Origin of the sequence: Sulfitobacter sp. 1A12157 (assembly GCF_043557345.1) — a bacterium.
In the GTDB taxonomy this organism is placed as follows: domain Bacteria; phylum Pseudomonadota; class Alphaproteobacteria; order Rhodobacterales; family Rhodobacteraceae; genus Sulfitobacter.
Window position 1 is genome coordinate 499,234 of sequence record NZ_JBIFFV010000001.1, and the last position, 217,463, is coordinate 716,696.

A 217,463-nucleotide genomic window follows, 5' to 3' on the forward strand; every position below is an offset into this window, starting at 1 on the left:
CATCCGCTTCGCGCCGCTGTGTGGTGTATTTGTTCTGGCCCGGTTTGCGCTTGTCGAGCCACTGTTGAATCATGCCCTCGTCAATCGGCACGCCGGGGGGGCAGCCGTCGATGGTCGCCCCAAGGGCGGGCCCGTGGCTCTCGCCCCATGTGGTGACCCGGTAAAGATGGCCAAAGCTGTTGATCGACATGGGCGGACCTCCTGTTGTCAAACCCTTAGCGGGGGCGGCGCCCTGCCTCAAGGGGATTTGCCTTGCCAATTGTGCAGGTCCGATCTACCCCTGACGCTACCTCGGGGGGCCTTTGGGCTGAGATGTGCGTGTCGCGCGGACCCGTTGAACCTGAACCGGTTAACACCGGCGGAGGGAAGGTCAGGACAGACATCCACCTTTTACCTTTCGCCGCAAAAGGAGGATGCAATGAAGTATCTTACACTTGCTGCGGGCGTCATGGGCGCATCAGCCGCATGGGCCGAGACGCCTGAATTGACGGTCTATACCTACGACAGTTTCGTCACCGAATGGGGGCCAGGGCCGGCCATCGAAGAGGGGTTCGAGGCCGACTGCGGCTGCGATCTGAAATTCGTCGGCATGGGCGACGGTGCGGCCTTGCTGGCGCGGCTCAAGCTGGAAGGCGCGCGGTCGGACGCGGATATCGTGCTGGGGCTCGACACCAGCCTGATCGCCGCGGCGAAAGAGACCGAATTGTTCGCGCCGAGCGGGTTGCAGGCCGACTATGACCTGCCGATCACTTGGGAAGACAAAGTTTTCGTGCCCTATGACTGGGGCTATTTCGCCTTTGTCCACGGCACCGATCTGGAGGCGCCCGGCGATTTCAAGGCGCTGGCCGAGAGCGATCTGAAAATCGTGATCCAAGACCCGCGCTCTTCGACGCCGGGCTTGGGGCTGCTGATGTGGGTCAAAGCGGCCTATGGCGACGCCGCGCACGAGGTTTGGGCGGGGCTGGCCGATAACGTCGTGACCGTGACAAAGGGTTGGTCCGAAGCCTATGGCCTCTTCCTTGAAGGCGAGGCCGACATGGTGCTGAGCTACACGACTTCCCCCGCCTATCACCTGATCGCGGAGGAGGACGACAGCAAGACCGCGGCGCTGTTCGACGAAGGCCACTACATGCAGATCGAAGTGGCGGGGAAACTTGCCGGGTCGGATCAGCCGGAACTGGCGGATCGGTTCTTGCAATACCTCGTCTCTGATGCCGCGCAATCGGTGCTGCCGACGACCAACTGGATGTATCCCGCCGTGACGCCCGAAGGCGGTCTGCCCGAAGGGTTCGAGGGCATGATCCAGCCCGGCAAGGCGCTTTTGGTGCCGAACGGCGAAGTCCCCGCGCTGCGTGAGGAGGCTTTGGACGAATGGCTGACCGCGCTGTCGCGTTAAGCGGCAAAACGGGGCTTTTCGCCGCCGCGCTGGTCGCGGGGCTGATCCTTGCGGCCTTGGTCGCTGTTTTTACGGCAGCCGATGTGGGTGCAGGGCTCGACCCGGCGGATTGGGCGGCGGTGCGGTTTACCGTGACGCAGGCGGTCTGGTCGGCGGTGCTTTCGGTGCTGCTGGCCGTGCCGGTGGCGCGGGCCTTGGCGCGGCGGCGGTTCTGGGGGCGTGGGGCGCTGATCACCCTGCTGGGCGCGCCCTTCATTCTGCCGGTGATCGTTGCGGTGCTGGGGCTGCTGACGGTCTTTGGCCGGTCGGGCGTGCTGAACCAATTTGGCGCGGCTCTTGGCCTGCCGCCGCTGTCGATCTACGGGCTGCATGGCGTGGTTCTGGCGCATGTGTTCTTCAACCTGCCGCTGGCCACGCGGCTTTTGCTGCAAGGCTGGCAGAGCATCCCGTCTGAGCGATTTCGGCTTGCGGGGCAACTCCAGATGACGCCGCGGGCGCTGTTTCTGGCGCTGGAATGGCCGATGCTGCGGCAGGTGCTGCCCGGTGTGGCGGCGCTGATTTTCGTGATTTGCCTGACCAGTTTCGCCGTGGCGCTGACGCTGGGCGGTGGGCCACGGGCGACGACGATCGAATTGGCGATCTATCAGGCCTTTCGGTTCGATTTCGATCTGGGGCGCGCCGCGCTGTTGTCGGTGGTGCAGCTTGTGCTCGCGGGGGCTGCGGCGGTGGCGGCGCTTTGGCTGATCCCGCCGATCAGCTTGGGCGGCGGATTGGACCGCCCCCTGCGCCGCTGGGATGCGCGGGGCGGCGCGCAGCGGTTGCTCGACATCACCGTCATCGCGCTCGCCGCGCTGTTCCTATTGCTGCCGCTGGCGGCGGTGGTTCTGCGCGGGCTGGCGGGGATCGCGCAGCTGCCCGCCTCGGTCTGGCAGGCCACTGGGAATAGCATTCTAGTGGCGGGGTTGAGCGTGGCGGTGCTGGCCCTGCTGGCGCTGCCGATGGCAGGCTGGATCGCCACCCGGCGGCGCGGCGGGGTTGAGGCGATTGGCCTGATGGGGCTTGCAGCCTCTCCGCTGATGATCGGCACGGGGTGGTTCATCTTGATCAACCCGGTGCTGGACCCGGCGCGGCTGAGCCTGCCGGTGACCGCTTTGGTCAATGCGCTGATGGCGCTGCCTTTCGTGCTGCGCATTCTGGTGCCGCGGCTGCGCGAAACCTTGCAGGACTATGGCCCGCTGACACAGACCCTCGGCATGACGGGTTGGGCGCTGTGGCGGCTGTTGGTCCTGCCGCGTCTGCGCCCACAGCTGGGCTTTGCCGCCGGGCTGACGGGGGCGCTCTCGGTGGGGGATCTCGGCGTGATCGCGCTTTTCGCCGATCAGGATCGTGCGACGCTGCCTTTGCAGATGTACCGTCTGATGGGCGCCTACCGGATGGAGGCCGCAGCGGGCGCGGCGCTGCTTTTGCTGGTCTTGGCGCTGGCGGTGTTTTTCGTCTGCGACAAATGGGGGCGCTGGCATGCTGACGCTTGAAGAGATGCGCATTGAGCGGGGCGATTTCAGCCTCGTCGCCGATATGACACTGGCGCAGGGGCGCAACTACGCGGTGATCGGCCCCTCGGGGTCGGGCAAGTCGACCCTGCTGGCGGCAATCTGTGGGTTCGTGCCGGTGGCGGCGGGGCGGCTGCTGCGGGAGGGGGAGGAGATCACGGATCAACATCCCGGCCAGCGCGGCATGACGATGCTGTTTCAGGATAATAACCTGTTTCCGCATCTCACCGTGCGGCAGAACGTCGGCCTTGGCCTGCGCCCTGACCTGCGGCTGAAAGCGGCGGACCGGGAGGCGGTCGATGCCGCCCTCATGCGGGTGGGGCTCAGCGATCACGCCGCGAAACGCCCCGGGGCGCTGTCTGGCGGACAGCAAAGCCGGGTGGCGCTGGCGCGGGTGTTGGTGCAGGCGCGGCCTTGGGTGCTGTTGGATGAGCCCTTTGCCGCGCTCGGCCCCGCGCTTCGGGTCGAGATGCTGGATTTGGTCCAAGACCTTGCTCGGGAGACCGGGGCGGGGCTGATCATGGTGACCCATGCACCCGACGACGTGCGCCGCATCGCGGATGAGGTGATCTTTGTCGAAGGCGGGCGCGCCCATGCGCCGGGGCCGGCGGCGGAATTGCTCGACAACCCGCCCCCGGCCCTGCGCGCCTATCTCGGCTAGGCGGCGGAAATTTCCGAAATTTCCGCGCCGTTTTCTTTTGAAGAAAACCTCTCCAGCGCTTGGGTCATGCCAAGGGCGGCCTGCGCGGCCTCGCGCCCCTTGGTAACGAAATGGTCGCGGTAGATCGCATTGTGATGATCCGTTTCCTGATAGTGGTGCGGGGTGAGCGAGACCGACAGCACCGGCAGGTCGCAGTCCAACCCCACGCGCATCAGCCCATCGACCACCGTCTGCGCCACGAAGTCATGCCGGTAAATGCCGCCATCCACCACGAAGGCCGCGCAGATCACGGCGTCATAGCGCCCGGTCTTGGCCAGACGTTGCGCCATGAGCGGCAGTTCAAAGGCGCCGGGAACGGCGAAACTGTCCACCTGTGCGGCGTCGATCACTTCGGTAAATCCGTCATAGGCGCGGTCGACGATATCCGCATGCCAGCTTGCACGCACAAAGGCGAAACGGGCGGAACGTTCTTGTGTCATGGTGATCTCCTTTAGGTTCAGACACGTCCACCCAAGGCGATCACGCGCAACGACCGGGGCTTCGCCCCCGTCCTTGTTCGCATTCTCTTTCATCCGGACTGTGACCGTCGGCTCTGGAATTGCACCAGATCTGCTGACACCTTCGAAAAGGCCGCTCGCGGGCTTGCGGGGACCGCTTACCGCCGGTGGGGAATTTCGCCCCGCCCTGAGAATGATGTCAGGTTGCCAAGTTGCACAAGGCTCTGCAATACCAAAACAAACGCATAGGAGACACCATGCACCCCAATCCGATCTACCGCAAAGAGGGCCGCGACCGGAACCTTGCCTTTGCCCGTGACACCGGTTTTGGCGTCTTGGCGATCAACGGGGCTGAGGGGCCGTTGATGGCGCATGTGCCCTTCATCCTGAACGACGCCGGGGATTTGGCCGAGTTGCATCTGGTGCGCTCGAACCCCATCGCGCGGGCGCTGAAAACCCCGCAGCCGGTGCGTTTGGCGGTGACGGGGGCCGATAGCTATGTCTCGCCGGATTGGTACGGGATCGAGGATCAGGTGCCGACATGGAACTATGTGGCCGTGCATCTGGCCGGCACGCTGGTAATGCGCCCGGCAGAGGAACTGCCGGATCTGCTGGCGCGGCAATCGGCGATATATGAGGCGCGGCTGGCCCCGAAGACCCCATGGAAGATGGACAAGATGACCCCCGAGGCGCGGGACAAGATGCTTCGGATGATCGTGCCTTGTCACCTTCGCGTCACCGGGGTCGACGGCACATGGAAGCTGGGCCAGAACAAGGATGCGGCCGTGCGTCTCGCGGCGGCGGATCAGATGGCGGCACATGGATTCGGCACGGATCCGGCGGTGATGGCCGCCCTGATGCGCGGGGTGTGATCGCCGTTGCGTCCGGCGCGGCGCCGTTGAATAGTGCGGACAACCAAGGGGGGACTTCACGTGAAACTATTTTATTCTGCAACCTCGCCCTATGTCCGCAAGGTCATGGTGCTGCTGCATGAGACCGGCCAGCTTGACGATGTCGCGCTGGAGCCGACATCGGGCACGCCGCTGGCCCCGGCCGAGGGCTTTGCCGCGCGCAACCCGCTGACCAAAGTGCCCGCGTTGGAGCGGCCAGACGGCTGCACGCTCTATGACAGCCGGGTAATCTGCGCCTATCTGGATGACCGCGCCGGAGCGGGGCTTTACCCCCAGGGTGCAAGCAGGTGGGACACTTTGACGCTGGAAGCCACGGCGGATGGCATCCTCGATGCCGCGCTCGCCATGGTCTACGAAGGCAAGCTGCGCCCCGAAGACAAACGCATGTCTGAGTGGGTCGAGGGCCAGTGGGGCAAGGTCGAACGCGCCTGTAAGACGCTTAACAATCAATGGGCTGCGCATCTGGCCGGGCCTTTGGACATGGGGCAAATCGCACTTGGCTGCGCCTTGGGATATGTCGATTTCCGCCATGGCGCGCGGGATTGGCGTGCCGGGAATCCCGATCTGGCGGCATGGTTCGACGCCTTTGATTCGCGCCCCGCGATGACCCATACCACGCCGCCGCAGTAAGCGCGCCGTAATGATATTGCCACAATCGCGGTATTTTTGCCGCGTTGTGGCGCGGTTGATCCAAGATGCGCGGCTTTGACATCTGGACGGGCGCGGTCCATCCCGGTAGATAGCGGCGAGAAGTCAGGTGGCAAGGTGACGCCACCCCTATGTCTGACGGCCAGATTTGGCCAAGAATTGGAGTAAACCCGTGTCCCAAGCAGAAGAACACGCAGGCACCCGGAGGGATTTCCTGTATTACGCGACAGCCGGTACAGGTGCCGTCGCCGTTGGTGCCGCCGTCTGGCCGCTGGTCAACCAGATGAACCCCTCTGCCGACGTAAAGGCGCTGTCGTCCATTCGCGTGGATGTGTCCGGCGTCGAAGTCGGGACGCAGCTGACCGTGAAATGGCTGGGCAAGCCGGTGTTCATTCGCCGCCGCACCGAGGCCGAGATCGAAGAGGCAAGCGCTGTCGACGTGTCCAGCCTGCCGGACCCCATCGCGCAGAACGCCAACCTTGGCGGCGACGTGCCCGCCACGGACGCCAACCGCGCCTTGGACGAAAACGGCGAGTGGCTGGTTCAGATGGGCGTCTGCACGCACCTTGGCTGCGTGCCCTTGGGTGATGCGGGTGACTTTGGCGGCTGGTTCTGCCCCTGTCACGGGTCGCACTACGATACGGCGGGCCGCATCCGTAAAGGGCCGGCGCCGCGCAACTTGCCGGTGCCTGTCGCCGAATTCGTGGATGAGTCCACGATCAAACTGGGTTAAGGGAGCGGAAGAGAGATGTCTGGAATTCCTCACGACCATTACGAGCCGAATTCGAACGGCGAAAAGTGGCTGCACCGCCGCCTTCCCATCGTTGGCCTGTTGTACGACACATTGATGATCCCCACGCCCAAGAACCTGAACTGGATGTGGATCTGGGGGATCGTGCTGACCTTCTGTCTGGCACTGCAAATCATCACTGGCATCGTTCTGGTGATGCACTACACGCCGCATGTCGATCTGGCCTTCGCCTCGGTCGAGCACATCATGCGTGACGTGAACGGCGGCTATATGATCCGCTACCTGCATATGAACGGCGCGTCGCTGTTCTTTATCGCTGTCTATGCCCACATCTTCCGTGGTCTCTACTACGGGTCTTACAAGGCCCCGCGTGAGATCACATGGATCATCGGCATGTTGATCTACCTGCTGATGATGGCCACCGGCTTCATGGGCTACGTTCTGCCTTGGGGTCAGATGTCCTTCTGGGGCGCGACCGTGATCACCGGCCTCTTTGGCGCGATCCCCTTTGTGGGCGAGGGTCTTCAGACCTTCCTCTTGGGCGGGCCTGCCGTGGACAACGCGACGCTGAACCGCTTCTTCTCGCTGCACTATCTGCTGCCCTTCGTGATCGCGGGCCTCGTGGTGCTGCACATCTGGGCCTTCCACACCACCGGCAACAACAACCCCACCGGGGTCGAAGTGCGCCGCACCTCGAAAGAGGACGCCAAGAAAGACACGCTGCCTTTCTGGCCCTACTTCGTGATCAAGGACCTCTTTGCGCTGGCTGTGATCCTGACGTTGTTCTTCGCCGTTGTGGGCTTCATGCCGAACTATCTGGGCCACCCGGACAACTACATCGAAGCCAACGCGCTGGCGACACCTGCACATATCGTGCCGGAATGGTACTTCCTGCCCTTCTACGCGATCCTGCGGGCCTTCACTTCCGAGGTTTGGGTCGTGCAAATCGCGTCCTTCGTGACTGGTGGCATCATCGACGCCAAGTTCTTTGGCGTGCTGGCGATGTTCGGGGCGATCGCGGTCATGGCGCTGGTGCCGTGGCTCGACACCTCCTCGGTCCGCTCGGGCCGGTATCGTCCGATGTTCAAATGGTGGTTCGCCCTCTTGGTGATCGACTTCTTCGCCCTGATGTGGCTGGGTGCGATGCCCGCGGAGGAGCCCTATGCGACCTTCTCGCTGATCGCAGCAACCTATTGGTTCGCCTATTTCCTCGTCATCCTGCCCCTCTTGGGCGTGATCGAGAAGCCCTTGGCGCAGCCTGAAACCATCGAAGCCGACTTTGATGCGCATTATGCGCCCAAGGCAGGCGGCACCAAGACGCTTGTGAACCCGGCGGAATAAGGATCATGACCATGATGAAGACCAACCTCCTTTCTGCCGTGGTCACTCTGGGCCTCGCCCTGCCGGGAACGGCAGTGTTGGCACAGGACACGGCGACGGAAGAAGAACTGCTGACCACTCCGGCGGAAACGCCGGAGGTCGACGCGGAAACCGCGCCTGCCGAAGAACCGGCAGCGGAAGAAGCACCCGCCGAGGCAGCACCGGCTGAAGCTGACGCGACGGACGCCGAACCCGAGGCCGAAGCGGCCCCGGCAGAGGAACCGGCAGTCGCGGCAGCTCCTGCCGAGGACGCCGCGACTGAAGAAGCGCCTGCTGAAGAGGCTGCGGCCGAAGACGCCCCGGCTGACGAGGTGACCACCGAAGAGGCACCCGCGGAAGACGCAGCGGCAGCGGAAGAGGCTCCGGCCGAAGAGACTGCCGCCGAGGATGCGGCTGACACAGAAGCGCCCGCCGAAGAGGTCGATGCCACGGACGAAGTACAGTCGACCGCCGAGGAAAACGCCGAAAACGAAGTCATCGCAGAGGATGAAGTCGACGGGCAAGCGCATGGCGATGACCCCAACGTCGGTGTGATGGAAACCGATGATCACGGCACGGACGACCATGCCGACGATCACGCGGATGAAGACGGTGACGGGGGGGATTCCCACGCCACACCGCATATCGACGACATCGACTTTTCCTTCGATGGCCCCTTCGGCGGTTACGACGTAAACCAGCTTCAGCGCGGTCTGCAGATCTATACCGAGGTCTGCGCAGCCTGCCACGGTCTGGAATATGTCGCGATGCGGACATTGGCGGACGAAAGCGGTCCGAACATGCCCGAAGAGCAGGTGATCGAATACGCCAAGGGCTATGACGTCTATGACGCCGAGCTGGACGACACCCGCCCCGGCACCCCGGTCGATCACTTCCCCGGCTCCAACCTGCCGAATGCACCGGACCTGTCGCTGATGGCCAAGAAGCGCGCCGCGTTCCATGGCCCCTACGGTCTGGGCATCAACCAGTTCCTCAAAGGGATCGGCGGGCCGGAGTATATCACAGCACTTCTGGCCGGCTACACCGGCGAAGAGAAAGAGCAGGCGGGCACGGTTCTTTATGAGAACACGGTTTTCCCGGGCGGCTGGATCGCCATGGCGCCTCCGCTTTCCGATGGGCTGGTCGAGTTCGCGGATGAGCATGCCAATGACGTGCAGCACATGGCCGAAGATGTCTCTGCTTTCCTGATGTGGACTGCCGAGCCGAAGCTGGGCGCACGCAAACAGGCTGGCTTTGCCGGGGTTGTTCTGCTGGGTCTGCTCTCGGTGCTGCTCTATCTGACCAACAAAAAGCTCTGGGCGCCGGTCAAAAACCGCCGCAAGGACGACTGATCGGGCCACGGCCTTTGAGACATGCGAAGGGCGTCGGGAAACCGGCGCCCTTTTTTCTGACCATGCGAAGTGACGGCGGCCATTTGGCCTAAAACCTCTCGACAGGCTTCGCCCGGTGGCACAGCGGGCATCGCCCTCTCTCCCTCCGGCGGGCGATTTGAAAAGTTGCAGAATGCAGGATCGTTTCGGGTGTGGCGGACGGTTGGCAGATAGCCTCGTCCGATCGCCCCCCTAGAGAGGGCGTTGTCCTTTGCGCGCTACTGAGTTTGCTCTCAGGCGGTCAGCTGCGCGCCGGAAATCCCGGTGATCTCGGCGCGCACGATGTCGCCATCAACCTGTGGCGCGGCAAAACTCACCTCGGTGAACTGCGTCGTGCGCCCCATGTGCGGATTCTCCATCAGCACATCGTGCGTTTGCCCCACCTGCGCCTTCAGATGCCGTTGCACCTGCCGTTCGCCAGCGGCGCGCAGCCGTGCGGCACGCTCCTTGATCGCAGCACCGTTCACCGCGGGCATCCGCGCCGCGGGTGTGCCGGGGCGGGCGGAGTAGGGGAAGACATGCAGCCAGGTCAGGTCGCATTCCTCGACCAGTTTCAGCGAATTGTCGAACATTGCCTCGGTCTCGGTCGGGAAACCGGCAATGATGTCGGCGCCGAAGGTCATGTCGGGGCGCAGCGCGCGGGCCTCTTGGGCAAAGCGGATCGCATCATCGCGCAGGTGCCGGCGTTTCATGCGCTTGAGGATCATGTCATCGCCATGCTGCAACGACAGGTGCAGATGCGGCATCAGGCGCGGCTCGGTGGCGATGGCCTGCATCAGGTTCTCGTCCACCTCGATCGAATCGATGGAGGAGATCCGCAGCCGCGGCAGGTCGGGCACCAGCTTCAGGATGCGCATCACCAGATCGCCGAGCTTCGGTGTCGCTGGGAGGTCCGCGCCCCAAGAGGTCAGGTCGACCCCGGTCAGCACCACCTCGTTGAAACCCTTGTCCACCAGCCGCTTGATCTGGTCCACCACGACGCCCGCGGGCACCGAACGCGAATTTCCCCGGCCATAGGGGATAATGCAGAAGGTGCAGCGGTGGTCGCAGCCGTTCTGGACCTGCACATAGGCGCGGCTGCGGCTGCCGAAACCGTCGATCAGATGGCCTGCCGTCTCGGTCACCGACATGATGTCGTCGACCTGCACGCTCTCGGTCTCGCCGATGAAATCTGCGGCCATGCCCTGCCATGTCGCGCCCTGCATCTTCTCGGTGTTGCCGATCACGGCATCGACTTCGGGCATGGCGTTAAAGGTTTCGGGCTCAGTCTGGGCCGCGCAGCCGGTGACGATGAGCCGCGCCCCGGGATGCGCCTTGCGGAGTTTTCGGATGTCCTGACGCGCTTTGCGCACCGCCTCGGCAGTGACCGCGCAGGTGTTGACCACCACGGCGTTCTCGAGGCCGGCCTGTTCGGCGAGTTCCTTCATCGCCTCGGTTTCATAGGCGTTCAGGCGGCAGCCCATGGTGCTGAAGATCGGGGCGCTCATGTCAGGCTCTCCAAGAACTCGGGGGTGAGGCTGCCGGAGAAGACATGCATCGTCGGCCCGGTCATCCAGACGCCGTCCTCGCGCCAGTCGATATGCAGCGTGCCGCCGTCGAGATCGATGCGCACGGCACGGCCCGTGAGGCCCCGGCGCGCGGCTGCCACGGCGGTGGCGCAGGAGGAGGAGCCCGAGGCCAGCGTCACGCCGACGCCACGCTCCCAAACGCGCATACGGATGTGATCCGGGCCGACAATCTGCGCGACTTGCACGTTGGTCCGCTCAGGGTAGAGCGGATCATGCTCGGCGCGGGGGCCGAGGTCGGCAAGGTCCACCGCCTCCGCATCCGCAACGAAGAAGGTGCAATGCGGGTTGCCCATGCCGGTGGCGGTCGGGTCGCCGTCGAGCGGCAGATGCAGCGTGTCCATCTCGCGCGCCAGTGGCACCTCGTCCCACTTCAGCTGCGGGTGGCCCATGTTGACCGAGGTCAGGCCGCCCCCGGCGTCTTTCGCCGCCAGATCGCCGCGCGCGGTGGTCAGATGCAGCGAATCGCGGCCCGTGTCGTCCATCAGATAGCGCGCGATGCAGCGGGTGGCGTTGCCGCAGGCGGCGGAGAGCGAGCCGTCGGAGTTGTAAAAGGTCAGATGCGCGTCGCCCGTGCCGTGCGTGATCACCGCAAGCTGATCGAATCCCACGCCAAATTGCCGGTGCCCGATGGCCTGTGCCATCGCCGGGGTCACGTTGATTTCCTCCGCGCGTGCGTCGAGCACGACGAAGTCGTTGCCAAGCCCATGCATCTTCATGAAGGGCAGTCCGGGGGTCTGATCGCTGTACATTCGGCGCATATAACCCCGGCATGAAAACTAATCCAGCATCTCGCAATATTTTCGTAATTAAGGGCTTGACCCTGCCGCCCGTAATTTCTAGTTACCCGCCTAGTGGGCCGTTAGCTCAGTTGGTAGAGCAACTGACTTTTAATCAGTAGGTCGATGGTTCGAACCCATCACGGCTCACCACTCACCCCCCTTTAAATGATTATGGATCAGGTGTTTGGTGCCGCCGGGGGGCGGTTTCGGTCATTCCTGGCCGCGCAACCGGGCCGAGCGCCGCCGCAGCGCTTCGAGCACAAAAAGCATCGTCGCCGAGAGCACGACCAGAAGCGTCGCCACCGCCAGAATCGTCGGGTTAATCTGCTCGCGCAGGCCCGAGAACATCTGCCGCGGAATCGTGCGCTGCTCGGGACCGGCGAGGAAGAGCACCAGCACCACCTCGTCGAAGGAGGTGACGAAGGCAAAGAGCCCGCCCGAGATCACGCCGGGGCGAATGAGCGGAATCACCACGTCCCAGAACACCTTGATCGGCGAGGCACCGAGGCTCAGCCCCGCCACGAAGAGCGAACGGTCGAAGCCGCTGAGCGTCGCGGTGACGGTGATGATGACAAACGGCACGCCAAGCGCGGCATGGGCGATGATCAGCCCGGTGAAGGTGCCCACGAGGTTGAACTGCGTGTAGAAGAAGAACATGCCCGCCGCGATGATGATCAGCGGCACGATCATTGGCGAGAGCAGCAGCGCCGTGATCACCCGTTTGAACGGCATCCAGGGCGAGGCGAGGCCGACCGCCGCCAGCGTGCCCAGCACCGTGGCAATGCTGGCCGCGGCAATGCCGATAAGGAAGGAGTTGCGAATCGCGATGCGCCATTTCTGGTCATCGACGATCTCGTGATACCAGCGGGTCGAATAGGCGTCCGGATCGAGCGAAAGCATCTCTTGGGTGAAGGTAAAGAAGGGCTCTGCGTTGAACGACAGCGGCATGATCACGAGGATCGGCAGCATCAGGAAGATCAGCACCAGCGCGGCCATGATGCGCAGGCCGTAGTGCCCCGCCTTGTGCCAGATCGTGTAATAGTCGGGCAGTTGGCTCATGGCGTCATCCCAGCTTGAGGTTGTCGGTGCCGACGAAACGGTCGAACAGCCAGTAGAGAACGAGGATCAGGATCAGCAGGAGCGAGCCCAAGGCCGCCGCCAGCTCCCAGTTGTTCGACACCTGCATGTGGAAGGCGATGATGTTCGAGATCATCTGCCCGTCGGTGCCGCCCACCAGTGCGGGCGTGATGTAGTAGCCGACCGAGATGATGAAGACCAAGAGCGCCCCGGCCGACAGGCCCGGCAGGCTCATCGGCAGGTAGATCTTGTACCACGCGCCAATCGGGTTCGACCCCATGGAGATCGCCGCGCGCATGAAGCTCGAATCGATCCCGCGCATCACCGCGTAGAGCGGCAGCACCATGAAGGGCAGCAGGATATGGGTCATGGCGAGGATGGTGGAGAACTCGTTGTAGAGCAGCTCGATCGGCTCATTGATCAGCCCCGCCCAGAGCAGCGAGGAGTTTACCACGCCCCCGGCCTGTAGAAGCGCGATCCAGGCGGTGGTGCGCACCAGAAGCGAGGTCCAGAAGGGCAGCAGGACAAAGACCATCAGGAAGTTCGCCGTCGCGGGGCTGGCCTGCGACATGTAAAAGGCCAGCGGATAGCCCAGCAGCATTGTCAGCCCGGTGATCACCAACGCCATCTTCAGTGTCTTGGTATAGAGCTGTTTGTAAATTTGCGTGTCGCGTAGGACGATCTCCCCTTCGGCGTCGTATTCCATATCGACGGCGGTGAGGTAGTAGCTTGAGGTATAGACCTGCCCCGCGCTGCGGATCGCGCGCCAGGTGGCGGGCCGGGACCAGCGCTCGTTTTCCTCCAGCAGCATCTGCGCGCCATCGGCGGCAAGCTCGGCATCCTCGGCCCGGCGCAGGCCCCGGGCGGTGGATTTGATGACGCTCGACATGCCGGGCAAGGCGCGGTTGATCTCATCTGCGAACCTGCCGGAGGTGCGGTTGTTTGCCATGCGCTTCATGTCGATAGCCATTTGGGTGATGACCGCCGCATCGGGCAGGGTCTCGCCCTCCCAGTCCTCCAACAGGGTCAGCGTCTCGGGCACCAGTTCAGCCACGGTAGGGTTGTAGACGCTGCGAAACAGCATCGTGGTGATCGGGGCGACAAAGGCGAAAAGGATGAAGAGCAGCAGCGGCACCACGAAAAGAAACGCCTGCAGGCGGCGCCTGCGCATTTGGCGACGGGCGTTGGCGGCGTCTTGGGAAGTGAGGCTGGACACGCGGTTACTCTTCTATAGGGGTTGGGTGCCCCGCGCCCGGTCAGGCGCGGAGCAGGGTGCTTATTGCAGCAGCCATTCGTTGAACTTCTCGCCCAACGTCTCGCCATAGTCGGCCCAGAAGATGCCATCGGCCTTGACGCCTTCGTCAAGATGCGCGGTGGGCAGATCTTGCTTTACGTCCTCGGGCAGCAGCGCTTGGGCAGAGGCACGGGTCGGGCCATAGGCCACGTCCTGCATGCCCGAGAGCGGCACGGTGCCAGTGGCGAATTTGATGAACTCCATCGCCTCTTCTTTCTTCTCGGTGCCTTTCATGATGGCCCAAACGTCGAGGTCATAGATGTGGCTGTCCCAGACGATCTCGAAGGGCGCGCCATCGTCCTTGATCGCGGCGAAGATGCGGCCATTGGCGGATTGCACCATGGTCGCTCCGCCGTCGTTCAGCAGCACGGGGGCCTGCGACCAGCTATCGTACCAAGTGATGTCGTCCTTGATGGTGTCGAGCTTGGCAAAGGCGCGCTTCTGCCCCTCTTCGGTGGCCAGCACCTCATAGACCTCTTCCGGGGCGACGCCATCGGCCAGCAGCGCCCATTCCATGTTGACCTGAGGCCGCTTGCGCAGACCACGTTTGCCGGGGAACGTCTCGGTATCAAAGAAATCTTCGATGGTTTTCGGGCCTTCGCCGTTCTCGGTGTTCACGGCAAAGACGACGGACCAGACGATATTGCCCACGCCGCATTCATTGGCCAGCGCGTCATCGATGAAGTCATCCGCCGCCGGGGTGCCATCGTCGCCATCGGGCAGAACCGATTGGTCGATCACTTCCAGATAGCCCTCGGCACAGGCGCGTTCGAGGTCGATCACTTCGATGTCGACGACATCCCACAGGATGTTGCCCGCCTCGACCTGCGCCTTCATTTCGGCCACGCCGCCGCCGTAGTCTTCGAACAGGATGTTGGTGCCGGATTTGTCCATATAGGGCTGGATCATATGCTCCATCTGCGCGGCGCCATAAGCCCCGCCAAAGGACGTTACCGTCAGATCCTCGGCCAAGGCGGGGCTGGCGATCAGCGCCGCAGTGGCCAGATAACTCAAATGCTTTTTCATCGGTCTCTCCTTGTCATGCCCAGGTTTTATGCGGGGCCCCGGTTTGCCCCCGGTCGCCCTTAATTGGCAAAGGCGATGCAGTCTTTCGTCAGGGACAACAGCTGCGCCGTCGCGCCCTCGTCGAACTCGGGTGCGGACAGGTCGTTGAGCACTTTGACGATAATGTCGGTGCCGTCCGGCAGGCGGAAATAATATCGGATGAAATCGCCCACGTAGATGCGCGTGACAAAGGTCGCCGTCAGCGCGTTGTCATGCGCATGGGTCGTGGAGTGAATGAACAGTTTCTCGGGCCGGATCGAGACGCGGCATTGCGCGCCTTCCGTCAGCCCTTCGGAGGTCTGTGTGGTGATGGTGCCGGTGTCTGTCTCGACCTTGGCGATCTCCCCTTCGATCCGGGTGACACGGCCCTGCACGAAATTGTTCTCGCCGATGAACTCGGCCACGAAGGCATTCACCGGGCGCTCGTACAATTCCGCGGGCGGGGCGCATTGCTGCACCACACCGTCGTTGAAGACGGCGATCCGGTCGGACATCGACAGCGCCTCGGTCTGGTCGTGGGTGACGTAGATCACGGTAAAGCCGATCTGCTTGTGCAGGCGGGTGATCTCGAACTGCATCTGCTCGCGCAGGTTCTTGTCGAGCGCGCCAAGAGGCTCGTCCATGAGAATGAGCGTCGGCTGGAAGATCATCGCACGGGCCAGCGCCACGCGTTGCCGTTGCCCGCCCGAAAGCTGCCCGGGGCGACGGTCGCCAAAGGCCGAAAGCTCCACCAGCGAGAGATACTCGGCCACCCGGTCCTTGATGTCGGCCTTGGGCATTTTGCGCACGCTCAGCGGATAGGCGAGGTTTTCGGCGACAGTCATATGCGGAAACAGCGCGTAGTTCTGGAACACCATGCCGATGTTGCGCTTGTTCGGCGCGGTCTTGTTGATCGACCGGCCATTGATGGCGATATCGCCGGAGGTAACGCTCTCAAACCCCGCCAGCATCATCAACACGGTGGTCTTGCCCGAGCCGGAGGGGCCAAGAAGGGTGATGAACTCCCCCTCCTGCACATCCATGTCGAAACCTTTGACGACGAGATTTTCCTGATCGTAGCTCTTCTTGACGTTATCGAAACGCAGAAAAGTCTCTGCTTTGGTGTCTTTCATTGTGTCGCGGCTCTCCCTGTCGCTTGGGGGAGTTAAGCAGGTGCGATGATTCTAAACAATATGTTGCACCGTTTAAGAGAATCGCGCCCTTCCCCGCGCTTATCGCGTGAGCATCTAGCCCCCTGTGACGGCAAGATCGGCGGCTTTCGCCACGTTCTGCAAGAAATTGGTGAGAGGGCACCTATGTAGATACCTGACCACGCGGGCAGACTGTCCGACAGGCGAAACCGACCAAAAGGAGAGACCCCCATGGGCAAGCGTATCGCAATCGTAGGGGGCGGCTATCTGGGGGCCGAACTGGCCAAGGCGATGGACGAGATTGCCGAGGTCACCTTGATCGAGCCGCGCAGTCATTTCGTACATGCCTCCGCGATGATCCGCGCCGTGGTGCAGCCCAGTTTGGTCGAGCAATCGCTGATCCCCTATGACCGTTTGTTGAAGCGGGGCCGTGTCGTCGCGGCGCGGGCGACTGGAGTGGATGGCAATGGTGTCACGCTGAAGGACGGGACGCGGGTCGAGGCGGATTACATCGTCGTCGCCACCGGCTCGGACTATGCGACGCCGTTCAAACCAAAGGGCGCAGATATCGACGGGCTGCGGGCCGCGAACCAAGAGACGCGAGAGAAGCTGCTGGCGGCCAAGACCGTGGGCATCATCGGTGCAGGCGCTGTCGGGGTCGAGCTAGCCGGTGAGATCGCCCATGCCATGCCCGACAAAAAGATCACCCTGATCACCAAAGACGACAAGCTTTTTGCCGGAAAGCCCGACAGCCTTGGTGCCTCGCTGAGCAGGAAGCTGAAACGCGCCGGGGTGGAGCTGATCCTCGGCAAGAAGGCCGAAGGGCTTGCCTCCATGACAGAGCCGCACGCGGGCAGCCTCACCCTCGATGGCGGGGCGGCGCGGAGTTTCGACCTGATCTTCCCCGTTTTGGGTGCGCGCGCCGCCTCTGAGTTGTTGAAGACCCTGCCGGGGGTCGAGGTCACCGCCGCGGAGCGGATCAAGACCGACGGCTATCTGCGCCCCTCGACCTTGCCCAATGTCTTTGCCGCGGGGGATGTGGCAGACCCCGGGGACAACATGACCATCGTCGCGGTCAGTCGCCAGTTGCCTTGGCTGAGAAAGACCCTCACCGGGCTGATCACGGGCCGCAAGCTGGCGGATATGAAAACCTATCGCCCGTGGGGCGCGGAGGCGCCACTTCTCCTGCCCTTGGGGCCGATGCGCGGCAATAGCTTTTTGATGCTCTTCACCGCGGGCGATTGGGCAACGCAAAAGATGAAGGGCGCGCATCTCTTCGTATCGAAGTACCAAAAGCTGCTGAATAGGCATTAACCGCAGCCCGAGGGAGAGGCGCTCTATACCTAAGAATAGGGCGCTTATCCCGACGCCAGCAGGCATTGCGCGGTGAGATGTGTGAAGGTTGAGGCAAGTCAACTCAGGAGCACAAGCCATGTCCATTCAGTTCAGCAACAGTTTCGACGCCGCCCAAGCCGTTACCGAAATCACCCCGATCACCGCCTGCGTCAGCATGGGCAAATACGCGACCGCGCAGGGGGAGCTTATCTGGCAAAGGGGTGAGATCGCCTGCGTGCGTTCCGACTCCGCGATGTTCGTCGGCAGACGCATTTAAGCGTTCACGTCATGTTAAGTCTCGCGCCATACGGTGACCCTCGGGGCGTGACTTTAAGTGTAGGGCGAAATGCGATGAACTGGAATGCTATCGTTATCGACGATTCTGAAATTGCGCGTCAGTTCATTCAAGCCTCCCTCGCTGAGGTCGGGTTTTCCTGCGTGGCGGATTATGGCTGCCCCGCCCAAGCTCTGGCCGTGCTGGCGAAGGAGCGGATCGCGACGGATGTGATCATCACCGATTTCATGATGCCCGCGATGGATGGGCTTGAGTTTTGTAGCCAGGTCAGGGGTTTGCCGTTCTATCGGGGCATCCCGGTCGTCATGATCTCGACCCGGAAAGACGCCGATCTGCTGCGCCGCGCTTTGGCGGCGGGGGCAAGCGATTGTCTGAAAAAGCCTTTCAGCTTGGCCGAGCTTGCCACGCGGCTACAGCTTTGCCTGCAAAATGCGGGTGTCCGCGTCCAATAGGGCCGTGCGAGACCGGCGGCTCGCAGCGCCCCGAGGGGTAGGGCGTCGGGGCCGTTTAAGGCCTGATCTACAGTCAATCATCTGTCGGGGAATATGGTGCCCAGGAGAGGCATTGAACTGACGTCTCATCTAGTGTCATCCTGTTTCGATAATTAACCAAGTCTCTGTTTTTAATGTATTTGGTTGTCTCAGCCTGTTTCATCCGATGCCATGCCATGCTATATGTAGGGGTGGATTGATAGGTGGATAGAAAATTGGCGGCATTGAACAAGCTTTCTTCGGCCAAGGTCAGAACGGCCCCTCCCGGCAAGTACTCAGACGGGGGAGGGCTTTGGCTGGTAAAGCGTGAAGATGGCGGCGCTCAGTGGGTACTGCGCGTTACAGTTCACGGACGTCGGCGTGAGATGGGCATTGGCAACCTTCAGGCTGTTTCTTTGAAAGAAGCGAGAGCCGCGGCAGAGAAGTGGCGGGCGGTGGTCCGAGAGGGCAAAGACCCGATTAAAGAGCGTGACCGGCTAAAGCGTTTGGCTGCTAGGGATGAGCACACCCTATCATCGGTTGCGCTAGAGGCATTCGAGGCTCGCAAGTCTCAGCTCAAGGGTGATGGTAAGGCCGGGCGCTGGTTCTCCCCGCTCGAACTGCATGTGCTTCCGAAAATCGGCAAGGTTCCCGTCGAGGAAATTGATCAGCAGGATATCAAGAACGCATTGGAACCCATCTGGCATGAGAAAGCGGACACCGCCCGCAAAGCCATGAACCGGCTGAATATCACGCTTGAGCATGCAGCGGCGATGGGCCTCAATGTGGATCTTCAGGCAATCATGAAGGCGAAAGCGCTTCTGGGGAAGTCGCGTCACAAGGCGAAGAACATTCCCTATATGCCTTGGCCAGAGGTGCCAGCCTTTTACAAGAGCCTTGCTGAGCAGACGCCCACCCATCTTGCATTGCGCCTGCTGATCCTGACAACGGTTCGGTCATATGGAGTTCGCCTTTGTCATTTGGATCAAATTGAAGGCGACGTATGGACCGTACCCGAAGATAACATGAAAGGGCAGGTGGGGGCCGTAACCGATTTTCGAGTGCCGCTATCGAAAGAGGCTCTCGCCGTAATAGAGCTGGCGAAGCCGCTGGCGCGAGATGGATACCTGTTCCCCGGTGTTCGGAAAGGAGTGATTTCGGATGCAGCGATGAGCCGCCATATGGAGCGGCAGGGGTTGGAGGCTCGTCCGCATGGGTTCCGATCAAGCTTCAAGACTTGGTGCGAAGAAACCACCGACGTACCCGAAGTGGTTGTTGAAACGTCATTGGCGCATGTCGATGGCAACAAGGTTAAGCGGTCCTATCGCCGGACAGACCTACTGGAGCGCCGTCGCCCGCTAATGGCGCGTTGGGCGGATCACGTTACAGGCAAGAACGCCAGCAAGGTGATTAAAATTGCCTAATTCCCGTATCTTAAATCTTGTAGAAACCATGTGCCGGTATGAATGGCATCATTCATTTAAGAAAGAGATAACAATGACTGATAAAATTCTGCGCTGCCGGGACGTACAGGAGGTGACTGGTCTCAGCAGGTCCACGATTTACCGAATGATGGGCCGGGATGATTTCCCGAAAGCTACCAAGTTGGGTGTTCGTGCCATTGGCTGGCGTCAGAGCGCCGTGACTGATTGGATTGAGGGGCGTTCTTGTGGAGAATAAGACAAAGAAAGCCCTCTCGCTTATACCTGATGGGTTACTGAGAAACGGGTTGGAAGATGCTGGTTTTGTTTCAATTGACAGCAATTTTCTGAGGGTCGTTTCGATACACCAGAGTAATGCCGAGCTTATCGCGTCGTCTAGATTGAAGGAGGTTTCGCCATGATCAGCCCTGAAGGCTATGTTTCGCTCTACTCGCTGTTAATTCCGTTCCCTAAGAAATGGGACGATGATTACAATCCCGTATGTGTCCGACAGGGCCTTGAACTTACGGACGAATTCTTTGTCTTCTCAAAGGAAGGCGGCCTGTGCGCAGTGCCCAAGCACGTCATCTTCACGGCCCATGATGAGATGTTCTTATTTCTAGATGAGGAAAGCTGGTCTGTTACAATGGACCACCTTCGCGAAATGCCGGAACGGCTGGGGCAAGATTTCGATATCGATTTAGGCCTCTTCGGTGTTTTTGCAGGAAGCCCAATGCCCCCTATACCTCAGGTCGCGCAAGCCCTGCTGGCAGTCGACGGAGACGCTGTGGTCATCAGAGAAACTGAAGTCGATAAAGTCAGAAGTAGGATAAGAAGAGCGTACGCAGAAACGAAGACGCGAACCAAAAACCGGAACCTTCGGGGTGAAGATGCAAAACAGGCGTTTTTAGAGTTTATACGACAGAATCCGGATTGTACGGCGGTAGAGCGCGATGCATTCGGAACAAGAAACCTTAGTCAAGGAAGAGACGCTGCTCGAGTACTCTGGAAAGAGCTAGGCCCTCCAGATGGCAGTAAGCCTGGACGAAAGCCCATCCAGAGGTAAACCTCGCGAGAACGTTGCTTTTGCCTCGGTCCGCGAGGTTTCTCAGTAGTCCGCGACGTTTTCCGCGAAGTTTCTGTCTGCGCAATCTGTCCCCATCATTCTAATAAGATGGGCACAAACAGATGAAGACAACCTCAGACATTTCCCCGCGCTTGCTTAGCATTCCTCAAGCAGTTGCATATACCAGTGAAAGCCGCGCCGTTCTCTACAGGGAGTGGAAGGCAGGAAACCTGGAGTTCGTGAAGATGGGCGGTTCGACCCGCATTCGGCGTTCCGAGTTGGATCGCTATATCGACGCGAAAATGAAAACAGCCGCTTAAAAGAAAACCCCCACCCGCAAGGCGATGCAGGCAGAGGGCAATTTCTTTTCGTGAGTCCGGCAAGACATACGTAAGATAACCCAACGCCGCACGCCTTTCAATCCTGAAAGGAACGCGGAAAATGACTAACCAACTTAACTTCGAACCGAAACCGCGCTGGATTCTCTCGGTGCGTGATCTGCCCGAGGCACGTGAGCGCGCACGCTATCAGGTGACTGGTGCCGACGGTCAGGCCGCTGAGGTCGTCTTGGATAAGCGCAAGCGCCAAGTTGTGGATGCGCTACTGAGCGGCGAACTGTATTGTGCTTCGACTGTACGGATCGGCGATATCATCTTTCGGCTGAAAGAGGACAACGGCCTGCACGCCGAGACAAAAGCTCTCGCGAACGGTCGCAAGTACTACACCCTGCAAGGCAAGGTCCAATTCTTGGGGCCGGTCAGCAAGGAGGGCGCATGCTAATGGCCCTCAAAATCCAGATTGCCCGCTTGCAACGCCTTTACGGCCTGACCGCAACCCAAGCCCGCCTTGTCGCTGGCTTGCACTACGGGGAGGGCGTGTAATGTCCAATGTTTCCAAACTGCCCACGGCAGCGACCAGCTACTACACGGTGAGCAAGTCGGGCCGCTACTCCGACGTGGTGCTGGTGACGCCAAGTGATGGCATGAAGCCTATCAAGACGCGCCTCTATCGTTTCACTGATCGGGATGCAGCAATCCGGCACGGCAAGGATACTGCTGCTAAGGTCCACCGCCCGTTCAAACTGCGCGGGGTAACGGGATGAGCAAGACCCTCAGTAAATACATGCCAGACGCTTATAAGCGTGTTGCCCGCACCGTGGGCTATTCGCTGCTGCTAACTGACGCTGACGCATGGCATGGCCTGACGGTGGTGCTAACGGCACGCCTGACACCTCAAGAGCGGGCCGCTATGGCATGGGCCGTTCTGCGGTCCCTGACACCTGAGCAGGTTGTTGACGTGGCTCAAGCGGTCCTGCTCAACGGCGTAGGCGCGCCGATTGCCCCGTTAACCAACCATATGGACGAGGCAGCATTCTGGGCCGATATGGCAGCACCTGATGAGCGGGAGGCCTATTGCCTCGCCAGCTTTGAGGCGATGCCCTTTGAGCGCCAAGCGGCCTTCCTCGACTTTGTGCAAGGGAGGCTGGCAGCTTGATGCGCGATTTCACAGCAATGGCAGTGCAACTGGATCAGCACCGGGCGGAACACCCGACCGGAGCCGACCGCTTGCCGACGCCTTTCATCTGGCAGGACCCCAATAGCCTGCCCCGTCGCCCATGGGTCTATGGGCGGCACCTTCTGCGCAAGCAGGTCGCAGTGACCGTTGCGCCCGGTGGCGTGGGTAAGTCATCCCTGACCATCGTTGAGGGGCTGGCGATGGTCTCTGAGCGTGAGCTGCTGGGGGAGTGGACAGCCAAGGGCTTGAACGTTTGGCTCTACAACCTCGAAGACCCGCGCGACGAGATGAACCTACGGATCACAGCAGCCATGCAGCACCATGACGTGCAGCCTGATGAGGTCGAAGGGCGCTTGTTCGTTGATACCGGGCGGGAGCGCGAGCTTTGCACGGCTGTTCCGTCTCGCGAGGGCGTCGTTATCGTGAAGCCTCAGATTGAAGAGCTGGCGCGAGAAATCGCAGAACGTCAGATTGATGTGATGGTCGTTGACCCGTTCGTGTCCTCCCATCAGGCGGGCGAAAACGACAACGTCGCCATTGATCTCATAGCCAAAGAGTGGGCGCGACTTGCCGACCGGTGCAATTGTGCGATTGAACTGGTTCACCATACCCGCAAGACCAACGGCGTAGAGGCCACCTCAGAGGACAGCAGGGGCGGCTCGGCCCTTCTGGCGGCTGCACGGTCTGGCCGGGTGCTCAACCGCATGACAGCGGACGAGAGAGAGCAGGCGGGCATTCAGCCCGATGACCTGACTACCTATTTCACCGTGACCCGCGACAAGTCCAACCTCGCACCCGTGGGCAAGCGCACATGGCGGCGCATGGTATCTGTCGAATTGGTGAACGGAGAGAGCGTTGGTGTGGCTGAAACTTGGGAGTGGCCGGATACCTTCGACGGCTTCACCAGCAAGGACCTGATGGCCGTACAGCATGCCATTGAGGGTAAGCAACTGCGCTATTCGGATCAGGCTGGCAGGGATTGGGCCGGTGTAATCGTCGCCGATGTTCTGGGGCTGGACGCAACGAAGGACAAGCGCCGGATCAAGAAAATGATTGAGGCATGGCTGCATTCTGGGGCGCTCATCAAGCTTCAGGTCAATGACGAAAGCAGACGTCCGCGTCCTTGTTTGGAGGTGGGCGAATGGGCATCCGAATGAACCGCTCCACCACCCCCAAAAAGCAGGTGGAGCAAGGTGGAGCAAATACCCCCCTGCACCACTGCTCCACCACCCCTCCCCCTAAAGGGGGGGAGGGGGGTGGTGGAGCGGCAGGTGGTGCCCCCGAGGTGGTGGAGCAAACCGACCTGTCTCAACAGCAGAAACTAATCAGAAAAGGTTCTTCGCATGGGTAAGAAGAGCGACCGTAAAAACGGTGCGAAAACGGATGAACGGAACCCGGATGGCACCTTCGCCAGCGGTAACCCCGGCAGGCCAAGAGGCGCACGCCATAAGGTCACACAGGCCATCGAAGCGATGCTGGAAGGACAGCAGGCGGCGCTAACACAGGCAGCCATAGACAAGGCTCTTGAAGGCGACGTGACAGCGCTGCGCCTTTGTCTCGACCGGATCGCCCCGGCACGGAAGGATGCGCCCGTATCGTTCGACTTGCCGGATATCGAAACGGCGGAAGACGCGGCCAACGCGGCACGCTCTTTGCTCAAGGCTCTCGCCGAGGGTGAAGTAACCCCGCTGGAAGCCGCATCCGTAATGGCGGTGGTCGAGCAGTTCCGCCGCACATTGGAAACCACAGAGATTGAACGCCGGATTACGGCATTGGAGGAAAGCAAATGAGTATCGAACGACGCGTAAGGAAACTGGAAGGCCCGAAAGCGACAGGCGACGGTGAGAACCTTGAGCATATCTTCATTGTTGGCATTGAGGCGGTCGTCACAGAGGACGGCGGCGAAGGCCATGCTAGTCAAGTGAAGGTAAGCGCCTCGACTGAAGAGCCGCAGAACTTTCATGCCTACTGTCTGAACCCAAAGTGCGAAGCGCGTGAACATGCGAAGCACGACGGCGAAACGCTAGAGCAAATGCAGAGCCGCCTGACGCGTGAGCACAAGGAGTTCGTGGCATGACCCTGAAGAGACGCATCACAAAGCTAGAGGGCGGGCCTGCTGAGCCGATGACAGTCTTTGCTACAGTGCCGACCCATTGGTCAGCATCCGAAGCTGCAAAAGCAATCGAGGCAGAGGCCTTGGCCCAAGGTCACAAGGCACCGTTCTTCACTTTCCCCATGCCCCAGGAGGGGGCTGACCGCGTGGCAATACTTGGATCAGAGCGGATGGGTGATCTGCTCGACTACGTCGCGCAACACGGAAGCCACATTGGCAAAGAAAATATGCCCAAGGCTGTGTCTACACCGTGAAGCAAAAGCCGAAATGGGGTATTATAATACCGTGTTTTGTGAAGAGGTGCAGAGATGGAAGGGCCAAGATTGATTGAACGTAAACAGGCTTCGGCGACGGGCCTTTTCGCGCTCTTCCGGAGGGCGGATGCATGAGTTGGCTTCGGTACAACAACGAGTCTGCAATTCGCAGCCAGCCCCTCTCTTCGAAGCTGGTAGATGCACTGTCGTTCCTGCCTGAAATGGGCATTGAGATGGAGGTGCATAGCGGCGGGCAGGCCCCGAAAGGGTCAGGCGGGCCGCGTACTGGCTCGACACGGCACGATCATGGCAATGCGGCAGACGCGGACTTCTACTACCAAGGCCGCAAGCTAGATTGGAACAACCCTGATGACGTGCCTCTTTTTCAGGAGATGGTGAAGCGGGGCAAGCAGCGCGGCGTTACCGGCTGGGGCGCTGGCGACGACTACATGGGCGCTGGCCGTATGCATGTTGGCTTCGGTAACCCCGGTGTCTGGGGGGCGGATGGTAAGGGTGCAAATGCCCCGGACTGGCTGCGCAGTGCATATCACGGCGAACCCGGCCACGTTCACAAGCCGGGCGACGAAAGTCAGGCCATCGCGGATCAAGCGATGAGCGCGATTGGCAAGCAGCCCGCGCGGCAAACAACATCGAGCATATCAACAGGTGACGGTGCGCTCTCACTTCTAGGCGGCATCGCAAACGATACATTGGAGGCACCTATGGAGCCGGAAAAAGCAGGCGGGCTATTGGGTAAGATTTTCCCAAACATGACAGCGAACCGCCGGGATGAAATCAAGATGGGTTTGGCAGGCATGTCGCTGAACCCGAATGTCGGACTAATTCGCGGCCTACACACGCGTATGAGCGACAGGCGTGAGGATGCGAAGACTGCGAAGGAGCAGGCCCAAGCTCAAAAGCGAGAGAACCGGACGGCTCAGGTTATGAAGGCCAGCGGCGCTCCTGACTACTTGGTTCAGGCAGCAGAGAATGGCTACGCCAAGGAGGCGTTTAAAGAGTATCTCCGCCTTAAAGGTGAAAAGCCAAGCGGCCCTAACTACGCTTACCATGATGGTGCTTGGTGGAATGCGGACAATCCGCAAGCTGGCCCTGTTGCAGGATCGCCGGGAGGCGGCGCAAAGCCTTCCGAAGCCGATCAGGAAATCGCGCGCCTCGAAAGTATCGGCATCCCGCGTGACGTGGCGATCCGTATCAAGGAAGGCGTCTACAAGACTGTTACAGACCCCTACACGCGGGAAACGCGAGTTGTAGACCTTTCGTCTGGGAACCCCGTGTTCCAAACAGGAAGCGAAGCTACACCGAGCGCAATACCGACAGAGCCAAGCGCTCAACCGATGCCGGGTGGACAGGGACCAGACGCAAGCGATGCATTTGGTTTCGAGGGCATGGTAAAAGGCGGTATCAACTCGGCGGCTGACTTCATCGGCGTAGACGCACCCTATGACGGCGTACAGCAAACCCAATCAGACTTCGCGGTTCTGCGGGAAAACCTCGTGAACGATATCTCGCAGGGCTACGGACAACGCGTCCCTGCATTCCTGCTCAAGAACATTGAAGACCTGACGCCGAAAACCGGGGGTTTCCAAGGCGCGAGTGATGCGCAGTCAAAGCTCGGCGCACTAGAGCGCAGTTTCACGCAGGAGCTTGGCACGGTTCGGCAACAGCTTGGCAGGCAAATCTCTCCGCAGCAGCGTCAGGTTTTGACCAACAGGGAGGCGGCGCTGAACGCGGCTCTCGGGAAGGTCACAGGCGCGCTGACAAGGTTCGGCAGCAGCGACGGCGGGAACAAGACCAGTAGCGGCGTAACATGGAGGATTGAGCAATGAGCGAGATCACCCTCAACGTCGAAGGTCGGCGCGTAAAAGTCGATGAGGCCTTTCTTCGCCTTTCTCCTAAGCAGCAAGAAGCCACAGTGAATGAGATTGCCGCCTCCTTGGGGCCGAAAGATGATTCCGGACTGATGGGGCAGCTAAACCAAGGCATTGCCAACAGCGCGGGCGGTATTATCGACCTGATCAATCCGTTCGATAAGCCCCATGCCCTCAACCCGTTCAAAGAAGGCACTGGTTCGGCCAAGACAGGCATTGAGGCGGGAATGGATGCTATCGGGGTCAATCGGGCCACGACAGAGCCTGATACGCTGATGGAGAACTTCGCACGCGGCGCAGGTGAGGCGGCTGGCGCAGCACCGATTGGCGGAGCAGTTGCAAAGGCCCTCTCCGGCGCAGGTGGTCTTCTTGGCAGCATCGCTGACGACGCCTCGCAAGCAATGAATACAACACGCGGCGTAGTGTCGGAAATGTTTGCTGGGGGCGGCGCGCAGGCTGGCGCAGGGCTGGCCGAGGATGCGGGCGCGCCTGAATGGGTGCAGCAGACGGCGGCTATCGCAGGCGGTGCGGGCGTGGGGGCTATCCCCGGCGCGGTTCGGTCTACACCTAGCGCAATTGGTGCGCGAAAGCTGACAAGCGCAGTGAAGACCGCTGCCATGCCTTACACCAACGCTGGCGGCAAGGAGGTTGCACGTCAGCGGTTGCAGGAACTGGCAGGCGGGCCAGAGCGGGCGGCAGAGTTGGCACGGCGCGTTGGCCCTACCGAAATTGGTCTTACACCGGCACAACAGACCGGCGACCAGAACCTTCTAGGATTGGAACAGGAGGCCATGCGCCGCGACCCTAACCTGCGGGCGCGGATCGAGCAGCAGACTGATCAGGGCAAACAGGTTGCAGCACAGAACATTCGCAGCATGGGCGGGGACCCTGCGGACGCACAAGCATTCTTCAATGAGCGCCGGAAGACATGGCGGGATAAAATCGTCAGCATGGTGGACCGTGCGACAGACGGTGCCCTGCGGCCCACGGTCAAGAACAGCGAGATGATCAACAGCCAAGAGGTGTCGGAAAAGATCAAAGCCGCTGAGAGCGCCGCTAGAGTGCAAGAAGCGGATTTGTGGGCCAGAGTGCCGCGAGACACCAGAGTAGGCACTACAGCAGCCCGACAGAAGGCGCAGGCCCTGATTGCACAAACTCCGAAGGCACAGAGGGATGATATCCCGCGTGTGGTTCAAGAATTGCTCGGCCCCAGTGCCAACAATGGCTTTGACGAGTTCGAAACCGTTGGCGAGATGCACGGCCTCTACAGCAAGTTGCGCGAGGTCGCCCGTTCTGCGCGTAGCGGCAACGACCAGCAGCGCAACATGGCCCGTATCGCTGATGAGGTTGCGGACGCCGTGCTGGACGACCTTGGCGCAGGTGCAGGCGTAACAGACGCGGGCAAGGCCATCGACAACGCCCGCGCCTTCTCAGCCGAAATGCACGAAGTCTTCAGCCAGGGGGTTGTAGGCAAGCTTTTGAAACGTAGCATTGATGGGGGCCGGTCGATTGACCCCGGCTTGACGCTCAATCGCTCCCTTGGCCGGGGCGGCGCGACCGGCGCAGTGGGTGCTGATGATATCCAGAAGGCGACAGGCAGCTCAGCGGACAGTCAAATGGAGGACTTCGTTACTGGTCTTTTCAATCGTTCCGCCTTCGGTGCTGACGGGACGTTTAACCAGCGTGGCGCGCTGTCCTTCATGCGCGACAATGGAGAAATGTTGCAGCGCTTTCCCTACCTGCGTGATACACTTGATGAAGCAATTAGAACGCAAACACGAGCGTCAAACGCAGCAGACCGGGGTGCTCGCGCCTTGCAAGATGCAAACAGTCCCGCCAAGTCGATTACAGCAGCATTCACTCAGGGGCCTTCGGAGACAGCAATTGATACGGTATTCAAGGCAAAGAGGCCGTCGGTCGCGGCGCGTGAACTTGTCGCCACCGCGCGAAAGGACCCGTCTGGGAAGGCTATGGATGGCCTTAAAGGCTCTTTTGCTGATTACGTGATCCGCAAAAGCACCGATGCCAACGGCCTCAACGGTGAGGCGATGCTGCGTCTTCTGGATACACCGGAAACGGCTGCGATCCTGCGGGCAGCTCTGCCAAATGCGGACCTGAACCGCATCAAGATTATCGGTAACGAGCTGCGGAAACTGCGAGAGGGCCGCAAGGCTGCTCCAGATATCGGCGGGCTGTCACCGCGCTCCCCAAACCGGCTGATTGAAATGGCGGCAAGGGTCATCGCGGCAAAGCAGGGGGCCAAGATGGGCGGGGGCAGCAGTGGGGCCTCGATCCAGACGGCCAACATGGCGTCCAACCGCATGAAGGGCATTCTAGGAAACCTACAGAACGACAAAGCTGAGAAGCTGCTTATCGATGCGGTGTCGGACCCTGAGCTGTTCCGCCTCTTGCTGGTCGATCCCGGCAGCGTGAAGCTAACGCCGAAACAAAGCAGCCGTCTTGCGCCCTACTTCGCCGGAACAGCCGCAGCAATGGGAACGGAATGATGCAGTGGTCGTCAGATGTGTTTTCCGAGGCTGAGGCTTCGGAAACCCTCCGTCACCTGATGCCCTCGCGAGCTACGAAGGCGAGGTGCAGCCTGTTCGGGAAATACCTCAATGAAATACCCCCGCCGCACAGCCCTGACGCATATGTCAGCTATTGCAGTCAGATTGCTGATGCGTCGGAGAGGTTCAAAGAAACGAATAGCCCTGATGCTGAGCTGTGGCTTTATGCCTTGGTGGTTAGGACGCTGTCTTTCGAAGTGGAGACGGATATCGAAGGGCCGATTAAACTGCTCTTCCAAGTGTCATCCCAAAAACAGGCTGAGAGCGGCGAACCCTTGCCCGATGTGAATGAGGCGTAAATCACGCGCTGGCAATCCGCGCCCGCGCTGAAATGCGGTTGGCGGAAGAGTACGACGCGGCGCAGGACCGTGGTGAAGTCGCCAAAGACGGCAAGCCTAAAACCGTTGGCGGTGACAACGGTATTAAACCCGCTACTGCCGCCGACATTGGCCTGCGCCGTGATGAAATCCATGACGCCCGCAAGCTGCGCGATGCAGAGCGCGACGAACCCGGCATCATCCAGCGAAGGGTTGGTAAAGGTTAGGAAAGTTTGCGGTAATCAAAAAATAATGATCATCTAACCTGGGGTTTCGAAAGGGGGCGGAGCGCTCCTTCGCCGGAGAGACATAACAGCCCGTCAGGGAGGTTATGGCTAGTAGGTTCCCGCTCGCGCGATCCGACACGGCAGGCCAATCAGTTTTGGTAAACCGATTTTCAGAGTCTTCCCGTATCTTCCGTTCATGGAAGAAAAGAGTTTCGCAATTTCAGTTAGGATCGAGCATCGCTCAATGGGACGCGCAAAGTCTGCGCGTTACCATGACCTGCGCATGGGGCAAATTCCGGGATACGTTGATCAAGAACGGCTGTCCGAGAACTCCACAATCATGACCCCGGCCTTGCCTTCGACGTTGCGGCAGGTCTGTCTGGCCAACCGCGCCAATCGTCCGACACAGCGTGCCATGAAGAAAGACGCCGCTGTAGCAAGCTGCTTCATCATCACCTTTGGGAAGGCCGCACAGCCAATCTTCGAAGCCCTGCCTAGAGACCAGCAGGACGCGGCGTATGAGGCGGTATCCAAGGCGGTGGCGACCCTTCTAGGGGCCGAGGTAACGGGTCTTGTGGCGCACCGAGATGAGACGGCACCCCACGCCCACGGACAGATGCCGGCCATTCGGGCAGATGGTCGCCCCCTGTCAAAGGTGCTGACCCCAACCATGGCAAAGCGTGTGCAGGATGTTGCCGCCCAAGCTATCGCAGAATTTGCCCCGCAGATTGTAAGGGGCAAGCCAAAGGCCCAAAGGATAGCCGATGGCGAGCCGCGCTCTAAAACGGTTCATCGTTCGGTGGAGCAGTTGCACACTGACCTGCCTAAGGAAATCAGCGAAAAGGCGGCAGAGGTCGAAAAGCTCCAAGGCCGCATTGCAAAGATGCGTGCCAAGGAAAAGCTGACAGAGGCAAATGTCAGAACGCTTGCCACGTATGAACGTCGGTTATCTGAGAAAACAGCGCAGTTGGAGGAAAAGCACCGGATGCTTGTCACAGCCAGCCGTGCCGTTGAGGCCCAGCAGGCGGAGCGGGAAGCATCGCTTAAAGAGAGGGAGGCGGCAGTCGAGCTGCGAGAGAAGGAAGCTACAGCACAGGTCGAAGGCATCAAAGCGGCTGTGGAGGCTATCAGGGAGGGCACAGTCACGCGCGGGGAGGATGGCAGGCCAAAGGTTACAGACGCCACGCACGCGGCCCTCCTGCGTCCTGTATGGCGCACCCTTGGGCCTCTGGTCATGTCCCTTGCCGATATGCGCGATGAGATGAAAGCGGGGCTGCGCCGCTTCCGTGACCTGTTCCGACGCAATGAACTGCAACCGGATATCGCGGACGATGGCAAAGACCTACTGGACGGTATGGAACCATAAAGCCGACCTTGATCACCGCCCAAAAAACCGTGAAGCTTGTTGTCAAGGCAGGCATTTTTGGCGGGTATCTTTCGCCATAATCAGTGGGTATATTCATTCGTTCCGGTTCGATGCCGCTCGTATTTTGACTAGTTGAAAGAGCGAAATGATCAAACTTTTACTCGTTGAAGACGATTCAGACGTTCTTGAGGTAGTGAAGCTATCCTTAGAACTTTACGGTGACTTTGATGTGGTCGATTGCTCCTCTGGAGAAGAAGCACTCCGTATAGTTGGCGACTATAAGCCGGATGTTTTTTTGCTCGACTTCATGATGCCAGAAATGTCCGGTCCGCAGGTGCTTAAGAGGTTTCGTGAGATTCCGGGACTTGAAGACGTGCCTGCTATTTTCCTTACTGCTCGAACAGGGGAAGCCACCAAATCCGAACTGCTAGAAATGGGAGCCAAAGAAGTTATCTATAAGCCGTTCAAACCCACTACACTTGGCGCTCAGATCAAAGCAGGAATAGGGCGATGATGGTAGGTCAAACCTTTTTCTAAGATTTGTCAGCATCACCTGTATGCCTGCCTCGTATTGGCGTGTGTTCGCGCTTATGTCGCATGGTTGAGCAAGATCAGGAGAGACATCAAGGCTGCTACTCCTGCGAAATATAGACGTAAGAACTTCATGCCATCACCCATGGCAAAGATAATAGTTAACTTGTTCTGCATTGACCAGAGACAACCCTAGGAAGAGCGTTTAGTTTTTTGCTAGTGCAGGATTTCTAGTAGAGAGGCTAACGCTTTTCTTTCAAAGAAAAAGGGTGAAAGAAGAAACCCCGCGCGGCTTGTTATGGCCTTCACGGGGTTACCACGTGAGTGGTTTTGAGGCTCAGCATTTCTGCGAGCGGACAAGATACATATAGGCTTGGTATGTCGGAAGGTCAACGGGACACGGGCGAGTTCAATGAATGCCCAAAGCGGCCTTGAGGCTGGCAACGACCTTTTCAAATTCATGTTCAGAGATACGAGGCGTTAGATATTTTCGCTTGCCAGTGTGGTCGCGGTCAGTGCGGAAAAGATCCAGCCTGCCAAAGCCCACTGTCGCAAGCATATCTGCCTTAACCCAGCATATGGTCTGAGGGAAATTCGGTAAGCTGTAGGGCAGCTCTATCCGGCAATGGTAGTCTTCTATCCTATCAGGAGGGGACGTGCTGAGAGGGACTACTGTCAGCAGCCCTGTCCGGTGCCGTAAGCGTGGGGATACCACGATTGCAGGCCGCCGTTTGACCATCTCTGGCGGCTGGAACCCACCTCTGCTGTAATCGCACAGCAAGACCGTGCGCTGCCGTACATCGTACTTGATGGCCACTTATTCGCCCTTGTCCTGCATGGCGATGCCCGAACCGTTTGCAACCTCGCCGGTTCTTAGAAACTGGATGCCTTGCCCTTCAAGAGCTGCCCTGATGGCCTCCGCACTAGAATGCTGCAAGCCGCCCTTACCAGTCTCAAACCGATTAATGGTGGTGAAAGAGACCTCCGCCAATGATGCTAGTTCCCGGACACCTATTCGTAGTGCTCCTCGGGCCATTCTTACCTGCTCCGGCGTCATTTGATTACTCCGTTATCATTTTTGCATACACAGTATTGACATAGGTGGAGGCCTCACCCATATTGCATACAGGATATGCATTAATGCGAACGGAGTAAAGCAATGACCACCGAAGCCCGCTACAATCGCAAAGCCATCATGAACGCTGCTTGGGAGATTGTCCGTAAAGCCAACGTGGCCCTGTACGGGTTCCGGACCATCATGCGCCGCGCCCTGAAAGCTGCATGGGCTAATGCCAAGCATGAACTGGCGATGAAGGCGCGGCAGGAGAAGCAGAAGCAGGCATCACCCAAAGTGATCCGCATCCAAAAGGAAATCGCTGTCCTCGAAAGCAAGACCCATTGGGAGCAGCCCGACTATGCCCGCATTGGCGTCCTTCGCGCAGCTCTGAGGGCCGTGCTCAGTCAATCCAGCGATCATCTCACACATCGCGGTTGAGGGGGTGCCCACGATACCGCGCCTGAATTCCCGACAATCAAACCACCGTGGCCGAACGCCACACGAACGGAGGAAACTCACATGTCTAAATTCACGAACGCCCTACAGGCACTACAAGATGCCCGCCAAGCCCATGAGGCCGCTATCGCAGCAGGTGACGCATATCAGACGGCGAATGGCGGCAAGACGTCACCCGGGAAGGAAGGTGCAGTCGGAGACGCCGCAGAGGCCGTAGGCAAGGCCGAACGCGCCCTCATGGCTATTGAGCCGCAAACTCCTGTTGATGCTTTGCGGAAGGTCAAAGCTCTGATCTGCGACGGCATGGTTGATGAAGCGGTTGCATCTCTTCGCTCTGATGCGGAGCGCCTGACCGAGTGTGAGGGTGATCCGCTGGCTGCTCTCTACGACAGAAGCCGCCCGCTGCGAAAGCTGATCAATACAGTTGATAGTCGCGACCCGCTGCTCGATGACATGATGGAAGAGCTGCACCGCGTCGAAGATGAAATGCTGAAGCATGTGCCGACCACCGCCGAAGGGCTTGCCGCATTGGCTAACCTTCTTTGGGAAACCGAAGGCCCGGTCTCTCATATCGGGTCGCCCGAATGGGAGGCATCGATGAAAAACCCTACCTACATCGCGTTGTTAAATCTCCGCACCGGGGCGCGCCGTTTGGCAGGGGAGGCAGTTCAATGAACATGAACCTCGCAACCGCAATCACCGATGCATACGACCTCAGCAGCCTTCTGCGCGTCTGTGTTCGCTCTCTTGAAGGGGATGCACCAGAGCAGCCGGGAGACGGCGCGGCAACCGCCCACACGGTCAAGCTGGCAAACAACATGGCCGGTGATTTGATCAGCACTCTTGAACTGGTCGAACTGAGAGGAAAGCGCCCGGAACATGATGCCAGCCAGAGAACGGGTGCTGTGGAGCTGCTAGACAAATGGAAAGCAGCCAAACGCACCAGAGACGCATTGATGCAGGCGCTACCTACCGAACAGACAGCCGAACCTGCGGAGATGGCCGAGCTTGATCAGAACATTGAATGGTATGCTGAGCGCATTTCTTGCTTTGAGCCTAAGTCAGATGCAGATGCCGCCGCCATGCTGGAATGGTGTGTCGAGGACTGCGCCGGGGAGTTGCTGTGCGAGCAATATCCTCGCGCTCAGAAGGCCGTGATCAAATACCTGCGGGCCAAGGCCTAACGAACCCGCCTGCGCCTCTCTTTCGGGGCTTGGGCAACGCGGTGGGGGCCGCATTGGAGGCTGTCAGAGATGAACTGCTACACGAACAACCGGAACTGGTCCGACAGGTTTTTGCCTGAGATTAAGCAACTCATCGGCGGTTATCTTTTGGAAACTGCTGCCGACCCTTTCGACCATATCCAAGCCACCGACCTCATGATGCTTGATGCCCGTGACATGCGGGTGGCAGCACGCGTGCGGCGACCCGGCTATGCACAGCGCTATCCCTACCAGTTCACCATACGCTCTGCTGTTGCCTCAGGCGCGCAAACGGAGCTTTCCAAGATTGTGAACGGCAATGGGGACTGGATGTTCTATGGCCACTCTAACGCCGACCAGACGGGCCTTGAGGCGTGGTGGCTGATCGACCTACGGGCCTTCCGCGCCGCGCTCATCCGCAACAGGGTGAACGCTCCGCAAATTGTAATGGGTGACCAGCGCAATCCAGACGGCACGCGCTTCAAGTGGTTCGACCTGAGGTCGTTTCCAAGTGATCCACCGTTGGTTGTAGCTGCATCTTCAGAGGCTTGGCGCCACTAGGCTCATTCGCTTAGGAAGCTATGCACGAAAACGTTTACTTGATTTATGTTAAATCTTTCTCGCGGAGGTTGAACCACTTTAAGTTGCCTTGATAACTATCTAGTAGTTATTTTCAGGAGAGCATCGATGTCGTCTAACGAAGACAGCGGCAAAAGTCTGTTCGTCCGCATTACTGAGAAGTGGAAGTTTTCCCATTGGGCTGGAGCGATAACGATTTTATTGCTGTGGATTGCTGCTGGCTACAAGCTGGTTGCATATTTTCTTGAGCGCTAAAAAGTCGCAGTTGCCTAATTTTTGCCATCGCTGTCTTGCTGCGATGGGTGTCAAAGCTATGTTCTGCCTATGACGCCAGATGAGAACGACGATTCTGCTGACAAGCAAAAGCGACCGATCCACCGGTATGACCTCTGGCATTCACGCGATGGCGTAGGATTCGCTATTGCGTTAGGTCTGCTCTGGATGTTTGGCCTGTGGTTCGTCATGTCGTTCTAGGGGTGTAGAACGCCTCAACCGACAAAACCTTTCGAAGAAAATCCCGTGTGCAGTATCGCCCGATGCCAATCTTGCAGGGTGGATTGAGAGGTGGATTGAAAAATGCACGCTTAAGAAAGGCGCTTATTTAACAATCACTTATTGCGGATATATGGTGCCCAGGAGAGGACTCGAACCTCCACACCGTTGCCAGTACTAGCACCTGAAGCTAGCGCGTCTACCATTCCGCCACCTGGGCACGTATCGTGTGGGGTGCTCTAAGGCTCAGCCGGGGGACTGTCAATCGCAATTTATGCGAAAATCGGAAAATCCTCCACGCAAGGCGCTGCAACCGGGGGTTTGGCCTTGTGACAGGGGCGGTGCGCGGGTACATCCTGTCAGAGAATTTATCTACAGGAGCGGCAGAATGTCTAAGCTGGTCACGATTTATGGCGGTTCGGGGTTTGTCGGACGCTATATCGCGTATCGCATGGCCAGAGCTGGTTGGCGGGTGCGGGTGGCGGTGCGCCATCCCAATGAGGCGCTCTTTGTGCGGACCTATGGTGTGGTCGGCCAGGTCGAACCTGTTTTGTGCAACATCCGCAACGATCGCTCCGTGGCCGATGCGCTGCGTGGCGCGGATGCGGTAGTGAACTGCGTCGGCATTCTGGTCGAGACCGGTAAGAACAGCTTTGACGCCGTCCAATCCGAAGGGGCGGAGCGTATCGCCCGCATGGCCGCCGCCGAGGGGATCGGCCATTTCGTGCATGTCTCTGCCATCGGCGCGGATATGGAGGCCGAGAGCGACTATGCCCGCACCAAGGGCGAGGGCGAGGCGGCCATTCTCAAACATATGCCCCATGCCGTCATCCTGCGCCCCTCGATCATGTTCGGGCCGGAGGACGAATTCTTTAACCGTTTCGCAGGCATGACCCGCACCGGCCCGATCCTGCCGGTCGCCGGGGCCTCGACCCGGTTCCAGCCGGTGTTCGTCGATGACGTGGCCAAGGCGGCGGAAAAGGCGTTGGAAGGGCAAGCCGCTTCGGGCGTCTATGAACTCGGCGGTCCCGATGTGGATACTTTCCGCGGGTTGATGCAGCGCATGCTCAAGGTGATTCACCGTCGTCGTTTGGTGCTCAACATGCCGTGGTTCTTGGCCAAGATCGTGGCCTTTGGTTTCGACATGGTGCAGGCTGCGACCTTTGGACTGTTCACTAACAAGATGCTGACCCGCGATCAGGTCAAGAACCTGCGCAAAGACAATGTCGTGACGGAAAGGGCGCGCGGCTTTGCCGAGCTTGGCATCACCCCCACCGCAATGGATGCGGTGCTGCCCGACTATCTCTGGCGGTTCCGGCCCTCTGGGCAATATGACGCCATCAAAGCATCGGCACGTAACCTGCGGCAGGGATAATGGAACAATCGACCACTCTGATCGCCGCCTTTCTGGGTTTGCTGGAGGGGCTGACAGAGTTTATCCCCGTATCTTCGACCGGGCATCTTTTGCTGGCCGGTCATTTTCTGGGTTTCGAAAGCGCCGGACGGACCTTCGAGGTCGTGATCCAATTGGGCGCGATGCTGGCGATCCTCACGGTCTATTCCGCGCGGCTTTGGGCTGTCTTCTCGGCCGCGCCGCATGATCCGCAGGCGCGGCGGTTCATCTGGTCGGTGCTTCTGGCCTTTCTGCCGGCGGTCGTGATCGGCGTTCTGGCGCATGACTTCATCAAAACGGTCCTTTTCGAGACGCCCCTGCTGATTGCCGTTATGCTGGTGCTGGGCGGGGTGGTCCTGTTGGTCGTGGATCGCATTGCCCCTGCGCCGACCCATTCCGATGCGACCAAATTCCCGCTTTCCATGGCTTTCAAGATCGGTGTGATCCAATGTCTCGCCATGATCCCGGGCACCTCGCGGTCGGGGGCAACGATCGTTGGTGCTCTGTTGCTGGGGGCCAGTAAGCGGGCAGCGGCGGAATTCTCCTTCTTTCTGTCAATGCCGACGATGGCGGGCGCTTTCGCCTATGACATTTACAAGAACCGCGACGTGCTGGACGCCTCGGCCATGGGCGAGATTGCCGTGGGCTTTGTCATGGCCTTTATCTCTGCCGTTTTCGTGGTGCGTTGGGTGCTCGATTACATCAGTCGCTATGGTTACGCGCTTTTCGGATGGTGGCGAATCCTTGTGGGCGGGGTGGTTATCCTCGCGCTTTGGGCTGGGTTTTAGTGGGTAGGTCCGCATCGGACCTTAAATGATGCATAAAAATGATCGCCGAGCCTCCCATTTGCTCGGAAAGAGGTAAATAGGTCAGCATTGCTGTCTTTTATTTACTTTGGCGCTCTCGTATACGAGCCTTCTGACGGAATCTGTCGAAGGAACGGGTATATGGCGAAGCAGGTCATGCTGAAATTTACAGACGTTGCGCGGGATATGCCCGAAAAACGCCCGCCAGATTTGCGCCGGACGGATTTCGATGAAATTTACGCCGAATATGCGGATGCAAAAGCGGCAGAGCAGTCGAGCCGGTGCAGCCAATGTGGCGTGCCCTACTGCCAAACCCATTGCCCTTTGCACAACAACATTCCCGACTGGCTCCGCCTGACTGCCGAGGGGCGTCTGCAAGAAGCCTATGAGATCAGCCAGGCCACCAACACCTTCCCCGAGATCTGTGGCCGTATCTGCCCGCAGGACCGCCTCTGCGAAGGCAACTGCGTGATCGAACAGTCGGGCCATGGCACCGTCACCATCGGCTCGATCGAGAAATACATCACCGACACGGCGTGGGAACAGGGCTGGGTCAAACCCGCTGCCCCGCGCGAAGAGCGGCCCGAAAGTGTCGGCATCATCGGCGCGGGCCCCGGCGGTCTGGCGGCGGCGGATATGCTGCGCCGCGCGGGCGTGCAGGTCACTGTCTATGACCGCTATGACCGGGCGGGCGGCTTGCTGACTTATGGCATCCCCGGCTTCAAGCTTGAGAAAGACGTAGTCGAGCGCCGCAATGCGCAGCTTGCCGACGGTGGCGTGACCTTTGAGTTGAACTGCGATGTCGGTGTCGACATCAGCTTCGGCGCGATCCGGGGCAAGCATGACGCCGTGATCATCGCGACCGGCGTCTACAAAACCCGTGAGATCGAAGCCCCCGGTGTGGGCGGATTCGGCGTGGAGCGGGCGATCGACTTCCTCACCGCCTCCAACCGCAAGAGCTTTGGCGACACGGTCGAAGAATTCGAAAACGGCCGTCTGAACGCCGCGGGCAAGAAGGTTGTCGTGATCGGCGGCGGCGACACGGCGATGGACTGCGTGCGCACCTCAATCCGTCAGGGCGCGGAAAGCGTCAAATGCCTCTACCGCCGTGACCGGGCCAATATGCCGGGCAGCCAGCGCGAAGTGCAAAACGCCGAGGAAGAGGGCGTGATCTTCGAATGGCTGAGCGCGCCCAAGGGCTTTGTCGGTGATCCGGTGACCGGTGTGATGGTGCAAAAGATGCGCCTCGGCGCGCCTGATGTCACGGGCCGCCAGTCGCCCGAGGTGATCGAAGGCGCCGACTATGTCGAAGACGCCGACATGGTGATCATGGCCCTCGGCTTTGAACCCGAAGACCTGCCGACGCTCTGGAACGAGCCGGCGCTGCCGGTGAACCGTTGGGGTACGATCAAGGCCGACTACGTCACCGGGGCCACCGCGCTCGACGGGGTCTACGCGGTGGGCGACATCGTGCGCGGCGCGAGCCTCGTGGTCTGGGCGATCAAGGACGGGCGCGACTGCGCGCAGGCGATCCTCGACGATTTCAACGGGGCGCAGCGCATCGCGGCGGAGTGACGGCACCGGGGCGGCTTTGCCGTCCCGCCCCATGCGGCGCTGTCCGAGACCAAGAATGAAATAGACGTGACGCTCGGCAGCCCTGCCTTTGTCAGAGCGCACGAGAACAAAACCAAGGCCGAAGTCACAGCAGGATTTGCGGCGTTTGTGGAAGGAACCAAGCCATGACCAAATATGATGACGCCTGGGTGGCCCGCGAAGAAGCCAAACGCGCGATGATGGCCGAAAAAGGCATGTATAGTTTCGAGGAAGAGCATTCCTCCTGCGGCGTGGGCCTTGTGGTAAACATCAATGGCGAGAAGACCCGCGAGGTCGTCGTCAACGGGATCAATGCGCTGAAAGCAATCTGGCACCGCGGCGCGGTCGACGCAGATGGGATGACCGGCGACGGCGCGGGCATTCATGTGCAAATCCCCGTCCCCTTCTTCTATGAACAAGTCCGCCGCACCGGCCACACCCCGCGCGAGGATGAGTTGATCGCGGTGGGCCAAGTCTTCCTCCCGCGCACAAATTTCGCGGCGCAAGAGACCTGCCGGACCATCGTGGAGACCGAAGTGCTTCGCATGGGCTACTACATCTATGGCTGGCGCCATGTGCCCGTGGACATTTCGGTGCTGGGCGAAAAGGCCAATGCGACCCGGCCCGAGATTGAGCAGATCCTGATCTCCAACGCCAAGGGCGTGGATGAAGAGACTTTCGAGCGTGAGCTTTACGTCATCCGCCGCCGGATTGAGAAAGCCGCCATCGCGGCGCAGGTGCCGCAGATGTATATCGCGTCGATGTCCTGCCGCTCGGTCATCTACAAGGGCATGATGCTGGCCGAACAGGTGGCGGAGTTCTATCCCGACCTGAAGGACGACAAATTCATCAGCGCCTTCGCGATCTATCACCAGCGCTATTCCACTAACACCTTCCCGCAGTGGTGGCTGGCGCAGCCCTTCCGCATGTTGGCCCATAATGGTGAGATCAACACCCTCAAGGGCAATATGAACTGGATGAAGAGCCATGAGATCCGCATGGCCTCTGCCACCTTTGGCGACATGGCCGAGGACATCAAACCGATCGTGGCGGCGGGCTCCAGCGACTCTGCCGCGTTGGATTCGGTCTTTGAGGTTCTGGTGCGCGCAGGCCGTTCCGCACCGATGGCCAAGACGATGCTGGTGCCTGAGTCGTGGTCCAAACAGGCGGTGGAACTGCCGCAGGCATGGCGTGACATGTATTCCTATTGCAACTCCGTCATGGAGCCTTGGGACGGTCCCGCCGCCTTGGCGATGACCGATGGCCGCTGGGTCTGCGCCGGGCTTGACCGCAACGGGCTGCGCCCGATGCGCTATGTCGAAACCTCGGATGGCATGTTGATCGCCGGTTCCGAAGCCGGGATGGTGCCGCTGGACGAGGCGCGCGTTGTGGCCAAGGGCGCACTTGGCCCCGGGCAGATCATCGCGGTGGATATGGCAGAGGGCAAACTCTTCCATGACACTGAAATCAAAAACAAACTGGCCGCCAATCAGCCCTTCGGCGAATGGGTCGGCAAGATCACCGAGATGGATGATGTCCTTGCCGGTGTCACCGAAAAACCGCTGTTCGAAGGCGCCGAACTGCGCCGCCGTCAGGTGGCCGCGGGCTATACAATCGAAGAGCTGGAACAGATCCTCGCGCCGATGGCCGAGGACGGCAAGGAAACGCTGGCTTCGATGGGCGACGACACGCCTTCGGCGGTGCTCAGCGGCCAGTACCGTCCGCTGAGCCATTTCTTCCGCCAGAACTTCAGCCAGGTCACCAACCCGCCGATCGACTCCTTGCGCGAATTCCGGGTGATGAGCCTCAAGACCCGCTTCGGCAACCTCAAGAACGTGCTCGACGAAGACAGTTCCCAGACCGAGATCATCGTGCTCGACAGCCCCTTTGTGGGCAACGCGCAGTTTGATGAGCTGATGGCCCAGTTCAAGGTGCATACCGTCACCATCGACTGCACCTTCGAGCCCGGTCCCGGCAACCTGAGCGCCAGCCTCGCGCGCATCCGGGCCGAGGCGGAAGACGCCGTGCGCTCGGGCGCGGGGCATCTGGTGCTGACCGATCAGCACAGCGGGGCTGACCGCGTGGCGATGCCGATGATCCTTGCCACCAGCGCGGTGCACAGTCACCTCGTGCGCAAGGGTCTGCGGACCTTTACCTCGCTCAACGTGCGTTCGGCGGAATGTGTCGATCCACATTACTTCGCCGTGCTGGTGGGCTGTGGTGCGACCGTGGTGAACGCCTATCTGGCCGAGGATTCCCTCGCCGACCGGATCGAGCGCGGGCTGCTGGACATGACCCTGACGCAGGCGGTGCAGAAATACCGTGAAGCGATTGACCAGGGTCTGCTCAAGATCATGGCGAAGATGGGGATTTCCGTGATCTCCTCCTACCGCGGGGGTCTCAACTTCGAGGCGGTGGGTCTGTCCCGCGCCATGTGTGCCGAATATTTCCCCGGTATGACCAGCCGCATCTCCGGCATCGGCGTCGTCGGCATCCAGCGCAAGGCCGAGGAGGTCCACGCCAAGGGCTGGCAGGGCGACGGGGTGGTGATGCCCATCGGCGGCTTCTACAAACTGCGCCGCTCGGGCGAAAAACACGCTTGGGAGGCGAGCAGCATGCATATGCTGCAAATGGCCTGCAACAAAGCGTCCTACCAGATGTGGCAGCAGTATTCGAAGAAGATGCAGAGCAATCCGCCGATCCATCTGCGTGATCTGCTCGACATCAAGCCCAAGGGCACGCCGGTGCCGTTGGAAGAGGTGGAAAGCATCACCTCCATCCGCAAGCGTTTCGTAACGCCGGGCATGTCGCTGGGGGCGCTGTCACCCGAGGCGCATAAGACGCTGAACGTGGCGATGAACCGTATTGGCGCGAAATCCGACAGCGGCGAGGGCGGCGAAGATCCAGCGCATTTCGTGCCGGAGGCCAATGGCGACAACCCCTCGGCCAAGATCAAACAGGTGGCCTCGGGCCGGTTCGGCGTGACGGCGGAGTATCTGAACCAGTGCGAAGAGTTGGAAATCAAAGTCGCACAGGGCGCCAAGCCCGGTGAGGGGGGGCAGCTTCCGGGCATGAAGGTCACCGACCTGATCGCGCGGCTGCGGCATTCGACCAAGGGCGTGACCCTGATCTCGCCCCCGCCGCACCATGACATCTACTCGATCGAAGATCTCGCGCAGCTGATCTACGACCTCAAGCAGATCAACCCGCGCTGCAAGGTGACGGTGAAGCTGGTGGCCTCCTCCGGCGTCGGCACCATCGCGGCGGGTGTGGCCAAGGCCAAGGCCGACATCATCCTGATCTCGGGCCACAACGGCGGCACCGGCGCGTCCCCGGCGACCTCGATCAAATATGCGGGCCTGCCTTGGGAGATGGGCCTCACCGAGGCGCATCAGGTGCTGTCGATGAACAACCTGCGCGACCGGGTCACCCTGCGCACCGACGGCGGGCTGCGCACCGGGCGCGACATCGTCATGGCGGCGATGATGGGGGCCGAGGAATATGGCATCGGCACCGCAGCGCTGATCGCGATGGGCTGCATCATGGTGCGCCAGTGCCAGTCCAACACCTGCCCCGTCGGCGTCTGCACGCAGGACGAAGCCCTGCGCGGCAAGTTCACCGGCAATGCGGACAAGGTGGTCAACCTCATCACCTTCTACGCGCAGGAGGTGCGGGAGATCCTCGCCTCCATCGGGGCGCGCAGCCTTGATGACGTCATCGGCCGCGCGGACCTGCTCACACAGGTCAGCCGAGGCTCGGCGCATCTTGATGATCTGGACCTCAATCCGCTGTTGATCACCGTCGATGGCGCCCATGAGAACGTCTATGACCGCGACAAGCCGCGTCAGGTCGTGCTCGACACGCTGGACGCGCAGATCGTCCGCGATGCCGCGCGCTTCCTTGAGGATGGTGAGAAGATGCAACTGTCCTATGCCGTGCAGAACACCCATCGGACCGTCGGCACGCGAGTGTCGAGCCATATCGTCAAACGCTTCGGGATGCGCAATTCTCTGCAACCGGATCACCTGACGGTGAAGCTGACCGGCTCGGCTGGGCAGTCGCTGGGGGCCTTTGCCGCGCCGGGGCTCAAGCTCGAAGTTTCGGGCGATGCGAACGACTATGTCGGCAAGGGTCTGTCGGGCGGTACGATCGTGGTGCGGCCTTCGATGGCGAGCCCGGTGGTGGCGTCGGAGAATACGATCATCGGCAACACGGTGCTCTATGGTGCGACGGCGGGATACCTCTTTGCCGCGGGCCGGGCGGGCGAGCGTTTCGCTGTCCGCAACTCGGGCGCGCATGTGGTGATCGAAGGCTGCGGCAGCAACGGTTGTGAATATATGACCGGCGGTGTGGCGGTGATCCTTGGAGAGATCGGCGCGAACTTCGCCGCCGGGATGACCGGGGGGATGGCCTATCTCTATGATCCCGAGGGCTCGGCCCATAAGTTGATGAACGCCGAGACCATCGTGACCTGCCCGGTCACCGTGGCGCATTGGCAGGATCAGTTGCACGGGCTGCTTGAGCGCCATGTCGCCGAGACCAAGAGCCGCAAGGCCGCCGATATCCTTCAGCATTGGGAGACCGAGAAGCACAACTTCTTGCAAGTTTGCCCGAAGGAGATGTTGGTGCATCTGCCCGCGCCGCTGAGCGTGGAAGAGGCGGCGGTTCCGGCGGAGTAAGCTATCCCCCGCGCGGCTCCGGTCGCGCGGGGAGGGGCACCGCCTGCCCGCGGGTGGGCGATACGACGCCGCGAACTGCCACTTCATGGTGCCGCCATGGTGTGTCTTCGCGGGTCTCGCTGAGCCTCGCCAAATCGCCTATCCGTTTGGGCGCGCAGGCGAAGGCCCGGCGCCTTCGGCTTGATTCCGGGCCCGGGGTGGTAGACAGACCGGGATGCGCTACTTCCTCCGCATCGGAGGACTTCATGCGTAAAATTCTGATCACCCTTGCCTTCCTAACCGGTCTCGCCGCCTGCACCGACACCGCCCCGCGCGGCGGGGGCGACATCCTCGTGCTCGGCGATTCCATCATGGCGTGGAACGGCAATGCCGCGATCCCCGATGTCATTGCAAACCAAACAGGGCGCAGTGTCACCAGCCGTGCCGTGCCCGGCGCGCAGTTCGACAACGGCTCGGCCATCGCCTCTGCCGTGGGTTTTGACATTCAACAGCAGTTCCCCGGCGGGCGCTGGAACTGGGTCGTGGTCAATGGTGGTGCCAACGACCTGAACGCCGATTGCGGCTGTGGCGCCTGCGGGGCGGCCGTGAATGCGCTGATCGCACCCGACGGCCAAAGCGGCAGCATCCCTGTCTTCCTGCAGCGTCTGCACGCCCAAACCGGCGCGCAGGTCATGTGGATGGGCTATTACGCAGGCTCCGGTTCGGGCGCTTTCGCAGGCTGCCGCGATGATCTGGTCGAAATCGAATCCCGCATCGCCCGCCTCGCCGCGAACCGCCCGGGCATCCATTTCGTGGATTCCGAAGATGTGATCGACCGGGGGGATCGCGGGCTCTTCGCTCGCGACAACGTACATCCCTCGGCCCAAGGCTCTGCTCGGATCGGAGCCTACCTCGCGCAAGAAATCACAGCGCGCGAGAGCCGTTCACAAAAATCCGCAGACGGCCTATAGCTGATCCATGGCGACACGGAAAAAGACCGCCCCCAGGGGCAAGAAATCGAGCAATGCAAGCCCCCCGTTGAAGAAACGCGCGGGCCGCTGGCTGGTGCGCGCCTTGGCGCTGGCCTTTGCCCTGGCGGTGCTGTTGGTGCTGCTGTTCCGCTTCGTCAATCCGCCCACCGGTTTCTACATGCTTTCGGAATCGCGCCGTTTGGGCGGGGTTCAGCGCGACTGGGTGCCGCTTGAGCAGATCGCCCCCGTGATGGCCCGCGCCGCCGTGGCGGCAGAAGATGCGAATTTCTGCAACCACTGGGGTTTTGACATGCAGGCGATCCGGACCGCGATCGAAAACGGATCGGCCCGCGGGGCGTCGACAATCAGCCAGCAGACAGTCAAGAACGTCTACCTCTGGCATGGCCGCTCGTGGCTGCGCAAAGCGCTTGAGGCCGGGATGACCCCGCTGGTCGAAACCCTCTGGCCCAAGCGGCGGATCATCGAGGTCTATCTGAATGTGGCCGAGTTCGACGAAGGCATCTTTGGCGTGGGGGCGGCGGCGCCGCATTACTTTGGCGTCGCGGCGGCAGACCTGAGCGCCACGCAAGCCGCCCGGCTTGCCGCGATCCTGCCCGACCCGAAAGAGCGTTCGGCCTCGCGCCCCGGTGACTTTACCCGCAAGCGCACGGCGCAGATCATGGACGGGGCGGCGACCATCCGCGCGGACGGTCGCGCCGCCTGTTTCGAGAGTTGAAAATCCCTCCGCCAGCAGGCATGGAAGAGTGCAATCCCTTTAACCACACGGACTTTATATGACGGCTCGCTTGTTTCACGTTCCCTTGTCCCCCTTCTGTCGCAAGGTGCGGCTCAGCCTTGGGGAGAAGAAGATCGAGGTGGAACTGGTCGAGGAGCGCTATTGGGAGCAAGACCCCGATTTCCTGCGCCGCAACCCGGCGGGCAAGGTGCCTGTGCTGCGGCTTGACGGGATCATGATGGCCGAAAGCGCCGCGATCTGTGAATATATCGAAGAGACCCGCCCTGAGGCATCCTTGCTGCCCAGCGACCCGGTACAGCGCTTGGAAGTGCGGCGTTTGGTCAGTTGGTTCGACGACAAATTTCATGACGAGGTGACCTCGAAACTGCTGTATGAGCGGGTTAACAAGAAAGTCACCAAACAGGGCTACCCGGACAGCAAAAACGTCAAGGCCGGGGCCAAGGCGATCAAATATCACCTCGATTACATGGCGTGGCTGCTGGATCACCGCCGCTGGCTGGCCGGCGACGTGATGACGCTGGCCGATTTCGCCGCCGCGGCGCATCTGTCGTCGCTCGACTATATCTCGGACGTGGATTGGAACCGCTCTGACGTGGTCAAGGACTGGTATGCCAAGATCAAGTCGCGCCCGGCCTTCCGCTCGATCCTCGCCGATCAGCTGCCGGGCTTCCCGCCGCCGGTGCATTACAACAACCTCGACTTCTGATGCCTGCCCGCCCCCGCGCCGAAATCGGGCCGGAGGCTCTGAAGGCGCGGGTGGTGGCCCGGGCGCTTGAGGAAGGCTTTGTCGCCTGCCGCATTTGCCGCCCCGAGGACGTGCCTGAGGTGCCCGAACGGCTTGCCCGCTTTGTCGAGGCCGGGTTTCACGGGCAGATGGGCTGGATGGAAGAGCGGATGCATTGGCGCGGCAACCCTGCCGCCCTTTGGCCCGAGGCGCGGTCGGTCATCATGCTGGCCGAAAGCTACACCCCCGAACATGACCCCCGCGCGGTGTTGGAGCATCCCGACAAGGGCGCGATTTCGGTCTATGCGCAGGGGCGGGACTACCACGATATCGTCAAGAAACGGCTGAAGCGGCTGGCGCGCTGGCTGATGGAAGAGACCCGCGCCCTTGACCCGGAAGTGAAGGTCTTCGTCGATACCGCCCCGGTGCCGGAAAAGGCGCTCGCGCAGGCCGCCGGTTTGGGTTGGCAGGGCAAACACACCAACCTGCTAGGCCGCAAGTTCGGCAATTGGGCCTTTTTAGGCTCGGTGTTCACCACGCTCGATCTGCCGCCCGACGCCCAGGAGGTGGATCACTGCGGCTCTTGCCGGGCCTGCCTCGATGCTTGCCCCACGGATGCCTTCCCCGCGCCCTATCAACTCGACGCGCGGCGCTGCATTTCCTATCTGACGATCGAACACAAAGGGCCGGTCGATCTGGACCTGCGCGAGAAGATGGGCAACCGGATTTACGGCTGCGACGACTGCCTCGCCGCTTGCCCGTGGAACAAGTTCGCCGTGGCGGCCAGCGATATGCGCTATCATGGCCTTGCGGTGCAGCCCGCCGATCTGGCCGAGCTTGCGGGCCTTGACGATAGCGCTTTCCGCGCGCGCTATTCCGGCTCTCCGATCAAACGGATCGGGCGGGATCGTTTCGTGCGCAACGTGCTCTATGCCATCGGCAATTCCGGGCTGGCGCGGCTGCGCCCCGTGGCGCAATCTCTGACCGAAGACGCTGACCCCACCGTGGCCGATGCCGCGCGTTGGGCCGCAGCGCGTTTGGCATAGGAGGCACGCCCATGGCGGTGTTACTGGGCGTCGACACGGGCGGCACCTACACGGACGCGGTGCTGATCCGCGATGAGACCGAGGTGATCGCCACCGCCAAGGCGCTGACCACCCGCGCCGATCTGGCCGTCGGCGTCGGCAAGGCGGTCAGCGCGGTTTTGGCCCAATCCGGTGTGGCGGCGGAAAAGATCGCCATGGCCTCCCTCTCGACCACGCTGGCGACCAATGCGCTGGTCGAAGGGCAGGGCGGGCGCGTCGCGTTGATCTATGTCGGGTTTCGCGCGGCGGACCTTGAGACCCATGGCCTGTCAGCGGCCCTTCGGGGCGATCCTCGTCTGCTGCTCTCCGGCGGGCATGACCACGCGGGGGCAGAGGTGGCGCCCTTGGACGAACCGGCCCTGATCGCCTTTTTAGAGACGCATAAGGCCGAGGTCAGCGGCTTTGCCGTGGCCAGCCAATTCGCCACGCGCAACCCCGCGCATGAGCAGCGGGTCGCGGAACTGGTGGCCGAGGTCACGGGACGCCCCGTCTCGGCCTCTCACAGTCTCTCGGCCAAGCTGAACGGGCCGAAGCGGGCGCTCACGGCGCTGTTGAACGCGCGGTTGATCGGCATGATCGACCGGCTGATTGGCCGGGCAGAGGATCAATTGCGCCATCTCGGCATCCACGCGCCTTTGATGGTGGTGCGCGGCGATGGCGCCCTGATGTCGAGCGCACAGGCCCGCGAACGGCCCATCGAGACCATCCTCAGCGGCCCTGCGGCGTCACTGGTGGGCGCACGCTGGTTGACCGGGGCAGAGACGGCACTGGTATCGGATATCGGCGGCACGACGACCGATGTGGCCCTATTGCGCGACGGTCGCCCGGCGATTGACCCGGCGGGCGCGCAGGTCGGTCCCTACCGCACCATGGTCGAGGCGGTCGCGATGCGCACCCACGGGCTGGGCGGTGACAGCGAGGTGCATTTCACGTCTGAAGGGCTCACCGCAGGCGTGACCTTGGGGCCGAAGCGGCTGTTGCCAATCTCTCTCATCGCGGTCGACGCGCCGGAGGTGGTGCATAGCGCCTTGGATGCGCAGCTGCGCCGCAGCGTGGTGGCAGAGCACGATGGCCGCTTTGTCCGCGCCGTAGTGGTGCAGGGGGCCGAAGGTCTGGCTCCGCGCGAAATGGCACTGTTGGAGCGGATCGGCGGCGATGTCTGGCCCTTGGGGGATGTGCTGCGTAATCGGGTCGATCAAAGCGCTTTGGCGCGATTGGTGGCACGCGGGCTGGTGCAACTGGCGGGGGTGACGCCCACGGACGCGAGCCATGTGGCGGGGCATCTTTGCGCATGGGATGCCGGTGCCGCGCGCAAGGCGCTGACCCTGTTCGGGCGCAAGCGCGGCGGGTCGGGGATGCGGTTCTGTCCTGATCCTGATGACCTCGCTCAGATCATCCTCGACCGGTTGACCGACCAGACGACCTTGGCCCTGTTAGAGACCGCATTCGCCGAAGAAACACCCGGTTTCGACCTGCCGCCAGAGGTTCTGGCGCGTCATGTGCTGATGCAGCGCGGCCTCTCTGGCCATCGCGGCGTGCTGCGGATCGATGCGGGGCTGAACTTACCTGTGGTGGGGCTGGGCGCCTCGGCGGCGACCTACTACCCGGCGGTGGGCGAAAGGCTGGGCAGTGAGATGATCCTGCCCGCGAACGCTCATGTCGCCAATGCCATCGGCGCGGTTGTGGGGCGGGTGATCATGCGCGAGAGTGCGACCATTACCGTTCCGAACGAAGGGGTGTTTCGCCTCCACCTCGCCGATGGGCCGCAGGATTTTTCGACCGCTGATCGGGCCTTGGCCCAAGGGGAGCGCGCTTTGACCGAAGCCGCCCGCGCCCGCGCATTCACAGCCGGGGCGGCGGAAATCGAATGTCATGTGACGCGGGATATCCGTCTCGCGGATGTCGAGGGGCGGGAGGTTTTTGTCGAAGCCGCGCTCACCGTCGAAGCCTCGGGCCGCCCTCGGGTGGCGGTGGGCTAACCCCCGGCGCGGGGCCGGGGGCAGCGGTTCATTCTGCGGCGTCGCGCTTGGGCAGCACCCAATCGGCGCGCGGGAAGTGGCAGGTGTAGCCGTTCGGCAGCCGCTCAAGATAATCCTGATGCTCGGGTTCGGCCTCCCAGAAATCGCCCACGGGCTCGACCTCGGTCACCACTTTGCCGGGCCAGAGGCCAGAGGCTTCGACATCGGCGATGGTGTCTGCGGCCACGGCTTTCTGCTCGTCATTCACATAGTAGATCGCCGAGCGATAGCTCATCCCGATGTCGTTGCCCTGACGGTTCACTGTGGTCGGGTCGTGGATCTGAAAGAAGAATTCCAGCAACTCGCGGTAGGAGGTCTTCGCGGGGTCGAAGATGATCTCGATCCCCTCGGCATGGGTGCCGTGGTTGCGGTAGGTCGCGTTGGGCACGTCGCCGCCGGTATAGCCGACGCGGGTCGAGACCACGCCGGGGCGGCGGCGGATCAAGTCCTGCATGCCCCAGAAGCAGCCTCCGGCCAGCACTGCGCGTTCGGTTGTCATGTCACATTCTCCACTTGGTTGAGATATTCGCCATAGCCTTCGGCCTCCATGTCGTTACGGTGAATGAAGCGCAGGGAGGCGGAATTAATACAATAGCGCAGGCCGCCGCGGTCGGGCGGGCCGTCGGGGAAGACATGGCCGAGATGGCTGTCGCCGTGCTTGCTGCGTACTTCCGTGCGGATCATGCCGAGCGAGGCGTCTTCCAATTCTTCGACATAGGCAGGCTCGATCGGCTTGGTGAAGCTAGGCCAGCCGCAGCCGCTTTCGTATTTGTCGGAGGAGGCAAACAGCGGCTCGCCCGAGACGATGTCGACGTAGAGGCCCGGTTCCTTGTTGTCGAGGTACTTGCCGGTGCCGGGGCGTTCGGTGCCGTTGCGTTGGGTGACGTGGAATTCTTCGGGGCTCAGCGCGTCAATCGCGGCGTTGGTTTTCTCGTATTGGGGCATGGCGTCCTCCATTCATGGGCTTGGCCTATAAGATGGGGTGTGGCGGTGAAATTCAAAGGGGGTGCGGCTCACACTGGCGTTACGCTCTGCGCTGGCGCGACACTTGGACGGCAAGGATGCCGCCCGCGATGATCGCAACGCCAAGGATGTCGCGCGGCCCCAGCGTTTCGCCCAGCAGCAGCGCTGCGATGGCCACGCCGAAGAAGGGGTTGAGGAAGTGAAAGGTCGCCGCCCTTGTGGCGCCGATGCGGTTGACCAGCCAGAACCAGGCCACGGTGGCGGCAAGGCCGGGGACAAGGCAGGTATAGGCGAAGGCCAGCGTCAGGCGCAGACTGGGGTCGATGCGGGGTGTTTCGAACAGCGCGGTGGCGATAGAGAGGGCAACGCAACCGACGAGCATTTGCAGGCCCACGACCATCAGGAAGTTGCCGCCCGAGGTCGCGCCGCGCACCAGCAGAGTGGCGGCGGTGAGGGCCACCACCCCGATGGCGCATAGGATGAGGCCATAGAGGTCCACCTGCCCGCCAAGGCGCGCGCCCATGATGATGGCGACGCCGATGACACCGGCAAACAGTCCTGCAATGCCTAGAGGGCGCAGTTTTTCACCCAAGAAGGCCCAAGCGGCGAAGCCGACCAGCAGCGGCATGGTGGAGGCGATGATCGCGGCGAGGGACGCCTCGATGGTCTGCATGGCAATGAAGTTGAGGCCGAGGTAGACTGCGTTTTGCAGCACGCCGAAGATGATCGTCGCCCGCCACTGCGCCGGGGTGAGCCGCCAGCTTTGCCCCAAAGCCAGCGCGATGCCGACGCCGATCAGGCCCGAGATCAGGTAGCGCAGGGAAAGGGCAAGAAGGGGAGAGGCGTCCATCACGATGATGCGGGCGGAGGTGAAGGCCGAGGACCACATCACGGCAAAGGCCAGACCCATGAGAATTGCGCGGATGTCCATGAAATGCCCCCTGTGCTGAACTTGCTAAGCAATGGCGGGTTTGGAAGGGGAGGGCAAGGTGCAGAAAACTGGTCAGTATGCCACCCAGCCCGTAGTCAAGCCGCAAGCGCCGGGCCATCGCCTGCCCGCCCGTCACGCCATAGGTGTTTTTTTGTTAGGGCGCGCCTTTGGTGCGACCGGGTAGGTGATTGAGCGCGGCTGGGTGGCGCTTTGCAAAGTCATCGCATGGCTGCATCATAAAGTGGCACGACGCAATGTCGGATCGCCGACCCGCGGGCAGGCGATGGCCCTCGTGGCCAACGAAAAAGGGCCGCCCGAAGACGACCCTTTCGTAAACGCTCAGCCCAAGGCTTACTCGTTCACGCTGTCCTTCAGCGCCTTCGCGATGGTCATCTTGACCACTTTGTCGGCGTCTTTCTTGAACTGTTCGCCCGTGGCGGGGTTGCGGACCATCCGTTCGGGGCGCTCACGGCAATAGATTTTGCCAACGCCCGGCAGGGTCACGGCACCGCCGGCGGACACTTCGCGGGTGATCAGGTTGCAAACGGCGTCGAGCGCTGCGCCTGCGGATTTCTTGTCGGTGTCCATCTCTTCTGCCAGAGCAGCAACGAGCTGGGTCTTGGTCATCGGTTTTGCCATTTTATTCTCCTTAGACTGCCCGCTTTTTAGGGCCTCATGGCCGGAATGTAACGGTATGTTGTGGGATAACACAACGAATTGTGGCGCTATAAACGCGAAAACATGCGATTTTCCGCTGTTTCGAGCCCTATAGGAACGCCGTTTCGTCGAAGGATCGCAATTTCCGGCTATGGATCCGCTCCAACGGCATGCGGCGCAACAGCTCCATGGCGCGAATGCCGATCATCAGATGGCGGGCGACTTGGGTCTTGTAAAAGTCCGACGCCATGCCGGGCAGTTTCAACTCCCCATGCAGCGGTTTGTCCGACACGCATAGCAACGTGCCATAGGGCACCCGGAAGCGATAGCCGTTGGCGGCGATGGTCGCGCTTTCCATATCCAGCGCCACGGCGCGAGACTGGCTCAGCCGTTGCACCGGGCCAGACTGGTCGCGCAGTTCCCAATTTCGGTTGTCGATGGTGGCGACGGTGCCGGTGCGCATGATGCGTTTGAGCTCATAGCCCTCAAGCTGGGTGACCTGCGCCACCGATTGCTCTAGCGCGATCTGGATCTCGGCCAGCGCCGGGATCGGTACCCAGACCGGCAGGTCGTCGTCCAGCACGTGGTCCTCGCGCAGGTAACCATGCGCCAGCACGAAATCACCCAAAGCCTGCGTGTTGCGCAGACCGGCGCAATGGCCGACCATCAGCCAGGCATGGGGCCGCAGCACGGCGATGTGGTCCGTCGCGGTCTTGGCATTGGACGGCCCGACGCCGATGTTGACCAGCGTGATGCCTGACCCATCCGCCCGCTTGAGGTGATAGGTCGGCATCTGCGGCGTCTTCAACGACTCGCGCAGCGGCGCATCTGGGTCGGTGATCTCGGCGTTGCCGGTCGAGACGAAGGCGGTATAGCCGCTTTCGGGGTCGCGCAGCATCTCGCGGGCGTATTGCTCGAACTCCGTCACGTAGAACTGGTAGTTGGTGAACAGCACATGGGTCTGGAAATGCTCAGGATCCGTGGCGGTGTAATGCGCCAGCCGCGCGAGGGAGTAATCGACCCGCTGCGCGGTGAAGGGCGCAAGCGGGCGCACGTCGTCCTCGGGGACATAGGTGCCGTTGACGATATCGTCATTGGTGGTCGACAGATCCGGCACGTCAAAGACATCGCGCAGGGTGAAATCGGCGGCCCCTTCTTGGGGCACGTTCATCGCGTTGTCCCCGGACATGGCGAAATGCACCGGGATCGGCGTTGTCGAAGGGCCGACGATCACCGGCTGGTCGTGGTTTTCGATCAACAGGCCGATTTGCTGGATCAGGTAGTTCCGAAACAGATCGGGCCGGGTGATCGTCGCCGCAAAGGTGCCGGGAGAGGAGACATGCCCGAAAGACAGCCGCGTATCCACATGCGCATAGGAGGAGGTGCGAAACCGCAGCTCGGGGTAAAAGGCGCGGACGCGGGCATCGGGGGCCGAACTCTCCATCGCCTTGGCAAAAGCTACCCGCAGGAAGGTCGTGGCCTGCTCATAGAGTTCGGTCAAACGGTCCACGGCAGCGGTCGCATTGCGGAAGCTTTCCGGGGTCGGGGTGTCCGGGGTCAGGATCGTCGTCATGTTTGCGGCTCTAACAATGGGATAATTTCAAATTTTTGCACGTCGACCAGCCCAAGGTCCGAGATCCGCAGCTCCGGGATCACCACAAGGGCCAGAAGCGAGTGCTGCATATAGGCGTTGTTGAGCTTGCAGCCGCAGTCGATCATCGCCTGCACCAGACGGTCGGCGTCGGCGGCCACCTCGGCGGCGGGGCGGTCGGACATCAGCCCCGCGATCGGCAGGGCGACCAGCGCCAGTTCCTCGCCCTCGCGGAACACGGTGATGCCGCCGCCCACCTCGCGCAGGCGGTTCGCAGCGCGGGCCATCTCCTCGGCATCGGTGCCCACGACGATCATGTGGTGACTGTCATGCGCAACGGTCGAGGCCATGGCCATGCGCCCCTCGTAGCCGAAGCCCGAGACGAAGGCGTTGGTGACCGTGCCGGTGGCGCGGTGGCGCTCCACCAGCGCGATCTGGCAGACCTCGCCAGTGCCCTGCACGCGGCCTTCTGTCACCGGCAGTTCGAACTTCAGCGCTCGCGTCGGGGCTTGGTTCTCGACCACGCCGATGACATTGGCGGTGACGGCATTGGCGCCCTCGGGAGCGGGGATATTGAAGTCCGCCGCCGCGAGGTCGCGTGCCATGTTCACCGTGTTCCGGGCGGTGCCGGGCCAATCGTAGTGCGGGCAGTCGACGATGCATTTGCCGCCCTCAGCCACGACCTCACCACGGGCGATCACCATCTCCACCGGGAAGCTCGAAAGGTCCGAGGTCAGGATCACGTCGGCGCGGCGTCCGGGGGTAAGAGAGCCGATCTCGCGTTCCAGCCCGAAATGCGTGGCGGTGTTCAGCGTCGCCATCTGCAACGCCACCAGCGGGTCGCAGCCGCAGTCGATGGTATGCCGCAGCACGCGGTTCATGTGGCCCTCGTTGGTGATCGTGCCCGAATGGCTGTCATCGGTGCACAGGATCATGTTGCGCGGGTCGAGCCCTTTCTCGGTGATCGCGGTGATCTGGGTCTTCACGTCGTACCAGGCAGAACCGAGCCGGATCATTGAGCGCATGCCCTGCCGCATCCGCGCTATCGCGTCGGCCTCGCAGGTGCCCTCGTGATCGTCCGCCGGGCCGCCGGCCACATAGGCGGCGAAGGCGGGGCCAAGGTCGGGCGAGGCGTAATGCCCGCCCACCGTCTTGTTCGCGCGTTGCGTGGCCGCGATCTCGGCCAGCATCTGCGGATCGGCGTTGCTGACGCCCGGGAAGTTCATCATTTCGCCCAGTCCGATGATGCCGGGCCATGTCATCGCCTCCGCCACGTCCTCGGCGGTGATCTCGAATCCGGTGGTCTCCAGCCCCGGCGCCGAGGGCGCGCAGGAGGGCATCTGGGTGAAGATGTTAATGGGCTGCATCAGCGCTTCGTCATGCATCATCCGCACCCCGTCGAGGCCCAGCACGTTGGCAATCTCATGCGGGTCGGTGAAGGCCGAGGTCGTGCCATGCGGGATCACCGCGCGGGCGAATTCGGCCGGGGTGAGCATGGTGCTCTCGATATGCATGTGCCCGTCGCAAAGGCCGGGGGCCATGTAGCGCCCCTTGGCCTCGATGATGCGGGTGCTCTCGCCCCGGCAATGGCTGGCGTCGGGGCCGACGAAGGCGATGCGCCCGGCAGCGATGGCGATGTCATGGTCGGGCAGGCATTCGCGGGTGTGCACATTCACCCAAGTGCCGCCGGTGATGATCGTGTCGGCGGGGCGGCGCCCGGCGGCGACCTCGACCAATTGCGCGGCCACATCGGGCCAGGGGGGGACCGTTTTATCTGTCATGTCCAAAGGTGCCATAGGGCCGGGGGAGGTTCAAGCGATCCTGCCCTAGGAAAGGGCGCGCGATGTTGCCAGAGCGCGCCGCTTACGGCTAACTGACGCGCAAGGCATTTGTGGAACGGCTATATGAATTTTCTCTTTGTGCATCAGAACATGCCCGGCCAATATCGAGAATTGATACAATGGCTGGCGCAGGCGGGCGGGCATCGCATTTATTTTCTGACCCAACGTCAGAACGCGCCGCAGTTGCCGGGGGTCGAAACCCGTGTCTATCGCCCCCATCACCGCCCCGAGGAGAAGGCCTATGGTCTGTCGCGCATTTGGGAGGAAGCTTCGGGCAATGGGTTTGGCGCCGTCAACGCCGCCCAGCAGATCGAAACGCGAGAGGGGTTTCGCCCTGACATCATCATCGGTCACGTCGGTTGGGGAGAGCTGAGTTTTTTCAAACAGCTTTGGCCGGATGTGCCGATCATCGGTTATTTCGAGTATTACTATAACATGACCGGCGGGATGGTAGGTTTTGACCCTGCCGAGAAAATCTCGGCCCATGCGCCCTACCTCAACCATGCCCGCAACATCGTGCCGCTGGCCAATATCGAGACCGTCGATCTGGGCCATTGCCCGACCCAATGGCAGCGCGACCGTTTCCCCGAGAGCTTTCACCGCAAGCTTTATGTCTGTCACGACGGCATCCGCACCGATCAGCTCTTGCCCGACCCGGATGTAAGCCTGCGTCTGGGGCGTTTGGCGCGGCCCGTGACGCGCGAGGATGAGATCATCACCTATGTCGCGCGCAATCTGGAAAAGACGCGCGGCTTTCACACGATGATGCGCGCCCTGCCGCGTATCTTGGCCGAACGGCCCCATGCGCGGGTGGTGATCGTCGGCGGCAATGAGGTCTCCTACGGCAAGCAGAGCGATCATCCCGGCGGTCTGCGCGGAGAGATGGCGGCAGAGTTGCAGGATCGGGTCGATTGGGACCGCGTGCATTTCGTGGGCAAAGTGCCCTATCCCGACTTCAAGAAGCTGGTGCAGATCAGCCGCTGCCACATCTATCTGACGATGCCCTTCGTGCTGTCTTGGTCCCTGCTCGAAGCCATGTCGATGCAGGCCACGATCGTCGCCTCCGACGTGGCCCCGGTGCGCGAGGCCGTGACTCATGGTAAAACCGGCCTGCTGGTGGATTTCTTCGACCCCGATGCGCTGGCGGCACAGGTGGTAGAGGTGCTTGCCCATCCGCAGGACCATGCCCATCTCGGCCCGGCGGCGCGGGCGCATGTGGTCGAGAACTACGATTTCCTGACCCGCTGCCTGCCCGAACACCTCGCGCAGATCAACGCATTGGTGCCCGAGGGCAAGCGGATCGGCTAGGGTCAGTTGCCGAGGTTTCCGGCGGTATTCACCAGCCCGAAGACCGATCCGACAAGGCCCAGAATGGTGCGGGTATCCGACAGCGGGCTTTCCGTCGCGAGCACCAGATCGCCGGATTGAATGTGAAAATTCCGCGCCGAGAACAGCCCGTCGGATGTCGTGAGATCCAGCGTGAACACCACCCGCGTGCGGCGCGGGCCGCGCACGCCCGTACTCACCGCGCTGGCGGGATATTCGCGCAGGATCAGGATGCCTTCGGGGTCGGCGCGGGATTCGTTCACCCCGCCGATGATCGCCAATGCGTCCAGCGCCGAGACTTCGTCGCGGTTGAAGGGAAACTGTGCCTCTCGCCCGGCGGCACCCAGCGACAGGAAATAGCGGCGGTCATCTTCGATGATCAGCTTATCGCCCCCGATCAGCCGGGTATCGAGGCTTGGGTTCTCATAAAGCCGGTCGATCGAGGTGGTATAGATATTGGCGCCGCGCAGCAGTTTGACCTGCGGGTTTTCGATGCTGGGGAGCACGCCGCCGCCAGCCGAGATGGCGGCGAGAACGGTGAAGTTGTTGTCCGGCATCAGGACGTTGCCGGGCTTGTTCACCCCGCCCACGAGGTCAACCGAATTGCTGCGCCCTTCGGTCATTGCCAATTGCACCTGTGCGGAGGGCACGATCCCCTCAAGCTGTCGTTGCAGCAATTGACGGGCCGAATCTGGTGTGCGGCCAGAGACTTTGACCTTGCCGATATAGGGCATGAAGATCGTCCCGCTTTCTGAGACGCGAATGCCGGGCAGGGTGGCGACTTGTTGAGCCGGTGATGTCAGCAGGGAGTTATCGCCGCTGTCCCAGACCAAAAGGTCGAGCCGATCGCCGGGGCGGATGACTTGGGCATTCGACCCCCGGCTGGCGCCAATCCAACTATGGCGCTTCCCATCTGTTCGGGGCCATTGGGCGACATGGGGCAGAAAGGCGTGGGTCACCGGATAGACAGCGATATCCGCATCCGGAGTTTCCGCCGCCTGTGTCACCTCTTTCTGAATGGCGGCGCCGCGCGGAAGGCTCGCGCAGGCCGCGAGAGAGGATGCCAGCAGGATCGAGAGGAACAGCTTGCTGAAGTGCTTCATAAGATGCGCATCGCTTCCGAATGTGTTGCCGGCAAACCGGGGTATTTAATCAAAGTCTAATGTAAAATAACGGGTCTCGCAGGATGCTGCCTGCGCGGCCTATGATTACAATTCCAATTCGGCAGGATAATGACTGAACCTATGGCGTCAATGATTTCAATGGGCAGTGCGGCTTCGGACAGGGGGGTGGCATTCGACGGCGTGGTCTTACTTGGCGCGACGGGTCGGCTGGGCGGCATGTTGCGCCGTCATTGGCCGAGGCCGGAGGCGCTGCGCAGTCAGTCAAGAGAGCCGCGTCCCGGCTTTTATGATTTCAAGCTACCGAATGCGGAAGAGACCCCCAGCGATGCGGCCCTCGCAGCCGCACGTGGGGCAAGGGCGATCATCTCTTTGGCGGGTGTGACGCCAGCCCGGACGGGGTCCAGGGCTGCCGCCTTAGAAGATAACACCACCCTCGCCTTAGCTGCGCTGAACTTGGCAAAGGTGGCAGGCGTCCCGCGGCTTCTCGTCGCCTCATCGGCGGCGGTCTACGGCGCAGCAGATGGCCCGCTGCGAGAGGGTCTGTCCTCTACCCCGCTTTCGGAGTACGGCAGGCAGAAGCTTGCGATGGAGCAGGCGGTGCATGAGGCGAGCGGAAAGACCGCAGTCACCGCGCTGCGGATCGGCAACGTAGCGGGGGCGGATGCGATCCTCGGCGGCTGGCGACCGGGCATGCTGATTGATCGCTTCCCCAATGGCCGCACGCCAAGCCGCAGTTACATCGGGCCGGTGACCTTGGCGCGGGTGCTCCACGCGCTTTGCCATGTAGAACATCTGCCGCCCATTCTGAACATCGCGGCTCCCGGCGCGGTCGAGATGGATGCGTTGTTGGATGCGGCGGGGCTGGCGTGGGAGCCCAAGCCGGCCCCTGCTTCCGCCATTCCCGAGGTGCGGCTGGATACGAATGCACTTGAAAGCCACTTTGATTTCGCGCCAGAAACTCAAACGCCCGCCGGTTTGGTGCGAGAATGGCAGCAGGATATGAACAAACGATGAAGACCCATCAATGACTTGGCGCAAGCGCATTTTCGATCTGTTCTTCGCCAGCCTGCTTGTCGTCATCCTGGGGCCGATCCTTCTGGGGTTGCTGGTCTGGCTGCTGGTCAAAGAGGGACGGCCACTTTTCCATGTGGCCGAGCGGATGAAAACGCCGAAAGAGAGTTTCAAGCTTTGGAAGCTGCGCACGATGACCGTGGCCGAAGAGGATCAGGGCGTGTCGGGCGGCAACAAGGCTGCCCGGATCACCCCCACGGGCGCATGGCTCAGGGCGCGGCGCTTGGATGAGTTTCCCCAGCTTTGGAACATCCTGCGCGGTGATCTGAGCTTTGTCGGCCCCCGCCCGCCGCTGCGTGAATACGTCGAGCGTTTCCCCGAAGTTTACGGCAAGGTTTTGAAATCCCGGCCCGGCGTGACCGGACTGGCCACGATCCGGTTTCACAAACATGAAGAACGGCTGCTGTCAGGCTGCGAGACCGCGGCAGAAACCGATCATGTCTATTGTCGCGTCTGTGTCCCGCGCAAGGCGCAGCTTGATCTGATCTATCAGCGCCACCAAAGCGTCTGCTTCGATTTTGATCTAATGCTGCAAACCGTCCAGAACCTCTTTAGCCGTGGTTAAAGTTTACGGTGGTCGCACGAGACGCCGTTAAGCAAATATGTTAAGAATTGGTTTTGTTAACCAAAGCGTGGCATTGTTTGCCGCATATTTAAGCAGTTGTAGATTCGGATGGCGATGTATTATGCGCGTTTGGCCGTTTTCGCCCTTAGTTTGGTGCATCGGTGCCAAGGACAGAAGATGGTAGTGCGCAGGCGGAGAGTGCAGTGCATTCTCGAACACAGCCGTAAACAGGGGAGCGGCGCATGCTGAGCATTATCAAGTCGCTGACCAAGCGGCAAAAGCGTGTTATCATGCTGGCGCTCGACTCCTGTCTGATTTTACTGGCTGCCATCCTCGCGCTGGCGGTGCGTGGGCTGCCTGAACCCTTCGTCGTTGTTTTCTTAAATTATGCCCTGACGCTGCCCCTTACCCTGATCGTCGGTGTGATCGTTTCGATCCGCTTGGGGGTCTGCACCACGCAACTCAATGCCTATGAAACCGTAGCGGTCGGAAGCACCGCGATACTGGGGACCACCCTTGCAGCCGTATCCCTGCTGGGCGCGACCCTTCTGGGGCTGGATTTCCCTATCGGCGTGCATGTGATGTTCGGAGCGATCTTTTTCTCTCTTGTGGTGCTGTCGCGGGTCATCTTGTTGCATATCGTTTTGCAAATCTACCGGACGGGCGACGCGCGGTGCCGTGTTTTGATCTACGGCGCGGGCACCACGGGGACGCAACTGGTTTCGGCCCTGCGCGGCCATGAAACGATCGAACCGATTGCCTTTGTTGATGACAATATCGCGCTTCAGGGGCTCAACGTCTCGAAGCTGCCGGTCTATTCGCCACGGGGCATCGCGGAACTTGCCGTCGAAAAGCAGATCGACCGCGTGTTGCTGGCCGTGCCGTCGCTCAGCACCCCCAAACAGGCCCAGATCGCCCGACGGTTGGAGAAGCTGGGTCTCGAGGTGCAAACCCTCCCTTCCTTCGCGCAGCTGATCGGCGAAGAGGCTTTGGTCGACAAGCTCTCCCCCGTCTCTCCGAGCCGCTTTTTGAACCGGGATGAGGTCGCGCCTTTGATTAACGAAGGTGGCGAAAGCTATGCGGGCAAAGTGGTTTTCGTCTCGGGGGCAGGCGGCTCCATCGGGTCGGAACTGTGCCGCCAAGTGCTGCTGTGCCGGCCCACCAAACTGGTGCTTTTCGAGTTGAGCGAACTGGCCCTCTATAACGCCGACATGGAGATTCGCCAGTTGGCCGAGGGCAGCGATATTGAGATCGTCTCGGTCTTGGGGACGGTAACGGATACCCGGCAACTGCGCAAAGTGCTGTCGCAACACGGGGTCAATGTGGTCCTCCATGCCGCGGCCTATAAACATGTGCCCTTGGTCGAGGCGAACCCGCTGTCGGGGCTGGTGAACAATGTCCTTGGAACCCATGCTTTGGCCGAACAGGCCGCCCGGGCAGGGGTAGAGCGTTTCATCCTCGTATCCACCGACAAGGCCGTGCGCCCGACCAATATCATGGGCGGGTCCAAGCGGCTTGCCGAACTCGTTATTCAGGATATGGCGCGCAAATATGGCGGTCCGGGCGGTGTCATCTTCTCCATGGTCCGCTTCGGCAATGTTCTGGGGTCCTCCGGGTCGGTCGTGCCACTGTTCCAAGAGCAGGTCAGCCGCGGTGGCCCGTTGACGGTGACAGACCGGGGTGTGGCGCGTTACTTCATGACGGTCGAAGAGGCTGTGCGCTTGGTCCTACAGGCCGGATCGCTGGCCCAAGGGGGCGAGGTCTTTGTTCTGGACATGGGCAAACCCGTACCGATCCTCAAATTGGCGCGGCAGGTGATTGAGACCGCCGGCTACACCGTGCGGGACGAAGACAACCCCGATGGCGATATCGAGATTGAGATCACTGGTTTGCGCCCCGGTGAAAAGATGACCGAAGAACTCACGTTGAGTGGTCTGCTGATCAATACGGCGCATCCCAAAATCTATTCCGCGCGGGAAAACGGGCTGCACGAACTTGAAATCGCTTCGGCCCTGCGAGACCTGCGTGAAGCGCTGGTGGCGAATGACGAAGCACTGGCGCGTCAGGTGGTGTACCGCTGGGTCGAAGGGTTTGCCCCGCCTGAGGCGTTGCGAAAGTCCTCATAGCGATGTGCAGGGTAGGCTCTAATGATCGCAGCGGATCGACCTTCTGAAAGAGTAAATCCACCGCTTGCCGCTTGTGGTCGCGGCCCATGCGGGCCACTTTGGCGGCATGGATAAAACGCTTCTTTCCCTCGGCCATGGCTATAGCGCGCGTGCCTTGGCGGCCCGGTTGATGCCGCAGGGCTGGCGCATCATCGGCACGACCCGCAGCCGCGAAAAACTGGATGAGATCGCAGCGTCGGGGGTGGAGCCCATGCTCTGGCCCGGCAGCGATCTGTCTGAGCTTTTGCAAGAGGTTCCCAACCTATTGGTCTCTGCCGGGCCGGGGCCGGAGGGGGATCCGGTTTTGCTGGAACTGCAGGATGAAATCACCGCAGCGGCCCCCCATTTGCGGTGGGTCGGCTATCTGTCCACCACCGGTGTTTACGGCGACCACGGGGGCGCTTGGGTTGATGAGACGACACCGCTCACCCCCTCCACCCGGCGCGGCGCGGCGCGGGTGCAGGCCGAGGCGGCATGGGGCGCGATTCCCGGCCTACCGCTGCATATCTTCCGGCTCGCGGGCATCTACGGCCCCGGGCGCGGGCCTTTCGCCAAGGTCCGCAAGGGCACGGCGCGGCGCATCATCAAGCCGGGGCAGGTCTTCTCACGCATTCATGTAGAGGATATCGCCCAAGCCTTGGAACTGTCGCTGGCCGCGCCGCAGCCGGGGGCGATCTATAACCTGTGCGACGACGATCCCGCTCCGCCGCAGGATGTGATCGGCCATGCCGCCGCGCTTTTGGATCTGCCTATGCCCCCGGCGGTGGACTTCGACAAGGCTGAGATGACCCCCATGGCCCGCAGCTTTTACGCAGAGAGCAAGAAGGTCCGGAACGATCACGCCAAGGCGGCGTTGGGCTGGCAACCGATCTACCCTGACTACCGTTCTGGTCTGGCCGCGCTGCTGGAGGCGGAAGACTGAATCCAAGGCATCGCCCGAGGCATCGCATGCGTCAAGACGAACACACGTTGGCCTATCTGCTGGATAGCATGGAGCGCGCGGCAGAGAAGGAAGCGGTGTCGATCAACGACGTGCTGCATGAGATCGGCGACCGTTCGATCACCCCTCTGATCCTGATCGTCGCCTTGCTGCTGGTCTCCCCCCTGTCGGGCATTCCCGGCGTCTCGACCCTCGCGGCGGTGACGATCATCCTGCTGGCCGTGCAGGCGGTGACCGGACGGCGCAGGCTATGGATGCCGCAGTTTCTGTTGCGGCGCGAGGTCGCGGGCCATCGGTTGAGTGGCTGTGTGCGCTTTCTGCGCCGCCCTTGCGCTTTCGTCGACGGACGCTGCAAGCCGCGCCTTCAGTTCCTCACCACCGGGCCGATGCGGTTCATCACGCTGGTGGTGGTCACGATCATCCCGCTCGGCTGGCCTTTTATGGAGGTACTGCCGATGATGTCATCGCTGGGGGCGGGCACCGTCGCCCTCTTGGTGTTTGGGCTGTTCACCCGCGACGGGCTCTTCGTGCTTTTGGGCTATCTCTGTGTGGCGATCACACTGGCTGCGGGCGCACTGCTGGTGCTGACCGCCGCCAGTTAGGCGCGCTGCGCGTCCAAGTCGCCGATCCCCAGCACCGCGAGCACCTTGGCGGCGATCTGTTCGGCGTTCATCCCCGCCACGGCATACATATCCGCCGGGCTGGCCTGATCGATGAAGGTATCGGGCAGCACCATGGAGCGGAACTTGAGCCCCTTGTCGAACACCGCCTCATCCGCCAGCAGCTGTGCCACATGGCTGCCAAAGCCACCCACGGCGCCCTCTTCGATGGTGATCAGCGCCTCGTGGTCGTGGGCGAGCTTGAGGATCATTTCACGGTCCAGCGGCTTGGCGAAACGGGCATCGGCGATGGTGGGGGTGATGCCCTTGGCCCGAAGCTGTTCGGCGGCTTTCTCGACCTCTTCCAAACGCGTGCCGAAAGACAGAAGCGCGACCTTGCTGCCTTCTTGGATCATGCGGCCCTTGCCGATTTCCAGCGGGGTGCCGCGCTCTGGCATCTCGACCCCGCGCCCTTCGCCGCGCGGATAGCGGAAGGCGATGGGGCCGTCGTCATGGGCGGCGGCGGTGGCGACCATATGGCGCAACTCGGCCTCATCGGCGGCGGCCATGACCACGAAGCCCGGCAGATTGGCGAGGAAGGCCACGTCGAAGGCGCCTGCGTGGGTCGGCCCGTCCGCGCCGACCAATCCGGCGCGGTCGATGGCGAAACGCACCGGCAGGCGCTGGATTGCGACATCATGCACGACTTGGTCGTAGCCGCGTTGCAGGAAGGTGGAATACATCGCGCAGAAGGGTTTCATCCCGGCAGCCGCAAGCCCCGCGCAGAAGGTCACGCCATGCTGCTCGGCGATGCCCACATCGAAACAGCGACTGGGGTAGCGTTCGGCAAAGAGGTCAAGGCCGGTGCCGTCGGGCATAGCTGCGGTTACGGCGCAGATCTTGTCGTCCTCGGCGGCCTCGGCCAGCAGGCTGTCGGCGAAAACGCGGGTGTAGCTCGGCGCGTTGGAGGGGGCTTTCTTTTGCTCGCCCGTCACCACGTTGAACTTGGCCGTGGCATGGCCGCGATCCCGCGCGGCTTCGGCGGGGCCGTAGCCCTTGCCCTTCTGTGTCTGAATGTGGATCAGGATCGGCCCGGTCGCGCGCTGATGCACGGTGCGCAGCACCGGCAGCAACTGGTCCATGTCATGCCCGTTGATCGGCCCGAGGTAGGAAAACCCGAGGTTCTCAAACAGCGTCCCGCCCACGGCCATGCCCTTGAGCATATCCTTGGCGCGTTTGGCACCCTCGCGGAAGGGCTCGGGCAGCAGGCTCACCGCGCCCTTGGCGGCAGCCTTGAAGTCCTGGAACGGCGCCTCGGCGTAGAGGCGGCTGAGATAGCTCGACATCGCGCCGACCGGCGGTGCGATGGACATCTCGTTGTCGTTGAGGATCACGATCAGACGCTTCTTCAGATCGCCCGCGTTGTTCAGCGCCTCATAGGCCATGCCCGCGCTCATCGCACCGTCCCCGATCACGGCGATCGCGTCGCCCAGTCCTTCGGGGATCACACCGCCCAGATCGCGGCCCACGGCGAAGCCGAGAGCGGCGGAGATCGAGGTCGAGCTATGCGCCGCGCCAAAGGGGTCGTAGGGGGATTCGCTGCGCTTGGTGAAGCCCGACAGCCCATCCTTCATGCGCAGGCTGCGGATACGGTCGCGGCGTTCGGTCAGGATCTTATGCGGGTAGCACTGGTGGCTGACGTCCCAGATGATCTTGTCGCGCGGCGTGTCGAAAACCGCGTGCAGGGCAACGGTCAGTTCCACCACACCGAGGCCCGCGCCGAGATGCCCGCCGGTTTCCGACACGGCCGAGATCGTCTCAGCCCGCAACTCCCGCGCGACTTGGGTCAGTTCGGCATCGGACAGGCGTTTCAGATCCGCAGGGCGGGTGACCTGATCAAGCAGGGGTGTGGCGGGTTTGTCACTCATCGGGGCCTCTCTGGTGCCGCATTGGCGCATGTGCCGCCCGGCTAGCTGTCGCGGGCAATAACGAAGGCGGCAGCGGCTCGCAAGCTCTGCGCCTCTGGTCCATATTCAGATAGGGCGTCGCAGGCCATGTCCACCAATTCGGCGGCGCGGGTCTTGGCCCCGGCCAACCCAAGGTGGGACACGAAAGTGGCCTTGCCCGCCGCATCGTCCTTGCCGACCGCCTTGCCCAGGGTTTCGGCGTCGCCTTCGACATCGAGGATGTCATCGGCGATCTGAAAGGCAAGACCGAGGTGTTTGGCGTAAGTTCCAAGGGCGGTGGCATCGGCACCGGCCATGCGCGGCCCGGCCATGGCGGACCATTCGATCAGCGCGCCGGTCTTGCCCGCCTGAAGCGCCGTGATCTCGGCCAGCGACAGCGGTGCGGGGGCGGTTTCGGCGGCGATGTCCAGCGCTTGGCCGCCTACCATGCCGCCCACGCCCGCCGCTTGGGCGAGGCTGGTCATCAAGGCCAGACGCGGCTCCGCCGGGCAGGGCGCTTGGCCGAGCAGTTCAAACGCCAGCGTTTGCAGCGCGTCACCGGCCAGAACGGCAGTTGCCTCATCCCATTTGCGGTGCACCGTGGGCTGGCCCCGGCGCAGGTCGTCGTCGTCCATGCAAGGCAGGTCGTCATGCACCAGCGAATAGGCATGCAGCGCCTCGATCGCCGCCGCCGCCGGGGCGGCCATGCCGGGGGCGATGCCATGCAGCCGGGCGGATTCGATCACCAGAAAGCCGCGCAGCCCCTTGCCGCCGCTACAGGCATAGCGCATCGCCTCGGCAACGGGGCCGTCATACGCGCCGAGCGCGGCCTCGATCTGCGCTTGCGCCAGATCGCGGGCATGGGCGAGCGCCTCTGCCAAGGGACGGGGGGTGGTTTCTTTCATGCGGGCGGTCAAAGCCCGTCGACGGGTTTCAGCCCATTCGGGTTGCCATCGCCATCGAGCGTGATCGCGGCGACCTTCTCTTCGGCCTCTTTCAGCTTGGTCTCGCAGCGCGCCTTAAGCTTGGCCCCGCGTTCGTAAAGCGCGATGCTTTCGTCCAATGCGACATTGCCGTTTTCAAGCTGGCCCAAGACTTTCTCAAGCTCGGCCATGGCGGTCTCAAAGTTCATCTCTTCTACGGGTGTGTCGGACATTGCGCGCCTCGTTGTCGGAATTTCGCGCGACAATAGAACTTCGCGCCGCGCATTGCCAGCAGACTTGCGCGATGAATTTTACCGGCCTGTTTGAGCAGGCGGGGCGAGGTCAGTCCGGGGCCAGCATATAGCCCGCGCCGCGCACGGTTTGCAGGTATTGCGGCTGTTTCGGATCGCTTTCGATCTTGCGGCGCAGGCGGGTGATCTGCACGTCGACGGCACGTTCCTGCGCTTGCCCCCGGTCGCGGCCCAATTCTTCGACCAATTTGGCACGGCTGAGCGCGACACCGGGCTGGGCGGCAAAGATCTTCATCAGCTGCACCTCGGTCGCGGTGAGGCGCACCAGATCGTCGCCCTGCCACATCTCGCCCCGCTCCATGTCATAGCGGATCACGCCGAGCGACAGCACCTTTGGCGCGGTGTCGGCGGCAGAGGTGTCGGGCATCCGCCGCAGGATGGCGTTGATGCGCAGCAGCAGTTCTTTTGGCTCAAAGGGCTTGGGCAGGTAGTCATCCGCCCCGGCCTCCAACCCTTCGATGCGGTTGTCGGTCTCGCCCTTGGCGGTCAGCAGCAGGATTGGCGTTTGCAGGGTTTCGCGCAAAGCGCGGGTCAGGGCCATGCCGTCTTCGCCGGGCATCATCACGTCGAGCACGATGAGGTCGAACTCCAACCCCGCCAGCACCCGCCGCGCATGGGCCGCGTCGCGGGCCGTGCTGACCAGAAAGCCGTTCCGCATCAGGAATTTCTTCAACAGGCTGCGGATCCGCTCGTCGTCGTCGACGACCAGCAGATGCGGGTCGAGATCGTTCATGGGGCGCTTTCGCGCAGCCGGTCAAAGCTCTGGCGCATTTCGGGATCCATCATGGCCTCCAATACCGTTCTGAAACCGGCCACGGCTTCGGGTCCGGCGGTGCGAAAGGCCAGACGCATCCGCGCGCGCTGCGCGTCCGATAGCTCCTGTTCCAGCTTGCGACCCTCGTCGGTCAGGAACAGATGCCGCTCGCGCTTGTCATTGCGGCCAACCTTGCTCTGCACCAGACCATCGGCAATCAACGTGCGCAAGACACGGTTGAGCGATTGTTTCGTGACCCCGAGGATATTGAGCAGGTTGTTCACCGTCGTGCCGGGGGCGCGGTTGATGAAGTGGATGGCGCGGTGATGTGCGCGGCCATAGGCCATATCGGCCAGAATCCGGTCGGGATCGGCGGTGAAACCGCGATAGGCAAAGAACATCGCCTCGATCCCCTGCCGCAGTTGTTCGTCCGTCAAAAACAGCAGGCTGTCGCCGCTGCTAGGGGCCATCATACGCCCGTCCGCCATAGTATGTCTCATTCTTTCTCGGGCCTGTTGGGGATCAGTTTACGTCAGCGTTGTTGACATTCCAATAGTGAAAGGCTATCGAATCTCGTGTTTTGCGCAATTAAATGTCTGCATCTGCCGATTTTTGCGCAATTTTTGAAAAGATAGCGCGTCATTTGGAGGGGGAATACCATGGCAGGCGGATATGACAACCGGGATGGGTACATCTGGATGGATGGCAAAATGGTGGATTGGCGCGAGGCCAATGTCCACATCCTGACCCATGCGATGCACTATGCGTCTTCGGTGTTCGAGGGCGAGCGTGCCTACAACGGCAAGATTTTCAAAAGCCGGGAGCATTCGGAGCGGCTCAAGCGCTCGGCCGAGATGATCGACTTCGAAATCCCCTACACCATTGATGAGATCGAAGCGGCCAAGGCCGAAGTCCTCGCCGCCTCGGGCTTGCAAGACGCCTATGTGCGCGCGGTGGCTTGGCGCGGTGTAGGCGAAGACATGGGTGTCGCCTCGGCCCGCAACCCGGTGCGCTTGGCCATCGCGGCATGGGAGTGGGGTGCCTATTACGGCGACGCCAAGATGAAGGGCGCCAAGCTCGACATCTCCAAGTGGAAGCGCCCCAGCCCCGAGACGATCCCGAGCCATGCCAAGGCCGCCGGCCTCTACATGATCTGCACCATGTCCAAACACGCCGCCGAGGCAAAGGGCTGTTCGGATGCGATGATGTACGACTACCGCGGCTATGTGGCCGAGGCGACAGGTGCGAATATGTTCTTCGTCAAGGACGGCGAAGTGCACACGCCGCTGGCCGATTGCTTCCTCAACGGCATCACCCGCCAGACCGTGATCGGCATGCTCAAGGACAAGGGCATCAAGGTACATGAGCGCCACATCATGCCCGAGGAGCTGGAGGGTTTCGAGCAGTGCTGGCTCACCGGCACCGCCGCCGAAGTGACCCCGGTGGGGCAGATCGGCGACTGGACCTTCGAGGTCGGCGCGCTGACGCGCGAGATCGCCACCGACTATGAAAAGCTGGTGCGCAGCTAAACGCTGCCGCTGAACTTTGCCAAAGTCACGCCGCCGTCCTGCAAACCCTTGCGGACGGCGGTTGCGATTTGAACGGCCTCTGCGGTGTCGCCATGTAGGCAGATCGTGTCGATCCGCGTGGGGATTTGTTTGCCGCTTTCGGTGATGATCGCGCCTGCCTTGACCATCTCGACCATGCGCGCCGCTGCCGTTTCCGCGTCATGGATCACAGCACCCGGCTTGCTGCGGTCGACCAGCGTCGCGTCGTCGTTGTAGGCGCGGTCGGCGAAGATCTCCCCGGCCCATTTGCAGCCCAAGGAGCGCACCGCCGCTTCCTGCGCCGTAGCAGCAAGGACCATGACGATGAGGTCGGGCGCCACGCTCAGCGCCGCCTCATAAAGGTCGCGGGCCAAGCCTTCATCCTCCGAGGCCATATTCGCCAGCGCTCCGTGCAGCTTCAGGTGTCGCACCTCCGCCCCGACGCTGCGCGCCATGCCCACGCTTGCCGCCACCTGATAGCGGATCTGGTTCTGCAAGGTGCCGCGCGGCACCGAGAGGCGGTTGCGGCCAAAACCGGCGAGGTCCATGAACCCCGGATGCGCGCCGATGCCGACGCCGTTTTCATCGGCCATGCGCATCGTCGCGGCCATCACGTCGGCGTCGCCCGCGTGCCCGCCACAGGCGATATTGGCCGAGGTCACGACGCGCAGAAGCGCCGCGTCGTCGCCCATTTTCCAAGGGCCAAAGCTTTCGCCCATGTCGGCGTTGAGATCGACTGCGGTCATGTCTAGTCCTTCTCGAAAGGGTCGGCCATGGCCGAAACCACGCCGGAGATCAGTTGATAGCCCAAAAGGTCGCGAATGCGCGCCGGGTCGCGCAACAGCGGCTGGCGGCGTTTGGGCAGGGCGGCAAGGTCAGCGCGGTAGCGCGTCTCGGCGGCCAGCGCTTCGTCGAGGTCGACGAAGGCGAAGTGCAGCGCAGCACCCGGCTGGGCCTGCGCGACGATCGGCAGGTCGCAGGGGATCACCGTGCCGATGCGGGGGTAGCCGCCGGTGGTCTGGCATTCGCACATCAGCACGAAGGGCGCGCCGTCGCCGGTGATCTGGATGTCGCCGGGGGTGATGACTTCGGACACGATGGTCAACTGCCCGCCGGTGGCGAAACCTTCGCCGTCATGATCCATCCGCGCGCCCATTCGGTTGGCGCGCGGATCACGGCGAAAGGTGGTTTCGGTGAAGCGCTGGCGGGTCGTCTCGTCGAAGGCATCGGTCTGCATGGAGGCGACGATGCGCACCTTCTCCGCCCCGAACCGGCTGTCGCGGGGCAGGGTGAGGTTCGTCTCGCCCCCCTTGTCGGCCCCCAACGGCAGGGTCTCACCACTTTGCAGCAGCGCGCCGATGCCAGCGGCCAGATGGCTGGCGCGGGCGTTCATCACCGGTGCCACGTCAAATCCACCGCCGACATGCAGGTAGCCATAGGCCCCGTCCCGCGCGCCGCCGATGGTCAGCTTCGCCCCGGCGGGCAGAAGGTGGCTGGCGTTCCACGCGACCGGCTCGCCGTCGATGCTCACCTGCATCTGCGCCCCGGTCAGGGCGATGCGGGTGTCCTGATTGACCTCGAAACTGCCGCCGCTGCCCGCCATCTCCAGCGCGGCGCTGTTGGGGTCTTGCCCCAGCAAGGCGGCCCCCTCGTGCAGGGCGGTCGGGTCCGCCGCGCCGCCGTGAGTCAGTCCAACGGCGCGGTAGCCGGGGCGGCCAAGGTCTTGGATGGTCATGGCCGGACCGGCTTGATGGATGGTCAGCGTGCCGCTCATGTCAGCGCCTCCCGCTCGGCCCCGCCGGTGGGGTCTTCGGCGATCCGGTCGAACTCGTGCCGGGTGATGGAGGGGAAGATCAGCTCATCGCCCGGCGACAGCGGAAAGGGCATCTCACTGCCCGGGCGGAAGGTGCGAAAGGCGGTCTGGCCGATATGGCGCCAGCCGGTGGGGGAGGCATTGGTGAAGATGATCAACTGGCGGATCGCCGCGACCAGCGACCCCGGCGGCACCGATTTGGTCAGCCCCTGCTGGCGCGGAATGTCCCAATGCGGGGACAGTTCGCCCATGTAGGGCTGGCCGGGGGCGAAGCCGATGGTCAGCACCCGGACCCGCGCCTGCGACAGTTCCGCAATGGCCGCGTCGGGGTCGAGGCCCGCGGCCGCGGCGGCCTCCTCCAACTGCGGGGCGAGGTCGGTGCCATAGACCGTGGGCACATGCCACAGGCTGCGCCCGGCGGGAAGGGCTTCGGCGAACCAGTCGCGGGTTTCGAGCAGGTCGCGCAGGCGGTCGGTCATCGTGGTAATGGCCTCTTGGGAGACCTCGAATTGCACGAAGGTCGACACCAGCGAAGTGCTGGTCTCGCGCACCTCGGGCCAGCCCTGTTCCTCTACCGCCGCGCGAAAAGCGAGGGCGGCGCGGTTGGCGGGTTCGGACATCTTCTCGGCAAAGGTGACCAATAGGCCAGAGAGGCCGACACTGCGGATGCGGGGCCAGTCAGTCATTGCGAAGCATCCTTTCGTAAAGGCGCGGCAGCAGCAGCGGGGTCAGATACATCGGCAGTTGCCAGCAGCCGATAAAGATCATCAGCGGCGCGATGACATCCGCAGGCAGCGCCACGAGAAACAGCGCGATATTGCGGTTGCCCGCGCCGATCGCCAGTGGTCCGGCCACGGCGCGCAGCGGGCCGCGTCGGGTCAGCAGCAACGTGCCCGCCTGCAACAGATAGCTTAGGGCAAAGGCCAGCAGCGTCCAGCCGGCCACGGCCCATGGATCGCTGCGCAGCGCGGGGGTCAATGCGGCCATTAACCCCACCACGATGACCGAGAAGGCGAGCACCGATGCGCCATCCAGCGCTTCGGTCTGGCGCGGGGAGGGGTGGGGCAGAAAGACATGGCGCAGGGCAAAGCCCAGCCCCGTCGCGCCAAGGATCACGGCCAAGAGCCTCAGGGCGGCGAGGGCGATTTCCGAGGCCGGGCCGAGTTGTGGCAGGGCCGCCAGCACTGGCAGGACGGTCAGCGGAAAGGCGGCGGTGCCCAGCACCATCAGCTGCATCATCCGCCCCGTATCGAGCCGCATCAACAGGGCGAGGTTCACGCTGCCCGTCAGCGCCGGGGCCGCAGCGGCGAGGGTCACGGCCAGTGCGGCGGGGGTCTGTCCCAGCCCGGCCAGCACGAAGCACCCCAACAGCAGCAGGGACAGCAGCGTCTGCAAGGCCAGCACCGAGGCCAGCCCCCAGATCAGGTCGCGCACCGCACCAAGGGCCGCGCGATGCCCGATCCTGAGCGCGGTGATCGTCAGCAGCGCTGCCACCATCTGCGGCAACCACCCGGCAAGAGCCGCCGCAAGGCCGGGCAGGGCCAGCCCCGCCAGCAGCCCGACGATCAGGCAGGCCCGCGCATGGCGCGAGGCCAGTCTCAGCATATAGCGCATGGCCCTTCACCGCTAAACGGGTGCGCTGCGCAGGTTTTCGGGCAGCCATGTGGCCACTTCGGGGAACCAGATCAGCACGAAGACCATAAAGACCATGATCGCGAACATCGGCAGCGCGGCCTTGGTAATATAGCCCATCTCGTGGTTGGTCATGCCTTGCAGCACGAAGAGGTTGAAGCCAATCGGCGGGGTGATCTGCGCCATTTCGACGACCACGACCACAAAGATGCCGAACCAGATCAGATCGATGCCCGCGCTGCGCACCATCGGCTCCACCACCGCCATGGTCAGCACGACCGAGGAGATGCCGTCGAGGAACATGCCCAGCACGATATAGAAGACCAAGAGCGCCATCAGCAGCTCGAAACGCGAGAGCTCCATCGCCGCGATCCCGTCGGCCAGCGCGCGGGGCAGGCCGGTGAAGCCCATCGACAGTTTCAGGAAGGCCGCCCCCGCAAGGATCAGCGCGATCATCGCAGAGGTCCGCATCGCCCCCATCAGGCTCTCGCGGAAGCTGTGCCAGTTCAGCGAGCCCTGAAACAGCGCCAGCGTCAGCGAGCCGATGACACCGATGGCCGCCGCCTCGGTCGCCGTGGCAAAGCCGAGGTACATGGACCCGATCACGACCGTGATCAGCGCAAAGACCGGCAGCAGGAAGCGCGAGTTGCGCAGCTTTTCACCAAAGCTCATGCCGGTCTCCGCATCGGGCTTCCAATCCTTCGACAGCATGCTGGTAACAGCGACATAGCCCATGAACATCAGCGCCAGCAGCAGCCCCGGCAGCACGCCCGCGAAGAAGAGTTTGGTGATGCTTTCGTTCACCGTCACGCCGTAGACGATCAGCGCCAGCGACGGCGGGATCATCAGCCCCAGCGTGGCCGCACCCGCCAGTGTGCCGATGATCATCTTTTCAGGATAGTTGCGCGCGCGCAGCTCGGGGATCGACATCTTGCCTACGGTGGTCAGCGTCGCGGCGGAAGAGCCCGAGACGGCCGCAAAGACCGTGCAGCCGACGATATTGGTATGCACCAGCCCGCCCGGCAGTTTCGCGAGCCACGGCGACAGCCCGCGGAACATGTCCTGCGACAGCCGCGTGCGGTAGAGGATTTCGCCCATCCAGACAAAGAGCGGCAGCGCGGTCAGCGTCCAGCTTGAGGAACTGGCCCAGATCGTGGTGATCATGGCGTCGCCCACGGGGCGGGTGGTGAAAAGCTCCATCCCGACCCAAGCCACGCCCATCAGGGCAAGGCCGACCCAGACGCCGGTGCCAAGGAGGAAGAAGAGGACGATCAGAAACAGGGTGATGGCATAGATCTCGGTCATGGCGTCATTCCCCGAAGCTTTGATCGACAAGGTCGCGGGTGACGCGGTGGTCGCCCTTGAAGATGAGGTGCAAAAGATTGTCGGTGAGCGCGATGGCAAGGATGCCGCCGCCGATCACCATGACGGATTGCGGAATCCAAAGTGCGGTGGCGTCTTGGTCTTGGCTGACTTCATGGAATTTCCACGACCAGTAGACGAACCAATAGGCGTAATAGGTGAAATACCACGCGACCGCCGCCGCCACGGCAAAACACCAGATATCCAGCAGCCGCCTCCCGCCCGCGCTCAGCGCGTTAAGCAGGATCGACACGCGGATATGCGAGCCGCGGTTGAGCGCATTGGCGAAGGCGAGGAAACTGGCCCCGGCCATGGCATAGCCCGCATAGCTGGCAGCGCCCGGAAAGACATTGCCGGTCCAACGGGCGACCATCTGCGCCACGATCAAGGTAAGGATGGCCACCAGACAGAGCGCGGCAAGCGCCCCCGCCCCGGTATATAGCCCGTCCAATAGTCTGCGCAGCGCCTTCATGCGGCTCTCCCTCCGTCAAGTCATGCCCGGGCATGAGAACGGCGGCCCGGGTGACGGGCCGCCGCAGGTTTCGTGATTATTGCATCGCCTTGTAGTCATCGACGATCGCCTGACCGTCTTCGCCCGCGGCTTCGAGCCATTCCTGCGTCATGGTCTCGCCCACTTCGCGCAGGCCCGACATCAGCTCTTCGCTGGCGGGCTCGACGTTCATGCCGCCTTCGCGCAGCCCGTCATAGGTGAACTGGGTGTAATCCTTGGACGCTTGCAGGCCACGCTCTTCGGCCTCGGTCGCGCAGGTGGTGATCGCCTCTTTGTTGGCGTCCGAGACTTCGGCCCAGACATCGGCGTTGATCATCACGTAGTTGCGCGGCAGCCATGCGTCGACTTCGTAGAAATGCGTGAGGCTCTCCCAGACCTTCTGGTCATAGCCGGTGGCCCCCGACGAGATCATCGATTCCGCGACACCGGTGGCGAAGGCCTGGCTGACTTCGGCGGCCTCGATGGTGACGGGCGACATGCCGGTCAGCTCGGCCAGACGCGCGGTGGTGTTGTTGTAAGAGCGGAATTTCACGCCCTTCATGTCCTCGACCGAACCGACTTCCTTTTTGAAGTAAAGCCCTTGGGGCGGCCATGGCACGTTATAAAGCAAGACGAGGTTCTGCTCTTCCAACACGGATTCAACCTTGGGCTTGGCGGCTTCCCAAAGCTGCGCGCTGGCCTCGAAAGAGGGCGCGAGGAAGGGGATGGAGTCAAAGCCGAAAACCGCGTTCTCGTTCTGGTGGCCAGAGAGCAGACGCTCGCCCAGCTGGACCTGCCCGGTCTGGATCGCGCGCTTGATGTCTGCGCCGGCGAAGAGGGCGCCGCCCGGATGGACGGTGATCTCGATCTCGCCGCCGGTCTTCTCGCCCACGCATTCGGCGAATTGCACGCCGTTCTCGGAGTGGAAGTTCGAGGCCGAATAGGCCATCGGCATGTCCCATTTCTCGGCCGCGAAGGCGGGCATGGCGGTGCCCAGCGTCAGGGCGGTCATCGCGGCGCCCGCCATCAGTCTTGCTGTCAGTGTCATGTGGTTTCTCCCTTGTTGTTGCAGTCCCACGCTTGGCGTCATTCGTCGAAGCGTTGGGGGTGATACGGGGTCAGATCCGTGTTTGGCGTCTGCCCCATGATCAATCCGGCGATCAGTCGGCCCGTTTTCGGCCCGCCCGTCAACCCGATGTGATGGTGCCCGAAGGCAGTGTAGACCCGGCTCGTCCCGATCTGCCCGATAAGGGGCAGCGAGTCGCTGGGGGCGGGTCGGTGCCCCAGCCATTCGATTTCTTCGCTGGCGGTGAGATGGGGGAAGGCGGCCTTGGCCTGACGGCGCAGCAGCGCCAGCGGGGCTTTGGACGCGCCCGCCTCCAACCCGCCGAACTCGACGATCCCGGCACAGCGCAGCCCCTCGGCCATCGGCGTGGCAACGAATTTGCCCGCCGCCATCATGGTGGGGCGCGACGGGCCGCCCTCGGCATCCTTGAAAACGATGTGGTAGCCGCGTTCGGATTCCAGCGGCACGTTGATCCCCAGTTTGCGCATGAGCGGTTTCGACCAGACGCCGGTGGCCAGCAGCACGTCATCGCAGGGCATCGGGCCTTGATCGGTGAGGACCGAAGTGACCTTCTCGTCGACGATCGCCACGTCCTGCACTTCGGCCTGTCGGATGGTGCCACCCATCCCCTCGAAAGCCTTGGCCAAAGCGCGGACATAGCCGCCGGGGTCGGCGATGAAGCCGTGGTCGGCCAACCGTGCGATGCAGTTGATCTGCGGCCCATAGGCCGGGTCGAATTCCCTGACCGCGCCGCCGTCGATGATTTCCGGCTCGAAACCCGCCTCGCGGCGCAGCGCCCAAGTGTAGGCTTCAGCCTCAAAGGCCGCGCGGTTGGTATAGGCAAAGCAATAGTCGCTGTCGCGGACCCAATCCGCCAGCCCCAGATCGGCGCAGAGGGCTTTGTGTTGCGCCACGCTGTCGCTCACGATGGGCACCAGCCCGGCAGAGATGCGTCGGGTGTCGCGGTCATTGGCGTGGGCCATGTAGCGGCGCAGCCACGGCAGCAGGCGGGGCAGGTAGGGCCAGCGCAGGAACAGCGGGAACTCGGGGTCGCGCAGCATGCCGGGCGATTTGCGCAGCAGGCCCGGCCCGGTCACCGGCGCGACGCCCGCCGCCGCCAGCACGCCGCCATTGCCATGCGAGGTGCCGCGCCCCGGCTCGGCCCGGTCGACGAGCGTTACCGCCGCCCCGGCGCGGCGCAGCCAGATCGCGGCAGAGACGCCGACGATCCCGGCGCCGATAACAACGACATGCTGGCTCATGGGTGGCGGCTTTCGATTTCGCGTCGGGTCATGGCTGGGTTCCTTTGGGGCATCTTTTACACAAAAAATCACCACGTCAACAAAATGCTGATAAAATGTCATCGTTAGGGTTTCGCTTGTCTCGCCCTGCCCGCAAAGGCACCCTGCGCCCAAACGGAGGGCATATGACAAACGAGACGGGCGCGCGGCTGGGGATCCTCATGCTGGACACGCGGTTTCCCCGCATTCTGGGGGATGTCGGCCATGCGGGCAGTTGGGACTTCCCGGTGCGCTATGCGGTGGTGCCGGGGGCCACGCCTGAAGCGATCGTGTGCGAGGATATCGAGCCCTTCGTGCAGGCTTTTATCGCGGTGGGGCGCGACTTGATCGCCGAAGGCTGCACCGGCATCGCCACCACCTGCGGCTTCTTGGCGCTGATCCGGCCCCGTCTGGCCGAGGCGCTGGGCGTGCCCGTTGCTGCCTCGGCGTTGGAGCAGGCGGGGCAGATCGCCGCCTGCCTGCCGCCGGGGCAAAGGCTGGGCATTCTGACGATCTCCGCCGCCACGCTTTCGCCCGCCCATCTGCGCGCGGCGGGCGTGCCCGAGGGCAGCCCGGTGGTGGGGATGGAGGGCAGCAGTTTCGCCCGAACGATCCTCGGCAATCTGCCCGATCTCGACGTGGCGCAGGCGCGGGCCGAGATGGTGCAGGCGGCGCAGCGATTGGTGGAGACCCACATAGATGTCGGGGCGATCCTTTTGGAATGCACGAATATGGTGCCATATGCCCCCGACATCGCGGCGGCGACCGGGCGGCCCGTGCACTCGATCCACAGCTATCTCAACTGGTTTCACGCAGGGTTGCTGCCGCCCGGCTTCGGCTAATGCGGCCCGCGCAGCCAGCCGTCGGTGAAGCTGATCCGGCGCACCCCGGTCAGCGGCAGGAGGCGGTGCAGCTCTGCCTCCAAGGCCGCCTGCCGCCCCTTGCCCCAGCGAACCCCGCGTTCGGGCCAGAGCGCAGTGACGCGCAAGACGTCCAGATCGCGATGCGCCTTCATATCGACCCGCCCCACCAGCCTGTCGCCCTGTAACAGCGGAAAGACATAGTAGCCGTATTCGCGCTGTGCTTCGGGCACGAAAACCTCGATCCGGTAGTCGAAACCGAACAGCCGGGCGGCGCGTTTGCGGTCACGCAGGGCGGGGTCGAAGGGGCTGAGCACCCGGAGCCGTTTTGGCGGTTCGCGGGTAAGGGTTGGGTCATCGGCCCAGCCGGGGCGGGCAAAGGCGGGGCGCAGGCTGCCGTCGGCGGCCTCAATGTCGATCTCCTCCAGCCGCCCCGCGGCCTGCTCTGCCACGCACCAGCCGCGCGCCTCGGCGGGGGAGGTATGGGCCCAGAAGGCGGCCAATTCCCCCGCCGTGGCGAAACCCAAGCGCGCCAGCGCCTGATCGCAGCACCAGTCGATCGTCTGCTCTATGTCGGGGGCATTCGCCGGGTCGCGCAGCGCGGCGGGGACCACCCGCTCGGTCAGGTCATAGCGCTTGCGAAACCCCTCGCGCCCGGTCACGGCCAGCGCGCCGCTACGCCACAGATATTCCAGCGCGGTTTTCGACGGATGCCATTGCCACCAGCCCCCGCTGCTGCGCGGCTCGTCCCGGCCCACGTCGGATGAGGTGACGCTGCCCTCCGCCCGGACCTGCGCAAGCACGTTTTGCATCTGTGTTTCGAAATCATGCCGCTGCCAATCCTTCCAGCGGCCCAGCAACTTGGCCGCATCGCGGGTCCGGCGCAGATGCCATTGCGGGTAGAATTCCATCGGGATGACGGCGGCGTCATGGGTCCAATGCTCAAACAGCGCCCGGTCTTTTTCATAGAGCCGCTTGAGCGCTGCAGGGCGATAACGCGGACGGCGGGCGAACAGGATCAGATCATGCGCCCGCGCCACCGTATTGATGCTGTCGAGTTGCACAAAACCCAAGTCATGGATCAGCTTGAGCAGTGCCGCGCCCTTGGCCGAGCCCTGCGGCGGGTCCGACAGCAGGTGACGCGCCAGAAACAACCGCCGCGCGGCGGCATTGCCGAGCCTTGGGCGGCTCACCCCTGACGGCGGCGGCGCAGGGTATCGCCCAGCGACAGCGTTGGCGTCAGGGTGATCTGGGTCTGCATCTCCGGGTCCGAGTCAGGCTGGGTCTGGTTCAGGATGATCCGCGCCGCGGCCTGACCGATCTCGTTCCGGCAAGCATCCATTGTCGCCAATTGACGCGGCAGACCTTGCAGCAGTTCGACGTTGTTGAACCCGGCAAGGCCGATCTGACCGGGAATGTCGATGCCTTGGTCGATCAGATGCAACAGTCCGCCCGCACCGATCATGTCATTGGAGTAATACAGAAAATCAAGGTCGGGCGAGCGTTCGAGCATCTCTTGCGTCATCTCGCGCCCCTTTGCCAGCGCGGAGCCGCCGGAGTAAAAGGCCCGGTCTTCGATCTCGACCCCTGCTTTGGCGAGCCCTTCGGTAAAGCCCTCGAACCGTTTGCGCGCGCGGTGGTCGAGGGGCATTTTCGTGCCCATGAAGCCAATCCGCTCATAGCCCTCGCGCAGGATCGCCTGCGCCATCTCGCGCCCGGCGCGGCGGTGCGAGATTCCCACCATCGCGTCGACGGGTTTGCCGTCGGTGTCCATAATCTCGACCACCGGAATGCCCGCATTGCGCAGCATGGCGCGGGTGGCCTCTGAATGCTCCAACCCCGCGATGATCACCCCAGAGGGCCGCCACGAGAGCATCTCATAGAGCACCCGCTCTTCCTTCTCGGGCAGGTAGTCCGTCACCCCCACGACCGGTTGCAGCGGCGTGTCTTCGAGCACTTGGTTGATGCCGTTCAGGACTTCGGGGAACACCATATTGCCCAGCGATGGGATCACGACCGCCACAAGGTTCACGCGCTGGCTGGCCAGCGATCCGGCGATCTGGTTTGGCACATAGCCGAGCGCCTTGGCGGCGGCGAGAACGCGGTTGCGGGTGGCCTCCGACACGTCGCCGCGTTTGCGCAGCACACGGCTGACCGTCATCTCGGAAACGCCGCAAGCATAGGACACATCACGCAGGGTCAACGGGCGTTTGGGGGGTGTGGTCAATTTGGTTTTCCTGTTTGCCTCACCCATAGGTAGCGCGAAGCGGGAGGCGCGATCAAGCATTGCCGCAGCCCTGCCGCGCGGCGCAGCCATTCGGTTGCCAATCTGCCGATGACATCGCCAGACGCTTGCGCTAAACCCAAGCCTGTCGGCCCCGTGGCTCAACTGGATAGAGCAGCCCCCTCCTAAGGGGCAGGTTGCAGGTTCGAATCCTGCCGGGGTCGCCAGCCACCATCCTCACCCCCTTGTGCCTTGAAATCCCCATCCGGTCTGTCAGATTGCCCGGGATATAATCAGGAATGGCAGAGGCTTTGATGAAAATAGGAACTTTTGTGATCGGGGCGGCCTTGCTGGCCGTTGCCGGATGTACGGTGCCGGCGAGCGGGCCGCAGGGCGGCTCGGCCCGTGTGGGCAATCTGCCGGAGTCGGTGGTGAGACTTGCCGCGCCGAACCAAGATCTGTCGACGGCGCGTTTGCTGCCGGAGGATGGCTGCTATTGGTATCAGCACAACGGCCCGGTCGAAACGACGCTGGTGCCGCTGCGGGCGGTGGGTGGCAATCCGATCTGCACCAAACGCCAAGCCTGACACAACAACGGGGGCTGCTATGCGGCCCCCGTTTTTCGCTGCAGATTAGCTGCTGGCAACAACGCTTTCTTCCGCCGAATAGAGATAGGCCGTCGAGCCGGTCCGCACATTCGGGTAGAGTTGGTTGATATGCGCCATGATCATCCGCACACAGCCTGAGCTTGCCCGGCCGCCGATGCTCTGCGGCTGCGGGGTGCCGTGGATGCGCAGATAGGTGTCGCGGTTCCCTTCAAAGAGGTAGAGCGCCCGCGAACCGAGGGGGTTTTCCGGGCCGGGCGGCACGCCGTCTTCCAAGCCCGCGTAAAGCTCGGGATCGCGCTTGATCATGTTCTGGGTGGGGGTCCAATGCGGCCATTCCACTTTACGTTTGATCGTATAGGTGCCCGGCTCATAAAGATTGCCACGCGCGATCGCCACGCCGTAGCGCATCGCAGTGCCGCCCTCTTCGATATGGTAGATATAGCGGGCCACTGCATCGACGTGGATGTCACCGACGCGCAGGTTGTCATTCGCCACGACCCGTTGCGGCAAGAAGCGCGGGTGCACGCCCCAGGGGTTGCTTGTCGCCGGGTCAAAGCCCGCCGGGGTAACCTGCGCATCCCATGCGGCTTTCTCTGCCGCGCTTGGGCGTGTGCGGGCCATCAGGGGGGTGGCAATCGCGCCGGAAAACAGCGCCGTGGTGGTCTGAATGAAATGACGTCTTGTCAGCATGTGGTCGCTCCGTGGTTGACCTCTATGCGCGGGGCAGGGTCGTATGCGTGTATGAGAGACTAACGGCCTTTCCCCGCTAGAGGTTCAAGGAAGAAGGCGGTTGCTGAAGAGATTGTGATCTAAAACACACGGTTTTCACGAGAGAACGGGGCGCGGGCGGGTGGGCGCGCGCCCCGAATGCTGCGGGGGTAGCAGGTAGGGAAGGCCCGGTCAGCCGCGTCCCCGGTAGGGGGGCACCCCCTGATCGGGGATCCAGACGCCCTCGGGCAGGGGGCCGGTTTGCCAGAACACGTCAATGGGAATGCCGCCGCGCGGATACCAATAGCCGCCGATCCGCAGCCACTGCGGGTCAAGGAACTCGGCCAGCCGTCGGGCGATGGAGATGGTGCAATCCTCGTGAAACGCGCCGTGATTGCGGAAAGAGGTCAAAAACAGCTTCAGCGATTTTGATTCCACCAGCCACGGGCCGGGCACATAGTCGATCACTAGATGGGCAAAGTCGGGCTGGCCGGTCATCGGGCAGAGCGAGGTGAACTCCGGCACGGTGAAGCGCACGTTATAGGCCACATCGGCCTGCGGGTTCGGCACCCGCTCCAGTTCGGCCTCTTCGGGGCTGGCGGGAATACGGGTTTCCCCGCCGAGTTGTTTGAGATTGCTGTAGATGTCGTCGGACATGGGGGTCTCCATCGGTCAGACGCCGCGCTTATTGCCCCAGATCAGGACATGAAGCTGCGGCAGGATACGGGGGGCGAACCAGTGATCGGTCATGGCAAGATCGGTCAGCCAGCCTAGGCGGTCGGCCAGCGCCTGCGGGTCCACCGGTGTGGCGGGATCGACCTCGGGGTTGCCGGGTTGAAGGTAGAGCGGGATATCGAGGTGATGGGCATGCACTTCGCGCGCCCAATGGTAGTCGATCTCGTCAAAGATCACGATCTTCATCACCTGCTGCCGCGCCTGCGCGCCGAGGGTCCGGCAGGCGTCGAATGCGTCCCAGTCGACACGCTCACCGCTTGATGGCGGTTTGGGGGAGAGCACAAGCGTATCGAGATCGGCAAACCATGGCCGCGCGATGGACCCTTGGGTCTCACAGGCGAAGCGATAGCCCGCGGCCTTGCCCATGCGGATCAGCGGACCGAAATCCTGTATCGCCGGGTTGCCGCCCGAGAGGGAGACGGTCAGCGGTTGGTCCTTGGAAAGCTTCCGGACCCGGCGCCAGACATCCTCGGTCGACATGGGGGCCCAGCTATGGCGGTATTGGCTGTCGACGGCATGCAGACTGTCGCACCAGCTGCACCGATAGTCGCAGCCGCCCGCGCGGACAAATACCGTCGGCTCCCCGATCAGCGCGCCTTCGCCCTGAATGGTGGGGCCGAAAATCTCGGCGATGCGCAGGGTCATGGCCGGTATTCCGCCCAGGTCTTCGGGGTCTCGCTGACCAGCACGGCAGAGGTCTCGGGCCAGCGGGCGGCGCACCAATCGTGGAAATGTTTCGCCATGTTCTCGGCGGTGGAGGGGCCGTCGAGCACATCGTTCAGATGCCGGTGGTCAAAGTGATCGTCGATATAGGTCTTGAGCGGTTTCAGGTCGTGGTAATCGCGCACGAAACCATCGGCGTTGAGCGTCTCGGCGGCGAGTTCGATCACGACGATATAGTTGTGTCCATGCAGCCGCGCGCATTGGTGGTCATCGGGCAGGTGGGTCAACTGGTGGCTGGCGGAGAAGTGGAATTCCTTGCGAATACGGAACATCAGCCTTCCCCCTGTGCGGCGAGGGCCGTGGTCCAATAGTCGGGATCGGCGTAGACCGTGGGGTCGGTGACCCCGGCCAGATGAAAGGCTTCGCGCCGCTCGACACAGGTGCCGCAGCGCCCGCAATGGACCGCGCCGCCCTTGTAGCAGGACCACGTCTCGGCGAAGGGGGTGCCGTGCTGCGCGCCTTGGCGGACGATCTCGGCCTTGCTGTGCTCGACGAAGGGCGTGTGCAGCCGCACATCGGCATAGCCGTCAAGCGCGGCCTGCTGCATCGCGTCGAAGGCGCGGGTGAAACCGGGGCGGCAGTCGGGATAGATGAAATGATCGCCGCCATGCACCGCAGTGGCCACGGCCTCATCCCCCTCGGCCGCGGCAATGCCAAAGCCGATCGACAGCATGATCGCATTGCGGTTCGGCACGACGGTGATCTTCATCGTGTCTTCGGCGTAATGCCCGTCAGGCACGTCGATATCGTCAGTGAGGGCGGAACCCGAAAGTGCCGCACCGATGCCGCGCATGTCGATCAGGTGAAATGGCACGCCAAGCCGTTCCGCCGCCGCGCGGGCGAAATCGACCTCTTTACGGTGGCGTTGGCCATAGTCGAAGGAGACGAGCCGGGTGAGGTGGTGCACCTTGGCGGTGATATGCGCAAGCGACACGGAATCGAGTCCGCCTGAGCAGATGACAAGTGTTTTCATTTTGGGGCCCTTGTTTTGATGTCCGGGTAGGCTGCGACCGGATGGCGGGGCTTATTTCAGAATTTGCGCGGATTGCAAGCCTTGCGCTTGGGCGCGCAGGACCGCCGCAGCAGAGGCGAGAGAGTTTCCGCCAAATCCCGATAAAATAGGGATTTTGCTTTAACGACTAAATCTAAGTTAACTTTAGCCAAGGCCGCATTCGCGCTATGGTGAGCCTATGTTAAAAAGCAGCCAAAGCGTTACGCTTGACGCCAGCCATTATGAATTGATCGAGGCGATGACCGACGAAGTGGTCATCCTTGATGCCGCCGGCAAGATTGTCGCGGTCAATATGGCATGGAAGATCTTCTGTGAAGAGAACGGCGGCGACGCGGAAACGCATTACGTGGGGGCCAATTACTTTGACATCTGCGAAGCGGCGGTCATGGATGCCGTGGTGCAGGCGGAAACGGTTCTGGATGGGCTGCGCCAAGCGCTGAAAACCGGGACTTCCTTTGAGGGGGAATACCCCTGCGACGGACCGGGGGTGCGGCGCTGGTTTCAACTCAATGCCAACCGCATGACGGTCCAAGGCGCGCCCTGCCTGCTGTTGCAGCACCGCAATGTCACGACGCGCCGTATGGCGCATGACGATATCGAACGTGCCCATGTGCAGGCGGAAACCTTTGCCGCCCTCGTGGCCACCACGGGCGAAGCGATCCTGACCTATGACATGGAAGGCCGCATCATCAGCTGGAACCCCGCGGCTGAGCAGCTTTACGGCTATACGGAGGAGGAGGCTTTGGGCCAGTCGGTCGAGCTTTTGTATCCCCCGGATTGGCCGATGCGGGTGCTTGAGTATCGCGATCAGATCATGGCGGACAAGCTGCGCCAGTTCGACGCGGTGCGCGTGGCCAAGGACGGCACCGAGCGCCATGTCACCATCGCCTGCACGCCCATTCGGACGCTTTCGGGGGATGTCGTCTCGATCTCGAACATCCATCATGATGTGACCGCGACGCGCAAGGCCGAAGAGGTGCGCGATCTCGTCTCGCGTGAGGTGATCCATCGGGCAAAGAACATGCTCTCTCTGGTCACGGCGATGCAGCGGCAGACGGCGAATTCGGCGGCATCCCTTGCGGAGTTCAACAAATCCTTCGGGGCCCGTATTCAGGCGCTGGCCCGCTCCACCGATTTGCTGGTGGATGGCGGCTGGTCCTCGGTGGATCTGGCCGAGCTGGTGCGCGCGCAGTTGGATCCGTTTTTGCATTTGCAGTCCAAAGCGGTGGATGTGGATGGCCCCTCGGTCGCTCTGGGACCGCAGGCGTTGCAACTGATCGGCATGGCGCTGCATGAGCTGGCGACGAATTCCACGAAATACGGCGTGATGAGCGACGGCTGCGGCGATATCCAATGCCACTGGTCCCATACCGAAAAGGGGGGGCTGCGTTTTCAATGGATCGAGACCGGCATTACCTTTGACCCTTCCGCCAAAAAAGCCACCGGTTTCGGCAGCAAGGTTCTATCCGTATTGGCCCCCGCCATGGTCAATGGCGCGGCTGAAACGGTGACCAGCGAGAACACCCTGACCTGGACAGTCACGATTCCCGCCGCGCATTTGGGCAAACTGGTCTGAGCGACGCCGCGCCTGCCGTGCTGCGCAGGTGGGCGGTTCACCTAAATCGCCCCTTGGCGGAACTCTCCTACGCTGGAAACTTGTTCCTCCTTTGAGACGTCGTTCGAAAAGGCAAAAGGAGGTTAGGATGGCCAATGGACAGGGCAAGACCGCAAAACTTTACCGGATGGTGATGGAGCAACACCTCTGTCCCTTCGGGTTGAAATCGAAAGACCTGCTTGAGCGGCAGGGCTACCACGTCGAAGATCACCACCTCACGACCCGCGAAGAGACCGATGCCTTCATGGCGAAGGAGGGTGTGGAGACCACGCCGCAAACCTTCATCAAGGGGGAGCGGATCGGCGGCTATGACGATCTGCGTGTGCACTTCGGTTTGGACAAGCCCAAGGAAGAGCAATCGGACACCAGCTATCAGCCCGTCATCGCCATTTTCGGCGTGGCCTTCCTGATGGCACTGGGGCTTTCGTGGTATGCATTCGGCAACATCTTCACGCTTCGGGCCTTCGAGTGGTTCATCTCGATCTCCATGTGTTTCCTCGCTGTGCAGAAGTTGCAGGATATCGAAAGCTTTTCGACGATGTTTCTGAACTACGACCTCTTGGCGCAGCGTTGGGTGCCCTATGGCAAGGTCTATCCTTTCGGAGAAGCACTGGCGGGTATTCTGATGACCGCCGGCGCGCTGACTTGGCTCTCGGCCCCTGTGGCGATCGTGATTGGCACGATTGGCGCGGTTTCGGTGATCAAGGCGGTCTATGTCGACAAACGTGAATTGAAATGCGCCTGCGTCGGCGGGTCGAGCAATGTGCCGCTTGGGTTCGTCTCGCTTACCGAGAACGTCATGATGCTGGGCATGGGGGGTTGGATGCTGCTCAAGGTCTACGGCTGAGCAGATTACAGTGACCCGAGTTTTGTGCCGAGGGAGGTGCGGGGGGTATCTGGTCGGGCTGAGAGGATTCGAACCTCCGACCCCCTGCTCCCGAAGCAGGTGCGCTACCAGGCTGCGCTACAGCCCGACCGATGTGCAGCGCAATAGCGCAGCTTGGCGGGTTTGGCAATTGGTCAGTTGCAGGGATTTTGCGTGGCGTTTGGGGGAAGCGGGGGGAATTGGGGGCGCTGCCCCCGCAGCCTGCGGCTGCTCCCCCGAGGGTATTTGAGAAAGGATGAAGGGGAGGGGGCGGGGCGTGAAACCCCGCCTTGGTTTCTTATAGGCTGGCGTCGAGGGCCTTGAGGATGGCATCGCCCATTTCTTCGGTCGTGATGGGGGTGCCGCCTTCGGGGCCCATCAGGTCGGGGGTGCGGGCGCCATCGGCCAGCGCGCGTTCGACGGCTTTTTCCAGACGAGCGGCTTCTTCGCCTTGGTCGAAGGAGTAGCGCAGCGCCATGGCGAAGCTGAGGATACAGGCGATCGGGTTGGCTTTGCCTTGGCCTGCGATATCGGGAGCGGAGCCGTGCACGGGCTCGTAGAGGGCCTTGGGGCGGCCATCGGCGTTGGGCGCGCCGAGGCTGGCGGAGGGCAGCATGCCGAGGCTGCCGGTCAGCATGGCGGCGCAGTCGCTGAGGATGTCGCCGAAGAGGTTGTCGGTGACGATCACGTCGAACTGTTTCGGCGCGCGCACGAGTTGCATGGCGCCATTGTCGGCATACATGTGGCTGAGTTCGACGTCCGGGTATTCTGCGTCGCGCACCCGTTGGGTGACTTCGCGCCACAGGATGCCGCTTTCCATGACGTTGGCTTTTTCCATGGAGCAGACTTTGTTGCCGCGGCGGCGGGCGAGTTCGAAAGCGGAGCGGGCCACGCGCTCGATCTCGCTTTCGGTGTAGCGCTGCGTGTTGATGCCGACGCGTTCATTGCCTTCCTCGAAGATGCCGCGCGGTTCGCCGAAATAGACGCCGGAGGTAAGTTCGCGCACGATCATGATGTCGAGCCCCGCGACCACGTCTTTTTTCAGCGAGGAGAAATCCGCCAGCGCGTCAAAGCATTGCGCCGGGCGCAGGTTGGAGAAGAGGTCCATTTCCTTGCGCAGGCGCAGCAGGCCGCGTTCGGGTTTCACGGAGAAGTCGAGATCGTCGTATTTCGGGCCGCCCACGGCGCCCAAGAGCACGGCGTCGACTTCGAGGGCGCGGGCCATCGTGTCGTCATGCAGCGGGGTGCCGTGTTTGTCATAGGCCGCGCCGCCGACCAGATCATGCTCTACGTCGAAGGCCAGATCGCGCTTTTCGCCGAACCAGTCGATGATGCGCGTGACCTGCGCCATGACCTCGGGGCCGATGCCGTCGCCGGGGAGGATGAGCAAGGATGGGTTGGCCATGGGAAACTCCTGAAAATACGGTTGGAGATTGGGTAGCCTGCGGGTTCCGGAGGGTCAAGATAGGGGGCGTCAGCGGGTGAGGTCGACCCAGACGAGGGCGTGTCGGCTGGCGCTTTCGCCCTGGGGCCAGATGAGGCCGGTGTCACTGATTTCCCAGTCGCGGGAGGGCAGGATGTAATCGACCCGCATCGGGCCGGTTTGGGGCCAGTCGACCGTGGGGCGGTGCGGCAGGGGGTCTTGCAGCGCGGGGTGGGATAAGAGGGCGGCGATGGCTTCGCCGCGCCCGTCGCCGCGCTGCGGGTCGAGATTGGCGTCGCCCAGCAGGACGAAGGGCGGTGCCGGCGGTGTGCCGATCTTTCCGGCGAGGTGGTGGCGCCAGAAGGTGGTTTCGTCGTGGTTGCGGCGGCCATTGCGGTCTTCGGGGCCGTCGAAGACCGGCGGGGTGGCGTGGTAGGTCAGCAGCGTGACGGGGCCCTCCGGAGTTTGGATCGGTAGGGACCAGTGGCCGTTGGAGGAGAGGCGCTGCGTGGCATGGGCTTCGGCCCCCGCGAAGGGGGCGCCGTTGATCATCGGGTAGAGTGTATCGGGGAGGTCGCGCCAGAGGAGGGTGCTGAAATCTTGGAGCTCGGCCTCTTGGATTGGGTGGCGTGAGAGGATCGCCATGGCGCCTTGGCCGAAGAAGCGGCCATAGCCTTGGGCGTCGCGGGGGGTGCCGAGCCTGCCGTCACCGTCAAGGTCGACGCCGCTTTGACGGCCTGCATTGGGCGGCGCGGCGAAGCGGTGGGGATAGGGCGCGCCCGCGGCGGTGAGCGCATCGGCGAGGGCATTGAGGGCGGCCTGTTCGAGATCGTAGTCGATGCCTTGTAGCGCGATGATATCGGGATCGGCGCTGGCGATGGTTTCGATCACGGAGGCGACGGCAGGGTCATTCCCGCGCAGGATGTCGCGCAGGAGCAGGCCCGGCCCCTTGCGCGACAATTCGGTGTTGAAGGTGGCAATGCGCAGCGGTTCGGCCTGCGCGGTGCCGGTCAGCAGGAGCAGCGCCAGCAGGAAGCGGATCAGGCCGCCTGCATATGCGCTTCGGCGTAGGCGCGGCGGCGCTTGTCGTGGATCATCTCGGCCACCCGCCCCATGGCGATGCCGCGCATGATCATACTGGCCGGAAGGAATGCCCATGCGCTTATTGTCCAGATCATGGTTTGATGATTGCTCAGTGAGATTGGATCTAGCAGATCGGCGGTGGCCTTGACCACTGCGGGGATGAAGAAGGGCAGAAGGAAGCCAAGCGCGATGTTGATCCGCGCATCCCGTTGCAGCCGGTAGAGCACATCGCCGCCCGCCGTTGGGTCAAAGAGCGGCAGGTTCACCCAGACGTTGAAGGCCCCTTGGCGCGCGGGCCAGCCCATGACGCGCACCAGCACCACGAAGGTCGCCAATGCGATCAGCGAGACCAGATAGGCCAGCCCCGCCGCCGTGCGGATCAGGTTGACCGCCTCGAGAGGGGCGTCAGCGGGCATCATCAGCACCACGAGGCGCACGGGGGAGTAGGGGAAATCAAGCGCATTGCCCAGTATCGTGCCAAGCGCGGTGAGTGCGCCGGTCAGCAGGGTGGGGGCCGTTTGACCCCGCGCGATAAGCGACAGGACGAGGATCGTGAAGAACAGGCTGATGAACCGCAGCCGATTGAAAGGCGGCGCATCGCGGAATTCGACGATGCCGGGTTGGCGGGCGTTGTATTCCATGAAGGTCAGGATCGCCGCGATACAGGCGAGCAGCACGGTGATCTGGCTGGATTCCGCATCGGCCCCCGGCAAGAGAAGCGCCGGGATGGCAATCAATAGCGCCACCAATAGGCCACGCGTCGCCGCGCCTGTCATTCGTCCGATCACTGCTCTGCCCTTTCAAACTGGCCAGCCGCGATACGATGCCGCGTGCTTGTTCCAACTTGATGCCCCCGGTTGATGGGGTGTGCCTCATTCTGGTCCAATTTTTGCCTTCTTTCCGCACATGCCTCAAGGCTCCGCGAAGAGAAGAGCAGGATACTGGGGTATTTTGAGGGAGGGGGTGGTGCCTTCTTGCATCAATTCCGTGGCGGTTTGATGGCAGGCGGCAACATCTTGTGGGCGCGCGATCTGCGCCCACAAGTTTGATCATGCAGGCCGGGCGTCAGACCCAAGGGCGGCTTTGGCCCAGCGAATCCTCGTAGCTGTCGATCGCGGCACCTTTTTCGAGCGTCAGGCCGATGTCGTCCAGCCCGTTGAGAAGGCAGTGCTTTTTGAAGGCGTCCACTTCGAAGGGGAAAGTCTCACCATCTGAGGTGGTCACGGTCTGGCCTTCCAGATCAATGGTCATCCGCGCGTTCGATCCTTTTTCGGCGTCTTTCATCAGTACATTGACCTGCTCTTGCGGCAGGGCGATGGGCAGGATGCCGTTCTTGAAGCAGTTGTTGTAAAAGATGTCGGCGAAGCTGGGAGCGATGACGCAGCGGATGCCAAAATCGAGGATCGCCCAAGGTGCGTGTTCGCGCGACGATCCGCAGCCGAAGTTGTCGCCTGCCACGAGGATCTGCGCGTCGCGGTACTGCGGCTGGTTCAGCACGAAATCGGGGATTTCGTTGCCTTCGCGGTCATAGCGCATTTCGTCGAACAGGTTCACGCCAAGGCCAGAGCGTTTGATCGTCTTGAGAAAGACCTTGGGGATGATCATGTCGGTGTCGATGTTCACCAGCGGCATGGGAGCCGCGGTGCCGGTGATTTCTGTAAACTTTTCCATCGGGATATCCTTCGGAGAGTGCGGGAACCACGCCGCCTGACGGCGCGTTCTAGGCAAATGGTGTATCAGGAGGGCATGGCATGTCGTACCAAACCGGCACGAAAGTGGAATGGGACTGGGGCAATGGCACCGGGACCGGCAAGATCGTCAAGAAATACACGCAGAAGATCACGCTGAAGCTGCAGGGCAGCGAGGTGACCCGCAAGGCGAGCGATGACGAACCGGCCTATAAGATCGAACAGGACGACGGCAGCGAAGTGCTGAAGTCCGGCAGCGAGCTGCGCAAGGCTAACTGAGCCCTGCGCAACGCGCCCGGTATCTATGCCCCACTCGCTCACGCCAGTTCGCGCACATCGGTCAGGTGACCGGTGAGTGCGGCGGCGGCGGCCATGCCGGGGGACACGAGATGCGTGCGGCCCTTATAGCCCTGACGCCCCTCGAAGTTGCGGTTCGACGTGGCCGCGCAGCGTTCGCCGGGGGCGAGCTGGTCAGGGTTCATCGCCAGACACATGGAGCAGCCCGCCAGACGCCATTCGAAACCGGCCTCGCGGAAGATATCCGCCAGCCCTTCCTCCTCGGCCTGTGCCCGGACGAGGCCCGAGCCCGGCACGACCATGGCACGCAGACCGTCTTTGATCTTCTTGCCCTTCAGCACTTCAGCGGCGGCGCGCAGGTCTTCGATGCGGCCATTGGTGCAGGAGCCGATGAAAACGGTGTCGATCTGGATGTCGGTGAGCTTCTGGCCCGGTTTCAGGTCCATATACTCCAGCGCACGTTTCACGGCGTCGACCTTGCCGCCCTTGAAGTCTTCGGGCGAGGGGACCGTCGCGTCGATCGGCAGCACGTCCTCGGGCGAGGTGCCCCATGTGACGACCGGTGCGATGTCCTCGCCCTTGAGCGTCACGACCTTGTCCCAATGGGCGTCCTCGTCAGAGAAGAGGGTTTTCCACCAGTCCATCGCCGCTTCCCACTGCGCGCCTTTCGGGGCGTGGGGGCGGCCTTGGCAGTACGCGAAGGTCTTTTCGTCCGGCGCGATCAGGCCCGCGCGCGCGCCGCCTTCGATCGCCATGTTGCAGACGGTCATACGGCCTTCCATCGACAGGTCGCGGATCGCCTCGCCGCAGTATTCGATGACATAGCCAGTGCCGCCCGCGGTGCCGGTGGCGCCGATGACCGACAGGGTGATGTCCTTGGCCGTGACGCCGGGGCGCAGCTTGCCGGTGATCTCAACCTTCATGTTCTTGCCCTTGCGCTGGATCAGCGTCTGGGTGGCAAGGACATGTTCGACCTCAGAGGTGCCGATGCCGTGGGCCAGCGCGCCGAAAGCCCCGTGGGTCGCGGTGTGGCTGTCGCCGCAGACCACGGTCATGCCGGGCAGGGTCCAGCCCTGCTCAGGGCCGACGATATGCACGATGCCTTGGCGCACGTCCGAGACGGGGTAGTAGTGCACGCCGAATTCACGCGCGTTCTTGTCGAGGGCGGAGACTTGAATGCGGCTGTCCTCGGTCATCGCTTCGGGATCTTCGCGGCCCTCGGTGGTGGGCACATTATGGTCCGGCACGGCGATGGTCTTGTCCGGTGCGCGCACCGTGCGGCCCGACATGCGCAGACCTTCAAAGGCCTGCGGGCTGGTCACTTCGTGCACCAGATGGCGGTCAATATAGAGCAAGCAGGTGCCGTCATCGGCTTCGTGGACGACATGGGCGTCCCAGATTTTATCGTAAAGCGTCTTGGGGGACATGATGGTCCTCTCCCGTGGTTTGGAATGGCTATGGGTGTGGCTGAGAGGGCGGCTTATAGTCGCGCCAGAACGCTATGCGTCGCGCCGAAAAAGCGTTCGCGCAGACGCGCACGGTCGCAAAGATCAAACACCAGTATCATGGGGCAAGGGATATAGACCCAAAGCGAGTCTCGCAAGGTGGCATCGTGGGGGGATGAGGGGGGCGGCTTTGCAGCGGTTCTTGCCCTGAGGGGGAGGCTGTGCAACCGTGATCTTCCTTAGGTGCGAAGGCCATACATGATCCCTGAAACTCACCCCTTTTCGAACTTCCTTCTTTCGCTACAGGCCTTGTTCGACAGTGTTCTGGGCTTTGGCGAAAGTGTCCTGAGCCCCGGCTGGCGGCAAAACCAGATCCTGATCCTGCTCGCTTTGGTGGCGCTCGCTTGGGTGTTGCACCGGGTCACCGGGATGATGTTGCAAAACTGGGTCCGCTCCCGCGAAGGCTGGTCCAAATGGCAGTTGCGTGTGGTGGTGCAGGTCAAGCGACGGCTCGGCCTGATCTGGTTCGCGCTGTTGGCGGGGCTGCTCTATCAGGTGATGCAGAACGTGACTTGGCCGTCGCGGTCATATCTCATCGGTTTGGCGGCGACGCTGGCAGCGATCTACGTGGGCATCGCTTTCGCCGCGCGTCTGGTGCGCAACCGCCCCTTGCGGCGCATGGTGACATGGGGGCTGTGGATCTATGCCACGCTCTACATGTTGAACGTCGCCGATGATGTGGCAGTGTTTCTGGACGGTGTCGCCCTCACGATTGGTGAGTTCCGCCTTTCGGTGCTGACCATTCTGACCGCGCTGGTGGTGATCGGCGCGCTTTTGACCATGGCGCGGCTGGCCAGCACAACCACCGCCGCGACGATCCGCAAGAACGAAGACATCAGCCCCTCCATGCAGGTGCTGGCGGTGAAGGGGGTGCAAATCCTGCTCTACGGCCTTGCCTTCTTCATCGGGGTGCGGGCGGTGGGGATCGACCTCACGGGTCTCGCCGTGCTCTCGGGTGCGATCGGTGTGGGCCTTGGTTTCGGTCTGCAAAAGGTAGTGTCTAACCTCGTCTCGGGCGTGATCATCCTGCTCGACAAGTCGATCAAGCCCGGCGATGTGATCAGTCTGGGAGAGACCTTTGGCTGGATCCAAACACTGGGCGCGCGCTATGCCTCTGTGGTGACGCGGGACGGCAAAGAATACCTGATCCCGAACGAAGACCTGATCACCGGGCAGGTGGTGAACTGGTCGCATTCCAATGACTTTGTGCGGCTCGATATCTATTTCGGCACGGCCTATTCCGACGATCCGCATCTGGTGCGCAAACTGGCGGTGGAGGCGGCCAAGGGGGTCGACCGGGTGCTGAGCTACAAGGCCCCGGTTTGCCATATCGTGGGCTTTGGCGATTCGTCTGTGGATTACATCCTGCGCTTCTGGATCAAGGATCCGACCGGCGGGCTGACCAACATTCGCGGCAATGTCTATCTGGCGCTTTGGGATGCCTTCAAGGAACACGGCATCTCCATCCCCTTCCCGCAGCGCGAGGTAAAAGTCATCGAAGACAGTCAACTGGCCCTGTCGCGTGCCACAGCATCGCGGGATATGCCTGAGTGAGCGGGGATTTGCGCCACGGTTAACGCTGCCTGCAACCGATCCATTGAAAAATGAACCCCGTGTCGCTAAATTGGGGCTGCTCGGCACCGGGGCAAGCGTTCAGCATTGATGGTGCTATTTACGAAGGAGGACAATGTCCTGTCTCTTAACGTTGACGCAGCGCAGGCTGCTGACCATGGGGCTGCAATGACTGCCGCCTCGCAAATCGCAACCAGCGACGACCTGCTGGCGCTTATCCTTTCCTCGCTGAATGACGACAAGGCCGAAGATATCGTGCAGATCGATCTGCGCGGCAAGACGGCCATCGGCGACTATATGGTGATCTGCTCGGGCCGCTCCACGCGGCAGGTTTCGGCGATCTCGGAAAAGCTGGCGCAGGCCGTCAAAGATGCCACCGGACGCACGTCCAAGATGGAAGGCCGCGAAACCGGCGACTGGGTCTTGATCGACACGGGCGACGTTGTCGTGCATGTTTTCCGGCCCGAAGTGCGTGAATTCTACCAGCTTGAAAAGATGTGGCTGGGTGGCGACGACACGGCCACAGCGGCACCGCACTGATCCCGCTTAGCGGGCCTAGGTCATGCGGGTTCACATCTGTGCCATGGGCCGGCTTCGCGCCGGTCCGGAAAAATCCCTTGTCGATGATTATCTGACCCGGTTCGACCGGACGGGGCGCGGTTTGGGCCTTGGCCCCGCGCGCGTGGTCGAGATGGAAGATAAGAAGAACGGCGGCATGGCCGCCGAAGCCGTGCTGCTGCGGCGCGCGATCCCCCAAGGGGCGGTGATCTGCGTGCTGGATGAGCGCGGCAAGGTCGAAACCTCCCCCGCATTTGCCGAACGGCTCGGCAAGTGGCGTGATGCGGGGCGGGGGGATTTGGCCTTTGTCATCGGCGGGGCCGATGGCATCGACCGCAGCCTCCGGGCAGAGGCGGATCATGCCCTCTCTTTTGGCAAGATGGTCTGGCCGCATATGCTGGTGCGGGTCATGCTGGCCGAACAGCTGTACCGTGCTGCCGCGATCCTTTCGGGCGGGCCTTATCACCGGGTCTGAAAGGGCGCAGGTCAGGGCAGCGGGATCGTCACCAATTCCGAAGACCAGCCGCTGACGCTGTCGCGCGCCTGAATGCTGACCTCTCTCATCCCCTCGGGGATGCGCACGCCCGAAAGCGAGCGGGTGAAGGGCTGCTCTTTCACATGCGGATGCGCCAGATTGCGGGTGCCCAAGGGTTTCCCATCAGGGTCCAGAATGCGCCAAGCGTCGGCATAGTGATCCCAACCACTGTCGTTATGCCGAATGGTGACGTCAAACTTCCACAAATCGCCCTGGCGATCGACCGTGACGTTCAGAATGGCGGGCGGATCGGCGAAACCCGGCGCGGCAAAGGCCATGAAGGCGACAATGAGGCTACGTTTGAACATGGGACACCAATAAAATAACGAACTGAATATAGCGCATTTCGGAAAGGTTCCAAGGTAGGCGGAAGTTGGGCCCGGTGCAATTCACCGTGAAGCCGCAATTTAGTGGTGCATTTGCATCAAGCGCGCGGCAAACTGGCCAAACCCGCGCCATAGGCTCTATGCTGCGGGGTCAGAGGAGGGACCGCAATGCAGATGCCAATACCCGATGCCGGGATCATTGCGCGCAAGGCGCGGGTCGTGGCGCGGCTGCGCGCGGCGCTGCCCGGCACCGCCGTGATCGACGATGCGCATGAGACCCGTGCCTATGAATGCGACGCGCTGACGGCCTATAAATGCCCCCCTTTGGCCGTGACCCTGCCTGCCAATACCGAAGAAGTCTCGACCGTGCTGCGGATCTGCCACGAGGAGGGCGTGCCGGTGGTGCCGCGCGGCTCGGGCACCTCGCTTGCCGGTGGCGCCTTGCCCACCGCCGATAGCGTGGTGCTGGGGGTGGCGCGCATGGCCGAGGTGCTTGAGGTCGATTACGACAACCGGCTGATGCGCGTGCAGACCGGGCGCACCAACCTCAGCGTCACCGGCGCGGTGGAGGAAGACGGCTTTTTCTATGCGCCCGACCCGTCCAGCCAGTTGGCCTGTGCCATCGCGGGAAATATCGCGATGAACTCGGGCGGGGCGCATTGCCTGAAATACGGGGTCACCACCAACAATCTCTTGGGCGTCACCATGGTGATGATGGACGGCGAAGTGGTCGAGATCGGCGGCGGCTATATGGACGCGGGCGGGCTTGACCTGTTGGGCGTGATCTGCGGCTCCGAAGGGCAGTTGGGGGTGGTGACCGAAGCCACCCTGCGCATCCTGCCCAAACCCGAGGGCGCGCGGCCCGTGCTCATGGGGTTCGACGACAACGCCGTGGCCGGGGCCTGCGTCAGCGATATCATCAAGGCCGGCGTCTTGCCCGTGGCGATCGAGTTCATGGACCGCCCCTGTATCGAGGCGACAGAGGCTTTTGCCCATGCGGGCTACCCAATGTGCGAGGCGCTGCTGATCGTCGAGGTCGAAGGCTCGGATGCCGAGATCGACCACCAATTGGCCCTGATCACCGAGATTGCCCGCCGTCACAACCCGGTGGAGCTGCGCGAAAGCACCAGCGCCGAGGAAAGCGCCGCGATTTGGCTGGGCCGCAAGTCCGCCTTTGGCGCCATGGGGCAGATCAACGACTACATGTGCCTTGATGGCACCATCCCGGTGAACGAGTTGCCCATGGTGCTGCGCCGCATCGGTGAGATGTCCGTTGAATATGGCCTCAAGGTCGGCAATGTCTTTCACGCGGGCGACGGCAATATGCACCCGCTGATCCTGTTTGATGCCAACAAACCCGGCGATCTGGAGAAATGCGAGGCCTTTGGCGCCGATATCCTGCGGCTCTGCGTCGAAGCGGGCGGTTGCCTGACCGGGGAGCATGGGGTCGGGATCGAGAAGCGCGATCTGATGCATGAGCAATACGGCCCCGCCGATCTAGAGGCGCAATTGGCCGTGAAGGATGTCTTCGACCCGGCATGGCTGTTGAACCCGGCCAAGGTCTTCCCCCTCGACGTGACGGAAGGGCGGCGCGGCAGCGGCGCGTCGGTGGCGGCGTGACGGTGACTTCCGAGGCGGAACTGGTCGAGGCGATCCGTGGCGCAGATGCGCCCCTTTCCCTGCGGGGCGGCGATACGCGTGGCATGGCAGGGCCGGGTGCGGCACTGTCGCTTGCCGGTTTGCGGGGGATCACCCTTTACGAGCCGGGCGCGCTGACGCTGGTCGCGCAGGCAGGCACGCCGGTCTCCGAGATCGAGGCCACCTTGGCTGCCGAGGGGCAGCGGCTGGCCTTCGAGCCGATGGACCATCGCGCCCTCATGGGCCGCAGCGGCACGCCGACCATCGGCGGGGTCTTTGCCGCCAATGTCAGCGGTTCGCGGCGGCTTGCCGTTGGGGCCGCGCGGGATTTCCTGTTGGGGGTGCGGTTCGTCGATGGGCAGGGGGCCATCATCAAGAACGGGGGCCGGGTGATGAAGAACGTCACCGGCTATGATCTGGTCAAGCTGATGGCCGGGTCGCAGGGCACCTTGGGCGCATTGACCGAAGTCTCGCTGAAGGTGCTGCCGAAACCCGAAACCAGTGCCACGCTCGCGCTGTCCGGGCTGGACGACGCCGCCGCCATCGCCGCGATGGCGCTTGCGATGCGCAGCCCTTTCGAGGTGACCGGCGCGGCCCATGACCCGGCGCAGGGGCTGACGGTCTTGCGGTTGGAGGGGTTCGAGACCTCGGTCGCCTACAGGATTGGGAGGCTGAAGGATCTGCTTGCCGCCACCGGGGGGGAGATCGAGGTGCTTGCAGAAGGTAGCTCAGAGACCCTCTGGCAGGGTTTGCGAGATGTGGCGCCCTTCCACGGGGCGACGGGCGATATCTGGCGCCTGCATTGCCGCCCGACCGAGGCTCCGGCGCTTGCCGCTAAGGCCGGGGCGGAGGCGCGGCTTTATGATTGGGCCGGGGGGCTGCTTTGGCTGCGCATGGCCCCCGGCACGGACCTGCGCGCGCGTTTGGGGCGGTATGACGGCCACGCGACCTTGTTGCGGGCCGAGGCGGCGGGGGCGCTGCCCCGGCAGGAGCCCGAAGCGCCGGGGGTGGCGCGGTTGACGGCGGGGCTCCGGGCCAAGTTCGACCCCCGTGGCCTGTTCAATGCCGAAGCCTTGGCCCAAAGCGCATGACTTTGGTGCTGGTCTTCCTCTTTGTCTTTCTGATCGGCCCCTTTCTGTTCAAGGCGCTGATCGCCGTGCCGCCTTCGCTTAGGGCCATCCGTGCCTTGGCGGCGATGGTGCTGGCGACCTTTCTGATCGCGCTTGCCTTGCGCTATGGTCTCACGCGCTATTGGAGCGACAGCGCTTGGCTGTTGGGGGCCATCGCCTTGGCGCTCTGGGCCGCTTGGATCGGGGTGATCGCGCTGGTGGTCCAAGCGCTGCGCCGGGCCGATCCGCGCCCGGCAATGCGCCGGTGGAGCGGGGTGCTTGGGGCCGTGGGCACGACGGTGCCGTGGTTCGGCCTCGTCCTCGCCAATCTGATGCGCAGCACATAGGAACGGAGCCGCCATGCAAACCACCTTTACCCCCGCGCAGTTGCAGGATCCTGACACGCAGCGCAGCAACGAAATCCTGCGCGCCTGTGTGCACTGCGGCTTCTGCACGGCGACCTGCCCGACCTATCAGGTCTTGGGCGATGAGTTGGACAGCCCGCGCGGCCGCATCTACCTGATCAAGGACATGCTGGAGAACGACCGCGACCCGGACCCGAAGACGGTTCAGCATATCGACCGCTGCCTCTCTTGCCTCGCCTGTATGACGACCTGCCCCTCGGGCGTGCATTACATGCATCTGGTCGATCACGCCCGCGCCTATATCGAAGAGCGTTACAAGCGCCCCATGGGGGAACGTGCCCTGCGCTGGATGTTGGCGCAGATTCTGCCCTATCCCACACGGTTTCGGCTGGCGCTGCTCGGGGCCAAGATCGGACGGCCCTTTGCCCGGCTGATGCCCGACGCGCGGCTGCGCGCCATGCTGGAAATGGCCCCCAAGACGGTCCCCCCGGTCAGCCGCAACGATGACCCGCAGAGCTTTCCCGCCCAAGGCAAGCCGCTGCGGCGGGTGGCCCTGATGACCGGCTGCGCCCAAAAGGCGCTGAACACCGATATCAACGACGCCACGATCCGGCTGCTGACCCGCGCGGGCTGTGAGGTGGTGGTGGCCGAAGGGGCGGGCTGTTGCGGTGCGCTGACCCACCACATGGGCAAGACCGATGAGAGCCACACCCACGCCGCCCGCAACATCCGCGCATGGCGGGCCGAGATCGACGGCGAGGGGCTGGATGCCATTGTGATCAACACCTCGGGCTGCGGCACCACGGTCAAGGACTATGGCCATATGTTCCGCAATGACCCGCTGGCAGAGGATGCGGCGCGGGTCTCGGCCCTTGCGAAGGATGTGACGGAACTGCTGGCAGAGCTGGGACTGCCCTTTGTCGAACCGGCAGCGTCGGGCATGGTCGTCGCCTATCACGCGGCCTGCTCGCTGCAACATGGGCAGCAGATCAAGGCCACGCCGAAGACCCTGTTGAAACAGGCGGGATTCACGGTGGTGGAACCGGCGGACAGTCACCTCTGCTGTGGCTCGGCGGGCACCTACAATTTGATGCAGCCCGAGATTTCGGCCAAGCTGAAAGAGCGCAAGATCAAGACCTTGGAGGCCAAATCGCCGGACGTAATCGCGGCGGGCAATATTGGCTGCATGATGCAGATCGGATCGGGTACCGGGGTGCCGGTGGTGCATAGCGTCGAACTGCTCGATTGGGCCTGTGGCGGGCCGAAACCGCCCGCGCTCAGCCGTGATCCCGATGCGCCTGCGCAGGTGCCGCGTTTGCGTTAAGCCTGCGCCGTATTTTCGCCGCAACTCCCCTATATCCGCCAAGTAAACATGGTTTCGAGGTGCATTTTGCGACAATTCTGGGCGGCTATTCTCGGGGTCTTTACCCTTGCCACGGCGGCGCTGGCCCAAGACAGCGCGCTCAAGGCGCTCGACAATGGTGTGGATGCCGCCGCTTGGGAGGCGGTGGGCCGGCTCGACATCGGCGGGACAGGCTTTTGCACCGGCACCCTGATCGCCCCGCGTCTGGTGCTGACCGCCGCGCATTGCCTGTTTGACCGCGAAACCAAGGCCCGGATCGACCATGGCGAAGTGCAGTTCCTCGCCGGTTGGCGCAATGGCCGCGCCGGGGCCTACCGAGACATTCGCCGCGCCGTGGTGCATCCCGATTACGTCTACGACGGTGAGGTCTCCTCGGGCCGGGTGCGGAACGACCTGGCGCTTTTGGAACTCTCGCGCCCGATCCGAAACACCACCATCCGCCCCTTCGGCACTGCCGCACGTCCGCGCCCCGGCGACCGTGTGGGCGTGGTCAGCTATGCCCGCGACCGGGCCGAGGCACCGTCTTTGCAAGAGGTCTGCAAGGTGCTGGCCCAGCAAGAGGGGGTTCTGGTGACCTCCTGCGCGGTTGATTTCGGCTCAAGCGGGGCGCCGATCTTTAGCTTTGTCGCAGGCGAGGCGCATATCGTCTCCGTCGTCTCGGCCAAAGCCGAGGTCGAGGGCGCGCAGGTCTCGCTCGGCACGGCGCTTGGCGCGCCTCTGGCGCTGCTGCAAGCGGAACTGGTGGCAGGCAAGGGCGTGTTCCTGGATTCCAACCCCGCAGGCAAGCGCATCCGCGTCGGAGAAGAGCGCGGCACCGGGGCGAAATTTATCCGCCCGTAATTCTGCACAGCAGGACTTGAAAGCGCGCAAATCCTTTCCCACATGAGCCTTGCCGAGGTGCCTCAATAGGGCTTCGGCGCTTGAAAAAACCGGGTCTGTCCAATGGTGGAAGGCCCGATATGTCAATCGCTCACTGATGAGGATGAACACATGCGTAGCTTTGATTTCGCACCCCTTTACCGCTCCAGCGTTGGTTTCGACCAGATCGCCAATATGATGGACCGGGTTCTGACAAATGATGGGGCCACCCCCAGCTATCCCCCCTATAATATCGAAAAGCTCGATAACGATGCCTATCGCATCTCGATCGCCGTCGCCGGTTTTTCGGACAGCGACCTGAGCGTCGAAGTGCGTGAGAAGGCGCTGATCGTCTCCGCCCGCAAGGCGGATGAAGATGAGGCCAAGACCTATCTGCATCGCGGCATCGCGACCCGGGCTTTTGAGCGTCGTTTCCATCTGGCGGACCACGTTCAGGTCATCGGCGCGGCCCATGCCAATGGCATGTTGCATATCGAGCTTGAGCGTCAGGTGCCCGAGGCTCTGAAACCGCGTCAGATCACCATCTCTTCCGAGGTAAAGGCGATCGACAAGGACGTGGTTGACGCCAAATCCGTGAACTAAGCCTACCCGTTCCAACGCTTTGCAAAGGCCCGCTTTTGGCGGGCCTTTTTTGTGAGCGGCGCGGCCCCTGCGTGGGTGAATATCTGCCGAAGGCTAAGCTCGAAAACGGCGGCTTTCTGCTGCGCGAGGCATGGGGAGAAACCGAGCGAAAGCTGTCGGGTTGAGTGGGGGACCGGGCAGGCGTGCCCGGGCAACAGCGTGCAAAGTACCGCACGCGCAATGAAAGGAAGAACCATGACGACCTATGCAAATTCCCTACGCAAGCTTTCCCTGACGACGGCTGTCGCCGCTCTTATGGCTGCGCCGGTTGCCGCACAGACGCTGGACGCCGGTGTCGGCACCGATGCCACCGCCGATTTGGCTGGCACGGAGCTGGACACGACAGCCGGAGCCGAGGTGAATGGCACCATGACCACCGAGCAAGCCATCGACGAAACCGCGTCCTCTGACATTGAGGCGGATGCCGATATCGCGCTGGATGGCAGCAGCCTGGCCGTCGCTTCAGATGACACTGTCATCGGCACGATCTCGAACGCAGAGCCGCAAGCGGACGGTTCCGTGCGCTACTCCATTGATCTGGCCGAAGGCTTCGCCGCCAATAGTGACCGCGCAGTCGTGCAGATCGACCAAGAGGTCGATGCCGATGGCCAGTTGGTCATCGGTATGACGGGCGAAGAATTCGCCGCGGCCCTGTCCCAACGTGTGAATGTGGACGGCGCGGCGCAGACCCGCACCAACTAAGGCGGGTCACTCTAGGGCGTATCTCTCCCCCGCCCGGAAGCCGGCAGCATGAAAGTGCTGTCGGCTTTTTTGCGCGCGGGGTTGGCACTGTCTTGCAAAGAGGCCAGAAGGGGGCTACCCCAATTTAGTTATGATATAACATCTCGAATCATGACGCAGGCCAAATCACGGAGAACGACATGCCCCAAACTACCGCATCCCCCCTATTCTTCCTGACACTCAGCGCGGGCCTTGCCCTTTCGGCCCCGGTCTTGGCCGAAACGAAAGAGGCATCGCACGACCACGATCATTCCCATGCGCATGACCACGCCCGCGACCGGAACGACATTTACAAAGGCTACTTCGATGACGCGCAGATCAAGGATCGGCCCTTGTCGGATTGGGCGGGCGAGTGGCAATCGGTCTACCCGCTGTTGCAGCAGGGCGCGCTGGACGCGGTGATGCAGCACAAGGCCGAGCACGGCGACAAGACGGCGGCGGAGTACAAGGCCTATTACGAGGTCGGCTATGCCACCGATGTGGACCGCATCACCATTGACGGCAATGCCGTGACCTTCTTCCGGGACGGTGATCCGGTGCAAGGGCGCTATGCCAGCGATGGTTATGAGGTGCTGACCTACAAGAAGGGCAACCGCGGCCTGCGCTATGTCTTTGCCAAAGAGGGCGGCGATGCCGAGGCGCCGGAATATATCCAGTTCAGCGACCATATCATCGCGCCGCAAAAGGCCGATCACTATCACCTCTACTGGGGCGACGACCGCGCCGAGGTGCTAAAGGAGTTGACCAACTGGCCGACCTATTTCCCCGCCGAGCTGAGCGCGTCTGAGATCGCGGCGGATATGCAGGCGCATTAAGGGCGGCCCGCGGCATGACTGGCAAAAAGCGAAACCTGCGCAGCGGGCTGAAACGGCGGCGGCGTCAGGGGAACCCGATGGCGGCCTTTGACCAACTGCCGCCGCCCCTGCGGGCATGGCTCGCGCAGGCGGCGCTGCCGTGGTCGCCGCGTTCGGCGCAACGGCTGTGGTGTCGGGCGTTGCAGCGCTGCGAAGGGGATGTGGCGCAAGCGGTCTCGCATCTTTCGCGGGCGGAGCGCCGGATGCTGGCACAGGACCGGCTGACGCAATAGCCCAATGCAAAACGGGGCGCGCTATGGCACGCCCCGTTTCTTTAACTTCCGCCGGTGCTTAGACCGACAGGCAGACGTATTTCATCTCAAGATAGTCTTCGATCCCGTGGTGCGACCCTTCGCGCCCGAGGCCGGATTGCTTGACCCCGCCAAAGGGCGCAAGCTCGGTCGAGATGATGCCGGTGTTGACGCCGACGATGCCATATTCCAGCGCCTCGGCCACCTTGTAGACGCGGCTGAGATCCTTGGCGTAGAAATAGGAGGCAAGGCCGAAGATCGTGTCGTTCGCCATGGCGATCACGTCATCCACATCGTGGAACTTGAAGAGCGGCGCGAGCGGGCCGAAGGTCTCTTCCTTGGCGACCTTCATGTCCTGCGTCACGCCGGTCACGATGGTGGGCCCGAAGAAGTTGCCGCCCATGTCGTCCTTGGCGTTGCCCAGAATGATCTCGGCCCCGTTGTCGACCGCATCCTTGATGTGCTCTCGCACCTTATCCGAGGCTTCGGGGTTGATGAGCGGGCCAAGGTCGGTGCCTTCTTCAAGGCCATCACCGACCTTCATCTGGCTTACGCGCTCCTTCAGTTTCTGGGCGAAGGCGTCATAGACACCCGCCTGCACGTAGATCCGGTTCGCACAAACGCAGGTTTGGCCGTTGTTGCGGAACTTGCACATGATTGCCCCCTCGACCGCCGCATCGAGATCGGCGTCGTCGAAGACGATGAAGGGCGCGTTGCCGCCCAGTTCCATCGAACATTTCATCACCTGATCGGCGGCCTGTTTCAGCAAGATGCGCCCGACCTCGGTAGAGCCGGTGAAGGTCAGCTTGCGCACCGCCGGGTTTTCGCAGAACTCCTTGCCCACGGCGGACGACGATGAGGAGGGCACCACGTTGAACACGCCCGCCGGAATGCCCGCGCGCTCGGCCAAAACCCCCATGACGATGGCCGAGAGCGGCGTCTCCGCCGCCGGGCGCGCCACAAAGGAACAGCCCGCCGCCAGCGCTGGCGCGGCTTTGCGGGTGATCATCGCGTTGGGGAAGTTCCACGGCGTGATCGAGGCCGCGACGCCGATGGGCTGTTTCATCACCATGATGCGCTTGTCGCGCTGATGGCCGGGGATCATCTCTCCGTAGACGCGCTTGGCCTCTTCGCCGAAGAACTCGATGAAGGACGCGCCATAGGCGATCTCGCCCTTGGCTTCGGCCAGCGGCTTGCCCTGTTCGGCGGTGAGGATGGTGCCCAGATCGTCCTGGTTCTCCATCATCAGGTCGAACCATTTGCGCAGCACGGCGGCGCGTTCCTTGCCGGTCCAGCTGGCCCAGTCCTTTTGCGCCTTCTCGGCTTGGGCAATCGCGCCTGCGACCTGCGCGCGGCTGAGGTCGGCGACCTGTGCGATGACATCGCCCCGCGCGGGATTGGTCACGTCAAATGTACCGTCGTCGCCTTCGACCCATTGGCCGCCGATATAGGCGCGGGTTTCAAGCAGGCTGGGGTCTTTCAGCAGTGATTTCAGATCCGTCTTAGCATCAGTCATGTCATCTCTCCGCTATTCTCTATAGCCTCCAAAGCAACAACGAGTATGATTGTCCAGTTAAGTTTGATCAAATCCGGGGTGGGAGACCCAAATGATGCTAGATGACGCCTATGCAAACGCTGCCTATATCGACGGGGCCGACGGCTTTCCGCCCCGCTGGGAAAAGGAGGCAGCGGCATTCCGCGCGTCACTGGGCGCGCGGGCGCAGCTTAACGTGCGCTATGGCCCGTCAGACCGTCAAAAGTTCGACTTCTTCCAGCCCGAGGGTGTCTCGCGCGGCACGGCGGTCTTTGTGCATGGCGGCTATTGGAAGGCTTTCGACAAGAGCTATTGGTCGCATCTGGCCGCTGGTCCGCTGGCGCGGGGCTATGCCGTGGCGATGCCGTCCTATGACCTCTGCCCCGATGTGCGCATTTCCGAGATTTCCAGCCAGATCGCCGCGGCGCTGACCGAAGTGGCGAACCGCACACAGGGCACCATCGTGTTGTCGGGCCATTCGGCGGGCGGGCATTTGGTGGCCCGCATGACCGACCCGCTGCTGTTGGGGGCCGAGGTGCGCGACCGGATCACGCGGATCGTGCCGATCTCGCCCGTGGCCGATCTGGCACCCTTGTTGCAAACCGAGATGAACGACACCCTGCGGCTGGATGAGGCCGAAGCCGCCGCGGAAAGCCCGATCAGGATGACCCCGCCCCATGGCGTGGATGTCACCGTGTGGGTCGGCGCGGCGGAGCGGCCCGTCTTCCTTGAACAGGCCGAGAATTTCGCCCGCAGTTGGGGCGCGAAACATGTGGTGGCCGAGGGCAAGCACCATTTCGACGTGATCGATCCGCTGTCAGAGGCGGACAGCGACCTGACCAAGGCGCTGCTGGGCAGCTAAGGCCCGCATTCTCCGGCAAATGTCCCGCCTTATTGCGCGTAAGGCATTTGCCGCAGTGCCGCGGAAACACTATGTCAGAGGGGCAAAGGCCCCTGTTCGGCCGCGCGACCTAATGGAAAGGGCCGAAGATGAGAATCGTTAAATGGGTGTTTTGGGTGACCGTCTGGGTGCTGGTGGGGGCGTTCTTTCACTATACCCTGCCGCAGACCGATATCGTGCGTGTCACGGACACCTATGAAAAGCGGATCGACTTCGGCAACAACTCGATCTTCTGGTCCGGCTCCGCGACCGATAGCGCGGGCCAAGCGGTCAACCGCGATGTCTTTTTCATCCAGACACGCCGGGCCAAGGGCGATGTCATGGTCTACCGCAACGAAGACACGGGCTGGGGCTGGCCGCCCTATTTCAAGTTCGACACCGCCAACCTTCAGGCCGAGGCGGCGGATGCCCGCAGCACCACCGGCGCGCCGCAGTATTACGCGTTAAAGCACTACGGCTGGCGCAGTGAGCTACTGTCGATCTACCCCAATGCCATCTCGCTTCGCCCGGTCGAGGGGCCGGAGGCGAGCAAGGGCATCCCCTTCGTGACCATCATCGTGCTGACCCTCGCCGCGGCGCTGTTCTATGCGATCTGGGTGCGTTGGCGGCGGTTCCGCCGGGCGCGGCTAGACCCAAAGATCGAGGCGATCGAGGATGACATCGCCGCGCGGCGGGGCCGCTTTGCCCGCTGGCGGGCCGAACGACGCGCGCGGAAATAACCTCACCACGAACTGCAGGCGCTGAGCGGGGCAAGAAGTGCCCCGCGGTCAGCTTAATTCTGGTATTCCATCCTATATGGACATCATCCTCGTCACCACGGTCATCGCGTCGCTCTTTGTCGTTATCGGCTTGGCGGAGCCTTTGGCGGCGCGGCTGCAATTGCCCTACAGCGTGATCCTTGCGGTACTGGGCATCCTGATCGGGGTCTCGGCGACCTTTTTCCTGCGCACCGATCTGACGGATGCGCTGAACCCGGTGGCGGCGGCCATTCTGGGGCTGCCGATCCGGTCAAACGTCTTTCTTTATGTCTTCCTGCCGACGCTGCTGTTTCAGGCGACATTGGGCATGAACTTGCGGCGTATGGTCGACGACTGGGTGCCCATTCTGGTGCTGGCGGTGGTGGCCGTGGTGGTGGCGACGGTCAGCATCGGCTACGCGCTGTTCTGGGTCAGTGCGATCCCGCTGGCGGCCTGTCTGCTGATCGGGGCCATCGTCTCGACCACGGACCCTTCGGCGGTGGTCTCGATCTTTCGCTCGATCTCGGCCCCGCGGCGGCTTGCGCGGATCATTGAGGGCGAAAGCCTGCTGAACGATGCCGCCGCCATCGCGCTTTTCGGTCTATTCATGGGCTATGTCATGCTGGGCATTCCCGACCCGGAACTGGGCACTGCGCTTGCGCAATTCCCGATGCTGATCGCAGGCGGAGCGTTAGTGGGCTGGCTCGGCGCGCGGATCGCGGTTTGGGTCATGGCGCTGTTTGCGCGGCATGAATTGGCGCAGCAGTCGATCTCGGTCGCGCTGCCCTATCTGGCCTATATCGTGGCCGAGCAAAGCGTCGGTGCGTCGGGGGTGATTGCCGTGGTGGCGGCGGGGCTGACGCTGAACCTCACGGCACCGGGGCGGCTGCCGCCACAGGCGTTGACCAACCTGCGCGAACTTTGGGACGTGCTGGCCCATTGGGCCGGGGCGCTGATCTTTATCCTCGCCGCCCTGCTGATCCCGCGGTTGTTGGAAGAAGTCCGGTTGGAGGATTTCTTTCTTATCGCCGTGGTCGTGGTCGCTGCCATTTTCGCCCGCGCGGTGATCCTTTTCGGCCTGCTGCCCCTGCTGACGGCGGCAAAGCTCTCGCCTGCGGTCGAGCGGCCCTATCGGGTGGCGATCCTCTGGGGGGGGCTGCGCGGGGCGGTCACGCTGGCGCTGGCACTGGCGGTGACGGAAAGCGTGCGGGTGCCGGATGACATTCAGCGGATCGTGGGTATCTTGGCCACCGGCTTCACGCTCTTTACCTTGTTGGCTCAGGGTACGACATTGCGTTTGATCATCGGGCGGCTGGGGCTTGATCAACTCTCGCCCATCGACCACGCGCTGTCGCGACAGGTCATCGCCGTGGCTTTGCAGACCGTGCGCGAAGACGTGGCCCAAACGACCGAGAATTACGATCTGAACCGCGACATCGTGCGCTCCGAGGCGAAGCGTTTCGGCGAACGGCTTGAGACAGCGGTCAAGACCGCGGAGGAGGCGACCGATATCCTTGATCGCGACCGCATCGCGCTTGGGTTGATCGCACTGGCGGGGCATGAGCGTGACACGATCCTTGCGCGGGTGCGGGAGCGGACGATCTCGGCCCGGATGGCCGACCTGGTGCTCTCGGATGCGGACCGGCTGATCGAAGGGGCGCGGACCCAAGGCCGCAGCGGCTATCAACGCGCGGCCCGGCGCAGCGTGGCCTATGGGCGCACTTTTCGTGCGGCGGCGGTGCTGCACGGGCGCTACGGCGTATCGGGGCCGCTGGCGCGGATGACGGCGGATCGTTTTGAAATGCTGCTGTCGCAACGGTTGATCCTGAGGGATCTGGGCACCTTCATCGATGGCCGCATTCGCCGGATCCATGGGCGACGGGTGGCGGAATTGCTGCATGACCTGCTGGCGCGCCGCATCGAAGGGATTGAGACCGCGCTGGAGGGGCTGCGCTTGCAGTATCCCGGCTACGCCGAAGAGCTGGAACGGCGTTTCATCCGCCGCACCGCGCTGCGTTTGGAAGAGCGCGAATATACATTGATGCGCGAAGACGGTCTCTTTGGGGCCGAAGTCTATACCGCCTTGATGCAGGAACTGGCCACCCGGCGCACCGCGGCGGAGGGGCGGCCGGGCCTTGACCTCGCCGTGCGGCGGGGCGCTTTCATCGAACAGTTTCCACTGTTTGCGGATTTGGGGGAAGGCGCGCTCAAACGGCTGAGCCGCGCGCTCAAGACCCGCTATGTCGATATCGGCGATGTGGTCTTGCACAAGGAAAGCCCCGCGCGCAGCGTGTTCTTCATCGCCTCCGGTGCAGTCGAACTGGAAAGCGCGGGCCAGACTTGGCGTTTGGGGCGGGGGGAGATGTTCGGCCAGATGGCCATCCTGACGAACCGCGTCCGCCGGGTGGATGTGCGGGCCATCGCGCCGACCACGCTTTTGGTTCTGGACGAAGACCGGTTCCGCCGCCTGCTGGAACGAAGCGCGGCCCTGCGCGAGGCGGTGCGTGCCAGTGCGGAGAAGCGCGGGATCGACCCGGTGGATCTGATCTCGGGTGGGCGGGGGTAGCTCGGCGCGTCAAACGCTGGTGGGGCGTTTGGGGCCGGTGTGGTGCAGGGTATTTGGGAAAGGATGAAGATAGGGGGGGTGCGGCCGGTAGGGGCGGCCGCACCTTTGGCTTGGGTTAGTCGTCGGGGGTGATTTCGCCGGTGGTGGCGTCGATTAGCAGGTCGCGTTCGCCGGTGGCGTCGGTCAGTTCGACTTCATAAACCATGCGGTCATCTTCATCGTCGAGCGAGACTTCCTCGACCCATGTGCCGTCTTGGCCTTCAAGTTCGGTCAGCGCAGTCATCAGCACATCGCGGGCCGTGCCAGCGGCGCGCAATTCGTCTTCTTGGAAGAGGCCGCTGAGGAAGCTGGTAAGCTGCTCTTCGGACTGCTTCATCACCTCACCAGTGGCGGCGTTGACAATGACTTCGTAAACGGCTTCGCCGCGAACGAGGTCGATCTCATAGACCAGCGCGTCGCCTTCGGTCTCGATCTCAGCCTCCAGCACGCCGCCGTCGATGCTGCTTTGCGCGGCTTTGATGGCCTGGGACATGCTGATGCGCTCGGCCTCGGGGGCGGTCTCTTGCGCGAAGAGGGCTGCGGGGGCGAGCAGGAGCGAAGTGGCGAGGGCGGTGAACTTATGTGTCATGAGAAACCTCTTGCGTTGTGGTGTGTCGGGCCGCGGGGCGGCGTTCACGGCTCAACGCTTGACGCGGGGGGCTGTTCCAGACGGGAGAGGCGGGGCGGCACTAATCTGCGAAAAGCCCTGCGGGCTGGACGATCGCGCGGGCCTCGTCTTCGGTCACCTTGAGGAAATGGGCGAGGGCTGCGGTGTTGGTTCCGAGGTCGGCGTATTCGGAGAGCCGGCTGTAGTTTGCGAATTGGGCGTCGCGGATTTGGTCGACTTCATGCAGCATGTTGCCGCGGACCGTGGGGAGCAGGCGGGACAGGTTTTCTTGCGATGTTTGCGCGCCGCTGAGGCCGATGCGCCGGGCGTGGCTGCAAAGATAGGCGTCGGTCAGTTTGCATTCCAGTTCAAGCATGCGCACCTGCGCGCGGTCCGAGGCGAAATCGCGCAGCAGGTCGAGGTTCGACGTATCGATGCAGACGATCAGCCGCGGGCTGTCGTAGTAGTCGTAGAGCATCCGCATCAGGGCGCGGCGATGGCGGGTGCGCTTCTCCAGCGTGGTTTGAATGCCGCCGAGATCGGGCAGAGGGGTGTCTTCTTCGTTGAAGAGGAAATCCACTGCCGGAAAGCCGGTTTGCTGGCGTATCCGTCCGACCAGCCGTTTTGCCACATGCCATTTCTTGGCGATGATGATCAGCAGTTCACGTTCGCGGCCAAGGCTGGATTCCGTCTCCCAAAAGCGGGGGGCGAAGCGGCGGCCGATGCGGCCCCGCACGGTGAGGAATTCGAAGAGGTTGCGGCCTTCGTCGCTGATCTGGAACGGCACCCCTTGGGCAGCGTAGAGCAGGCCGAGGCGGCGTTTGAGGTCCAGTGCCTCGGGGCTGATTTTACGGGCGAAGAGGTGGTTCTGGCCGAGCAGCAGGTCATAGTGGTCATTGTAGAAGGTGACCGGCATGCCGTAGTCGGAAAACAGCAGGAAGGTCAGGCTGCGGTTGGCGATTTCGCCCTCGGGGACGAGGTGGCGCACGAGGGTTTGAAAGAAGGTCTCATCCGGGATCCAGGTGCTGCGGAAAAAGCGGATCACGTCGGGGCGCTCGTGGCTGAATGCCATCAGCGCCTCCACGGTGCGGCGGCGCAGGCACCACCATTGGCTGCCGATTTGCACCTGAAGGTCGGCAGGGATCTTGCGGGTGAGACCAAGGCGTTTCTGGGCCTCGAACATTGCATAGAAGCGTTTGCGCTGTGTGCGTTCGTTGAACCAGTGGCGATAGATCAGCCGCTCTTCTTTCCAGCCGGTCTTGATCCAATCGCTTTCGAAGTAATCCACGCTTTCGATGAAGTCGGTGTCATTCTCATCGAGGAACCGATGCGCGTATTCGGCGGATTTGATTGCCATGCAATCGCCAGAGAGCAGGTAGAAATGCGTGGCGCGCGGGAAGGCTTCCATCGCGGCGGTGAGCGTGTCGAGCGTGGCTTGCACCAAGGACCATTCGCCCCAGCCGCAGCGGATGCGCTTGCGCGGGAATGTGACGTTTGGGTTGTCGCACAGGGCCGCGGTGACCTGGGCGTAGTCTTCGGCACTGGCGGAGGCGTCGAAGTGGATCGCCATGTAATCGCCCACGGCGGTCAGCCGCTCGGCCTGCCGGATGATGGCCTCCGGATCCTTGTGGCACAGCAGGATATAGGCAATTTTCGCCATGCAGGATACCGAATGTCCTTGTCGCGGCCCGCTTGCATCGGCCTTTTGTCGTGGATCACCTTCCTAGTTAATCCTGAAGACCGATTGAATAAACAGCATTTCTTTGCTTTTTTGCACCGAGGTCTGACTGTTGCTTAAAACAGCCAGCGCCAGCAGGAGGCAGGACGCGCATGGGTTTTCCCGGAACATGGATGACGGAAAGTGAGAGCATGGTGTACCGCGTGGTGCCCAAATGCGCCTGTTCGACCATCGGCCAGATCATGTATTATTCCGATCATGGCGCATTCTTCGATGGCGACATCCATGATGCCAAATCAGGCATTCATAAATGGGCCTTGGATGGGTCGCAGGGGCCGATTACCGAGAATGTGACGGCGCGCAAGTCCTATGCCTTTACCTGTGTGCGCAACCCTTACACGCGGATCCTGTCGTCTTTCTTTGACAAGATTTGCGGCATTCAGCGCAACGGGCGGCGCTATCGCGGCAATCTGGTGCCGCTGCTGGTACAGAAATACGGGATCGACGTGGGCGGTGAGGACGGCAAGCAGGAGTTCGACCAGATCGCGAGCTTCCGGCGGTTCCTGCTGTTCGCGCGCGATAGCATTCGTTGGCGGCGGCCAATGGACCCGGATATTCACTGGTCGGCGGTCTCGGGTCATGTCAGCACGTTCATCGTCAACGGCGGCACCTACGACCAGATCTTCTGGACCGAGCGGTTCAACGATGGGATGCAGCAGGTGCTTGATGCCGTAGAGGCGCCGCACCCTGTCGATCTGGCGGCGATCCCGCGTTTCAACGAAAGCGAAGGCCATGGGCCTAAGCGGGCGCATCCGGTCGAAGATTACTTCGACGATCTGTCGATGCATCTGATGCGCGAGATCTACAAGCGCGACTTCGATCTGTTCAAATATGACTTCGACAACCCCGGCAATAAGCAGCCTCTGGGGGAGATCGATTTGGATGAGGTACACGCCAAACTCGGTGACTGAGCGGCAGCATCTTGCACCGGGGCGGGGGGCGCTCTACATGCTTTGGCATGTCACAGGTCAAGTCCAGTTCCAAATCCGATCCGAATTACAAGGTGATCGCCGAAAACCGCCGCGCGCGGTTTGATTACGCGATCGAAGAAGATATCGAATGCGGTATCATCCTTGAGGGATCCGAGGTGAAATCCCTACGCGAAGGCGGGGCGAATATCGCCGAGAGCTATGCCGCCGTGGAGGATGGCGAACTGTGGTTGGTGAACGCCTATGTGGCGCCCTACAAACAGGCCAAGACCTTTCAGCATGAGGAGCGCCGCCGGCGCAAACTGTTGGTCAGCCGTAAGCAATTGGCCGATCTGTGGAATGCGACACAGCGCAAGGGCATGACGCTGGTGCCCTTGGTGATGTATTTCAACCATCGCGGCATGGCGAAGATCAAGATCGGTGTGGCTAAGGGTAAGAAGCTGCACGACAAGCGCGAGACGGCAGCCAAGCGCGATTGGTCGCGGCAGAAGCAGCGGTTGTTGAAGGATCACGGGTAGGTTTCGCTTCGACCGAGATTACCACCGGCCCGGAATCAAGCCGCAGGCGCCGGGCCATCGCCTGCCCGCCCCGCCGGGTAGGCGATTTGGTAAGGTTTGGCGCAGCTTCGCGAGCGTACATCACGGTTGAGACATAAAGTGGCATGAACCGACGTCACATCGCCCACCCGCGGGCAGGCGATGGCCCTCAGCACGCCTCGCCGCCCCCCTTCCACTTGCCAGCATCCCCTGCCGGTTATAGGCATGGGCAACGCCCGCGACGAAGGAGGCCCCCATGGCCGACGATCCCAAGACATTGGTGTCAACCGATTGGTTGGCTCAGCATCTGAAAGACCCGGACCTGCGCATCCTTGATGCCTCGTGGTATCTGCCCGACGCCGGGCGCGATCCGAAGGCGGAGTATGACGCTGCGCATATCCCCGGCGCGCGCTTTTTCGACATCGACGATATCTCAGACGCGCGTTCGGACCTGCCGCATATGGCCCCGCCGATCGAGAAATTCATGTCGCGGCTGCGCGCCATGGGTGTGGGCGATGGGCATCAGGTGGTTGTCTATGATGGCGCGGGGCTGATGTCCGCCGCGCGGGTCTGGTGGCTGTTCCGCCTGATGGGGCAAGAGAATATCGCCGTGCTGGATGGCGGGCTGCCCAAATGGCAGGCCGAGGGGCGCGAGACCGAAGACATGCCCCCCGTGCCACGCGACCGCCATATGACCGTGCGCTTCCAGAACCAACTGGTGCGCGACGTGACACAGGTGGCCCATGCCTCCAAACTCGGCGATCCGCAGATCATCGACGCCCGCGCCGCAGCACGTTTCCGCGGCGATGCGCCTGAACCGCGCGCGGGACTGCGTGCGGGCCATATTCCCGGCGCGCGCAATGTGCCCTTCACCGATTTGCTCAACGACGACAAAACGATGAAGACCCCCGAAGAGACCCGCGCCATTTTCGAGGCGGCGGGCGTGGACCTGTCGAAACCCGTCATCACCTCCTGCGGCTCGGGCATCACCGCCGCCGTGCTGGCGCTGGCGCTGGAGCGGATGGGCCACCGCAAATGGTCGCTCTACGATGGTTCTTGGGCAGAATGGGGCATGTTCCCCACCGTGCCCGTGGCCACCGGCGCGGCTTAATCCTTTACCGTTACCTTCCAACCGGAGAACCCAATGTTCGAGACGCTCAAGGCGCAACCCGCCGATAAGATCCTCGCCCTTGTACAGGCCTACCGCGAAGACCCGCGCGACACGAAGATCGACCTCGGCGTCGGTGTCTACAAAGACGCCAGTGGCAACACCCCGGTGATGCGCGCCGTCAAAGCCGCCGAGCAGCGCATCTGGGAAAACCAGGAAACCAAGGTCTACACCGGTCTGGCCGGCGATCCGGCCTATACCAATGCGATGGCCGCACTGGTTCTGGGCGACGCCGTGCCGCGCGGCGCGATTGCCGCCGCCGCCACCCCCGGTGGCACCGGTGCCGTGCGTCAGGCCTTTGAACTGGTGCGTATGGCCAACCCCGAAGCGCGGGTGTTCGTCTCTGACCCAACATGGCCGAACCACCTGTCGATCCTGTCCTATCTGGGCATGGAGGTGGTGAACTACCGCTATTTCGACAGCGCGACCGGCGGCGTGAACTTCGACGGCATGATCGAAGACCTCAAGACCGCCAAGAAGGGCGATGTGGTCCTGCTGCATGGCTGCTGCCACAACCCAACGGGCGCGAACCTCAACAGCGCGGAGTGGGACGCGGTGATCGACGTGCTGCAAAACACCGGTGCCGTGCCGATGATCGACATCGCCTATCAGGGCTTTGGCGACGGGTTGGAAGCGGATGCTGCCGCGACGCGCAAGGTGGCCGCTTCGGTGCCCGAATGTCTGATCGCGGCAAGCTGCTCCAAGAACTTTGGCATCTACCGCGAACGGACCGGCATTCTGATGCTGGTGGCCGCCGAGGCGGCGCAGGGGCTGAACCAAGCTACCCTGGCCTTTCTCAACCGCCAGAACTACAGCTTCCCGCCCGATCACGGCGCGCGGATCGTGTCGACCATCCTGACTGATGACGACCTCAAGGCCGACTGGATGGCCGAGCTGGAAGACGTGCGCAACGCCATGCTGGGTCTGCGAGAGCAACTGGCGGATGAGTTGCAGAAACTCTCCGGGTCGGATCGCTTTGGCTTCCTTGCACAGCACCGGGGCATGTTCTCGCGCCTTGGCACCACGCCGGATAAGGTCGATGCGCTGCGTGAGAAACATGGCATATATATGGTTGGCGACAGCCGTATGAACATTGCCGGGCTGAACCAGAACAGCGTGCCGATCCTTGCCCGTGCGATCATCGACGTCGGTATCTAACGGCATTCCGGGCCGCGCAGGTCGCGGCCCGGAGCGGCTTCCAATTGTTGCCGAGCGATGGGGCCCTGCCTCTATTCCGGCCTGTTTTAATCAAAACTTGGTCGAAATGGCATGTTTAGATAGCGTGAGTGAAAACTCAGGGTCGGGTCAATTTTAGTATCGTTATTACAATGCATTCGTTTGGATGTGAGTTTGCCTGCGGTAGAGCTGGTGATCGTGACGGCATCGCTTGTCACGGTCTTGGGCTATTGGGTGCGCGGGCATAGCAGCCTGCCCGGTAAGCATTGGTTTTTGCTGGCCATTCTGGCCATGGACCTCTGGCTTCTGTCGGTCGGGGTCGAACTTTCCGCCCCCTCTGCCGCCTGCGCCTTTGGAGTCAGTCGCCTTGCGTGGATCGGCTTTGTGCTGCTGCCGACCTTTTGGGCTTTCTTCCTCTATGAATATGCGCTCGGGGCCAAGGTGCCGCGGTGGTTGGTGCCGCTTTGCGCAGGGTTTGCGCCCGCGTTGATCACCCTCGCCGCGGTGACGAGCGGTTGGCATGAGAAGTTCTATGGCCCCGAAACCAAGTGGTTGATGAGCGCAGAGGGGGCCTATGTCCAATCCGACCACGGCCCGCTGTTCTTCATCGCGATCACCTATCTTTACATGGTCATCATGGCGGCGGCGGTCGTGGCGGGGCGGGCGGTGCGTTCGGCCAACCCGGCGGTGCGCAGCTTTTTCCTCAAGCTTTTCGCCGCGACGCTAATCCCCATGGTGGCCAATCTGGCCTATATCTTGGGCGGCATCACCCTGTTCAACACCGATCCGACGCCCTTCTCCTTCGCGCTTTCGCTGACGCTGGTGGTCTGGCTGGTGGCCGATAACCGCTGGATCGACGTGAACGCAATCGCGCGCGAGCTGTTGTTCTACAACAGCACCGATCCGGTTTTCGTGGTCGACCCGAGCGGCGCTGCGATCGAGACCAATCCCGCCGCCGCCGACCTCTTGGCCCGGGAGGCCGACCCCGAGGCACCGCTGAGCGCCTTTGGGGAGTTGGGGCCGATCATCCGCTATCTTGCAGTCCATGGCAGCCTGCCCGATGTGACCGATATCCGACTGGGCCACCGCCATTTCGCCGTACGCGCCCATGCGATCTCTCTGGGCGCGGGGCAGAAGCAGGCGGGTTGGGCCGTGGCGTTGGTGGATGTGACCGTGCAAAAGATCGCCGCCGAGAAGGCCATCGCCGCCGAGCAGATGCAGGCGCAGTTCCTCGCCACGGTCAGCCATGAGCTGCGCACCCCGCTGACGGTCATCAACGGCGCCCTTGGCCTGCTGTCGCAGGGCGGGGCCAGGGTGAGCGATGCGCAAAAGGCGCGCTTGCTGGCAAAGGCGATCGGCAGTTCAAAGACGCTGACGACCTTGGTCAATGATCTGATCGACACCCAAAGCCTCAGCAGTGCAGAGTTCAGCATCGACCTGCAACCTGCCGCGCTCGCGCCGCTGGTGCAAAAGGCCGTGGCGCGGGCGGAAAGCCTGCAACCGGAGAAGGATATCCGCTTTAGCTGCGAGATGCCCGAGGCGGTGCTGACGGTCCAAGCCGATGCAGAGCGGTTGGGGCAGGTCTTTGGAAATGTGCTGTCGAACGCGGTGAAGTTCTCCGCACCGGGCGGGCAGGTGGAGGTCAGCCTTCGGCAGTCCGAAGGCATGGCGCATGTGCAGGTCAGCGACAGCGGCTGCGGCATTCCTCCGGGCGCGGAAGAGCAGGTCTTTGCGCCCTTTTCGCAGGTCGATGGCTCCGATACCAAGATCGCCTATGGCAGCGGGCTGGGGATGCATATCACCCGGCAGATTCTGGACCGGCACGGCGGCAGCATCCGCTATGTCAGCGCCCCGGGTGTTGGCACGACCTTTACGATTTCTTTACCCCTAGTGGGCTAACGCAAACCGCCCGGCCATTGCGAGCCGGGCGGTCGATTGTTTGGCGATGTCGCCGGGGCTTAGCCCTTGGCGAACTCGGGGTAGGCTTCCATCCCCAGTTCCGACATGTCCAGACCGGTGATCTCGGCCTCTTCGCTGACGCGGATGCCACCGGCGGCTTTCAGGATCAGCCAGACGACGAAGCTGACGATGAAGACAAAGAGGCCAACCGCGGCAAAGCCGATGATCTGTGTGACGAAGGATGTGCCTTCGGTATAGACCGGCACGACCAGCGTACCCCAGAAACCGGCGATCAGGTGAACCGGGATCGCGCCGACCACATCATCGATCTTGAACTTGTCGAGCATCGGCACGGTCAGCACCACGATGACACCGCCCACGGCACCGATCCAAAGCGCACCGAAGAGCGTCGGGTCAAGCGGCCCTGCGGTGATCGAGACGAGACCGGCCAGCGCGCCGTTCAGCACCATGGTCAGGTCAACCTTCTTGTACATCACCTGCGTCAGGATCAGCGCGGCAACGGCACCGGCGGCAGCGGCCATGTTGGTGTTGGCAAAGATCTGCGCCACGGCGTCCACGTCTTCGATGGTGCCCATGGCAAGCTGCGACGCGCCGTTGAAGCCGAACCAGCCCATCCACAGGATGAAGGTGCCCAAAGTGGCAAGCGCGAGGTTGGAGCCCGGCATCGGCACGACGCGGCCATCCTTGCCGTATTTGCCCAAACGCGGCCCCAGTACGATGGCCCCAGCGAGGGCGGCAAAGCCACCAGCAGCGTGCACGAGGGTCGAGCCGGCGAAGTCGCTAAAGCCCATGGCGGAGAGGAAACCGCCGCCCCACTGCCAGGACGCCTCGATCGGATAGATGAAGCCGGTCAGCACGACCACGAAGATCAGGAAGGGCCACAGCTTGATCCGCTCGGCCAGCGCACCCGACACGATGGAGGCGGTGGTGGCGCAGAACATCAGCTGAAAGAAGAAGTCGGAGGCGTTGGAATAGCCGCCCGCGTCGATCTCGGTCTTGATGTCCTTGGTGGCAAGAGTGCCAAAGACGCCTTCCATGATCCAATTGCCGTCACCGGGATACATGATGTTGTAGCCGACCAGCCAATACATGACCGCGGCAAGCGCAAAGAGGCCCATGTTCTTGGTCAGCTGCGTGGTGACGTTCTTGGAACGCACCAGCCCCGCTTCCAGCATGGCGAAACCCGCCGCCATCCAGAAGACGAGGAAGCCGCCGATCAGGAAAAGCAGGGTGTTGAAGATGAAGGTCGTATCCGCCAGCGTCGCGTATTCCGCGTCCTGTGCCAGCGCCAGCCCGGGCAGGGCGCTGACCGCCGCTGCGAGGGGAAGTATTAACATGGGTTTCATATGGTCGTTTCCTGTCTGCGGGTCCGAATGCGTGCTTACCGAAGCGGGCGGCTGCCCGTGCAGCATGAGAAAACCGGATATCGGACGCTCTTGGACAGGTTTGCTTGCCATATTTGCGCCATTGCTTGGCAGTGCCGCTTAAAAAGCGGGCGCAGGCTGAAATCTGCCTATAAATTAATCAGACATTTGACGCCGATTGGACCTTGCAGTGCTAAACAATCCACTGCAGTCAGGCTAAAGTGGCGAAAAATAGGGCCGAGCAGGCGATATTATGACCGACAAGAACAAGCGCAAACGCCCATTGGTGGCCGACAAGCGGTATCCCGGTAAGGCCAAACCCAAGGCCAAGACTGCGGCGCAGGGCAAACCGGCCACGCGCAAGGCCGCGCCCGCCCGCCGCAAAGCCGCCCGTCCCAAACGCCCCCGGCGCGGCGGTATCGTCGGTTTCTTTGCGGGCCTCGCCCGTTGGATTTGGCGCTTGATCTGGACAATCACGTGGCGCGTGAGCCTTGTGATCTTCCTCGTCCTCGCTTTGGCCGTTGGCTATATCTACACCTCGATCCCGCCGCTTGAGACGCTGTTGGATGGCCGCGCACGCGGCTCTGTCACCATGCTCGACCGTGAGGGAGAGGTCTTTGCCTGGCGCGGCGATCAGTTTGGCGGCGTGGTCTCGGCGGAATCGGTTTCCAAACATCTGAGAAACGCGGTCATCGCCACCGAGGATAAGCGATTCTATCGCCATCTGGGCGTCAGCCCGCGGGGCATCGCCTCGGCGGTGCGCATCAACTTGGCCGAGGGGCGCGGGCCGCTGTCCGGCCACGGCGGTTCGACCATCACCCAGCAGACGGCCAAGCTGCTTTGTCTGGGGGAGCCCTATGACCCCAGCAGCGGCATGACGGAAAAGGAATACGAGGCGGAATGCCGTCGTTCGTCCCTCAGCCGCAAGGCCAAGGAAGCGCTCTTTGCCATCGCGATGGAGCTGAAATACACCAAGAACGACATCCTCTCGATCTACCTTAACCGCGCCTATATGGGCGGCGGCGCCTTTGGGGCGGAGGCCGCGGCGCAGCGGTTCTTCGGCAAGCCCGCGGCGGCCCTCTCGCCCGCGGAAGGCGCGATGCTGGCCGGTCTTCTGACCGCGCCCACGACCCTCTCGCCCACCAATAATCTGGACCGGTCGCAAAGCCGCGCCGCCACGGTGATCCGCCTGATGGAGGAGCAGGGCTATTTGACCGCCGCCGAGGCTGACGAGGCCATCGCCAACCCCGCGCAACTGTCCGAGGCGGCAGAGGCCGAGGCGGGCGGTTATTTCGCCGATTGGGTCATGTCCTCGGGGCCGGAGTTCTTTACCCGCAACACCACCGAAGACGTGATCATCAAGACCACCCTCGATCAGCGCATTCAGCGCGCGGCCGAGGACGGGTTGAAATGGGTGTTTGAGAATAAGGTCCGCGAAGGCTCAAAGGCGCAGGCGGCGATCGTGGTGATGTCTTCAGATGGCGCCGTGCGTGCGCTGGTGGGGGGGCGCAAGACCAAGGTTGCGGGCGCCTTCAACCGCGCGACGCAGGCGATGCGCCAGACCGGCTCGGCTTTCAAACCCTTCATCTATGCCGCGGCGCTCGATCTGGGCTATTCACCCGATGACATCATCGTAGATGAGCCCTACTGCCTGAACATTCCCGGCTCGGGTCAGTGGTGCCCCAAGAACTACACCAAGAGTTTCAAGGGCCCGGTGACCCTGACCGAGGCGCTGAAAAGCTCGCTGAATATTCCGGCGGTGAAAGTCTCGGAAAGCGTGGGCCGCGAGACGGTGAGTTCGGTCGCCACGCAGTTCGGCATCAAAAGCGATCTGGCCGCCGGTCCGGCGCTGGCGCTTGGCGCATCGGAAAGCACCCTGCTTGAGATGACCGGCGCCTATGCCGGTATCCTCAACGGCGGCTCATCAGTGACGCCCTACGGGCTCGTCGATCTGCGCCTCTTGGGTGAGACCGAGCCGCTGATGGGCACCGGCGGCGGCATCAACGAACGCGTCATTCAAGAAGATGCCGCGCGCCAGTTGGTCTATATGATGGAAAAGGTGATCTCCGAAGGGACCGGCCAGCGCGCCCAGTTTGGCGGGCGGCAACTGGCGGGCAAGACCGGCACCACCTCGGCCAACAAGGATGCTTGGTTCGTCGGCTTCTCGGCGGATTACGTGGCCGGGGTCTGGATGGGCTATGACGACAACACACCGCTTACCGGGGTCACGGGCGGTGGGCTGCCCGCGGAGATCTGGCGCGAAACCATGAGCCGCGTGCATGAGGGGATACCTCTTTCGGAATTGCCAATGCAGGCACCCGCCCCGCCCAGCAACCTGAGCGAGGCACAACCCGAACCGCAGCCCCAGCCGCAACCGCAGGGCGGTGGCAACCAAGGCGGCGCGGATAACGTGATCGACCGCGTTCTGCGCGACATCTTCGGGGGCGGCAGCAGTGGCAGCGGCGCCAGCGCGCCCGCGCCGAACTTCCTCGACCGCTGAGGCGGTCGGGGGCAGGTCGAAAAATCAATAGCATTGGGTTGTTAAACTCAGTATCAATTCCCCGAAGGCGGGAAGGTGCTGCGCGCGTGGCGGGCAGCGTTGAAAGGGATTGATGCAAAGCGATGTGGTGAACAGGGGGCTGTCCGAACTGCGTCGCGTGCGCAGGCGCAGCCGCGGGCTTTATTGGGCGGTGGCCCTGTTCAGCCTTTTTGCCAATATGCTCATGCTCACCGGCCCGCTCTATATGTTGCAGGTCTATGACCGCGTGCTCGGCTCCGGGTCAGAGGAAACGCTGATCGCCCTCTCGGTTCTTGTGGTCTTTCTCTATGCGGTGATGGGGCTTTTGGATTACACGCGCGGTCGGATCATGGCGCGGGTGGGGGCGCGGTTTCAATCCGATCTCGACCGGCGGGTGTTCGACGCGGTGGTGCGCAAATCCGCCGTGGCGCCGGACGTGAAAACCAACGCCGGCCTTGCCGATCTCGAAGCCGTGCAACGCCTCATGACCTCCTCGGTGCTGATGGCCGCCTTTGACGCGCCATGGACGCCGATCTTCTTCGCCGCGATCTTTCTGTTCCATCCGATGCTGGGCTGGCTGGCCTTGGGCGGTGCCGCCGTGCTGGTGGTGATTGCGGTGGCCAATCAGATGCTGTCGCGCGAAAGCCAAGCCCGGGCTGGCATCTCGGGGCAGGCGGCGGATGCCATGTCGGGCCAGATCAGGGTCGAGGCCGAGATGGTGCAGGCCATGGGGATGCGCGATGCCGCCTTTAACCGCTGGCAGCAGGCCCGGGGGCAGGCGCTGGCGCAGCAGGTGAAGTCGACCGACGTGGGCGGCACTTTCACCGCGATGACCAAGACGCTGCGGTTGTTTCTGCAATCCGCCATGCTGGGCCTCGGCGCTTGGCTTGTCTTAAAAAACCAGATGACGCCGGGCGCGATGATCGCAGGCTCGATCCTATTGGGTCGGGCGCTGGCCCCGGTGGAACTGGCGTTGAACCAATGGCCCGTGGTGCAGCGGGGCCGGGCCGGTTGGGCCAATCTGGCGCAGCTTTTGGGTGCGGTAGGGGAGGAGCCTGCGCGCACGGCCCTGCCACAGCCAAAGGCGAAACTGGCTGCCAAGGCGCTGACCGTCGTGGCACCGGGTGAGAAACAGGCGGCGCTCAAGTCGATCAACTTCACCGTAGAGCCGGGGCAGGCGGTCGACGTGATCGGCCCCTCGGGGGCGGGGAAATCGACCTTGGCCCGCACACTCACCGGGGTTTGGCCGCCTGCGGGCGGGTCTATCCGCCTCGACGGGGCCGCGCTTGAGCATTACGGGAGCGAGACTTTGGGGCGGCATATCGGATATCTGCCGCAGCGCGTTCAACTGTTCGACGGCACCATTGCCGAAAATATCGCCCGCCTCTCCCCCGAGCCCGATGACGCCAAAGTGGTCAAGGCGGCCAAAATGGCGGCGGCCCATGAGATGATCCTTGAATTCCCGCAGGGCTATGACACGCCCATCCGCGCGGGGCAGGTGCGGCTTTCGGGCGGGCAGATGCAGCGGATCGGGCTGGCGCGGGCGCTTTATGATGACCCGGTGATCGTCGTGCTGGATGAGCCGAACTCGAACCTCGACAACACCGGCTCGCAGGCGCTGAACCACGCGATCCGGCAGATGAAGGCCAGCGGGCGGTCGGTGCTGATCATGGCGCATCGCCCGGCGGCCATTCAGGAATGCGACACGCTGCTGGTGCTGGATAACGGCATGCGCAAAGCCTTTGGCCCCAAGGATGAGGTGCTGGCCGGGATGGTGCAAAACCACCGCGAGATTCAGAAAGCGCCCGCGCGCTCGGGGGGCGTGGTATGAGCGGTCGCGAGGACAAAGACTGGTCGGCGAGGCGGCCCTTGATCCTTGGCTTCATCGGGCTGCTCCTGCTCTTCGGCGGTTTCGGCACTTGGGCGGTGACCAGCCAAATCGCCGGGGCGGTCGTGGCTTCGGGCCGGATCGAAGTCGACCGCAACCGGCAGATCGTCCAGCATGAGACCGGCGGCGTGGTGGCCGACATCCTTGTGGATGAGGGCGACAGCGTCGCTGCCGGGGATGTGCTGCTGCGGCTGGATGCGGAGCAGTTGACCTCGCAATTGGCCATTGTCGAAGGGCAGCTTTACGAGCTTATGGCCCGCCGCGGACGGCTGGAGGCGCAGCGCGACGAGGTCGAGACCGTCACCTTCGACGAAGAGTTGCTGACCGCCGGGACGGCGAACCCCGATGTGCAGGAACTCGTGGACGGGCAGCGCAACCTTTTTGACGCGCGCCGGGTCAGCGTGGCGCAAGAGCTTGAGCAATTGGGCAAGCGCCGGGCGCAGATCAACGCGCAAATTCGCGGGGTCGATGCGCAGGAGGCCGCGCTATCGCGTCAGTTGGAGCTGATCGAAGAGGAATTGGCCAATCAGCAGTCACTGCTGGACCGGGGGCTGACGCAGGCCTCCGCCGTGCTCACCCTGATGCGCGAACAGGCCCGGCTGCGCGGCCAGATCGGAGAGCTTTCGGCGCAAAAGGCGCAGTCGCAAGAGCGTGTGACAGAGATCGACATCGAACGGCTGAAATTGCGCTCCGCCGGGCGGGAAGAGGCGATCACCCAATTGCGCGATCTGCGCTATCGTGAGTTGGAGATGGCCGAACAACGCCGCGCGCTCAGGGCCGAGATTGACCGCCTTGATATTCGCGCGCCGGTGTCGGGGGTGATCTATGGCATGCAGGTGCAGACCCCCCGCTCGGTTGTCCGCGCGGCGGAGCCGCTGATGTATCTCGTCCCGCAGGACCGTCCGCTGATCATCGCCTCGCAGGTGCAGACCATTCACATTGATCAGGTCGCCGTGGGCCAAGAGGTGAACCTGCGTCTTTCGGCGCTGAACCAGCGCACCACGCCGGAACTGGTGGGCAAGGTATTGCAGGTCTCCGCCGACTCCATCGAGGATGACGCCACCGGTCAGAGCTATTACCGGGCCGAGATTGCGCTGAACCCCGGTGAGACGGATAAGCTGGAGGCGGGCACCATCCTCCTCCCCGGCATGCCGGTCGAGGCCTTCATCCGCACCGGAGAGCGCTCTCCCATGGCCTATTTGCTGAAACCGATGGCCGACTATTTCGCCCGCGCCTTCCGCGAAAGCTGAGGCGGGGCAGGTGGCAAAGGGGCTTTCCCTTGGCGCGGCTGGCGGTTAGCGTCCGCCCAGAACCGCAACCAAAGGAAGCCCGTCATGTCCCTGACCGCCCGCCTTGCCGATCTCGGCATCACCCTGCCCGACGCGCCCGCGCCCGCCGCGAACTACGTGCCCTTCGTGGTCACCGGCAATACCGTCTATGTCTCGGGCCAGATCTCCAACGGGCCGGATGGGTTGATCACGGGGCGTTTGGGCGCCGATATGGATGTCGACGCCGGTGCCGCCGCCGCGCGCAGCTGCGCGCTGAGCCTTCTGGCGCAGGTCCGCGCCGCCTGTGATGGCGATCTGGACCGGCTCAAGCGTGTGGTGAAACTGACCGGCTTCGTGAATTCCACTGCCGATTTCACCGACCAGCCAAAGGTGATCAACGGCGCCTCCGATTTCATGGTTGAGGCCTTGGGCGACGCAGGCCGTCACGCCCGCTCTGCGGTCTCTGCCGCGTCGCTGCCGCTGGGTGTCGCCGTCGAAATCGAAGGCATCTTTGAAATCGAATGACCCTTCCTGCCGCCTTTTTGAACATTCCGCTGGCGCATCGCGCGTTGCATGACCTCGCCGCTGGACGGCCCGAGAACAGCCGCGCCGCCGTGCGCGCGGCTGTCGATGCGGGCCTGGGCATCGAGATCGACCTGCAACTCAGCGCCGATGGCAAGCCGATGGTGTTCCACGATTACGGGTTGGAGCGGCTGACGGCAGAGCGGGGCGCGGTTCGGATGCGCGACGCAAGGGCCCTTGCCGCGATCCCGCTGAAGGGTGGCGATGAGGGCATCCCGACGCTTGAGGAAATCCTCGACCTCGTTGCCGGGCGCGTGCCGCTCTTGGTGGAGTTCAAGGATCAGGACGGTGCCATGGGGCCGGATGTCGGTGCGCTTGAGGCCGCCGCGGCGGAACTCCTTGGCCGTTATCGGGGTGATCTGGCGGTCATGTCCTTCAACCCGCATTCGGTGCGCGCGCTGGCCCGGCTTTTGCCCGAGGTGCCGCGCGGTCTGACCACCAGCGCCTATCGCCCCGATGAATGGCCGCTGCCCGCCGCGACCTGCGACCGGCTGCGCGAGATTGCCGATTACGCCGACAGCGGGTCTTGTTTCATCAGCCATGAGGCCGACGATCTGGACCGCCCGCGCGTGGCGGAACTCAAGGCCGAAGGGGCGGCGGTGCTCTGCTGGACGATCCGCAGCCAAGCGGAGGAAGAGGTCGCGCGTCAGGTGGCGCAGAACGTGACCTTCGAGGATTATCTGCCGCGCCCGCGCCCTTGATCTGCGAGGCCGAGGCCACACATAGGACGCAAGGCAGGCAAGGTTCAGATGAACGCGCAGGAAATCGAGATTACCGTGGTGCCGGAATTGGCGCAGATCGGCCAAGAGGATTGGGACGCCTGCGCCTGTCCCGAGGCCGCGGATGGGGGCCGTCCGCGCGACCCTTTCACCACCTATCGCTTCCTCTCGGCGCTTGAGCGCAGCGGCTCTGTCGGCCCCGGCACCGGCTGGCAGCCGCAGTATCTGGTGGCGCGGATCGCGGGGCAAGTGATCGCCGTGGCGCCGATGTATGCCAAATCGCACAGCCAAGGCGAATATATCTTCGACCACAACTGGGCCCATGCCTATGAACGCGCGGGTGGGCGCTATTACCCGAAACTCCAGATCGCGGTGCCACATACCCCGGCCACCGGGCGGCGTTTTCTGGTGCGTCCCGGGTTCGAAGAGGCGGGCACGGCGGCGTTGGTTCAAGGCGCGGTGCAGCTGACCGACAACAACGCCCTGTCCTCGCTGCATGTGACCTTTTGCACCGAGGGCGAAGTCGCGCGGGCCGAAGAACTCGGCCTGATGAGCCGCAAAAGCCAGCAATTCCATTGGCACAACCGCGATTATGCCGATTTCGACGGGTTCCTCGCCAGCCTGTCTTCGCGCAAGCGCAAGAACATCCGCAAGGAACGCGCGCAGGCGCAGGCGTTTGGCGGCACGATCCATACCTTCACTGGCGACGAAATCGCGCCGGAACATTGGGACGCCTTTTGGCAGTTCTATCAAGACACCGGCGCGCGGAAATGGGGTTCGCCCTATCTCACGCGGGACTTCTTTGACCATGCGCAAGAAAGCCTGCGCGGCGATATCGCTTTGGTGCTGGCCGAGCGCGACGGGCGTTGGGTGGCCGGGGCGCTCAACTTCATCGGGCGCGAGACGCTCTTTGGCCGCTACTGGGGCTGCACCGAACACCACCCCTTTTTGCATTTCGAACTGTGCTATTATCGTGCCATGGATTTCGCCATCGCCCATGAGCTTGCCCGTGTCGAGGCGGGCGCGCAGGGCGAACACAAGCTCGCGCGGGGCTATCTGCCTTCGCCCACATGGTCGCTGCATTGGATGCGCGACCCGGGCTTTGCCGCCGCCGTGGGGGAGTATTTGCAGGCCGAACGCGACGCCGTGGACGAGGAGATCAGCGTGCTGACCGACTACGGCCCTTTCAAAAAGACGACGATCGAGGAACAAGAATGACCGAGAGATTGAGCATCGAGACCCGCAAGACCCTGCTTCAGCCGCTGTTTAATACGGGCTGGGAGATGGTGGAAGGCCGGGATGCGATCCACAAGACCTTCAAGTTCAGTGATTTCGCCGATGCCTTTGGCTGGATGACAAGGGTGGCAATCTGGGCGGAAAAATGGAATCACCATCCGGAATGGAGCAACGTTTACAACCGGGTGGAGGTGACGTTGATCACCCATGACGTGGATGGGCTCAGCTCGCTCGACGCGAAGCTGGCGCGCAAGATGGATGGTCTCTTTGGGGCCGGGAAAGACTGACGGAGAGACCGGATGCAAGATTTGTTTGAAACCGAGTTGTGGCAGGGCAAGACAGTCGCCGATCTGCTGACGCTGGAATTTTTGGCCAGCGCGGCGGGGTCGGTGATCGCCGCGATCGTCATTCTGCTGTTGGGCTGGATCCTGTCCACTTGGCTGCAACATCGGGTCGAGAATCTGGGCAAACGGCACAAGCATCTCGATGAGATGCTGTTCGAATTCCTCGCCTCCATCGTGCGCTATGTGGTGCTGGGGTTCACCGTTCTTTTTGTTCTCAATACCTTCGGGGTCAAGACGACATCGGTCGTGGCGGTCATTGGTGCGGCGGGTCTGGCGATTGGTCTGGCGCTGCAGGGCACCCTGTCGAACGTGGCTGCGGGGGTCATGCTGATCCTGTTCCGCCCGATCAAGATCGGCGATTTCGTAGAAATCGCGGGCGAGATGGGGACGATCAAGCAGATCAACCTGAACTACACCGTTCTGGCCGATCTCAGCAACGTGCAGGTCATCGTGCCAAACTCCGAGGTTTGGGGCAATGTGATCACCAACTACTCAGTCAACCCCACACGCCGGGCGGAGTGGACCTTTGGCGTGGGCTATGGGGCGAACCTCAAGACCGCCGAGGATATCATCCGCAGCACGATCATGTCGGACGAGCGGGCGCATACGGATCCCGAGCCCTTCATTCAGGTGAACAACCTCAACGACAGTTCGGTGGATTTCCTTGTGCGGGTCTGGTGCAGCGCGGGGGATTACTTTGCCTTCAAGGCCGATATGACCCGCAAAGTCAAAGAAGCGTTGGATGAGGGCGGGGTGGATATTCCGTTCCCCACACGCACCATCGTGCAGGCGGCGGAGTAAGGCGTCTGAAGGGGCGTTGCCTGCTGAAACGAAGGGCATCGCCCTCCCTGGGGGGCGATGAGGGGCTTGCTGTATGGCGGGCCGGTTCACCCTAAATTGAGGTTCCGTCTGCCAGACCCTTGCAAAATCGCCCTCCGGGGGGAGGGAGGGCGATGCCCGGTGTGCCACCGGGCGGATCGTTGGAAGGGCAGCGCCTGATCCGCTCAGTCGCTGCCCGTCACTTTACATATTATCCAACAGCGCTTCGCCGCCGGAAATCTCGCAGGTGCCGGCGCGTTCTTCGGGCTGCCAGAGCGTGACCTTCCCGTCTTCGACCAGCATCGCATAGCGTTTGGATCGGCTCACCAGCCCGGCGCCCTCGGCGTCGAACTCCATGCCGATGGCGCGGGTGAATGCGCTGCTGGCATCGGCGAGCATGGTGATCCCGGCCTCAGTCGCGCCGGTCGCCTCACCCCAAGCCTTCATCACGAAAGGATCGTTGCAGGAGATGCAGATCACCTCATCCACACCCTTGGCGTCGAACTGATCCTTGGTGCGCACGAAGCTGGGCAGATGGGCAGAGTGGCAAGTCGGCGTGAAGGCGCCCGGAACGGCAAAGATCACCACTTTGCGGCCTTTGACCTTGTCGGCCATCTGCACCGGCTCGGGCCCATCGGCGCCCATCTGAACCAGTTTCGCGTCTGGCAGTGTCGAACCTTGAGAAATCGTCATGGGATAGCCTCTCCTGTCATTGCGGTTGTCTTGGGGCCAGATATAGGCTTTGACCGCGACTGAGACCAGATCAATCGGGGGATGGCAGATGCGGCATGTGGTGGTGATCGGAGCCGGGCAGGCGGGGGCGTCATGCGTGGCAAAACTGCGCAGCGGCGGGTTCGAGGGGGAAATCACCCTCATCGGCGCCGAGCCCTGCGCCCCCTACCAACGTCCGCCCCTGTCCAAAGGCTACCTGCTGGGGGAGATGAGCCAAGAGCGTCTCTTGCTCCGACCCGAGGCATTTTACGCCGATCAGGGCATTGCGCTGAAAACCAACTGCCGCGTTACGGCGATTGATCCCGCGGCGCGGGTGCTGAGCACCTCCGACGGCCCGGTCGCCTATGACGAACTGGTGCTGACCACCGGTTCGACCCCGCGCCGCTTGCCCGCCGCGATCGGCGGGGCGCTGGAGGGTGTCTTTACCGTGCGCGATCTGGCGGATGTGGATGCCATGGCCCCGCGTTTCGTCAAGGGCGCGAAGGTGTTGATCGTCGGCGGCGGTTATATCGGGCTGGAGGCGGCGGCGGTCGCTGCCAAGCTGGGGCTCGAGGTCACGCTGGTGGAAATGGCCGACCGGATCCTGCAACGGGTGGCCGCGCCCGAGACCAGCGATTATTTCCGCGCCCTGCACGAAAGCCATGGCGTGCGCCTGCGCGAAGGCGTGGGGCTGGAGCGGCTCTTGGGCGCGGGCCAAGTCACCGGCGCACGGCTGAGCGACGGCACAGAGATCGCCGCCGATTTCGTCATCACCGGCGTCGGCATCGCGCCCGACATCGCGCTGGCCGCCAGCGCGGGGGTCGAGATCGACAATGGCATCAAGGTCGACGCACAGGGCCGCACGAACCTGCCCGGCATCTGGGCGGCGGGCGATTGCACCTCATTCCCCTATCGCGGCGGGCGCATCCGTCTGGAAAGCGTGCCGAACGCCATCGACCAGGCCGAGGTTGTGGCCGAAAACATCCTCGGCGCGGGCAAGGACTATATCGCCAAACCGTGGTTCTGGTCTGATCAATATGACGTGAAACTGCAAATCGCCGGGCTGAACGCAGGCTATGACCGCGTCGTCACCCGCCGGGGCGCGGGCAGCGCGTCCTTCTGGTATTACCGCGGTGAGACCTTGCTGGCCGTCGATGCCGCGAACGATCCGCGCGGCTATATGGTCGGCAAACGGTTGATCGAAGCGGGCAAATCGCCCGATCCCGCCTTGGTCGCGGACCCTCAGACGGACCTCAAGGCGCTGCTGCGGGCATGAGGATCATCGCCGGGAAATACCGGGGCCGCCCGCTGGCGGCACTTGGCAAGGGCGATGCCGGGGCGCATCTGCGCCCGACCTCGGACCGGGTGCGCGAAAGCCTTTTTTCGATGCTGACCCATCACGACGTGATCGAAGGTGCGCGGGTGTTGGACCTCTTTGCGGGCACCGGCGCACTTGGGTTCGAGGCGCTGTCGCGCGGGGCTGCATCGGTTTGTTTCGTCGAGAATGGCCGCACCGGGCAGCGGCTGATCGGAGAGAATATGCGCAAGCTGGACACGGCGGCGGACACCCAACTTCTGCGCCACGATGCCACGCGGCTGGGGCCGTGGACGCAGGCGGCTTTCGATCTGGTCTTTCTCGACCCGCCCTATGGCAAATCCATGGGGCAAAAGGCGCTTGGCGCGGCGGCCGAAGGCGGCTGGCTCGCCCCCGGCGCGATGGTTGTCTGGGAGGAAAGCGCCCCCATGCAGGCGCCTGAGGGATTCGCCCGGATCGACACGCGCAAATATGGCGATACCCATGTGACCCTGCTGGTACGGGCCACCAACTAACGGGATTTCGCAGGTTCAGCCCGACTGAGGTTGCACCTTGTCTTTTCCGACCAAATAAGTCACCTATTGCGAGAAGGCCCCGCGCCCCGCGCCGGGACCATGGTGATTTTCAAGGAAGGACATCCGATGCGCCTCAAAACGTCCACGGCCATTGCGCTGGTCACATTCGCCGCCGCCCCGGCATTCGCCCAAGGCAAGGCCGAGGTGCTGGACACCTATGCCGACATCGCGCAGGCCGGATACGAAGACAGTCTGACCACCGCGCAGACCCTGCAAGCCGCTGTCGAGACGCTGATCGCCTCCCCCTCTGCCGAGGCGCTTCAGGCCGCGAAAACCGCATGGCTGGCCGCCCGCGTGCCCTATCAGCAGACCGAGGTGTTCCGCTTTGGCAATGCCATCGTCGATGATTGGGAAGGCAAGGTAAACGCATGGCCGCTGGACGAAGGTCTGATCGACTATGTCGACGCCTCCTATGGTGGTGAGACGGATGAGAACCAACTGGCGGTTCTGAACGTCATCGCCAACCCGAGCTTCACGCTCGGCGGGGAAGAGGTGGACGCCACCGAGATCACGCCTGACCTGCTCGAAGGGCAGTTGCATGAGGCGGGGGCGGTCGAGGCCAATGTCGCCACCGGCTACCATGCCATCGAATTTCTGCTCTGGGGCCAAGACCTGAACGGCACCGACCACGGCGCGGGTGACCGTCCTTGGACCGATTACGCAGCGGGTGACGACTGCACCGGCGGCAATTGCGACCGCCGTGGGCAATACCTCAAGGCCGCCACCGATCTTTTGGTCAGCGATCTGGAATGGATGGCCGGGCAATGGGCCGAAGGCGGTGAGGCACGCGCCGCCGTGCTGGCCGACGAAGACGCGGGGATCGACGCGATCCTGACCGGCATGGGCTCGCTCTCCTACGGCGAACAGGCCGGGGAGCGGATGAAGCTGGGCGTCATGTTGAACGACCCCGAGGAAGAGCATGATTGCTTCTCGGACAACACCCACAACAGCCACTACTACGACGGGCTGGGCGTGCGGAACGTCTATCTGGGCGAATACCTGCGTGTCGATGGGCGGGTGGTCTCGGGCGCGTCGCTGTCCGATCTGGTGGCCAGTGCCGATGCCAGCGTCGACGAAGACCTGCGCGCCAAGCTGAACGCCTCCATGGTGGAGCTGGGCCAGATCAAGACTGCCGCTGAAGCGGGTTTCAGCTATGACATGATGCTTGAGCGCGGCAATGCCGAAGGCGAGGCGCTGATCATGGGTGCGGTCGACGCGCTGGTGAACCAGACCCGCGCCATCGAACGCGCGGTGACGGCTCTGGGCGGTGACGAGATCGCCTTCGAAGGCTCCGATAGCCTCGACGCGCCGGAGGCCGTCTTCCAGTAATCCTAAACTATCCCCCGGGGCGCGCTGTCGCGGCCCGGGGCCAGCCAAGGAATACGCAACACCATGATTGTTTGTCATTGTCAGAACATCACCGATCGCGACATCAACAATGCCATCGACTGGATGCGCGCCTCTGACGCACGTACGGTCATCACGGCCGGTAAAGTCTACCGCGCTTTGGGCAAAGCGGCCGATTGTGGGGGCTGCATGCCTCTGTTCTTGTCTACCATGCGCGGAAATGGCAACTTTTCCGTGCCGGTGCTGACAACCACTCTATGTCAGGCAAAACCAAACAAGGAGACAGGTTCATGAAGGGCGACGACAAGGTCATCGAATATCTCAACGCGGCATTGCGCAGCGAATTGACGGCGGTCAGCCAGTATTGGCTGCATTACCGCCTGCAAGAAGACTGGGGCTATGGCCGGCTTGCCGACAAATCGCGCGAGGAAAGCATCGAAGAGATGAACCACGCCGACAAGCTGATCGAGCGGATCATCTTCCTCGAAGGGCACCCCAACCTGCAAAAGCTGGACGCGTTGCGCATAGGTGAGACGGTCAAGGAGTGCCTCGAATCCGATCTTGCCGCCGAGCATGAGGCCCGCACCCTCTATATCGAAGCGCGCAATCACTGCGATCAGGTGGGCGATTATGTCTCGAAGAACCTGTTCGAAGAATTGATTGCCGATGAGGAAGGGCATATCGACTTCCTCGAAACCCAACTGGCGCTTCAGGCGGAACTGGGCGAGGCCGTCTATGGCCAGCTTCAGGCCAAGCCGACAGACGAGAGTAAGTAACCGCGACGGGCAGGCCCGGTTTCGGGCCTGCCGCTTATCCAAGGCGTTCCCCATGCGTTTCCTCATTCCGATGCTCACGGTGGCCGCCGCGAGCATGGCCGTCGCCGCCCCGCAAGCCTTGGAGGAACCGCATCTGAAGGTGATCCCCCGCACAGCGGAAGAGGCCGCCCGGATCGCCAAGGTCACCGCCCCGGCGACCGAATTCGACAGGCCCGAACCTTTTGAGACGAACCCGGCGGGGGCCGCCACAGTCACCCCGCGCGGCAATGCCGATGCGTTTTCGCTGCCTTCGGGCAATATCCCCTTTGAGCGGGAGTTGGACTTCAAGGTCGGCAACGGGCTGTTCAAAAAGCTCTGGGTGTCGTCGCCGTCTTCGACGCTGGCCTCTGACGGGCTGGGGCCGCTCTTCAACGCGCGGTCCTGCCAGCGCTGCCACCTGAAAGACGGGCGCGGCCATCCGCCCGAGGGGCCAGAAGATGACGCAGTGTCGATGTTCCTGCGCATTTCGGTCCCCACACCCCCCGAAGAGGCGATGAGCGAGATCGAGGCCTTCCTGCTTTCGGTCGGCGATGAGACCCCGCGCACGCGGCCCGATCCGGTCTATGGCGGGCAATTGCAGGATTTTGGGGTGGCGGGCCATCCGGCGGAATACCGTCTCGGCGTGAGTTATGAAGAGGTGGCAGTCGCCCTGTCGGAGGGGGAGACCGCCAGCCTGCGCCGCCCGACCTACAGCGCCAAAGACCTCGGCTATGGCCCCTTGGCCGAGGGCGCGATGCTCAGCCCCCGCGTCGCCCCGCCGATGATCGGCTTGGGCTTGTTGGAGGCGATCCCAGCGGCAGATATCTTGGCGCTGGCCGACCCGGAGGATGCCGATGGAGACGGCATTTCGGGCCGGGCGCAGATCGTCTGGTCCTTTGAACATGCGCGTCCGATGCTGGGCCGTTTCGGCTGGAAAGCCGGGGCGCCGACGATCCGCGAACAATCCGCTAGCGCCTTTGCAGGCGACATTGGCATTTCCTCCCCAATTTTCGACGCGGCATGGGGCGATTGCACGGCAGAGCAGACCGCCTGCCGCGCGGCACCCCATGGGGATGGGGACGACCGTGGCACCGAGATCGACGCCGAGGGGCTGGATCTGGTGACCTTCTACAGCCGCAACCTTGCCGTGCCCGCGCGCCGCGATGTCGGCGCGCCTGAGGTGCTGCGCGGCAAGGCGGTGTTCCATGAGGTCCGCTGCACCGCCTGCCACCAGTCGAAATTCGTGACCGAACGGTTGGAGGACCAGCCCGAGCAGAGCTTCCAACTGATCTGGCCGATGACCGACCTTTTGCTGCATGACATGGGCGAAGGGCTGGCCGACAACCGCCCCGAGGGCCGCGCGAATGGGCGCGAATGGCGCACCGCGCCGCTTTGGGGCATCGGCTTGACCGAGCAGGTCAACGGGCATACCCAATTCCTGCACGATGGGCGGGCGCGGTCGCTGCTCGAAGCAGTGCTCTGGCACGGCGGCGAAGCCCAGCCCGCCCGCGATGCCGTGGTAGACATGCCCAAAGCCGACCGTGACGCCCTGATCCGCTATCTGGAGAGCCTCTGATGCGCAGCCTGCTGACCGCCACCTTCCTTCTGATCGCCGCCCCCGCCCTTGCCGGGGTGGCGGAGGTGATCCAAGACCACGCGCTGCCCGGCACCGCCCGTTTCGCCTCGGCCACGGCGGCGCTTGATACGGCGGCGCAGGCGGATTGCACCGATGCCGCCCTGCGCCCGGCCTATCAGCAGGCTTTCGACGCATGGCTCGGCATCGCGCATCTGACCCTTGGCCCGCTAGAGGAAGACGGGCGCGGGCTGGCCATCGCCTTTTGGCCCGATACGCGCGGCATGGTGGGGCGCAGCGTGGCGCGGATGGTGGCCGAAGAAGACCCGATCGCCACAAGCGGTGATTACGCCGAAGTTTCCATCGCCGCGCGGGGGCTCTTTGCGCTGGAACGGCTGCTAAGTGACGATGACTTCGCGGGCTACGGGGCAGACAGCTATAGCTGCGCACTGGCCCGCGCGATGGCGGCCGATCTGGCGGAACTGGGGCGCGCGGTCGACACCGCTTGGCGTGAGGATTTCGCTGCCACGCTCCGCAGCGCGGGGGAGGCGGGCAATGACCGTTTCCTCAGCCCGCGCGAAGCGTCTCAGGCGCTTTACACCGCCCTCGCCACCGGGTTGGCGTTCGTGGCCGACCAACGTCTGGGCCGCCCGATGGGCCGGTTCGACGCCCCCAAACCACAGGTGGCCGAGGCGCGCCGTTCGGGCCGCAGCCTGCGCAATGTGGTCCTGTCGCTCGAAGCATTGCAGGGTCTGGCCGACACGCTGTCGGATGCGCCCACCCCCAAGACCGACGCCGCATTCGATCGCGCATTGAGCGCCGCGCGTGCATTGGAAGACCCCGTTTTCGCCGGGGTGGCCGATCCGATCAGCCGTATCCGGGTCGAAGCGCTGCAAAACGATGTGCGCGCCATTTCTGAGGCGGTGGGGGCAGAGATCGCCACGGCGCTTGGCGTCTCGGTTGGGTTCAACTCGGCGGATGGGGATTGATGCCCTCGCGCCGCCATTTCCTCGCCGGTCTCGCCGCCGCGTCGAGCCTACCGGCGATGGGCTGGGCCGCCGCCGGGAGCCCCGTCTACCTTGCCGCCGCGCGTGACCCTTCGGGGGCCTATGCGCTTTTCGGACTGGATGGGACCGGCCACGACATTTTCCGCATCCCGCTGCCCGACCGGGGCCATGCCGCCGCCGCCCATCCCACCGCGCCCGAGGCGGTCGCTTTTGCCCGCCGTCCGGGACGTTTCGCGCTGGTGATCGACTGCGAAAAGGGCCGTGTGGCCCACAGGCTCGACGCGCCAGAGGGGCGGCATTTTTACGGGCATGGGGCATTTTTGCAGGCCGGGGCCATCCTCGCCACCAGTGAGAATGACATCGACAGCGGCGAAGGGCGCATCGGCCTGTGGTCCCGCGCCAAGGGCTATGCCCGGATCGGAGAGATTGCCTCGGGCGGGGTCGGCCCCCATGAAATCCGCCGCTGGGCCGAGGATGTGCTCGTGGTGGCCAATGGCGGCATCCGCACCCATCCCGACAGCGGGCGGGAGAAGTTGAACATCGACGTCATGCGGCCCAATCTGTCTTATGTCAGCCTCTCGGGTGAGGTGTTGGAGCAGGTTTCGCTGACCGATGATCTGCATAAGAATTCGATCCGGCATCTGGCCTTGGCGCCAGATGGGCAGGTGGCCTTTGCAATGCAATGGCAGGGGGAGCCGGGTGACGGCGTGCCGCTGCTGGGGCTGCATCGGCGCGGGGAAGAGCCCATCTTAGCCGAGGCTGATCTGGCCGAGCAAATCGCGATGCAGGGCTACGCGGGCAGCGTGGCATTCGCGGCGGATGGCGGAGCCGTTGGGATCACCTCACCGCGCGGCGGGCGGCTGCATGTCTTTGACAACAAGGGTTCTTTCCTTGCCAGCCATCGTCGCGCCGATGTCTGCGGGCTGGCACCGGGCCGGGGCGGCTTTGTGGCTACGGATGGGCTGGGTGGTATCCTGTCGCTGCAAGAGTCGACGCTGGCGCGGCTGACCACGGCCAAACGGGCGTGGGACAACCATTTGGTTGCCATCGACGCATAGGCGGGCGGGGGCGCTGCCCCCGCTGCATTTAGTCGGTCTTGTAAGTCGGGTGGAACAAGCCACCGGGCGAGAGGGTGAAGATCTCCACCCCGTCTTCGGTCACGCCGACCGAATGTTCGAACTGTGCCGAGAGGGATTTGTCGCGGGTGACGGCGGTCCAATCGTCGGCGAGGGTCTTGGTCTCGGCCCGGCCAAGGTTCACCATCGGCTCGATGGTGAAGAACATGCCCGGCTCAAGCACAGCACCGGTGCCGGGGCGGCCATAGTGCAGCACGTTGGGCGGCGCGTGAAAGACCTGCCCCAGACCGTGCCCGCAGAAGTCGGTTACGACCGACATGCGGTGGCCTTCGACAAATGTCTGGATCGCATAGCCAATGTCGCCAAAGGTGTTGCCCGGCTTCACCGCTTCGATCCCGCGCATCAGGCTGTCGTGGGTCACGTTGATCAGCCGCTCGGCCTTGCGCGAGAGCTTGCCCGCCACATACATGCGGCTGGTGTCGCCGAACCAGCCATCGACGATGACGGTCACGTCGATGTTCAGGATGTCGCCGTCTTTCAGCTTCTTGTCGCTGGGAATCCCGTGGCAGACCACATGGTTCACCGAGATGCAGCTGGCGTGTTTGTAGCCCTTGTAGCCGATGGTGGCGGATTTCGCCCCGGCGGCGTTGACCTTCTCTTCGATCAGGCGGTCCAATTCACCGGTGGTTTGGCCGGGGAAGACATGCTCTGCGATCTCGTCGAGGATGGTGGCGGCAAGACGGCCCGCTGCCAGCATCCCGGCGTGATCGGAAGGCTCGTAAATGCGAATGCCGTCGCGCGTCTGGCGGCCTCGGTGTGCGTTGTTCACCGCTCTCTCCATGCTTGTGTTCGCTCCTACTTAACGTGGCTTTCGGGCGAGGGCCAGAGCGGCTCAGCCCGCGAAGGGGATCGGTTGCGCCAGTGTGACGGCTTGGGGCGTGATATGGGTGGCGATGGCGTAGATTTCCAGCCCCGCCGTCCGCGCGGCATGGGAGGCGGCGGCATAGGTCGGGTCGATATCGGCTGCGAGGCGCATCTGCGTGCAATCGGTGCGCTGCACCAGATAGAGCAGCACGGCGCGGTGCCCGGCCTCAGCCATCCGCGCCAGTTCGCCCAGATGTTTCGCCCCGCGGGCGGTCACGCTGTCGGGAAACTCCGCCAGCCCGGTTTCGCGTGATAGGGTGACGGATTTCACCTCGACATAGGCATCGGGCAGCCCATCGCCGCTGAGCAGGAAGTCGATGCGGGAGTTTTCGCCGTATTTCACCTCGGGCCGCACCTCGGTATAGGCGGCGAGGGGGGCGACCTCACCTGCGATCAGCGCCGCCTTCATCGCGCGGTTGGGCAGGGCGGTGTCGACGCCGGTGAAATGGCCGTTCTCATGGTCGACCAAGCGCCAGCCGTAGTTCAGCTTTTTCTTCGGATCGTCGTTCGGCTCCAGCCAGATGCGGCTGCCGGGGTCGGCGAGGCCCATCATCGAGCCGGGGTTGGCGCAATGGGCCACGACCTCTTCGCCCGTCTCCTCCAACCTGCAATCGGCCAGAAAGCGTTTGTAGCGGCGGATCAGCCGGGCGGGGACAAGTTGGGTTTGAAAGCGCATGGGGCGCGGCCTATACCGAAGGGACGCCATCCTCAAGGAGCCGCCCCATGTCAAACCCCACCGCCGCGATGATCGTGATCGGCGACGAAATCCTCTCGGGCCGGACCCGTGACAGCAATATGCATCACCTTGCGGGGGAGTTGACGAAGGTGGGGATCGACCTGCGCGAAGTGCGCGTGGTCTCGGACGATCACGGGGCGATCATCTCCGCCGTGCAGGCGCTGTCCTCGGCCTATAGCCATGTATTTACCTCGGGCGGGATCGGGCCGACCCATGACGACATCACCGCCGATTGCATTGCCGCCGCCTTCAACCGCGACATCGACGTGCGCGCAGATGCGCGCGAGATTTTGTCCGAACACTACGCCCGCGCAAGCACCGAGATGAACGCGGCGCGCCTGCGCATGGCGCGCATCCCCGAAGGCGCCACGCTGATCGAGAACCCGGTTTCTGCCGCGCCGGGGTTCATCGTCGAAAACGTGCATGTCATGGCCGGGGTGCCTGCGGTGTTTCAAGCCATGGTCGCCAGTGTCTTGCCGGGGCTGACAGGCGGCCAGCCCCTGATCAGTGAGACCCTGCGCATCGACCGGGGCGAGGGCGATATCGCCGGGCCGCTGGGGGCGCTGGCCGAGGAATATCCGCATTTGTCGATGGGCAGCTACCCGTTTCAAAAGGACGGTGTCTTTGGCGCGCATGTGGTGATCCGGGGCAGCGATCCGGGGATGGTCGAAGCCGCGATGACCAAGCTCAAGGCCGCCTTCGCATGAGCGATGCACAGGCGTTTTTCGACGCGGGCGACGCGACATGGCCCGCTGCGCGGCGCGTCGAGCACGGCCCATGGACCCTGCGCGAAGGGCAGGGCGGCGGCAAACGCGTCTCGGCGGCGACGGCGCGCGGGGCGGTAACCGCTGCCGACATTCCGACCGCCGAAGCGGCGATGCGCGAGATGGACCAGCGCCCGCTGTTCATGGTGCGCGCGGGGGAAGATGACCTCGACGCGCTGCTGGCCGCGCGGGGGTACGATGTGGTCGATCCGGTCACGGTGCTGAGCCTGCCGATCACCCGCCTCACCGATATTCCGATGCCCCCGGTCACCGCCTTTTGCATTTGGGAGCCGCTGGCGATCATGGCCGAGGTCTGGGCCGCCGGAGGGGTCGGCCCCGCCCGCCTTGCCGTGATGGACCGTGCCGCAACCAAGACCGGCATCCTTGCCCGCTGGAACGAGAAACCGGCGGGCGTGGCCTTTGCCGGGGTGCACAATGATATCTGCATGGTTCACGCGGTCGAGGTGCTGCCCCATCAACAGCGCCAAGGCGTGGCGACTTGGCTGATGCGGGCTGCTGCCCATTGGGGGCAGGCGCAGGGGGCCAGACGGCTGTCGGTGCTCTGCGTCGATACCAATACCCGTGCGCAGGCGCTCTATGCCAAGCTGGGCTTTGCACCGGTCGGGCACTATCATTACCGTCAAAGCACCGAGTGAAGGATAAGACCATGGCCAACGACATGCCCACCGCCCTTGATCTGCCGATGGTCGATCCGCTGCCCGAGGCGACGCAGAAGTATTTCGACGTCTGTCAGGAAAAGCTCGGGATGGTGCCCAATGTGCTGCGCGCCTATGCCTTTGACATCGACAAGCTGAACGCCTTCACCGGCATGTATAACGATCTGATGCTGGGCGACAGCGCGCTCAGCAAGCTTGAGCGTGAGATGATCGCCGTGGCGGTCTCCTCGGTCAACAAATGCTACTACTGCCTCGTCGCCCATGGCGCGGCGGTGCGTGAACTGTCGGGCGATCCGCAGTTGGGCGAGGCGCTGGTGATGAACTACCGGGTTGCCAAGATCAGCCCCAAACAACGCGCCATGCTGGATTTCGCGGTGAAACTGACAGAGGCCAGCGCAAAGGTCGAGGAGGCCGACCGTCAGGCGCTGCGCGATGCAGGCTTCACCGACCGTGACATTTTCGACATCGCCAGCGTGGCGGGTTTCTTTAACATGACCAACCGGGTGGCCAGCGCCACCGACATGCGCCCCAACGACGATTACCACGCGCAGGCGCGATGATCTGGGCGCGCGTCGCGGCGGCTCTGGTCGGGGTGCTGCTGGCGGCCCCGGCGGCGGCGCTTGAACTGGCGCTGCCCAGCACCGCGCGTCTGACGGCGGAACGCAACACCGCGCCGGACCGCTACGCCGCGCCCGTGGGCGTTTATGCCGAGGGGCAGGTGGCGCGGGTCCATGTCGATGGCGACGTGCGCCGCGCCGCTTGGCGGATGGACACGCCGGGGCTGACCGCCTTGCAGGTGATGCGCCCGCTGCGGCGGCAACTTGAAGAGGCGGGCTTTGACATCGTGCTCGACTGCGCCGCGCGGGACTGCGGCGGGTTCGATTTCCGCTTTGCGATAGAGGTGCTGCCGGGGCCGAACATGTATGTGAACCTGCGCGCCTTCCACTTCATCACCGCCCTGCGGCGAGATGAGGATGGCACACCGACCGAGGCAATCAGCATCCTTGCCAGCACGGCGGCGACCTCGGCCTATGTGCAGATCATCCAAGCCCGCAGCGGCGATGCGCCGGAGGGCGACAGCCCCCCCGTCACGCCCGCCCCGACCGGCGCGGTGCCCCTTGCCACCGCCATGGAGGATTTCGCAGCGGTGCTTAAGGCCGAGGGGCATCTGGTGCTCAACCGGTTGGAGTTCGAGACCGGCACCTCCGCGCTTGGCCCCGGCCCCTTTGCGACCCTCGCGCGGCTGGCCGAATTGCTCAAGGCCGAGCCGGGCCTGCGCGTGGCGCTGGTCGGTCATACCGATGCGGTGGGCAGTTTGGAGGCCAATACCGCCCTGTCGCGCAGGCGGGCAGAGGCGGTGCGGGATCGGCTGGTTGAGCGCTATGACGTGGCCCCCAACCGGCTGGAGGCGCAGGGCGCGGGCTATCTCGCGCCGCGTGACAGCAACCTGACCGAAGCGGGGCGCGAGCAGAACCGGCGGGTCGAGGTGGTCGTCCTCTCGGTGCAATAGCCTAGGTGGTGACTGTCATCTGAGTGGCCAGCAGCAGGTTCGTCTCGCTTGAACTCACCCCCTGAATGCGGCGGATTTGGCCCAACACACTGTCGAGTTCTTCGACGGTCTCTGTCCCCGTCTCGACGATCAAATCCCATTTGCCATTGGTCGCATGGATCGCCTGCACCGCGGGCATGCCCGCAAGGATGCGTTTGATCCGGTCGGTGCCCGCCCCTTCGATGGCCAAAAGCGTATGGCCCCGGATCGGGCTGTGACGCATGTCTTCTTTCAGGATCAGCGTAAAGCCCAAAATCGCGCCCGAGCTGACCAGACGTTCCACCCGCGCCCGCACCGTGACCCGCGACAGGCCGGTGGTGGCGGCCAGCGCGGAATAGGACATCCGCGCGTCGCGGCGCAGTTCCGCGATGATCTTATTGTCGATCTCGTCCATCAGCTTCCCGTCTTTTGCATGGGGCCATGTTTACGGTAGCGCGGGCGGGCTGGCCAGTCTTTGGAGATGTGCGATTGACGACGCCGGGGAAACCCATAATCTGCCGCGGAAAGGAACACTTCCATGCAAAGCCGCGCGCCCCTGTTCACCCCGGTCCTGATGGTCGGATGTATCATCATCATGGTCAGCTTCGCCGTGCGCGCCTCCTTCGGCGTGTTCCAGATTCCCATTGCCGAGGAATTCGCATGGGCGCGCAGCGAGTTCTCCCTCGCCATCGCGATCCAGAACCTCGCTTGGGGCATTGGGCAGCCGATTTTTGGCGCGCTGGCCGAGAAGATTGGCGACCGCAAGGCGATTATCATCGGGGCGGTGGTCTATGCGGTCGGGCTGCTCTTATCGGCCAATTCCGCGACGCCGATCGAACACCAGACCTACGCTTGGCTCGTGGGCTTCGGCATCGCGGGGACAGGTTTCGGCGTGATCCTTGCCGTGGTCGGGCGCGCGGCCTCGGACGAGAACCGCTCCATGGCGCTGGCGATTGCCACGGCGGCGGGCAGTGCGGGCCAAGTCTTCGGCGCGCCGGTGGCGGAATGGATGCTGGGGTTCATGTCATGGCAAATGACCTTCGTGAGTTTCGCGGGGGCGATCCTGCTGATGCTGCTCACTCTGCCGATGATGCGCGCGCCGGCGATGGCGAGCCGGGCTGAGCTTGAGGAGTCGATGGGCCAGATCCTCGGCAAAGCCTTCCGCGACCCCTCCTATACGCTGATCTTCCTCGGGTTCTTCTCATGCGGCTACCAGTTGGCCTTCATCACCGCGCATTTCCCCGCCTTCGTGACCGAGATGTGCGGCCCGATACTCGCGGGCGGCGTGCTGCACAACATCGGCATCACCACCACCTCGGCGCTCGGTGCGGTGGCGATCTCGCTCATTGGTCTGGCCAATATCGCGGGCACGTTGCTCGCGGGCTGGGCGGGCAAGCGCTATTCCAAGAAATACCTGCTGGCGGGGATCTATGTCGGGCGCACGGTGATCGCCGCCGCCTTCATCATGTTCCCGATCACGCCGATGACGGTGATCCTGTTCTCAGTGGGGATGGGTGCGCTCTGGCTGGCCACCGTGCCACTGACCTCCGGCCTCGTCGCGCATATCTACGGGCTGCGCTACATGGGCACGCTCTACGGCATCGTGTTCTTCAGCCACCAGTTGGGCAGTTTCCTCGGCGTTTGGCTGGGCGGGCGGATGTATGACATCTACGGCAGCTACACCGGGGTCTGGTGGGTCGGCGTGGCCGTGGGGGCGTTCAGCGCTGTGGTACACCTGCCGATCCGCGAGAAACGGCTCGAGGGGCTGGTGACCGCTTAACGCGCGCGCCAGCGTTCGAGGATGTGGTTGGCGGTCATCAGGTCCAGATGCGCGCCGCCGCCGTTCTTGAAGAGGGTGATTTCGTCATCGCTTTGCCGGGTGAAGGCGGCGAGGTCGTAGTAATCCGCCACGAGGTGATCGCGTGAGATCGCGCCGCTTTCCAGCGGGAACTTGATCTCGCCGATATGGCCGACGGTGGTGTCGAAACTGTCGACGAAAACGCGGGCACGCTGGAGCGCCTTGTCGTCGACCTCGCGCATGTCGGGGCGGTAGGCGCCAATGAGATCGACGTGCTGGCCGGGTTGCAACCAATCGCCCTTGATCAGCGGGTCGGTCGACATGGTGGCGGAGGTGACGATATCGGCGGCGCGCACCGCCTGCTCCAGATCGGTCGCCACGTTGATCTTGCATTCCGCGGCCATCGCCTCGGCGTTCTTCGCGGTGCGGTTCCAAACCGTGAAGCGTGCCTGCGGGAAGGCGGCGGAATAGGCGGCGTGCAGCGCCCGGCCTTGGGTGCCCGCGCCGACGATCAGGATGTTCTTGCTGTCCGGACGGGCGAGGCGGCGCGCGGCCAAGAGGCTGTCGCCCGCGGTTTTCCACTTGGTGACGAGGTGGAAGTCTACGATGGCGGAGAGCGTGCCTGTCACATCATCGAAAAGCGAGACGCCGCCGTTGACCATCGGCACTTCGCGGTCGGGGTTGCCGGGGAAAATCGTGGCGGATTTCACCGCGATGCCCAGCCCGTCGATCCATGCCGACCGGCTCAGCAACGTGTCCTTGCCGCGGTAGAGGAAAGTGTCCCCGATCTCGGCCTTCGGGAGGTTATGCCCCGCGGCCAGCGCGTCGGTGAGCGCGATCCAATCCAAGAGCGCCTCGCCCGCGTCGAAGGAGATATTGGGAATGTTAGTCATGCGGCCTCCTCCCGGGTCAGCAGGCCGGCAGAGACCAGACGGTCGGCCCATCCCTGCGGCCCGGTGAAATGGTGGGTCTGCCAGCCGCGCGCAGCGGCGGCGGCGATGTTGTCGGCGCGGTCGTCGGTGAAGAGCAACGCCTCTGCCGGTACGCCGCTGCCCTGTTCCACAGCGGCATAGATCGCGGGCGCGGGCTTGATCATCCCGAGGTGGCCCGAGATGAAATCGCGGTCGAACTCGCGCAGGAAGGGGTAATGCGTGGCGGCCAGATCGTAGCTCTGGATGCCGAAGTTGGTGAGCGAGAAGACCGGCACGCCGCGCGCCTGAAGCGCCTTCATCAGCCGCAGCGAATGGTCGATCACCGGGGCCGCCATCTCGATCCAGCGATCGTGCCAGAGGCGGATTTCATCGCCCCATTCGGGTGTCGCCTCGGCCATGGCATAGATCGTGTCGCGGAAGTTTTCGCCACTGTCGACGCGGTCGTTCATGCCGTGCAGGTCCACGGCGTCGAACATGGCGCGGCGTCGATCTTGGCCGATGACGCTGTCGTAAAACCGCTCCGGTTGCCATTCGATCAATACGTTGCCGATGTCGAAAACGACCGCCTGTGGTGTCATATCACTTGCCCTACCAATTGCTTAACACGGGCCTACCCCCGCGCCGCCGCGCGCAGTTCCCGCTCCAATGCTTCGAGGAAACGGGAGCGGTCGGCCTTTGTAAACCCCTTGCCGCCGCCTTGGCGGAAGGGGTCGGCGGCGCGCAGGTCGGCCATCAGGTCGCGGGTCGCCAGCACATTGCCGATGTTGCGCGCGGTCAGCGCCTCGCCGTTGTGTTTCAGTACCCTCGCCCCCGCCTCGACGCATTTCGAGGCCAACGGGATGTCCCCGGTGACCACCACGTCGCCCGGCCCGCAGCGCTCGGCGATCCACATGTCGGCCACGTCCGGCCCGTCGGGTACGATCACGACCTCGACCAGCGGGTTCTGCGACAGGCGCAGCCCGCCGTTGGAGACGAGGAACATTTTGATCCTGTGCCGGGTCGCCACCCGCTCGGCCTCGGCCTTCACGGGGCAGGCGTCGGCGTCGATGTAGAGCGCGGTCACGGCTCAGCCCGCGTAGAGCGCATCAGCGTGGAAGGCGACATGGTCCTCCATGAAGCTCGCCACAAAGAAATAGCTGTGGTCATAGCCCGGCTGCATGCGGAAGCTGCCCTGCTGGCGTTTCGCCGCCATGGCCTCGGCCAGTTTTTCGGGCATCAGGAGGTCGAGGAACTGGTCGCTGCCGCCCTGGTCGATCAGCACCGGCCCGTCGAAGCCTTTCTCGCGCATCAAGAGCGTGCTGTCGTGCTTTGCCCATGCGCTCTCGTCAGGCCCGAGGTAGGCGCCGAGTTGCTTTTTGCCCCAATCGCTCGCCGTCGGATGGGTGATCGGCGCGAAGGCCGAGACCGAAAGGAAACGCCCCGACAGGTTCATCGCCAGCGTCAGCGCGCCGTGCCCGCCCATGGAATGGCCGGTGATGCCTTGGCGGTCCATATCGAGGGCGAAATTCTCGGCCAGCAGGGCGGGCAGCTCCTCGGCCAGATAATCCCACATCTGGTAGTGCGCCGCCCAAGGGTCTTGGGTCGCGTTCACATAGAACCCCGCGCCTTTGCCAAGGTCGTAAGCGTCATCATCGGCCACAGCTTCGCCACGCGGGGAGGTGTCGGGGAAGACCAACGCGATGCCATGCTCCGCGGCCCAAGCCTGCGCGCCCGCCTTGGTCATGGCGTTCTCATGGGTGCAAGTCAGGCCCGAAAGGTACCACAGCACTGGAACGGGGCCGTCCTGCGCCTCGGCGGGGAGAAACAGGCCGAATGTCATGTCGCAGCCGCAGGTGTCGGAGGCGTGGGAGTAGACCCCCTGCGTGCCGCCGAAACAGGCGTTTTCCGAGATGGTTTTCATGGCAGCGTTCCTTTCGAACTTGAGTGTGTCACAGGGCCGAGACCCAGCCTACGACAAGGCTGACGGTCACGATACTGACCGTGGTTGAAACGAGAATGGCGGCAGAGACCCGCTGAGGGGCGACGCCGTAGTGTTGGGCAAGCATATAGACATTGCCCGCGACCGGGAGAGAGGCGGTGGCGATGATAACCCCGGCTTTGTATGGGTCGACGCCGAAGAGAAACAGTGCACCAAAGGCCACGAAGAGCGGGTGCAGCACCAGTTTGCAGAAAGTCAGCCAGCCCGCAATCTCGATCCGTTCGGCGGATTTTGAAGCCAGCGAAGCGCCGATGGCGAACAGCGCACCGGGGGTGGCAGCGCCGCCGAGGATGGCCAGAAATTCGTTCAACGGCACCGGGATCGGGATGCCGAAGCCGGACCAGAGGAACCCCAGCGTGATGGCGACGATCATCGGGTTTTTCAGCAAGCCGATCCCAACGATCTTAAGCGTCGCCAGCCGCAATTGCCCCTCGCGGGAGCCGGTAATCAGGATCACGATGAGGCTGGAAAAGATGATCATGTCGACGGTCAGCGCCAGCAGCACGGGGCCGATCGCCTCTGGCCCCAAGAGCAGCGTCAGCATCGGCACGCCCAGAAAGCCGGTGTTGCCGATCACGGCGCATTGCGCCTCGATCCCGTTGGTGGCCACATCGAGCCTGCGCAAAAAGCCCACGAGGCTGGCGATGGCATAGACGAAGGCCGTCCCCCAGAGGTAGGCGGCGACAAGGCGGCTGTCCCAGACCTCGGCCAAGGACAGATTGGCGGAAAAGCGGAACAGCATCGCCGAAAGGGCGAAGTAGAAGACGAATTTGGTGAGATAGGCCGTCGCTTCAGCAGAGAAAAACCGTGTGCGCCCGGCCCAGTAGCCAAGGCCGATCAGCGCAAAGAACGGCAGGGTTTTCAGGAAGATCGCGACCATGGGTCAAGCATTAGCCAGCCCGCCCTTGGGGTGCAATGGCCAAGGGCGTGGGCCTTGGCCGAACCAATCGGCACCCCGCGTTCGCTTAGGCGGTTGCGGCCGCCTCGGCGGCGCTGCGCTCGCGCCGTTAAAGGAGTCTCATCGGCAGGTTCCGGCAAACGCAAAGCCCCCGGCCCTTGGCGGAGCGGTACAGAATGCTACCTGTTGCGGGATGGACGCCACGCGAAGAACGAGGTTTGGAATATGAGAGTAGTTTTCTTGGCACCCCTAGTGCTGGCCGGATGCGCTGAAGTGTCGACAGCGCCGGTGCAGAACCCGATCCCGGCCCCTGCGCCTGTGGCGACCACGCCCGCACCACCACCCCCCGCAGCCGAGCCATCGGCCCCGGCGCGGTCGGAAACGCGCAGCAGCCCGCCGGCCAAGCCCAAACCGCTGCCGGAATCGGTTGTGAATGCGGTGAACAACAGCTCCAGCCCCTCTGAGAACGAGGGGCAAGAAGAACTCGCCGCCGCCGAGCCGCCGACCAACACCTGCAAAGAGGGCAGTTGGTGGGGGCTGATCGGTCGCCCGAAATCGGCGGCGAGCATCGTGTCCGAGCCCAAGCGCGTCTATACCGAGGGTGATCCGGTGACGATGGACGCCAATCCCGACCGCACCAACATTGTCTTGGACGCGGAAGGCAAAATTGCCAAGGTCACCTGCGGCTAGGGGCGTTCCCTAGCCCTTGGGGCGGTTGTCGAGAATGCGCACGGCTTTGCCCTCTGACCGGGCGACGCCGCCCACGTCCATGACTTCGACCGTGACCGAAATGCCGACGGTCTGCTTGATCTGTGCCGAGAGCGCTTTGATCGCGGCGGCCCGGGCATCGGTGGTCACGCTGGCGTCGGCGCATTCGCACAGCACGCGCATCTGATCCATCCGGTCGGGGCGCGAGAGTTCGATCTGGAAATGCGGGGCCAGCCCCGGCGTGGCCATCAGCGCCTCTTCGATCTGGGTGGGGAAGACATTGACGCCGCGCAGGATGATCATGTCGTCGCTGCGCCCGGTCACCTTCTCCATCCGCCGCATGGACCGCGCGGTGCCTGCCAAGAGGCGGGTGAGGTCGCGGGTGCGGTAGCGGATGATCGGGAAGGCTTGTTTCGTGAGCGAGGTGAAGACCAACTCCCCCATTTCGCCATCCTCGACCGGGGCGCCAGTCTCGGGGTTGATGATCTCGGGGTAGAAGTGATCTTCCCAGATGTGCAGCCCGTCCTTGCTCTCTACGCATTCCATCGAGACACCCGGCCCCATGACTTCGCTGAGGCCGTAGATATCGACCGCATGCATGTCGAAAGCCTGCTCGATCTCCTGCCGCATGGCGTTGGTCCAGGGTTCGGCCCCGAAGATACCAACTTCGAGCGAGGATTGGCGCGGGTCGATGCCCTGTTTGGCAAACTCATCCAAGATCGACAGCGCGTAGGACGGGGTGACCGTTATTCCCTTGGGGGCGAAATCTTCGATCAGGCGCACTTGGCGCGGGGTCATCCCGCCCGAGATCGGCACGGTCGACAGGCCAAGCGCATCAGCGCCGAGGTGGATGCCCAAGCCGCCGGTGAACAGCCCATAGCCATAGGCGTTGTGCAGCATGTCGCCCGGGCGCATCCCCGCCGCGCGCAGGGAGCGGGCGACGACGTGCCCCCAGTTCGCCAGATCGTCCTTGGTATAGCCCACCACGGTCGGCTGCCCGGTGGTGCCGGAGGACGCGTGAATGCGCGCCACCTGATCGCGCGGCACGGCGAACATGCCAAAGGGGTAATTGTCACGCAGGTCGGTCTTTACCGTGAAGGGAAAGCGCGAAAGATCGGAAAGCTGTTTCAGATCATCAGGATGGACGCCCGCATCGTCAAAGCTTTGCTTGTAGAAGGGCACGTTGTCATAGGCATGGCGCAGGGACCATTTCAAACGGTCCAATTGCAGGGCGCTGATCTCGTCCCGGCTGGCGATCTCAATCGGGTCGAGCGTATCCTTCGCGGGGGTCAGGTCTTTCATCAGGTCGGCTCCTCCTCGGTAAATAGCTGGCCCTTGATGCTGCGGGAGAGCCCGCGAAACAGGGCCACGACACGGTCATCCTCGCCCGTGACGGTCACATCATAGATGCCCGACCGACCGCTGCGCGACACTTCGCGGGCGGTGGCGGTCAGCCGCTCCTCCGGCTGGCCGGGGCTGAGATAGGTGATCTGGTTCTGCTGGGCGACAGTGGTCTGGTTGTAGCTGTTGCAAGCAAAAGCAAAGGCGCTGTCGGCCAGCGTGAAGATGAAACCGCCGTGACAAATCCCATGCCCGTTCAGCATCTCCGGGCGCACCGACATCGACAAAACCGCGCCGCCGGGGGTGACCTCGTCGATCCTCATGCCCAATCCGGCCGAGGCGGAATCTCGGGCGAACATCACCTCGGCACATTTGCGGGCGCGGGCGTCTGGGGTCATACCATCATGCCTTTGTGTTTCATTTTTCAGATTGGTTGCACAATTCTGTAACGCTTTCAAGAAATTTTGAGCGCTGCTTTCGGCCATCTCAGGGCTTGATTTGGCCCCCGTCAGGGTCAACTGTAAAGTCATGAGCATAGAGCCCCCATCGCCGATCACGGCTTTCGAGCGCCCTGCCGAACAGGTCGCTTTCCACCGCACCGAACTGTCGCTGATCCTATCGCTCTACGGGCGTATGGTCGCCGCGGGGGAGTGGCGGGATTACGGGATTTCGCACCTCAAGGACGTGGCCGTCTTTTCCGTCTTTCGCCGCACGGCTGAGATACCGCTTTACCGGATCGAAAAGCGGCCCAAGCTGCGCAACCGGCAGGGGATGTATGCGGTGGTGGGCACCGGCGGGCAGGTGCTGCGCCGGGGCCATGACCTGAAGGCCGTGCTGCGCGTGTTGGAGCGCAAGCTGATCCGCGCGGTGGACTAAAGGCCGGGGCGGCGATGTGTCGTCACCGGGCCGTCCCCGCCCGCTTCGATCCGGGCGACGGCCTCGGCGATGTTTTCATAGCTCACGGCCATAGCGTGGGCATTGGCGTGGATCATCGTCTCGCCATCCACCACCATTGCCACATGGCCTTTCCAGAACAACAGATCATTGCGCTGATAGGCGCCGCTGACGAGGGTGCCCACGGTCTTTTCCTGCTGGTCGCTGTCACCGGGGCAGGGGATGCCGCAGGCCAGAAGCGCGGCCTGCATGAGGCCCGAACAATCGATCCCCCAACGGCTATTTCCGCCCCAGAGATAGGGCGTGCCGAGAAACAGCGCAGCGATCTGCGCGGGGTCGGCCTCTCGCCGATCGAGGGGGGCAAGATGGCTCAGTGGGATGTGCCCCTGCGGGGTTTCGGCGAAACCTTTCGTCTCTGCCGTAACCGTGACGGGCGAGCCGTAGCTGAGGCTGAGCAGGTCCGGCGATTTCAGATCGGCGTCGCGATAGGCATGGGTGGCAGGCACGCAAACGCGATGGGTGGCCTTGCGCGCTGTGCCAAGGGTGCTTTGCAGAACATGGCCGCAATAGCCATCCTTCTCGGCCTGCACATAGGCCCAGCTTGACGCCTCATGCAGCACGCGCACCTGCTCGCCAAATAGCAGCTGCCGGTCGCGCGGCCCCTCGGGGCGGCGGCAGAGGTCGGCCACCGGCACCGCCACCTGCGCGGGGCGGTTCTGGGTCGCCAGCGCCGGGTCCGGGGTAAGGCGCGGATCGCTCATGATTTCAGCAAGGCGGGCAGGGCGGCATAGATCGCGCGGGTGCCTTGGCCGGTGCCGCCTTTCGGGCGGGCGGGGGCGTCGGCGGGTTGCCAGCCGTAGATGTCGAAATGCGCGTATTTGCTGTCGGTCACAAAGCGGCGGAGGAAGAGCGCGGCGGTGATCGACCCGGCAAAGCCGCCCTTGGGCGCGTTGTCGAGGTCGGCGATGCCGGGCTCGATCAGCGCCTCGTAGGCGTCGTGGAAAGGCATCCGCCAGACCGGATCAGCAGACCCGGCAGCGGCGCTTTCCAAGGCCGAGACGAAGGCAGCGTCATCACTGTAATAGGGCGCAAGGTCCGGCCCCACGGCCACCCGCGCGGCCCCGGTCAGCGTGGCCATCGAGATGATTTGATCGGGTTTGTCCTCATCCGCCAGCGCCAGCGCATCGGCCAGCACCAAACGCCCTTCGGCATCGGTGTTGTTGATTTCAACCGTCAGCCCCTTGCGCGAAGTCAGGATGTCACCGGGCCGGAAGGCATTACCAGAGACGGAATTCTCCACCGCCGGGATCAGCACGCGCAGCTGCACCTTCATGCCGGTGGCCATGATCATATGCGCCAGCCCCAGCACGGCGGCGGCCCCGCCCATGTCCTTTTTCATCAGCGCCATCGACGCGCCGGGCTTCAGGTTCAGCCCGCCGGTGTCGAAACAGACGCCCTTGCCCACCAGCGTCAGCTTTGGCCCCGCCTCGCCCCATGCCATGTCGATCAGGCGCGGCGCGCGGTCGGCGGCGCGGCCCACGGTGTGGATCATCGGCAGGTTGTTTTCCAGCAGCGCATCGCCGGTGGTCACCTCGATCTTCGCGCCATGTTGCTCGGCCAATTTGCGCGCGGCGGCTTCGAGGTCGGGCGGCCCCATGTCGGAGGCGGGGGTGTTGATCAGGTCGCGGGTCAGCATCTCGCCCGTGGCCAGTGCGGTGATCTGATTGGCGTCGACCCCCTCGGGCGCGACGAGACGGGCGGTCATCGGGGTCTGGTCGCGGTAGCGGTCGAAACGGTAGCCCGCCAGCAGCCAGCCGATCGCTTCTGTCGCCGCCTGATCGTCGGGCAGGCCGCTTGCGATCCGGTAGTCCCCGGCAGGGAGCTTGGCCGCAGCGGCGGCGAGGTGGAAGCGGCCCCGGCGGCGGGCGGCTTCGGACCCGTAGCCCGCGAGTGCCATCACCGGCACGCCCTTGGCCCCCGGCACCACAAGCGCTTGCCCAAGGCCGCCGGCAAAGCCGCTGGCCCTCACCCATGCCTGCACCGCGCCGGGCTGATCGACAAGCCAGCCTTCAAGCGCGGCCTCGCTCAAGACATGAAGCGGCAGGGCATTGGCGGAGGGGGCGGCGAATTCGGCGGACATGACAAACCTTTGCAAATCTGGATTTGCGCGCAGCCTACCTTTTCCATCGCCACCCGCAAGCGATCAGATCGTGATCTCGGGCAAGTCCCATATCGCGGTCAAGGACCGTTCGCCGCTGCGGATCAGGCGCGACAGCGTGGCCGCCGTGGCGATGTCATCCCCGGCGTCGATACAGACCACCACATCCGCCGCCACCCGGGCGACGAGCGCCATGCCGATTTGATCGGCGATGGCGATCAGACGGTGCACGCTTTTGCGCAGCCCGGCGCGGTCTTGGCCCTCATGTAACCTTTTGCAATGGGACAGGCGCAGGGCCAATTCCTCCATCGCGCGGCACAGGACATCTTCGGCCCCCACCTCACCCAGTTGTGTATAGAGCAGCTCCAGCCGCTCTTGATCGACGCAGACCTGTTCGGTCGGGCGAATTTGCATAAGTTGCATTCCTGTCATCCTTCGATCGCCCCCACGGCCTTGGGGCAACATGGCGCATGAAGGTGTGCAAAGGGTTGCGATGATTGTGCCTTTTCTCTCGAATTCGTATGGCATTTGCGCTATCTGCGCTAAAACCGCATCACGCATTAGGGGACGTTTACACATGGACAAGGCCAAGGCTCTGCCGTCGTATCTGTTGCAACGCTATCAGGGGTGGAAGGCGACCGGCTATGCCGAAAACCAGTCGTGGTATCGCCGCCTTGCTTCCGAAGGACAGCATCCGCGCGCCATGGTGATTTCCTGCTGCGACAGCCGGGTGCATGTGACCTCGATCTTCGGGGCCGATCAGGGCGAGTTCTTTATTCACCGCAACATCGCCAACCTCGTGCCGCCCTACCAGCCCGACGGCAACCAGCACGGCACCTCGGCGGCGATCGAATATGCGGTGACGGCGCTGAAGGTCGCGCATGTGATCGTGCTGGGCCATTCCAGCTGCGGCGGTGTGGCGGGCTGTGCCGCCATGTGCCGGGGCGAGGCGCCGGAACTTGAGAAGAAAGACAGTTTCGTGGGCCGCTGGATGGACATCCTGCGCCCGACCTTCGATTCCGTGTCCAGCATCAAGGACAAGCGCGAGCAGGAGCGTCAGCTCGAGAAGCTCGCCGTTGTCACCTCGCTGGAAAACCTGATGACCTTCCCATGGCTGAAAGAGGCGGTCGAGAAGGACGAGTTGTCCTTGCACGGTCTGTGGACCGACATCGGCGAGGGCGGGTTGGAGCATTACTTGCCCGAGTTGCGCGCGTTCGAGCCGGTCTGACCGTCGATAAGCCGTAGAACGAAAAAGGGGGCCGATTGGCCCCCTTTCCTATTTCTATGCTAAGGCTGAACCTCAGCCCTTTTTCAGCACTTCGCGGCCCAGCAGTTCGGCGATCTGCACGGCGTTCAGGGCGGCACCCTTGCGCAGGTTGTCGCTGACGCACCACAGGTTGATGCCGTTGTCGATGGTGCTGTCCTGACGGATGCGGCTGATGAAGGTGGCGAAATCGCCGACGCATTCGACGGGCGTGACGTAGCCGCCGTCTTCGCGCTTGTCGATCACCATGATGCCGGGCGCTTCGCGCAGGATGTCGCGGGCTTCGGCCTCATCAAGGTGGTCTTCGAATTCGATGTTGATCGATTCCGCATGGCCCACGAAAACCGGCACGCGCACGCAGGTCGCGGTGACCTTGATCGACGGATCGACGATCTTCTTGGTCTCGGCGACCATCTTCCATTCTTCCTTGGTCGAACCGTCTTCGAGGAAGACGTCGATATGCGGAATCACGTTGAAGGCGATCTGCTTGGGGTAGACCTTGGCCTCGTAATTGTCGGTCGGGTTGTAGACCGATTTGGTCTGGTCCCAAAGTTCGTCGATCGCCTCTTTGCCCGAGCCGGAAACCGACTGGTAGGTGCTGACCACGACGCGCTTGATCTTGGCGCGGTCATGCAGCGGCTTCAGCGCCACGACCATCTGCGCGGTGGAGCAGTTGGGGTTGGCGATGATGTTCTTCTTGGAATAGCCGTGCACGTCTTCGGGGTTCACCTCCGGCACGATCAGCGGGACTTCGTTGTCGTAGCGGTAGAGCGACGAGTTATCGATCACCACGCAGCCCGCTTTGGCCGCGGCGGGCGCGTATTTCTTGGTCGCTTCAGAGCCCACGGCGAAAAGCGCCATGTCCCAGCCGGTGAAATCGAAAGTGTCGAGGTCTTTGGTCTTGAGGGTCTTGTCCCCGAAGGTGATCTCGGTCCCGAGCGAACGGCGGCTGGCAAGGGCCACAATCTCGTCCACGGGGAACTGACGCTCCGCAAGGATGTTCAACATTTCACGGCCCACATTGCCTGTGGCACCGACGACGGCGACGCGATAACCCATTTGATTACTCCAGTCTGTCCAATTTAGTTTGACGCCATTTAACGTGCCTGCGGGGCATTGGCTAGGGCCAGCCGCGTGAGGGCAGGGCAAGGCGGTGCCTTGCTGGGGTCAGAGAACCTTGATCACGTCCTTGTTGATCGCCAGCATATAGCCGCGCCGGGCAATGTTCTTGACCAGCAGTTCCGACACCAGTTGGTTGCCAAGCGTATCGCGCAGGCGTTTGATCCGCGTGGCACCCGCGGCCTCATCACAGTCGGCAGGGCTGCGGCCCGAGATCATGCCTTCGATCTCGGAACCCGAGAGCACGTCGTCATCCATCCGCGCCTCGGCAAGGACCGACATCGTCTCCATCGCAGCAGCCGTCAGCTTGAAGCCGAGGTTGTTGAGATAGACAGTATTCTCTTCCCGGCTGATCAGCAGGGAATTGACCTGAATGCCCGTCCGCTCGATCTGCGCCATGCGGCGGTTGAAGCCGATGAGCATGAACAAAAACACCATCGCTGCGACCAGCATGGCGCTGGCGAAGACCAAAAGCACCACGATCACGATGCGGTAGCTGGCCAAGGTCTCGGAAAAGGCGGTGCCGGACTGGGCGAGGATTTCCAGCAGCTTGATCTCGGCCTGGGTGGTCAGATCGTCATTTTCGACAAAGATCCGCTCAACCCGCGCGTTAAAGACGTTCGCATCCGGCAGCGCCCAAAGCAGGACAAGCGCCCCTACCAAAAGTACGGCGACCACGGCGGCGATGCCGCCGATCACGAAACGCCCGCCAAATCTGCGCATGTCAGAAGCGGAGGTAGAATGTTCCTGCACTGTCTTTCCTTTGATCCAAGCCTTCGTCACCGAAAACAGACAGCACATTCAACAATGTCCAGCCCTCCGCTGCAAGACGCGGCGTGAGTTCGGTTTCGGCGGAGGCTGGCTCACAGGCCCCGGAGATCTGCGCCACCCCATAGTGAAGGCGCAGCGGATTGTCTTGCTTGGCCTTGTAATCGGCAAAGCATCCGGCCGTTGCCGCGGCGGGCAGGGCCAGAATGACCGCCAGCGCGGTCAGCACGGAGAGACATGGATTTTTCATATGTTTTTAATGCGCTTTCGCCCGCTGATATTCAATAACCAAGGCGATTTAAGCGCCTTGTTATTGGATAACGCCCCCCTGTTATTGCCTGTCTTTGGTGCTCATCCCAATTTGGTGGCACCAACAGACACACGAACCGATACGCGGCCCCCGAGTTATGGCCGCAGAGGATCAAGGGCGCAGCGAAACGCGCCGATAACGAGAAGGGACCAGACCCATGTACCGCAAGTTCATTGCTACCATCGCCGCCCTGTCGGTTGCCATAACTGCTTTTGGCGCCCGCCCTGCCGCTGCCGATGAAAAGGAAGTGCTGCGCACGCTCGCCGCGATTGCGGGTGTCGCGATCGTGGGCAAGATGATCTACGACAACAACAAAGAGCGCAAAGAGCGCGAGACCGTGACCCGTCGCCGTGCCGCGCCGGTCTATGAGGCACCACGCTATTATCCCGCGGTTTCAAAGCGGCCCCATCCGCGCCCCTATGTCGATCCGCGCCCCGAGCCGCGCCGCAGCGCCCGGACCTACCCTGAGCGCGACCGTGCCACTTATCCTGAGCGCGAAGTGCGCCCGCTGCCTGAGCGCGTGGACCGCAAGCTGCTGCCGCAGCAGTGCTTCCGCAGCTATGAGGGCGATGAGGGCAAGGTCATGATGTTTGGCGAGCCCTGCCTTGAGAAGAATTACTCCTATGCCGATCGCCTGCCCCTCTACTGCGCCAAACGCGTCAGTACCGCTGAGGGCGCGCGCTACGGCTATGACGCCCGCTGTCTGCGCGACTCGGGTTACAGCTTGGCGCGTCGGTAAACCCGGCGTGCCTTGACCGAGCGGCACGTCCCTGTCGCTCGGGTTTTGAAAGGGGGGGTGTTCGGGCGCCTCCCCTTTCTCTTTTTTGTTGCACCTTTGGGGCGCATGCGGTTTCACCGGCCCCATGATACCTGACTATGAACTCGAACGCGGGGCGGCTGCCCGCGGCTTTCGCACCATCGCCGGGGTGGACGAAGTGGGCCGTGGCCCACTGGCCGGGCCGGTCACCGCCGCCGCCGTGGTCTTTGCCGAAGGGCAGATCCCCGAGGGGCTGAACGATTCCAAGAAACTGACCGCCCGCGCCCGTGAAAGGCTTTATGAAGAGATCATGTCAGTCGCCGTGGTCTGCGTGGCCCATGCCACGGTCGAAGAGATCGAGGAACACAACATCTTGCGTGCCAGCCATCTGGCCATGACCCGTGCCTTGGCCGGTTTGGCCTGCAAGGCGGACTATGCGCTGATCGACGGCAATATGCTTCCGCGCGATCTGGCGCTGCCCGCGCAACCTGTGGTGAAGGGGGATGCGCGCTGCCTGTCAATCTCGGCGGCTTCTATCGTTGCGAAAACCGTGCGCGATAACCTCATGGTGGATTTGGCGCAACAGCATCCGGGTTACGGTTGGGAAACCAATATGGGCTATGGCTCGAAAAGCCACATCGCCGCCCTGCAGGATCTTGGTGTGACCCCACACCATAGACGTTTGTTCAAACCGGTACACAATATCTTGTATCAAGCCAATTTGTTAACCGATTGATTCAAAAAAGAAATTGACCACGATTCTCTGATGGCTCATTTTATCCACAACCAATGAGCGCTTAAGCGCCGGGTAATGAGGCAGAGATATGAAAACGATGACAAAGGGCGCCGCGGCGCTTCCCTTGAACACTATTGTTGCGGGCGATTGCATTGACGCAATGAACGCCCTCCCAGCAGAATCGGTGGATCTGATCTTCGCGGATCCGCCCTACAACTTGCAGTTGCGAGGTGATTTGCATCGCCCCGACAACTCCAAGGTCGATGCAGTTGATGACGAATGGGACCAATTCGCCAGCTTCAAAGCCTATGACGAATTTACCCGCGCATGGCTCAAAGCCGCGCGGCGGCTGCTGAAACCCGATGGCGCGATCTGGGTGATCGGCAGCTATCACAACATCTTCCGCGTCGGTGCCGCGCTTCAGGATCAGGGCTTTTGGATTCTCAACGATGTGGTCTGGCGCAAGTCGAACCCGATGCCGAACTTCCGTGGCAAGCGCTTTACCAATGCCCATGAGACGATGATCTGGGCCGGGAAGAGCGAGAACAGCAAATACACCTTCAACTATGAAGCGCTGAAGGCGCTGAACGAAGGCATCCAGATGCGCAGCGACTGGGTGCTGCCGATCTGCACCGGCCATGAGCGTCTGAAGGATGAGGCGGGCGAGAAAGCGCATCCGACGCAAAAACCCGAAAGCCTGCTGCACCGTATCCTCGTCGGCTCGTCCAACCCCGGCGACGTGATCCTCGACCCGTTCTTCGGCACCGGCACCACCGGCGCCGTGGCCAAGATGCTGGGCCGCGATTTCATCGGCATCGAACGTGAGGAAGCCTATCGCAAGGTGGCCGAAAAGCGGATCTCGATGGTGCGCAAGTTCGACAACGAAGCGCTGCAAACCACCACCTCCAAACGCGCCGAGCCGCGCGTGCCCTTCGGCCAGTTGGTCGAGCGCGGCATGCTGCGCCCGGGCGAGAACCTCTATTCCATGAATGGCCGCCACAAGGCCAAGGTCCGTGCCGATGGCACCCTGATCGGCAGCGATGTCAAAGGGTCGATCCATCAGGTGGGCGCGGCCTATGAGAAAGCCCCCAGCTGCAACGGCTGGACCTATTGGTGCTACAAGAAAGACGGCAAGAATGTCCCCATCGACATTCTGCGTCAGCAGATCAGAGCCGAGATGGCGAACTGATCCACCCCGGACAATCGAACACCGCCGGCACCCGTGGCCCCTCTGCGTGAGGGGCATGCGCACGGGTGCCTACCTTGACCCCGCCCGATGGCGGGGTTTTTTTGTTGGACCGGCTTAATTCACCCACCGTTTGCGGGCCTGAAACTCTCGCAGTACGGCGTCAATGTAGCGGGTATCGAAATCGCATTTATTCACCACATAGAGCACCCCGGCAGAGGCGGCTTTTTCCCACATGCCGGGGGAGGGCCAATCGCTGACCATAATCACCGGCGTTTGCGCATGGCGGTCGTCGCAGGCCAGTTCCAACGCGAAATTTGCGCCCAGCCCATCGGGCAGGTTGTTGTCGAGCAGGATCAACGCCTTGTCCCCGGCGCTGAGCGCGCGGCGTGCGGCTTCGATGCTGGGGGCAAATTCAACCTGCATCCCGCCATAGGCGCGGGCCAGAACGCGGCGCAGCCTCTCTCGGTCAAACTCACTGTCTTCGACGATCAGACAGGTGCCATCATAGGCCGCCCGCGCGGGCGCGTCTTGGTGCTGCATCAATACCACTCCACAGGTAACAGTCGCAGCTTTTCTGCCAAGCAAAGTTTAACTTTGCGTTGCCGTGTTCAGAGCCGGGGCAGGGGATTGCTGGCCTTGTTGTAGGCTTTCCAATCGGTGATCTCGGGGTAATACATCTCGCGCCATTTCCGCACCCGTGGGTTCATGACGCGCCGCCACAGTGGCGGCACCATAGCGGCCATGGTCATCACCGGATAGCCATAGGGAAGCTGCGGCGCATCGCCCGTGCCATAGGTCTGCAAGACCGGGAAACGCCGGTCGGGTTTGTAGTGGTGATCGGAATGGCGTTGCAGGTTGATCAGCATCCAGTTGCTGGCCTTATGCGCCGCGTTCCACGAATGGCGCGGCTGGACATGTTCGTATTTCCCGCCGCCCAGATGTTTGCGTGTCAGCCCGTAGTGTTCGATGTAATTGACCAGTTCCAATTGCCAGATCGCCACACCGGCTTGGACAAGGAACAGGCCCAGCCCGCTCCAACCGCCCAAGATCAGCGCCAGCAGCAGAAAGGCCGCTTGCAGTGCCCAGTATTTGAAAAAGGGATTTCCCGGATCGGTCCAAGGCAGTCTCTTGCGGGCCAGCATGTTCTTCTCAGCTTGGAAGGCCGAGGTCAGCGACTCGCGCAGCACGCGGGGGTAGAAGCGATGAAACCCTTCGTTGTAGCGCGCTGTCACCGTATCGCGCGGGGTGCCGACATGGCGATGATGCACCAGCAGATGCTCTGACCGGAAATGCGAATAAAGCACCATGGCCAGCAGGATATCCGCCAACCGCCGCTCGGTCTTGTTGCGTTGGTGCATTAGCTCATGGCTGTAGTTGATCCCGATGGTGCCGGTGATAACGCCCACGCCGAAGAACAGAAAGATCCGCTCCGCCGTGCCAAGATGCCCGGCGCGGGTGGCGTAATAGATCAGGCCAAAGACGGTCAGGCATTGCAGGGGGGGCCAGAGCAGGGTGACGAGGCGGTACCAATAAAGATCACCCTCCGTCGCCTCCAGATCGGCGTTGTCGAGGTTCAGCCCCAACACCGCGTCGAGCATCGAAAACAGATACCATGTCACCAGCGGCAGCAGCGCGATGGACCAGCCGCCCTGCGCCGCACAGAACCACGCAAGCGGGATCAGCAGCAGGGACATCCAGAAAGGCAGGGCGCGCGACAGACGGGCGAGGTCTTGGGCGGCGATGATGCGGTTGGCCATAGGGCACCTCATAGTTGCGCGCCAGATATACCGCAGTTTGCCCGAGGCTCAAAGCCTGACGCGGCGCTATCGCGCGAGGTCGAAGGCTTTGCGCATCACGGTGGGCAGATCGCTGGGGCGGAACTGGTTCTGGCCGATGAATTCACCGCTTTCGGGGTGGCTGTCATGGCCGACCCGCGCGTGCTGCACCGTCAACATCAGATGGAAATGGGTGAAGGTGTGGCGCACCTCACCCGGCAGGGCGCGCCAATCGGCGGCCATGGGCGGCGTGCCTTCGGGGCGCGGCTCGGATGTATCGACCCAGTCGGAGCCGGGCCAGCCGAGCATGCCGCCGAGCAGCCCCTTCTCGGGCCGCGTCTCCAGCAGCCACGCGCCATCCTCACGCTCTGCCAGATAGACCGTGCCGTGCCGGATGGGTTTCGGCTTCTTCGGCGTCTTCTTGGGCAAGAGCGCCGCCGTGCCTTCCGCCCGCGCGGCGCAGGGATCGCGCCAAGGGCAGATGCCGCAGGCGGGGGATTTCGGGGTGCAGATCGTGGCGCCCAGATCCATCACCGCTTGGGCATAGTCGCCGGGCCGGGCCGCCGGGGTCAGGGCGGCGGCGCGGGCCATCAACGCGGGCTTGGCGGCGGGCAGAGGCGTGTGGATGTCATAGACCCGCGCCATCACCCGCTCCACATTGCCGTCGAGCACCGCATGGGGCAGATCGAAGGCGATGGAGGCGATCGCCGCCGCCGTATAAGGCCCGATCCCCGGCAGTTTCAGCAGCGCGTCGTGGTCCGCGGGGAAATTGCCGCCATGCTCGTCCACCACCACGCGGGCACATTTCAGCAGGTTGCGGGCGCGCGCGTAGTAGCCAAGCCCGGCCCATTCGGCCATCACTTCGGCATCCTCGGCGGCGGCGAGGGCGGCGACATCCGGCCAGCGGGCGGTGAACCGTGCGAAGTAATCCTTTACCGTGGCCACGGTGGTCTGCTGCAACATGACCTCGCTCAGCCAGATGCGGTAGGGGTCGGGCATGACCCCGGCGATCCGCTCCTGCGGTGGCACCCGCCATGGCAGGGCGCGGGCGTGGGTGTCGTACCACTCTAGCAGGATCGGCGGCAGCTCGCTGACGCGGGTTTTCTCACGCAATGTTTAGGCCTTTCGACGGGGCAGGGGCTGGTGACGCTGGGGCAAATGGTTATGTATGTCAGTACATTCGGGAAACAAAGCCATGCCGCCACGTCGTACGACTACAAAAGGGTTCAAACGCACCAACAGCCTGCTCTCGCAACAGATCCGCAAGGCGAGCGAGACGCGCGGCTTTGCGCAATCGCGCCTGCTGACCCATTGGGCCGAGATCGCGGGCGAGGCGACCGCCGCCATCTCGCGCCCTGTCGAGGTCAGCTATGGCCGCAAGGAAGGCATCGGTGCCACCCTGACCCTGCTGACCACCGGGGCCAATGCGCCCATGCTGGAAATGCAGAAAGAGCAACTGCGTGCGCGGGTCAACGCGGTCTACGGCTACAACGCCATCGCGCGGGTGCGGATCACCCAAACGGCGGCGACCGGATTTGCCGAGGGCCGCGTGGCCTTCGATCACAAACCCAAGGGCGAGAAGCCTCGTCCCAACCCCGCGTTGCAACAAAAAGCAGCCGAAGCCACCAAGCCGGTGGCCGATGCGGGGCTGCGCGAGGCCCTTGCACGTCTGGGCGAGAACATATTGAACAAGAACCAAAGCTGACGATCTGATAGCTGGTCAAACGGAAGGAACATCCTATGAATCGCAGAAACGTAATCCTTGGCGGTCTTGCCACCCTCGGTGTCGGCGGCTGGTTTGCCGCGAGCAGCTTTGGCTCGGCCCCCCTAGGCAGCACTGCGCTGACCCCCTTCGTCGGCGCCGCGAACGCGCAAACGACCGAGGGCGAAGTCGACACTTCCGGCATCACAGAGATGGTCCTGGGCGATGAGAACGCGCCGGTGACGATGGTCGAATACGCCTCTTTCACCTGCCCGCATTGCGCAACCTTCCACAACGACACCTTCAAAAAGCTGAAGGCCGATTACATCGACAGCGGCAAGGTCAAGTTCATCTACCGCGAAGTCTATTTCGACCGCTACGGTCTCTGGGCTTCCATGGTGGCGCGCTGCGGCGGTCAAGAGAAGTTCTTTGGCATCGCCGACCTGATCTACAAATCGCAAAGCGAATGGACCCGCGCGGGCGAACCTGCCGCCATCGTCGATGAGCTGCGCAAGATTGGCCGTCTGGCCGGGCTCGACAACGAGATGCTGGATGAATGCCTGAAAGACGGTGAAAAGGCCGAGGCGCTGGTGGCATGGTACACCGCAAACGCCAAAGAGGATGACATCTCGAGCACGCCGAGCTTTGTCATCGACGGCAAGAAACATTCGAACATGTCCTATGCCGACATGAAGGAAATCCTCGACGAAGCGCTGGCCGGCTAATGACCGCCCCGCTTGCAGGATTGAAAGTCGTCGAATTGGCGCGTGTTCTGGCTGGCCCTTGGGCCGGTCAGACATTGTCGGACCTCGGATGCGAGGTGATCAAAGTGGAAAGCCCGGCGGGGGATGATACCCGCCAATGGGGGCCGCCCTTCGTCACCCGGGACGAGGATGTCACCGCCTCCTATTTCCACTCGACCAACCGGGGCAAAGCCTCGGTCACCGTGGATTTCCGCACTGAGGAAGGTCAGGCGCAGGTCAAAGAGCTCTTGGCCGATGCGGATATTCTGATCGAGAATTTCAAGACCGGGGGATTGGCGAAATACGGGTTGGACTATGCCAGCCTCTCTGCCCAGTTCCCGAAACTGATCTATTGTTCGATCACGGGGTTCGGGCACACCGGCCCCTATGCCCATCGCGCGGGTTATGATTTCATCATCCAAGGCATGTCCGGACTGATGTCGATCACCGGGGAGCCGGACGGCCAGCCGCAGAAATCCGGCATGGCGATCACCGATATCTTTACCGGGGTCTATGCCAGCACCGCGATCCTGGCCGCCGTTCATCAGCGTCACCAAACCGGCGTGGGCCAGCATATCGACATGGCCCTGCTTGACTGCGCCGTGGCGATCACCGGCAATCAGGCGATGAACTATCTCACCACCGGCAAGGCGCCGACGCGGATGGGCAACGCGCATCCCAACCTGACGCCCTATGAGGTGTTTGAGTGTTCCGACGGCCATCTCATCATCGCCACCGGCAACGACGGGCAGTATCAGCGCCTGTGTCAGTTGCTGGGGCTGGAGGATATGGCCACCGCGCCTGAGTACCTCAAGAACGCCGATCGGGTCGCCAACCGGCCCGAGATGATCCGCCGTCTGACCGGGGCCACCCGTCTGCGCAGCCGTGACGACCTTTTGGCCGCTTGCGAAGCGCATGGCGTGCCTGCCGGTCCGATCAACGACATGGCCGATGTCATGGCCGATCCGCAGGTCGTGGCGCGGGGCATGCAGATCGAACTCGACGGGGTGCCGGGGCTGCGCTCGCCCTTCACCTTTTCGGGGGCCGAGCTTTCGTTGCACCGGCCCGCGCCGAAACTGGGCGAAGACAACAAGGCCTAAGGCGGTGTCAGCCTGTCCAGCGCTGCATGCAGCGCGTTGCCTTCGGGCAGGGACAGGCGCACCGGCAGGGTCAGCACCTTGGCGCGGAACTCCATCGGCAGGCGCACCGCGTCTTTCTCGGTTGTAACAAGCTGGGCGCCGCGCATCGCGGCCTCCGCCTCTAGCCGCAGCATCAGCCGCGAGGTGAGCGGCTGGTGATCCTCCAACGCCTCGGCGTGGAGGATCGTCGCCCCCAGCCCGCGCAGCGTGGCGAAGAACTTTTCAGGATGGCCGATGCCCGCAAAGGCGAGGACTTGGGAATCCGACCAGTCCATTCCGGTTTGCAGTGGCGCGAGTTCGGCGCGGGCGTGCGGCAGGTCCGTCTTCGGCAGCCGTTTCGCAAAGCGCGCCTGCGCCGCCTCATCCCCGATAGAGAGCAAGAGATCGGCCCGCGCCAGCCCTGCCGCGACAGGCTCACGCAAGGGGCCGGCAGGCAGGCAGAGGCCGTTGCCGAACCCTTTGACCGCATCCACCACGACGATGCTCAAATCTTGCACCAGCGCGGGGTTCTGAAAACCGTCATCCAGTACCACCACCGTGGCCCCCGCCGCTTCGGCGGCCCGCGCGCCCGCCGCGCGCTCCCGGGCGACCCAGACATCGGCGAAGGCGGCGAGCAGCAGCGGCTCGTCCCCGACCTCCTCGGCGCTGTGCTGCACGGGATCGACCCGCACCGGCCCCTCCAGCGTGCCGCCATAGCCGCGAGAGACGACATGCGGGCGATGGCCGCGCTCCAGCAGATATTGCAGCACAGCCATCACCGTGGGCGTCTTGCCGGTACCGCCTGCGTTGATGTTGCCGACGCAGATCACCGGCACCCCCAACCGCAGCGGCGTGCCGCCCGCCAGCCGCCGCGCGGTGGCCGTGGCATAGAACGCGCCCAGCGGTTGCAACAGCCGTGCGCGCCAATCGGGGCGGGGCAGATGCCAGAAATCAGGCGCGCGCATCGGATGCTCCCATTTCTTCGTCGAGCCGGTCTTGCACCATCTCAATCACCCTATCGGCCAGTTCGGCCCCTTCGCTGATCACGTCCCAGCCCGCATGGGCCATCGTGGCGGCCTGGTCCGGCGCGATCAACCGCGACACCGCATTGCCGAGCGCGCCCGCGTCATTCACGATCCGCGCCGCGCCTGCCGTGGCGAGCCGCCCGTAGGAGGGTAGGAAGTTGCGCACCTTGGGGCCGTAAAGCACCGCCGAGCCGAGCGCTGCCGCCTCAAAGGGATCGCAGCCGCCGTGGCCCGAGACCAGCGAAGACCCGAGGAAAGACACCGGCGCCACCCGAAAGAACAGTCCCCGGTCGCCCGGATCGTCCGCCACCATGACCTGCGTGGTCTCGTCGGGGTAGGGGTCATCGCCCCATCGCACCGTGGTGAAACCCCTCGCGCGGGCGCGCTCATAGGCGATATCGGCGGTCGGGTAATCATGGGTGTGCAGGATGAGCAGCAACCGATGCGACAGGCGCAGCGCTTGGCGATGGGCGGTCAGCACGACGGGTATCTCTTCGGCCAGCACTTGGGTGGCGTACCAAACCGGACGCCCGACAAGGCAGGCCGACATATCCGCCAAATCCGAATCCGCGCAGCGCAGCGCCTGACCGCCGCCCAGCAGCGGCGATGTCACCTGCCCCTTGCTGCGCGGCAGGCCAAGTTGCACCAGACGGCGCAGCACGGCGGGAGAGCGGGTCAGCACCTGTTCGAAAGCCCCCAGCAACTGCCGCGTCACATCGGGCAGCCAGCGATCCCGGCGGCCATCGAAACCGGCGCTGTCGGCGTCGATCATCATCATGGGGCAACCGCGCTCTGCGGTCTCCAACACGAGGTTGGGCCTCAGCCCGCCCCATGTCCACAGGCAGAAATCGGGCCGCCAGTGGTCAAGGAACCGCGCCACATTGTCGGGGTGTTCGCTGGGGGCGGGGAAGATGAACAGATCGCGCGTCTCTGGCGTGGGCAGCTCTTGGGCCGCCGCGCTTTCCGAGAGGGTGACCAGCACCGCGACCCGGTCGCGCATCGCCATGAACCGTTTGGCGAGGTCGAGCACGGCCAGCACGTTGCCCGCTTCGGCGGCATGCATCCAGACCAGCTCCCCCTCGGGACGGGGGGCATAGGGCGGCGCGTCTTGGGGCCCGCCCCGGCGCACGAGGGCGCGATAGGCTGCAAGCCCCAGCGACCGCGCCGCCATGGTGGTTTATTCCAGCTCTTCGGTGGGCGAGGCCGATGTCTCTTCGTCGCGCAGGCGGTGCAGGTGGGCGATGTAATAGCGCATATGCGCGTTATCGACGGTGCGATGCGCTTCGGATTTCCATGCGTCATAGGCGCTGGCGTAATTGGGGAAGATCCCGACGATATGGATGTCGTCGACATTCTTGAACGCGTTCTTGGTCGGATCGACAAGTTCGCCACCGAAAACAAGGTGCAGGCGTTGGGTCATGGAGCTGTCCTTTGATCTGTCAAAGCTGCGGTGCTGCGCATAGTGCCTAGCAGATGGGGCCGGTCACGCAAGGGCGTCGATCAGCGCGCGCTGCACCGAGGGGCCACCCGCCACGATGCCATCGACACGCGGATCCGGGTTGTTGAACCTGAGCGGCGCGCCCCTGGCGGTGGTGCAACTGCCGCCCGCTTCGGCCACGATCAACGTGCCGGCGGCAATGTCCCATTCCCATGTGCGGCGCAGGGTGATCATCGCGTCGAAAGAGGCATCGGCCACCAGCGCCATACGGTAGGCCAGCGAGGGGCGGTAGCTGCGTTTGAACACCGGTGCCGCGCCGCCGTGCCAGCGTTCGGCCACCAGCGCGGGCCGCGCGGCAAGCACTGTCGCCTCGGCCAGTTTGCCCACTTCGGAGGTGCGGATCGGCGCGCCGTTCAATGTGGCGCCACCGCCCCGGCGCGCGGCATAGAGCATGTCGCGCATCGGCAGATAGACCACTGCCGCCGTTACCGCGCCGCCCTCGGCCACCGCCAGCGAATGGGCCCAAGTGTCGGACCCCTCGACAAAGCTGCGGGTGCCGTCGATCGGGTCGATGATGAAGACCCGCTCATGCCCCAGCCGGTCGGTATTGTCCTCGGTCTCCTCGGACAGCCAGCCATAGTCGGGCCGCGCGCCGCGCAACGCCGCCAACAGCAGGTCATTCACCGCCAGATCGGCCTCGGTCACCGGGCCTGCGTTATCGGGCTTGTCCCAGCGTTTCGCCGTGGCCCCGACAAAGCCGCGCGCCACGGCACCCGCCCTGCGGGCGGCGTCGATCAGGAGGGTGAGATCGTCCTCAGGCACCGGCAAGGGTCATTCCCGGCACCAGCAGAGAGGGCACGACGCGGCTGAGATGCATGCGCGCGTCATTGGCGGGGATCATCGCCCGCAGCATGTCGCGCAGGTTGCCCGCGATGGTGCATTCGTTGATCGCATGGGTGATCTCGCCGTTCTCGACCCAGAGGCCCGAAGCCCCGCGCGAATAGTCGCCCGTGTTGGGGTTGATCGTGCTGCCGATCATCGAGGTCACCAAAAGCCCGGTGCCCATCTCGGCAATCAGATCGTCGCGGCTGGCTTCCCCTTGGGTCAGCGCGATGTTCCAGTTCGACGGCTGCGGGCCAGAGCCGGGGCCGCGCGCGGCGTTGCCGGTGGGGGTGAGTTCCAGTTTGCGGGCGGTGGCGAGGTCGAGTGTCCAATCTTGCAGAATGCCCTTGTCGACGATGGCCCGCCGCTGGGTCGGCAGGCCTTCGGCGTCGAAGGGGCGCGAGCCGGTGGCGCGGATGCGGGTCGGGTCTTCGATCAGGGACAGGGCTTCGGGCAGCACCTGTTCGCCCTTGGCATCGCGCAGGAAAGAGGCGCCGCGCGCAATCGCCTGACCGTTGATCGCCCCCAACAGATGCCCGATCAGCGAGGCGGCGATACGTTCGTCGAACAGCACCGGGTAGCTGCCGGTGGGGGGCTTGCGGGCATCGAGCCGCGCCAGCGCGCGTTCGCCCGCGCGGGTGCCGATCTCTCGCGCGTCGCGCAGATCGGCCTGAAAGATGCGGCTGTCGCCGTCATAATCCCGCTCCATCCCGGTGCCGCTGCCCGCGATGGCGACACAGGACAGCCCGCGTTCGCTGCGTGCATAGCCGCCCTCGAACCCGTTTGTCGCGGCGAGGTAAATCTCTTGCGCGCCATAGCCCGCGCCCGCCGATTGCACTTGGCTCACCCCTTTGACGGCCAGCGCGGCGGCCTCGGCGCGGGCGGCATCCTCTTGCAATGCTTCGGGGGAGGGTTCGGGCGCGGGGTCGCAAAGCTCTAGCCCTTCCGCATCGCGGCGGGCAGAGAGTTGATCGGGATCGGCCAGCCCGGCATAGGGGTCTTCGGGCGCTTCTCGGGCCATGGCGACGGCGCGTTCGGCCATCTCTTCGATCGTGCGCGATGACGTGTCGGAGGCCGAGACATTGGCCGATCGTCGGCCGACGAAGACCCGCAGCCCGATGTCCGTCCCTTCCGAGCGTTCGGCCTGTTCCAGCGCCCCGCCGCGCACTTCGATCGAGGCCGAGCTTGCCGTGATCGCCATGGCATCGGCCGCATCCGCCCCGGCCTTGGTGGCCGCGTGAAGGAGGGACTTGGTCAATGCATCAAGGGCGTCTGGCATGGTCTGGCTCCTGTTGGGGTTGAAAAAGGGGTAATCCCCCGCCCCGAGAGGGGCAAGGGCTGGGCTCTATTTTCCCAGACGGGGCGGGCGCGGCGCAGGGCTGCGCTGCCGGTTATTTGATCTGCTGACCGTTGGCGAGGATGCCGCCCTCTTCGGTGAACTCGATTCTGGAGGTCAGGGAGTCTTCGCCCTCGCCCGGCACGGTGAAGAGGCCCATCATCATCCGCGCGCCCATCGCCTGTTCCTGCGGCACGAGGCCCATCGCCACCAGTTTGTCGAGCAGGGCCACGCCGCCGATCAGCGACAGGTCCAGCGCGCCCACGGGTTTCGGCATGCCAGGCACGGTTTGCATGTCGTCATTGTCAAAGGTGATCGCGCCCGAGGCATCGAACTCGGCCCCCGCCACGTCCAGCGACACTTCGTTCACGTTCAGCGCGTGAATCTCGCCCGGTGCCTCATCGCCCATGGTGGCGGTGACTTCGGGGTCCATCAGTTCGAACAGCAGTTTGGCCTTGCCCGAGAGGTCCACGACCAAGGTCGCCGGGTCGCGGGGCAATTGGCCGGTGGGGTCGAAGATGCCCCAGATCATGTCCGACATTTCAAAACGGTCGAGCGTGACGCCAAAGGCGAAATCCTGCGGCTCTTCGGACTTTATCACCGGCATTTTGAGGTTAAAGGCGCTCTTTGCCATGCTGAACTGGATCGGGAAGGGCATGTCGGCGGCGGTCACGCTGACTTCGATGTCCTGCTGGCCGCCGTCATAGGAAAGCCCCGCCGGCCCCATGGCCACGCCGAGCTTTGCCCCGGTCGAGCTTGAGATCAGTTGAAACTCCCCATTTTCGGGGTCGGAAACCTGCATGTCGGTGCGGCCCGCGCCTGCGGTAAAGCTGCCATCGAAAGCCAGACCTTCGCGCATCATCGCGGCCACGTCGGCGCCTGCGTCGATCATCGGCAAGGTGCCGCTGCCGTTAAAAACCACCTGATCGACCCCGCCCGACACGGCTACGCGGGCCGGGTCTTCGGGGGTTTTCATCACCACGTCATATTGCAGGCTGTCGATGCGGCCCGATTGGTCATAGCGGCGCGTCTCGGTCCCGGTCATCTCGGTCCGGCTGCTAACGCCGGTGCCGATCAGGGTGAACTTGGCCTCTTCCTCGGTATAGCTTTGCTCACCCACCTTCAGCCCGGCCAGCGTGAGCGAAATGCTGTCGGCGGCATAATCATATTGCAACGCCTCGGCACTGCCGCTGGCGCGCATGACCGGCGCGGTCTGGGCGTAGTTCAGCACCATCGACACCGGTTCATCCTCTGCCGTCTCGGGCGCGACGTTGATCGTCATCGGCATGACGCTGGGCATACGGATATTGACCGCCCCGTCGCCTTCGGGCTCGAAGCTCAGCGTGCCGAGCGACATGGAGAAATCACCGCCCTCTTCGGCCATGTCCATCTTCAGGGTCACGTCGCTGACGGTCAGGTCATCGCCGTCGAAGGCCTCGTTTGCCGCGACCTCATAGCCCATGCTCTCCATATACTGGCGCCAATCGCCCCAGACCTCGGAAGGGGTCAGATCGGCCCAGAGGGGCGTCGAGGCCAGCGTGACCGGCAGGGCGAGGAACAGCGACGCGGTGGAAATGCGAGACATCGGAAAATCCTTTTCGGCAAAGAGTTACGCATAGGGTCTGCCAATCCCCGCGCAGGGTCAAGCGATGCGAGGCTGGACCCGGGTTGATCGGCAGATTACCACAGCCCTCAAGCAATGTACAAAACAAGCGGAAGGATCCTCCCATGGATATGACAGGCAAGACGATCATGATTACCGGCGCCAGCCGGGGCATCGGCGCCGCCGCCGCGCGGGTGTTCGCAGAGGCGGGCGGCAAGGTTGCCCTGTTGGCGCGCAGTCAGGATGCCATCGCCGAATTGGCCGGAGAACTGGGCAAACAGGCCATCGCCATCCCCTGCGACGTGACCCGCTATAACGAGATGACCTCGGCGGTCGAGACCACGCGCCGGGCCTTTGGCGGGCTCGACGTGCTGATCAACAATGCAGGCGTGATCGACCCGATCTCGTTCATGGGAGAGGCTGATCCCGCAGATTGGGCCAAGGCGATCAACATCAACGTCACGGGGGTCTTTCACGGGATGCGCGCGGCGCTGCCGTTGATGAAGGAAAAAGGCGGCGGCACGGTGCTGACCATCTCTTCGGGCGCGGCGCATAACCCGGTCGAGGCATGGAGCCACTACTGCGCCTCGAAGGCGGCGGCGAATATGCTGACCCAGTGTTTGCACCACGAAGAGGGCGGCAACGGCATCCGCGCCATCGGCCTGTCTCCCGGCACCGTGGCCACCGACATGCAGCGCGACATCAAGGACAGCGGCGTGAACCCGGTCAGCCAGTTGGATTGGGACGTGCATATCCCCGCCGATTGGCCCGCCCGGGCGCTGCTGTGGATGTGCGGCCCGGAGGCGGATCGTTTCTTGGGCGATGAGATTTCCCTGCGGGACGAAGGCATCCGCAAGGCGGTGGGCCTGATATGATCGAGTTTGGCCGCGTGGGCGACATCTGGACCGTCACGATCAACCGCCCCGACAAGGCCAATTCCCTGACCCACGCCATGCTGGTCGAATTGGCCGAGATCATGGAAGAGGCGCAGGCCGCCCGCGCGGTGATCCTGACCGGGCGCGGCAAGGTGTTCAGCGCCGGGGCCGATCTGGACGAAGCCCGCGCGGGGCTTGCGAAATCGGATGTTTGGGAGCGTCTGTCGGGCGCGGTGGCCGCCCTGCCGGGGCTGAGCATCGCCGCGCTCAACGGCACGCTGGCAGGCGGTGCGATGGGCATGGCGCTGGCCTGCGATCTCCGCATTGCGGTGCCGGGGGCTAAGTTCTTCTATCCGGTGATGAAGCTGGGCTTCCTGCCGCAGCCCTCTGACCCGGCGCGGATGGCGGCGCTGATCGGCCCTGCGCGGACCAAGCTTTTGCTGATGGGCGGGCAGAAGATCACGGCGGAGGAGGCGCTGCGTTTTGGTCTGATCGACCGCATCGTCGCGGCGGAGGAGATGCAGGATCACGCGCAGGCGCTGGCCGCCGACACAGTGGCAGCCAGTCCGGACATCGCGCAGGAAATCAAACGGATGTGCGGCCCCGCCTAACGTTTGCGCGTACCGCCCGGCACTTTGGAGCGGAACCCCGGCGGGCGTTTCGCCACCCATGCGGCGAATTTGGCAAGCCTCGGATGACTGCGCAGCGCTTCGGGCGTGTTATAGTGCCGCGCCAACTCGGTCTCGGTCAGGGCGGCGTGCACCTCTCGGTGGCAGATGTGATGCATCAGCACCGTCGGCCCGCCTTTGCCGCCGCGCAGTTTGGGGATCAGGTGATGCAGGCTCTGCGGCACGTCCTCAGGGATGGGCCGGTGGCAGAGCGGGCAATGTGGCACGGTTTTGCCTTGGGTCACGGTCCCCCCTTTCGCTTGCATTGCAGGGCCACGGCAGGCAAGAGGATGTGTCAAATCCTCCCCAAGGCAAGGACAGGCCCATGGCTTCCCCGTCAGACAAGCAGACCCAAGAGCGCGCCGCGTGACCCGCGCCTTGGTCATTGGGGGTGGCCCGGCGGGGCTGATGGCGGCAGAGGTCATGGCGCAGGCGGGGCTGTCGGTCACGCTCTGCGAGGCGAAACCCTCGGTCGGGCGCAAATTCTTGATGGCGGGCAAATCCGGGCTGAACCTGACCAGGTCCGAGCCCTTCGCCCCCTTCCTCGCCGCCTATGAAGAAGCGCAGCCTGCCTTGCGTCCGATGCTGGAAGCCTTTGATGCCCAAGCGGTGCAGGACTGGGCCGAAGGGCTGGGGCAAGAGGTCTTTACCGGCTCCACCGGGCGGGTTTTTCCCCGGGCGATGAAAGCCTCTCCGCTGTTGCGGGCATGGCTTGCGCGGCTGGCGGACTGCGGGGTGACGATCAACACCCGCTGGCAGTGGCGGGGATGGGAGGGGGAGGCATTCACCTTCGATACCCCCGGCGGGCAAGAAGTGGTCGAGGCCGATGTCACGGTGCTGGCCCTTGGCGGGGCGAGTTGGCGGCGGCTTGGCGCGACGGGCGAATGGGCGTCCCTGCTGGCGACGCGCGGCGTGGCCCTTCGGGATTTCGCCCCGGCCAATGTCGGGCTGTTGGTCGATTGGTCCCCGCATATGACGCGCCATTTCGGCGCAGCGCTCAAAGGGGTGGCATGGCAGGCTGGCCCCCACCGCTCGCGCGGGGAGGCGGTGATCTCGGCCCGTGGGCTGGAGGGGGGCGGCATCTACAGTGTCTCGCGCGGGCTGCGCGACGGGCAGGCGCTGACGCTCGATCTCTTGCCGGACTTGCAGACCCAGGAGGTGGCAGCGCGTTTGGCAAAGCCGCGCGGCAAGGACAGTCAGGCCAACCATCTGCGCAAACGGCTGAAGCTGAGCCCCGCCCAGATCGCGCTGCTGCAAGAGATGGCCCGCCCGCTGCCGCAGGAGGCCGAGGCGCTGGCCGCCTTGTTGAAGAGCTTGCCCATCGCCCACGCCGGGCTGCGCCCGATGGATGAGGCGATTTCGACGGCGGGGGGGATAGAGCTCGACGCGCTGGACGCAGGGCTGATGCTGCGCGCGGTGCCGGGCGTCTTTGCCGCCGGGGAAATGCTGGATTGGGAAGCGCCCACGGGCGGCTATCTGATCAACGGCTGTCTGGCGACCGGCCAGTGGGCGGGCCGCCATGCTGCGGACTGGGCGCGGCGTTAACCGTCTTCCTTGGTCATCGCGGCCATGAAAGCGGGGCGTTCGCGTAGGGATTTCGCCCAGAGGTTCAGCTTGTCATCCACCCGCGGAAACTTCGCGCCGATCGACCAGTTGATGCAGTGCACCGCCAGAAGGTCGGGCAGGGTGATCTCATCCCCCATCAGGAACGGCCCCTCAAGCCGGTCGGACAGGGTGCTGGCGGCGCGCTCGAACTCGGCCTTCAGGCTGTCCTTAATGGCGGGCACGCGGGCCTCTTCGGGAAAGACGAAACTGTGTTTCGCCGCGGCCCAAAGCACCGCGTCGAATTCGTCGATCAGCCAAAAGGTCATCGCGTCCTGCCGCGCACGGGCGGGCGTACCGGCGGGGGCGGTGAGCGCCCCGTGTTTGTCAGCGAGATAGGTCATGATGGCGATGGAATCGGTCAGCACCTCATCGCCATCCACAAGCGCGGGGACCTTTCCCGAAGGGTTGTATTTGCGCGCCTCGTCCGAGCGGGGTGCTGCGGGGTTCAAAGCATAGGGCTGGCCCAATTCTTCGAGCATCCACATGACGCGAAAAGCGCGGGACTTGGTGCCGCCGATGACTGTGTACATTGAATTTCCTCTCCCAAAATCAACGTTGTGCGCCCAGCATCGCCAGACGGATAAAGGCCCGCTCGACCAGCGCCAATGCCGGGGCATGCTGGCCCGCAGAGCGCAGCTTGAGGTCCGTCTCGGTCAGCACCGCCAGCGCGGTTTCCAACTTCACCGCGCCCCAGTTGCGGGCTTGGCGCATCGCACGGTCGCGGTCGCGCACGCCGTAGATCGGCGCGCCAGGGTTGGCGGCGATGCGGTAGAGGGTGCGGAAATGCCGGGTGGCCATGATGGTCAGGGTCACCGGGTTCACACCTTGGCCTTGCAGCTTGCTCATCACCGGGCCGATCTCGGCGGCGCGGGTCTCGGCCACGACATGCAGGATGTCGTCGACCTCGGCCTCGGTCGAGGTGGGGGCGCAGGCGGCGATGTCGTCCAGCCCGATGTTGCTGCTGTCGCCCAGTTTATAGAGCGTGATCTTCTCCAGCGTCTGCCGGAAATCGCCGGGGTCGAGGGTGCGGGCCAGATCGGTCAGGGCGGCCATGGCGTCGGCCTCGGGCGTGAGCTTTGCGTCCTTCAGCATCTGCTCGATCTCGGCGCGGTCGGGCGGGTTGTCATAGATCGCGGTGGCAAAGGCGTTGGGGTGGGTCTCAAACGCCTTCAGCACTTTGGAGGTCTTCTTGAGATCGCCCCCGGTGACGACGATCTGCGCATCGCCCGGCTGCCATTCCTTCAGCGCGTCGAGCAGGATTTTCGCGATATTGTCATTCGCCTCTTCCACCAGCGCGGCACGCGGGCCGGGGAAGAAACCGACCGCCTTGATCGCATCGAGCAGCATCGCCGGATCGCGGCGCAATTCGCCTGCGGGCATCCGGCTGAGGCGCATCTCTTCTTCGGCATTGGGGCCGAGCAGGTTTTTCAGGAATTCCTGCCGTTTCAGCGCCACGCGCATCGCGTCGCTGCCATAGATCAACAGCCCCGTGCGCGCGGGATCGGGCCGGGCGAAATAGGGTTTCGCCTCGCGCGGGGTCAGTTTCATTGGGGCAGGTCAGCCGCGTAAAGGCGGCTGATCACGAGGTCCGCGAGACTGGTCATCAACCGCTCCTGCGCGTCCAGTTCCGCCGCGCGTGTGGCCACGGTGGTGCCGGTGGCGGAATAGCCGGTGAAGCTTTCGACCTTGCCCGAGGTCACGATCTGCCCGCTGTCGAGGTCACGCAGCGCATAGGCGGTGGTGCCCACGAGGTGGTAGCGCCGGGTATTGCCTTCGCTGTCGATCGCCAGCCCGTCTTCGACCGTGGTGGTGGTCAGCGCGAGCCCCCAACGGGGGGTGGCGGCGCGGCCAAGGCGGGTTTCCACCTCGCGCACCAGAAAATAGCCAAAGCGGTCTTCGGGGGCATCCACCAACACACGGTTTTGCAACGCCGTGCCTGCGCCGCCGGGGCCATAGACCGGCTCGAACCCGCAGGCGGCAAGCGCCAGCAGGGGCAGGGCCAGCAGGAAGCGGCGGCGCATATGGGTGGTCCTAGGCAACGACATTCACAATCCGTCCGGGCACGACGATGACCTTTTTCGGCGTGGCCCCGTCCAGCGTTCGAATGACAGCTTCATGCGCCAGCGCGGTTTTTTCAACCTCTTCCTTCGGCATATCGGCGGGGACTTGGATTTCCGCTCGGCGTTTGCCGTTGATCTGGATCGGCAGGGTGACAGTATCGTCGACCAGCATCTTCTCGTCCGCTTTGGGCCATGGAGCCTTGGCGATCAGCCCTTCGCCGCCCTGATGTGCCCAGATGTCTTCCGACAGGTGCGGGGTCATCGGCGACATGAGCTGCGCCAGCGTCATGATCGCTTCGCGCTGCGCGGCGTAGCCAGCCTTGGATTTCTGCAAGGTGGCGGTAAAGGCATAGAGCTTGGCGATCGCGGCGTTGAAGCCGAAAGATTCGATGCCCATGGTCACGTCATGGATCGTCTTATGCATGGCGCGCAGCAACTCGTCGTCGCCCGTGCCCGCTGCCTCGCGGTCCATTTCGCCCACGCGGTCGCAGATGTTCCACACGCGCGAGAGGTGTTTATAGGCTGCTTCCGCCCCGGAGGCGGTCCATTCCACGTCCCGCTCGGGGGGCGAATCGCTCAGCACGAACCAACGCGCAGTATCGGCGCCGTAGTTCGAGATGATGTGCAGCGGGTCGACGACGTTTTTCTTGGACTTCGACATCTTGGCGGAGGGGATGATCTCAACCTCGGTGCCGTCGGCGAGTTTGCCGTCGGTCACCTCTTCGGGCAGGTGATAGACCGGGCGGCCATTATCGTCGCGGGTCTGGTAGATCTCATGGGTCACCATGCCTTGGGTGAAGAGCGCGTCAAACGGCTCCACCGCGCTTTCGGGCAGGTGGCCGGTGATCTGCATCGCACGAGCAAAGAAGCGCGAGTAGAGCAGGTGCAAAATCGCATGTTCGATGCCGCCGATATATTGATCGACGTTCATCCAATATTGCGCGTCTTCCATGACGGTCGGCGTCTCGGCCCGCGGCGCGGTGAAACGGGCGAAATACCACGAGCTGTCGACGAAAGTGTCCATCGTGTCGGTCTCGCGCCGCGCGTCCTTGCCGCAGGCGGGGCAGGCGCAGTTGCGCCATGTCGGGTGCCGGTCAAGCGGGTTGCCCGGCGTGTCGAAGCTGACGTCGTAAGGAAGCTCGATTGGCAGGTTTTCTTTCTTTTCCGGCACGACACCACAGGCGTCGCAATGCACGACCGGGATCGGGCAGCCCCAATAGCGCTGGCGCGAAAGCCCCCAGTCGCGCAGGCGGAACTTAGTGACACCGTGACCGATGCCGTTCTCCTCGCAAAAGGCGATGGCGGCGTCGACGCCCTCTTCGCCGGTCTGCCATTGATCGCCCGCGAAGCCGCGATTGTAGAATACTTTTTCGGTCTTCGGCGGGACAAAGGCCGCGTCGAGCTCGGGCGCGGCGTCTTCGGACGGCAGGAAGGTCGAGATGATCGGCAGGTCGTATTTCGTGGCGAACTCGAAATCGCGCGGATCGTGGCCCGGGCAGCCGAAGATCGCACCGGTGCCGTAGTCCATGAGGATGAAGTTCGCGATATAGACGGGCAGTTCATGCGCGGTGTCGAAGGGGTGCCGCACGCGGATGCCGGTGTCCATCCCGAGCTTCTCGGCGGTTTCGATGGCCTCTTCGGTAGTGCCGCCTTTACGGCATTCGGCACAGAAGGCCGCGACGGCTTCGTCGTCACGCTCCAGCGTCTTGGCCAGTGGATGGTCGGGCGAGATGCCGACGAAGGAGGCGCCCAGCAGCGTGTCGGGGCGAGTGGTATAGACCTCGATCCGGTCGAACCCCTCGGGGGCGTCCACGGTGGAGAAGGCGAACTGCAGCCCGCGCGACTTGCCGATCCAGTTGGCCTGCATCAGTTTCACCTTGGCGGGCCAGTTGTCGAGGCTGTCGAGCGCCGAGAGCAACTCCTCGGAGTGGTCGGAGATCTTGAAGAACCACTGCGTGAGCTCGCGCCGCTCCACCGGTGCACCGGAACGCCAGCCGCAACCGTTCTCGACCTGCTCGTTGGCGAGCACGGTCATGTCGACCGGGTCCCAGTTCACCACCGCGTTCTTGCGGTAGACGAGGCCCTTTTCAAGGAAATCGAGGAACAGCGCCTGCTGCTGGCCGTAGTAGCCGGGATGGCAGGTGGCGATCTCGCGGCTCCAGTCGATGCTGAGGCCCAAAGGCTTCATCTGCTTTTTCATCTCGGCGATGTTGTCATAGGTCCAGTCCGCCGGATGGCCGCCGATCGCCATGGCGGCATTCTCGGCGGGCATGCCGAAGGCGTCCCAGCCCATCGGGTGCAGCACGTTATGGCCTGTCGCGATCTTGTAGCGCGCGATCACGTCGCCCATCGTGTAGTTGCGCACATGGCCCATGTGGATGCGCCCGGAAGGGTAGGGGAACATCTCGAGCACATAGTATTTCGGCTTATCAGCGTTGCGAACGGCCTGAAAAATGCCGTCCTTTTCCCAGGCTTGCTGCCAGCGGGCTTCGATCTCGGCGGGGGTATAGCGGGGCATGAGGGGACCTTCGTGACATGAAAAACGCCGGGCTGCTGTTTTCACAAGGCCCGGCGTTGGAACGGTGTTGAGTTAAGCGGGCTCAGAATTTGCTGTCGGACACGCGCATCTCCCGCGCTCGGCTGAGGATCGCATCCTCGACCGCGCGGGTGGTGGCCCGTGCCACGGGCTGGCCGCCCGAGGATTGCAGCGCCACATTGAGCGAACGCGCGTCCAGCGCCGGATCGTCGATGAGCACGGTCGCGCGATAGGCGCGGCCCCCGCCCGGCGGGGTGCCATAGCCCGTGACGATCACCCCGGTGAAAGGGTCGACCGATTGCACGGGCAGGAAGTTCAGCACTTCGAGCGAGGCCGACCAAAGGTATTTGTTCACCGAAACGCTGGTGTCGGTGTTCTTGCGGTTGAAGATCGACCAGATCGTATTGTCGGGATTGGTCTCGATGTTATTGGGGTTGTTCGGATTGGTGTATTGATCCGGAAGCTCTCTGGCCGGGCTGCCAAAGCGCCCGCCACAGGCGGTGAGCGCGCTGAGCGCCAGAACGGTGATTGCCAATTTGCAAGCGGTACGAAGGGCCATTGCAGCTTTCCTTTGCCTGTTTGCGCTCCGGTCTATCCAAGCAGGCCCTTATCGGCAAGGTCTATGTCATAGGAGCGCACTGCGCGGCATCGGGCGCCGCCATGGGCAGACGGGTAGCCCTGGGGTGGAGGAACTGTGGCATAGCTGCACCAACCCCGGCGACATTGCGGGTGGGGGGCGCGTGAACCTTGCCAAGTGCAGGGGATTGGGGGCAAACAGCCTGCATACCCTTACCGGATTCCCCGGTCTGGGCATATGAATTCAAACCGAGGGAAAACTCATGAAAAAAGTTCTCTTCGCTACAACAGCCCTGGTTGCGACCGCCGGTGTAGCAGCAGCAGACGTGACATTCGGCGGCTACGGCCGTTTCGGTATCATGTACAACGACAACGACTCCACTGGTGGCGACAGCGACACAGACGTTACTTCGCGTCTGCGCCTGCAGATCGACGCGACAGCTGAGTCCGACGCTGGCGTTGTCTTCGGTGCGCGTATGCGCATCCAGCAGAACAACTCTGACGACAACGTGAACGTCGCCAAAGGCCCTGATGGTGTTTACGGTACAGCTGACGACGTGACCACAAGCGGTGGTCCTGCCGGTACAGGCATCAACGGTGTGCGTTTCTTCGCTCGCACCGGTGGCTTCGAAGTTGGCGTTGGTAACATCTTCGGCGCTCTGGAATCCATGCCGGGTCAGTACCCCGTCGACATGGGTCTGACCGGTCTGGGCTATGACTACACTGCGTTTGATGACCGTGGCGACCAGTATTCCTCTGGCGGTAACGGTGCAGCTGGCTCCAACGGCGTTGAAGTCCTTTACTCCGCTGGTGATCTGGCAGTGCACGTGTCGGCTTCCGACATCAACGACCGCGTTGCTGGTTACGTTGCTTACACATGGAGCGGCTGGACCTTCGCAGTTGGTGGCCAAGACTCCGACGCGGCAAGCGACACCGAGTGGACAGCGACAGCTGGCGGTTCCTTCGGCATCGCAGACGTAACTCTCGCCTATGCTGATAACGGCACCGGTGGTGACCGCGTTGTTCTGGCTGGCCGCTTCGACGTAGGCGCTGCAACAGACATCGAAGTCTATGTTGCTGACAACGACGGCGGCACAGAAGACGACACCGGCTACGGCATCGACTTCAACCACGACTTGGGCGGCGGCACCTCGCTGCGCGGCGGTGTGGTTAAGCAGTTCGACGGCGACACCGTTGCCGACATGGGTGTTCGCTTCAACTTCTAAGTTGAACGACATACTCTGAATATTGGGGCAGGCCTTTCGGTCTGCCCCTTTTCTTTTACTCAAGGCTGTTGTTTTCTGCGCGCCTGACATGGAGGGCCGAAAATGAGTCTGAGCGACATCCAAAACCGCATCTCGAAAGCCGAGGCCGAAGCTAGCCGCGCGGCAGGATCGGTCAAGCTGATCGCCGTCAGCAAGGTTCAGCCCGACGCGCGTGTGCGTGCGGTCTTGGAAGAGGGGCACCGCTCTTTCGGCGAGAACCGCGTGCAAGAGGCGGCGGGCAAATGGCCCGGTTTTCGCGAGGATTTTGACGGCATCGACCTGCACATCATCGGCCCCTTGCAAAGCAACAAGGTCCGGCAGGCGATGGAACTGGCCGAGGCGATCCACACGGTCGACCGCCCCAAACTGGCCAAAGCCATCGCGCGGCTGGCGCAGGAGATTGGCCGCTGTCCCGACCTCTTCATCCAAGTAAACACAGGCGAGGAAGAGCAGAAGGCCGGGGTGATGCCCCGCGACGCGGATGCGTTCATTGCCGAGTGTCGCGCGCTCGACCTGCCGATCAAGGGGCTGATGTGCATCCCGCCGGTGGACGAGGCGCCGTCGCTGCATTTCGCGCTGCTGGCCAAGATCGCTGCGCGCAACGATCTGACCGGTCTGTCGATGGGCATGAGCGGCGACTTCGAGCAGGCCATCGCACTGGGCGCCACCCATGTGCGTGTGGGCTCCGCCATCTTTGGCGAGCGGGTTAGCGGATAATCAACCGCGTTGCCGGACCCACATGCGCGGCGATCCTGTGAAGGTCGCTCCGCGCAAAGGCGATGCACCCTTCGGTCGGATAGCCGGGCCGCCGCCATTGGTGAATAAAGATCGCAGAGCCGCGGCCTGCCGTGGCATCAGGCCAGTTCCAGTCGGTCAGGATTACAAGATCGTAAAGTGGATCGGCGCGGCGCAGGGCCTCATGGCTATGGGGGTAGGGGGCGCGGACGCGGTGGTTGTAATCGGCTTGGCCACTGGCGTCGGACCACAGATCGCCCGGACCGATCAGCTGGGCCCAAGCGCTTGGCGCCGGGATGCGGTCAGGCCGGTAGAGCATCCCCACCAGACGATGCACCCCGCGCGGCGTGGCGCCATCGCCTTCGCGTTTGTCATCGGTCAGCCCGCCCTTGCCGATGCTACAGGCATAGCGCCGCCCCTGAAACCGCAGCCCCGTCGGCGTCAACACCATGTCGTTCGGGGTCATAGCAGATGCCCCGATTTCGCGGCTTTGGTGGCCAGATAGGCGCTGTTGTGGCGGTTCTCGCCCACGGCCAGCGGGACGCGCTCGGTCACGGCGATGCCGCTTTGCTCCATCATGCCCACCTTGCGGGGGTTGTTGGTCAGCAGGCGCACGGCTGAGAAGCCCATCGAGCGTAGGATATCGGCCCCGAGGCGGAAATCGCGCTCGTCATCCTCGAACCCCAGCCGATGATTGGCCTCGACCGTGTCGAAGCCCTGATCCTGCAAGGAATAGGCGCGCATCTTATTGGCAAGCCCGATGCCGCGCCCCTCTTGGTTGAGGTACAAAAGCACGCCATGCCCTTCGCCGCCCATCTGCGCCAGCGCGGCGCGCAGCTGCGGGCCGCAGTCGCATTTCAGGCTGCCCATCAGATCGCCGGTGAAACAGGCCGAATGCAGGCGGCAAAGCACCGGTGCGTCGCGGGCAGGGCGGCCAATTTCGATGGCGTAATGCTCCTCGCCGCCATCTTCGGGGCGGAAGATATGCAGACGCCCGGCCTCGGAGACCTCCATCGGCAAGCGGGCGTTCACCACCGGATGCAGCGCGCTGCGCTCGGCGAGGATCGGTGCGGCGGCGCTGAGGTTAATCAAGGTCAGCCCATGCGTCCGCGCGAAATCGGCCCCCTGCGGCAGGTCGAGCACCAGCGCGGCGGGCAGCATCCGCGCGGCTTTCACCAGATCGAGCGCAGCGCAATGCGCGGCCGTATCACCGCCCCGCGCAGTCTGAAGCGGCCCTTTCATCGGGGCGCGCAGGTCGTCCGCCGGGTCGGCGATGCTTTGAACCCATGCCGGGGTCGCTCCCTCAGGCAGCAGCACCCGGGCAAGATTGCCATCATAGGCCCGCGCCTTGAGCGTCTCGGCCCGCCGCGCGGTGATCGCCAGCACCGGCGCACCGCCCAAGGCCAGCACATCCGCAAGGCGCTGCGCCGTCAGCGTCTCGGCCGCCAGCACAAGGGCGGCCTGCGCCCCATCCGCCAGAACCACGGGCACGCCCATGCGCAGATCGGCCCGCGCACGCGCCAGTTGTTCGGTGATGTCCGGGGCGAAACTCATGGTTTGTTGCAACTCCGCAAAGGCTTCCCCGTCTATCTAGGTTATATCGCAAGGAATTGAAACATTTCACGCTTTGTTGACACGAGGCTGTGAGACAGCAGTCACATCCCTTGTTCGGGCACCGCCCAAGGCGCATGTATAAGACAACAGACGGAGAGACAGATGGCCCAGCTTAAGAAAATCCTGCTTGTCGATGACGACGATGATTTGCGCGAAGCGCTGAGCGAGCAGTTGATCATGACCGAGGATTTCGACGTTTTCGAAGCGGCCAATGGCACAGAGGCGATGGCCAAGGCGAAAGAAGCGCTTTACGATCTCATCATCCTCGACGTGGGCCTCCCCGATACCGATGGCCGTGAGTTGTGCCGTCTGATGCGCAAACAGGGGGTGAAAAGCCCGATCCTGATGCTCACAGGCCATGACACCGATGCCGACACGATCCTCGGCCTTGATGCCGGGGCGAATGACTATGTCACCAAGCCGTTCAAATTCCCGGTCCTTCTGGCTCGCATCCGCGCGCAGCTGCGCCAGCATGAACAGTCCGAAGATGCCGTGTTCCAGTTGGGGCCCTACACGTTCAAACCCGCGATGAAGGTGCTGACCACGGAGGACGACCGCAAGGTGCGTCTGACCGAGAAAGAGACCAATATCCTCAAGTTCCTCTACCGCTCGAATGACGGTGTTGTGCCGCGCGATGTCCTGCTGCATGAGGTCTGGGGCTATAACGCGGGCGTCACGACGCATACGCTTGAAACCCATATCTACCGCCTGCGACAGAAGATCGAGCCTGACCCCTCGAACGCCCGTTTGCTGGTGACGGAATCCGGTGGCTATCGCCTGATGGCGTAAAAACCGGGAACCAATTCCGACCCCCGTGGTTGGAATACCTGAGAGGCGGGGTTTTCATGACCCGCACCTCGGTTTGAAGCCCGACTTTTGTACCCGGGTATAGGTACATACCTCCCTGTTGGACTGGCCGGGCCTTTGCGCCCGGTCTTTTTTTGGGGGAGTGGCGGCTTTGGCTGCCCCGGCCCGGGACAAGCCGCAGGCGATGGCCGTGACCGTAAGGAAGCCCCCCATTTCCGCATGGCACCCCCGCGCCGCCCGCGTTACTGTGCCGAACCACCCCCAGACCGGAGCCTGCCCCATGTCCTTTACCCTCGCCACTTGGAACATCAACTCCGTCCGCCTGCGCGAGCCTTTGGTGCTGAAACTGCTCGCCGAACACGGGCCGGATGTTCTGTGCCTGCAAGAATGCAAAAGTCCCGTGGACAAGATCCCCGTCGAGGCGTTCAAGGCGGCGGGCTACACGCATATGGTCGCGCGCGGCCAGAAGGGCTACAACGGGGTGGCGATCCTATCGAAACTGCCCTTGTTGGATGCGGGCGATCAGGATTTCGCCATGCTGGGCCACGCGCGCCATGTCGCGGCCAAGCTGGAGAACGGCGCCACGATCCACAACTTCTACGTCCCCGCAGGCGGCGACAAACCCGACCGCGAGATTAATGAGAAGTTTGGCCAAAAGCTCGATTACCTCTCGGAAATGCGCGACTGGTTTCATGGCGACAAGCCCGAAAAGTCGATCCTCGTGGGCGACCTTAACATCGCCCCGCGTGAGGATGACGTCTGGGACCATAAGAAGCTGCTGAAGATTGTCAGCCACACCCCGGTCGAGGTTGAAGCGCTTGGCGCGGTGCAGGATGCGGGCAATTGGGTCGACATCACCCGGCAGGATGTGCCTGAGGGCAATCTCTATAGCTGGTGGTCCTACCGCGCCGCCGATTGGGATGCCGCCGACAAGGGCCGCAGGCTGGATCATATCTGGGCCACATCCGATATCGCGCAGGCCGGACACTCCAGCCATATTGTCCGCGATGCGCGCGGTTGGGAGAAACCCAGCGACCACGCACCGGTTTTTGCCAGTTTTGACCTTTGAATCGCGCCCCTGCACGTCCATATAAGGCCAAACGCGATTAGCGAGGATGACAGCATGACCGACCTGAACCTTTCCACCGCCGCCCCTGCGGATGGCGATCTGATCAAGGACACGACCGAGGCGACCTTCATGGCTGATGTGGTCGACGCCTCGCAAACGGTGCCGGTGATCGTTGATTTCTGGGCGCCGTGGTGCGGCCCATGTAAGACGCTTGGCCCGATGCTGGAAGACGCCGTGCGCGCGACCAAAGGCGCGGTGAAGATGGTGAAGGTCAATGTCGATCAAGCCCAGAACATCGCCGGTCAGTTGCAAATCCAATCAATCCCCACGGTCTATGCCTTCTACAAAGGCCAGCCGGTCGATGGGTTCCAAGGCGCGCTGCCGCAGTCCGAGATCAAAGCCTTCGTCGACCGGGTGGTAAAAGCCGGGGGCGGCGAAGCGCCCGGTGACACGCTGGCCGATGCCGTTGCCGCCGCCGAAGAGATGCTTGCCGAAGGGGCCGCCACGGATGCGGCGCAGACCTTTGCCGCGATCCTCGAAGAAGACCCGATGAACGCGCCTGCCTATGGCGGCATGGTCCGGTCCCACATCGCCATGGGCGCATTGGATCAAGCCGAAGCGCTGCTGAACGGCGCGCCGATCGAAATCTCCAAGGCCCCCGAACTCGAAGCCGCCCATGCCCAGTTGCAACTGGCGCATCAGGCCGCCGATGCCGGCCCCGTGGCCGAGTTGACCGAGCAGGTCGAGGCCAATCCCGACGATCATCAGGCGCGCTTCGATCTGGCCCAAGCGCTCTATGCCCATAACAATGCCGAGGCTGCCGTCGACCACCTGCTAGAGCTTTTCCGCCGCGATCGGGAGTGGAACGAGGGCGCCGCCAAGGCGCAGCTTTTCACTATTTTCGAGGCACTTAAGCCCAATGACCCGGTGGTGCTGAATGGCCGTCGCAAACTGTCGTCAATGATATTTGCCTGAGGCTTCGGTCGCGCTAAGTCCCTTGTCATGATCAAGCCAGCAGAACTGCCCAAGACTATTGCTATCTTTCCGTTGGCAGGGGCGCTGCTGCTGCCCCGCTCGCGGCTGCCGCTGCATATCTTTGAGCCGCGTTACCTTCAGATGATCGAAGATGCGCTCAAGACCGACACGCGGTTGATCGGCATGGTCCAGCCCAACGAACTGCCCGGCCGGGACGGTCATGGGCTGCACCAGATCGGCTGCGCGGGCCGCATCACTCAGTTTTCCGAGACCGAGGATGGCCGCTATATGGTGACCTTGGGCGGCGTCTCGCGCTTTCGCGTGGTGGAGGAGATCGAAGGCTTTTCCCCCTATCGCCGCTGCGATGTGAATTGGTCGGGCTTTGACCGCGACTTGGGCGAAGATGAGATCGACGACAGCTTTGATCGGGCGCGCTTCCTTGACCTATTGGGGCGCTATTTCGACAGCCGCGGGCTTTCCGCCGATTGGGACACCTTGAAAGATGCCGAGGATGAGTTGCTGATCAACTCCCTTTCGATGATGCTGGAGTTCGAGGCCGAGGATAAACAGGCGCTGTTGGAAGCGCCTTCGCTGGAGACCCGGCGGGAGACATTGGTGACATTGATCGAATTCGCGATGCGCGGCGGTCAGGAAGAGGGCTTGATGCAATGACGGATGCGACCGTTCAATTCGACCGCCGGATGCTGGAGGCATTGATCTGCCCGCGCACCCAGACGACGCTGACCTATGACGCAGAAAAGCAAGAGTTGGTGTCGAAAGCCGCCGGTCTGGCCTATCCGATCCGCAACGGCATTCCCGTCATGCTGCCGGACGAGGCCCGGCCTCTGTAAAGGGGCGCGGCTGCGTTAGAGGGGCTTGCCACGCATCAATCGGGGCAGCTCGCCTGTCAGCCCTGCGGCTTCGCGGATAAAGGTTCGGCGCAGGCCGGGCAGGGCGTTGATCGCGGCCATGCCCATGTCGCGGGCCAGCCGCAAGAGCGCATTATCATTCGAAAACAGCCGGTTGAAACTGTCGGTCGCCAGTGCAAGGCTGGCATTGTCGAACCGCCGCCATTCCTGATAGCGCGCCAATACCGTGGCGCCTCCGGGGTCTTCGCCCCGGCGAACCGCATCGGCGATCACCTCGGCCAAGGCCGCCACATCGCGCAGACCCGCGTTCAGCCCCTGACCGGCGATGGGATGCACCCCATGGGCCGCGTCGCCCAAAAGCGCCACGCGCGGGGCGGTCATGGAATGGGCCAGCGACAGGCCGAGCGGATAGCTGTAGCGCGGGCCGGTCAGCGAAAGCTCCCCCAGAAAACTGCCAAAGCGGGGGCGCAGCACATCGAGGTATTGCGCATCCGGCAGGGCGTTGATCGCGGCGGCATTGGCGCTGGCCTCGCTCCAGACGATCAGGGAGCGGTTGCCGGTCAGCGGCAGGATCGCCAGCGGGCCGGGGGGCATGAAGAATTGATGCGCGATGCCATGATGCGGCTTTTCGTGATCCACCACGCAGACAAGCGCCGTTTGACCATAGGACCATGCGACACGCTTGATGCGCGCGCGCTCCGCCGTGCCGCTGCCGCGGCCATCGGCCCCTACGGCCAAGCGCGCGCGCAGGCTCTTGCCGCGCTCAAGCGTCAGGGTGATGCCGGTCGGCGTTACTGTCTGACCCGTAACGCGGGTGTCGTTCATCATGGTAATCGCCGGATCGGCGGCAGCCGCTTTCAGCAGCGCGCGGCGCAGGTGGCGGTCTTCGACCATCTGGCCCATCGGGCCTTCTTCGATCTCGGCATGATCGAAATGCATGAACATGGGCGAGGGGCCGGTGCCGGCACGCCCATCGGTGACCTTGATCTCAAGCATCGGCTGGGCGTCGTCCGCGAGGTCGGGCCAGATGCCGATGCCTTCCATCAACCTGACCGAGGTTAGCGCCAGCGCATAGGCGCGCCCATCAAAGGCGGCGTTCTCAAAGGTCTGTGCCGGCTGGGCGTCAAGCACCGCCACGCGCAATCCCGCGCGGCTGAGGGCCAAGGCAAGGGCGGGGCCATTCAGCCCGCCGCCGATGATCGCGATATCGTGGTCAAAATCCATGGCCCTAGATATGACCTGCGCGCGGGGATTGTCCATGCGCCGAACGGTCGCTAGGTTCGCCGAGAACAGCGGGAAGGGGCAGGACATGCAAGAATGGTTGGAAATGACGGCGGCGGATCTGGGGCGCGGGATCGCGGCGGGCGATATCGACCCGGTGGCGCTTTGCGATGCCTATCTCGATGCCATCGAGGCACATCCGATGCGCGACCGTATCTATGCCCGCGTCACGGCTGACCGCGCCCGCGCCGAAGCCGCCGCGGCGGCTGAGCGTGCCCGCGACGGTCAGCGCCTGTCACCGCTCGACGGTGTGCCGATCTCTTGGAAAGACCTCTTCGATACCGCCGGAACGGCCACCGAGGCGGGCTCCAAGCTGTTGGAAGGCCGGGTGCCAGAGAGCGACGCCGAAGTGTTGGCCAGCGCGACGGCCTTGGGGCTGGTCTGCTTGGGCAAGACCCATATGAGCGAATTGGCCTTCTCGGGCCTCGGCCATAACCCCAGCACCGCGACCCCGCCTTGTGTGAACGAGCCGGACAGCGTCTCGGGCGGGTCATCCTCAGGCGCGGCGGCCTCGGTCGCCTTTGGCTTGGCGGCAGCGGCGATTGGGTCGGATACTGGCGGCTCGGTGCGCATTCCGGCGGTGTGGAACGATCTGGTGGGGCTCAAGACCACCGCAGGCCGTGTGTCCCTTGCCGGGACCGTGCCGCTGGCGGGGAAGTTTGACACGGTTGGCCCGCTTTGCCGTTCGGTCGAAGACGCGGCGCTGCTGCTTGCCGCCTTGGAGGGGGGCAAGCCCGCCGATCTGCAAGAGAGCGAGTTGGAGGGCTGCCGTTTCGCGGTGCTGACCAATGTGGTGATGGATGAGCTATCCGATGCGCCCAAAGCAGCCTTTGACGCGGCGGTGGCGCGGTTGCGGGAGGCCGGTGCCACGGTTGACGAGATCGCCGTGCCCGAAGTCGAAGAGGCGATGCCGCTGAGTTCCTGTCTCTACACCACCGAAGCCTATGGGCTGTGGCGCGATGTGATCGAAGCCGACCCGGAAGCGATGTTCGGCGAAATTCTTGAGCGTTTCCGGTTGGGTAAGGGGTTCTCCGGCCCCGATTACGTCGCCGCTTGGGCCAAGCTCGATCTGGCGCGGGCGGGCTATGATCGGGCCGTGGCGGGCTATGACGCGGTGCTGGTGCCGACCGCGCCCATGCTGCCGCCGAACATCGAACGGCTGAACAGTGATCATGACTACTACCTCGCGCAGAATCTCCTATCCCTGCGCAACACGCGAGTCGCGAATCTCATGGGGCTTTGCGCGCTTACCTTGCCGACCGATACGCCGTCTTGCGGCATTTCTCTGATGTGCGCACCGGGGGCCGAAGAACAGCTTTTGCGCCTTGGTGCGGCGGCTGAAGCGGCCCTGCGCGAGGCCTAGGAGCGCACGACCGAAAAGCCACAAGGGCGGCAAAACTCCCCGGTTTTTCTGGACGGGAGAGGCGCCCTTGGGTACCTTGGGGCAAACGGGGCGAAAATGATCCCGATCCGAGGCAGTTTTGATGATGTATACCGAGCGGTTTTCGAACCTTCCGGCCCACGTGTGGCCGCGCCTGCGCGCATTGCTCGATGGGCATGAGGGCGGCGGCACACCGATTCATATGACCATCGGTGAGCCGAAACATGCCTTTCCGGCATGGGTAACCGATGAGATCACGAAACATGCCGCAGGGTTCAACAATTACCCGCCGAACGACGGCTCGCCCGAATTGCGCGCGGCGATTACCGCATGGATCGCCCGCCGCTACGGGGTCGAGATGGACCCCGAGAGCGAGGTGATGGCCCTGAATGGCACGCGCGAGGGGCTGTATAACGCCGTCATCGCGCTTTGCCCGCCCACCAAGAACGGGGAGAAGTCGGCCATCCTGATGCCGAACCCCTTCTACCAAGTCTATATGATCGGCGCGATTTCCGGTGAGGCGGACCCGATCATGGTGCCCGCCACTGCCGAGACCGGACATCTGCCCGATTTCGCGAGCCTCCCCGAAGAGGTGCTGCGGCGCACCACGGCGGCCTATCTTTGCTCTCCCGCCAATCCGCAGGGCGTGGTCGCCTCGCGCGAATACTGGGCCGATCTGATCGCGCTGGCCGAGAAGTACGACTTTCTGATCTTCGCCGACGAATGCTATTCCGAGATCTACCGCGGCACGCCGCCCACCGGCGCGCTGGAGGTGGTCAAAGAGTTGGGCACCGACCGCAACCGCGTGGTGATCTTTCATTCGCTGTCGAAACGCTCCAACCTGCCGGGGCTGCGGTCGGGCTTTGCCGCCAGTGGGGCCGAGACGATGCGCCAGATCAAACAGTTGCGCAACTACGCGGGCGCGCCGCTGCCGCTGCCCTTGCAGCAGGCCGCCGCCGCCGTTTGGGCGGATGAGGCGCATGTGGAAGAGAACCGCGCGCTCTACCAAGAGAAATACGCCATCGCCGACCGCATCTTTGGCAATGTGGCGGGCTATGCGAGCCCCGAGGCGGGGTTCTTTCTCTGGCTGCCGGTCGAGGATGACGAGGCTGCGGCGCTGAAGCTCTGGCGCGAGACCGGCGTGCGGGTGTTGCCCGGCAGCTATCTGGCGCAGAACGTTGCCGGGGGGAACCCCGGACAGAATTACATTCGGGTCGCCTTGGTGGCCCCAAAAGACGAAACGACGCGCGGATTGGAAGCGATCCGCGACTGTCTGTATTCGGCATAAGCGAGGGACGACATGGCATATCAGACACGGGGACGCGATCCATTGCTAGACAGCAACATGGCCGAGGCAATCGAAAAGCGCGGTCGTGAACTGCTGGGGCTGGCGCTGATCATGTTGGGCATCATGGCCGCCATGATGATCGGCAGCTACACGCCGGACGATCCCAACTGGATGGTCTCGACCGATGCGCCGGTGCAAAACTGGATGGGCCGGATCGGTGCCTCCATCGCGGCACCGCTGTTCATGATCGTCGGCTGGGGCGCTTGGGGCATTGCCATCGTCCTGCTGTTCTGGGGCGGGCGTTTCGCGCTGCATCAGGGTGATGACCGCGCGCTTGGGCGGCTGATCTTTGCCCCCATCGCCGTCGCACTTGGGGCCATCTATGCCGCTACACTGGCCCCCGGTCAGGAATGGCTGCTGACCCATAGCTTCGGTCTGGGCGGGCTCTTTGGCGATACCGTCATGGGTGCGCTGCTGACGATCCTGCCCATCGGCTCGACCCTGACGGTCAAGCTGATGTCGCTTTTGATGGGTGTCGCAATTCTCGCATTGGGCGCCTTCGTGCTGGGCTTTACCAAGGCGGAGTTGTTCCGCATTGCGCGGTTCCTGCTGGTCGGTCTGATCATGGCCTATGCCGGGCTGATGACCCTTCTGGGCCGTGGGGCCAATGGGGCCGTCCTGGCCGCGCAGAACCTCTCGGCCCGTCAGGCCGAACGTCGTGAGCGCCGCCGTCAGGAAGCCGAAGACGCCGAAGCCTGGGCCGCGCAGGAGGCCGAGCAGAGCTATGCCGCGCAGCACGCCCCGATGGCGGAGCTCGAAGCCGAGCCGCGCAGCCTGTTCGGTCGGATGCCCGGGCTGATCAAACGGCCCGCAGCCGAAGACGACATGCCCGAGCCGGAACTGATCGAGACCTACAGCGATGCCATCGTGGATGAGACACCGGGCGAAGAGCGCATCAAAAGCAAGATCGCCGATGTGATCAAGAACCGCGTGCGTCATGCCAATGCCATCCACACGCCGACGACCGCGCCGCTGACCAAGGGACGGGGCCGTGGCCCGGACCCGTTGGTGTTGAACACCAGCCAGCCCGCCGCGCTGCGCGCCGAGCCGCCCCTGACCGCCGAAGCCGCCACCCTGCGCCCCGAGCCGCTGCTGCGCAGGCCGCAGGCCCAGCCCGCGCCCGCTCCGGCGCCCGAGCCGATGGTTCAGGAACCGGCAGCGCAAGCGCCGATGGCCGCTCCTTACGAAGACACCGTGGCATCTGAGACCCTGCCATTGCAGCAAGCGCCCGCGCCCGAGGCGATGAAGATCCCCGTGGCGGAGCCGCGCAAAGTGGTGCAGCAGCCCGCCCGCAAACCCGTCCAGCCCTCGAAACAGGCGCAGGTCGAAGCACAGCCCACCCTGACCTTCGAGGACACGCACCCCGGTTTCGAACTGCCGCCGCTGAGCCTTCTCGAAAGCCCCGAAAGCGTGCAGCGCCTGCACCTGAGCGACGAGGCCTTGGAGGAAAACGCGCGGATGCTGGAAACCGTGCTCGACGATTACGGCGTGAAGGGTGAGATCGTCGCCGTGCGCCCCGGTCCGGTCGTCACAATGTATGAGTTGGAACCCGCCCCGGGCCTCAAGGCCAGCCGCGTGATCGGTCTGGCGGATGACATCGCCCGCTCGATGGCGGCGCTCTCGGCCCGTGTCTCGACGGTGCCGGGCCGCTCGGTCATCGGCATCGAACTGCCCAACGAAAACCGCGAGAAGGTGATCCTGCGCGAAATCCTCTCCAGCCGCGACTTCGGCGATGGCAACCACCGCCTGCCGCTGGCGCTTGGCAAAGACATCGGCGGCGACCCGGTCGTGGCCAACCTCGCCAAGATGCCGCACCTGCTGATCGCGGGCACCACCGGCTCGGGCAAATCCGTGGCGATCAACACGATGATCCTGTCGCTGCTCTACAAGCTGACGCCGGAAGAATGCCGGATGATTATGATCGACCCCAAGATGCTGGAACTGTCGGTCTATGACGGCATTCCGCATCTGCTGAGCCCGGTTGTCACCGACCCCAAGAAGGCCGTCGTGGCGCTGAAATGGGTCGTGGGCGAGATGGAAGAGCGCTATCGCAAGATGTCCAAGATGGGCGTGCGCAACATCGAAGGCTACAACGGCCGCGTCCGCGAGGCGCTGGCCAAGGGCGAGATGTTCTCGCGCACCGTGCAGACCGGCTTTGACGAGGACACCGGCGAGCCGATCTTCGAGACCGAGGAGAACACCCCCGAGGCGCTGCCCTATATCGTCGTCATCGTCGACGAGATGGCCGACCTGATGATGGTCGCGGGCAAGGAGATCGAAGCCTGCATCCAGCGTCTGGCGCAGATGGCGCGGGCGAGCGGAATCCACCTGATCATGGCGACGCAGCGCCCCTCCGTTGACGTGATCACCGGTACGATCAAGGCGAACTTCCCCACGCGGATTTCCTTCCAAGTGACCTCGAAGATCGACAGCCGCACGATTTTGGGCGAAATGGGCGCCGAGCAGCTTCTGGGCATGGGCGACATGCTCTATATGGCGGGCGGGGCCAAGATCACCCGCTGCCACGGCCCCTTCGTGAGTGATGAAGAGGTCGAAGAGATCGTCAACCATCTCAAGCAATTCGGCGAGCCGGATTATGTCTCGGGCGTGGTCGAAGGGCCGTCGGAGGATAAGGAAAGCAACATCGACGCGGTGCTGGGCCTCGGCGGCAATACCGATAGCGAAGACGCGCTTTATGACACCGCCGTGCAGGTGGTGATCAAAGACCGCAAATGCTCCACCTCCTACATCCAGCGCAAACTGGCGATCGGCTATAACAAAGCCGCGCGTCTGGTCGAGCAGATGGAGGAAGAGGGGCTGGTCTCTCCGGCGAACCACGTCGGCAAGCGTGAGATTCTGGTGCCGGAGCAAGCATAGAGCTACCCGCCCCCTCCCCTGCCGGGGGTGATCATACAAAAACACCGCCGGGCCACCCTCCCGGCGGTGTTTTTTTATGGGGGGAGGCCGGCGATAGCGAAAAACCGCCCCCTGATATCGAATATCACGGCCACCCGCCCTATGTCTGAACGTGAGGCAACACAGGACGAACAACATGCGTAAACTTACTTCTGCGATTCTGGCGGTTGGACTGGCCGTATCGGCTCCCCTCGCGGCGGCGGCGCAGCAGCTGTCGCTGAACGAGATCTCGGGCTATCTGAACCAGCTTCGCACGGCCAAGGGCGACTTTACCCAGATCAATGACGACGGGTCGATCAGCACGGGCACGATCTATATCAAACGCCCCGGCAAGGTACGTTTCGAATATAACGCGCCGGATTCCGGGCTGGTCGTCGCCGGGGCGAATACGGTCGTGATCTACGACAAGAAGTCGAACCAACCGGCGGAAACCTATCCGCTGGCGCGGACCCCGCTGTCGATCATCTTGGCCGATAACGTCAATCTGGGCCGTGCCAAGATGGTGACAGGCCACAGCTACGACGGCACCGCCACCACGGTCACGGCCCAAGACCCCGCCAACCCGCAGTATGGCAATATCCAGATGAAGTTCACCGGCAACCCGGTGCAGCTGCGTCAGTGGATCATCAACGATGGCAATGGCAGCGCCACTACCGTCGTGCTGGGTGACATGCAGGTGGGGGGCAATATCTCTAACAGCCTGTTCGACACCGGCGGCGCACGGGCTGGCGGCAAACGCTAAGCGGCCCTGCTGAAACAAAAAACGCCCCGGCTGATCAGGCCGGGGCGTTTTGCATTGGAGCGGCTGGCGATTACCAGCGGCTCAAGCGGCAGCCTGCGATCTGGTTTTCATAAAGCTTGGCGCGGGATTCGACCTTGCCCGCGACGCCCACCAGCCACGCCTTGCTGTTGTAGCTTTGCCGGGAAAAACCCGTGTGCCCCTCGTGATAGGCGAGGTATTGATTGCGGGCGTCATGCAGCGAGACGCCGTTCCGCTCCCGCGTCAGGTTCATGTACCAGCCCATGAAATCGCTCGCGTCGCGAATCCGGTCGCGTTTGGCACGCCAGCGGCCCTCGGATTCCAGATACTCGTCCCATGTCGCGTCCAGAGCCTGCGAATAGCCAAAGGCGCTGGATTGGCGGCCCATTGGGATCACGCCCAGCACATATTTGAACGGCGTCCGGGCATCCGCCACGAATTTGCTCTCTTGGTGGATGGTGGCCATTTGAACGTGAATGGGGACCCCCCATTTCCGCTCGGTCGCGCGGAATGCGCGCAGGTACTCGGGGTGCTCTTTCAGGATCGTGCAGGCGTTATCCAGATCACGCGGGGCCGTTTGAGGCCCGCCGCCGCAGGATGCCACCAGCAGTACGATCATCATTGCGCAAAAATGCTTGCTCATCTGCCTCTCGCCTCTCGTTCTTGTTAGGGGACGTTTTTTCCGGAGGAGTTTAACCGATTCACCCTCACCATCACATCACTAAATTGGGAAAATGCGCGGCAGTCTGCGCGGTATTGCGCTGACAGCGCATCGGCGGGCAGGCGGTATTTCGCGGGAGCCCGGTAAAGCAGTTGCGCCCCCGGGCGGTGGGCCGCTGCAAACCCACTGTCGGCGCAGCGTTCACAGTCTGTTTCCCCGCACAGAGCCGCTGTGATTGGACAAAAGCCCCTTGAAAGGGCTACCGTCGAGGGGTAGGGGCAGCATGTTATGATACGAACACGCGCAAAATATCACCTCGGGCAGATTGTCCGTCACAAGAAGCATCCCTTTCGGGGCGTGATTTTTGACGTCGACCCGGAATTCGCCAACACCGAAGAATGGTATGAGGCGATTCCCGAAGAGAACCGGCCGGTGAAAGATCAACCGTTCTATCATCTCTTGGCCGAGAACGATCAGAGCTACTATGTGGCCTATGTGTCCGAGCAGAACCTCGTCGCCGATTATTCGGGGGAGCCTGTGGACCACCCCGATATCCCCGATCTGTTCGGCCCTTTCACCGACGGTGCCTATCCGCTGCATTTCCAGATGAACTAAGCCCGGCGGGCCGTTGCCCGCCCGCGCAGGCGTTTCATCAATAGCCCAAGGCGCAGCCGTCCTTGCGCGGGTCGCTCGCGCCTTCCAGAACGCCATCTTCGCGGATGCGGATCGCCTGCGCTCCGCCGATCGCCGTTTCGGGCACCTCGACCCTATGGCCCAGATCGCTCAAGCTTTGGCGCACCTCGTCGCCAAAGCCGCGCTCGACCTTCATCACCTGCCCATCGGCAAAGGCGCGCGGCGCGTCGATGGCGCTTTGCACATCCATGCCAAAATCGGTGAGGTTCGAGGCAAAGCGCGCATGGCCGCAGGGCTGATACGCCCCGCCCATCACGCCAAAGGGCATGGTCACCCGGCCATTCTCGCGGATCATGCCGGGGATGATCGTATGCATCGGGCGTTTGCCGCCTTTCAGCTCATTCGGGTGGCCTTCCTCCAACGTGAAACCCGCGCCACGGTTTTGCAGCAGGATGCCGAACTTGTCCGAGGCGATGCCAGAGCCGAAGCCGTGGAAGATCGAATAGATGAGCGAGACCGACATGCCGTCACCATCGACCACGGTGATATAGATCGTGTCTTTATGTACCGCCTCGCTGATCGGGGCGGCGGCGGCCATGGCGCGTTTGGGGTCGATCAGGGCCGCAAGGGCGCGGGCGGTCTCAGGCGCCAGCATGTGCTCAAGCCGCGCGGTGTGATCCGGGTCGGCCAGAAAGCGGTTGCGCGTGTCATAGGCCAGTTTGGTCGCCTCGGCTTCGATATGCAGCCGCTCGGCCCCCAGCGGGTCCATCCCGGCGATGTCGAAGTGATCGAGGATATTCATCAGCAACAGCGCGGTCGCCCCTTGTCCGTTGGGCGGATGTTCGACCACTTCGAGGTCTTTGTACTGGCCTGACACGGGCGTCGTGACCTCTGCGCGGGCCTGGGCGAAATCCTCGGCGCTGTGGCTGCCGCCAGCGGCTTGCAAGCTGGCGATCATGTCTTCGGCGATCTCTCCGGTGTAGAAGGCCTCGCGGCCCTTTGCAGCCACGCGGCGCAGCACTTCGGCCTGTCCCGGCGCGCGGAAGATGTCGCCGGTGCGGGGTGTTTTTCCGTTGATGAGGAAGTGATCCCGCGCGCGCCCCTGAAGGGTACCGCCATCGGTGGCCCAGTCAAAGGCCACGCGCGGGGCGACGGGCACCCCCGCCTCGGCGTAGTGGATCGCGGGGGCGAGCAGGGCGTCCAACCCCAGTTTGCCGGTGCTCTCGGAGAGGTGGCAGAAGGCGTCGATGGCCGTGGGGATCGTCACGGCATCCGCCGAGCGGAGCGGCACCGTCTGCTCGCCCTTGTCCCGCAGTTTGGCGGCGTCCAGCGCCGCCGGCGCGCGGCCAGACCCGTTGAGGGCATGGACCTCCTCGCTGCCTGCCGGGGAGTAGAGCACGAAACAGTCGCCGCCGATCCCGGTCATCTGCGGCTCGCAAATCCCCAGCAGCACCGCCCCGGCGATGGCCGCGTCCATCGCGTTGCCGCCCCGTGCAAGGATATCGACCGCCGCCCGTGCCGCCAGCGGATGCGATGTGGCGCAGATGCCGTTGGTGGCCAAGACCGGTGACCGGCCGGGAAGGTGAAAATCGCGCATGTGCTGCCCCTCGCTGAATTGTATCTGCGTGACCCTAGACCGAGATTTCGGTTCTGCCAATGCGGGGGGAAGTTCCTCGGCACCGCGTACTGGGTGGGGGCTATTAAACACGGCACCGAGGGAAGCCATATGCAGCTACAGCCCCGTTTATGACCCACAACCAAGGCGCAATTGTGATCCCAGCGGGGCTGTTTTGAGAAATATGCGGGACGCCCTGCCGCAGGTGTTAACGCGGCGGTAACCCGACCGGGAGCCGCAGGTCGATCCGGTTCTCTTGCGCCAAGCGGCGATAGGTCAGGTCTTTCGCCAAATCGCGGATCAGGAACCAGCCAAAGCCGCCTTCGGGCAGGTCGCAAATCGGGCGGTCGATCTCTTGCGGCAGGCCCAAGGGCACCTGCAGATCGGGCATTGGCAGCCCTTCGTCCGACACGGCAAGGTGCAGGCCGTCGGGCGCGTGATGGCAGGCGATATGGATGGGGCCGGGGTGGTGCGGATCGGGGTAGGCGTGTTCGACGATATTGTTGAGCATCTCGGCGACCACCAAGCGCACCACGCAGACCTCCTCGGCCCCGAGCGACAGGCAGCTGAGCGCATCCAGCAAAAGCGTAAGCGCCTCCCGCGCGGCCTGCGGGCCGCTGTGAACGGTGATCTCGAACGGGCAGAGCGCGGACCGCGCGGCGGAGAGCCGCATGGCGCTACTCTCGATGCGCAGTGAGGGCGGCGTCAAGCGTGTGGAAAATGCCAAAGACCCGATCCATCCGGGTGAGGGTAAAGACCTTTTCCACCGCCGGGGTCAGCCCGGCCAGCACCAGCGCGCGCTGCGGTGCCAGATGTTTCATCGCCGCCACGATCGCGCCCAAGCCGCTGGAATCGATGAAATTGACCCGCTGCAGATCAAGGATCACGACCGGCGGCGCATGGGCCGCGGCACGGCGCAATGCATCCTTGAACTCCAACGCCGCGGCGGCGTCGATCCGGTCATGCAGCACGCTGACCACGCAAAAGCGGTCTTCTGTTTTGGCGGAAACTTCCATAGACATGCCCCGAGACTTTGAAGTTCGAGACGTGATTAACCGTAAAACCTTACCAACTGGTATGCGGTGCAACTCTAGGAGAACGTGATGCGCAATGTCGTGATAACCGGTGCAGCCAGAACCCCGATGGGCGGTTTTCAAGGAGCCTTCGAGGGGCTGACCGCCGCGGAATTGGGCGGCAGCGCGATCAAGGCGGCCTTGGGCAAGACGGATCCTGCCGAGGTGCAAGAGGTGCTGATGGGCTGCGTGCTGCCCGCCGGACAGGGCCAAGCGCCCGCGCGTCAGGCCGGGTTCAAGGCCGGTTTGGGCGAAGAGGTGCCTGCCACGACGCTGAACAAGATGTGCGGCTCGGGCATGAAGGCGGCGATGATGGCCTTCGACCAGATCGCGCTTGGCCAGACCGATGTCATGGTCGCGGGCGGCATGGAGAGTATGACTAACGCGCCCTACGTCTTGCCCAAGATGCGCGGCGGCGCGCGGCTGGGGCACGGTCAGGTGATCGACCATATGTTCCTCGACGGGCTCGAAGACGCCTATGACAAGGGCCGCCTGATGGGCACCTTTGCCGAGGATTGCGCCGAACGGTTCCAATTCACCCGCGAGACGCAGGACGACTACGCGCTGGCGTCGCTGTCGCGCGCCATCGAGGCGCAGGAAAGCGGCGCCTTCGCGGATGAGATCGCCCCGGTCGAGGTCACCTCGCGCCGCGGCAGCACGACGGTCAGTGCCGACGAACAGCCCTCCAGCGCCCGGCCCGAGAAGATCCCCCAGCTAAAACCGGCCTTCCGCGAGGGCGGTACGGTGACGGCGGCGAATTCCTCGTCGATTTCCGATGGCGCGGCGGCGCTGGTGTTGGCGGATGAGGAGAGCGCCAAGCGCAAGGGGCTGAACATCCGCGCCCGCATCGTCGGTCACGCCAGCCACGCCCAAGCGCCGGGGCTGTTCACCACGGCACCTGTCCCCGCCGCGCAAAAACTGCTGGAGCGGATCGGCTGGAAGAAAGAAGATGTCGATCTGTGGGAGGTCAACGAAGCCTTCGCCGTGGTGCCGCTGGCTTTCATGCATGAGATGGACCTCTCCCATGACATCGTGAACGTCAACGGCGGCGCCTGTGCGCTTGGCCATCCCATTGGCGCCTCGGGCGCGCGGATCATGGTAACCCTGCTGAACGCTCTGGAAAAACGTGGGCTGAAGCGCGGTGTCGCGGCGATCTGCATCGGCGGCGGCGAGGGCACGGCCATCGCGATCGAACGCCCCTGAGCCTTCAGGTCATTTTACCTATCGAAGGGGGGGCGGCCTGCCGCCCTTTTTCCGTCTGAAATAAGAGTATCGCCATGACTGTCGACTACCAAACCCTTGCCAAGACCATCGCCGCCCTGACCGAGGGCGAAGACGATGCCGTGGCCCTGATGGCCACCATCGCCTGTGAGGTGCATCACGCGGATGACCGCTTTGACTGGACCGGCTTTTACCGGGTGACCGCGCCCGAACTGTTGAAGATCGGCCCCTATCAGGGCGGACACGGCTGTCTGGTGATCCCCTTTTCGCGCGGGGTCTGCGGGGCTGCGGCGCGGACTGGCGAGGTGCAATTGGTTGAGGATGTCGATGCCTTTCCGGGCCATATCGCCTGTGCTTCGTCGACACGCTCGGAATTGGTGCTGCCGGTCTGGAACGGGGCGGGGGAGTTGCTGGGAGTTTTCGACATCGACAGCGACCAGCCGAATGCCTTCACCCAAGCCGATGCCGATGCGCTGAGCGCGATCCTCAAGGCGAGTTTCGCCGCCGTCGGCTGACAGCCACGCCCCGCTTGATCCGCAGGGCCGCATCTGCGAGGGGGAGTGATGGATAGCGAATACAACCCGCCGCAGGACCCGTTGGTCATCCTGCATGAAGATGCCGAAGTTCTGCTGGTCGACAAACCTTCAGGGCTGCTCAGCGTGCCGGGCAAGGGCGAACATCTGGCCGATTGCCTGATCGCACGGGTGCAGGCGGTCTTTCCCCAAGCGCTGCTGGTGCACCGGCTGGATCGCGACACTTCGGGCGTGATGATCTTTGCCCTGACGCCCCATGCGCAGCGTCACCTTGGGTTGCAGTTCGAAAAGCGTATGACGCGCAAGACCTATGTCGCGCGGGTCTGGGGCGTGCCGGAGGAGAAATCCGGCAGTGTCGATTTGCCGCTGATCGTCGATTGGCCCAACCGCCCCCGGCAGAAGGTCTGCCATGAGACCGGCAAGCCCGCGCAGACCGATTGGAAGAGGGTCAAGACCGATGGGGAGACCGCGCGCCTTCGGCTGTTCCCCAAGACCGGGCGCAGCCATCAGCTGCGCGTGCATATGCTGGCGCTTGGGCATCCGATTTTGGACGACCCTTTCTATGCCACGGGGCCTGCACGGGATTTCCCGCGGTTGATGCTGCATAGCGAGGAATTGCGGTTCAACCATCCGCAGGGGGGCGCATCCACGAAGGTGCGCGCCAAGGCGCCTTTTTAAGGGGTGCTCCGTGCCCGGCCTTGCGCCGTGAGGTGGGGGCGGGATTGGTATTTGAGAAAGGATGAAGGAGAAGGGGGGCCGTGGCGCTGCGGTGAAGTTGGGCTTTGTGGCGATCGGGGGGGTGAAACCGGCGGGGTTTGCGATTACCTCTGATCTATCTGTTCACAGATTGACCCGGAGGATATCATGGGCTTGCGTATCAACGACACTATTCCCGATCTTACAGTCGAAACCGATCAGGGCAGTTTTTCCCTGCATGAGTTCGTCGGTGACAATTGGGCGATCCTGTTCTCCCACCCCAAGGATTTCACCCCTGTTTGCACCACCGAGTTCGGCGCCGTGGCGCGGCTTTCCGAAGAGTGGGAAAAGCGCGGCACCAAGGTGATCGGCGTCAGTGTCGACGGTGTTGAAGAGCATAAGAAGTGGAAGGGCGATATCGAGAAGGTTGCAGGCGCCGAGGCCGGGTTTCCGATTATCGCGGATGCGGGGCTGGAGGTGTCGAAGGCCTTTGATATGCTGCCTGCCGAGGCCTATTTGCCCGATGGCCGCACGCCCAATGACAGCGCCACGGTGCGGTCGGTTTTCATCATCGGGCCGGATAAGCAGTTGAAGCTGAGCATGACCTATCCGATGAATGTGGGCCGGAATTTTGCCGAGGTTCTGCGGGCTTTGGACGGGTTGCAGACGGCGGCGAAGAACGCTGTGGCGACGCCTGCGGATTGGCAGGTGGGTGAGGATGTGATCATCCCCGCGACGGTGTCGGATGAGGACGCCAAGGCGAAGTTCGGGGCGTTTGAGACGGTGTTGCCCTATTTGCGCAAAGCGCAGCTGCCGGGCTGATGTGCCGTTAGCGATGGCGAAGCTTATGGGCGAAGGCCATCGCTTTTTCATGCAATAGGCGGCGCTGTTTGCGCAGGCCGTAGAGGGGGGAGCGGCGGTATTGCCCTCTGTTTCCCCCTGAGCGGGCGGAAATGTCACTGTCGAACCGGCCCGCCGTGACAAGGCTTTGGGCTGTGGCGAGCCCCATGTCGGAGCGCGTCAGCACCTGTCTGAGCATGTTATCCGCAGGGCAGAAGATAGGTTCGGAGGCGGCGAGGAAGGCCTCGGCCCCGGCGCGGTTCCAGATCAGCGCATGGGCGAGCATTGGAAAGTAATGGGCGCGGAGCAGCGACACGCCTGCGACTTCGGCCATGGGGCTGGTGATTTTCAGGCGTGTCGCGCCCAGGTTCACGCAGTGCCAATCGGCGCGGGGGCGCAGCCATTCTATGAGTTCTGGCACGACGGTTCGGAATATGGGCTGCAAGGCGATGTCATCTTCGAAGACGAAGCCAAGTTCATTGCCGCTCTCTAAGAAGGCTGTGGCGGCGCGTTGGTGGGAGACGTAGCAGCCGACCTCGCCTTGGGTCATTGACCGGCCCATGAAACGCCGGGCTTTGCCATCGTCATAGGGGGCGAATTGGGCCAGATCGATCTCGCGCCCGTCGAAGGCATCCACGCGGACGGCTTCGATCTGTGCGGCGTCCAGTTCGGCCTTGGCGCTCTCCAGTCGCTGGGGGGAGGCGGCCAGATTGATGACGAATCCCTTCGGGCGCTGTGGCATCGTTATGACCTCATTCCTGTGGCGCGCGGGGCGATGACAGGCCTTTGCGGGTTAAACTTTGGGGGTGGGTCTGCCGCGCAGCCAGTTCTTGAACCGTTTGAAGGCGGAGGGCGGTTTGTGGGCGACGCTGACAAAGCCGATGTGCTGGCAAGCGCCGGGTTTCAGGAAAGCGGTGAATTTACCCTGTTTGCGCAATTGGCGCGAGATGTGGCTTTCGCGTTTGAAACCGCTGAAGCCGCCGACCTCTTTCCAAAGGGAGAGCGGGGCCAGATGCGGATTGAAGGTATAGCCATACCATTTGGGGCTGAGCGCATCCATCCGGGCATAGGGGATCCCGGCGCATTCCTCGCTGACGATCTGGGCGCGGGCCGCGTCTTCGATGAAGAAGTTATCGGTGTCGCGGAAACAGACTGAAGAAACATCGGGATGCGCTTCGAGCAGCCGTAGCGCATCGTCGAGGAAATCGTGGCGGGTGAACTCCCAATCGTCTTCCATGTGAAAGACATAAGGTGTGCGCACCTTGGCATACATGGCATCGACGGCGGGGTGGTGGCCGACCTGTTTGCCCAGATCGATGCGTTGTCCGTGGGGGCAGAGCCGGTCGAAGACCGCGCTGGTTTCGGCATCGCCGAAGTCGTTGATGCCAATGATCGGAAGCTTGCGCAGCTCGGGGCCGAGGCTTTCGAGTGTTTGTTGCAAGACATCGGGGCGCAGCCCCATGGTGATGCAAATCGTGACCAGATCTTCTGCGCGCATGTCTCGTACTGCCCTGAGGGGGGAGCTGCGGACCCCGGTGAGGGTCCGCAGCAGGTTTTGCTTAACCTTCTGCCGCTTCTTTCTTTTCGGCAGTGATCTCTTCGCCAGTCTCCTGATCGACGACTTTCATCGACAGGCGCACCTTGCCGCGATCGTCGAAGCCCAGAAGCTTGACTTTCACTTCCTGACCTTCCTTCAGAACGTCCGAAGGGTGGTTCAGGCGGCGGTTTTCGATCTGGGAGACATGCACCAGACCGTCGCGCTTGCCGAAGAAGTTCACGAAGGCGCCGAAATCGACGATCTTCACGACGGTGCCGGTGTAGATGGCACCTTCTTCAGGCTCGGCCACGATCGAATAGATCATGTCATAGGCTTTCTTGATCGCTTCGCCGTTGGGGCTGGCGATCTTGATGGTGCCTTCGTCGTTGATGTCAACCTTGGCGCCGGAAACCTCGACGATCTCGCGGATCACCTTGCCGCCCGAGCCGATCACTTCACGGATCTTGTCGGTCGGGATCTGCATGGTCTCGATGCGCGGGGCGTGGACGGAGAAGTCCGCGGCGCCCGAGATCGCCTTGTTCATCTCACCAAGGATGTGGATCCGGCCTTCTTTGGCCTGGGCCAGGGCTTTCTCCATGATCTCGGGCGTGATGCCGGCGACCTTGATGTCCATCTGCAGCGAGGTGATGCCGGCTTCGGTGCCCGCAACCTTGAAGTCCATGTCGCCAAGGTGGTCTTCGTCACCCAGGATGTCCGACAGGATCGCGTAGGAGCCGTCATCTTCGAGGATCAGACCCATCGCCACACCGGCCACGGCCGATTTCAGCGGCACGCCCGCGTCCATCATGGACAGGGAGCCACCGCAGACCGAGGCCATCGACGAGGAGCCGTTGGATTCGGTGATCTCGGAAACCAGACGGATGGTGTAGGGGAAGTCTGTTGCCGCGGGCAGAACCGCCTGCAGGGCGCGCCATGCAAGCTTTCCGTGGCCGACTTCGCGGCGTCCGGGAGGACCCACGCGACCCACTTCGCCGACCGAGTAGGGCGGGAAGTTATAGTGCAGCAGGAAGTTCGATTTGAAGTTGCCGTGCAGCGCATCGATGAACTGCTCATCGTCGCCGGTGCCGAGCGTGGTCACAACGAGGCCTTGGGTCTCACCACGGGTGAAGAGCGCTGAGCCGTGGGTCCGCGGCAGGATGCCGGTTTCGGCCACGATGTCGCGGATCTCATCGGTGCGACGGCCGTCGATGCGCTTGCCGGTTTTCACCACGTCACCGCGCAGGATGCTGGCCTCAAGACCCTTCATCGCGGAACTGAGGTTCTTGTCCTCAAGCTGCTCTTCGGTGAGCTTGCTCTTGATGGTTTCGCGGGCGGCTGCAACGGCGGCGGTGCGCTCTTGCTTGTCCACGATCGCGAAAGCGGCGCGCATTTCGTCTTCGCCAGCGGCTTTCACGGCAGCCGACAGATCGGAGTAGTCTTCGGGCTGGAAGTCGAAAGGCTCTTTCGCGGCTTCCTCGGCCAGATCGATGATCAGGTCGATGACCGGCTGGATTTGCTCATGCGCGAATTTCACCGCGCCTAGCATTTCCTCTTCCGACAGCTCATAGGCTTCGGATTCGACCATCATCACCGCGTCCTTGGTGCCGGCGACCACGAGGTCAAGGCGTTGGTCGGGGTTCAGGCGCAGGTCTTGCATGTCGTCGATGGTCGGGTTCAGCACATAGTCGCCACCTTCGTAGCCCACACGGCAGCCCGCGATCGGACCCATGAAGGGCGCGCCCGAAAGCGTAAGCGCGGCGGAGGCGGCGATCATTGCGACCATGTCGGGGTCGTTGACCAGATCGTGGCTCAGCACGGTGCACATCACCAGAACTTCGTTCTTGAAGCCGGGGACGAAGAGCGGGCGGATCGGACGGTCGATCAGACGCGCGGTCAGGGTTTCCTTCTCGGTGGGGCGGGCCTCACGCTTGAAGAAGCCACCCGGCACCTTGCCGGCGGCGTAGTATTTCTCTTGGTAGTGCACGGTCAGGGGGAAGAAATCCTGCCCGGGCTTTTGCTGACGTGCATACGTCACGTTGGCCATGACGCTGGTCTCACCCAGCGTGGCAATCACCGACCCGTCCGCCTGACGGGCAACCTTACCGGTTTCCAGTGTCAGCGTCTCTTCGCCCCACTGGATCGATTTTTTCGTTACATTAAACATCTACGTTTCCTTTTTGGCCCATTGGCCATTGCATAGGGGCCGTATTGCCCCTGACTCCGGTATCTTCTTTTTCAGGCGCTGGAGTCCGGGCGCCGGATTTCAGATTGCGCGGGCATACATGTTTTCATGGCAAATGGGAAGCGTTCTGTCGCCCCGGGGCCATAAGCGGCGGGTTCTTTCCGCCGCAGCGCTCCCCGGTCTGGTCGCAACAAAAAACCTCCCGGCGGGGGCCGGGAGGTTTTGGTCGTCCTGTCACCGGAACTTCCGGCGGCTTGCGCGCGATTAGCGGCGCAGGCCGAGGCGTTTGATCAGGTCCTGATAGCGGGACTCGTCTTTGGCCTTAACGTAATCCAGCAGCTTGCGGCGCGTCGCGACCATTTTCAAAAGACCACGGCGACCGTGGTTGTCTTTCTTGTGGGTCTTGAAGTGCTCGGTCAGCGTGGTGATGCGCGAGGTCAGAATGGCGACCTGAACTTCGGGCGAACCGGTGTCGCCTTCCTTGGTGCCGAATTCTTTCATGACTTTTGCTTTTTCTTCAGCGGTGATCGACATCGGGGTCTCCTTTCGAAAAGAGTTAAAATGGATGGCACAGGCCGGGATGTCGTCCAGCGCAGGCCCATGGAGATATCACCCGCTGACGGAATCAGCAGGCGATGGGGGCGTATAGGAGGAATTTTCGCCTTTGGCAAAGGGTGATTTGCGCATGGGCTTCGGCCCGCCTTAGGCCGCGAGGCCGAGGTCGAAGGCCGCAGAGAGCGGGATCAGCGCGATATCGTCCAGCGTGACGCTGTCCCCCGCCACCCGCGCGACAATGATATCGTCCAACAGGACGAGGGTTTGGCCCGCATCCTCCGGGTCGGGCAGGATCGAGAGCGGCGGTTCCGCCCCGTCCGCGCTGCTGTCGTCCCAGACGAAGAGCAGCGAATCGTCCGCCGCGTGATAGTCCGTGATCTGCGCCGCCCCGCCTTGGCCGATCCAGTCTCCCAAGGCGATCTGATCGGTGCCGTCGCCCGAAGTCACCACATCCCCGGCGCCCGCGACGATCAGGTCGTCGCCGCTGCCGCCGTTCAGGAAATCGGTGTTTTGTAGGTCATCCGCCCCGGTGAGCGTGTCGTCGCCCCAGCCACCAAAAAGCGTATCCTCGCCCGCGCCGCCGCGCAGCGCATCGTCGCCAAGCCCGCCTTGCAGGGCATCGTTTCCGGCTTCGCCCTCCAGCAGGTCATCCCCCGCCGAGCCTTGCAGCGCATCGTCGCCCGCCCCGCCATAGAGAAAGTCATCGTCGTTATGGCCAAAGAGGCTGTCGTTGCCCGCGCCGCCAAAAATGTCGTCATCCCCGTCATTGCCATGCAGGATGTCGCCGCCCGCGCCGCCCTGAAGCGTATCGTTGCCGCCATGGCCGTGCAGGTCATCATTCCCGTCGCCGCCATGGAGCAGGTCATCCCCGCCGTAGCCGCCAAGCTGGTCGTCGCCGGGGCCGCCCTGCACCGTCTCACCGTCATCGCTGCCCGACAGGATATCTCCGACCGTGGTGGTGTCGCCGCGCGGGCTGTCCCCCTCCGGCAACGCGTCCTCCGGCGGTGTTTCGATTTCCACGAAAGTGACGGCGCCAACCGCCATCAGACCCATTACTCCAGCCAGCCACAACATCCGCCGTTCCACCGTTGATTGCTTGATGCCCCACACATCATCCCTCCCTCAAAAGGGCATGTCGTGGCCGTAAAATCAAAGGAATAGCGGGGAAATGGTTAACCGATGCCTGCCCGCGCTGGGGGCTCGGGCTGCCACAGAACCGGCTCTTGGGTGTAGGGCAGATAAAGCGGATGGCGCGGATGCCCGGCCTTGGAGAGGCCGAGGTGATAGAGCGGTTTTGCCCCCTCAGCCAGCCGAGCCGCGACGGCCAGACCGCGGCCCAGATGAGCACCATGCACGCCCCAAGCGGCGATGATGCGGTCGGCCCAATCGGCCCCCTCGACCAGCGTGGCGTCATTGTCGGGGCCGACGGGATCGGGGGCGGCGCGCATGTCGCGCGGGTCGGTGGCGCGGAAAGCGAAGATATTGGTCACCCGGAAGCCGCCAAAGCCCAACACCCGCGCCCGACGCTCACACCGCTCGACCGTCGGGTCGTTCTGCACCTCGGTCGCGGTGGAGGGGTTCAGCATCACGAACATCACCCGTGGCGCGCCTGTCTCCCAGACCCGGGTGAGGCTGTAGCGGTATTGCTCACACGCCGAGTAGACCGCGGTCGAAGGCGCGTCGCCCTTGGTGTGGCTGCGGGTGATCAGGGCCATTCAGCCCTCATTCGCATCCGGTGACAGGTTGAACACCCGGCTGGGGTGCAGCTCGCCCGCCTTGAAGCGGCCCACGGCGACGGGCTGCCCGTCGAGCGAGGCCCAGCATTCATTGCCATATTCCACGTCATGGGCGATGACCATGCCGGGGTTGCCGTTGCGCAGGCGGGTGGCGCCTTCGGGGGTGGCTTTGACCTCGGGCAACTCAGCCAGCCCTTCGGCCAGCGGCAACAGATAGGTGTCGAGTTCCGGCGAGCGGGCCAGTTCGTCCACCTGCGCCAGCGTGAGGGCGTTGGCCGCCTCGAAGGGGCCGGACCATGTGCGGCGCAATTCACGCACATGGCCGAGACAGCCAAGCTTCTGCCCAAGATCACGCGCGATGGAACGGACATAGCCGCCCTTGCCGCAGACCATTTCAAGCGTAACGTGATCGGCATCGGGGCGGTCGACCAGCAGCAGGCTTTCTACCCAGAGGGGGCGGGCGGCGATCTCCATCTCCTCGCCGTCGCGGGCGCGTTTATAGGCGCGTTGTCCGTCGATCTTCACAGCGGAAAACTGCGGCGGCACCTGCTGTATGTCACCGATAAAGCCGTTCAGCGCATCTTTGATCGCGGCGTCATCGGGGCGCAGGTCAGAGGTGCTGATGACTTCGCCCTCTGCGTCGTCGGTATTGGTGGCGATGCCGAGCCGCACGGTGAACTCATAGGCTTTGAGCGCGTCGGTGATATAGGGCACGGTCTTGGTTGCTTCGCCCAAGGCAATGGCCAGAACACCAGTCGCTTCGGGGTCGAGCGTGCCTGCGTGGCCCGCCTTCTTAGCCTCCAGCGCCCAGCGGACCTTATTGACCACGGCGGTCGAGGTGGGGCCAGCGGGTTTGTCCACCACCAGCCAACCGGAAATATCGCGACCCTTGCGTTTGCGTGCCATGTCTTGCCCCTTCGCTTTTGTGGTGCTGCCCTCTATCGGAGCCGCGCCGCGCTGCCCAGCCCCCATGCGCGGAAAAGCTTACTTTGCGGGCGTCACGATGCCTACGATCGGCCCCAAGGTGGTAAAACCCGCCCCGCTGCGGCGCAGGCCCGGTGCCCGCAGGCGCGAGATATTGCCGTCAAAATACAGCGCGTTAGGCAGGTCCAACTCATCCCGATAAAGCCGGGCGAATTCGTGAAAGGTGACCACGTCGTTGGAAATCGCGAAAACCGCGCGTTTGCCATCAGCCGTGGTGCCAACCCCGTTTCGGATATAGCGCGAAGTGCTGTCGGGCAGGAATCGCGGGTGCAGCGCCCCGTCGATCACCAACATCGGCCCCGATTGCGTGGCAAAGCGGCAGTTCGGTTTGGCCTTGAGATAGCGCTTGGTCTCGATCACATCGGCGCGGCCTTCGCGCAGGCAAAAGACCCCATTGGGCAGCAGGCCGAAATTGCCGGGGCCAGCACTGTCGATCACGCCGCGCGCCTCGACCCCCTCTTCGATGTAATGCCCAACCGGAGAGCGGTCTTCGTGGTACATGCCTGCGTTCATGGCAAAGCCAAGCCGCAGCCCCTGCGCCTTCAGCGCCTCATCGAGCGAGCCGAAGAACCCATAGGGCGCGCCCGCGTCATTGTTGAGAAAGAGCCGCAGGTCATCCCGCTCCAGATCGACTTCGCAGATCGTGTAGGAACTGCCGTCAAAGGTAATGTTGCGGCATTCGGCAGCGTCCGCAGGCGTGCCTTTCAGCGCCAGAAGCGCGAATGCGATCAGGCCCGCGCGGATCACTGATCCGGCGCGCCGTCGGCACTAGCGCCGGCGCCGTCGTCATCGGGGGCCTCCGCATCGCGGCGCACCACCTCTTGGTTCAGCATGCGGCGGGTATCGTCCATCCGGTCAAAGGTCTGGTCCAACTGAAAGCGCAGATCGGGCGAGAACTTGAGCGTGAGTTTCTTGGCGACCTGACGGCGCAATTCGCTTTTGTTGCGGGCCAGCAGTTTGAGAACCTCGTCCTGTCCTTCCCCGCCCAAGGGCAGCACATAGGCCGTGGCGATCTTGAGGTCGGGAGAGATGCGCACCTCGCCCACGGTGATCGACATCCGATTGAGATCGGTGTCATGCACATCCCCGCGTGCGAGAACATCGGACAAGGCGCGGCGGACGGTTTCGCCCACGCGGAGTTGTCGTTGCGACGGGCCGGGGCCCTCATGAAACTTGTTCTTTGCCATGCCCCCCATCTAGAGCTTCGGTTGCACTTTGCCAAGCGCTCCGCGACGGGCTAAACCGGCGCTGCCAGTCACGGCCAGAACCGCAGGAGACCGAGTATGACACAGACCCCCGGCATTGCCGTTACCGGCGCCTCTGGCCGCATGGGCCAAATGTTGATCCGTGAGATCATCGCCAGCGACAAAATGCATCTGGCCGCGGCGCTGGAGCGTCCGGGCCATGACTGGATCGGCCGCGATCTGGGCGAGGCGATGGGCGGCACGGCTTTGGGCGTGACCGTGACAGACGATGCGGCAGAGGCGTTTGGCAAGGTGCAGGCCGTGATCGACTTCACCGCGCCGCAAGCTACCATCGCTTTCGCCGGTGAAGCCGCCAAGGCCGGGATCGTCCATGTCATCGGCACCACCGGCATGACCGAGGATGAGATCGCGCAGCTTGCCCCCGCCGCCGAACAGGGGGCCGTGATCGTCCGCGCGGGCAATATGAGCCTTGGCGTGAACCTGCTGACGCAGCTCACCCGACAGGTCGCCGCCGCGCTGGACGTGGATTACGACATCGAGATCATCGAATCGCATCACAATCAGAAAGTCGACGCCCCCTCGGGCACCGCATTGATGCTGGGCGAAGCCGCCGCAGAAGGGCGCGGGGTCAAACTGGCGGATGTTTCGGACCGGGGCCGCGACGGGATCACCGGCGCGCGGCAAAAGGGCGATATCGGTTTCACCGCGATTAGGGGCGGCGATATCGTGGGGGAACATGATGTCATGTTCGCCGCCGCCGGAGAGCGGATCATCCTGCGCCATGTCGCCTCGGACCGCGCGCTTTTCGCCCGCGGGGCACTCAAGGCCGCGCTTTGGGGGCAAGGCAAAGCGCCAGGTGAATATGACATGCTGGATGTGCTGGGCCTGAAGGGCTGAGGCGCAGGCAAATTATCTGAAACTTTACCTTCCTCGGCTACGTGAGTGCCTCAGGCAACTCACCCCCAAGGGAGGTTTCGATGAAGATTACCTTTGCACTGGCCGTGACAGCGATGCTTGCGGCTGTCGGTCTGCCCGCTGCGGCGGAATATGCCCGTATTCAAAACAAGTCAGACTTCATCGCCGCGGTGAATGGCAAAAGGCTGACCCGCCCGCTGGTCGATCTGCGGGTCACCTCTGGTGGGAGCATTTCCGGCAAGGGCGCGGTTTGGGAGGTCACCGGCAAGTGGTCGTGGAAAGACGGCTATTTCTGCCGCACGCTGGTCTGGGGCGGCAAGGATCTGGGTTATAACTGCCAGTTGGTCGCCCGCGATGGTGCGAAGCTCCGCTTCACCTCTGACAGGGGCGCGGGAGAGTCGGCGGTACTGACCCTGCGCTAAGGCGCTCAGAAGTCGACGGCGATGCCCTTCTTTTCCCAATCGCCATAGCGCACAGGCTCTGGCCCATCGCGTCCGCCAAGTTCGGTGGGCATGTCGAGCGCGGCTGTCGCCTCACGCCGGGCGGCGGCCTCGGCCAACGCGCGCTGGGCGGCGGCAGGCAGGTCGGGGCCGGGGGCTGGCGTCGGGTCTTGCGGCGTGTCGGGGATCGGTTTCGGCCCCGGTTTGGGCTGCGGGGGCAGGTCCGGCGCGGGGCTGGGCGTGGGATCAGGGCCGGGTTTGCTGTCGGGAATGGGGCGTTGATCGGGCATCATGGTCCTCTTGAGCCAAGTTCTCCCTTGATATACGTCGCCCGCTGGCCCAGACAACCCGGCAACCCCTCAAACGAGACCCAGATAGGACATGACCATGGCAGACACAGGCGTTCAGGCCCGCAGAAGCGCGGTATATCTGCTGGATCAGATTTTGGGCGATGAGCCGCGGCTGATGTCCGAGCTTCTTGCCGCAGGGGCGCTGGACAAGCTGCCCCCGGATGACCGCGCCCGTGCCCAACGTCTGGCGCAGGACACGCTGCGCGGGTTGGAACGGGCGGACCGGTTGCTGCAAAAGCACCTGCAAAAGGCGCCGCCGCTGACCGTGCGCAATGTGTTGCGCGTCGGCACGGTTGAGCTTTGTCAGGGCGGGGCCGCGCATGGGGTGGTCAATGCGATGGTGAACCTCGTGTCGCAACACCGCACGCTGAGCCACCTCAAGGGGCTGACCAATGCCGTGCTGCGCAAGATCGCCGCTCAGGGGCCCGAGGCATGGGATGGCCTGCGCGCGCCGCGCCTGCCCAAATGGCTGCGCGGACCACTGGCCGAGGCTTGGGGCACCGATGCCATGGCCGCGATGGAACAGGCGCATTTCGCGGGCGCACCGCTCGATCTGACCGCCAAGGGCGATGCTGCCGCCTTGGCCGAGGCGGTGGGCGGCACGCTGCTGCCGACGGGCTCCGTTCGGGTGACGGATGCCGGGCAGGTCTCCACCATGCCGGGCTTTGCCGAGGGCGACTGGTGGGTGCAAGATGCCGCCGCCGCGATCCCGGTGCGGGTGCTGGCCCCGAAAGAGGGCGAGACGGTGCTGGACCTCTGCGCCGCGCCGGGCGGCAAGACCATGCAGCTTGCCGCTGCGGGGGCGGTCGTCACCGCCGTCGACCAGTCGCACCCCCGGATGCAGCGGGTGAAGGAAAACCTCGCCCGCGTCGGGCTGAAGGCCAAGACGCTGACCAAAGATGCGCGCGCCGTGCAGGGCACATTCGACGCCATCCTGCTGGACGCGCCCTGCTCCGCCACCGGCACCATCCGCCGCCATCCTGAACTGCCCTATGCCAAGGATGGATCGGAATTCGGCGATCTGATCGAGTTGCAATCCGAGTTGATCGACCATGCCTGGAGCTTGCTGAAACCCGGCGGGCGGTTGGTGTTCTGCACCTGTAGCCTGCTGCCGGACGAGGGCGAGGTGCAGGTCGACGAAGCCTTGGAGCGCCATGGCGACATGACCGTCGACACCGCCGCGTTGGACGTGCCCGGCGTCGAGGCCGATTGGCACACCGAAGAGGGCGGGCTGCGCCTGCGCCCGGATTTCTGGGCCGATCAAGGTGGGATGGACGGGTTCTACATCGCCTGTCTGCGCAAGAGCTAATCCTCATGCCCTGTCGGGCGGGGAGGGCACGGCGAGATAGGCCGCTTTTGGGATGTCGATCAGCCCTCGCAGCCCCAGTGTGGCGGCGTCTTCGGGCATGAGCCCGGCAATGGCGGCGCGCACCGCCGCGGCGGTCGCCACCGCATCGGCATTCGCCGCTGCAATATAGGGCAGGCCGGGGGTGGGGGCCGTGCGTTCCAGCACCCGCAGGTCGCCCGCGAAAGCGTCATGGCTTTCGATCAGCCGCCAAGACACCGCATCCAGCGCCGCAATATCCGCGCGGGCCTCGACGATGGCTTTTGCCGAGGCGCGGTGCCCATGGCTTTGGCTGCGATTTTCAAACCAAAAGCCCCGCGCCCGGCAATGCGCGTGTGGCGCGGCATAGCCTGATTGCGAGAATGTCTGATTGTAGGTGAAGCGCGCGGCGCGGAAATCGGAAATTGTTTCACGGGGATCATTGGCGCGGACCACGAAAACGCTGTTGTAATACCCCGGCGGGCAGCCTTCGACGCCAAAGTCCGGCGTACCGATCAGCGTGACGCGGTCGTGCAGCCAAAGGCGGTAAGGCATCCCGCAGGTCTGGGAGAGCGCGAGGTCGGGCGCGGTCCAGACAGCGAATTCCTCGGCATCATTGCTCAGCCTTTCCGGGGCCGGGGTGCCCCGCGCGCGCAGCGCGTCAGAGATCATGGCCCAGTAGCGGCCTGTCGCCTCGGCGGTCTCGGGGCGCAGGTACATCATCAGGCTGGCGATCATCGGCGGCTCCGCTTGGGGGGGTCAACTTTAGGCCGCGCCGCCGCGCCGGGGCAAGCGTCGGTTCCCCGCCGATCCCCCGGCGCGCGGGGAAAATCCGGTGACTCATTGTGGGGCCGCGGTTATGCTGCCGCCAAACGCCAGCAGAGCGTCAGGGGCAGCTTGATATGATTAATCTTTCCAGCGTCATGGCCCGCAGGGCGCGGTTTCTGAACCGCTTCCACGCTTGGCGTGCGACCCGGGGCCGGGGGCGGGTCGTCGCGTTCACCTCTTCGCCCGAGCCGCGCACCATCGGTTCATTCGCGCGGGGGCGGCAGTTGATGGCGGGCAATTACCTATTTGCCGGCAGCCTGCTGACCGCGCCGCAAACCGCCATGTGGGATCTGACCCCGCCTGACCCCGCCTTTGCCGCAGAGCTGCACGGTTTTGCGTGGCTCGATGACCTCGCCGCCGTGGGCGATGCGCGGGCGCGGGGGGCGGCGCAGGCGTGGCTTTGGGGCTGGATCGACCGTTTCGGTCGCGGGCAGGGGCCGGGCTGGACCCCGGCGCTAACCGGGCGGCGGTTGATCCGTTGGATCAACCACGCGCTTTTCCTGCTGCGCGGGACCGAGACCGGGCAGAGCGATGCCTTCTACCGATCCCTCGAACGGCAGACCCGGTTCCTGTCGAAACGCTGGCGCGGGGCGGCCCCCGGCTTGCCGCGTTTCGAGGCGCTGACCGGGCTGATCTATGCCAGCCTGTCGCTGGAGGGGCTGGCGGAATTGGCCGATCCGGCTGTCCAAGCCCTCGCCCGGGAATGCGCCAGCCAGATCGACGCCGAAGGGGGGCTGCCCACGCGCAACCCCGAGGAACTGCTCGCCGTCTTCACCCTGCTGACATGGGCCGCCGCCGCCTTGAGCGATGCGGGACGCAGCACGCCCAAGGCGCATCTCACCGCGATCGAGCGCATCGCGCCGACCCTGCGCAGCCTGCGCCATGCGGATGGGGCGTTGGCGCGGTTTCATGGCGGCGGGCGCGGCATGGAGGGCTGGTTGGACCACGCGCTGGCGGCGGCTAAGGTCAGGACGCGGCAGCCCGATGGGCTGGCCATGGGCTTTGCAAGACTGTCGGCAGGCCGCACCAGCGTGATCGTCGATGCGGCGGCTCCACCGGGGGGCGCGGCCTCGGGCAACGCCCATGCCTCGACATTGGCGTTTGAGTTGACCTCGGGGCGGCGGCCCTTGGTGGTGAACTGCGGCTCCGGCGCGTCTTTCGGGCTGGAATGGCGGCGGGCGGGGCGGGCTACGCCGTCGCATTCGGCCCTGTCGCTCGTCGGCCATTCCAGCGCGCGATTGGCAGAGCCCGACCCCCATAGCGGGGCAGAGGCGCTGATCGCGGGCCCGCGCCATGTGCCCGTCGAGATTGGAGAGGCGGCGGAGGGGCTGCGTTTCGAGGGCGCGCATGATGCCTATTTGCGCAGCCACGGGCTGACCCATGCGCGGCGGCTCGACCTCACCGCAAACGGGCGCGGCCTTTCGGGGGAGGATATGCTGCTGGCGATAGAGGCGGCGGAGAAGCGGCGCTTTGACAAAGTGCTGAGCGCCGCCCAGTCGAAGGGCGTGCCTTTCGACATCCGTTTTCACCTGCATCCGGATGTGGATGCCACGCTGGACCTTGGCGGGGCTGCAATATCCATGGCGCTCAAAAGCGGGGAGATTTGGGTGTTTCGCCATGACGGCACGCATAATCTGTCTTTGGAACCGGGGGTTTACCTTGAGACGACCCGCTTGAAACCGCGCGCCGCGCAGCAGATCGTGCTCTCGGGCTATGCCATGAACTATGCCACACGGGTGCGCTGGTCGTTGTCAAAAGCGCAGGAAACTGCGATTGGCGTGCGAGATTTGTCGATCGACGATCCCTATGCTGATGAAGACTGACCAAGGAACCAGCCCCATGCCCGACCTCTATCCCATCAAACGCGCCCTGCTTTCCGTATCCGACAAGACCGGTCTTTTGGACCTTGGCAAGGCTTTGGCGGCGCGGGGCGTTGAGTTGCTCAGCACCGGCGGCACCGCGAAAGCGCTGCGCGACGCGGGGCTTGAAGTTCTGGATGTGGCCGATGTGACAGGCTTTCCCGAGATGATGGACGGGCGCGTGAAAACGCTGCACCCAGTTGTGCATGGCGGTCTGCTGGCCCTGCGCGACAATGACGAACACGTCTGCGCGATGAACGAACACAACATCGGCGCGATCGACTTGGTGGTGGTGAACCTCTACCCCTTCGAGGAGACCGTCGCCAAGGGCGCGGAATACGCCGAGGTGATCGAGAACATCGACATCGGCGGCCCGGCGATGATCCGCTCGGCGGCCAAGAACCACGGTTTCGTCAACGTGGTGGTGGATGTCGAGGATTACGCCGAGGTCATCGCGGAGCTGGAGGCCAACGACGGCCAGACCTCTTACGCCCTGCGCCAGCGCCTGGCCCAGACCGCCTATGCCCGCACCGCCGCCTATGACACCGCCGTCAGCACATGGATGGCCGAGCAGGTCGAAGGCACCCCGCGCCGCCGCACCTTCGGCGGCACGCTCGCGCAAACCCTGCGCTATGGCGAGAACCCGCACCAGAAGGCGGCCTTCTACACCGATGGTTCCACCGCGCCCGGTCTGGCCAATGCGGTGCAGCATCAGGGCAAGGAACTGTCCTACAACAACATCAACGACACCGACGCGGCCTTTGCGCTGGTCAGCGAGTTCGACCCCAAGGATGGCCCCGCTTGCGCCATCATCAAACACGCCAACCCCTGTGGCGTGGCGCGCGGGGAGACGCTGCTTGAGGCCTACACCCGCGCCTTCGATTGTGACCGCACCTCGGCCTTTGGCGGCATCATCGCGCTGAACCAGCCGCTGGACGGGCCGACGGCAGAGGCCATCGCCGCGATCTTCACCGAAGTCGTCATCGCCCCCGGCGCGGACGAGGATGCCAAACGCATCTTCGCCGCCAAGAAGAACCTGCGCCTGCTGACCACCGAAGGGCTCGCCGATCCCACCGCTGCTGCGCTGGCCGTACGGCAGGTCTCGGGCGGCTATCTGGTGCAGGACAAGGACGTGGGCCGCATCACCCGCGATGACCTGAAGGTGGTAACCAAGCGCAAGCCCTCGGATCAGGAACTCGACGACATGCTCTTTGCCTGGACCGTGGCGAAACACGTCAAGTCCAACGCCATCATCTACGTCAAGGACGGCGCCACCGTGGGCGTCGGCGCGGGCCAGATGAGCCGCGTGGACAGCACCCGCATCGCCGCGCGCAAGGCCCAAGACATGGCCGAGGTGATGGAGATCGACGCCCCGCTGACCCAGGGCTCGGTCGTGGCCTCCGACGCCTTCTTCCCCTTCGCGGACGGTCTGATCACCGCGGCAGAGGCCGGCGCCACGGCGCTGATCCAGCCCGGCGGTTCGATGCGGGACGACGAAGTGATTGCGGCGGCGGATGAGGCGGGGCTTGCCATGGTCTTCACCGGCATGCGCCACTTCCGGCATTAAGCGAAGGGAAGCCCCATGCGGACATTCGGCATCGCGGCCTTCGTGGCCTTTCTGATCGACCAGATCAGCAAATATGTGGTCATTCACATGATGGAACTGGCGCGTGTCCGCTCCATCGAGGTGCTGCCGCCGGTGCTGAATTTCCGCTATGGGGAAAACCGGGGCATTAACTTTGGCCTCGGCGGCGACATGAGCCAATGGGTGCTGATCGTGGTGGCGCTGGCGATCTGCGCGGGCGTCACCCTATGGCTCTGGCGCAGCCCGCATGGGCGTTGGGCGCAGCTCAGCGGTGGCCTGCTGGTCGGCGGGGCGCTGGCGAATGTGGCAGACCGGCTGATCTACGGCTATGTGCTGGATTTTCTGAACAACTCCTGCTGCGGCATCGACAACCCTTTCGTCTATAACTTGGCGGATGTCTTTATCTTTGCCGGGGCCTTGGGGCTGATCCTCTTTACCGGAGAGCCGAAAAACGCGCCCAAACGCCGGGGCAAAAAAGGTCAGTGACATTGCCCGCTTGCCTGCGATATTGAACAAGCAGACCCCGAAAGGAGACACCATGCGCCGCATTGCCCTCATCAGCTTGATCCCGCTGGCCCTCGCCGCCTGCAGCAATCAGGGCCTTCGCGATTTGCAGCCGACTTCTGACGGGCCGGACGAGTTCCTGATCCAACCGGTCAAGCCTCTGGAACGTCCCGACGATCTGAACACCCTGCCCACGCCTGCGCCGGGGCAGGCGAACCTGACCGACCGCTCGGCGGTGGCCGAAGGGGTCGCGGCATTCGGCGGGCGTTTGGATACCTCTGCTGGCATTCCGGCGGGGGATGCAGCGCTGGTCCAACATGCGAGCCGGATGGGCGTGCAGCCCGGCATCCGCGCAAGCTTGGCCGAGGCCGACGCGAAATTCCGCAAGCGCAAGGGCCGGTTTACTCAGTTCCGCATCGTGCCCGTCGACCGCTACGGCCAAGCCTACAAGAACCAAATCCTCGACGCCCATAACGAGGCGGAGCGCTGGCGCAGGGCAGGCGGGCGCACGCCGTCTTACCCGCCACAAGACACACGTTTTCGCTAGGCTTCTTGAAAGTAGCGCCAGACCGCGTAGGTAATGCGGCAGGCGATATATTTCGAGGTAAGCAATGATCCGACTGCCGATGATGGCGGCCCTGGTGGCGACGCTTTTCACCGCCCCTGCCGTGCAGGCGGGGCAGACCGAGAACGAAGCGGTCACCCATTTCACCCTTGATAACGGCATGGAGGTCGTGGTAGTCGAAGACCATCGCGCCCCGGTCGTGCAGCAAATGGTCTGGTACCGCGCAGGATCGGCGGATGAGCCCAAAGGCGCCTCCGGCGTGGCGCATTTCCTCGAACACCTGCTGTTCAAAGCCACCGACAAGCTGGAAGCGGGCGAATTTTCCGCCACCGTGGCCGCCAACGGCGGACGTGACAACGCTTTTACCAGCTACGATTACACCGCCTATTACCAGCGCGTCGCGGCAGACCGCCTTGGCCTGATGATGGAGATGGAGGCTGACCGGATGAAGAACATCCGTCTGACCCCTGAGAACATCGAAACCGAACGCGATGTGATCCTCGAAGAGCGCAACCAGCGGACCGAGAACAACCCCGCCGCGCTGTTCAGCGAACAACTTAACGCCGCGCAATATCTCAACCACCGCTACGGCGTGCCGATCATCGGCTGGAAACATGAGATGGAGAGGTTGGACCTTGAAGACGCCCTGTCGTTTTACGAACTCTACTACTCGCCCAACAACGCGATCCTCGTGGTCTCGGGCGATGTGACACCGGAAGAAGTGCGCGCACTGGCCGAGGCCACCTATGGCCAAATCCCCGCCAACCCCGCCTTGCCGGAACGTCTGCGCACCGAAGAGCCGCCCCAGATCGCCGAACGCCGGTTGATCTACAAAGACGCCCGCGTGGCCCAGCCCTATGTCCGGCGGTCGTACCTTGCGCAGGAACGCGACAGTGGCGAACAGGAGGAAGCGGCGGCGCTTTTGCTGCTTAGTGAATTGCTGGGCGGCGGCACCACGTCCTACCTTGCCGAGAAACTGCAATTCGACGCGCAGATCGCCAATTACACCGGCGCCTTCTACAAGGCCGACACGCTGGACGACACGACCTTTGACCTTGTCGTGCTGCCCGTACCCGGCGTCAGCCTGCAACAGGCCGAAGAGGCGCTGGACGAAGCGCTTGCGCAATTCATGGAGGCCGGTGTCGACCCGGAACACCTTGATCGTCTTAAGGCGCAGTTGCGCGCCGATCAAATCTACGCCCGCGATGACGCGGACCGCGTGGCGCATCGTTATGGCTCGGCCCTCGCCATCGGCCTCACGGTCGAAGACGTGCAGGCCTGGCCCGATGTGCTTCAGGCCGTCACCGCCGAGGACATCATGCAGGCCGCCCGCGACCTGTTCGACGAACGCACATCGGTCACCGGTTGGCTGATGAAGGAGGACGCGCAATGAGACTGATCTACGCCCTGATCCTAACGGTAATTGCCGCACTCCCCGCCCGTGCCGAGGTCGATATTCAGGAGGTGACCAGCCCCGGCGGCATCACCGCTTGGCTGGTCGAGGAACATTCGATCCCCTTCGTGGCATTGGAAATCCGTTTCCGGGGCGGCGCGTCTCTCGATGCCCCCGGCAAACGCGGCGCGATCAACCTGATGACCGGCCTCTTGGAAGAGGGGGCAGGCGAGATGGACGCCCGCGCCTTCAGCCGCGCGACCGAAGCGCTGGCTACGAACCTCAGCTTTGACGTCTCGGACGATGCGCTTTCCGTGTCCGCGCGTTTCCTGACCGAGAACCGCGCGCCCTCGATCGACCTTCTGCGCGCGGCCCTGCTGGAACCGCGTTTCGACGAAGACGCTATCGAGCGGGTGCGCGGCCAAGTGATATCGAACATCCAGTCGAACCAGAAAGACCCCGATAAGATCGCTCAACAGACCTTTGACCGGATCGCCTTTGGGGATCACCCC

General features: G+C 63.2%; 229 protein-coding genes, 4 tRNA genes and 2 riboswitches (2 of these 235 only partly in view). Of the genes, 134 read left to right on the top strand and 99 right to left on the bottom strand.

The features are described 5' to 3' along the window. Positions 1–190: the start of a chorismate synthase gene (gene aroC / locus ACGYLC_RS02500; RefSeq protein WP_394398433.1), read on the bottom strand. Its footprint begins 920 nt before the window's first position; the window shows 190 of its 1,110 coding nt (coding positions 1–190); its start codon is at positions 188–190; its stop codon lies beyond the left edge, outside the window. 92 nt (positions 191–282) lie between these two features. Next, a riboswitch (TPP riboswitch) is annotated at positions 283–384 on the top strand. Between the two features lie 34 nt (positions 385–418). Here aroC and thiB point away from each other — a divergent pair. Genes thiB through ACGYLC_RS02515 form a run of 3 tightly spaced genes read left to right on the top strand, consistent with a single transcriptional unit; the run spans position 419 to position 3,607 of the window. Beyond that, positions 419–1,396: a thiamine ABC transporter substrate binding subunit gene (gene thiB / locus ACGYLC_RS02505; protein ID WP_394421478.1), complete on the top strand. Its 978-nt coding sequence runs from the start codon at positions 419–421 to the stop codon at positions 1,394–1,396. Beyond that, a complete protein-coding gene (locus ACGYLC_RS02510) occupies positions 1,372–2,928 on the top strand; it encodes a thiamine/thiamine pyrophosphate ABC transporter permease ThiP (protein ID WP_394421480.1) in 1,557 nt (518 codons plus the stop codon). Before thiB ends, ACGYLC_RS02510 begins: the two co-directional genes overlap by 25 nt. Beyond that, positions 2,915–3,607: an ATP-binding cassette domain-containing protein gene (locus ACGYLC_RS02515; RefSeq protein WP_394421482.1), complete on the top strand. Its 693-nt coding sequence runs from the start codon at positions 2,915–2,917 to the stop codon at positions 3,605–3,607. Before ACGYLC_RS02510 ends, ACGYLC_RS02515 begins: the two co-directional genes overlap by 14 nt. On the opposite strand, the gene ACGYLC_RS02520 is transcribed toward ACGYLC_RS02515, so the two are convergent. Beyond that, complete coding sequence (locus ACGYLC_RS02520) at positions 3,604–4,086, bottom strand: 6,7-dimethyl-8-ribityllumazine synthase (protein ID WP_394421484.1); 483 nt, start codon at positions 4,084–4,086, stop codon at positions 3,604–3,606. The genes ACGYLC_RS02515 and ACGYLC_RS02520 overlap by 4 nt on opposite strands. A gap of 77 nt (positions 4,087–4,163) precedes the next feature. Further along, positions 4,164–4,303: riboswitch (FMN riboswitch) on the bottom strand. A gap of 58 nt (positions 4,304–4,361) precedes the next feature. Between ACGYLC_RS02520 and ACGYLC_RS02525 the strand changes: the two genes are divergently transcribed. From ACGYLC_RS02525 to ACGYLC_RS02545, 5 genes are all read left to right on the top strand, one after another. Then, entirely contained in the window at positions 4,362–4,976 is a 615-nt protein-coding gene (locus ACGYLC_RS02525) for an FMN-binding negative transcriptional regulator (protein ID WP_394421486.1), read from the top strand. A gap of 60 nt (positions 4,977–5,036) precedes the next feature. Next, a complete protein-coding gene (locus ACGYLC_RS02530) occupies positions 5,037–5,645 on the top strand; it encodes a glutathione S-transferase (RefSeq protein WP_394421487.1) in 609 nt (202 codons plus the stop codon). Positions 5,646–5,835: 190 nt separating this feature from the next. Next, a complete protein-coding gene (gene petA / locus ACGYLC_RS02535; protein ID WP_067265776.1) occupies positions 5,836–6,396 on the top strand; it encodes a ubiquinol-cytochrome c reductase iron-sulfur subunit in 561 nt (186 codons plus the stop codon). A 15-nt stretch (positions 6,397–6,411) separates the two neighbouring features. Next, positions 6,412–7,755: a cytochrome b gene (gene petB, locus ACGYLC_RS02540; protein ID WP_209219596.1), complete on the top strand. Its 1,344-nt coding sequence runs from the start codon at positions 6,412–6,414 to the stop codon at positions 7,753–7,755. Between the two features lie 11 nt (positions 7,756–7,766). After that, on the top strand, positions 7,767–9,125 hold the full coding sequence (locus ACGYLC_RS02545; protein WP_394421488.1) for a cytochrome c1: 1,359 nt from the start codon (positions 7,767–7,769) through the stop codon (positions 9,123–9,125). A 272-nt stretch (positions 9,126–9,397) separates the two neighbouring features. Here the strand turns inward: ACGYLC_RS02545 and mtaB are convergent, their stop codons facing one another. Continuing rightward, a complete protein-coding gene (gene mtaB, locus ACGYLC_RS02550; RefSeq protein ID WP_394421490.1) occupies positions 9,398–10,651 on the bottom strand; it encodes a tRNA (N(6)-L-threonylcarbamoyladenosine(37)-C(2))-methylthiotransferase MtaB in 1,254 nt (417 codons plus the stop codon). After that, positions 10,648–11,481: a diaminopimelate epimerase gene (dapF, locus tag ACGYLC_RS02555; protein ID WP_394421819.1), complete on the bottom strand. Its 834-nt coding sequence runs from the start codon at positions 11,479–11,481 to the stop codon at positions 10,648–10,650. Before dapF ends, mtaB begins: the two co-directional genes overlap by 4 nt. 104 nt (positions 11,482–11,585) lie before the next feature. Between dapF and ACGYLC_RS02560 the strand changes: the two genes are divergently transcribed. Next, positions 11,586–11,661: transfer RNA gene (locus tag ACGYLC_RS02560), tRNA-Lys, on the top strand. A 60-nt stretch (positions 11,662–11,721) separates the two neighbouring features. Here the strand turns inward: ACGYLC_RS02560 and ACGYLC_RS02565 are convergent. From ACGYLC_RS02565 to ACGYLC_RS02580, 4 genes are read right to left on the bottom strand one after another with little or no spacing between them, the layout of a single operon-like run. After that, positions 11,722–12,570, bottom strand: a complete 849-nt coding sequence (locus tag ACGYLC_RS02565; RefSeq protein WP_394421492.1) for an ABC transporter permease — start codon at positions 12,568–12,570, stop codon at positions 11,722–11,724. Between the two features lie 4 nt (positions 12,571–12,574). Beyond that, positions 12,575–13,804 carry an ABC transporter permease gene (locus ACGYLC_RS02570; RefSeq protein ID WP_394421494.1) on the bottom strand — a complete coding sequence of 410 codons (1,230 nt, stop codon included), beginning with the start codon at positions 13,802–13,804 and terminating at the stop codon, positions 12,575–12,577. A gap of 60 nt (positions 13,805–13,864) precedes the next feature. Beyond that, on the bottom strand, positions 13,865–14,908 hold the full coding sequence (locus ACGYLC_RS02575) for an ABC transporter substrate-binding protein (RefSeq protein WP_394421496.1): 1,044 nt from the start codon (positions 14,906–14,908) through the stop codon (positions 13,865–13,867). Between the two features lie 59 nt (positions 14,909–14,967). Further along, positions 14,968–16,059 carry an ABC transporter ATP-binding protein gene (locus ACGYLC_RS02580; protein WP_394421498.1) on the bottom strand — a complete coding sequence of 364 codons (1,092 nt, stop codon included), beginning with the start codon at positions 16,057–16,059 and terminating at the stop codon, positions 14,968–14,970. A 210-nt stretch (positions 16,060–16,269) separates the two neighbouring features. On the opposite strand from ACGYLC_RS02580, the gene ACGYLC_RS02585 reads away from it, so the two are divergent. From ACGYLC_RS02585 to ACGYLC_RS02680, 20 genes are all read left to right on the top strand, one after another. After that, complete coding sequence (locus ACGYLC_RS02585; RefSeq protein ID WP_394421820.1) at positions 16,270–17,391, top strand: NAD(P)/FAD-dependent oxidoreductase; 1,122 nt, start codon at positions 16,270–16,272, stop codon at positions 17,389–17,391. Between the two features lie 118 nt (positions 17,392–17,509). Next, positions 17,510–17,689, top strand: a complete 180-nt coding sequence (locus tag ACGYLC_RS02590; RefSeq protein WP_394398465.1) for a hypothetical protein — start codon at positions 17,510–17,512, stop codon at positions 17,687–17,689. Between the two features lie 74 nt (positions 17,690–17,763). Further along, positions 17,764–18,159: a PleD family two-component system response regulator gene (locus ACGYLC_RS02595; protein ID WP_394398467.1), complete on the top strand. Its 396-nt coding sequence runs from the start codon at positions 17,764–17,766 to the stop codon at positions 18,157–18,159. Positions 18,160–18,401: 242 nt separating this feature from the next. Beyond that, on the top strand, positions 18,402–19,601 hold the full coding sequence (locus tag ACGYLC_RS02600) for a tyrosine-type recombinase/integrase (RefSeq protein WP_394421500.1): 1,200 nt from the start codon (positions 18,402–18,404) through the stop codon (positions 19,599–19,601). Between the two features lie 73 nt (positions 19,602–19,674). Then, a complete protein-coding gene (locus tag ACGYLC_RS02605) occupies positions 19,675–19,857 on the top strand; it encodes a helix-turn-helix transcriptional regulator (RefSeq protein WP_394421502.1) in 183 nt (60 codons plus the stop codon). 159 nt (positions 19,858–20,016) lie between these two features. Next, positions 20,017–20,664, top strand: a complete 648-nt coding sequence (locus ACGYLC_RS02610; RefSeq protein WP_394421503.1) for a hypothetical protein — start codon at positions 20,017–20,019, stop codon at positions 20,662–20,664. A gap of 122 nt (positions 20,665–20,786) precedes the next feature. Next, entirely contained in the window at positions 20,787–20,984 is a 198-nt protein-coding gene (locus tag ACGYLC_RS02615; RefSeq protein ID WP_394421505.1) for a helix-turn-helix transcriptional regulator, read from the top strand. Between the two features lie 121 nt (positions 20,985–21,105). Beyond that, positions 21,106–21,444 carry a hypothetical protein gene (locus tag ACGYLC_RS02620; protein WP_394421507.1) on the top strand — a complete coding sequence of 113 codons (339 nt, stop codon included), beginning with the start codon at positions 21,106–21,108 and terminating at the stop codon, positions 21,442–21,444. Positions 21,445–21,544: 100 nt separating this feature from the next. Then, positions 21,545–21,766, top strand: a complete 222-nt coding sequence (locus ACGYLC_RS02625; RefSeq protein ID WP_394421508.1) for a hypothetical protein — start codon at positions 21,545–21,547, stop codon at positions 21,764–21,766. Next, complete coding sequence (locus ACGYLC_RS02630) at positions 21,763–22,158, top strand: hypothetical protein (RefSeq protein WP_394421510.1); 396 nt, start codon at positions 21,763–21,765, stop codon at positions 22,156–22,158. Before ACGYLC_RS02625 ends, ACGYLC_RS02630 begins: the two co-directional genes overlap by 4 nt. Continuing rightward, a complete protein-coding gene (locus ACGYLC_RS02635; RefSeq protein WP_394421511.1) occupies positions 22,158–23,336 on the top strand; it encodes an AAA family ATPase in 1,179 nt (392 codons plus the stop codon). Before ACGYLC_RS02630 ends, ACGYLC_RS02635 begins: the two co-directional genes overlap by 1 nt. A 186-nt stretch (positions 23,337–23,522) precedes the next feature. Continuing rightward, positions 23,523–23,969 (top strand): DUF5681 domain-containing protein, encoded by a 447-nt coding sequence (locus tag ACGYLC_RS02640; RefSeq protein ID WP_394421513.1) that lies wholly within the window; start codon positions 23,523–23,525, stop codon positions 23,967–23,969. Then, a complete protein-coding gene (locus ACGYLC_RS02645; RefSeq protein ID WP_394421514.1) occupies positions 23,966–24,256 on the top strand; it encodes a hypothetical protein in 291 nt (96 codons plus the stop codon). The genes ACGYLC_RS02640 and ACGYLC_RS02645 overlap by 4 nt, the downstream gene beginning before the upstream one ends. Beyond that, positions 24,253–24,546, top strand: a complete 294-nt coding sequence (locus ACGYLC_RS02650) for a hypothetical protein (protein ID WP_394421516.1) — start codon at positions 24,253–24,255, stop codon at positions 24,544–24,546. Before ACGYLC_RS02645 ends, ACGYLC_RS02650 begins: the two co-directional genes overlap by 4 nt. Before the next feature lie 131 nt (positions 24,547–24,677). Beyond that, on the top strand, positions 24,678–26,393 hold the full coding sequence (locus ACGYLC_RS02655; protein ID WP_394421517.1) for a hypothetical protein: 1,716 nt from the start codon (positions 24,678–24,680) through the stop codon (positions 26,391–26,393). Beyond that, on the top strand, positions 26,390–28,942 hold the full coding sequence (locus tag ACGYLC_RS02660) for a hypothetical protein (RefSeq protein ID WP_394421519.1): 2,553 nt from the start codon (positions 26,390–26,392) through the stop codon (positions 28,940–28,942). Before ACGYLC_RS02655 ends, ACGYLC_RS02660 begins: the two co-directional genes overlap by 4 nt. After that, on the top strand, positions 28,939–29,301 hold the full coding sequence (locus tag ACGYLC_RS02665; protein ID WP_394421521.1) for a hypothetical protein: 363 nt from the start codon (positions 28,939–28,941) through the stop codon (positions 29,299–29,301). The genes ACGYLC_RS02660 and ACGYLC_RS02665 overlap by 4 nt, the downstream gene beginning before the upstream one ends. Before the next feature lie 38 nt (positions 29,302–29,339). Next, entirely contained in the window at positions 29,340–29,546 is a 207-nt protein-coding gene (locus ACGYLC_RS02670; RefSeq protein WP_394421522.1) for a hypothetical protein, read from the top strand. Positions 29,547–29,790: 244 nt separating this feature from the next. Further along, entirely contained in the window at positions 29,791–30,912 is a 1,122-nt protein-coding gene (locus ACGYLC_RS02675; protein ID WP_394421524.1) for a plasmid recombination protein, read from the top strand. Between the two features lie 145 nt (positions 30,913–31,057). Further along, entirely contained in the window at positions 31,058–31,426 is a 369-nt protein-coding gene (locus ACGYLC_RS02680) for a response regulator (protein WP_394421526.1), read from the top strand. 426 nt (positions 31,427–31,852) lie between these two features. Here the strand turns inward: ACGYLC_RS02680 and ACGYLC_RS02685 are convergent, their stop codons facing one another. Together ACGYLC_RS02685 and ACGYLC_RS02690 are read right to left on the bottom strand one after the other, a co-directional pair. After that, positions 31,853–32,260, bottom strand: a complete 408-nt coding sequence (locus ACGYLC_RS02685; RefSeq protein ID WP_394421528.1) for a type II toxin-antitoxin system PemK/MazF family toxin — start codon at positions 32,258–32,260, stop codon at positions 31,853–31,855. Beyond that, the gene (locus tag ACGYLC_RS02690) at positions 32,261–32,500 is read right to left on the bottom strand and encodes a transcriptional regulator (protein WP_394421530.1); all 240 of its coding nucleotides are present in this window, start codon (positions 32,498–32,500) and stop codon (positions 32,261–32,263) included. It abuts the gene before it with no gap. 102 nt (positions 32,501–32,602) lie between these two features. On the opposite strand from ACGYLC_RS02690, the gene ACGYLC_RS02695 reads away from it, so the two are divergent. The 5 genes from ACGYLC_RS02695 (at position 32,603) to ACGYLC_RS02715 (ending at position 34,992) form a co-directional block, all read left to right on the top strand. Continuing rightward, positions 32,603–32,938 carry a hypothetical protein gene (locus ACGYLC_RS02695; RefSeq protein ID WP_394421531.1) on the top strand — a complete coding sequence of 112 codons (336 nt, stop codon included), beginning with the start codon at positions 32,603–32,605 and terminating at the stop codon, positions 32,936–32,938. Positions 32,939–33,019: 81 nt separating this feature from the next. Beyond that, complete coding sequence (locus ACGYLC_RS02700; RefSeq protein WP_394421533.1) at positions 33,020–33,631, top strand: hypothetical protein; 612 nt, start codon at positions 33,020–33,022, stop codon at positions 33,629–33,631. Next, positions 33,628–34,140, top strand: coding sequence for a hypothetical protein (locus ACGYLC_RS02705; protein WP_394421534.1), 513 nt, complete (start codon positions 33,628–33,630; stop codon positions 34,138–34,140). The genes ACGYLC_RS02700 and ACGYLC_RS02705 overlap by 4 nt, the downstream gene beginning before the upstream one ends. 69 nt (positions 34,141–34,209) lie before the next feature. Then, positions 34,210–34,719 (top strand): hypothetical protein, encoded by a 510-nt coding sequence (locus ACGYLC_RS02710; protein WP_394421535.1) that lies wholly within the window; start codon positions 34,210–34,212, stop codon positions 34,717–34,719. Positions 34,720–34,845: 126 nt separating this feature from the next. After that, positions 34,846–34,992, top strand: a complete 147-nt coding sequence (locus ACGYLC_RS02715; protein WP_394421536.1) for a hypothetical protein — start codon at positions 34,846–34,848, stop codon at positions 34,990–34,992. A 371-nt stretch (positions 34,993–35,363) separates the two neighbouring features. On the opposite strand, the gene ACGYLC_RS02720 is transcribed toward ACGYLC_RS02715, so the two are convergent. Beyond that, a tRNA-Leu gene (locus ACGYLC_RS02720) sits at positions 35,364–35,449 on the bottom strand. Positions 35,450–35,617: 168 nt separating this feature from the next. Between ACGYLC_RS02720 and ACGYLC_RS02725 the strand changes: the two genes are divergently transcribed. The 9 genes from ACGYLC_RS02725 to ACGYLC_RS02765 all read left to right on the top strand — a co-directional run bounded on the left by ACGYLC_RS02725 (position 35,618) and on the right by ACGYLC_RS02765 (position 49,195). Then, positions 35,618–36,604 (top strand): complex I NDUFA9 subunit family protein, encoded by a 987-nt coding sequence (locus ACGYLC_RS02725; RefSeq protein WP_394421537.1) that lies wholly within the window; start codon positions 35,618–35,620, stop codon positions 36,602–36,604. Further along, positions 36,604–37,410, top strand: coding sequence for an undecaprenyl-diphosphate phosphatase (locus ACGYLC_RS02730; protein ID WP_394421538.1), 807 nt, complete (start codon positions 36,604–36,606; stop codon positions 37,408–37,410). The genes ACGYLC_RS02725 and ACGYLC_RS02730 overlap by 1 nt, the downstream gene beginning before the upstream one ends. Before the next feature lie 159 nt (positions 37,411–37,569). Continuing rightward, complete coding sequence (locus ACGYLC_RS02735; RefSeq protein ID WP_394398516.1) at positions 37,570–39,003, top strand: NAD(P)-dependent oxidoreductase; 1,434 nt, start codon at positions 37,570–37,572, stop codon at positions 39,001–39,003. A gap of 164 nt (positions 39,004–39,167) precedes the next feature. After that, positions 39,168–43,700, top strand: a complete 4,533-nt coding sequence (gene gltB, locus ACGYLC_RS02740; RefSeq protein ID WP_394421540.1) for a glutamate synthase large subunit — start codon at positions 39,168–39,170, stop codon at positions 43,698–43,700. A 245-nt stretch (positions 43,701–43,945) separates the two neighbouring features. Further along, on the top strand, positions 43,946–44,650 hold the full coding sequence (locus ACGYLC_RS02745; protein ID WP_394421542.1) for an SGNH/GDSL hydrolase family protein: 705 nt from the start codon (positions 43,946–43,948) through the stop codon (positions 44,648–44,650). Positions 44,651–44,657: 7 nt separating this feature from the next. After that, positions 44,658–45,386 (top strand): monofunctional biosynthetic peptidoglycan transglycosylase, encoded by a 729-nt coding sequence (gene mtgA, locus ACGYLC_RS02750; protein ID WP_394421543.1) that lies wholly within the window; start codon positions 44,658–44,660, stop codon positions 45,384–45,386. A 58-nt stretch (positions 45,387–45,444) separates the two neighbouring features. After that, positions 45,445–46,113, top strand: coding sequence for a glutathione S-transferase family protein (locus ACGYLC_RS02755; protein ID WP_067624607.1), 669 nt, complete (start codon positions 45,445–45,447; stop codon positions 46,111–46,113). Continuing rightward, positions 46,113–47,177: a tRNA epoxyqueuosine(34) reductase QueG gene (queG, locus tag ACGYLC_RS02760; protein WP_394421544.1), complete on the top strand. Its 1,065-nt coding sequence runs from the start codon at positions 46,113–46,115 to the stop codon at positions 47,175–47,177. The genes ACGYLC_RS02755 and queG overlap by 1 nt, the downstream gene beginning before the upstream one ends. A gap of 11 nt (positions 47,178–47,188) precedes the next feature. Further along, entirely contained in the window at positions 47,189–49,195 is a 2,007-nt protein-coding gene (locus tag ACGYLC_RS02765) for a hydantoinase/oxoprolinase N-terminal domain-containing protein (protein ID WP_394421545.1), read from the top strand. 28 nt (positions 49,196–49,223) lie between these two features. Here ACGYLC_RS02765 and msrA read toward each other — a convergent pair whose 3' ends face one another. From msrA to ade, 6 genes are all read right to left on the bottom strand, one after another. After that, positions 49,224–49,733, bottom strand: a complete 510-nt coding sequence (gene msrA / locus ACGYLC_RS02770) for a peptide-methionine (S)-S-oxide reductase MsrA (protein ID WP_394421546.1) — start codon at positions 49,731–49,733, stop codon at positions 49,224–49,226. Continuing rightward, positions 49,730–50,179, bottom strand: a complete 450-nt coding sequence (gene msrB, locus ACGYLC_RS02775) for a peptide-methionine (R)-S-oxide reductase MsrB (RefSeq protein WP_394421547.1) — start codon at positions 50,177–50,179, stop codon at positions 49,730–49,732. Before msrB ends, msrA begins: the two co-directional genes overlap by 4 nt. Before the next feature lie 79 nt (positions 50,180–50,258). After that, the gene (locus ACGYLC_RS02780; protein ID WP_394421549.1) at positions 50,259–51,128 is read right to left on the bottom strand and encodes a DMT family transporter; all 870 of its coding nucleotides are present in this window, start codon (positions 51,126–51,128) and stop codon (positions 50,259–50,261) included. Positions 51,129–51,479: 351 nt separating this feature from the next. After that, the gene (locus ACGYLC_RS02785; RefSeq protein ID WP_007118569.1) at positions 51,480–51,767 is read right to left on the bottom strand and encodes an HU family DNA-binding protein; all 288 of its coding nucleotides are present in this window, start codon (positions 51,765–51,767) and stop codon (positions 51,480–51,482) included. Positions 51,768–51,894: 127 nt separating this feature from the next. Beyond that, positions 51,895–53,358: an AMP nucleosidase gene (locus ACGYLC_RS02790; protein WP_394421551.1), complete on the bottom strand. Its 1,464-nt coding sequence runs from the start codon at positions 53,356–53,358 to the stop codon at positions 51,895–51,897. Then, a complete protein-coding gene (gene ade / locus ACGYLC_RS02795; RefSeq protein ID WP_394421553.1) occupies positions 53,355–55,157 on the bottom strand; it encodes an adenine deaminase in 1,803 nt (600 codons plus the stop codon). The genes ACGYLC_RS02790 and ade overlap by 4 nt, the downstream gene beginning before the upstream one ends. Before the next feature lie 123 nt (positions 55,158–55,280). On the opposite strand from ade, the gene ACGYLC_RS02800 reads away from it, so the two are divergent. Next, entirely contained in the window at positions 55,281–56,525 is a 1,245-nt protein-coding gene (locus tag ACGYLC_RS02800) for a glycosyltransferase family 4 protein (RefSeq protein ID WP_394421555.1), read from the top strand. Positions 56,526–56,527: 2 nt separating this feature from the next. Here ACGYLC_RS02800 and ACGYLC_RS02805 read toward each other — a convergent pair whose 3' ends face one another. Beyond that, positions 56,528–57,646, bottom strand: a complete 1,119-nt coding sequence (locus ACGYLC_RS02805; protein WP_394421556.1) for a polysaccharide biosynthesis/export family protein — start codon at positions 57,644–57,646, stop codon at positions 56,528–56,530. A gap of 186 nt (positions 57,647–57,832) precedes the next feature. Between ACGYLC_RS02805 and ACGYLC_RS02810 the strand changes: the two genes are divergently transcribed. The 5 genes from ACGYLC_RS02810 (at position 57,833) to ACGYLC_RS02830 (ending at position 63,010) form a co-directional block, all read left to right on the top strand. After that, a complete protein-coding gene (locus tag ACGYLC_RS02810; RefSeq protein WP_394421558.1) occupies positions 57,833–58,681 on the top strand; it encodes an NAD-dependent epimerase/dehydratase family protein in 849 nt (282 codons plus the stop codon). Between the two features lie 10 nt (positions 58,682–58,691). After that, positions 58,692–59,303, top strand: a complete 612-nt coding sequence (locus tag ACGYLC_RS02815) for a sugar transferase (protein ID WP_394421559.1) — start codon at positions 58,692–58,694, stop codon at positions 59,301–59,303. Positions 59,304–59,545: 242 nt separating this feature from the next. Then, positions 59,546–61,429 carry a polysaccharide biosynthesis protein gene (locus tag ACGYLC_RS02820; RefSeq protein WP_394421560.1) on the top strand — a complete coding sequence of 628 codons (1,884 nt, stop codon included), beginning with the start codon at positions 59,546–59,548 and terminating at the stop codon, positions 61,427–61,429. A gap of 106 nt (positions 61,430–61,535) precedes the next feature. Beyond that, entirely contained in the window at positions 61,536–62,390 is an 855-nt protein-coding gene (locus ACGYLC_RS02825) for an SDR family oxidoreductase (RefSeq protein ID WP_394421822.1), read from the top strand. A 26-nt stretch (positions 62,391–62,416) separates the two neighbouring features. Further along, positions 62,417–63,010, top strand: a complete 594-nt coding sequence (locus tag ACGYLC_RS02830) for an exopolysaccharide biosynthesis protein (RefSeq protein WP_394421561.1) — start codon at positions 62,417–62,419, stop codon at positions 63,008–63,010. On the opposite strand, the gene dxs is transcribed toward ACGYLC_RS02830, so the two are convergent. The 5 genes from dxs to ACGYLC_RS02855 form a co-directional block, all read right to left on the bottom strand. Further along, entirely contained in the window at positions 63,007–64,935 is a 1,929-nt protein-coding gene (dxs, locus tag ACGYLC_RS02835; RefSeq protein WP_394421562.1) for a 1-deoxy-D-xylulose-5-phosphate synthase, read from the bottom strand. The genes ACGYLC_RS02830 and dxs overlap by 4 nt on opposite strands. A gap of 41 nt (positions 64,936–64,976) precedes the next feature. Then, positions 64,977–65,858 (bottom strand): polyprenyl synthetase family protein, encoded by an 882-nt coding sequence (locus ACGYLC_RS02840; RefSeq protein ID WP_394421564.1) that lies wholly within the window; start codon positions 65,856–65,858, stop codon positions 64,977–64,979. A gap of 8 nt (positions 65,859–65,866) precedes the next feature. Further along, positions 65,867–66,109, bottom strand: a complete 243-nt coding sequence (locus ACGYLC_RS02845; protein ID WP_394421565.1) for an exodeoxyribonuclease VII small subunit — start codon at positions 66,107–66,109, stop codon at positions 65,867–65,869. A gap of 109 nt (positions 66,110–66,218) precedes the next feature. Then, on the bottom strand, positions 66,219–66,920 hold the full coding sequence (locus ACGYLC_RS02850; protein ID WP_067264987.1) for a response regulator: 702 nt from the start codon (positions 66,918–66,920) through the stop codon (positions 66,219–66,221). Then, on the bottom strand, positions 66,917–67,429 hold the full coding sequence (locus ACGYLC_RS02855) for a MarR family winged helix-turn-helix transcriptional regulator (RefSeq protein ID WP_067264985.1): 513 nt from the start codon (positions 67,427–67,429) through the stop codon (positions 66,917–66,919). Before ACGYLC_RS02855 ends, ACGYLC_RS02850 begins: the two co-directional genes overlap by 4 nt. Positions 67,430–67,600: 171 nt before the next feature. On the opposite strand from ACGYLC_RS02855, the gene ACGYLC_RS02860 reads away from it, so the two are divergent. Beyond that, positions 67,601–68,470 carry a branched-chain amino acid aminotransferase gene (locus ACGYLC_RS02860; RefSeq protein ID WP_394421567.1) on the top strand — a complete coding sequence of 290 codons (870 nt, stop codon included), beginning with the start codon at positions 67,601–67,603 and terminating at the stop codon, positions 68,468–68,470. Here the strand turns inward: ACGYLC_RS02860 and ACGYLC_RS02865 are convergent. From ACGYLC_RS02865 to ACGYLC_RS02900, 8 genes are all read right to left on the bottom strand, one after another. Beyond that, entirely contained in the window at positions 68,467–69,234 is a 768-nt protein-coding gene (locus tag ACGYLC_RS02865; RefSeq protein WP_394421568.1) for a LamB/YcsF family protein, read from the bottom strand. The genes ACGYLC_RS02860 and ACGYLC_RS02865 overlap by 4 nt on opposite strands. A 2-nt stretch (positions 69,235–69,236) precedes the next feature. Beyond that, positions 69,237–70,262: a biotin-dependent carboxyltransferase family protein gene (locus ACGYLC_RS02870; RefSeq protein WP_394421570.1), complete on the bottom strand. Its 1,026-nt coding sequence runs from the start codon at positions 70,260–70,262 to the stop codon at positions 69,237–69,239. After that, positions 70,259–70,987 (bottom strand): allophanate hydrolase subunit 1, encoded by a 729-nt coding sequence (locus ACGYLC_RS02875; RefSeq protein WP_394421571.1) that lies wholly within the window; start codon positions 70,985–70,987, stop codon positions 70,259–70,261. Before ACGYLC_RS02875 ends, ACGYLC_RS02870 begins: the two co-directional genes overlap by 4 nt. Then, complete coding sequence (locus ACGYLC_RS02880; protein WP_394421572.1) at positions 70,980–71,915, bottom strand: hypothetical protein; 936 nt, start codon at positions 71,913–71,915, stop codon at positions 70,980–70,982. Before ACGYLC_RS02880 ends, ACGYLC_RS02875 begins: the two co-directional genes overlap by 8 nt. Before the next feature lie 12 nt (positions 71,916–71,927). Continuing rightward, positions 71,928–73,238, bottom strand: coding sequence for a TRAP transporter large permease (locus tag ACGYLC_RS02885; protein WP_394421574.1), 1,311 nt, complete (start codon positions 73,236–73,238; stop codon positions 71,928–71,930). Positions 73,239–73,242: 4 nt separating this feature from the next. Next, complete coding sequence (locus ACGYLC_RS02890) at positions 73,243–73,767, bottom strand: TRAP transporter small permease (protein ID WP_394398566.1); 525 nt, start codon at positions 73,765–73,767, stop codon at positions 73,243–73,245. A 76-nt stretch (positions 73,768–73,843) separates the two neighbouring features. After that, positions 73,844–74,833, bottom strand: a complete 990-nt coding sequence (locus tag ACGYLC_RS02895; RefSeq protein WP_322328548.1) for a TRAP transporter substrate-binding protein — start codon at positions 74,831–74,833, stop codon at positions 73,844–73,846. Between the two features lie 38 nt (positions 74,834–74,871). Beyond that, the gene (locus ACGYLC_RS02900; protein ID WP_394421575.1) at positions 74,872–76,113 is read right to left on the bottom strand and encodes an NAD(P)/FAD-dependent oxidoreductase; all 1,242 of its coding nucleotides are present in this window, start codon (positions 76,111–76,113) and stop codon (positions 74,872–74,874) included. Between the two features lie 164 nt (positions 76,114–76,277). Here ACGYLC_RS02900 and ACGYLC_RS02905 point away from each other — a divergent pair, with 164 nt between their 5' ends. Next, positions 76,278–76,973, top strand: coding sequence for an aspartate/glutamate racemase family protein (locus ACGYLC_RS02905; RefSeq protein ID WP_394421576.1), 696 nt, complete (start codon positions 76,278–76,280; stop codon positions 76,971–76,973). On the opposite strand, the gene ACGYLC_RS02910 is transcribed toward ACGYLC_RS02905, so the two are convergent. Together ACGYLC_RS02910 and ACGYLC_RS02915 are read right to left on the bottom strand one after the other, a co-directional pair. Continuing rightward, on the bottom strand, positions 76,970–78,184 hold the full coding sequence (locus ACGYLC_RS02910; RefSeq protein WP_394421577.1) for a winged helix-turn-helix domain-containing protein: 1,215 nt from the start codon (positions 78,182–78,184) through the stop codon (positions 76,970–76,972). The genes ACGYLC_RS02905 and ACGYLC_RS02910 overlap by 4 nt on opposite strands. Next, entirely contained in the window at positions 78,181–79,218 is a 1,038-nt protein-coding gene (locus tag ACGYLC_RS02915) for a LacI family DNA-binding transcriptional regulator (RefSeq protein ID WP_394421578.1), read from the bottom strand. Before ACGYLC_RS02915 ends, ACGYLC_RS02910 begins: the two co-directional genes overlap by 4 nt. 147 nt (positions 79,219–79,365) lie before the next feature. On the opposite strand from ACGYLC_RS02915, the gene ACGYLC_RS02920 reads away from it, so the two are divergent. Together ACGYLC_RS02920 and ACGYLC_RS02925 are read left to right on the top strand one after the other, a co-directional pair. Next, a tRNA-Arg gene (locus ACGYLC_RS02920) sits at positions 79,366–79,442 on the top strand. 87 nt (positions 79,443–79,529) lie between these two features. Then, entirely contained in the window at positions 79,530–79,802 is a 273-nt protein-coding gene (locus ACGYLC_RS02925) for a hypothetical protein (protein ID WP_394421580.1), read from the top strand. 45 nt (positions 79,803–79,847) lie between these two features. Here ACGYLC_RS02925 and ACGYLC_RS02930 read toward each other — a convergent pair whose 3' ends face one another. From ACGYLC_RS02930 to queC, 5 genes are all read right to left on the bottom strand, one after another. Then, the gene (locus ACGYLC_RS02930; protein WP_394421581.1) at positions 79,848–80,513 is read right to left on the bottom strand and encodes a L,D-transpeptidase; all 666 of its coding nucleotides are present in this window, start codon (positions 80,511–80,513) and stop codon (positions 79,848–79,850) included. A 210-nt stretch (positions 80,514–80,723) separates the two neighbouring features. Continuing rightward, the gene (gene queF / locus ACGYLC_RS02935) at positions 80,724–81,188 is read right to left on the bottom strand and encodes a preQ(1) synthase (RefSeq protein ID WP_394421583.1); all 465 of its coding nucleotides are present in this window, start codon (positions 81,186–81,188) and stop codon (positions 80,724–80,726) included. Between the two features lie 15 nt (positions 81,189–81,203). Further along, a complete protein-coding gene (gene queE, locus ACGYLC_RS02940) occupies positions 81,204–81,911 on the bottom strand; it encodes a 7-carboxy-7-deazaguanine synthase QueE (protein WP_394398582.1) in 708 nt (235 codons plus the stop codon). Beyond that, a complete protein-coding gene (gene queD / locus ACGYLC_RS02945; protein WP_394421585.1) occupies positions 81,908–82,261 on the bottom strand; it encodes a 6-carboxytetrahydropterin synthase QueD in 354 nt (117 codons plus the stop codon). Before queD ends, queE begins: the two co-directional genes overlap by 4 nt. Continuing rightward, complete coding sequence (queC, locus tag ACGYLC_RS02950) at positions 82,261–82,962, bottom strand: 7-cyano-7-deazaguanine synthase QueC (protein WP_394421587.1); 702 nt, start codon at positions 82,960–82,962, stop codon at positions 82,261–82,263. The genes queD and queC overlap by 1 nt, the downstream gene beginning before the upstream one ends. A gap of 217 nt (positions 82,963–83,179) precedes the next feature. On the opposite strand from queC, the gene ACGYLC_RS02955 reads away from it, so the two are divergent. Continuing rightward, positions 83,180–84,577 (top strand): sensor histidine kinase, encoded by a 1,398-nt coding sequence (locus tag ACGYLC_RS02955; RefSeq protein ID WP_394421589.1) that lies wholly within the window; start codon positions 83,180–83,182, stop codon positions 84,575–84,577. Between the two features lie 127 nt (positions 84,578–84,704). Further along, a complete protein-coding gene (locus tag ACGYLC_RS02960) occupies positions 84,705–85,463 on the top strand; it encodes a MauE/DoxX family redox-associated membrane protein (RefSeq protein ID WP_394421591.1) in 759 nt (252 codons plus the stop codon). Positions 85,464–85,513: 50 nt separating this feature from the next. Here the strand turns inward: ACGYLC_RS02960 and ACGYLC_RS02965 are convergent. The 5 genes from ACGYLC_RS02965 to leuD form a co-directional block, all read right to left on the bottom strand. Next, a tRNA-Pro gene (locus ACGYLC_RS02965) sits at positions 85,514–85,590 on the bottom strand. 189 nt (positions 85,591–85,779) lie between these two features. Further along, positions 85,780–86,886 carry a 3-isopropylmalate dehydrogenase gene (gene leuB, locus ACGYLC_RS02970; RefSeq protein ID WP_394408417.1) on the bottom strand — a complete coding sequence of 369 codons (1,107 nt, stop codon included), beginning with the start codon at positions 86,884–86,886 and terminating at the stop codon, positions 85,780–85,782. Positions 86,887–86,955: 69 nt separating this feature from the next. Further along, a complete protein-coding gene (locus tag ACGYLC_RS02975; RefSeq protein ID WP_394421592.1) occupies positions 86,956–88,062 on the bottom strand; it encodes an endonuclease/exonuclease/phosphatase family protein in 1,107 nt (368 codons plus the stop codon). Then, complete coding sequence (locus tag ACGYLC_RS02980) at positions 87,945–88,775, bottom strand: hypothetical protein (RefSeq protein WP_394398596.1); 831 nt, start codon at positions 88,773–88,775, stop codon at positions 87,945–87,947. The genes ACGYLC_RS02975 and ACGYLC_RS02980 overlap by 118 nt, the downstream gene beginning before the upstream one ends. 277 nt (positions 88,776–89,052) lie before the next feature. Continuing rightward, positions 89,053–89,658: a 3-isopropylmalate dehydratase small subunit gene (gene leuD / locus ACGYLC_RS02985; RefSeq protein WP_394421594.1), complete on the bottom strand. Its 606-nt coding sequence runs from the start codon at positions 89,656–89,658 to the stop codon at positions 89,053–89,055. 80 nt (positions 89,659–89,738) lie between these two features. On the opposite strand from leuD, the gene ACGYLC_RS02990 reads away from it, so the two are divergent. Then, positions 89,739–89,954 (top strand): DUF2945 domain-containing protein, encoded by a 216-nt coding sequence (locus tag ACGYLC_RS02990; protein WP_120349937.1) that lies wholly within the window; start codon positions 89,739–89,741, stop codon positions 89,952–89,954. 38 nt (positions 89,955–89,992) lie between these two features. Here the strand turns inward: ACGYLC_RS02990 and leuC are convergent, their stop codons facing one another. Beyond that, positions 89,993–91,399, bottom strand: a complete 1,407-nt coding sequence (leuC, locus tag ACGYLC_RS02995) for a 3-isopropylmalate dehydratase large subunit (RefSeq protein WP_394421596.1) — start codon at positions 91,397–91,399, stop codon at positions 89,993–89,995. Positions 91,400–91,675: 276 nt separating this feature from the next. Between leuC and ACGYLC_RS03000 the strand changes: the two genes are divergently transcribed. From ACGYLC_RS03000 to rlmH, 3 genes are all read left to right on the top strand, one after another. Next, positions 91,676–93,031, top strand: coding sequence for a mechanosensitive ion channel family protein (locus ACGYLC_RS03000; RefSeq protein WP_394421598.1), 1,356 nt, complete (start codon positions 91,676–91,678; stop codon positions 93,029–93,031). A 186-nt stretch (positions 93,032–93,217) separates the two neighbouring features. Further along, positions 93,218–93,589, top strand: coding sequence for a ribosome silencing factor (gene rsfS / locus ACGYLC_RS03005; RefSeq protein WP_394421600.1), 372 nt, complete (start codon positions 93,218–93,220; stop codon positions 93,587–93,589). A gap of 22 nt (positions 93,590–93,611) precedes the next feature. Further along, on the top strand, positions 93,612–94,082 hold the full coding sequence (gene rlmH, locus ACGYLC_RS03010) for a 23S rRNA (pseudouridine(1915)-N(3))-methyltransferase RlmH (RefSeq protein ID WP_394398602.1): 471 nt from the start codon (positions 93,612–93,614) through the stop codon (positions 94,080–94,082). Between the two features lie 11 nt (positions 94,083–94,093). Here rlmH and ACGYLC_RS03015 read toward each other — a convergent pair whose 3' ends face one another. Beyond that, complete coding sequence (locus ACGYLC_RS03015) at positions 94,094–94,450, bottom strand: hypothetical protein (RefSeq protein ID WP_394421601.1); 357 nt, start codon at positions 94,448–94,450, stop codon at positions 94,094–94,096. A 186-nt stretch (positions 94,451–94,636) separates the two neighbouring features. Between ACGYLC_RS03015 and ACGYLC_RS03020 the strand changes: the two genes are divergently transcribed. The 9 genes from ACGYLC_RS03020 (at position 94,637) to ACGYLC_RS03060 (ending at position 102,271) form a co-directional block, all read left to right on the top strand. Then, a complete protein-coding gene (locus ACGYLC_RS03020) occupies positions 94,637–96,088 on the top strand; it encodes an FAD-linked oxidase C-terminal domain-containing protein (RefSeq protein WP_394421603.1) in 1,452 nt (483 codons plus the stop codon). Then, positions 96,085–97,197 (top strand): FAD-binding protein, encoded by a 1,113-nt coding sequence (locus ACGYLC_RS03025; protein ID WP_394421604.1) that lies wholly within the window; start codon positions 96,085–96,087, stop codon positions 97,195–97,197. The genes ACGYLC_RS03020 and ACGYLC_RS03025 overlap by 4 nt, the downstream gene beginning before the upstream one ends. After that, positions 97,194–97,562: a hypothetical protein gene (locus ACGYLC_RS03030; RefSeq protein ID WP_394421606.1), complete on the top strand. Its 369-nt coding sequence runs from the start codon at positions 97,194–97,196 to the stop codon at positions 97,560–97,562. Before ACGYLC_RS03025 ends, ACGYLC_RS03030 begins: the two co-directional genes overlap by 4 nt. Before the next feature lie 13 nt (positions 97,563–97,575). Further along, a complete protein-coding gene (gene glcF, locus ACGYLC_RS03035) occupies positions 97,576–98,904 on the top strand; it encodes a glycolate oxidase subunit GlcF (protein ID WP_394421608.1) in 1,329 nt (442 codons plus the stop codon). 48 nt (positions 98,905–98,952) lie between these two features. After that, positions 98,953–99,783, top strand: a complete 831-nt coding sequence (locus ACGYLC_RS03040) for a trypsin-like serine peptidase (RefSeq protein WP_394398614.1) — start codon at positions 98,953–98,955, stop codon at positions 99,781–99,783. A gap of 150 nt (positions 99,784–99,933) precedes the next feature. Further along, positions 99,934–100,404, top strand: a complete 471-nt coding sequence (locus ACGYLC_RS03045) for an Hsp20 family protein (RefSeq protein ID WP_067268529.1) — start codon at positions 99,934–99,936, stop codon at positions 100,402–100,404. A 234-nt stretch (positions 100,405–100,638) separates the two neighbouring features. Then, positions 100,639–101,145, top strand: coding sequence for a hypothetical protein (locus ACGYLC_RS03050; RefSeq protein ID WP_394421610.1), 507 nt, complete (start codon positions 100,639–100,641; stop codon positions 101,143–101,145). 179 nt (positions 101,146–101,324) lie between these two features. Next, entirely contained in the window at positions 101,325–101,999 is a 675-nt protein-coding gene (locus ACGYLC_RS03055; RefSeq protein ID WP_394398620.1) for a metal-binding protein ZinT, read from the top strand. Between the two features lie 14 nt (positions 102,000–102,013). Next, complete coding sequence (locus ACGYLC_RS03060; RefSeq protein WP_394421612.1) at positions 102,014–102,271, top strand: DUF6525 family protein; 258 nt, start codon at positions 102,014–102,016, stop codon at positions 102,269–102,271. Positions 102,272–102,329: 58 nt separating this feature from the next. Here ACGYLC_RS03060 and ACGYLC_RS03065 read toward each other — a convergent pair whose 3' ends face one another. Then, positions 102,330–103,805, bottom strand: a complete 1,476-nt coding sequence (locus tag ACGYLC_RS03065; RefSeq protein WP_394421614.1) for an NAD-dependent succinate-semialdehyde dehydrogenase — start codon at positions 103,803–103,805, stop codon at positions 102,330–102,332. A gap of 91 nt (positions 103,806–103,896) precedes the next feature. Here ACGYLC_RS03065 and ACGYLC_RS03070 point away from each other — a divergent pair, with 91 nt between their 5' ends. From ACGYLC_RS03070 to ACGYLC_RS03080, 3 genes are all read left to right on the top strand, one after another. Further along, positions 103,897–104,685: an alpha/beta hydrolase gene (locus ACGYLC_RS03070; RefSeq protein WP_394421615.1), complete on the top strand. Its 789-nt coding sequence runs from the start codon at positions 103,897–103,899 to the stop codon at positions 104,683–104,685. A gap of 128 nt (positions 104,686–104,813) precedes the next feature. Continuing rightward, positions 104,814–105,443, top strand: a complete 630-nt coding sequence (locus ACGYLC_RS03075; protein WP_394421617.1) for a DUF1523 family protein — start codon at positions 104,814–104,816, stop codon at positions 105,441–105,443. Between the two features lie 76 nt (positions 105,444–105,519). Continuing rightward, positions 105,520–108,027, top strand: a complete 2,508-nt coding sequence (locus tag ACGYLC_RS03080; RefSeq protein WP_394421619.1) for a cation:proton antiporter — start codon at positions 105,520–105,522, stop codon at positions 108,025–108,027. 115 nt (positions 108,028–108,142) lie between these two features. Here ACGYLC_RS03080 and ACGYLC_RS03085 read toward each other — a convergent pair whose 3' ends face one another. After that, positions 108,143–108,655: a PepSY domain-containing protein gene (locus tag ACGYLC_RS03085; RefSeq protein ID WP_394421621.1), complete on the bottom strand. Its 513-nt coding sequence runs from the start codon at positions 108,653–108,655 to the stop codon at positions 108,143–108,145. 100 nt (positions 108,656–108,755) lie between these two features. Next, entirely contained in the window at positions 108,756–110,333 is a 1,578-nt protein-coding gene (locus ACGYLC_RS03090) for a DUF5928 domain-containing protein (protein ID WP_394421623.1), read from the bottom strand. 170 nt (positions 110,334–110,503) lie between these two features. Between ACGYLC_RS03090 and ACGYLC_RS03095 the strand changes: the two genes are divergently transcribed. The 5 genes from ACGYLC_RS03095 to ACGYLC_RS03115 all read left to right on the top strand — a co-directional run bounded on the left by ACGYLC_RS03095 (position 110,504) and on the right by ACGYLC_RS03115 (position 116,119). After that, positions 110,504–111,322 carry a sulfotransferase family protein gene (locus ACGYLC_RS03095; protein ID WP_394421625.1) on the top strand — a complete coding sequence of 273 codons (819 nt, stop codon included), beginning with the start codon at positions 110,504–110,506 and terminating at the stop codon, positions 111,320–111,322. Positions 111,323–111,369: 47 nt separating this feature from the next. Next, a complete protein-coding gene (smpB, locus tag ACGYLC_RS03100; protein WP_394398638.1) occupies positions 111,370–111,858 on the top strand; it encodes an SsrA-binding protein SmpB in 489 nt (162 codons plus the stop codon). Positions 111,859–112,132: 274 nt separating this feature from the next. Further along, the gene (gene sseA, locus ACGYLC_RS03105; protein ID WP_394421627.1) at positions 112,133–112,987 is read left to right on the top strand and encodes a 3-mercaptopyruvate sulfurtransferase; all 855 of its coding nucleotides are present in this window, start codon (positions 112,133–112,135) and stop codon (positions 112,985–112,987) included. Between the two features lie 33 nt (positions 112,988–113,020). Then, on the top strand, positions 113,021–114,202 hold the full coding sequence (locus tag ACGYLC_RS03110) for an aromatic amino acid transaminase (protein WP_394421629.1): 1,182 nt from the start codon (positions 113,021–113,023) through the stop codon (positions 114,200–114,202). Between the two features lie 192 nt (positions 114,203–114,394). Beyond that, positions 114,395–116,119, top strand: a complete 1,725-nt coding sequence (locus ACGYLC_RS03115) for a histidine kinase N-terminal 7TM domain-containing protein (protein WP_394421630.1) — start codon at positions 114,395–114,397, stop codon at positions 116,117–116,119. 59 nt (positions 116,120–116,178) lie between these two features. Here ACGYLC_RS03115 and ACGYLC_RS03120 read toward each other — a convergent pair whose 3' ends face one another. Next, a complete protein-coding gene (locus ACGYLC_RS03120; RefSeq protein WP_394421632.1) occupies positions 116,179–117,486 on the bottom strand; it encodes an ammonium transporter in 1,308 nt (435 codons plus the stop codon). Positions 117,487–117,757: 271 nt separating this feature from the next. Between ACGYLC_RS03120 and ACGYLC_RS03125 the strand changes: the two genes are divergently transcribed. From ACGYLC_RS03125 to ACGYLC_RS03160, 8 genes are all read left to right on the top strand, one after another. Then, positions 117,758–120,004: a transglycosylase domain-containing protein gene (locus ACGYLC_RS03125; RefSeq protein ID WP_394421634.1), complete on the top strand. Its 2,247-nt coding sequence runs from the start codon at positions 117,758–117,760 to the stop codon at positions 120,002–120,004. Between the two features lie 112 nt (positions 120,005–120,116). Next, the gene (locus ACGYLC_RS03130) at positions 120,117–121,853 is read left to right on the top strand and encodes a type I secretion system permease/ATPase (protein ID WP_394421636.1); all 1,737 of its coding nucleotides are present in this window, start codon (positions 120,117–120,119) and stop codon (positions 121,851–121,853) included. Further along, positions 121,850–123,160 (top strand): HlyD family type I secretion periplasmic adaptor subunit, encoded by a 1,311-nt coding sequence (locus ACGYLC_RS03135; protein WP_394421637.1) that lies wholly within the window; start codon positions 121,850–121,852, stop codon positions 123,158–123,160. Before ACGYLC_RS03130 ends, ACGYLC_RS03135 begins: the two co-directional genes overlap by 4 nt. A gap of 84 nt (positions 123,161–123,244) precedes the next feature. Then, the gene (locus ACGYLC_RS03140; RefSeq protein WP_209218518.1) at positions 123,245–123,703 is read left to right on the top strand and encodes a RidA family protein; all 459 of its coding nucleotides are present in this window, start codon (positions 123,245–123,247) and stop codon (positions 123,701–123,703) included. Continuing rightward, on the top strand, positions 123,700–124,461 hold the full coding sequence (locus ACGYLC_RS03145) for a glycerophosphodiester phosphodiesterase family protein (protein ID WP_394421639.1): 762 nt from the start codon (positions 123,700–123,702) through the stop codon (positions 124,459–124,461). The genes ACGYLC_RS03140 and ACGYLC_RS03145 overlap by 4 nt, the downstream gene beginning before the upstream one ends. Before the next feature lie 48 nt (positions 124,462–124,509). Beyond that, the gene (locus ACGYLC_RS03150) at positions 124,510–125,697 is read left to right on the top strand and encodes a GNAT family N-acetyltransferase (protein WP_394421641.1); all 1,188 of its coding nucleotides are present in this window, start codon (positions 124,510–124,512) and stop codon (positions 125,695–125,697) included. Beyond that, the gene (locus ACGYLC_RS03155) at positions 125,694–126,002 is read left to right on the top strand and encodes a 4a-hydroxytetrahydrobiopterin dehydratase (RefSeq protein WP_243262074.1); all 309 of its coding nucleotides are present in this window, start codon (positions 125,694–125,696) and stop codon (positions 126,000–126,002) included. The genes ACGYLC_RS03150 and ACGYLC_RS03155 overlap by 4 nt, the downstream gene beginning before the upstream one ends. 12 nt (positions 126,003–126,014) lie before the next feature. Further along, positions 126,015–126,860, top strand: a complete 846-nt coding sequence (locus ACGYLC_RS03160) for a mechanosensitive ion channel family protein (RefSeq protein WP_394398660.1) — start codon at positions 126,015–126,017, stop codon at positions 126,858–126,860. Between the two features lie 222 nt (positions 126,861–127,082). Here ACGYLC_RS03160 and ACGYLC_RS03165 read toward each other — a convergent pair whose 3' ends face one another. Beyond that, positions 127,083–127,571, bottom strand: a complete 489-nt coding sequence (locus ACGYLC_RS03165; protein WP_394421642.1) for a peroxiredoxin — start codon at positions 127,569–127,571, stop codon at positions 127,083–127,085. 88 nt (positions 127,572–127,659) lie between these two features. Here ACGYLC_RS03165 and ACGYLC_RS03170 point away from each other — a divergent pair, with 88 nt between their 5' ends. The 8 genes from ACGYLC_RS03170 to ACGYLC_RS03205 all read left to right on the top strand — a co-directional run bounded on the left by ACGYLC_RS03170 (position 127,660) and on the right by ACGYLC_RS03205 (position 135,258). Beyond that, a complete protein-coding gene (locus ACGYLC_RS03170) occupies positions 127,660–128,865 on the top strand; it encodes an NAD(P)/FAD-dependent oxidoreductase (protein ID WP_394421644.1) in 1,206 nt (401 codons plus the stop codon). Beyond that, on the top strand, positions 128,862–129,419 hold the full coding sequence (gene rsmD / locus ACGYLC_RS03175; RefSeq protein ID WP_394421646.1) for a 16S rRNA (guanine(966)-N(2))-methyltransferase RsmD: 558 nt from the start codon (positions 128,862–128,864) through the stop codon (positions 129,417–129,419). The genes ACGYLC_RS03170 and rsmD overlap by 4 nt, the downstream gene beginning before the upstream one ends. A gap of 126 nt (positions 129,420–129,545) precedes the next feature. Then, positions 129,546–130,808 carry an imelysin family protein gene (locus ACGYLC_RS03180; protein WP_394421648.1) on the top strand — a complete coding sequence of 421 codons (1,263 nt, stop codon included), beginning with the start codon at positions 129,546–129,548 and terminating at the stop codon, positions 130,806–130,808. 63 nt (positions 130,809–130,871) lie between these two features. Then, a complete protein-coding gene (locus ACGYLC_RS03185; RefSeq protein ID WP_067266845.1) occupies positions 130,872–131,120 on the top strand; it encodes a bacterioferritin-associated ferredoxin in 249 nt (82 codons plus the stop codon). Beyond that, entirely contained in the window at positions 131,117–131,602 is a 486-nt protein-coding gene (bfr, locus tag ACGYLC_RS03190) for a bacterioferritin (RefSeq protein ID WP_394398670.1), read from the top strand. The genes ACGYLC_RS03185 and bfr overlap by 4 nt, the downstream gene beginning before the upstream one ends. Before the next feature lie 52 nt (positions 131,603–131,654). After that, positions 131,655–133,196, top strand: a complete 1,542-nt coding sequence (locus ACGYLC_RS03195) for a di-heme oxidoredictase family protein (RefSeq protein WP_394421650.1) — start codon at positions 131,655–131,657, stop codon at positions 133,194–133,196. Beyond that, positions 133,196–134,182 carry an imelysin family protein gene (locus ACGYLC_RS03200; protein WP_394421651.1) on the top strand — a complete coding sequence of 329 codons (987 nt, stop codon included), beginning with the start codon at positions 133,196–133,198 and terminating at the stop codon, positions 134,180–134,182. Before ACGYLC_RS03195 ends, ACGYLC_RS03200 begins: the two co-directional genes overlap by 1 nt. Then, complete coding sequence (locus tag ACGYLC_RS03205) at positions 134,182–135,258, top strand: DUF1513 domain-containing protein (RefSeq protein WP_394421653.1); 1,077 nt, start codon at positions 134,182–134,184, stop codon at positions 135,256–135,258. Before ACGYLC_RS03200 ends, ACGYLC_RS03205 begins: the two co-directional genes overlap by 1 nt. Positions 135,259–135,286: 28 nt before the next feature. On the opposite strand, the gene map is transcribed toward ACGYLC_RS03205, so the two are convergent. Together map and sfsA are read right to left on the bottom strand one after the other, a co-directional pair. Further along, the gene (gene map, locus ACGYLC_RS03210; RefSeq protein ID WP_394421655.1) at positions 135,287–136,117 is read right to left on the bottom strand and encodes a type I methionyl aminopeptidase; all 831 of its coding nucleotides are present in this window, start codon (positions 136,115–136,117) and stop codon (positions 135,287–135,289) included. Positions 136,118–136,168: 51 nt separating this feature from the next. Continuing rightward, positions 136,169–136,876, bottom strand: coding sequence for a DNA/RNA nuclease SfsA (gene sfsA, locus ACGYLC_RS03215; RefSeq protein ID WP_394421656.1), 708 nt, complete (start codon positions 136,874–136,876; stop codon positions 136,169–136,171). 47 nt (positions 136,877–136,923) lie between these two features. Between sfsA and ACGYLC_RS03220 the strand changes: the two genes are divergently transcribed. From ACGYLC_RS03220 to ACGYLC_RS03235, 4 genes are read left to right on the top strand one after another with little or no spacing between them, the layout of a single operon-like run. Continuing rightward, positions 136,924–137,643, top strand: coding sequence for a competence/damage-inducible protein A (locus ACGYLC_RS03220; protein ID WP_394421658.1), 720 nt, complete (start codon positions 136,924–136,926; stop codon positions 137,641–137,643). After that, complete coding sequence (locus tag ACGYLC_RS03225; protein ID WP_394421660.1) at positions 137,640–138,356, top strand: GNAT family N-acetyltransferase; 717 nt, start codon at positions 137,640–137,642, stop codon at positions 138,354–138,356. The genes ACGYLC_RS03220 and ACGYLC_RS03225 overlap by 4 nt, the downstream gene beginning before the upstream one ends. 11 nt (positions 138,357–138,367) lie before the next feature. Further along, positions 138,368–138,937 carry a peroxidase-related enzyme gene (locus ACGYLC_RS03230; protein ID WP_394398682.1) on the top strand — a complete coding sequence of 190 codons (570 nt, stop codon included), beginning with the start codon at positions 138,368–138,370 and terminating at the stop codon, positions 138,935–138,937. Then, a complete protein-coding gene (locus ACGYLC_RS03235) occupies positions 138,934–139,887 on the top strand; it encodes an OmpA family protein (RefSeq protein ID WP_394421662.1) in 954 nt (317 codons plus the stop codon). The genes ACGYLC_RS03230 and ACGYLC_RS03235 overlap by 4 nt, the downstream gene beginning before the upstream one ends. Position 139,888: 1 nt before the next feature. Here ACGYLC_RS03235 and ACGYLC_RS03240 read toward each other — a convergent pair whose 3' ends face one another. Continuing rightward, on the bottom strand, positions 139,889–140,320 hold the full coding sequence (locus tag ACGYLC_RS03240; protein WP_067262523.1) for an Lrp/AsnC family transcriptional regulator: 432 nt from the start codon (positions 140,318–140,320) through the stop codon (positions 139,889–139,891). Positions 140,321–140,443: 123 nt separating this feature from the next. Between ACGYLC_RS03240 and ACGYLC_RS03245 the strand changes: the two genes are divergently transcribed. Beyond that, positions 140,444–141,685 carry an MFS transporter gene (locus ACGYLC_RS03245; RefSeq protein WP_394421663.1) on the top strand — a complete coding sequence of 414 codons (1,242 nt, stop codon included), beginning with the start codon at positions 140,444–140,446 and terminating at the stop codon, positions 141,683–141,685. On the opposite strand, the gene ACGYLC_RS03250 is transcribed toward ACGYLC_RS03245, so the two are convergent. Genes ACGYLC_RS03250 through ACGYLC_RS03270 form a run of 5 tightly spaced genes read right to left on the bottom strand, consistent with a single transcriptional unit; the run spans position 141,682 to position 145,493 of the window. Further along, positions 141,682–142,596 (bottom strand): ornithine cyclodeaminase family protein, encoded by a 915-nt coding sequence (locus ACGYLC_RS03250; RefSeq protein WP_394421665.1) that lies wholly within the window; start codon positions 142,594–142,596, stop codon positions 141,682–141,684. The two genes, ACGYLC_RS03245 and ACGYLC_RS03250, sit on opposite strands and share 4 nt — an antisense overlap. Further along, positions 142,593–143,213 (bottom strand): HAD family hydrolase, encoded by a 621-nt coding sequence (locus tag ACGYLC_RS03255; RefSeq protein ID WP_394421666.1) that lies wholly within the window; start codon positions 143,211–143,213, stop codon positions 142,593–142,595. The genes ACGYLC_RS03250 and ACGYLC_RS03255 overlap by 4 nt, the downstream gene beginning before the upstream one ends. Positions 143,214–143,245: 32 nt before the next feature. Beyond that, a complete protein-coding gene (locus ACGYLC_RS03260) occupies positions 143,246–143,698 on the bottom strand; it encodes a YaiI/YqxD family protein (RefSeq protein ID WP_394398692.1) in 453 nt (150 codons plus the stop codon). Positions 143,699–143,701: 3 nt separating this feature from the next. After that, positions 143,702–144,535 (bottom strand): S-formylglutathione hydrolase, encoded by an 834-nt coding sequence (gene fghA / locus ACGYLC_RS03265; RefSeq protein ID WP_394421667.1) that lies wholly within the window; start codon positions 144,533–144,535, stop codon positions 143,702–143,704. 28 nt (positions 144,536–144,563) lie between these two features. Beyond that, a complete protein-coding gene (locus ACGYLC_RS03270; RefSeq protein ID WP_394421669.1) occupies positions 144,564–145,493 on the bottom strand; it encodes an AEC family transporter in 930 nt (309 codons plus the stop codon). Between the two features lie 243 nt (positions 145,494–145,736). Here ACGYLC_RS03270 and ACGYLC_RS03275 point away from each other — a divergent pair, with 243 nt between their 5' ends. Further along, positions 145,737–146,201 (top strand): I78 family peptidase inhibitor, encoded by a 465-nt coding sequence (locus ACGYLC_RS03275; protein ID WP_394421671.1) that lies wholly within the window; start codon positions 145,737–145,739, stop codon positions 146,199–146,201. 9 nt (positions 146,202–146,210) lie between these two features. Here ACGYLC_RS03275 and paaK read toward each other — a convergent pair whose 3' ends face one another. Together paaK and paaI are read right to left on the bottom strand one after the other, a co-directional pair. Beyond that, positions 146,211–147,521: a phenylacetate--CoA ligase PaaK gene (gene paaK / locus ACGYLC_RS03280; RefSeq protein ID WP_394398699.1), complete on the bottom strand. Its 1,311-nt coding sequence runs from the start codon at positions 147,519–147,521 to the stop codon at positions 146,211–146,213. After that, on the bottom strand, positions 147,521–147,958 hold the full coding sequence (paaI, locus tag ACGYLC_RS03285; RefSeq protein WP_394398701.1) for a hydroxyphenylacetyl-CoA thioesterase PaaI: 438 nt from the start codon (positions 147,956–147,958) through the stop codon (positions 147,521–147,523). The genes paaK and paaI overlap by 1 nt, the downstream gene beginning before the upstream one ends. A gap of 130 nt (positions 147,959–148,088) precedes the next feature. Between paaI and ACGYLC_RS03290 the strand changes: the two genes are divergently transcribed. Further along, entirely contained in the window at positions 148,089–148,436 is a 348-nt protein-coding gene (locus tag ACGYLC_RS03290) for a DUF2794 domain-containing protein (RefSeq protein WP_209218493.1), read from the top strand. On the opposite strand, the gene ACGYLC_RS03295 is transcribed toward ACGYLC_RS03290, so the two are convergent. The 3 genes from ACGYLC_RS03295 to ACGYLC_RS03305 all read right to left on the bottom strand — a co-directional run bounded on the left by ACGYLC_RS03295 (position 148,433) and on the right by ACGYLC_RS03305 (position 151,035). Continuing rightward, positions 148,433–149,215 carry a C40 family peptidase gene (locus ACGYLC_RS03295; RefSeq protein ID WP_394421673.1) on the bottom strand — a complete coding sequence of 261 codons (783 nt, stop codon included), beginning with the start codon at positions 149,213–149,215 and terminating at the stop codon, positions 148,433–148,435. The two genes, ACGYLC_RS03290 and ACGYLC_RS03295, sit on opposite strands and share 4 nt — an antisense overlap. Continuing rightward, on the bottom strand, positions 149,212–150,594 hold the full coding sequence (locus ACGYLC_RS03300) for a leucyl aminopeptidase family protein (RefSeq protein WP_394421674.1): 1,383 nt from the start codon (positions 150,592–150,594) through the stop codon (positions 149,212–149,214). Before ACGYLC_RS03300 ends, ACGYLC_RS03295 begins: the two co-directional genes overlap by 4 nt. A 63-nt stretch (positions 150,595–150,657) precedes the next feature. Continuing rightward, positions 150,658–151,035, bottom strand: a complete 378-nt coding sequence (locus ACGYLC_RS03305; RefSeq protein ID WP_394398707.1) for a hypothetical protein — start codon at positions 151,033–151,035, stop codon at positions 150,658–150,660. Between the two features lie 154 nt (positions 151,036–151,189). On the opposite strand from ACGYLC_RS03305, the gene ACGYLC_RS03310 reads away from it, so the two are divergent. Then, positions 151,190–151,840, top strand: a complete 651-nt coding sequence (locus ACGYLC_RS03310; protein ID WP_394398709.1) for a carbonic anhydrase — start codon at positions 151,190–151,192, stop codon at positions 151,838–151,840. Between the two features lie 72 nt (positions 151,841–151,912). On the opposite strand, the gene ACGYLC_RS03315 is transcribed toward ACGYLC_RS03310, so the two are convergent. The 3 genes from ACGYLC_RS03315 to ACGYLC_RS03325 form a co-directional block, all read right to left on the bottom strand. Beyond that, complete coding sequence (locus tag ACGYLC_RS03315) at positions 151,913–152,935, bottom strand: aspartate-semialdehyde dehydrogenase (RefSeq protein ID WP_067266005.1); 1,023 nt, start codon at positions 152,933–152,935, stop codon at positions 151,913–151,915. Between the two features lie 108 nt (positions 152,936–153,043). After that, positions 153,044–153,718 carry a transcriptional regulator gene (locus ACGYLC_RS03320; protein WP_394421823.1) on the bottom strand — a complete coding sequence of 225 codons (675 nt, stop codon included), beginning with the start codon at positions 153,716–153,718 and terminating at the stop codon, positions 153,044–153,046. Position 153,719: 1 nt separating this feature from the next. Continuing rightward, entirely contained in the window at positions 153,720–154,013 is a 294-nt protein-coding gene (locus ACGYLC_RS03325; protein ID WP_394398713.1) for a hypothetical protein, read from the bottom strand. Positions 154,014–154,230: 217 nt separating this feature from the next. Here ACGYLC_RS03325 and ACGYLC_RS03330 point away from each other — a divergent pair, with 217 nt between their 5' ends. The 3 genes from ACGYLC_RS03330 (at position 154,231) to ACGYLC_RS03340 (ending at position 156,755) form a co-directional block, all read left to right on the top strand. After that, a complete protein-coding gene (locus ACGYLC_RS03330; RefSeq protein ID WP_394421677.1) occupies positions 154,231–154,812 on the top strand; it encodes a hypothetical protein in 582 nt (193 codons plus the stop codon). Between the two features lie 124 nt (positions 154,813–154,936). After that, entirely contained in the window at positions 154,937–155,566 is a 630-nt protein-coding gene (locus ACGYLC_RS03335; RefSeq protein ID WP_394398717.1) for a ribonuclease HII, read from the top strand. Between the two features lie 88 nt (positions 155,567–155,654). Next, positions 155,655–156,755: a site-specific DNA-methyltransferase gene (locus tag ACGYLC_RS03340; RefSeq protein ID WP_394421678.1), complete on the top strand. Its 1,101-nt coding sequence runs from the start codon at positions 155,655–155,657 to the stop codon at positions 156,753–156,755. A 114-nt stretch (positions 156,756–156,869) separates the two neighbouring features. On the opposite strand, the gene ACGYLC_RS03345 is transcribed toward ACGYLC_RS03340, so the two are convergent. The 3 genes from ACGYLC_RS03345 to mutY form a co-directional block, all read right to left on the bottom strand. Then, entirely contained in the window at positions 156,870–157,295 is a 426-nt protein-coding gene (locus ACGYLC_RS03345) for a response regulator (protein ID WP_394421680.1), read from the bottom strand. Positions 157,296–157,363: 68 nt separating this feature from the next. Further along, positions 157,364–158,512 (bottom strand): alkane 1-monooxygenase, encoded by a 1,149-nt coding sequence (locus ACGYLC_RS03350; protein ID WP_394421681.1) that lies wholly within the window; start codon positions 158,510–158,512, stop codon positions 157,364–157,366. 66 nt (positions 158,513–158,578) lie between these two features. Next, entirely contained in the window at positions 158,579–159,643 is a 1,065-nt protein-coding gene (gene mutY / locus ACGYLC_RS03355) for an A/G-specific adenine glycosylase (protein WP_394421683.1), read from the bottom strand. 82 nt (positions 159,644–159,725) lie between these two features. On the opposite strand from mutY, the gene ACGYLC_RS03360 reads away from it, so the two are divergent. From ACGYLC_RS03360 to ACGYLC_RS03370, 3 genes are read left to right on the top strand one after another with little or no spacing between them, the layout of a single operon-like run. Continuing rightward, complete coding sequence (locus tag ACGYLC_RS03360) at positions 159,726–160,235, top strand: DUF721 domain-containing protein (RefSeq protein WP_394421685.1); 510 nt, start codon at positions 159,726–159,728, stop codon at positions 160,233–160,235. Positions 160,236–160,270: 35 nt separating this feature from the next. Continuing rightward, positions 160,271–160,957, top strand: coding sequence for a DsbA family protein (locus ACGYLC_RS03365; RefSeq protein WP_394421687.1), 687 nt, complete (start codon positions 160,271–160,273; stop codon positions 160,955–160,957). Beyond that, a complete protein-coding gene (locus tag ACGYLC_RS03370) occupies positions 160,957–162,075 on the top strand; it encodes a CaiB/BaiF CoA transferase family protein (RefSeq protein ID WP_394398733.1) in 1,119 nt (372 codons plus the stop codon). Before ACGYLC_RS03365 ends, ACGYLC_RS03370 begins: the two co-directional genes overlap by 1 nt. On the opposite strand, the gene lpxK is transcribed toward ACGYLC_RS03370, so the two are convergent. From lpxK to ACGYLC_RS03400, 6 genes are all read right to left on the bottom strand, one after another. Next, positions 162,072–163,058 (bottom strand): tetraacyldisaccharide 4'-kinase, encoded by a 987-nt coding sequence (gene lpxK / locus ACGYLC_RS03375; protein ID WP_394421688.1) that lies wholly within the window; start codon positions 163,056–163,058, stop codon positions 162,072–162,074. The genes ACGYLC_RS03370 and lpxK overlap by 4 nt on opposite strands. After that, positions 163,045–164,289 (bottom strand): 3-deoxy-D-manno-octulosonic acid transferase, encoded by a 1,245-nt coding sequence (locus ACGYLC_RS03380; protein ID WP_394421690.1) that lies wholly within the window; start codon positions 164,287–164,289, stop codon positions 163,045–163,047. The genes lpxK and ACGYLC_RS03380 overlap by 14 nt, the downstream gene beginning before the upstream one ends. A gap of 6 nt (positions 164,290–164,295) precedes the next feature. Beyond that, positions 164,296–164,538 (bottom strand): DUF4170 domain-containing protein, encoded by a 243-nt coding sequence (locus ACGYLC_RS03385; RefSeq protein WP_067262181.1) that lies wholly within the window; start codon positions 164,536–164,538, stop codon positions 164,296–164,298. Between the two features lie 63 nt (positions 164,539–164,601). Beyond that, positions 164,602–165,378 (bottom strand): 3'(2'),5'-bisphosphate nucleotidase CysQ, encoded by a 777-nt coding sequence (locus ACGYLC_RS03390; protein WP_394421824.1) that lies wholly within the window; start codon positions 165,376–165,378, stop codon positions 164,602–164,604. Further along, on the bottom strand, positions 165,371–166,717 hold the full coding sequence (locus ACGYLC_RS03395) for a TldD/PmbA family protein (RefSeq protein WP_394421691.1): 1,347 nt from the start codon (positions 166,715–166,717) through the stop codon (positions 165,371–165,373). The genes ACGYLC_RS03390 and ACGYLC_RS03395 overlap by 8 nt, the downstream gene beginning before the upstream one ends. Before the next feature lie 112 nt (positions 166,718–166,829). Further along, entirely contained in the window at positions 166,830–168,359 is a 1,530-nt protein-coding gene (locus ACGYLC_RS03400; protein WP_394421693.1) for a DUF2125 domain-containing protein, read from the bottom strand. A gap of 143 nt (positions 168,360–168,502) precedes the next feature. Between ACGYLC_RS03400 and ACGYLC_RS03405 the strand changes: the two genes are divergently transcribed. Together ACGYLC_RS03405 and ACGYLC_RS03410 are read left to right on the top strand one after the other, a co-directional pair. After that, positions 168,503–169,252, top strand: a complete 750-nt coding sequence (locus tag ACGYLC_RS03405; RefSeq protein WP_394421695.1) for an SDR family oxidoreductase — start codon at positions 168,503–168,505, stop codon at positions 169,250–169,252. Further along, on the top strand, positions 169,249–169,863 hold the full coding sequence (locus ACGYLC_RS03410; RefSeq protein ID WP_394398745.1) for an enoyl-CoA hydratase/isomerase family protein: 615 nt from the start codon (positions 169,249–169,251) through the stop codon (positions 169,861–169,863). The genes ACGYLC_RS03405 and ACGYLC_RS03410 overlap by 4 nt, the downstream gene beginning before the upstream one ends. Here ACGYLC_RS03410 and ACGYLC_RS03415 read toward each other — a convergent pair. Beyond that, a complete protein-coding gene (locus ACGYLC_RS03415; RefSeq protein ID WP_394421697.1) occupies positions 169,860–170,165 on the bottom strand; it encodes an HNH endonuclease in 306 nt (101 codons plus the stop codon). The two genes, ACGYLC_RS03410 and ACGYLC_RS03415, sit on opposite strands and share 4 nt — an antisense overlap. Positions 170,166–170,286: 121 nt before the next feature. Here ACGYLC_RS03415 and ACGYLC_RS03420 point away from each other — a divergent pair, with 121 nt between their 5' ends. Beyond that, on the top strand, positions 170,287–171,465 hold the full coding sequence (locus ACGYLC_RS03420; RefSeq protein WP_394421699.1) for a TIGR03862 family flavoprotein: 1,179 nt from the start codon (positions 170,287–170,289) through the stop codon (positions 171,463–171,465). Here ACGYLC_RS03420 and ACGYLC_RS03425 read toward each other — a convergent pair. The 5 genes from ACGYLC_RS03425 to ACGYLC_RS03445 all read right to left on the bottom strand — a co-directional run bounded on the left by ACGYLC_RS03425 (position 171,462) and on the right by ACGYLC_RS03445 (position 176,680). Further along, positions 171,462–172,055, bottom strand: coding sequence for a glutathione S-transferase family protein (locus tag ACGYLC_RS03425; RefSeq protein WP_394421702.1), 594 nt, complete (start codon positions 172,053–172,055; stop codon positions 171,462–171,464). The two genes, ACGYLC_RS03420 and ACGYLC_RS03425, sit on opposite strands and share 4 nt — an antisense overlap. A gap of 19 nt (positions 172,056–172,074) precedes the next feature. Further along, a complete protein-coding gene (gene holA / locus ACGYLC_RS03430) occupies positions 172,075–173,073 on the bottom strand; it encodes a DNA polymerase III subunit delta (RefSeq protein ID WP_394398753.1) in 999 nt (332 codons plus the stop codon). Continuing rightward, complete coding sequence (gene lptE / locus ACGYLC_RS03435; RefSeq protein WP_394421704.1) at positions 173,070–173,570, bottom strand: LPS assembly lipoprotein LptE; 501 nt, start codon at positions 173,568–173,570, stop codon at positions 173,070–173,072. Before lptE ends, holA begins: the two co-directional genes overlap by 4 nt. Then, entirely contained in the window at positions 173,557–176,103 is a 2,547-nt protein-coding gene (gene leuS, locus ACGYLC_RS03440) for a leucine--tRNA ligase (RefSeq protein WP_394421706.1), read from the bottom strand. The genes lptE and leuS overlap by 14 nt, the downstream gene beginning before the upstream one ends. An 82-nt stretch (positions 176,104–176,185) precedes the next feature. Then, positions 176,186–176,680 (bottom strand): DUF3576 domain-containing protein, encoded by a 495-nt coding sequence (locus ACGYLC_RS03445; RefSeq protein ID WP_394418136.1) that lies wholly within the window; start codon positions 176,678–176,680, stop codon positions 176,186–176,188. Between the two features lie 280 nt (positions 176,681–176,960). Here ACGYLC_RS03445 and ACGYLC_RS03450 point away from each other — a divergent pair, with 280 nt between their 5' ends. Both ACGYLC_RS03450 and ACGYLC_RS03455 read left to right on the top strand, forming a co-directional pair. Continuing rightward, on the top strand, positions 176,961–177,923 hold the full coding sequence (locus ACGYLC_RS03450) for a porin (RefSeq protein ID WP_271688838.1): 963 nt from the start codon (positions 176,961–176,963) through the stop codon (positions 177,921–177,923). 102 nt (positions 177,924–178,025) lie between these two features. Then, complete coding sequence (locus ACGYLC_RS03455; RefSeq protein WP_394421707.1) at positions 178,026–178,679, top strand: YggS family pyridoxal phosphate-dependent enzyme; 654 nt, start codon at positions 178,026–178,028, stop codon at positions 178,677–178,679. Here ACGYLC_RS03455 and ACGYLC_RS03460 read toward each other — a convergent pair. Then, positions 178,669–179,163: a L,D-transpeptidase gene (locus ACGYLC_RS03460; protein WP_394421708.1), complete on the bottom strand. Its 495-nt coding sequence runs from the start codon at positions 179,161–179,163 to the stop codon at positions 178,669–178,671. The two genes, ACGYLC_RS03455 and ACGYLC_RS03460, sit on opposite strands and share 11 nt — an antisense overlap. Further along, complete coding sequence (gene ribA / locus ACGYLC_RS03465) at positions 179,160–180,251, bottom strand: GTP cyclohydrolase II (RefSeq protein ID WP_394398764.1); 1,092 nt, start codon at positions 180,249–180,251, stop codon at positions 179,160–179,162. Before ribA ends, ACGYLC_RS03460 begins: the two co-directional genes overlap by 4 nt. A gap of 162 nt (positions 180,252–180,413) precedes the next feature. On the opposite strand from ribA, the gene ACGYLC_RS03470 reads away from it, so the two are divergent. From ACGYLC_RS03470 to ACGYLC_RS03490, 5 genes are all read left to right on the top strand, one after another. Then, positions 180,414–181,100, top strand: a complete 687-nt coding sequence (locus ACGYLC_RS03470; protein WP_394398765.1) for a response regulator transcription factor — start codon at positions 180,414–180,416, stop codon at positions 181,098–181,100. Positions 181,101–181,398: 298 nt separating this feature from the next. Further along, positions 181,399–182,187 carry an exodeoxyribonuclease III gene (locus ACGYLC_RS03475; RefSeq protein ID WP_394421826.1) on the top strand — a complete coding sequence of 263 codons (789 nt, stop codon included), beginning with the start codon at positions 181,399–181,401 and terminating at the stop codon, positions 182,185–182,187. Positions 182,188–182,241: 54 nt separating this feature from the next. Further along, positions 182,242–183,162, top strand: coding sequence for a thioredoxin (gene trxA, locus ACGYLC_RS03480; RefSeq protein ID WP_394421709.1), 921 nt, complete (start codon positions 182,242–182,244; stop codon positions 183,160–183,162). Between the two features lie 27 nt (positions 183,163–183,189). Beyond that, the gene (locus tag ACGYLC_RS03485; RefSeq protein WP_394421710.1) at positions 183,190–183,834 is read left to right on the top strand and encodes an LON peptidase substrate-binding domain-containing protein; all 645 of its coding nucleotides are present in this window, start codon (positions 183,190–183,192) and stop codon (positions 183,832–183,834) included. Continuing rightward, on the top strand, positions 183,831–184,013 hold the full coding sequence (locus ACGYLC_RS03490; RefSeq protein WP_394398769.1) for a Trm112 family protein: 183 nt from the start codon (positions 183,831–183,833) through the stop codon (positions 184,011–184,013). The genes ACGYLC_RS03485 and ACGYLC_RS03490 overlap by 4 nt, the downstream gene beginning before the upstream one ends. Before the next feature lie 15 nt (positions 184,014–184,028). On the opposite strand, the gene ACGYLC_RS03495 is transcribed toward ACGYLC_RS03490, so the two are convergent. Continuing rightward, the gene (locus ACGYLC_RS03495) at positions 184,029–185,255 is read right to left on the bottom strand and encodes an FAD-dependent oxidoreductase (protein ID WP_394421712.1); all 1,227 of its coding nucleotides are present in this window, start codon (positions 185,253–185,255) and stop codon (positions 184,029–184,031) included. An 85-nt stretch (positions 185,256–185,340) separates the two neighbouring features. On the opposite strand from ACGYLC_RS03495, the gene ACGYLC_RS03500 reads away from it, so the two are divergent. The 4 genes from ACGYLC_RS03500 to ACGYLC_RS03515 all read left to right on the top strand — a co-directional run bounded on the left by ACGYLC_RS03500 (position 185,341) and on the right by ACGYLC_RS03515 (position 191,699). Then, positions 185,341–186,675: an amidase gene (locus ACGYLC_RS03500; protein WP_394421713.1), complete on the top strand. Its 1,335-nt coding sequence runs from the start codon at positions 185,341–185,343 to the stop codon at positions 186,673–186,675. Between the two features lie 121 nt (positions 186,676–186,796). Further along, positions 186,797–187,981, top strand: coding sequence for an aminotransferase class I/II-fold pyridoxal phosphate-dependent enzyme (locus ACGYLC_RS03505; RefSeq protein ID WP_394421714.1), 1,185 nt, complete (start codon positions 186,797–186,799; stop codon positions 187,979–187,981). A gap of 12 nt (positions 187,982–187,993) precedes the next feature. Next, positions 187,994–190,918 carry a DNA translocase FtsK gene (locus tag ACGYLC_RS03510; protein ID WP_394421716.1) on the top strand — a complete coding sequence of 975 codons (2,925 nt, stop codon included), beginning with the start codon at positions 187,994–187,996 and terminating at the stop codon, positions 190,916–190,918. A 175-nt stretch (positions 190,919–191,093) separates the two neighbouring features. After that, complete coding sequence (locus ACGYLC_RS03515) at positions 191,094–191,699, top strand: outer membrane lipoprotein carrier protein LolA (protein ID WP_209218459.1); 606 nt, start codon at positions 191,094–191,096, stop codon at positions 191,697–191,699. A gap of 70 nt (positions 191,700–191,769) precedes the next feature. Here ACGYLC_RS03515 and ACGYLC_RS03520 read toward each other — a convergent pair whose 3' ends face one another. Then, positions 191,770–192,360, bottom strand: coding sequence for a lytic transglycosylase (locus ACGYLC_RS03520; protein WP_394421717.1), 591 nt, complete (start codon positions 192,358–192,360; stop codon positions 191,770–191,772). Between the two features lie 306 nt (positions 192,361–192,666). On the opposite strand from ACGYLC_RS03520, the gene hspQ reads away from it, so the two are divergent. After that, positions 192,667–192,993 carry a heat shock protein HspQ gene (hspQ, locus tag ACGYLC_RS03525; RefSeq protein ID WP_067261750.1) on the top strand — a complete coding sequence of 109 codons (327 nt, stop codon included), beginning with the start codon at positions 192,667–192,669 and terminating at the stop codon, positions 192,991–192,993. A gap of 37 nt (positions 192,994–193,030) precedes the next feature. Here the strand turns inward: hspQ and ACGYLC_RS03530 are convergent, their stop codons facing one another. From ACGYLC_RS03530 to ACGYLC_RS03540, 3 genes are all read right to left on the bottom strand, one after another. After that, positions 193,031–194,608 (bottom strand): gamma-glutamyltransferase family protein, encoded by a 1,578-nt coding sequence (locus tag ACGYLC_RS03530; RefSeq protein WP_394421718.1) that lies wholly within the window; start codon positions 194,606–194,608, stop codon positions 193,031–193,033. A gap of 226 nt (positions 194,609–194,834) precedes the next feature. Continuing rightward, positions 194,835–195,299 (bottom strand): ATP-binding protein, encoded by a 465-nt coding sequence (locus tag ACGYLC_RS03535; protein ID WP_394421719.1) that lies wholly within the window; start codon positions 195,297–195,299, stop codon positions 194,835–194,837. A 4-nt stretch (positions 195,300–195,303) separates the two neighbouring features. Then, positions 195,304–195,642, bottom strand: a complete 339-nt coding sequence (locus tag ACGYLC_RS03540) for an STAS domain-containing protein (protein WP_394398932.1) — start codon at positions 195,640–195,642, stop codon at positions 195,304–195,306. A gap of 87 nt (positions 195,643–195,729) precedes the next feature. Here ACGYLC_RS03540 and ACGYLC_RS03545 point away from each other — a divergent pair, with 87 nt between their 5' ends. The 4 genes from ACGYLC_RS03545 to ACGYLC_RS03560 all read left to right on the top strand — a co-directional run bounded on the left by ACGYLC_RS03545 (position 195,730) and on the right by ACGYLC_RS03560 (position 198,971). After that, positions 195,730–196,902, top strand: coding sequence for a thiolase family protein (locus ACGYLC_RS03545; protein WP_394421721.1), 1,173 nt, complete (start codon positions 195,730–195,732; stop codon positions 196,900–196,902). Between the two features lie 74 nt (positions 196,903–196,976). After that, positions 196,977–197,435, top strand: coding sequence for a GAF domain-containing protein (locus tag ACGYLC_RS03550; RefSeq protein WP_394398784.1), 459 nt, complete (start codon positions 196,977–196,979; stop codon positions 197,433–197,435). A gap of 48 nt (positions 197,436–197,483) precedes the next feature. Beyond that, a complete protein-coding gene (locus ACGYLC_RS03555; protein ID WP_394421722.1) occupies positions 197,484–198,131 on the top strand; it encodes a pseudouridine synthase in 648 nt (215 codons plus the stop codon). A 186-nt stretch (positions 198,132–198,317) separates the two neighbouring features. After that, positions 198,318–198,971, top strand: coding sequence for a peroxiredoxin (locus ACGYLC_RS03560; RefSeq protein WP_394421724.1), 654 nt, complete (start codon positions 198,318–198,320; stop codon positions 198,969–198,971). A gap of 7 nt (positions 198,972–198,978) precedes the next feature. Here ACGYLC_RS03560 and ACGYLC_RS03565 read toward each other — a convergent pair whose 3' ends face one another. The 9 genes from ACGYLC_RS03565 to rbfA all read right to left on the bottom strand — a co-directional run bounded on the left by ACGYLC_RS03565 (position 198,979) and on the right by rbfA (position 207,170). Continuing rightward, positions 198,979–199,731, bottom strand: a complete 753-nt coding sequence (locus tag ACGYLC_RS03565) for a glycosyltransferase family 25 protein (RefSeq protein WP_394421725.1) — start codon at positions 199,729–199,731, stop codon at positions 198,979–198,981. A 51-nt stretch (positions 199,732–199,782) separates the two neighbouring features. After that, positions 199,783–200,487 (bottom strand): glycosyltransferase, encoded by a 705-nt coding sequence (locus ACGYLC_RS03570; protein WP_394421726.1) that lies wholly within the window; start codon positions 200,485–200,487, stop codon positions 199,783–199,785. Positions 200,488–200,548: 61 nt separating this feature from the next. Continuing rightward, entirely contained in the window at positions 200,549–202,690 is a 2,142-nt protein-coding gene (gene pnp, locus ACGYLC_RS03575; RefSeq protein WP_394398794.1) for a polyribonucleotide nucleotidyltransferase, read from the bottom strand. A gap of 282 nt (positions 202,691–202,972) precedes the next feature. Then, positions 202,973–203,242: a 30S ribosomal protein S15 gene (gene rpsO, locus ACGYLC_RS03580; protein ID WP_067266742.1), complete on the bottom strand. Its 270-nt coding sequence runs from the start codon at positions 203,240–203,242 to the stop codon at positions 202,973–202,975. A 168-nt stretch (positions 203,243–203,410) separates the two neighbouring features. Next, entirely contained in the window at positions 203,411–204,373 is a 963-nt protein-coding gene (locus ACGYLC_RS03585) for a calcium-binding protein (protein WP_394421728.1), read from the bottom strand. Positions 204,374–204,435: 62 nt separating this feature from the next. Continuing rightward, positions 204,436–204,972 (bottom strand): DUF1643 domain-containing protein, encoded by a 537-nt coding sequence (locus tag ACGYLC_RS03590; protein ID WP_394421828.1) that lies wholly within the window; start codon positions 204,970–204,972, stop codon positions 204,436–204,438. 6 nt (positions 204,973–204,978) lie between these two features. Then, on the bottom strand, positions 204,979–205,905 hold the full coding sequence (gene truB / locus ACGYLC_RS03595) for a tRNA pseudouridine(55) synthase TruB (protein ID WP_394421729.1): 927 nt from the start codon (positions 205,903–205,905) through the stop codon (positions 204,979–204,981). Between the two features lie 78 nt (positions 205,906–205,983). Continuing rightward, a complete protein-coding gene (locus tag ACGYLC_RS03600) occupies positions 205,984–206,730 on the bottom strand; it encodes a phosphodiester glycosidase family protein (protein WP_394421730.1) in 747 nt (248 codons plus the stop codon). Beyond that, positions 206,727–207,170 (bottom strand): 30S ribosome-binding factor RbfA, encoded by a 444-nt coding sequence (rbfA, locus tag ACGYLC_RS03605; RefSeq protein ID WP_394421731.1) that lies wholly within the window; start codon positions 207,168–207,170, stop codon positions 206,727–206,729. The genes ACGYLC_RS03600 and rbfA overlap by 4 nt, the downstream gene beginning before the upstream one ends. A gap of 96 nt (positions 207,171–207,266) precedes the next feature. On the opposite strand from rbfA, the gene dapB reads away from it, so the two are divergent. Beyond that, complete coding sequence (gene dapB / locus ACGYLC_RS03610; RefSeq protein ID WP_394398804.1) at positions 207,267–208,085, top strand: 4-hydroxy-tetrahydrodipicolinate reductase; 819 nt, start codon at positions 207,267–207,269, stop codon at positions 208,083–208,085. Positions 208,086–208,165: 80 nt separating this feature from the next. Continuing rightward, the gene (locus ACGYLC_RS03615) at positions 208,166–208,525 is read left to right on the top strand and encodes a dihydrodipicolinate reductase (RefSeq protein WP_394421733.1); all 360 of its coding nucleotides are present in this window, start codon (positions 208,166–208,168) and stop codon (positions 208,523–208,525) included. A 5-nt stretch (positions 208,526–208,530) separates the two neighbouring features. Here the strand turns inward: ACGYLC_RS03615 and ACGYLC_RS03620 are convergent, their stop codons facing one another. Beyond that, positions 208,531–208,833 (bottom strand): DUF1674 domain-containing protein, encoded by a 303-nt coding sequence (locus ACGYLC_RS03620; protein ID WP_394421734.1) that lies wholly within the window; start codon positions 208,831–208,833, stop codon positions 208,531–208,533. A 97-nt stretch (positions 208,834–208,930) separates the two neighbouring features. Between ACGYLC_RS03620 and ACGYLC_RS03625 the strand changes: the two genes are divergently transcribed. After that, a complete protein-coding gene (locus ACGYLC_RS03625; RefSeq protein ID WP_394421735.1) occupies positions 208,931–210,202 on the top strand; it encodes an RsmB/NOP family class I SAM-dependent RNA methyltransferase in 1,272 nt (423 codons plus the stop codon). A 3-nt stretch (positions 210,203–210,205) separates the two neighbouring features. On the opposite strand, the gene ACGYLC_RS03630 is transcribed toward ACGYLC_RS03625, so the two are convergent. Continuing rightward, a complete protein-coding gene (locus ACGYLC_RS03630; RefSeq protein WP_394421736.1) occupies positions 210,206–210,955 on the bottom strand; it encodes a phosphate/phosphite/phosphonate ABC transporter substrate-binding protein in 750 nt (249 codons plus the stop codon). 164 nt (positions 210,956–211,119) lie between these two features. Between ACGYLC_RS03630 and ACGYLC_RS03635 the strand changes: the two genes are divergently transcribed. The 6 genes from ACGYLC_RS03635 to ACGYLC_RS03660 all read left to right on the top strand — a co-directional run. Continuing rightward, positions 211,120–212,868 (top strand): heparinase II/III family protein, encoded by a 1,749-nt coding sequence (locus ACGYLC_RS03635; protein WP_394421737.1) that lies wholly within the window; start codon positions 211,120–211,122, stop codon positions 212,866–212,868. 16 nt (positions 212,869–212,884) lie between these two features. Then, positions 212,885–214,471, top strand: coding sequence for a bifunctional phosphoribosylaminoimidazolecarboxamide formyltransferase/IMP cyclohydrolase (gene purH / locus ACGYLC_RS03640; protein ID WP_394421738.1), 1,587 nt, complete (start codon positions 212,885–212,887; stop codon positions 214,469–214,471). A gap of 15 nt (positions 214,472–214,486) precedes the next feature. After that, complete coding sequence (gene lspA, locus ACGYLC_RS03645) at positions 214,487–214,975, top strand: signal peptidase II (protein WP_394421740.1); 489 nt, start codon at positions 214,487–214,489, stop codon at positions 214,973–214,975. Positions 214,976–215,027: 52 nt separating this feature from the next. Beyond that, positions 215,028–215,540, top strand: coding sequence for a DUF3035 domain-containing protein (locus ACGYLC_RS03650; protein WP_394421741.1), 513 nt, complete (start codon positions 215,028–215,030; stop codon positions 215,538–215,540). Between the two features lie 64 nt (positions 215,541–215,604). Next, positions 215,605–216,951 carry a M16 family metallopeptidase gene (locus ACGYLC_RS03655; protein ID WP_394421742.1) on the top strand — a complete coding sequence of 449 codons (1,347 nt, stop codon included), beginning with the start codon at positions 215,605–215,607 and terminating at the stop codon, positions 216,949–216,951. Continuing rightward, positions 216,948–217,463, top strand: the 5' portion of a protein-coding gene (locus ACGYLC_RS03660) for a M16 family metallopeptidase (protein WP_394421743.1). The gene runs 807 nt beyond the window's last position; only the first 516 of its 1,323 coding nucleotides appear in the window; it begins with the start codon at positions 216,948–216,950; its stop codon lies beyond the right edge, outside the window. Before ACGYLC_RS03655 ends, ACGYLC_RS03660 begins: the two co-directional genes overlap by 4 nt.

What these genes read in the sequence shown, in the direction of transcription:
- ACGYLC_RS02675 (WP_394421524.1), top strand. Translation starts at nt 29,791, where the DNA reads ATGGGACGCGCAAAGTCTGCGCGTTACCATGACCTGCGCATGGGGCAA.
- rbfA (WP_394421731.1), bottom strand. Translation starts at nt 207,170, where the DNA reads ATGGCAAAGAACAAGTTTCATGAGGGCCCCGGCCCGTCGCAACGACAA.
- ACGYLC_RS03485 (WP_394421710.1), top strand. Translation starts at nt 183,190, where the DNA reads ATGATCAAGCCAGCAGAACTGCCCAAGACTATTGCTATCTTTCCGTTG.
- ACGYLC_RS03180 (WP_394421648.1), top strand. Translation starts at nt 129,546, where the DNA reads ATGCGCCTCAAAACGTCCACGGCCATTGCGCTGGTCACATTCGCCGCC.
- ACGYLC_RS03455 (WP_394421707.1), top strand. Translation starts at nt 178,026, where the DNA reads ATGAGTCTGAGCGACATCCAAAACCGCATCTCGAAAGCCGAGGCCGAA.
- ACGYLC_RS03555 (WP_394421722.1), top strand. Translation starts at nt 197,484, where the DNA reads ATGGATAGCGAATACAACCCGCCGCAGGACCCGTTGGTCATCCTGCAT.
- mtgA (WP_394421543.1), top strand. Translation starts at nt 44,658, where the DNA reads ATGGCGACACGGAAAAAGACCGCCCCCAGGGGCAAGAAATCGAGCAAT.
- ACGYLC_RS03195 (WP_394421650.1), top strand. Translation starts at nt 131,655, where the DNA reads ATGCGTTTCCTCATTCCGATGCTCACGGTGGCCGCCGCGAGCATGGCC.
- ACGYLC_RS02615 (WP_394421505.1), top strand. Translation starts at nt 20,787, where the DNA reads ATGAAGACAACCTCAGACATTTCCCCGCGCTTGCTTAGCATTCCTCAA.
- ACGYLC_RS02890 (WP_394398566.1), bottom strand. Translation starts at nt 73,767, where the DNA reads ATGAAGGCGCTGCGCAGACTATTGGACGGGCTATATACCGGGGCGGGG.
- dapB (WP_394398804.1), top strand. Translation starts at nt 207,267, where the DNA reads ATGACACAGACCCCCGGCATTGCCGTTACCGGCGCCTCTGGCCGCATG.
- fghA (WP_394421667.1), bottom strand. Translation starts at nt 144,535, where the DNA reads ATGAAAACCATCTCGGAAAACGCCTGTTTCGGCGGCACGCAGGGGGTC.
- ACGYLC_RS02710 (WP_394421535.1), top strand. Translation starts at nt 34,210, where the DNA reads ATGAACTGCTACACGAACAACCGGAACTGGTCCGACAGGTTTTTGCCT.
- ACGYLC_RS03045 (WP_067268529.1), top strand. Translation starts at nt 99,934, where the DNA reads ATGCGTAGCTTTGATTTCGCACCCCTTTACCGCTCCAGCGTTGGTTTC.
- ACGYLC_RS03300 (WP_394421674.1), bottom strand. Translation starts at nt 150,594, where the DNA reads ATGTCCGCCGAATTCGCCGCCCCCTCCGCCAATGCCCTGCCGCTTCAT.
- ACGYLC_RS03030 (WP_394421606.1), top strand. Translation starts at nt 97,194, where the DNA reads ATGACTTTGGTGCTGGTCTTCCTCTTTGTCTTTCTGATCGGCCCCTTT.
- ACGYLC_RS02895 (WP_322328548.1), bottom strand. Translation starts at nt 74,833, where the DNA reads ATGACACTGACAGCAAGACTGATGGCGGGCGCCGCGATGACCGCCCTG.
- queC (WP_394421587.1), bottom strand. Translation starts at nt 82,962, where the DNA reads ATGAAAACACTTGTCATCTGCTCAGGCGGACTCGATTCCGTGTCGCTT.
- msrB (WP_394421547.1), bottom strand. Translation starts at nt 50,179, where the DNA reads ATGCCCCAATACGAGAAAACCAACGCCGCGATTGACGCGCTGAGCCCC.
- ACGYLC_RS03055 (WP_394398620.1), top strand. Translation starts at nt 101,325, where the DNA reads ATGCCCCAAACTACCGCATCCCCCCTATTCTTCCTGACACTCAGCGCG.
- leuB (WP_394408417.1), bottom strand. Translation starts at nt 86,886, where the DNA reads ATGGCCAACCCATCCTTGCTCATCCTCCCCGGCGACGGCATCGGCCCC.
- ACGYLC_RS03500 (WP_394421713.1), top strand. Translation starts at nt 185,341, where the DNA reads ATGCAAGAATGGTTGGAAATGACGGCGGCGGATCTGGGGCGCGGGATC.
- ACGYLC_RS03240 (WP_067262523.1), bottom strand. Translation starts at nt 140,320, where the DNA reads ATGGACGAGATCGACAATAAGATCATCGCGGAACTGCGCCGCGACGCG.
- ACGYLC_RS03380 (WP_394421690.1), bottom strand. Translation starts at nt 164,289, where the DNA reads ATGGCGGCGCGGTCGCTGGGGCTTGCAGCCTATCGCGCCCTCGTGCGC.
- ACGYLC_RS02520 (WP_394421484.1), bottom strand. Translation starts at nt 4,086, where the DNA reads ATGACACAAGAACGTTCCGCCCGTTTCGCCTTTGTGCGTGCAAGCTGG.
- ACGYLC_RS03290 (WP_209218493.1), top strand. Translation starts at nt 148,089, where the DNA reads ATGAGCATAGAGCCCCCATCGCCGATCACGGCTTTCGAGCGCCCTGCC.
- ACGYLC_RS03275 (WP_394421671.1), top strand. Translation starts at nt 145,737, where the DNA reads ATGAGAGTAGTTTTCTTGGCACCCCTAGTGCTGGCCGGATGCGCTGAA.
- purH (WP_394421738.1), top strand. Translation starts at nt 212,885, where the DNA reads ATGCCCGACCTCTATCCCATCAAACGCGCCCTGCTTTCCGTATCCGAC.
- ACGYLC_RS03185 (WP_067266845.1), top strand. Translation starts at nt 130,872, where the DNA reads ATGATTGTTTGTCATTGTCAGAACATCACCGATCGCGACATCAACAAT.
- truB (WP_394421729.1), bottom strand. Translation starts at nt 205,905, where the DNA reads ATGGCACGCAAACGCAAGGGTCGCGATATTTCCGGTTGGCTGGTGGTG.
- ACGYLC_RS03090 (WP_394421623.1), bottom strand. Translation starts at nt 110,333, where the DNA reads ATGGCGAAAATTGCCTATATCCTGCTGTGCCACAAGGATCCGGAGGCC.
- ACGYLC_RS02745 (WP_394421542.1), top strand. Translation starts at nt 43,946, where the DNA reads ATGCGTAAAATTCTGATCACCCTTGCCTTCCTAACCGGTCTCGCCGCC.
- ACGYLC_RS03650 (WP_394421741.1), top strand. Translation starts at nt 215,028, where the DNA reads ATGCGCCGCATTGCCCTCATCAGCTTGATCCCGCTGGCCCTCGCCGCC.
- ACGYLC_RS02590 (WP_394398465.1), top strand. Translation starts at nt 17,510, where the DNA reads ATGTCCATTCAGTTCAGCAACAGTTTCGACGCCGCCCAAGCCGTTACC.
- ACGYLC_RS03020 (WP_394421603.1), top strand. Translation starts at nt 94,637, where the DNA reads ATGCAGATGCCAATACCCGATGCCGGGATCATTGCGCGCAAGGCGCGG.
- queF (WP_394421583.1), bottom strand. Translation starts at nt 81,188, where the DNA reads ATGTCCGACGACATCTACAGCAATCTCAAACAACTCGGCGGGGAAACC.
- queE (WP_394398582.1), bottom strand. Translation starts at nt 81,911, where the DNA reads ATGACCCTGCGCATCGCCGAGATTTTCGGCCCCACCATTCAGGGCGAA.
- glcF (WP_394421608.1), top strand. Translation starts at nt 97,576, where the DNA reads ATGCAAACCACCTTTACCCCCGCGCAGTTGCAGGATCCTGACACGCAG.
- ACGYLC_RS03360 (WP_394421685.1), top strand. Translation starts at nt 159,726, where the DNA reads ATGCCGCCACGTCGTACGACTACAAAAGGGTTCAAACGCACCAACAGC.
- ACGYLC_RS03425 (WP_394421702.1), bottom strand. Translation starts at nt 172,055, where the DNA reads ATGTACACAGTCATCGGCGGCACCAAGTCCCGCGCTTTTCGCGTCATG.
- ACGYLC_RS02845 (WP_394421565.1), bottom strand. Translation starts at nt 66,109, where the DNA reads ATGTCCGACACACCCGTAGAAGAGATGAACTTTGAGACCGCCATGGCC.
- paaI (WP_394398701.1), bottom strand. Translation starts at nt 147,958, where the DNA reads ATGACCCCAGACGCCCGCGCCCGCAAATGTGCCGAGGTGATGTTCGCC.
- ACGYLC_RS03615 (WP_394421733.1), top strand. Translation starts at nt 208,166, where the DNA reads ATGAAGATTACCTTTGCACTGGCCGTGACAGCGATGCTTGCGGCTGTC.
- lptE (WP_394421704.1), bottom strand. Translation starts at nt 173,570, where the DNA reads ATGTCGTTGCCTAGGACCACCCATATGCGCCGCCGCTTCCTGCTGGCC.
- rsfS (WP_394421600.1), top strand. Translation starts at nt 93,218, where the DNA reads ATGACTGCCGCCTCGCAAATCGCAACCAGCGACGACCTGCTGGCGCTT.
- ACGYLC_RS02730 (WP_394421538.1), top strand. Translation starts at nt 36,604, where the DNA reads ATGGAACAATCGACCACTCTGATCGCCGCCTTTCTGGGTTTGCTGGAG.
- ACGYLC_RS02840 (WP_394421564.1), bottom strand. Translation starts at nt 65,858, where the DNA reads ATGAAAGAAACCACCCCCCGTCCCTTGGCAGAGGCGCTCGCCCATGCC.
- ACGYLC_RS03230 (WP_394398682.1), top strand. Translation starts at nt 138,368, where the DNA reads ATGGCCAACGACATGCCCACCGCCCTTGATCTGCCGATGGTCGATCCG.
- petB (WP_209219596.1), top strand. Translation starts at nt 6,412, where the DNA reads ATGTCTGGAATTCCTCACGACCATTACGAGCCGAATTCGAACGGCGAA.
- ACGYLC_RS02605 (WP_394421502.1), top strand. Translation starts at nt 19,675, where the DNA reads ATGACTGATAAAATTCTGCGCTGCCGGGACGTACAGGAGGTGACTGGT.
- ACGYLC_RS03630 (WP_394421736.1), bottom strand. Translation starts at nt 210,955, where the DNA reads ATGATCGCCAGCCTGATGATGTACCTGCGCCCCGAGACCGCCGAGGCG.
- ribA (WP_394398764.1), bottom strand. Translation starts at nt 180,251, where the DNA reads ATGAGTTTCGCCCCGGACATCACCGAACAACTGGCGCGTGCGCGGGCC.
- ACGYLC_RS03305 (WP_394398707.1), bottom strand. Translation starts at nt 151,035, where the DNA reads ATGCAACTTATGCAAATTCGCCCGACCGAACAGGTCTGCGTCGATCAA.
- ACGYLC_RS02790 (WP_394421551.1), bottom strand. Translation starts at nt 53,358, where the DNA reads ATGACGACGATCCTGACCCCGGACACCCCGACCCCGGAAAGCTTCCGC.
- ACGYLC_RS02635 (WP_394421511.1), top strand. Translation starts at nt 22,158, where the DNA reads ATGCGCGATTTCACAGCAATGGCAGTGCAACTGGATCAGCACCGGGCG.
- rpsO (WP_067266742.1), bottom strand. Translation starts at nt 203,242, where the DNA reads ATGTCGATCACCGCTGAAGAAAAAGCAAAAGTCATGAAAGAATTCGGC.
- msrA (WP_394421546.1), bottom strand. Translation starts at nt 49,733, where the DNA reads ATGACAACCGAACGCGCAGTGCTGGCCGGAGGCTGCTTCTGGGGCATG.
- hspQ (WP_067261750.1), top strand. Translation starts at nt 192,667, where the DNA reads ATGATACGAACACGCGCAAAATATCACCTCGGGCAGATTGTCCGTCAC.
- thiB (WP_394421478.1), top strand. Translation starts at nt 419, where the DNA reads ATGAAGTATCTTACACTTGCTGCGGGCGTCATGGGCGCATCAGCCGCA.
- ACGYLC_RS03160 (WP_394398660.1), top strand. Translation starts at nt 126,015, where the DNA reads ATGCAAGATTTGTTTGAAACCGAGTTGTGGCAGGGCAAGACAGTCGCC.
- ACGYLC_RS03505 (WP_394421714.1), top strand. Translation starts at nt 186,797, where the DNA reads ATGATGTATACCGAGCGGTTTTCGAACCTTCCGGCCCACGTGTGGCCG.
- ACGYLC_RS03315 (WP_067266005.1), bottom strand. Translation starts at nt 152,935, where the DNA reads ATGGGTTATCGCGTCGCCGTCGTCGGTGCCACAGGCAATGTGGGCCGT.
- ACGYLC_RS02880 (WP_394421572.1), bottom strand. Translation starts at nt 71,915, where the DNA reads ATGCGCTATATGCTGAGACTGGCCTCGCGCCATGCGCGGGCCTGCCTG.
- ACGYLC_RS03550 (WP_394398784.1), top strand. Translation starts at nt 196,977, where the DNA reads ATGACTGTCGACTACCAAACCCTTGCCAAGACCATCGCCGCCCTGACC.
- ACGYLC_RS02870 (WP_394421570.1), bottom strand. Translation starts at nt 70,262, where the DNA reads ATGAGCGGCACGCTGACCATCCATCAAGCCGGTCCGGCCATGACCATC.
- ACGYLC_RS02905 (WP_394421576.1), top strand. Translation starts at nt 76,278, where the DNA reads ATGACAAACGAGACGGGCGCGCGGCTGGGGATCCTCATGCTGGACACG.
- ACGYLC_RS02680 (WP_394421526.1), top strand. Translation starts at nt 31,058, where the DNA reads ATGATCAAACTTTTACTCGTTGAAGACGATTCAGACGTTCTTGAGGTA.
- ACGYLC_RS02580 (WP_394421498.1), bottom strand. Translation starts at nt 16,059, where the DNA reads ATGAAAGACACCAAAGCAGAGACTTTTCTGCGTTTCGATAACGTCAAG.
- ACGYLC_RS03655 (WP_394421742.1), top strand. Translation starts at nt 215,605, where the DNA reads ATGATCCGACTGCCGATGATGGCGGCCCTGGTGGCGACGCTTTTCACC.
- ACGYLC_RS02725 (WP_394421537.1), top strand. Translation starts at nt 35,618, where the DNA reads ATGTCTAAGCTGGTCACGATTTATGGCGGTTCGGGGTTTGTCGGACGC.
- ACGYLC_RS02575 (WP_394421496.1), bottom strand. Translation starts at nt 14,908, where the DNA reads ATGAAAAAGCATTTGAGTTATCTGGCCACTGCGGCGCTGATCGCCAGC.
- ACGYLC_RS03125 (WP_394421634.1), top strand. Translation starts at nt 117,758, where the DNA reads ATGACCGACAAGAACAAGCGCAAACGCCCATTGGTGGCCGACAAGCGG.
- ACGYLC_RS02885 (WP_394421574.1), bottom strand. Translation starts at nt 73,238, where the DNA reads ATGACCGAGATCTATGCCATCACCCTGTTTCTGATCGTCCTCTTCTTC.
- ACGYLC_RS02660 (WP_394421519.1), top strand. Translation starts at nt 26,390, where the DNA reads ATGAGCGAGATCACCCTCAACGTCGAAGGTCGGCGCGTAAAAGTCGAT.
- ACGYLC_RS03225 (WP_394421660.1), top strand. Translation starts at nt 137,640, where the DNA reads ATGAGCGATGCACAGGCGTTTTTCGACGCGGGCGACGCGACATGGCCC.
- ACGYLC_RS03490 (WP_394398769.1), top strand. Translation starts at nt 183,831, where the DNA reads ATGACGGATGCGACCGTTCAATTCGACCGCCGGATGCTGGAGGCATTG.
- ACGYLC_RS02975 (WP_394421592.1), bottom strand. Translation starts at nt 88,062, where the DNA reads ATGGGCATTCCTTCCGGCCAGTATGATCATGCGCGGCATCGCCATGGG.
- ACGYLC_RS03310 (WP_394398709.1), top strand. Translation starts at nt 151,190, where the DNA reads ATGGACAAGGCCAAGGCTCTGCCGTCGTATCTGTTGCAACGCTATCAG.
- queD (WP_394421585.1), bottom strand. Translation starts at nt 82,261, where the DNA reads ATGTTCCGTATTCGCAAGGAATTCCACTTCTCCGCCAGCCACCAGTTG.
- bfr (WP_394398670.1), top strand. Translation starts at nt 131,117, where the DNA reads ATGAAGGGCGACGACAAGGTCATCGAATATCTCAACGCGGCATTGCGC.
- ACGYLC_RS03625 (WP_394421735.1), top strand. Translation starts at nt 208,931, where the DNA reads ATGGCAGACACAGGCGTTCAGGCCCGCAGAAGCGCGGTATATCTGCTG.
- ACGYLC_RS02960 (WP_394421591.1), top strand. Translation starts at nt 84,705, where the DNA reads ATGGCCAATGGACAGGGCAAGACCGCAAAACTTTACCGGATGGTGATG.
- ACGYLC_RS03145 (WP_394421639.1), top strand. Translation starts at nt 123,700, where the DNA reads ATGACCCTTCCTGCCGCCTTTTTGAACATTCCGCTGGCGCATCGCGCG.
- ACGYLC_RS03095 (WP_394421625.1), top strand. Translation starts at nt 110,504, where the DNA reads ATGGGTTTTCCCGGAACATGGATGACGGAAAGTGAGAGCATGGTGTAC.
- ACGYLC_RS03385 (WP_067262181.1), bottom strand. Translation starts at nt 164,538, where the DNA reads ATGACCCAACGCCTGCACCTTGTTTTCGGTGGCGAACTTGTCGATCCG.
- ACGYLC_RS03150 (WP_394421641.1), top strand. Translation starts at nt 124,510, where the DNA reads ATGAACGCGCAGGAAATCGAGATTACCGTGGTGCCGGAATTGGCGCAG.
- ACGYLC_RS02850 (WP_067264987.1), bottom strand. Translation starts at nt 66,920, where the DNA reads ATGAACGATCTCGACCCGCATCTGCTGGTCGTCGACGACGACGAGCGG.
- ACGYLC_RS03075 (WP_394421617.1), top strand. Translation starts at nt 104,814, where the DNA reads ATGAGAATCGTTAAATGGGTGTTTTGGGTGACCGTCTGGGTGCTGGTG.
- ACGYLC_RS02650 (WP_394421516.1), top strand. Translation starts at nt 24,253, where the DNA reads ATGACCCTGAAGAGACGCATCACAAAGCTAGAGGGCGGGCCTGCTGAG.
- ACGYLC_RS03295 (WP_394421673.1), bottom strand. Translation starts at nt 149,215, where the DNA reads ATGAGCGATCCGCGCCTTACCCCGGACCCGGCGCTGGCGACCCAGAAC.
- ACGYLC_RS03140 (WP_209218518.1), top strand. Translation starts at nt 123,245, where the DNA reads ATGTCCCTGACCGCCCGCCTTGCCGATCTCGGCATCACCCTGCCCGAC.
- ACGYLC_RS03540 (WP_394398932.1), bottom strand. Translation starts at nt 195,642, where the DNA reads ATGGAAGTTTCCGCCAAAACAGAAGACCGCTTTTGCGTGGTCAGCGTG.
- ACGYLC_RS03325 (WP_394398713.1), bottom strand. Translation starts at nt 154,013, where the DNA reads ATGAAAAATCCATGTCTCTCCGTGCTGACCGCGCTGGCGGTCATTCTG.
- ACGYLC_RS02735 (WP_394398516.1), top strand. Translation starts at nt 37,570, where the DNA reads ATGGCGAAGCAGGTCATGCTGAAATTTACAGACGTTGCGCGGGATATG.
- ACGYLC_RS03530 (WP_394421718.1), bottom strand. Translation starts at nt 194,608, where the DNA reads ATGCGCGATTTTCACCTTCCCGGCCGGTCACCGGTCTTGGCCACCAAC.
- ACGYLC_RS03400 (WP_394421693.1), bottom strand. Translation starts at nt 168,359, where the DNA reads ATGTCTCGCATTTCCACCGCGTCGCTGTTCCTCGCCCTGCCGGTCACG.
- ACGYLC_RS03620 (WP_394421734.1), bottom strand. Translation starts at nt 208,833, where the DNA reads ATGCCCGATCAACGCCCCATTCCCGACAGCAAACCCGGCCCTGATCCC.
- smpB (WP_394398638.1), top strand. Translation starts at nt 111,370, where the DNA reads ATGTCACAGGTCAAGTCCAGTTCCAAATCCGATCCGAATTACAAGGTG.
- leuC (WP_394421596.1), bottom strand. Translation starts at nt 91,399, where the DNA reads ATGTCCCCCAAGACGCTTTACGATAAAATCTGGGACGCCCATGTCGTC.
- leuS (WP_394421706.1), bottom strand. Translation starts at nt 176,103, where the DNA reads ATGCCCCGCTATACCCCCGCCGAGATCGAAGCCCGCTGGCAGCAAGCC.
- ACGYLC_RS02665 (WP_394421521.1), top strand. Translation starts at nt 28,939, where the DNA reads ATGATGCAGTGGTCGTCAGATGTGTTTTCCGAGGCTGAGGCTTCGGAA.
- holA (WP_394398753.1), bottom strand. Translation starts at nt 173,073, where the DNA reads ATGAAACTGACCCCGCGCGAGGCGAAACCCTATTTCGCCCGGCCCGAT.
- ACGYLC_RS02695 (WP_394421531.1), top strand. Translation starts at nt 32,603, where the DNA reads ATGACCACCGAAGCCCGCTACAATCGCAAAGCCATCATGAACGCTGCT.
- ACGYLC_RS03395 (WP_394421691.1), bottom strand. Translation starts at nt 166,717, where the DNA reads ATGCCAGACGCCCTTGATGCATTGACCAAGTCCCTCCTTCACGCGGCC.
- ACGYLC_RS03475 (WP_394421826.1), top strand. Translation starts at nt 181,399, where the DNA reads ATGTCCTTTACCCTCGCCACTTGGAACATCAACTCCGTCCGCCTGCGC.
- ACGYLC_RS02865 (WP_394421568.1), bottom strand. Translation starts at nt 69,234, where the DNA reads ATGACCGCAGTCGATCTCAACGCCGACATGGGCGAAAGCTTTGGCCCT.
- ACGYLC_RS03330 (WP_394421677.1), top strand. Translation starts at nt 154,231, where the DNA reads ATGTACCGCAAGTTCATTGCTACCATCGCCGCCCTGTCGGTTGCCATA.
- ACGYLC_RS03405 (WP_394421695.1), top strand. Translation starts at nt 168,503, where the DNA reads ATGGATATGACAGGCAAGACGATCATGATTACCGGCGCCAGCCGGGGC.
- ACGYLC_RS02700 (WP_394421533.1), top strand. Translation starts at nt 33,020, where the DNA reads ATGTCTAAATTCACGAACGCCCTACAGGCACTACAAGATGCCCGCCAA.
- ACGYLC_RS02815 (WP_394421559.1), top strand. Translation starts at nt 58,692, where the DNA reads ATGACTTGGCGCAAGCGCATTTTCGATCTGTTCTTCGCCAGCCTGCTT.
- ACGYLC_RS03250 (WP_394421665.1), bottom strand. Translation starts at nt 142,596, where the DNA reads ATGACTAACATTCCCAATATCTCCTTCGACGCGGGCGAGGCGCTCTTG.
- ACGYLC_RS03340 (WP_394421678.1), top strand. Translation starts at nt 155,655, where the DNA reads ATGAAAACGATGACAAAGGGCGCCGCGGCGCTTCCCTTGAACACTATT.
- ACGYLC_RS03320 (WP_394421823.1), bottom strand. Translation starts at nt 153,718, where the DNA reads ATGCGCAGATTTGGCGGGCGTTTCGTGATCGGCGGCATCGCCGCCGTG.
- ACGYLC_RS03520 (WP_394421717.1), bottom strand. Translation starts at nt 192,360, where the DNA reads ATGAGCAAGCATTTTTGCGCAATGATGATCGTACTGCTGGTGGCATCC.
- ACGYLC_RS03205 (WP_394421653.1), top strand. Translation starts at nt 134,182, where the DNA reads ATGCCCTCGCGCCGCCATTTCCTCGCCGGTCTCGCCGCCGCGTCGAGC.
- ACGYLC_RS02925 (WP_394421580.1), top strand. Translation starts at nt 79,530, where the DNA reads ATGAAAATAGGAACTTTTGTGATCGGGGCGGCCTTGCTGGCCGTTGCC.
- ACGYLC_RS02780 (WP_394421549.1), bottom strand. Translation starts at nt 51,128, where the DNA reads ATGGACATCCGCGCAATTCTCATGGGTCTGGCCTTTGCCGTGATGTGG.
- ACGYLC_RS03255 (WP_394421666.1), bottom strand. Translation starts at nt 143,213, where the DNA reads ATGACACCACAGGCGGTCGTTTTCGACATCGGCAACGTATTGATCGAA.
- ACGYLC_RS03270 (WP_394421669.1), bottom strand. Translation starts at nt 145,493, where the DNA reads ATGGTCGCGATCTTCCTGAAAACCCTGCCGTTCTTTGCGCTGATCGGC.
- ACGYLC_RS02830 (WP_394421561.1), top strand. Translation starts at nt 62,417, where the DNA reads ATGCGTCAAGACGAACACACGTTGGCCTATCTGCTGGATAGCATGGAG.
- leuD (WP_394421594.1), bottom strand. Translation starts at nt 89,658, where the DNA reads ATGGAAAAGTTTACAGAAATCACCGGCACCGCGGCTCCCATGCCGCTG.
- ACGYLC_RS02860 (WP_394421567.1), top strand. Translation starts at nt 67,601, where the DNA reads ATGGCAGGCGGATATGACAACCGGGATGGGTACATCTGGATGGATGGC.
- ACGYLC_RS03570 (WP_394421726.1), bottom strand. Translation starts at nt 200,487, where the DNA reads ATGCGCGCAGAAGATCTGGTCACGATTTGCATCACCATGGGGCTGCGC.
- ACGYLC_RS02715 (WP_394421536.1), top strand. Translation starts at nt 34,846, where the DNA reads ATGTCGTCTAACGAAGACAGCGGCAAAAGTCTGTTCGTCCGCATTACT.
- ACGYLC_RS03235 (WP_394421662.1), top strand. Translation starts at nt 138,934, where the DNA reads ATGATCTGGGCGCGCGTCGCGGCGGCTCTGGTCGGGGTGCTGCTGGCG.
- ACGYLC_RS02630 (WP_394421510.1), top strand. Translation starts at nt 21,763, where the DNA reads ATGAGCAAGACCCTCAGTAAATACATGCCAGACGCTTATAAGCGTGTT.
- ACGYLC_RS03170 (WP_394421644.1), top strand. Translation starts at nt 127,660, where the DNA reads ATGCGGCATGTGGTGGTGATCGGAGCCGGGCAGGCGGGGGCGTCATGC.
- ACGYLC_RS02595 (WP_394398467.1), top strand. Translation starts at nt 17,764, where the DNA reads ATGAACTGGAATGCTATCGTTATCGACGATTCTGAAATTGCGCGTCAG.
- ACGYLC_RS03165 (WP_394421642.1), bottom strand. Translation starts at nt 127,571, where the DNA reads ATGACGATTTCTCAAGGTTCGACACTGCCAGACGCGAAACTGGTTCAG.
- mtaB (WP_394421490.1), bottom strand. Translation starts at nt 10,651, where the DNA reads ATGAGCGCCCCGATCTTCAGCACCATGGGCTGCCGCCTGAACGCCTAT.
- ACGYLC_RS02785 (WP_007118569.1), bottom strand. Translation starts at nt 51,767, where the DNA reads ATGGCAAAACCGATGACCAAGACCCAGCTCGTTGCTGCTCTGGCAGAA.
- ACGYLC_RS02765 (WP_394421545.1), top strand. Translation starts at nt 47,189, where the DNA reads ATGGCGGTGTTACTGGGCGTCGACACGGGCGGCACCTACACGGACGCG.
- ACGYLC_RS02955 (WP_394421589.1), top strand. Translation starts at nt 83,180, where the DNA reads ATGTTAAAAAGCAGCCAAAGCGTTACGCTTGACGCCAGCCATTATGAA.
- ACGYLC_RS03245 (WP_394421663.1), top strand. Translation starts at nt 140,444, where the DNA reads ATGCAAAGCCGCGCGCCCCTGTTCACCCCGGTCCTGATGGTCGGATGT.
- ACGYLC_RS03050 (WP_394421610.1), top strand. Translation starts at nt 100,639, where the DNA reads ATGACGACCTATGCAAATTCCCTACGCAAGCTTTCCCTGACGACGGCT.
- ACGYLC_RS02565 (WP_394421492.1), bottom strand. Translation starts at nt 12,570, where the DNA reads ATGAGCCAACTGCCCGACTATTACACGATCTGGCACAAGGCGGGGCAC.
- lpxK (WP_394421688.1), bottom strand. Translation starts at nt 163,058, where the DNA reads ATGCGCGCGCCTGATTTCTGGCATCTGCCCCGCCCCGATTGGCGCGCA.
- ACGYLC_RS03155 (WP_243262074.1), top strand. Translation starts at nt 125,694, where the DNA reads ATGACCGAGAGATTGAGCATCGAGACCCGCAAGACCCTGCTTCAGCCG.
- ACGYLC_RS03135 (WP_394421637.1), top strand. Translation starts at nt 121,850, where the DNA reads ATGAGCGGTCGCGAGGACAAAGACTGGTCGGCGAGGCGGCCCTTGATC.
- sseA (WP_394421627.1), top strand. Translation starts at nt 112,133, where the DNA reads ATGGCCGACGATCCCAAGACATTGGTGTCAACCGATTGGTTGGCTCAG.
- ACGYLC_RS03085 (WP_394421621.1), bottom strand. Translation starts at nt 108,655, where the DNA reads ATGACACATAAGTTCACCGCCCTCGCCACTTCGCTCCTGCTCGCCCCC.
- ACGYLC_RS02930 (WP_394421581.1), bottom strand. Translation starts at nt 80,513, where the DNA reads ATGCTGACAAGACGTCATTTCATTCAGACCACCACGGCGCTGTTTTCC.
- ACGYLC_RS02515 (WP_394421482.1), top strand. Translation starts at nt 2,915, where the DNA reads ATGCTGACGCTTGAAGAGATGCGCATTGAGCGGGGCGATTTCAGCCTC.
- trxA (WP_394421709.1), top strand. Translation starts at nt 182,242, where the DNA reads ATGACCGACCTGAACCTTTCCACCGCCGCCCCTGCGGATGGCGATCTG.
- ACGYLC_RS03510 (WP_394421716.1), top strand. Translation starts at nt 187,994, where the DNA reads ATGGCATATCAGACACGGGGACGCGATCCATTGCTAGACAGCAACATG.
- ACGYLC_RS02825 (WP_394421822.1), top strand. Translation starts at nt 61,536, where the DNA reads ATGGATAAAACGCTTCTTTCCCTCGGCCATGGCTATAGCGCGCGTGCC.
- ACGYLC_RS03410 (WP_394398745.1), top strand. Translation starts at nt 169,249, where the DNA reads ATGATCGAGTTTGGCCGCGTGGGCGACATCTGGACCGTCACGATCAAC.
- ACGYLC_RS03515 (WP_209218459.1), top strand. Translation starts at nt 191,094, where the DNA reads ATGCGTAAACTTACTTCTGCGATTCTGGCGGTTGGACTGGCCGTATCG.
- ACGYLC_RS03545 (WP_394421721.1), top strand. Translation starts at nt 195,730, where the DNA reads ATGCGCAATGTCGTGATAACCGGTGCAGCCAGAACCCCGATGGGCGGT.
- queG (WP_394421544.1), top strand. Translation starts at nt 46,113, where the DNA reads ATGCCTGCCCGCCCCCGCGCCGAAATCGGGCCGGAGGCTCTGAAGGCG.
- ACGYLC_RS02545 (WP_394421488.1), top strand. Translation starts at nt 7,767, where the DNA reads ATGATGAAGACCAACCTCCTTTCTGCCGTGGTCACTCTGGGCCTCGCC.
- ACGYLC_RS02900 (WP_394421575.1), bottom strand. Translation starts at nt 76,113, where the DNA reads ATGAGCCAGCATGTCGTTGTTATCGGCGCCGGGATCGTCGGCGTCTCT.
- ACGYLC_RS02875 (WP_394421571.1), bottom strand. Translation starts at nt 70,987, where the DNA reads ATGACTGACTGGCCCCGCATCCGCAGTGTCGGCCTCTCTGGCCTATTG.
- ACGYLC_RS03060 (WP_394421612.1), top strand. Translation starts at nt 102,014, where the DNA reads ATGACTGGCAAAAAGCGAAACCTGCGCAGCGGGCTGAAACGGCGGCGG.
- pnp (WP_394398794.1), bottom strand. Translation starts at nt 202,690, where the DNA reads ATGTTTAATGTAACGAAAAAATCGATCCAGTGGGGCGAAGAGACGCTG.
- ade (WP_394421553.1), bottom strand. Translation starts at nt 55,157, where the DNA reads ATGACAGATAAAACGGTCCCCCCCTGGCCCGATGTGGCCGCGCAATTG.
- ACGYLC_RS03365 (WP_394421687.1), top strand. Translation starts at nt 160,271, where the DNA reads ATGAATCGCAGAAACGTAATCCTTGGCGGTCTTGCCACCCTCGGTGTC.
- ACGYLC_RS02610 (WP_394421503.1), top strand. Translation starts at nt 20,017, where the DNA reads ATGATCAGCCCTGAAGGCTATGTTTCGCTCTACTCGCTGTTAATTCCG.
- ACGYLC_RS02655 (WP_394421517.1), top strand. Translation starts at nt 24,678, where the DNA reads ATGAGTTGGCTTCGGTACAACAACGAGTCTGCAATTCGCAGCCAGCCC.
- ACGYLC_RS02990 (WP_120349937.1), top strand. Translation starts at nt 89,739, where the DNA reads ATGTCGTACCAAACCGGCACGAAAGTGGAATGGGACTGGGGCAATGGC.
- map (WP_394421655.1), bottom strand. Translation starts at nt 136,117, where the DNA reads ATGGAGAGAGCGGTGAACAACGCACACCGAGGCCGCCAGACGCGCGAC.
- ACGYLC_RS03560 (WP_394421724.1), top strand. Translation starts at nt 198,318, where the DNA reads ATGGGCTTGCGTATCAACGACACTATTCCCGATCTTACAGTCGAAACC.
- ACGYLC_RS02690 (WP_394421530.1), bottom strand. Translation starts at nt 32,500, where the DNA reads ATGACGCCGGAGCAGGTAAGAATGGCCCGAGGAGCACTACGAATAGGT.
- ACGYLC_RS03370 (WP_394398733.1), top strand. Translation starts at nt 160,957, where the DNA reads ATGACCGCCCCGCTTGCAGGATTGAAAGTCGTCGAATTGGCGCGTGTT.
- ACGYLC_RS03040 (WP_394398614.1), top strand. Translation starts at nt 98,953, where the DNA reads ATGGTTTCGAGGTGCATTTTGCGACAATTCTGGGCGGCTATTCTCGGG.
- sfsA (WP_394421656.1), bottom strand. Translation starts at nt 136,876, where the DNA reads ATGCGCTTTCAAACCCAACTTGTCCCCGCCCGGCTGATCCGCCGCTAC.
- ACGYLC_RS03070 (WP_394421615.1), top strand. Translation starts at nt 103,897, where the DNA reads ATGATGCTAGATGACGCCTATGCAAACGCTGCCTATATCGACGGGGCC.
- ACGYLC_RS03080 (WP_394421619.1), top strand. Translation starts at nt 105,520, where the DNA reads ATGGACATCATCCTCGTCACCACGGTCATCGCGTCGCTCTTTGTCGTT.
- ACGYLC_RS03065 (WP_394421614.1), bottom strand. Translation starts at nt 103,805, where the DNA reads ATGACTGATGCTAAGACGGATCTGAAATCACTGCTGAAAGACCCCAGC.
- ACGYLC_RS02640 (WP_394421513.1), top strand. Translation starts at nt 23,523, where the DNA reads ATGGGTAAGAAGAGCGACCGTAAAAACGGTGCGAAAACGGATGAACGG.
- ACGYLC_RS03000 (WP_394421598.1), top strand. Translation starts at nt 91,676, where the DNA reads ATGATCCCTGAAACTCACCCCTTTTCGAACTTCCTTCTTTCGCTACAG.
- ACGYLC_RS02645 (WP_394421514.1), top strand. Translation starts at nt 23,966, where the DNA reads ATGAGTATCGAACGACGCGTAAGGAAACTGGAAGGCCCGAAAGCGACA.
- ACGYLC_RS03450 (WP_271688838.1), top strand. Translation starts at nt 176,961, where the DNA reads ATGAAAAAAGTTCTCTTCGCTACAACAGCCCTGGTTGCGACCGCCGGT.
- ACGYLC_RS02525 (WP_394421486.1), top strand. Translation starts at nt 4,362, where the DNA reads ATGCACCCCAATCCGATCTACCGCAAAGAGGGCCGCGACCGGAACCTT.
- ACGYLC_RS03345 (WP_394421680.1), bottom strand. Translation starts at nt 157,295, where the DNA reads ATGCAGCACCAAGACGCGCCCGCGCGGGCGGCCTATGATGGCACCTGT.
- ACGYLC_RS03470 (WP_394398765.1), top strand. Translation starts at nt 180,414, where the DNA reads ATGGCCCAGCTTAAGAAAATCCTGCTTGTCGATGACGACGATGATTTG.
- ACGYLC_RS03565 (WP_394421725.1), bottom strand. Translation starts at nt 199,731, where the DNA reads ATGCCACAGCGCCCGAAGGGATTCGTCATCAATCTGGCCGCCTCCCCC.
- ACGYLC_RS03130 (WP_394421636.1), top strand. Translation starts at nt 120,117, where the DNA reads ATGCAAAGCGATGTGGTGAACAGGGGGCTGTCCGAACTGCGTCGCGTG.
- ACGYLC_RS02805 (WP_394421556.1), bottom strand. Translation starts at nt 57,646, where the DNA reads ATGAAGCACTTCAGCAAGCTGTTCCTCTCGATCCTGCTGGCATCCTCT.
- lspA (WP_394421740.1), top strand. Translation starts at nt 214,487, where the DNA reads ATGCGGACATTCGGCATCGCGGCCTTCGTGGCCTTTCTGATCGACCAG.
- dapF (WP_394421819.1), bottom strand. Translation starts at nt 11,481, where the DNA reads ATGTACAGCGATCAGACCCCCGGACTGCCCTTCATGAAGATGCATGGG.
- ACGYLC_RS02800 (WP_394421555.1), top strand. Translation starts at nt 55,281, where the DNA reads ATGAATTTTCTCTTTGTGCATCAGAACATGCCCGGCCAATATCGAGAA.
- ACGYLC_RS02855 (WP_067264985.1), bottom strand. Translation starts at nt 67,429, where the DNA reads ATGGCGGACGGGCGTATGATGGCCCCTAGCAGCGGCGACAGCCTGCTG.
- rlmH (WP_394398602.1), top strand. Translation starts at nt 93,612, where the DNA reads ATGCGGGTTCACATCTGTGCCATGGGCCGGCTTCGCGCCGGTCCGGAA.
- ACGYLC_RS03110 (WP_394421629.1), top strand. Translation starts at nt 113,021, where the DNA reads ATGTTCGAGACGCTCAAGGCGCAACCCGCCGATAAGATCCTCGCCCTT.
- gltB (WP_394421540.1), top strand. Translation starts at nt 39,168, where the DNA reads ATGACCAAATATGATGACGCCTGGGTGGCCCGCGAAGAAGCCAAACGC.
- ACGYLC_RS02705 (WP_394421534.1), top strand. Translation starts at nt 33,628, where the DNA reads ATGAACATGAACCTCGCAACCGCAATCACCGATGCATACGACCTCAGC.
- ACGYLC_RS03120 (WP_394421632.1), bottom strand. Translation starts at nt 117,486, where the DNA reads ATGAAACCCATGTTAATACTTCCCCTCGCAGCGGCGGTCAGCGCCCTG.
- ACGYLC_RS02620 (WP_394421507.1), top strand. Translation starts at nt 21,106, where the DNA reads ATGACTAACCAACTTAACTTCGAACCGAAACCGCGCTGGATTCTCTCG.
- ACGYLC_RS03220 (WP_394421658.1), top strand. Translation starts at nt 136,924, where the DNA reads ATGTCAAACCCCACCGCCGCGATGATCGTGATCGGCGACGAAATCCTC.
- ACGYLC_RS03445 (WP_394418136.1), bottom strand. Translation starts at nt 176,680, where the DNA reads ATGGCCCTTCGTACCGCTTGCAAATTGGCAATCACCGTTCTGGCGCTC.
- dxs (WP_394421562.1), bottom strand. Translation starts at nt 64,935, where the DNA reads ATGAGTGACAAACCCGCCACACCCCTGCTTGATCAGGTCACCCGCCCT.
- ACGYLC_RS02820 (WP_394421560.1), top strand. Translation starts at nt 59,546, where the DNA reads ATGCTGAGCATTATCAAGTCGCTGACCAAGCGGCAAAAGCGTGTTATC.
- ACGYLC_RS02625 (WP_394421508.1), top strand. Translation starts at nt 21,545, where the DNA reads ATGTCCAATGTTTCCAAACTGCCCACGGCAGCGACCAGCTACTACACG.
- paaK (WP_394398699.1), bottom strand. Translation starts at nt 147,521, where the DNA reads ATGAAAGACCTGACCCCCGCGAAGGATACGCTCGACCCGATTGAGATC.
- ACGYLC_RS03335 (WP_394398717.1), top strand. Translation starts at nt 154,937, where the DNA reads ATGATACCTGACTATGAACTCGAACGCGGGGCGGCTGCCCGCGGCTTT.
- ACGYLC_RS03350 (WP_394421681.1), bottom strand. Translation starts at nt 158,512, where the DNA reads ATGGCCAACCGCATCATCGCCGCCCAAGACCTCGCCCGTCTGTCGCGC.
- ACGYLC_RS03635 (WP_394421737.1), top strand. Translation starts at nt 211,120, where the DNA reads ATGATTAATCTTTCCAGCGTCATGGCCCGCAGGGCGCGGTTTCTGAAC.
- ACGYLC_RS03535 (WP_394421719.1), bottom strand. Translation starts at nt 195,299, where the DNA reads ATGCGGCTCTCCGCCGCGCGGTCCGCGCTCTGCCCGTTCGAGATCACC.
- ACGYLC_RS02755 (WP_067624607.1), top strand. Translation starts at nt 45,445, where the DNA reads ATGACGGCTCGCTTGTTTCACGTTCCCTTGTCCCCCTTCTGTCGCAAG.
- ACGYLC_RS03200 (WP_394421651.1), top strand. Translation starts at nt 133,196, where the DNA reads ATGCGCAGCCTGCTGACCGCCACCTTCCTTCTGATCGCCGCCCCCGCC.
- ACGYLC_RS03460 (WP_394421708.1), bottom strand. Translation starts at nt 179,163, where the DNA reads ATGACCCCGAACGACATGGTGTTGACGCCGACGGGGCTGCGGTTTCAG.
- ACGYLC_RS03015 (WP_394421601.1), bottom strand. Translation starts at nt 94,450, where the DNA reads ATGTTCAAACGTAGCCTCATTGTCGCCTTCATGGCCTTTGCCGCGCCG.
- ACGYLC_RS02510 (WP_394421480.1), top strand. Translation starts at nt 1,372, where the DNA reads ATGGCTGACCGCGCTGTCGCGTTAAGCGGCAAAACGGGGCTTTTCGCC.
- ACGYLC_RS03495 (WP_394421712.1), bottom strand. Translation starts at nt 185,255, where the DNA reads ATGGATTTTGACCACGATATCGCGATCATCGGCGGCGGGCTGAATGGC.
- rsmD (WP_394421646.1), top strand. Translation starts at nt 128,862, where the DNA reads ATGAGGATCATCGCCGGGAAATACCGGGGCCGCCCGCTGGCGGCACTT.